133 protein-coding genes, 1 tRNA gene, 1 pseudogene, 1 riboswitch and 1 other annotated feature are annotated in these 165,494 nt (G+C 42.7%); of the genes and pseudogenes, 71 read left to right on the forward strand and 64 right to left on the reverse strand.

What is annotated here, in order from left to right:
* The 13 genes from QZ371_RS07615 to QZ371_RS07675 all read right to left on the reverse strand — a co-directional run.
* Positions 1-430, reverse strand: a 430-nt coding sequence (locus QZ371_RS07615) for a phosphoenolpyruvate carboxykinase (ATP) (RefSeq protein ID WP_295211313.1), incomplete at its 3' end; no start/stop codon positions are given.
* 409 nt (positions 431-839) lie between these two features.
* Entirely contained in the window at positions 840-3,602 is a 2,763-nt protein-coding gene (locus QZ371_RS07620) for a glycoside hydrolase family 3 C-terminal domain-containing protein (RefSeq protein ID WP_295211316.1), read from the reverse strand.
* A 190-nt stretch (positions 3,603-3,792) separates the two neighbouring features.
* Positions 3,793-5,343 (reverse strand): sigma-70 family RNA polymerase sigma factor, encoded by a 1,551-nt coding sequence (locus QZ371_RS07625; RefSeq protein WP_295211317.1) that lies wholly within the window; start codon positions 5,341-5,343, stop codon positions 3,793-3,795.
* Positions 5,327-5,479: a hypothetical protein gene (locus QZ371_RS07630; RefSeq protein ID WP_295211319.1), complete on the reverse strand. Its 153-nt coding sequence runs from the start codon at positions 5,477-5,479 to the stop codon at positions 5,327-5,329. Before QZ371_RS07630 ends, QZ371_RS07625 begins: the two co-directional genes overlap by 17 nt.
* Positions 5,480-5,727: 248 nt before the next feature.
* Entirely contained in the window at positions 5,728-7,812 is a 2,085-nt protein-coding gene (locus QZ371_RS07635; RefSeq protein ID WP_295211322.1) for a glycoside hydrolase family 3 C-terminal domain-containing protein, read from the reverse strand.
* 168 nt (positions 7,813-7,980) lie between these two features.
* The gene (locus QZ371_RS07640; protein WP_295211324.1) at positions 7,981-9,219 is read right to left on the reverse strand and encodes a Wadjet anti-phage system protein JetD domain-containing protein; all 1,239 of its coding nucleotides are present in this window, start codon (positions 9,217-9,219) and stop codon (positions 7,981-7,983) included.
* Positions 9,203-12,580 carry an SbcC/MukB-like Walker B domain-containing protein gene (locus QZ371_RS07645; RefSeq protein ID WP_295211327.1) on the reverse strand — a complete coding sequence of 1,126 codons (3,378 nt, stop codon included), beginning with the start codon at positions 12,578-12,580 and terminating at the stop codon, positions 9,203-9,205. Before QZ371_RS07645 ends, QZ371_RS07640 begins: the two co-directional genes overlap by 17 nt.
* On the reverse strand, positions 12,564-13,184 hold the full coding sequence (locus tag QZ371_RS07650; protein WP_295211329.1) for a DUF4194 domain-containing protein: 621 nt from the start codon (positions 13,182-13,184) through the stop codon (positions 12,564-12,566). Before QZ371_RS07650 ends, QZ371_RS07645 begins: the two co-directional genes overlap by 17 nt.
* A complete protein-coding gene (locus tag QZ371_RS07655) occupies positions 13,181-14,575 on the reverse strand; it encodes a Wadjet anti-phage system protein JetA family protein (RefSeq protein ID WP_295211332.1) in 1,395 nt (464 codons plus the stop codon). The genes QZ371_RS07650 and QZ371_RS07655 overlap by 4 nt, the downstream gene beginning before the upstream one ends.
* Before the next feature lie 330 nt (positions 14,576-14,905).
* Positions 14,906-14,997 (reverse strand) — tRNA-Ser (locus QZ371_RS07660).
* Positions 14,998-15,097: 100 nt separating this feature from the next.
* Entirely contained in the window at positions 15,098-15,583 is a 486-nt protein-coding gene (locus QZ371_RS07665) for a DUF6512 family protein (protein ID WP_295211335.1), read from the reverse strand.
* A 116-nt stretch (positions 15,584-15,699) separates the two neighbouring features.
* Positions 15,700-17,334 carry a class I adenylate-forming enzyme family protein gene (locus tag QZ371_RS07670; RefSeq protein ID WP_295211337.1) on the reverse strand — a complete coding sequence of 545 codons (1,635 nt, stop codon included), beginning with the start codon at positions 17,332-17,334 and terminating at the stop codon, positions 15,700-15,702.
* Positions 17,335-17,529: 195 nt separating this feature from the next.
* Complete coding sequence (locus tag QZ371_RS07675) at positions 17,530-18,243, reverse strand: hypothetical protein (RefSeq protein WP_295211339.1); 714 nt, start codon at positions 18,241-18,243, stop codon at positions 17,530-17,532.
* Between the two features lie 243 nt (positions 18,244-18,486).
* Between QZ371_RS07675 and QZ371_RS07680 the strand changes: the two genes are divergently transcribed.
* The 3 genes from QZ371_RS07680 (at position 18,487) to rnr (ending at position 22,496) form a co-directional block, all read left to right on the forward strand.
* Positions 18,487-19,929, forward strand: coding sequence for a DUF389 domain-containing protein (locus QZ371_RS07680; protein WP_295211342.1), 1,443 nt, complete (start codon positions 18,487-18,489; stop codon positions 19,927-19,929).
* Between the two features lie 85 nt (positions 19,930-20,014).
* The gene (secG, locus tag QZ371_RS07685; RefSeq protein ID WP_295211344.1) at positions 20,015-20,269 is read left to right on the forward strand and encodes a preprotein translocase subunit SecG; all 255 of its coding nucleotides are present in this window, start codon (positions 20,015-20,017) and stop codon (positions 20,267-20,269) included.
* 109 nt (positions 20,270-20,378) lie between these two features.
* Positions 20,379-22,496, forward strand: a complete 2,118-nt coding sequence (rnr, locus tag QZ371_RS07690) for a ribonuclease R (RefSeq protein ID WP_295211347.1) — start codon at positions 20,379-20,381, stop codon at positions 22,494-22,496.
* Positions 22,497-22,577: 81 nt separating this feature from the next.
* Here the strand turns inward: rnr and QZ371_RS07695 are convergent, their stop codons facing one another.
* Entirely contained in the window at positions 22,578-24,350 is a 1,773-nt protein-coding gene (locus tag QZ371_RS07695) for an ABC transporter ATP-binding protein (RefSeq protein ID WP_295211350.1), read from the reverse strand.
* Positions 24,343-26,082 carry an ABC transporter ATP-binding protein gene (locus QZ371_RS07700; RefSeq protein ID WP_295211352.1) on the reverse strand — a complete coding sequence of 580 codons (1,740 nt, stop codon included), beginning with the start codon at positions 26,080-26,082 and terminating at the stop codon, positions 24,343-24,345. The genes QZ371_RS07695 and QZ371_RS07700 overlap by 8 nt, the downstream gene beginning before the upstream one ends.
* Positions 26,083-26,636: 554 nt before the next feature.
* Here QZ371_RS07700 and fucO point away from each other — a divergent pair.
* The 7 genes from fucO (at position 26,637) to QZ371_RS07735 (ending at position 35,497) form a co-directional block, all read left to right on the forward strand.
* Positions 26,637-27,785, forward strand: a complete 1,149-nt coding sequence (fucO, locus tag QZ371_RS07705) for a lactaldehyde reductase (protein WP_295211355.1) — start codon at positions 26,637-26,639, stop codon at positions 27,783-27,785.
* 296 nt (positions 27,786-28,081) lie between these two features.
* Complete coding sequence (locus tag QZ371_RS07710) at positions 28,082-28,756, forward strand: response regulator transcription factor (protein ID WP_295211358.1); 675 nt, start codon at positions 28,082-28,084, stop codon at positions 28,754-28,756.
* A complete protein-coding gene (locus QZ371_RS07715; protein WP_295211360.1) occupies positions 28,753-30,093 on the forward strand; it encodes a HAMP domain-containing sensor histidine kinase in 1,341 nt (446 codons plus the stop codon). Before QZ371_RS07710 ends, QZ371_RS07715 begins: the two co-directional genes overlap by 4 nt.
* Positions 30,094-30,214: 121 nt before the next feature.
* Positions 30,215-30,451, forward strand: a binding site (T-box leader).
* Positions 30,452-30,540: 89 nt separating this feature from the next.
* Positions 30,541-31,758, forward strand: a complete 1,218-nt coding sequence (gene tyrS / locus QZ371_RS07720) for a tyrosine--tRNA ligase (RefSeq protein ID WP_295211361.1) — start codon at positions 30,541-30,543, stop codon at positions 31,756-31,758.
* Between the two features lie 213 nt (positions 31,759-31,971).
* A complete protein-coding gene (locus QZ371_RS07725) occupies positions 31,972-32,700 on the forward strand; it encodes a polyphosphate polymerase domain-containing protein (RefSeq protein ID WP_295211362.1) in 729 nt (242 codons plus the stop codon).
* Complete coding sequence (locus QZ371_RS07730; RefSeq protein ID WP_295211364.1) at positions 32,693-33,385, forward strand: DUF4956 domain-containing protein; 693 nt, start codon at positions 32,693-32,695, stop codon at positions 33,383-33,385. The genes QZ371_RS07725 and QZ371_RS07730 overlap by 8 nt, the downstream gene beginning before the upstream one ends.
* A gap of 138 nt (positions 33,386-33,523) precedes the next feature.
* The gene (locus tag QZ371_RS07735; RefSeq protein ID WP_295211366.1) at positions 33,524-35,497 is read left to right on the forward strand and encodes a carbohydrate-binding domain-containing protein; all 1,974 of its coding nucleotides are present in this window, start codon (positions 33,524-33,526) and stop codon (positions 35,495-35,497) included.
* A 125-nt stretch (positions 35,498-35,622) separates the two neighbouring features.
* On the opposite strand, the gene gap is transcribed toward QZ371_RS07735, so the two are convergent.
* The gene (gap, locus tag QZ371_RS07740) at positions 35,623-36,660 is read right to left on the reverse strand and encodes a type I glyceraldehyde-3-phosphate dehydrogenase (RefSeq protein WP_295211368.1); all 1,038 of its coding nucleotides are present in this window, start codon (positions 36,658-36,660) and stop codon (positions 35,623-35,625) included.
* Positions 36,661-36,911: 251 nt separating this feature from the next.
* On the opposite strand from gap, the gene QZ371_RS07745 reads away from it, so the two are divergent.
* Positions 36,912-37,994, forward strand: a complete 1,083-nt coding sequence (locus QZ371_RS07745; RefSeq protein ID WP_295211370.1) for a HAMP domain-containing sensor histidine kinase — start codon at positions 36,912-36,914, stop codon at positions 37,992-37,994.
* 167 nt (positions 37,995-38,161) lie between these two features.
* Here the strand turns inward: QZ371_RS07745 and gpmI are convergent, their stop codons facing one another.
* The 22 genes from gpmI to ruvC all read right to left on the reverse strand — a co-directional run bounded on the left by gpmI (position 38,162) and on the right by ruvC (position 59,271).
* Positions 38,162-39,685, reverse strand: a complete 1,524-nt coding sequence (gpmI, locus tag QZ371_RS07750; protein WP_295211373.1) for a 2,3-bisphosphoglycerate-independent phosphoglycerate mutase — start codon at positions 39,683-39,685, stop codon at positions 38,162-38,164.
* 82 nt (positions 39,686-39,767) lie between these two features.
* Positions 39,768-40,544: a triose-phosphate isomerase gene (gene tpiA / locus QZ371_RS07755; protein ID WP_022287442.1), complete on the reverse strand. Its 777-nt coding sequence runs from the start codon at positions 40,542-40,544 to the stop codon at positions 39,768-39,770.
* A 126-nt stretch (positions 40,545-40,670) separates the two neighbouring features.
* Entirely contained in the window at positions 40,671-40,988 is a 318-nt protein-coding gene (locus QZ371_RS07760; RefSeq protein WP_118125041.1) for a TfoX/Sxy family protein, read from the reverse strand.
* A gap of 9 nt (positions 40,989-40,997) precedes the next feature.
* On the reverse strand, positions 40,998-41,546 hold the full coding sequence (locus QZ371_RS07765; protein ID WP_117903783.1) for a hypothetical protein: 549 nt from the start codon (positions 41,544-41,546) through the stop codon (positions 40,998-41,000).
* The gene (locus QZ371_RS07770; protein ID WP_117878208.1) at positions 41,543-42,166 is read right to left on the reverse strand and encodes a hypothetical protein; all 624 of its coding nucleotides are present in this window, start codon (positions 42,164-42,166) and stop codon (positions 41,543-41,545) included. The genes QZ371_RS07765 and QZ371_RS07770 overlap by 4 nt, the downstream gene beginning before the upstream one ends.
* 74 nt (positions 42,167-42,240) lie before the next feature.
* Positions 42,241-43,464, reverse strand: coding sequence for a phosphoglycerate kinase (locus tag QZ371_RS07775; RefSeq protein ID WP_295211397.1), 1,224 nt, complete (start codon positions 43,462-43,464; stop codon positions 42,241-42,243).
* A 132-nt stretch (positions 43,465-43,596) separates the two neighbouring features.
* Positions 43,597-45,882 carry an ATP-dependent Clp protease ATP-binding subunit gene (locus QZ371_RS07780; RefSeq protein WP_295211400.1) on the reverse strand — a complete coding sequence of 762 codons (2,286 nt, stop codon included), beginning with the start codon at positions 45,880-45,882 and terminating at the stop codon, positions 43,597-43,599.
* A gap of 98 nt (positions 45,883-45,980) precedes the next feature.
* Positions 45,981-46,859: a CvpA family protein gene (locus tag QZ371_RS07785; protein WP_295211402.1), complete on the reverse strand. Its 879-nt coding sequence runs from the start codon at positions 46,857-46,859 to the stop codon at positions 45,981-45,983.
* Positions 46,860-46,891: 32 nt separating this feature from the next.
* A complete protein-coding gene (locus QZ371_RS07790; protein ID WP_295211405.1) occupies positions 46,892-48,556 on the reverse strand; it encodes a DUF5711 family protein in 1,665 nt (554 codons plus the stop codon).
* On the reverse strand, positions 48,528-49,286 hold the full coding sequence (gene truA / locus QZ371_RS07795) for a tRNA pseudouridine(38-40) synthase TruA (RefSeq protein WP_295211419.1): 759 nt from the start codon (positions 49,284-49,286) through the stop codon (positions 48,528-48,530). The genes QZ371_RS07790 and truA overlap by 29 nt, the downstream gene beginning before the upstream one ends.
* Before the next feature lie 17 nt (positions 49,287-49,303).
* Positions 49,304-49,588, reverse strand: a complete 285-nt coding sequence (locus QZ371_RS07800) for a hypothetical protein (protein ID WP_295211426.1) — start codon at positions 49,586-49,588, stop codon at positions 49,304-49,306.
* A gap of 10 nt (positions 49,589-49,598) precedes the next feature.
* Positions 49,599-50,402, reverse strand: a complete 804-nt coding sequence (locus tag QZ371_RS07805) for an energy-coupling factor transporter transmembrane protein EcfT (RefSeq protein ID WP_295211429.1) — start codon at positions 50,400-50,402, stop codon at positions 49,599-49,601.
* 108 nt (positions 50,403-50,510) lie between these two features.
* Positions 50,511-51,374, reverse strand: a complete 864-nt coding sequence (locus QZ371_RS07810) for an energy-coupling factor transporter ATPase (protein WP_295211432.1) — start codon at positions 51,372-51,374, stop codon at positions 50,511-50,513.
* A 12-nt stretch (positions 51,375-51,386) separates the two neighbouring features.
* The gene (locus QZ371_RS07815; RefSeq protein WP_295211455.1) at positions 51,387-52,235 is read right to left on the reverse strand and encodes an energy-coupling factor transporter ATPase; all 849 of its coding nucleotides are present in this window, start codon (positions 52,233-52,235) and stop codon (positions 51,387-51,389) included.
* 35 nt (positions 52,236-52,270) lie between these two features.
* Positions 52,271-52,654 carry a hypothetical protein gene (locus QZ371_RS07820; RefSeq protein WP_295211457.1) on the reverse strand — a complete coding sequence of 128 codons (384 nt, stop codon included), beginning with the start codon at positions 52,652-52,654 and terminating at the stop codon, positions 52,271-52,273.
* Between the two features lie 98 nt (positions 52,655-52,752).
* Complete coding sequence (locus tag QZ371_RS07825; protein WP_295211459.1) at positions 52,753-53,649, reverse strand: PfkB family carbohydrate kinase; 897 nt, start codon at positions 53,647-53,649, stop codon at positions 52,753-52,755.
* Between the two features lie 33 nt (positions 53,650-53,682).
* The gene (locus QZ371_RS07830) at positions 53,683-54,546 is read right to left on the reverse strand and encodes a class I SAM-dependent methyltransferase (protein WP_295211462.1); all 864 of its coding nucleotides are present in this window, start codon (positions 54,544-54,546) and stop codon (positions 53,683-53,685) included.
* A 132-nt stretch (positions 54,547-54,678) separates the two neighbouring features.
* Positions 54,679-55,371: an NAD(P)H-dependent oxidoreductase gene (locus QZ371_RS07835; protein WP_295211464.1), complete on the reverse strand. Its 693-nt coding sequence runs from the start codon at positions 55,369-55,371 to the stop codon at positions 54,679-54,681.
* Between the two features lie 21 nt (positions 55,372-55,392).
* Complete coding sequence (glmM, locus tag QZ371_RS07840; RefSeq protein ID WP_295211467.1) at positions 55,393-56,736, reverse strand: phosphoglucosamine mutase; 1,344 nt, start codon at positions 56,734-56,736, stop codon at positions 55,393-55,395.
* 186 nt (positions 56,737-56,922) lie between these two features.
* Entirely contained in the window at positions 56,923-57,960 is a 1,038-nt protein-coding gene (ruvB, locus tag QZ371_RS07845) for a Holliday junction branch migration DNA helicase RuvB (RefSeq protein WP_295211470.1), read from the reverse strand.
* Between the two features lie 82 nt (positions 57,961-58,042).
* On the reverse strand, positions 58,043-58,642 hold the full coding sequence (gene ruvA, locus QZ371_RS07850; RefSeq protein ID WP_295211473.1) for a Holliday junction branch migration protein RuvA: 600 nt from the start codon (positions 58,640-58,642) through the stop codon (positions 58,043-58,045).
* Positions 58,643-58,776: 134 nt separating this feature from the next.
* Positions 58,777-59,271 (reverse strand): crossover junction endodeoxyribonuclease RuvC, encoded by a 495-nt coding sequence (ruvC, locus tag QZ371_RS07855; protein ID WP_295211475.1) that lies wholly within the window; start codon positions 59,269-59,271, stop codon positions 58,777-58,779.
* A 684-nt stretch (positions 59,272-59,955) separates the two neighbouring features.
* Here ruvC and QZ371_RS07860 point away from each other — a divergent pair.
* From QZ371_RS07860 to rlmH, 4 genes are all read left to right on the forward strand, one after another.
* Positions 59,956-61,242, forward strand: a complete 1,287-nt coding sequence (locus QZ371_RS07860) for a UDP-N-acetylglucosamine 1-carboxyvinyltransferase (protein ID WP_295211478.1) — start codon at positions 59,956-59,958, stop codon at positions 61,240-61,242.
* Between the two features lie 76 nt (positions 61,243-61,318).
* The gene (locus QZ371_RS07865; RefSeq protein WP_295211481.1) at positions 61,319-62,152 is read left to right on the forward strand and encodes an HAD family hydrolase; all 834 of its coding nucleotides are present in this window, start codon (positions 61,319-61,321) and stop codon (positions 62,150-62,152) included.
* A 12-nt stretch (positions 62,153-62,164) separates the two neighbouring features.
* On the forward strand, positions 62,165-62,950 hold the full coding sequence (locus tag QZ371_RS07870; protein ID WP_295211482.1) for an MBL fold metallo-hydrolase: 786 nt from the start codon (positions 62,165-62,167) through the stop codon (positions 62,948-62,950).
* Positions 62,947-63,432 carry a 23S rRNA (pseudouridine(1915)-N(3))-methyltransferase RlmH gene (gene rlmH, locus QZ371_RS07875; protein WP_295211483.1) on the forward strand — a complete coding sequence of 162 codons (486 nt, stop codon included), beginning with the start codon at positions 62,947-62,949 and terminating at the stop codon, positions 63,430-63,432. The genes QZ371_RS07870 and rlmH overlap by 4 nt, the downstream gene beginning before the upstream one ends.
* Positions 63,433-63,680: 248 nt before the next feature.
* Here the strand turns inward: rlmH and QZ371_RS07880 are convergent, their stop codons facing one another.
* Positions 63,681-64,976, reverse strand: coding sequence for a hypothetical protein (locus tag QZ371_RS07880; RefSeq protein ID WP_295211485.1), 1,296 nt, complete (start codon positions 64,974-64,976; stop codon positions 63,681-63,683).
* A 1,508-nt stretch (positions 64,977-66,484) separates the two neighbouring features.
* Here QZ371_RS07880 and QZ371_RS07885 point away from each other — a divergent pair.
* On the forward strand, positions 66,485-68,365 hold the full coding sequence (locus QZ371_RS07885; RefSeq protein WP_295211487.1) for a GGDEF domain-containing protein: 1,881 nt from the start codon (positions 66,485-66,487) through the stop codon (positions 68,363-68,365).
* 92 nt (positions 68,366-68,457) lie between these two features.
* On the opposite strand, the gene QZ371_RS07890 is transcribed toward QZ371_RS07885, so the two are convergent.
* Positions 68,458-70,791: a GGDEF domain-containing protein gene (locus QZ371_RS07890; RefSeq protein WP_295211488.1), complete on the reverse strand. Its 2,334-nt coding sequence runs from the start codon at positions 70,789-70,791 to the stop codon at positions 68,458-68,460.
* A 91-nt stretch (positions 70,792-70,882) separates the two neighbouring features.
* Positions 70,883-73,486: a GGDEF domain-containing phosphodiesterase gene (locus QZ371_RS07895; RefSeq protein ID WP_295211630.1), complete on the reverse strand. Its 2,604-nt coding sequence runs from the start codon at positions 73,484-73,486 to the stop codon at positions 70,883-70,885.
* 354 nt (positions 73,487-73,840) lie between these two features.
* On the opposite strand from QZ371_RS07895, the gene recQ reads away from it, so the two are divergent.
* On the forward strand, positions 73,841-76,105 hold the full coding sequence (gene recQ / locus QZ371_RS07900) for a DNA helicase RecQ (protein WP_295211491.1): 2,265 nt from the start codon (positions 73,841-73,843) through the stop codon (positions 76,103-76,105).
* Between the two features lie 79 nt (positions 76,106-76,184).
* On the opposite strand, the gene QZ371_RS07905 is transcribed toward recQ, so the two are convergent.
* Together QZ371_RS07905 and QZ371_RS07910 are read right to left on the reverse strand one after the other, a co-directional pair.
* The gene (locus QZ371_RS07905; protein WP_295211494.1) at positions 76,185-78,917 is read right to left on the reverse strand and encodes a glycosyl hydrolase; all 2,733 of its coding nucleotides are present in this window, start codon (positions 78,915-78,917) and stop codon (positions 76,185-76,187) included.
* A 190-nt stretch (positions 78,918-79,107) separates the two neighbouring features.
* Positions 79,108-79,548, reverse strand: coding sequence for an immunoglobulin-like domain-containing protein (locus tag QZ371_RS07910; protein WP_295211495.1), 441 nt, complete (start codon positions 79,546-79,548; stop codon positions 79,108-79,110).
* Between the two features lie 148 nt (positions 79,549-79,696).
* Positions 79,697-79,805, forward strand: a riboswitch (TPP riboswitch).
* A 119-nt stretch (positions 79,806-79,924) separates the two neighbouring features.
* Here QZ371_RS07910 and QZ371_RS07915 point away from each other — a divergent pair.
* Complete coding sequence (locus tag QZ371_RS07915; protein WP_295211497.1) at positions 79,925-80,506, forward strand: energy-coupled thiamine transporter ThiT; 582 nt, start codon at positions 79,925-79,927, stop codon at positions 80,504-80,506.
* 221 nt (positions 80,507-80,727) lie between these two features.
* Here the strand turns inward: QZ371_RS07915 and QZ371_RS07920 are convergent, their stop codons facing one another.
* From QZ371_RS07920 to QZ371_RS07950, 7 genes are all read right to left on the reverse strand, one after another.
* Complete coding sequence (locus tag QZ371_RS07920) at positions 80,728-83,871, reverse strand: prealbumin-like fold domain-containing protein (protein ID WP_295211498.1); 3,144 nt, start codon at positions 83,869-83,871, stop codon at positions 80,728-80,730.
* Positions 83,872-84,724: 853 nt separating this feature from the next.
* Positions 84,725-85,522: an alpha/beta fold hydrolase gene (locus QZ371_RS07925; RefSeq protein ID WP_295211499.1), complete on the reverse strand. Its 798-nt coding sequence runs from the start codon at positions 85,520-85,522 to the stop codon at positions 84,725-84,727.
* Complete coding sequence (locus QZ371_RS07930) at positions 85,495-86,262, reverse strand: glycoside hydrolase family 16 protein (protein WP_295211502.1); 768 nt, start codon at positions 86,260-86,262, stop codon at positions 85,495-85,497. The genes QZ371_RS07925 and QZ371_RS07930 overlap by 28 nt, the downstream gene beginning before the upstream one ends.
* A gap of 113 nt (positions 86,263-86,375) precedes the next feature.
* Entirely contained in the window at positions 86,376-87,137 is a 762-nt protein-coding gene (locus QZ371_RS07935) for a helix-turn-helix domain-containing protein (RefSeq protein ID WP_295211503.1), read from the reverse strand.
* Positions 87,138-87,256: 119 nt separating this feature from the next.
* Positions 87,257-88,681 (reverse strand): extracellular solute-binding protein, encoded by a 1,425-nt coding sequence (locus QZ371_RS07940; RefSeq protein WP_295211505.1) that lies wholly within the window; start codon positions 88,679-88,681, stop codon positions 87,257-87,259.
* An 18-nt stretch (positions 88,682-88,699) separates the two neighbouring features.
* Entirely contained in the window at positions 88,700-89,578 is an 879-nt protein-coding gene (locus tag QZ371_RS07945; protein WP_295211507.1) for a hypothetical protein, read from the reverse strand.
* 423 nt (positions 89,579-90,001) lie between these two features.
* Positions 90,002-91,024: a cellulase family glycosylhydrolase gene (locus QZ371_RS07950; RefSeq protein ID WP_295211509.1), complete on the reverse strand. Its 1,023-nt coding sequence runs from the start codon at positions 91,022-91,024 to the stop codon at positions 90,002-90,004.
* 743 nt (positions 91,025-91,767) lie between these two features.
* Here QZ371_RS07950 and QZ371_RS11575 point away from each other — a divergent pair.
* Complete coding sequence (locus QZ371_RS11575; RefSeq protein ID WP_366558719.1) at positions 91,768-91,830, forward strand: SEC-C metal-binding domain-containing protein; 63 nt, start codon at positions 91,768-91,770, stop codon at positions 91,828-91,830.
* A 98-nt stretch (positions 91,831-91,928) separates the two neighbouring features.
* Here the strand turns inward: QZ371_RS11575 and QZ371_RS07955 are convergent, their stop codons facing one another.
* Positions 91,929-92,777 (reverse strand): AraC family transcriptional regulator, encoded by an 849-nt coding sequence (locus tag QZ371_RS07955; RefSeq protein WP_295211512.1) that lies wholly within the window; start codon positions 92,775-92,777, stop codon positions 91,929-91,931.
* A 218-nt stretch (positions 92,778-92,995) separates the two neighbouring features.
* Here QZ371_RS07955 and QZ371_RS07960 point away from each other — a divergent pair, with 218 nt between their 5' ends.
* The 13 genes and pseudogenes from QZ371_RS07960 (at position 92,996) to QZ371_RS08015 (ending at position 105,574) form a co-directional block, all read left to right on the forward strand.
* Positions 92,996-93,232 carry a FeoA family protein gene (locus QZ371_RS07960; protein ID WP_294408510.1) on the forward strand — a complete coding sequence of 79 codons (237 nt, stop codon included), beginning with the start codon at positions 92,996-92,998 and terminating at the stop codon, positions 93,230-93,232.
* Positions 93,229-95,130: a ferrous iron transporter B gene (locus QZ371_RS07965; RefSeq protein ID WP_295211516.1), complete on the forward strand. Its 1,902-nt coding sequence runs from the start codon at positions 93,229-93,231 to the stop codon at positions 95,128-95,130. Before QZ371_RS07960 ends, QZ371_RS07965 begins: the two co-directional genes overlap by 4 nt.
* Before the next feature lie 49 nt (positions 95,131-95,179).
* Positions 95,180-96,361 carry an SNF2-related protein gene (locus tag QZ371_RS11580; protein ID WP_366558718.1) on the forward strand — a complete coding sequence of 394 codons (1,182 nt, stop codon included), beginning with the start codon at positions 95,180-95,182 and terminating at the stop codon, positions 96,359-96,361.
* Entirely contained in the window at positions 96,330-98,294 is a 1,965-nt protein-coding gene (locus QZ371_RS11585) for a helicase-related protein (protein ID WP_366558720.1), read from the forward strand. The genes QZ371_RS11580 and QZ371_RS11585 overlap by 32 nt, the downstream gene beginning before the upstream one ends.
* 9 nt (positions 98,295-98,303) lie before the next feature.
* A complete protein-coding gene (locus tag QZ371_RS07975; RefSeq protein WP_295211519.1) occupies positions 98,304-98,906 on the forward strand; it encodes a DUF4391 domain-containing protein in 603 nt (200 codons plus the stop codon).
* 112 nt (positions 98,907-99,018) lie between these two features.
* Positions 99,019-99,966, forward strand: coding sequence for a hypothetical protein (locus QZ371_RS07980; RefSeq protein WP_295211522.1), 948 nt, complete (start codon positions 99,019-99,021; stop codon positions 99,964-99,966).
* A gap of 302 nt (positions 99,967-100,268) precedes the next feature.
* Positions 100,269-100,562: an AAA family ATPase gene (locus QZ371_RS07985; protein ID WP_295211524.1), complete on the forward strand. Its 294-nt coding sequence runs from the start codon at positions 100,269-100,271 to the stop codon at positions 100,560-100,562.
* Between the two features lie 107 nt (positions 100,563-100,669).
* The gene (locus QZ371_RS07990) at positions 100,670-101,434 is read left to right on the forward strand and encodes a hypothetical protein (protein WP_295211527.1); all 765 of its coding nucleotides are present in this window, start codon (positions 100,670-100,672) and stop codon (positions 101,432-101,434) included.
* A 41-nt stretch (positions 101,435-101,475) separates the two neighbouring features.
* Positions 101,476-102,399, forward strand: coding sequence for a TFIIB-type zinc finger domain-containing protein (locus tag QZ371_RS07995; RefSeq protein WP_295211530.1), 924 nt, complete (start codon positions 101,476-101,478; stop codon positions 102,397-102,399).
* 116 nt (positions 102,400-102,515) lie between these two features.
* Positions 102,516-102,620, forward strand: a pseudogene (locus QZ371_RS11590) (AbrB/MazE/SpoVT family DNA-binding domain-containing protein); the annotation flags it as partial.
* 169 nt (positions 102,621-102,789) lie between these two features.
* Positions 102,790-103,740 (forward strand): hypothetical protein, encoded by a 951-nt coding sequence (locus tag QZ371_RS08005; protein WP_295211533.1) that lies wholly within the window; start codon positions 102,790-102,792, stop codon positions 103,738-103,740.
* Positions 103,734-104,480, forward strand: a complete 747-nt coding sequence (locus QZ371_RS08010; protein ID WP_295211536.1) for a hypothetical protein — start codon at positions 103,734-103,736, stop codon at positions 104,478-104,480. Before QZ371_RS08005 ends, QZ371_RS08010 begins: the two co-directional genes overlap by 7 nt.
* A gap of 179 nt (positions 104,481-104,659) precedes the next feature.
* Positions 104,660-105,574 (forward strand): SEC-C metal-binding domain-containing protein, encoded by a 915-nt coding sequence (locus QZ371_RS08015; protein ID WP_295211539.1) that lies wholly within the window; start codon positions 104,660-104,662, stop codon positions 105,572-105,574.
* A gap of 155 nt (positions 105,575-105,729) precedes the next feature.
* Here QZ371_RS08015 and QZ371_RS08020 read toward each other — a convergent pair whose 3' ends face one another.
* Together QZ371_RS08020 and QZ371_RS08025 are read right to left on the reverse strand one after the other, a co-directional pair.
* On the reverse strand, positions 105,730-106,656 hold the full coding sequence (locus QZ371_RS08020) for a site-specific integrase (protein ID WP_295211541.1): 927 nt from the start codon (positions 106,654-106,656) through the stop codon (positions 105,730-105,732).
* 15 nt (positions 106,657-106,671) lie between these two features.
* Positions 106,672-107,700, reverse strand: coding sequence for a restriction endonuclease subunit S (locus QZ371_RS08025; RefSeq protein WP_295211544.1), 1,029 nt, complete (start codon positions 107,698-107,700; stop codon positions 106,672-106,674).
* Positions 107,701-108,023: 323 nt separating this feature from the next.
* Between QZ371_RS08025 and QZ371_RS08030 the strand changes: the two genes are divergently transcribed.
* Entirely contained in the window at positions 108,024-110,612 is a 2,589-nt protein-coding gene (locus QZ371_RS08030; RefSeq protein ID WP_295211547.1) for a type I restriction-modification system subunit M, read from the forward strand.
* Positions 110,605-111,165, forward strand: coding sequence for a restriction endonuclease subunit S (locus QZ371_RS08035; protein ID WP_295211549.1), 561 nt, complete (start codon positions 110,605-110,607; stop codon positions 111,163-111,165). The genes QZ371_RS08030 and QZ371_RS08035 overlap by 8 nt, the downstream gene beginning before the upstream one ends.
* A gap of 363 nt (positions 111,166-111,528) precedes the next feature.
* Here QZ371_RS08035 and QZ371_RS08040 read toward each other — a convergent pair whose 3' ends face one another.
* The 5 genes from QZ371_RS08040 to QZ371_RS08060 are packed head-to-tail and all read right to left on the reverse strand — an operon-like array spanning position 111,529 to position 115,487.
* Positions 111,529-112,167, reverse strand: coding sequence for an ATP-binding cassette domain-containing protein (locus tag QZ371_RS08040; protein WP_295211551.1), 639 nt, complete (start codon positions 112,165-112,167; stop codon positions 111,529-111,531).
* Between the two features lie 2 nt (positions 112,168-112,169).
* A complete protein-coding gene (locus tag QZ371_RS08045; protein ID WP_038671205.1) occupies positions 112,170-113,036 on the reverse strand; it encodes a hypothetical protein in 867 nt (288 codons plus the stop codon).
* Positions 113,029-113,868, reverse strand: a complete 840-nt coding sequence (locus QZ371_RS08050) for a hypothetical protein (protein ID WP_186492020.1) — start codon at positions 113,866-113,868, stop codon at positions 113,029-113,031. The genes QZ371_RS08045 and QZ371_RS08050 overlap by 8 nt, the downstream gene beginning before the upstream one ends.
* A 9-nt stretch (positions 113,869-113,877) precedes the next feature.
* Positions 113,878-114,993 (reverse strand): hypothetical protein, encoded by a 1,116-nt coding sequence (locus tag QZ371_RS08055; protein WP_147338405.1) that lies wholly within the window; start codon positions 114,991-114,993, stop codon positions 113,878-113,880.
* 50 nt (positions 114,994-115,043) lie between these two features.
* Entirely contained in the window at positions 115,044-115,487 is a 444-nt protein-coding gene (locus QZ371_RS08060; protein ID WP_295211560.1) for a hypothetical protein, read from the reverse strand.
* Between the two features lie 616 nt (positions 115,488-116,103).
* Here QZ371_RS08060 and QZ371_RS08065 point away from each other — a divergent pair.
* From QZ371_RS08065 to QZ371_RS08125, 13 genes are all read left to right on the forward strand, one after another.
* On the forward strand, positions 116,104-117,138 hold the full coding sequence (locus QZ371_RS08065) for an AAA family ATPase (protein ID WP_295211563.1): 1,035 nt from the start codon (positions 116,104-116,106) through the stop codon (positions 117,136-117,138).
* Between the two features lie 617 nt (positions 117,139-117,755).
* Positions 117,756-117,962 carry a hypothetical protein gene (locus QZ371_RS08070; protein ID WP_117956589.1) on the forward strand — a complete coding sequence of 69 codons (207 nt, stop codon included), beginning with the start codon at positions 117,756-117,758 and terminating at the stop codon, positions 117,960-117,962.
* 204 nt (positions 117,963-118,166) lie between these two features.
* Positions 118,167-120,362: a stage V sporulation T C-terminal domain-containing protein gene (locus tag QZ371_RS08075; protein WP_295211566.1), complete on the forward strand. Its 2,196-nt coding sequence runs from the start codon at positions 118,167-118,169 to the stop codon at positions 120,360-120,362.
* A 152-nt stretch (positions 120,363-120,514) separates the two neighbouring features.
* On the forward strand, positions 120,515-121,762 hold the full coding sequence (locus QZ371_RS08080; RefSeq protein WP_295211569.1) for a leucine-rich repeat protein: 1,248 nt from the start codon (positions 120,515-120,517) through the stop codon (positions 121,760-121,762).
* A gap of 245 nt (positions 121,763-122,007) precedes the next feature.
* Positions 122,008-122,442 (forward strand): hypothetical protein, encoded by a 435-nt coding sequence (locus QZ371_RS08085; protein ID WP_295211572.1) that lies wholly within the window; start codon positions 122,008-122,010, stop codon positions 122,440-122,442.
* Positions 122,443-122,673: 231 nt separating this feature from the next.
* Positions 122,674-123,468, forward strand: coding sequence for a ParA family protein (locus QZ371_RS08090; RefSeq protein WP_295211573.1), 795 nt, complete (start codon positions 122,674-122,676; stop codon positions 123,466-123,468).
* A 41-nt stretch (positions 123,469-123,509) separates the two neighbouring features.
* Positions 123,510-124,403, forward strand: coding sequence for a ParB/RepB/Spo0J family partition protein (locus tag QZ371_RS08095; RefSeq protein WP_295211574.1), 894 nt, complete (start codon positions 123,510-123,512; stop codon positions 124,401-124,403).
* A gap of 29 nt (positions 124,404-124,432) precedes the next feature.
* Positions 124,433-124,600 (forward strand): hypothetical protein, encoded by a 168-nt coding sequence (locus tag QZ371_RS08100; protein WP_295211576.1) that lies wholly within the window; start codon positions 124,433-124,435, stop codon positions 124,598-124,600.
* Between the two features lie 176 nt (positions 124,601-124,776).
* Entirely contained in the window at positions 124,777-125,433 is a 657-nt protein-coding gene (locus QZ371_RS08105; RefSeq protein WP_295211577.1) for a hypothetical protein, read from the forward strand.
* A gap of 3 nt (positions 125,434-125,436) precedes the next feature.
* Positions 125,437-126,465 (forward strand): DUF3846 domain-containing protein, encoded by a 1,029-nt coding sequence (locus QZ371_RS08110; RefSeq protein ID WP_295211579.1) that lies wholly within the window; start codon positions 125,437-125,439, stop codon positions 126,463-126,465.
* Positions 126,466-126,986: 521 nt separating this feature from the next.
* Positions 126,987-128,621: a fibronectin type III domain-containing protein gene (locus QZ371_RS08115; protein ID WP_295211581.1), complete on the forward strand. Its 1,635-nt coding sequence runs from the start codon at positions 126,987-126,989 to the stop codon at positions 128,619-128,621.
* A gap of 134 nt (positions 128,622-128,755) precedes the next feature.
* Positions 128,756-134,236 carry a SpaA isopeptide-forming pilin-related protein gene (locus tag QZ371_RS08120; protein WP_295211583.1) on the forward strand — a complete coding sequence of 1,827 codons (5,481 nt, stop codon included), beginning with the start codon at positions 128,756-128,758 and terminating at the stop codon, positions 134,234-134,236.
* A gap of 244 nt (positions 134,237-134,480) precedes the next feature.
* Entirely contained in the window at positions 134,481-134,696 is a 216-nt protein-coding gene (locus QZ371_RS08125; protein WP_295211584.1) for a hypothetical protein, read from the forward strand.
* Positions 134,697-134,856: 160 nt separating this feature from the next.
* Here the strand turns inward: QZ371_RS08125 and QZ371_RS08130 are convergent, their stop codons facing one another.
* Entirely contained in the window at positions 134,857-135,369 is a 513-nt protein-coding gene (locus QZ371_RS08130; RefSeq protein ID WP_295211586.1) for a hypothetical protein, read from the reverse strand.
* A 440-nt stretch (positions 135,370-135,809) separates the two neighbouring features.
* Between QZ371_RS08130 and QZ371_RS08135 the strand changes: the two genes are divergently transcribed.
* The 23 genes from QZ371_RS08135 to QZ371_RS08245 all read left to right on the forward strand — a co-directional run bounded on the left by QZ371_RS08135 (position 135,810) and on the right by QZ371_RS08245 (position 159,189).
* Positions 135,810-136,142 carry a hypothetical protein gene (locus tag QZ371_RS08135; RefSeq protein WP_295211588.1) on the forward strand — a complete coding sequence of 111 codons (333 nt, stop codon included), beginning with the start codon at positions 135,810-135,812 and terminating at the stop codon, positions 136,140-136,142.
* A gap of 88 nt (positions 136,143-136,230) precedes the next feature.
* Entirely contained in the window at positions 136,231-136,950 is a 720-nt protein-coding gene (locus QZ371_RS08140; RefSeq protein ID WP_295211590.1) for a DUF6710 family protein, read from the forward strand.
* Between the two features lie 63 nt (positions 136,951-137,013).
* Positions 137,014-137,265: an AbrB/MazE/SpoVT family DNA-binding domain-containing protein gene (locus QZ371_RS08145; RefSeq protein WP_295211592.1), complete on the forward strand. Its 252-nt coding sequence runs from the start codon at positions 137,014-137,016 to the stop codon at positions 137,263-137,265.
* Positions 137,266-137,276: 11 nt separating this feature from the next.
* On the forward strand, positions 137,277-137,480 hold the full coding sequence (locus QZ371_RS08150; RefSeq protein ID WP_295211594.1) for a hypothetical protein: 204 nt from the start codon (positions 137,277-137,279) through the stop codon (positions 137,478-137,480).
* 191 nt (positions 137,481-137,671) lie between these two features.
* Entirely contained in the window at positions 137,672-138,145 is a 474-nt protein-coding gene (locus QZ371_RS08155) for a hypothetical protein (RefSeq protein WP_295211596.1), read from the forward strand.
* A gap of 12 nt (positions 138,146-138,157) precedes the next feature.
* Positions 138,158-139,453: an amidoligase family protein gene (locus tag QZ371_RS08160; RefSeq protein WP_295211598.1), complete on the forward strand. Its 1,296-nt coding sequence runs from the start codon at positions 138,158-138,160 to the stop codon at positions 139,451-139,453.
* A 40-nt stretch (positions 139,454-139,493) separates the two neighbouring features.
* Entirely contained in the window at positions 139,494-140,702 is a 1,209-nt protein-coding gene (locus tag QZ371_RS08165; protein WP_295211600.1) for a gamma-glutamylcyclotransferase family protein, read from the forward strand.
* Between the two features lie 2 nt (positions 140,703-140,704).
* Entirely contained in the window at positions 140,705-141,025 is a 321-nt protein-coding gene (locus QZ371_RS08170; protein ID WP_295211601.1) for a hypothetical protein, read from the forward strand.
* 12 nt (positions 141,026-141,037) lie between these two features.
* Positions 141,038-141,286 (forward strand): hypothetical protein, encoded by a 249-nt coding sequence (locus QZ371_RS08175; protein WP_295211603.1) that lies wholly within the window; start codon positions 141,038-141,040, stop codon positions 141,284-141,286.
* The gene (locus tag QZ371_RS08180; RefSeq protein WP_295211604.1) at positions 141,283-142,308 is read left to right on the forward strand and encodes a DUF3991 and toprim domain-containing protein; all 1,026 of its coding nucleotides are present in this window, start codon (positions 141,283-141,285) and stop codon (positions 142,306-142,308) included. Before QZ371_RS08175 ends, QZ371_RS08180 begins: the two co-directional genes overlap by 4 nt.
* 21 nt (positions 142,309-142,329) lie before the next feature.
* Complete coding sequence (locus tag QZ371_RS08185) at positions 142,330-142,647, forward strand: TrbC/VirB2 family protein (protein WP_295211606.1); 318 nt, start codon at positions 142,330-142,332, stop codon at positions 142,645-142,647.
* A gap of 83 nt (positions 142,648-142,730) precedes the next feature.
* The gene (locus QZ371_RS08190; RefSeq protein ID WP_295211607.1) at positions 142,731-144,956 is read left to right on the forward strand and encodes a hypothetical protein; all 2,226 of its coding nucleotides are present in this window, start codon (positions 142,731-142,733) and stop codon (positions 144,954-144,956) included.
* A gap of 2 nt (positions 144,957-144,958) precedes the next feature.
* Positions 144,959-145,312, forward strand: coding sequence for a hypothetical protein (locus QZ371_RS08195; protein WP_295211608.1), 354 nt, complete (start codon positions 144,959-144,961; stop codon positions 145,310-145,312).
* On the forward strand, positions 145,284-147,896 hold the full coding sequence (locus tag QZ371_RS08200; protein WP_295211609.1) for an ATP-binding protein: 2,613 nt from the start codon (positions 145,284-145,286) through the stop codon (positions 147,894-147,896). Before QZ371_RS08195 ends, QZ371_RS08200 begins: the two co-directional genes overlap by 29 nt.
* Positions 147,897-149,069, forward strand: a complete 1,173-nt coding sequence (locus QZ371_RS08205; protein WP_295211611.1) for an Ig-like domain-containing protein — start codon at positions 147,897-147,899, stop codon at positions 149,067-149,069.
* 10 nt (positions 149,070-149,079) lie between these two features.
* Entirely contained in the window at positions 149,080-149,706 is a 627-nt protein-coding gene (locus QZ371_RS08210; RefSeq protein ID WP_295211612.1) for a hypothetical protein, read from the forward strand.
* 23 nt (positions 149,707-149,729) lie between these two features.
* Positions 149,730-150,029, forward strand: coding sequence for a hypothetical protein (locus QZ371_RS08215; protein WP_295211614.1), 300 nt, complete (start codon positions 149,730-149,732; stop codon positions 150,027-150,029).
* 5 nt (positions 150,030-150,034) lie between these two features.
* Positions 150,035-150,409: a ribbon-helix-helix domain-containing protein gene (locus tag QZ371_RS08220; RefSeq protein WP_295211616.1), complete on the forward strand. Its 375-nt coding sequence runs from the start codon at positions 150,035-150,037 to the stop codon at positions 150,407-150,409.
* Between the two features lie 320 nt (positions 150,410-150,729).
* A complete protein-coding gene (locus QZ371_RS08225) occupies positions 150,730-151,083 on the forward strand; it encodes a hypothetical protein (RefSeq protein ID WP_295211617.1) in 354 nt (117 codons plus the stop codon).
* 11 nt (positions 151,084-151,094) lie between these two features.
* Positions 151,095-154,124, forward strand: a complete 3,030-nt coding sequence (mobL, locus tag QZ371_RS08230; protein ID WP_295211618.1) for a relaxase MobL — start codon at positions 151,095-151,097, stop codon at positions 154,122-154,124.
* Positions 154,125-154,169: 45 nt separating this feature from the next.
* The gene (locus QZ371_RS08235; protein ID WP_295211619.1) at positions 154,170-156,368 is read left to right on the forward strand and encodes a VirD4-like conjugal transfer protein, CD1115 family; all 2,199 of its coding nucleotides are present in this window, start codon (positions 154,170-154,172) and stop codon (positions 156,366-156,368) included.
* An 11-nt stretch (positions 156,369-156,379) separates the two neighbouring features.
* Positions 156,380-157,171: a helix-turn-helix domain-containing protein gene (locus QZ371_RS08240; protein WP_295211620.1), complete on the forward strand. Its 792-nt coding sequence runs from the start codon at positions 156,380-156,382 to the stop codon at positions 157,169-157,171.
* A gap of 56 nt (positions 157,172-157,227) precedes the next feature.
* Positions 157,228-159,189 (forward strand): DNA methyltransferase, encoded by a 1,962-nt coding sequence (locus QZ371_RS08245; protein WP_295211621.1) that lies wholly within the window; start codon positions 157,228-157,230, stop codon positions 159,187-159,189.
* A gap of 84 nt (positions 159,190-159,273) precedes the next feature.
* Here the strand turns inward: QZ371_RS08245 and QZ371_RS08250 are convergent, their stop codons facing one another.
* From QZ371_RS08250 to QZ371_RS08270, 5 genes are all read right to left on the reverse strand, one after another.
* Positions 159,274-159,936 (reverse strand): type III toxin-antitoxin system ToxN/AbiQ family toxin, encoded by a 663-nt coding sequence (locus tag QZ371_RS08250; protein WP_295211623.1) that lies wholly within the window; start codon positions 159,934-159,936, stop codon positions 159,274-159,276.
* A 249-nt stretch (positions 159,937-160,185) separates the two neighbouring features.
* Entirely contained in the window at positions 160,186-160,827 is a 642-nt protein-coding gene (locus QZ371_RS08255; RefSeq protein WP_295211624.1) for a type III toxin-antitoxin system ToxN/AbiQ family toxin, read from the reverse strand.
* 492 nt (positions 160,828-161,319) lie between these two features.
* Positions 161,320-161,925, reverse strand: a complete 606-nt coding sequence (locus QZ371_RS08260; RefSeq protein WP_295211626.1) for a hypothetical protein — start codon at positions 161,923-161,925, stop codon at positions 161,320-161,322.
* Entirely contained in the window at positions 161,900-163,165 is a 1,266-nt protein-coding gene (locus tag QZ371_RS08265) for an AAA family ATPase (protein ID WP_295211627.1), read from the reverse strand. Before QZ371_RS08265 ends, QZ371_RS08260 begins: the two co-directional genes overlap by 26 nt.
* 156 nt (positions 163,166-163,321) lie before the next feature.
* The gene (locus tag QZ371_RS08270; RefSeq protein WP_295211628.1) at positions 163,322-164,470 is read right to left on the reverse strand and encodes a site-specific integrase; all 1,149 of its coding nucleotides are present in this window, start codon (positions 164,468-164,470) and stop codon (positions 163,322-163,324) included.
* Positions 164,471-165,271: 801 nt separating this feature from the next.
* Here QZ371_RS08270 and QZ371_RS08275 point away from each other — a divergent pair.
* Positions 165,272-165,494: hypothetical protein (locus tag QZ371_RS08275; RefSeq protein ID WP_295211629.1), on the forward strand; the 223-nt coding region annotated here is incomplete at its 3' end.

Consider the following 165,494-nt stretch of genomic DNA (forward strand, 5'->3'; position numbering starts at 1 on the left):
TATTTGTTACAAAGTGAGCCTGCCAAGCAACCTCAACGATGAAACGGATAGCCATTCTTGTATCCTTGTTAGCGCCGCAGAATGCATCAACTACGAAAAGTCTCTTGTTTGAGAGCTCCTTGATAGCCAGCTCCTTAACAGACTTCCAAGCCTCCTGTGAAGCAGGGTGATTGTCGTTCTTATACTCATCGGAAGTCCACCATACAGTATCCTTTGAATTCTCGTCAACAACGATGAACTTGTCCTTAGGTGAACGGCCTGTGTAAACGCCTGTCATTACGTTTACTGCGCCAAGCTCACTCACCTGACCCTTTTCATAGCCCTCGAGTTCAGGCTTTGTCTCCTCCTCGAACAGCTGCTCATAGGAAGGGTTGTAAACAACTTCTGTCGTGCCGGTAATACCGTACTTGCTCAAATCAATTTTAGACATTGCAATAACTCCTTTTCTAAAAATTTACGTCAGTAAGCGCCATAATGAAACTATCCACCCACACGCATTCATTTTCTTTCCTTAACAAAACCACTATGCAAAAGCCTGCATTTTCAGCAAACTTATGAACGAAATTCAGCGTATGGTTATTCGCTCCTATTACAGCAATATAATTATACCACATATTTTTACGAAATGCAAGCTTTCATATTTATTTTGTGGGCGATTTTTTTATATTTTGTTTAAATCTATACCGATTTTCTATGAATAAAAGTTAATTTATGTAAAATGCTGCCTTTTTTAAAGATATTGACTATTATCAAACGTAAAAAGCAAAAATGCAATCCGGCCATATACCAAATTGCATTTTCTATATCAAATCATATAAAATGCTCCCACGTCTGCAAGGTCACTTGTCTGTCAATTCAAATCTTATGCTGTGCATATCAAGACCGTTTTGTGCGAAATAAATCCTAAACGTGGTAAAGCGTGAGAACATCGGCGTCTCCTTTGAGATCGAAACAGGCTTGCCGTTTGTGCCGTTGAAAGTGAACGTTCCGCTTGCCGTGCCCATATTGAAAAGGGTCATAGGTATCTGCGCAAGCTCGCTCTGAGTTGAGCTTGCCGTAACTGTCACCTTGTAAGTGCCGAAGTTTGAAAGATCAAGGGCAAAGCTGTAAGAAGTGCCCTTTTGCGTAGGTATATCGCTGAGGTCGATGGTGATATCCCTGTCCACCTTGTAGAACTGAACAGGCTTGTCGTCCTCCTGAACGTCCGCCTCACGATTGATGACCTTTACAGGCTCGTCAACGCCCTGGGCACGCTTCAAGGCATTTGTGCCAAGCAAAAAGCCGCAGATGTTGGCGGCGTTGCGCTGAAGTTCTGCCCTTTCGATCGTGCCGCTTTCAAGCGCCGCAAGAGTGTTGTCGTTGTTCTTTTCGCCGTCTGGGCAAACCATATAAACGTCGTTCTGCGCACTTGCCATTGCGGCGAAGTCGGTCTTGTCGGGCTCTTTGCCACGAACATTTATATTCGCCCACCAGTCCGTCATCGTGAAGCCCTTAAAGCCCCACTCCTCACGGAGAATGACTGTATTAAGGTCAAAATTGCCAGCCGTCCACAAGCCGTTTACGCTGCCGTATGTCGTCATAACCGACGAAGCGCCACCCTCTTTGACCGCAATCTCAAAGCCCTTGAGGTAAATTTCCCTCAGCGCTCTTTCCGATACAACGGAGTCGATATAATGCCTGTTGGTCTCACGATTATTGGCGCAAAAGTGCTTTATCGTGCCCGTCACGCCGACAGAATTCATACCCTTAAGCTCTGCGGCAGCCATTTTTCCTGTAAGGAATGGGTCTTCCGAAAAATACTCAAAGTTTCTTCCGTTGAGTGGGTGACGATGAATGTTCATACCGGGGCCAAGGAGGCAATCCACCTTGTTTGCGGTCATTTCAAGACCCATAAGAGTGAAAAGCTCCTGAGCAAGTTCCTTATTAAAAGAGGAAGCTATCATCGTGCCGTTTGGCAGGCTGAACGCCTTTGTGCCGCAGTCAAGCCTCATACCCGATGGGCCGTCAGAGCAGCAGCCTGCTGGGATACCGAAAGCGTTGAGATCTTCCGACACACCGCCGAATGCCGAAGCCGTTCCTGCGGTAACTCTCGGGCTGCCCATTCCCTCGCCCCTTATAATGCAGGACAGGTCGTAGTCTGAAAGCTGGGCGATGAATTCGTCCATTGTGTTTTTGCCGTTCTTAACGTCCCAAAGTTTTATGCCCTTGTCACCAGTATAGGCGATCTCTCTCGGCAGCTTTTCAATGCGCCTTGCGGCTTCATCCACCTGCGATGTTGGCACGCTCACTTTTGATATCTCATAACCGCCGTCCTTGCAAACAGGCTTTATGCGCTCAAAGTCTTCAACAGGTGCAAGCGCCTGCGTGAGCTTCTCAGTCACGATAGTCTCAGCCTGCTCGTAACTGCAAGCGTACTTTGCGCTTCTCACGTCCGTGCCGAGATAGAATCTATACTCCCCTGCTTCAAGAACATAGCAGGACTTATTGCCCGTCACCCCTGCGTCATCATAAGAAGCAAGCTTTGCTATATCAGCCGTTATCTCGATAATCTGCTCCTCATTGGTTGCAAGCTCTTTGGTCTTTTCAAAGCCGCAAAGCACCCTCGCCGCCTTGCCAAGCTTGCCCTGCGGCGCTTCACAATAAAGCTGGATAACTTCCTTTCCGCTGTAATCGCCAACATTTTTCACCGATACCGAAAGCTTAGCAGCGCCCTCAGCTATCTCCGCCTTTTCCATCTTGACCTCAAACTTTGTGTATGAAAGTCCAAAGCCGAAAGGATACATCACCTTGTCCTTTGCGAAAGTCTCGAAATAGCGATAGCCGACATAAATATCCTCGGCGTAGATATCCTTATTTTCAGTCTTGCCAAAATTTGCGTCAGAGGGATAATCTGAAACATTATATGCGATAGTGTCGGGAAGCTTTCCGCTCGGGCTGACCTTTCCTGTAAGGACGTCCGCCGTGCCCTTGCCGCCTGTCATTCCGCCCTGCCAAACATAAAGCACAGCGTCGGGTGATATCCTGTTTATGTCAGTCATATCAATAATGTTGCCCACATTGAGAAGCAATACCACCTTTTCGAAATTTTTCCTAACAGCCGTGAGCATTGCGATCTCGTCAGCGCTGAGCAGATAAGAACCGGCTTCAAGCCTGTTGTCCTGCTCCTCGCCTGCGGTTCTGCCTATTATAACGATAGCGGTCTCGCAGCTCTGAGCAGTCTCTTTCACAAGGTTTTCGTCAAGAGGCATTTCCTTCTGCGACCAAGGCTCGCCTCCCCAGCCCTCACCGAGATCAAACGGATTTTCCTTGTCCCACTTTTTATATGTATCAAGCAGCTTTTGATTTACCTTAACGCCGTTGTCAGCAAGCCCGTCAAGAATGTTCACGACCTTTGAAACATTCACCATTCCGCCCGAACCAGTTCCACTTTTATAATAATGAAACTGGATACGTCCGAAAACGGCAACTTCCTTTGTCGTATCAAGTGGCAGAGCGCCCTTTTCATTTTTGAGCATTACAACGCCCTCAGAGACCATTTTCGCCGCAGTTTCAAGATATTTATCCCAATCAAGTATTCTTTCTATACCATTTTTATTTTCCATAGCTTTCACCTTTCTTATTTGTGACCATTTGATTTTCAAGGTGTATTATAGCACAACAAATAGCCGCTTTCAATAAAGATACTATGAACAATGGGTTTATTTTCTGCTTATTTGGCGACAACGATAAGAGCCGCAAAGACTTCTCCCTGCGGCTCTTTAACTATATTTTTATCCGTTTTGCTGTCCTTTTTTATGCGCCCTCGTTATAACTTATATCGCACACCGCAACATTGACAACAGGGTCAATGTCAGAAATGTCAATTCCGTACTGATACGGGTTATAATTAAAAGTCTCGCTGTCCGTCTGCGCTTGCATTCTCTTGTATGTTTCATCAAGCTGTTCGTCAGTCAGATCAAAGCCGAACCACCACACTCTGCCGTTTATATTCGCCGACACAATGCGGTCTCTGTCGGTGTTTGAAAGATACATAAGCGGCTTTTCGCCCAAGGCTTCACAAAGCTGATTATAAGTCATACCAACATAAATATCCTTTGTGAGATATGCGCCGCTGTAAAGTTCCACCCTTGTGACAGGCTGACTTTTGTCAACATAGCCCGTGCCTTTTTCGGTATCATAAGCCGCCCTGCCGAAATGATACTGCGCAAACGCCCCACATTGATACATCGAGTTATAGCCTTGCTGAACGAAGGTTGGATAAACAAGTTCATAGCTTTCCCCTGCAAGGTCAAGCATTTCGCCGACTGTCTTTGAGAAAAACTGCTCCCCCGTGAAATCCTGCCCAGGCATAACCCTGCTTGCAGGCTGAGTTTGTGTGTCCTGCGGCTGTGTGGTCTGAACGCCTGTTGAAGTCGTTGTCGTCACCGCAGGAAGCGTCTCCGCCGCACTTGTCACCACCTCAGCCGTGGAAGTCTCCGCTCTGCTGGTTTCTGAATAGTCCTGCTCTTTTTTGCTGTCAGCAAACGAAATGCTGTCCGAATAGCTCTCCTCATCAAAACTGTCGGCAATGCTGCTGTTTTCGTGTATGCCGAAGCCGTCTCTGCTGATTGCATTAAGCGATATTGGAATGCTCACCGCAACAGCCAGCGCCGCCGCAATGCCTGCTGTTTTAACGGCAATAGAGGAAGGCTTTGCCGCAGGCGTCACCGCAGCAGCCGCAAATTTCGGCGATATGGTATCTCTCAGCATAACGCTGACAGGCACAGCCGAAAGCACGCCGCCCTCAAAAATGCGCTCGATCTCTTTTTTGATCTTGCCCCTTGCCTTGAAAAGCTTCTGCTTTGCGGCGTTTTCCGAAATGCCAAGCACCTCCGCCACCTTTTTCATCGACATTCCGTCATAATAATATAGTATCACCGCCGAGCGCATATCCGCTTTCATTGTGTCGATCACCTCTTTAAGGCTGCGTTTTAGCTCACGGCTGTCTGCATAATCGTCGGGCAGCATAACCGTATCATCTGCGTGAAGATCAGCCTCAGCGGTGTCGTCAAGGCTCACGCTGTCGTTTTTGCTCTCCTCACGAAAATACATTCTGCACTTGTTGAAAGCGATAGAATGAAGCCAAGTCTCGTAATTCTCATCATTTTTCAGCGTGGATATCTTCTGCATCGAGGCAAGAAAAGCCTCCTCGGTGATATCCTCTGCTGTGTGCTTATCCCCCACATTTTTCAGCACAAAGAAGTAAAGCTTGTCGTGATAAGCCTTGTAAAGCTGCTCAAAAGCTTCCCTTTCCCCAGCCTTTGCCCGTCCGACTATCTTTGCCATTTCATTCTTGTTCATCATCGTTAGTTGCCCCCTTGAAAAATTTCCGCATAAGCCTGCGCATACTGTTTTCGACCTCTTCGTCAGTCATTTTCACATCATCGTTCATACTTTCCAGTACCCAGAAAATGACGTTGCTGATATTTCTGATCTTCATAATTCTATTATGCCTGCTCCGATTTTTTCGGACAGCTTGCGTTCTTTCTGCCCTTCTGTTATTTAGTTGCACAAAGCCCCAATGCGTTACCGCTTTTCCGATAATTTTTTATCTTTTTGTATAACTGCACAAAATCGCCTTCGTATCTCTGTTTAATTATACCACAGCTTTTCACTATAAGCAACAAGACCGACCGCAGTAATGCCGCAGTCGGTCTTGTAAATGCTATATATTGTAATGTATAAATATCACGCCTTGATATCCAATTCTATACATTCCGTGTCGCTAAGCTTGCAGCTAAGCTCGTCTGGCTGGTGTGTGCCTGCATAAAGTGTGAAATCTTCGCAGAATTTTCCACGTTCGCCGCTGTCCGAAACTGTCGTGAACGCCTTGTCGGCAATGGCTATCTCAAGCGTCACGTCCTCTCCATTTCCAATATGCACACGCTTGAAACCACAAAGAACTGGGTTCTGCGCAGCGTATCGGCACTTCGCCTTGATATAAAGCTGGATAACATCGTCAGTAGCTTCGCCGCCATTGTGCGCCGTAACGATCGCCTTGCCGTCCTTGTACTCAAGGCCTGTCACAGTCACATTGCCGTATGTCAGACCATATCCGAAAGGATAAAGCACATTGTCACGGGTGTAGCGATAAGTCCTGCCCGACATCGAATAATCGGTGAAATCAGGGAGCTTTTCTGCGCTTTCATAGAAGGTCACAGGCAGCTTGCCCGATGGCGAAACATCGCCGAAAAGTATATCCGCCAAAGCCTTTCCGCCCTCTGAACCCGGATACCAAGCGTGGATAAGTGCGTCGGCGTCAGCTTCGGTATTGATGGAACTTCCTGCGGCGCAGACGATAACAACAGGCTTGCCAAGCGCCATTATACGCCTTACAAGCTCACGCTGGCTTTCGGGCAAAAGCAGTCCGCCCTTGTCTCCCGACGAAAATTCATTGCCCGTGTCGCCCTCTTCGCCCTCGATGGTTGCGTCAAGTCCAAGGCAAAGCACAGTCAGATCGGCGTTGTCAGCGGCAGCTTCCGCCTCAGCGTATCTGTCACCAGCCTGCGCAAGACCTGATACTCTGTCCTTATAAAGGTGGCAGCCCTCGGCATAAAGCACTCTGCCCGAAAATCTGTCCTCAATGCCCTCGAGGAACGTCACATATCTGTCCGCCGTGCCGTTGTAATTGCCCTCAAGAGCCGTTCGGCTGTCTGCGTTAGGGCCGATCACAGCGATAGTTTTGACCTTGTTTTCGTCGATAGGCAAAACGCCGCTGTTTTTCAAAAGCACCATCGACTTCTTGGCACAATCATAAGCTATCGCCTTGTGTTCGGGACTTGAAACAACGCTGTATGGGATATTATCATACTCTGTTGCCTTATCGAACATACCAAGCCTTATCCTTGTGCGCATAAGCTTTACGCAGGAACGGCGGATATCATCTTCCGTTACAAGCCCCTTTTCAAGAGCCGAAAGCAGGTTCACATAAGTGCAGCCGCAATTGACGTCGCAGCCTGCTTTCAGCGCCATTGCAGCCGATTCAACAGGCGATGATGTAACCATATGGTGCTCGTGAAAATCCCTTATCGCCCAGCAATCGGACACGAAATAGCCGTCAAATTCCCACTCTTTCAGCTTGCCCATAAGAAAGTCGCTTGCGCAGGAAGGCTCGCCGTTGACACGATTATACGCACCCATTACGCCCTCGACCTTTGCATTTTCTACCAGTTCTTCAAAAGCGTAAAGATAGTTCTCCTCCAAGTCTTTCGCCCCAACTTCGGCGTTAAATTCGTGCCGCAGAGCCTCAGGGCCGCTATGTACAGCAAAGTGCTTTGCACAGGCGGCAGTCTTGAGCACATCGCCCTCGCCCTGCAAACCTTTCACATAAGCCTTTCCACACTCCGCCGTGAGAAACGGGTCTTCGCCGTAAGTTTCGTGACCTCTTCCCCAACGTGGGTCACGGAAAATGTTTATATTTGGCGCCCACAGGGTCAAGCCCTTGTAGATATCCCTATCTCCACGCTTTGAATACTCGTTGTATTTCGCCCTCGCTTCGGTGGAAGTAACGTCAGCGGCATTGTGTACAAGCTCGGTATCGAACATCGCCGCAAGACCGATCGCCTGCGGGAACATCGTGGCAGTTCCGCTTCGTGCCAACCCATGTATGCCCTCGTTCCACCAGTTATATTCGGGTATTCCCAGCCGCTCCACCGCAGGAGCGTCGAACCGAAGCTGAGAAGCCGCCTCTTCGATAGTCATTTTCTCTACCAACGCCTGCGCCCTCTCCTGCGCCGACAGACTTTCGTCAAGATATTTTCTATATTCTGTCATAATGATTCCTTTCGTGATCTATGGTTCTATGCGGCTTGGCAGCCGTTTCTTTGCTTGTTTATATTATAGCGCATTTGGTGGGAGAAATCAAGGGGGAAAATCACATCTAAAAGAGAAACGCCGTGACAAGATCACTCTCATCACGACATAAAAATCAGGTCAATAAAATCAAACCAACATCACGTTATCGTCAAGCAAAAAGCACTCCTGCTCAACTGTTCCGTGGCTTTGTGCAATGGCTTTTATCACATCATCGAACATAAAATAATCTTCATCATCACACAATCTCAGCAGCTTTTCAATATACTCGTCTGAACGTTCAAGAAGCCTGTGCGAATGATCTTTATGCGCTTGCGCAGACATATTCATCGGCTGAAGTTCAGATATGATATTTTTCTTTAATCTAACGAACATTTTAAATCCACCATAGTCTATATCTGCCCAAAAGTATATCGGTATACCTTTTGCAGCGCTATGAATGATCTTAAAAAACTTACCTCTCTGCGGACTGTAAAAACCGCCGTGAAAAACCACAAGTTCGTCTGCCCGTTTACTTTTCAAACAATACTCAGAGTAATTTGTCTTGTTTTCAATGAAAATTATCCTGTTTACGCCTTTTACCTCCGCCAACAGTATCTCCTCAACGCAGTCTCCCGAAATACACGAACCATTTTTTATCGGCGAAAAATCCACCGTTCCGTCCTTGAATTTGACAGCTAAATTCCCACAAAACTCAAATATCTCGGGCATCATAACGACACCAAGCTGCTGCAATATCTCACGCTCAGAAAGTTCATCATTTTCACGCAGGTCTGGTTCGTATTTTCTTGCTATATCTACGATATACTTTTTTATGTTCCGCTCAAAATATTTTGAATCGCTGTAAAGCTCAATGCTGAATGTACGCATTGAAACGCTTTTACCGTTAAGTTTGTCGATCTCGCCAAGGGCTGAAAGTATCTCACGCACGATCTTTATGTCCGAACGCCATATGCCTGTAGGCTTGTTTTTAACTTTAATGTTATCGTACTGAGAGCGCAGATATTCACTTATCCAGCCTGTTGTGATACTATTCAATAGCTGATTTATCGCACCAAGAACATCTTTCACCTCATCGTTTCTCGATCTTCTGCCCAAATAGGCATAAACGCTGTCAACATTATCAAGTATGAGCCATATACGATCGGCAACCAAATCCTTGCGCTCCCAATCGCAGTCAATAAAGTTCTTTGCCTTCAATTCAGTAATATCAGAAAGGAACTGCGCATTTTCACTAGGTTCTGTGACATCTATGAGATCTCTGCAACGCACGATCACCCTTTTAGTAAATGCCGTTCCATCAGAATAATGCTTGCTGTTCTCATAGCTGTCGATAAGCTTATTAAGTATCCTACTCTGATAATTCATCTATGCTGTCACTCATTTCTTTTGTCCATTCCGTTATTTTTGAAGTATAACCGTTTCTGCTTTGTCCCTTGACAACAAACAAAGTTTTGTCAGCCAATGGCGCAATATAGTCTATTTTTTCAGACGAACACAGTATAGCCTGCAATTTAAAATGCTTGAGAAGTTTAACGCTTTCCTCAATTCTTTCGGGGTCCATTTTGTTGAAAGCTTCATCAAATATCACAAGTCTAAACGTATTGCCTTTTTCCTTTGTGTCATTGACCTTATAAAGCTGTGCAAAGGAAGCCAACACGGCAATGTAAAAAGGCGTCTGAGTTTCTCCGCCCGATTTTGTAAATATCGACTTTGAAAGTCTGTCTGTTCTGCCATTGCTGTCTGTTGAAAAAAGATCAAATGAAAGATAGGTCTTATATTTGCTGAAAATCTCTATATTATTATTAGCTTTTTCGCCGTCATTATCAGAAAGACTTATTATCTGTGAAAACAGGCTGTCAAGCGTGCTTTGATATTTTGACGTAAAGTCATAAGAAAACAGAGTTGCGTCGCCGCTCATAAGCAGATCCGACATTATCATATCATAGTATTCACGATATGCAGGGTTGGGCTCGACCTTAAAACGATATGTGTCATTGCCGAACTTTGCCTCTCTCAACGCCCTGTTAAGGTCGTCGATACGTTTATAAGTCTCCTCAATATTTCTTTTCAGCTTATACAAAAAGTCGCTCTTGAACTGCTCCATAGCGTCGATCTTTGCCTTTTCGATCTGCTCACGATACTTTGGCAGCTCTGTGTCCTTTATCTTTACATACTCTTTCTCATAAATTTCATTGCTGTCTGTGTTCTGATAGTCAAATGATAAATTTTGTGCACGGTTAAAGTCCACCCTAAGATCAATAAGCTTTTTTATCTTATCCTGCAAAATAGTTTCAGTCTGCTTCAAAGGCGAAACAAAAGCCTCTTTTATAGCCTCAGGCGTTTTGCGGTTTTTCAGCTCGATATCATAAGAATTAGCCTTCGTGGTGCTTATGTATTCCTCGTCATATATATCGCTTAACAGATTTTGAGCATCTGTGATCTCACTTTTTATCTTCGGTATGGTCTCATTGATAAGCTGCGCCTTTTTACCTTCACAACCTTTGATCTCACTGTATATATCTTCTTTATTTTCACGAGCACTGTCTATCTCTTCGCCCTTCTGCTTAATACTGCTTTCCATATCGCCCAACCAATTGAAATCTATCTTATTGAATGTGTATACCCATTCTTTAAGAGCATTTTTGTATTCCACAAGGTCTGCCGATGTTTGAAAAGCGCTTTTTGCCGCCGATGAGATATAATCGCTGGTCAAAAACCATTCGCCGTTTATAGGTGCAAGGGCATTGACCGCACCGCTTATGAGCAGGATATCACTTTTGACTTCTTCCAGCTCACGCTCTTTCAATTCTATCTGCTTTTCAATAGAACCTCTTCCGATATAAGGATTTTGATACGCCTGTTTGTTAAGAGAACCAACAGAAAATCCGCTGTAAGTCATACACTCTCTCGTGACAGATTTTTTATGATCTCTTATCCGCTTATCATCATAACAGCGTGTTACGCCGCCCATAAGAAATTCAGCATAAGCCTTTGCATATTTGTTTTCAGATGATACGACTTCCGCAAGATTGCACTCCGCCAAATTTCTGTGCGCATTAAGCACCTTTTCGCAGTCAACTATCCTGTATTCATATGCTTTTATGTCGTGGCGAACTCCCTTGTAAATATGATATGCGTCCTCAAAATATTCGGGCGCTATTATCAAATTCATTCTCTGCGTATTAAGGTAACCCTCAACAGCATTGTGCCACTCTTCGTCCGTTATGTCGATAAGATCAGCAAAGAAATCCACCTGCACCGAATGTCCGTGCAGCTTGTAAAGCTCGGTTGAAATAACGTCCTTGAACCGCTGCGCCCTTTCGGGATATTGCATTACTCCCTTTTTCAGCTTGGCAATAGTCTCTTCAAGCTGCTTTTTCCTGTCATTTAAACTACTATGTCTGCTTATAAGATCAGAAATTATCGGCATAAGATATTCTTTCAGCAGATTGAATTGCTCGTTGATATTTTCCAAAAACGCAACAGAATACTCATCAAGTCCATCTTCTCGAATATTTCCGAGTCTTTCAAGCATTTCGCAAAGCTTGTCCGCAAGTTCAACGAACTGCTCTGAGTTCTCCTTTGCCTTTGCCGCAGAAATTATCGCTATCCATTTCTCGCAGTTTCGCCGTATGTTTAAAACGAACTGACTTATCTCATTATCAGCCTTTTGTATCAGTTTTTCGTATCTTGCAATATCCTCTTTGATCCTGTCGCCATCTTTGTCACGCCAGTATTCATCTTTTTCTTTCGTAAGCTTCTCTTTCTCTTCCTCAAGCTTAGCAATAAGCTTTTGCAGATCGTTATACTCCCGAGTATGATCTTCAATATCTTTGCCGTACTGCTCTATTTGCTTTTCAGCATTGCAAAGCTGAACTTTAAGTGTTTCAAAGCTTGCATAGTCTATCAAAAATTTCTGACGCTTTTGCTGAGCCTTATAACGCTCCACCTCACCATAAGCGGTTCTTATCGTTTCGAGAGCCGCAAGCTTCTCCTCAAAAGCATTTGCGATCTGCTCTTGCCTCATATAATAAGCGATATTTTCCTGCATTGATGCTGTGTCAATGTCATCTTCAATATCGCAAACATTCTCCGTTATAAAGCGTTCAATATCGTTTATCGGCTCAAAAGATATGGCCTTTTTCAGCATTGAAAACATTTTGCTTTCGTGAACATTAAGTCTTGTACGCACGTCTTCCCTATATGTCTCCACTGTGCCTGTTATTGTATATCTGTTCTGAGAATGGTTTGCCTTTAAATATTCCGCCAGCTTAATAGTATTAATAGCTGTCTTGTTTTCGATAAAGTGATTTTCCGGTATCCTATCTTTCATATAGAAAAAGCGCTTTCTGATCTCGCTTCCGTCAGCGTAGCTGTCAAACGCCGCACCAAGACAAAAATATTCGTCCCTTATATCGTCATATATTTCAACTACGATATATGTTGTAAAATTCTGTCCGCCACGCTTGCTCTTGTTTCCGCTCTCAACGTCCTCTCCAAGAGAGCCAATAAGATAGCTTTTAAGCGTTCTTTCTGATTTTTTGTTTGCCGCTCTGTTAAATGCGCTGGAACGTGTCTCGCCCATAAGCACTACCTGCAAAGCGTCAATAACCGTAGACTTTCCCGCAGTATTCTTTCCTGTCAAAAAGTTTATATCGCCGAAATCTACGATCTGTTTGTCAAAATAATGCCAGTTTATCAGCAGCAACCTATTCAGTCTCTTCATCAGAAACCTCCTTTTCCAGCTCCAGCGTTTTGCAAATGCTCTTACATTTTTCATTTGACACCGCAAACATTATTGACGGCAATATCATCAGTCTGCAATCATAATCAGTATAACTTTCACCGAGCCTGTATATCAGATTATGTGCTTCAAGTATCCTGAATGTTTCTTTCAGGTCAAGCTGCGTGGGCTTTTTCTTATATATCGAAAAGTCGTTTACGATCTTTCCGATTATCTCAGCAACAGTCGTACAAACATCATTTGAGGAGCTTGCTTGTATACGCTTCTCTTCATAGATCACTCTCATTGCTATGATAACAACAGTCGTCAGCTTGTCAAGCTTCATTTTATTCATTCCGTCAACATTCTCAATGCGTATCACACCATATTGCTTGTCTTGATATATCCGCCAACCTATCATACTGAAATAACCATAAAATAGTTCAAAACGGCGTTCAACAAAAAGATAATCTTTCGATATCCTATGTTTATCGTCGTCCCTCAGCAAATAAGTCGATGACATAAGATAGTTTGCAAGCCTAGCAAATTCAGCCTTTTCTTTGTCGGGCATATTCGCTATTTTGATAAGATCATCTTCTAAGCTCATTTTTTGACCTTCTTTCTGAAAACAATATCGGGTATCTCGTATCCGTCGTGATTTATGCAGCCATCATTTACTTTGATAACATAATCGCTGCCACGATCTCCTGCATATGCCACTGATAACATTGTCATAATATACGCTTCATCGTCATTAACACCAATGTCAGCCGTGCTTATCTCATCTTTGTCGCCAAACATTTTACTCATAAACTTCATTACATTTTTTCTTCTATATTTGCCCTTCATAAGACCCATCGCTTCGGCACGGGCGTTGGCTTCAAGCTCGGCGTCATCCTCGATAATAACAGTTGAAGGCTCATTGTGACGAACTCCACGCTTTCTTTCATACAAGCTCTCCTCGCTGATATAACCAAGATCATAAAGTTCAAATGACTGTGAAAGCATATCAACAGCCATATCCGATGTATCCTCATCAGCAATGTATTTCATCAATGATATGAGATTACCCTTGACAGTCTGGTCAGAATTGATAAGATAATCTATCTTCTGTGTGGTGGCTCTTGTATAATGCCTGTTTTTGTCGTCTATAACACTTATGTAGTCACGTTCAAGACTGTTATATGTATCAAGTATATAGTATATTTTTCGCTGAACGTCTTCATAACATTTGTCTCTTGTGTCAAATTTTTTTGCTGAAAAAGCATAGTCTGCCAAAGAGTCTAACACTTCATCATCGACCAGCCAGCTTTTCAATATCATCTCGATAGGGTGCTTGTATTTCGGTACCGAGTCACGAATTTTCAAAGGCTTGAGGATTCTCTCAGCTATCTCCTGTCTGAACATATCATAATGCAGGCTCAGAACATTGTTTACATTTATGGCGTCGATAAGCTGTTGATTATATGCCGTTATCCCGTGATATGCAGACTTTAAACTCTCAACAAGCTGCTCTGTACGGTTTGCACCATCATATAACGCCGCATACAACTCAAATGGCTCACGTTCATTATCCGCCATTTTTAAAGATGAATAAGTAGAATACACATAGGCGAAATTTTCCTGTTCCTCATAATGAGTAAGATCATACAGCAGCTGTATTATTTTGATACTATAACTAGGCAGAGTGACATAGTCAACAAAGTCCGCTTCCGTCTCAATGAATATCCATTCATCTGTCTTTAATTTTCGGACAATAAAATGTGCCTTTCCTGAAAGAGAATATTCATTCTCAAGCAGCTTTTCATCAGAAAAATCCGCATTGATAATATCGTCCTCAAGAGAAGATATCAGCATTGAAATAAGCTCGTCTTTCGATATCTGAAGATGTATCTTAAAAGCGTCCAGCAGCACGAACAGCGCCTTTACATACAAGCTCTTGTTTGGCGACACCAAGATAGAAAACAAATTCTCGGGCACAACATCATATAAATTCATCACATCACCTCTTCATACAAAATACAAAAACAGCTTGATATCGCTTGTTATGAAATTTTATCCAATTGCATTATATCATATTTTCTAGTATTTCGCAAGCAGTTTTGATTATTTATTTCAATTTTTTATATATTTTTTGTGCAAGTTTTACTTAAGATACAAGAAAAAAGCAGTTAAATGATATGATGATAATATCATTTAACTGCTTTTATTGCTATTTGTTTGTCAACGGCACTTAGAATGTTGCCTATCGAGTACCATTTCACGTCCAATTTGTATATCTACACCCCAAAAACGCCGCAGCGGAAAACCCACAACGGCGTTGATTCTTGGCGCAGATGAAGAGATTTGAACTCTTGCGATGGTATTACCATCCTACCGCATTTCGAGTGCGGACCCTTCAACCACTTGGGTACATCTGCATTGAGTGTGCAATGTCACACTCAGAACGTTTTTATTATACACTACTTTCAAGAAAAAATCAACCCCTTTGAGCAATTTTTTTCTCCGTCCTTGCAAAATTCAGTTGAAAATGAAAATATCAGGGGTGAAAAACGTGAACGCAACAAATAAACCGAACAGCACCAGCATTATGTTGAACCCTGCAATGTTCCCCGAAAAGCAGTCACGACAAACATAGGAACAGTACGCCGCTATCGCCGCAGACAGCACGAACAGCCCTATATCCGCCCACAAAAAATTGTCCCCTGCAATGGCTGTATAGCTGTAAAACGCCGCCACCGTGAACACCATTCCAAGCAAAATGCCCACCGCTTTCGCCGTGATAAGGCTTCCCGTCCGCCTGCGCAGAAAAATATACTCAATGCCGCCAAACGCCAGTGCAGGAAAATACAAAAGCTTCAAATGCTCCCACACGCTCTCGTTTATGGGCGAGAATACCCCCACAGCTGCCCTTTCGCCGCTCCAGCCGTAAACAAAATGCAGCAGCGAGCCTGCCAGTACGATGAATATAAAGTCTGCGATCTCCCAATTTCTTGCTCTGGTCATAATATCACCTCTTAATGTGATATTACCCCATTCCCCTTGCAAATTATGTCAAATCCAAAAAGCGGCGCTGAAAAAATTCCAGCACCGCCATATTTTGATATTAAACTATTAAGCAATTATCCGTGATTTTGCTTTGCCACAACGCTTTCGCCGCAGTATATCTGACGAAGCTTCGGCTTCTCGATCTTGCCCGTCGGGTTTCTCGGAATGTCCGCAAAAATTATCTTGTGCGGTCTCTTGTATCTCGGAAGCTTCTGACAGAATTCCATTATCTCCTCTTCCGTGCAAGGGTGATCGGGCTTGAGCTCTATTATCGCCGCTGCGATCTCGCCAAGTCGCTGATCTGGCAGACCGATTACCGCCACGTCTCTGATAGCAGGGTGGCTTCTGAGGAAGTCCTCGATCTGTACAGGATAAAGATTTTCGCCGCCGCTGATGATAACGTCCTTCTTGCGGTCAACGAGGAAAATAAATCCGTCCTCGTCCTCCTGCGCCATATCCCCCGTGAAAAGCCAGCCGTCCTTCAAAGTCTCCGCAGTAGCCTTCGGGTCTCTGTAATAGCAGGTCATAACACCGGGACCTTTTACGCAAAGCTCGCCCACTTCGCCACGCTTCACAGTATTGCCCTTATCATCAACTATCTTGACCTTCCAGCCAAAGCCTGCCTTGCCTATTGCACCTACCTTGTCAATGTTATCCACACCAAGGTGTACGCAGCCAGGGCCGATAGATTCGCTAAGGCCATAGTTGGTATCATATTTGTGGTTGGGGAAAACCTTCTTCCAGCGTGCGATAAGAGACGGTGGAACAGGCTGCGCACCGATGTGCATAAGTCGCCATTGTGAAAGCTCATACTTTGAAAGTGTCACCTCGCCGCTGTCGATAGCGTCAAGGATATCCTGCGCCCAAGGCACAAGAAGCCATACGATGGTGCATTTCTCCCTCGATACCGTGTCAAGGATAAAGTCAGGCTTTACGCCCTTGAGAAGCACAGCCTTACCGCCCGATATAAGGCTGCCGAACCAATGCATTTTCGCACCTGTGTGATAAAGCGGAGGAATACAAAGGAATACATCGTCCTTGGTCTGACCGTGATGATTCTGCTCAACTCTTGCGGCGTGCATAAGGCTCTCGTGATTGTGCAGGATAGCCTTCGGAAAGCCTGTTGTGCCTGACGAGAAGTAGATAGCCGCATCGTCCTCATCAGTAAGCTCTATGTACGGAGTAGTGCTTGCGCAGTTTGCCGTGAGCCTGTCGTAATGCTCAGCAAATGAAGGACAGTTCTCGCCAACATAGAAAAGCAGTCTGTTCTTGCTTATCTCCTCGGCGATCTCCTCAACTCTTCCGATAAATTCCGGGCCGAATACAAGAATATCCACCTCGGCAAGGTCAAGACAGTATTTTATCTCCTCGGGAGTGTATCTGAAATTCAGCGGCACTGCAAGCGCACCCGTCTTGAGGATACCAAAATAAATAGGCAGCCATTCAAGACAGTTCATAAGCAGGATACCCACCTTGTCACCCTTTTTTACCCCACGGGATAAAAGCAGGTTCGCAAAACGGTTTGCCTTTTCGTTGAAAACGCTCCAGGTTATCTCACGGCGATAATGACAGACAGGGTTAGGCTCGATAAGCTCATATTCCTTCCAAGTCACACGTCTTGTCTCCCTTATCTCGGGGTTGACTTCCACAAGCGCCACGTCGCCGCCGAATTCTCTTGCGTTGCGCTCCAATATATCGGTAATTGGCATAATAAACTTCCTTTCGCAGATAAAAGCCTTAAAGCTTTAAAATCATAATACAAATAATAGTTTACCACATTTCACTCTTAATGTAAAGAGCTTTTCTACCGCCAATTCGCACAAAAACGCTATGGTTTTGTTGTATAATAAAACCATAGCGTTTATATAGAAAGTATAATTGAGCGTGTTATAAAGAAAATAATTTTATTCAAATATTATAGTCATATTATAAGTCCGTGTCTGTCCATTAGGGTGCTCCATTTTAATGCGCACATCAGTCCTGCTGTCCTTTGCACTATATGCGTTAATGGTATATTTATCAAAGGAGATATCAATATTATCGCCACCAACAATATCGACAGAAGTAAAATAGAAGTCAGAGTAATTAGCGTCCATTATTGTAGTTGTATAACCTTTTCCTGCCCATTGTTGCAATGGTATTGAAGGTTCGTACAAATATGTAGTTGTCGTCGTATTCTCTTTCTTAGTAGTCGTGGTAGTCGCAGCCTCAGTTTTGCGCTGAGTGGTGGTTTGGGGAGCTTCCGTCTGCGCAGGTTCTACATAGTCATCATCATAATTGTAACCGCCGTTGTTATTGTTGTCCTCAATATATCCATTGTCGCCGCCAACCTGTTTGGTCTGCTGAATGGTCTCAGCCTCGGTCTTTTTAGTCGTCGTTGTGGTTTTGGACTTGCTTTCGGTGGTGGTCTTTTTTGTGGTGGTCGTCTCGGTGGTGGTGGCAGTCGTGGTTGTCGTGGTGGTGCTGCTCACGCTTTCGGACGTGGTTGAAGCAGTCGTTGCCTTAGTCGTCGCCGCCGCAGATGAACTGTCGCTGACATCGCCGCAGCCCACAAGCCCAGCCACCAGCATATTAACTATCGCCACAAACAAAACCATTTTCTTCATACTATTGCGCATAATGTCACGCTCCCTATACTTCATTGTGTTAATTATACATTATTCGCCTTTTTTTGTCAAGCCTTTTGAAAAAGTTTGACAAACATATTCACTAGTGATATACTATTACAAATGTCAAGCTGTTGAAAAAGCACAGATAACCACAATTTTGTGGTGTAGGGGACGTCCTCGACGTCCCACTCGCTCTGCGCCTTTTTTCGACCAGCCAATATATCAATCAAGCAAACTATGGAGGAAATCAAATTGAAATTAAAGGAAGGACGTTTTATAAAAAGTCTGCGCAGTATGTTCAGCCTCCGCTGGGATATGGCAGACCCCGAAGAGATACATAACACCATAACCGCAGGGGCAAAGCTTCAAGGCACCAATATGTGTATCCTAATGCTGGCAATACTCATCGCCTCGATCGGTCTGAATATGAATTCCACCGCCGTAATAATCGGCGCAATGCTCATCTCGCCACTTATGGGCGGCATCACAGCTATCGGCTACGGCATTGCCACAAATGACCTTTCGCTGTCAAAAAGCGCCGCAATACGCCTTGGCATACAGGTGGTCATCTGCCTTATCACTTCGACGATCTATTTCACAATTTCGCCAATCACCACAGCCTCGTCCGAGCTTCTCGCCCGAACCACTCCAACGGCTTGGGACGTTCTCATCGCCCTCTTCGGCGGACTTGCCGGCATAATCGGTCAGACCCGAAAGGAAAAGAGCAACGTTATCCCCGGCGTGGCGATCGCTACCGCCCTTATGCCGCCACTCTGCACCGCAGGCTATGGCCTTGCAAGACACCGCTTCGATTATTTCAGCGGCGCAATGTATCTTTTCTTTATCAACAGCTTTTTCATCTGCCTCGCCGCTATCCTCGTCTTGAAGCTTCTAAGGCTTCCCCACGGCAATGACATCAATCCAAAAGCTCTCAAAAAGATACACCGCAATATCGCCGTTATAGCTATCGTCACAATGCTCCCCAGCATTTACCTTGCCTACGATATCGTAAACACACAGGTGGATACCAGCAGCGCAGAGCGTTTTATCTCCGACGCTTTTGACTTTGAAGGCACACAGATAGTGCAGAAAACTATCAGCACCGATGATAAGCTTATCGAGGTTGCGCTTCTCGGCAAAAAGATAAGCGCCGATGAGACAAAAGAGCTGCAAAACGAACTGAAAGATTACGGCTTGAAGGGCTACAAGCTGGTAATCACCCAGACCGAGGTAGAAAAGGGCGTAACCGCCGAGGAAGTCGAGAGAATGCTCGAAGAAAACTCCGACAACGAGGAAACTCAAAACAAGGTAGCGCAGGTGCTCGCTCAAAAAGAAAATGACGAGCTAAAGCAGGAAAATGAAGATCTCAAAGCCCAGCTTGAAAGCTATCAGAATTACAATATCGACGTCAGCGACGTTGCCGAAGAGCTTTCGATAGTCTATCCGCAGATAACAGGCGCAGCTGCAGGCCATATGAACAGCCATTCCGTGGGTTCAAGCTCCTCAGTCACAGGCATAACGGTGGTGCTTTATGAAAACAAAGCCCTCTCCGACAGCCAGCTCACCACAGTAACAGAATTTCTCAAAAAGCGCCTTGACGTTACAAATGTCACAGTTATCCAGCAGGTGGAGCAAACGACTGCCGCCAAGACCGAAAAAACTGAGAAAACAGATAAAACAGAGAAAAAGAATTGAAAAAATCAATGAAAACCCCTTGCAATCTCTGAAAAGATGTGTTATAATATATTAAAATGTATAATTATGTTTTGGAGGATTTAAAATGAGCGTAATCGAGATCGTTGCAGGTGCGCTGCTTATTATAGCCAGCCTCGTTATCATACTTGTTGTTCTTGCACAGGATACCAAAGAGCAGGGTCTTACTTCTGCTATCGGCGGTGGATACAATGATTCATTCTACGGAAAGAATGGTTCAAACACAAAGGACGCCAAGCTTAACAGACTGACAAGGATCAGCGCAATATTGATCTTTGTGATAACACTTGCTGTCAATATCATTTATCAGATCAAGAAATAATTGATTGCCCTGCTCCGTGCAGGGCTTTTTCATTGTTGGAATGTAAAATCGAAAAACTGGGGAAAAATAAGAGTAAAAAGAATATAAAAAGTATAAAGAAAGGAAATTTATGAAGATAGATTATAAAAAACTTATTTACAGCAAACTGAAAAAAGCAGGCAAGAAGCCGCTTAAATTCAAAGAACTTTTGAAGCTCTGCCGCTGCAAGGGCTTTGACTTTGACAAGTTCACAAAAGCGGTGGAAAAAATGAAAAAGAACGGCGAGATCATGGAGGACAAATTCGGCTTCCGTATCGTTGACCCGAAAAAATTCGTCAAGTGCGAGGTCACAAGGCTCAACAAGACCTATGGCTTCGTGAAAAATCTCAGCACCAATGAGGAGATTTTCGTCGTTGGCAAGCTTCTTAAGGGCGCAATGCCCCACGATATCGTCCTTGTAAGAACATTCCAAGGCGAGGGCGCTTCACTCGAGGGCGAGGTAATGTCCATTGTGGAGGAGAATTTCTCCAAGTTCACGGGCGAGCTGGTCAGCGAGTTCGGCGTGCTGAAGATCGTGCCGGACGTGCTTTCAAAGTACGCAATGCCATTCGATAACCCAATGCGCCTTGAGCTCCACAAGGGCGACAAGGTGGTCGCACAGATAACAAAGCGTGGCAATAAACATTCCGAACACCGCTGCGAGATAGTTTCAAGCTATGGCAGTTCGCTGAAAGCTTCTTCCTGCGCCCTTAGTATCCTTGAAGTCAACGGCCTGACCCCTGTTTTCCCGAATGAGGTCATCTATGAAGCCAAGGTTATGTCCGATTATTCCAAGATCGCCGAGGAAGCCCCAAACCGCCTTGACCTCCGTGACAAGCCTATTTTCACTATCGACGGCGCTGATACAAAGGATATCGACGACGCTATCTCCGTTGAAAAGACCAAGGACGGCTATCTGCTTGGCGTTCATATCGCCGACGTTTCCCATTATGTCCGCCCGAAATCCCAGCTTGATAACGAAGCTTTCAAGCGTGGCACCAGCGTTTATTACGCAAACCGAGTTATCCCAATGCTGCCGAAAGAGCTTTCTAACGGCATTTGCTCCCTCAATCCGCAGGAAGATCGCCTTGCATTCTCCTGCCTTTGCGACCTTGACAAAAAGGGCAATATCAGAGAATACAAGTTTGCAAAATCAATTATCCGCTCCCGTGTAAAGGGCGTATATTCCGAGATAAACGAGCTTCTGAGCGGCTGCGCTTCCGATGAAGTCTGTCAAAAATACGCCGAAGTCCTCGACCAGCTTCCTATTATAAAGGAGCTTGCGGATATCCTTTACAAAAACAAAAAGGACAGAGGCGCACCCGAACTTGAGACCGCCGAAAGCAAGCTTCTTATCAACGAAGAGGATATATGCGTCGGCGTTGCACAGCGCACAAGAGGCCGCAGCGAGGAGATAATAGAGGACTTTATGCTTATCGCAAACGAGTGCGCAGCCCGTTTCGGTACGGATAATAACCTGCCTTTTGTATATCGTATCCACGAAGAGCCTTCCGCCGAGAAGCTCGACTCCCTCAAGGAAGCCCTTGCCAAGCTGAACGTTCAGTATAAACTTGGCGAAACAGCCACCCCTGCGGATATGTCCGCAATTCTCGCCGCTTCAAAGGGCACGGATATTGATATGATAATGAACAATATCGTGCTGAGAAGTATGTCAAAGGCAAGATATGACACCGAGCCTGTCGGTCATTTCGGACTTGCGCTGGAAGATTATGCACACTTCACCTCGCCTATAAGAAGATACCCCGACCTCACTATCCACAGGATTATGTCGGAATTTCTCAGCGGCACAACAGCTGAAGAATGTGCGACAAAGTTCAACAAGTTCGTTTACGCTTCCGCCGATCAGTCCACAAAGACGGAGCTCACCGCAATGCAAGTTGAGCGCAGCTGCGAGGACTGTTACAAGGCCGAGTATATGAGCGCACATATCGGCGAAGAGTTTGAGGGCACAGTAGTTTCCGCCGTTGAGTTTGGCGTGTTCATCGCCCTGCCGAACACCTGCGAAGGACTTCTCCATACAGACAATATGACCGACGGCGAATATGTCTGCGACGATATGGTGAGCCTTAAAAATCTCACCGACGGCACGGTCTATCGTGTCGGCGACCCTATCAGGGTCAAGGTCATAAACGCCAACGTTAATTCAGGCAAGATAGATTTCGCACTTGCAGGGCTGGACGAAGAATAACATTTACACAATACAAAAAGGGAAACTTCCGCAAAAGAAGTTTCCCTTTTCTGTTATATTTCTGCTATTCAAATGTGCCGATCACGATACCGCAAACTGCGAATTGTAAAGATCAGCATAGAAACCATTCTTAGCTATAAGCTCATCGTGGCTTCCCTGCTCAACAATGTGTCCTGCGTTCATAACGATGATAGTGTCAGCGTTCTTGATAGTCGAAAGTCTGTGGGCGATGATAAAGCTCGTCCTGCCTTCCATCATCTTTTCAAATGCACGCTGAACAAGTATCTCAGTTCTCGTATCAATAGATGAAGTCGCCTCGTCAAGGATAAGCATTGGCGGCAGCGAAAGCATTACTCTTGCGATACAAAGAAGCTGCTTCTGTCCTGCTGAGATCGTGCTGTAACCGTCCGAAATGATAGTGTCATAACCCTGTGGCAAACGCTTTATAAAGCTGTGACAATGCGCCGATTTTGCCGCTGCGATCATTTCTTCCTCCGTTGCGTCCGGCTTGCCGTAGCAGAGATTTTCCCTTATCGTACCTGTTTTCAGCCAAGTCTCCTGCAATACCATTCCGTACATACTTCTCATTGAATCTCTTGTACATTTCTTGATAGGCTCGCCGCTTATGCGTATCTCACCGCTGTCGGTGTCGTAAAATCTCATAAGCAGATTTATCATCGTGGTCTTGCCGCAGCCTGTCGGCCCAACGATAGCCGTGCGCTGACCACTCTTGACGTGAAGATTGAAGTTCTCGATAAGCTTCACCTCAGGCACATAGCTGAATGAAACATTGTCAACGTCAACAGTTCCGTCAACGGAAGTGAGCACATTTGCGTCCTTGCTGTCAGGTATCTCCTCAGTTTCGTCAATAACTTCAAACACACGCTTTGCAGAAGCAAATGCGCTTTGCAGCTCAGTTATAACGCCCGATATCTCGTTGAAAGGCTTTGTATATTGGTTTGCATAAGTGAGGAAGCAGCTAAGATTTCCGACTGTAAATCCGCCGCCGATAACGGAAAGCGCACCCACGATACCAACAGCCATATATACAAGATTGTTTACAAATCTCGTGCAAGGATTTGTGAGCGATGAGAAAAACGTTGCGTTAAGTCCAACCTTCTGCAATCTGAGGTTCACGTCCTCAAACTGCTCCTCTGCTTTCTCCTGGAAGCCAAAAGCCGTAACAGTTTTCTGATTTCCCGTCATCTCTTCCACAAGGCTGGTCATCTCTCCTCTTGCGATTGACTGCTGGTGGAAAAGCTTGAATGTGTTCTTTGCGATAAATCTTGCCACGAAAAGTGACAGCGGCGTGAGGATAACAACGATAAGCGATATCTTCACGTTTATGGAAAGCATAAAGCCAAGTGTACCGAAAATCGTACAAACGCCCGTGAAGAGCTGTGAAAATCCCATAAGCAAGCCGTCTGATACCTGCTCAAGGTCTGAGATTATACGGCTGATTATATCACCGTGCGGGTGTGAATCGATATACGAAAGTGGCAGCTTTTGAAGCTTGCCGAAAGCCTCGTTTCTGATATCTCTTACAACGCAATAGGTTATCTTGTTCGTGCAAAGGGACATAAGCCATTGCGAAATGCCCGTTATCGCCACAACAACGCCCAGCTTAATTATAATGCTGAGTATTCCGTCAAAATCAACCTGCCCCTTGGCAATGATAAGGTCAACAGCGTCGCCCACAAGTATCGGCGCATAAAGCGTCGTCGCAACGGTTATCACCGCAAACACCATTGACAGCACGAACAGCCACATATGAGGCTTTGCATATTTCAAAAGCGGTCTTAATGCGGAAGTATCAAGCTTCTGCTTTGTTTTTTGCTTGCTAATTTTACTCATTTGCTTCCGCCTCCTTTTCTGAAAGCTGTGAAAGACAAATTTCTTTGTATACCTCACAGCCGTGATAAAGTTCCTTGTGTGTGCCAATGCCTGCGATCTTTCCGTCGTCAAGAACGATTATCTTGTCAGCGTTCTTGATAGATGAGATTCTCTGAGATACGATAAACACGGTCATACCCTCGGTCTTGTCGTGGATAGCCTTTCTCAGTCTTGCGTCTGTTGCAAGGTCAAGTGCTGAAGCCGAGTCGTCAAGAATGAGTATCTCAGGGCTGCCAACAAGTGCCCTCGCAATAGTCAATCTCTGACGCTGACCGCCCGAAAGGTTCTTACCTTCCTGAAGTATCATCTCGTCCAGCTTGTCGGGCTTCTGCTCAACAAAATCCTTTGCCTGTGCGATATCCAGTGCCTTCCAAATATCCTCGTCGCTGGCGTTCTGATCTCGCCACTTCATATTGTATCTGATCGTGCCCTTGAAAAGCACAGCCTTCTGCGGAACGATGCCCACCTTGTTTCTAAGCTGCGTGAAAGGATATTCCTTGACGTTGACGCCGTCCACAAGAACTTCGCCCTTTGAAACGTCGTAAAATCTTGGGATAAGATTGATAAGCGAAGTCTTGCCCGAACCTGTACCGCCGATAACGCCAACAATTTCGCCCTTCATCGCCTTGAAACTTATTCCCGACAATGCCGATTCATCAGCCGTGCCGTATGAGAAATCGCAGTCTCTAAACTCAACGCAAGGCGCACCCTCAACATCGCTGACAGCCTTGTTGCCATTATCAGAAACGCTAGGCTTGATGTCAAAAACATCGTTTATTCTGATAGCCGAAGCCTGCATTTTTGTGATATTTGTAACAAGTATCGCCATAGCAAGCAGCGCCAAAAGTATCTGATTCATATAGTTTATCAGCGCAATAACTTCACCCTGAGAGATAGCGCCTGTATAAACAGTCTTTCCGCCGAACCATATTATAGCAAGTATAGCAAGGTTCACGATAACATAAGTCGCAGGGTTCATCAGCGCCGAAATACGTCCCGCAACGATCTGCTGACGTTTCAGCTCCTCAGTATTGTCCGCAAACTCCTTCTCCTCGTCCTTTTGACGTGAAAAAGCTCTGATAACTCTTGCACCAGTCAGCGTTTCGCTTGTCATAAGGTTGGTCTTGTCAAGCTTTTTCTGAATGTTCTTATACTGAGGAATGGTTATGTGCATTATAAGATAGATAACATAAGCAAGGCAAGGCGCAATAACAAGGAATATAAGGGTCAGCTTCACGGATATGGTAAACGCCATTATGATAGAACCCAGCACGATAAACGGCGAGCGGAGAAACAGTCTCAGCAGAATGTTCACGCCCTGCTGAGCGGTGTTGATATCCGCAGTCATTCGTGTAACCAGCGTGTGGCTTCCCACGCTGTCGATCTCGGAATACGAAAGCGAGTTGATGTGCTTGAAAAGGTCACGTCTCAAAGCCGTACCAAATCCCAGCGACGCCTTTGCGGCGAAATACTGCGCCGTCAGCGAACAAGCCAGTCCGCAGAACGCCAGCAAAACCAGCACTCCGCCCATTTTATAAATATAAGGTTTGTCAGCATTTTTAATACCCACGTCGATGATATTAGCCATAACCAGCGGCACCGCAAGCTCGAAGCAAGCCTCGATAAGCTTGAACAGCGGCCCGATTATGCTTTCTTTTTTGTAGTTTTTCAGATACCTAAAAAGCTTCAGCATTTTTCTTTCTCCCAACTGTATAAATTCATAAAGTCATATAGAATTTATTGTATCATATACTTTTGTATATTTTTGCGATTATATATTAATAACTTTGTCAATGCCATAATTTTCACAAATAATGCAAACAGATAGCCAAAATAGCATAAACACATTATTCCATAATACGTTTTATATTGACAATCGTTGTTAAATGTTAGTAGTAGCTCTTACGGAGTTTATCAAAAACAAAAAAAATAACCGCCCCAGCCTTCGAAATCTGAGCGGTTATTTTTAACAACTTAAATCGGAGGACGACCGTCTATCGGTGTGCTCCTTTCTCTATTTACATTATACACCACTCTCCCGAATTTGTCAAGCACAATGGAAAACATTAAATGATTTATGTATTTGGTGGTTTCATACAGTTTCGCACCATTGTAATTTTACATAGATTTTCTTGAAATCAACACAATTATATTGTATAATATAGATAGTCCGAAAGAAGATGAAAAAATCCAATTTATCGGATAAGACAATAAAAATCATACAGATATTGAAAGGCGGAATAAATTATGGCAAACAGAATGATACTTAACGAGACCTCATATTTCGGCGCAGGCTCTATCAGCGAGATCGTTACAGAGGCTAAGAAGAGAGCTTTCAAAAAGGCTCTCGTAGTTACAGACCCAGACCTTATCAAGTTCAACGTTGCAAAAAACGTTACCGATCTTCTTGACGAGGCAGGACTGGCTTATGATATCTTCTCACAGGTAAAGGCTAACCCGACTGTAAATGTCGTTAAGGCAGGTATCGAAGCTTTCAAGACAGCGGGCGCTGACTATCTTATCGCTATCGGCGGCGGTTCTTCAATGGATACCGCAAAGGCTATCGGCATTATCATCAATAACCCTGAGTATGCCGACGTTACTTCCCTCGAGGGCGCTATCGACACAAAGAACCCAAGCGTTCCGATAATCGCCGTTCCTACAACAGCAGGTACAGCCGCAGAGGTAACTATCAACTATGTTATCACAGATGAGGAAAAGAAGAGAAAGTTCGTCTGCGTTGACCCTCACGATATCCCTGTAGTTGCTATCATCGATGCTAAGATGATGTCATCAATGCCAAAGGGTCTTACAGCTTCAACTGGTATGGACGCTCTTACTCACGCAATCGAAGGCTACACAACTCTCGGCGCTTGGGAGCTTACTGATATGATGCACCTCAAGGCTATCGAAGTTATCTCACGTTCGCTGAGAAAGGCCGTTGAGAACGACCCACAGGGCAGAGAGGATATGGCTCTCGGTCAGTATATCGCAGGAATGGGCTTCTCAAACGTTGGTCTGGGCGTTGTTCACGGAATGGCTCACCCACTCGGCGCTTTCTATGATACACCACACGGAATCGCAAACGCCGTTCTGCTCCCATATGTAATGGAGTACAACGCTGAATATACAGGCGAAAAGTTCAAGTATATCGCCGAAGCAATGGGCGTTGACACAACAGGTATGAGCCAGGCAGAGTACAGAGCTGCCGCTGTAAACGCCGTTAAACAGCTTTCAAAGGACGTTGGTATCCCTGAGAAGCTCCACGAGATAGGCGTTAAGGAAGAAGACCTCCAGGCACTTTCAGAGTCCGCATTCGCAGACGTGTGCACAGGTGGCAACCCAAGACCTTGCACAGTTGAGTCTATCCTCGGAATCTACAAGACCGCATTCTAAGCTGCAAGCCAGTTTATCATCATCTGCCCTCGTTTGTTCGGGGGCAGATTTTTTCTTGCAGAAAATTAGATTTTATGGTATGATATAGTTGATTTAAAGTGCATTTTAAGTCGGCAAATTATAATAAATTATAATAATTGTAATTGGAGAATATCGAAAAAGCAGCAAATCATCGGGCGACCACAGGTCGCCCTTACATCAAATTGCGTATTTAAGCGCATATGTAGGGGCGAACATCGTTCGCCCGTGGCTGTTGATGATCTACAAAACAACTAAGAAGGGAGTCATTACTTATTATGAGATTACTTCTTGCAGAAGATGAAGTCGAGCTGGCAAATGCGCTCTCGGCTGTTTTGAAACATAATAACTATTCCGTTGACGCCGTCTATAACGGCACGGACGCCTATAACTACGCCATTTCACAGGATTATGACGGCATCGTGCTGGATATTATGATGCCGGGTATGAACGGCATCGAGGTGCTGAAAAAGCTCCGTGAAAAGGGCGTGCAATGCCCCGTGCTGCTGCTCACCGCAAAATCTGATATCGAGGACAGGATAACAGGCCTTGATTCTGGTGCGGACGATTACCTTACAAAGCCTTTCGCTATGGGCGAGCTGCTGGCGAGGATCCGTGCAATGACAAGGCGCAAGACCGAGTTTGCGCCGACAACGCTTGCTTTCGGCAATGTGTCCCTCAATAGGCAAAGCTTTGAACTTTCAGGGCCAAATGGCGCTCAAAAGCTTGGCAACAAGGAATTTCAGATGATCGAAACTCTTATGCTCAACCACGGCAGACTTATCTCCACCGAGCGCTTTATGGAAAAGATATGGGGTTATGATTCCGACGCCGAGATCAACATCGTGTGGGTGTATATATCATATCTGCGCAAAAAGCTTGCTAATATCGGCGCAAATATTGAGATAAAGGCTACCCGTGGCGTTGGATATACATTGGAGGAAGTCAAATGATAAAGCGGCTGCAACGAAAATTCGTTATCATCGCCGCCGTCTGCCTGCTTATCGTTGAGCTTGCTATCGTTGGCGGAATAAACGCTGTCAATATCTATCAGACCAACAAAAATGCCGACGAGCTTCTCACAATGATAATCGACAATGACGGCCGCTTCCCAGAGTTCGACCCTATGGGCAAAAAGCCTGATAAGCCGCAGGATAACAGCAGTTCGGACAGCTCCGATAATTCTGCCGACAATTCCACCGGCGATAATGTCGACAACAAGCCCATTGTTTTCGGACACAACAAGCACAATGGCTTCAACGAGGAGACAAAATATCAGACGAGATATTTCGTTGTATACGCAAACGAAAGCGGCGAGATCACCAAAGTTGATACAGGCCACGTTGCGGCTGTTACAAGCGCAGAAGCTATCGAGTACGGCAAAGAAATTCTCGCCGGCGGAAAAACAAGCGGAAATTACGGCAATTACCGATATAAAGCCGCCAACAAAGACAGTGGAAAAATGCTGGTGTTTATGGACTGCCGCAGCGATTCTGCCACAAAGCACCGCTTCCTGCTGGTGTCCTGCGGTATCGGTATCGGCGGATATATTTTGGTCTGCCTGCTGATAATAATTTTCTCGAAGCGTGCCATACGCCCTGTTATCGAAAGCTTTGAAAAGCAAAAGCAATTTATTACCGACGCAGGTCACGAGATAAAAACGCCGCTGGCAATAATCTCCGCAAACACGGAAGTCCTCGAAATGGTCTCAGAGCCAAACGAATGGACGCAGAGCATTAAAAATCAGGTGTCAAGGCTCAGCGGACTGGTGAAAAATCTCCTCAGCCTTGCGAAAATGGAAGAGGAAAAGCCTGCGCTTACTATGGCGGACTTCAATATCTCCGACGCAGTTTTTGACGCTGCTGCGCCATTTGTGACCCTTGCAGAGACAAAGGGCAAAAGCCTTGATATCGACGTTGAGAACGGTTTGAGCTACCACGGGGACGAGGGTGCTATAAGGCAGCTTGTTTCTGTGCTGACGGAAAATGCTGTGAAATATTCAGACGACGGCGGCGATATAAGAGTCGAGCTGAAGGCTTGTCACGGCGGCAAGGAGATAAAGCTTGAAGTTTCAAACCCCTGCGCAAACCCACCCGAGGGCGATCTTTCAAAGCTCTTCGACCGCTTCTATCGTGAGGACAGTTCAAGGCAGCGTTCGGGTGACGACAAAAAAGGCGGCTATGGCATTGGCCTTTCTATCGCCCGGGCTATCGTTATCTCCCACAAAGGCAAAATTTCCTGCCGTGCTGAAAACGGGCGGATATTCTTCACCGCCCTGCTGAAAATGTAGCATTTTGTGGATATCCACAATTTATAGCACAAACGTTCCATGCAGAATATTATAAAATATTCATATTTTGAAAAAAGTGTTGACAAACAGAAAAAAGTATGGTATGTTTATATCAATAGGTTTAAATGCCGTGATGGAAATAAGTAGCCTTTGAAGAAATTCAAGAGAGCTTTCGGCTGGTGTGAGAAAGCATTTCGATATCGAGCGAATACATTCCTGAGCTGTCCGCCGAGAAAGCTTTTGCGCAAGGCGGAACGTTTTGCATACGTTATAGTGCATTGGCTTCGCTTTTGCCGAGCCGTGAGGTCGGGGCTTTTCCCGATAAACTGAGGTGGTACCACGATCATTCGTCCTCTGACAGATATTCTGTCGGAGGGCTTTTTTATTGCGTTTTTTATGCAAAGATCAGATCGGTGCGCCTGTTATCAAATTTTTGGAGGTATAAAAATGACAGTATTTGAAGAACTGAAAAGAAGAGGACTTCTCGCTCAGCTGACTGACGAGGAGGAGATCAAGGAGCTTATCAACGCTGGCAAAGCAACATTCTATATCGGCTTTGACCCAACTGCTGATTCGCTCCACGTTGGTCACTTTATGGCGCTTTGCCTTATGAAGAGACTTCAGATGGCAGGCAACAAGCCTATCGTTCTTATTGGCGGCGGTACTGCTATGATAGGCGACCCATCTGGCAAGACTGATATGAGAAAGATGATGACAAAGGAAACTATCAACCACAATGTTGAATGTTTCAAAAAGCAGATGTCACACTTCATTGATTTTTCTGATGATAAAGCTATTATCGTAAATAACGGCGATTGGCTTCTCGACCTTAACTATGTTGACGTGCTTCGTGACGTTGGCGCTTGCTTCTCTGTAAACAAAATGCTCACATTCGAGTGCTACAAGCAGAGAATGGAAAGAGGACTTACTTTCCTTGAATTCAACTATATGATTATGCAGTCATACGACTTTTACAGACTGTTTCAGGATTACGGCTGTAATATGCAGTTCGGCGGCGACGATCAATGGGCTAATATGCTTGGCGGTACTGAACTTATCAGAAAGAAGCTCGGCAAGGACGCTTACGCTATGACTATCACTCTGCTTCTCAACTCTGAAGGCAAGAAGATGGGCAAGACTGAAAAGGGCGCTGTTTGGCTCGACCCTGAAAAGACTTCACCATACGAGTTCTATCAGTATTGGAGAAACGTTGGCGACGCTGACGTTATCAAGTGCTTGAAGATGCTTACATTCGTTCCTATCGAGGAGATCGAGGAAATGGAGAAGCATATGGAGGGCGCTGAGTACAACAAGGCTAAGGAACTGCTGGCTTACGAGCTTACAAAGCTTGTTCATGGACAGGAAGAGGCTGACAAGGCTGACGCTGCGGCAAAGGCTATTTTCGCCGGCGGCGGAGACAGCGCCGATATGCCAAGCACAACTATCCCTGCGGCTGACCTTACAGACGGCAAGATCGGCATTCTGACCCTTCTCGTTAAGTGCGGACTTTGCCCGTCAAACGGCGAAGCTAGACGTCTTGTAACACAGAACGGTATCGCTGTCAACAACGAAAAGTTCACAGACCCTAAGGGACTTGTTGATCTTTCCGAGCCTGTTGTTATCAAGAAGGGCAAGAAGGTATTCCACAAGGCTATTGCAGAATAAAAAAGCGAAAAATAATTTCCACGGGCGGACTATGTTCGCCCGTTTTTTTTGCTTTTGGTAGCAGTTTTTAATGGCTTTCATAAACTTTCACACAAAATACATATATGGTTTAGCTATAATTAAAGTTCTTAATATATACTTTTAATCAAAGAAAAGTTTACAAAGCTTTACGCAGATCTTACGCAAGATCAAGATCAGAAAGGGGCGGAGAAAATGAACGCTTACCAAGAAGTTTTCAAGCGTATCGAGAAAAAGTACATACTTGACGAGCCTACATACGAAAAACTCATCAAGCGGCTTGAAAAACATTTTGTCAGCGACAAATACGGCAAGAGCACCGTCTGCAATATATATTTCGATACTCCCAGCCATTTGCTGGTGAGAAATTCCATCGAGAAGCCTGTTTACAAGGAAAAGCTGAGAGTGAGAAGCTACGGCGTGCCGAATGACGATTCGATGGTGTTCGTGGAGCTCAAGAAAAAGTACAAGGGCGTTGTTTACAAGCGCCGCATTGAAATGAGCCTTGAACAGTCGAGAGATTTTATTGCAGGACGTGAGATACCTCACAAGAACGTTCAGATCGAAAACGAGCTGAAATATTTTCTCAAATTCTATGAGGGCATTGCACCTGCGATGTATCTAAGCTATGACAGGATCGCCCTTTGCGGCATTGAAAATCCTGCGCTGAGAGTGACATTCGATACCCACATTCTTTATCGTGAAGAACAGCTTGAGCTTGACAAGGGCATATGGGGCAAGGAGCTTCTGCCCATTGGCACAAGGATAATGGAGATAAAGATCCCTGGCGTTATGCCGATGTGGCTGTCGGAGATACTTGACGAGCTAAAGATATTCCCTGCTTCATATTCCAAATACGGAACTGCGTATCTAAACGAACTTTCTGAAAAAATCAATAAAGGTAAGGTGACCAGCTGTGCTTGAGACTGCAACAACTACGACTACAACTACAACAGCCGCTTCGGCTATCACGACGGGAGAATTTATTTACTGTACCGCCGCTTCACTTATTTTAGGACTTATAATCGCATTTGCGTTTAACTTTAAACAGAAAAAGACAAAAAGCTTTATGACCACCCTTGCACTGCTGCCTGTTATCGTGCAGGTAGTGATAATGCTGGTAAACGGAAATATTGGCACGGGCGTTGCAGTTATGGGCGCATTCAGCCTTGTAAGATTCCGTTCAGCACCGGGAAGCGCAATGGATATCTGCGCAATATTCCTTTCAATGGCTGTGGGACTTGCAACAGGTACAAATCATCTTGTGCTGGCAATAGTTCTTGCGGTGAGCGTTGGCTTGCTGAACATCATCTATATGCTGCTTCCATTTGGCAAGAAGGACACGGCGCAGAAAGAGCTTACTATCACTATCCCCGAGAGCCTTGATTACACGGAAGTTTTCGACGATATTTTCGACAAGTATCTTTCAAACTGTGAGCTTGTTTCAGTCAAGACAACAAATATGGGCAGCCTTTTCAAGCTGAAATATCGCATTGATCTCAAATCAGACGCCAATGAGAAAAAACTTATTGACGAGCTAAGGTGCAGAAACGGCAATCTTGAGATTATGTGCGCAAGGGCTGCCGATCAAAACGAAGAGGCTCTTTAACAAAATTTAGCTTTAACTTGATTTGCTATTTTCAATCCAACAACTTTTTATAAGCTAGCCGCACAAGGTCAAAGCGGTCTTGTGCGGCTTTTTGCAACCATTTTTCCAAATTCGACACACTTTGAGGGGGCATTTATTGTGAAAAAGACTAACGTTAAGAGAATTGCGGCATTATCTGCGGCTGTGCTTATTGCATTTTCAGCATTTACAGGCTGTTCGGAACAGAGTTCAAGCAGCTCCACCACTTCGTCAACATCATCAGTTGTGGCTAAATCTGACATTGACACAAGCGTTGCGGCGGAAGATATTGACGTTGGATATGACGAGACAAGCGCTGTATCTATCGCATTTGCAGACGGCGCTGCAACAGTCAGCGGCGAGGGTGCGGCTGTCGACGGCGAAACTGTTACAATATCTCAAGCAGGCACTTATATCCTTTCGGGCAGCGCTTCAAACGGCAGGATAATCGTTGCGGCGGACAAAAAGGCGGAAGTCAAGCTTATTTTCAACGGCGTGACGATAAACTGCGCTGACAATGCTCCCCTGCTGGTCAGCAAGGCAAAGAAGGTCTACATCGTTCTTGAGGACGGCACGGAAAACACGCTGACTGACGGCGAAAGCTATTCCCTTGGCGAGGACGACAGCAACACCGACGGCGCAATTTTCTCAAAGGCTGATCTGACAATAAACGGCAGCGGAACGCTTAACGTTACCGCAAATTACAAGCACGGAATTGTTTCAAAGGACGATCTTGTTATCACCGACGGCAACATCAATGTTACATCCGCTTCAACGGCGATAGTCGGCAAGGACAGCGTTAAGATATCTGGCGGCACGTTTGACATCTCCGCAGGCACTAACGGCATAAAGTCCACAAATTCTGAGGAAAGCGACAAGGGATTTATCAGCATTACAGGCGGCAACATCACCATTGTTTCAAATAATGACGCTCTTGAGGCGCAGACAGTTTTGACTGTTGAGGGCGGAACTTTCGATATCACCACAGGCGGCGGAAGCGCAAACGCTTCGATGAAGTCTGACGGCACACCTAACGGCGATTGGCAGAACAATATGGGCAACGGCGGTGGAGGCCCTAGAGGCGGTGATATGGGCGGAGGACGTCCTGACGATAACGGCGGCGGAATGGGCGGCGACCCACCTGCAATGCCTACTGACAATGGAAGCGACGAGCTGAGCATTGTGGCTGCTTCAAACGAGACAACGACTGACGCAAGTTCGGACGATTCTTACAGCTCAACATCGACATCAACTTCCGCAAAGGCTTTGAAGGCTGACAGCGAGGTCAATATCAGCGGCGGCGAATTTAAGATCGACTCGGCGGACGACTCAGTTCACAGCAACGGCAACATTGTTATCACAGGCGGCACTATCACGGCTTCATCGGGCGACGACGGTATGCACACAGACGGCGGTCTGACAATATCTGACGGAACGATCGACATTCAGAAGAGCTACGAAGGCATTGAGGGCTCTATCGTGACCATTGACGGCGGAACTATCTCGGTGGTTTCCAGCGATGACGGCATCAACTGCGCAGGCGGCAGCGACACAGGCTCGACCGACAGAATGGGCGCAGATCAGTTCTCGGCGCAGGACGGCGTTGAGCTTAGCATCAACGGCGGAACTGTCACGATCAATGCTGACGGCGACGGACTTGACTCAAACGGCAATTTCACTATGACAGGCGGCACAGTTTACGTTTGCGGCCCAACCAACGGCGGCAACGGCGCTCTTGACTACAACGGCACGGCAACAGTCACAGGAGGAACGCTTATCGCCTGCGGAGCGGTGGGAATGGAAGAGGGCTTCGGCGACGCTTCCACGCAATACAGCGTGCTCCACAACCTTGGTTCGCCGGTATCAGCCAACGAGGAGCTGACCATTTCTGACAGCGATGGCAATGTTATTCTCAGCTTCACCCCTGTTAAGACTTGGCAGAGCGTTGTATTCACAAGCGCTGACCTTAAAGACGGCGAGACTTACACGATCACGGCAGGTTCGCAGACTGAGACTGTAACTATTGACGGCATTATTACTTCAAATTCCACAGGTCAAAGTTTTGGCGGCCCCGGTGGCGGACGAGGTTTCTGATATAAATGGGAAAAGGACGAGCATTTGATGTTCGTCCTTTTATTATTTGTTGCGTAATTTATACACAAAAAAGCCGCCTCTTGCGAAGCGGCTTTTAGTAAGCAATTTAGTCTTGGCTGTGCAAATTATGCGAGCTCAGCAAAGTACTTGATAGTTCTTACCATCTGTGATGTGTAAGAATTCTCGTTGTCGTACCAAGAAACTACCTGAACCTCATAGAGATCGTCAGCGATCTTAGATACCATTGTCTGAGTTGCATCGAAGAGTGAACCGTATCTCATACCGATAACGTCAGAAGAAACGATTGGATCCTCGTTGTAACCGAAGGACTCAGAAGCAGCAGCCTTCATAGCAGCGTTGATGCCTTCAACTGTTACGTCAGCACCCTTTACAACTGCTGTAAGGATTGTTGTTGAACCTGTTGGAACTGGAACTCTCTGTGCAGAACCGATGAGCTTGCCGTTGAGCTCTGGGATAACAAGGCCGATAGCCTTTGCAGCACCTGTTGAGTTAGGAACGATGTTTGCAGCACCAGCTCTTGCTCTTCTGAGGTCGCCCTTTCTGTGAGGACCGTCGAGGATCATCTGGTCGCCTGTGTAAGCGTGGATAGTGCTCATAATACCGCTCTGGATAGGAGCATACTTGTTAAGAGCATTAGCCATAGGAGCGAGACAGTTTGTTGTGCAAGATGCAGCAGAGATAATTGTATCGTCAGCTGTAAGTGTCTTCTCGTTTACGGAGAATACAATTGTCTTAAGATCGTTACCAGCTGGAGCTGAGATAACTACCTTCTTAGCGCCTGCGTCAATATGAGCCTGGCTCTTTGCCTTTGAGCAGTAGAAACCTGTGCACTCGAGAACTACGTCTACACCGATCTCACCCCAAGGGAGCTTAGAAGCGTCTGCTTCCTTGTAAATTGTAAGAGTCTTGCCGTCAACAGTAATTGTGTTAGCCTCGTCGTCAGCAGAAACTGTGTGAAGGTTTTCACCGATCTTGCCACAGTAACCACCCTGAGCTGTATCATACTTGAGAAGGTCAGCGAGCATTGAAGGCTTTGTAAGATCGTTGATTGCAACTACCTCATAGCCCTCTGCGCCAAACATCTGTCTGAATGCAAGACGTCCAATACGTCCAAAACCATTAATTGCGACTTTAACTGCCATAATTAATTTACCTCCTAAAAAATTTTCTGATATTATTATACTACATTTTTCTATACTTTGCAAGTGTTTTTACAAAAAACTTAGAACTTTTTTTCACGTTTGCCCGACTGACGGCGGCAAAGCGACAGCTTTTTTGCAAATACTGCAAAAAACGCTGGATTTCGGTTGACTACACCGCTTATTTAGGTTATAATATAGGTGTATAACTGTGTTTAACAACATTATTTAGATACACAACGGAGGTGAGATGTTTGGAACTTTTTGAGGCGGTCAAAGCCCTTTACGGCGGTTCTCAGGACGATTATCTGCTTTGCGATGCTGAACTTGACGTAATATGGAAAAATCACGAACATCTCCCCGACCGCATTGACAAGGGCCTTATAAAGACCTACCCTGCCGGCACATTCGCCCTGCCTGTTAAAGCGACTGCCACTTATGGTTACAAGGGCAGATTTGCTGACTCGACGGCTCTGCGCATTGAGCCTTTGAAGGACGGCGGCGATATCGTGGGCTATCTTGTGCGCATTTACGATTGCGAGGATATCGAGGCGCTGTCTGACAAGACGGGATATGCTGAATTTAAGGCAAACTTTCTCGGCAACATTCGGCTGGAGCTTTCGCAGATCGTTGCAATGCTTGACAGCCAGCGTGCCGATTACGAGAGCCGTGGGGATATCGGCTATCTGAATTTTGACAGGCAGGCGAGAAACAACATTCTGAAAGTGTTCGCTTCGACCGTGAACATGAACGAGCTCTCAAAATATTACAGCGGATATTTCGCCACGGAATATCAGAGTCTTTCGGACATTGTCAGCGATGTTTGCGATGAAGAGGGTGCGCTGCTGGAAGAAAGCGGCTGTCAGTTCAGCTTTAAGGTTGCGCCCTGCGTTTATTTTGAGGTCAACAAGGACAGGCTGAAAAACGTGCTTGCGAACCTGCTTGTTAATGGATTTATGTACAATCCGAAAGATGAAAAATCCGTGCGATTGGAGCTTTCGCTGGTTGATGAGGAGATACTGATATCAGTTGAGGACAACGGCGTTGGCATTGCCCCCGAGGTATGGCAGGCGGCGCAGACGCCTTTCGGCACGTTCAGCGAATACAGCGGCAAGGAAGCCCTTGGCATTGCCCTTGCGAAATGTTTCTGCGACAAATTCGGCGGAAAGCTTCAATGTGAGAGCGAGGAAAACAAGGGCACGAAAGTGACTATCACCCTGCCTAAAGACGAGCGTGGCGTGCCGAAGGAATTCCGTGTGGGCAGAATGCCGTCCATACCCAACCCCTATGACAGCAGACATAGCATTATGGCAAAGGGGCTTAAGCCGTTCAAATAGGAATACAAAATTTTCAAATATTCTTGTAGAGGCGAACATTAACGTGATTTGTAGGGAACGGCGTACTCGACGTCCTACTTGTTTGGGGCTTTTTCAACAAACTTAAACAGGCAGCACCGATATTCTCGGTACTGCCTGTTTTTATGCTATATTTTGATGATAAGCGATCAATCCTTGATGATAGACTTGCCTGTCATTTCCTTTGGCTGCTCCAGACCCATAAGCTTGAGCATTGTTGGTGAAAGGTCAGCAAGAACGCCGCCCTCTCTGATCTTTACATTGCCTGCGCCTGCGATGATGAGCGGAACAAGATTTGTTGTGTGGGCTGTGAACGGTGAACCGTCGTCCTCCATCATCTTGTCTGCGTTGCCGTGGTCTGCTGTGATAAGCACTACGCCGCCCTTTGCGAGGACTGCGTCAACTGTCTTGCCTACGCACTCGTCAACTGCTTCAACTGCTGCAACTGCTGCCTCGAATACGCCTGTGTGACCTACCATATCGCAGTTTGCATAGTTGAGGATAATTGCGTCATACTTGTCGGACTCGATCCTCTTGAGAACTTCGTCGCAAACGAGATATGCGCTCATTTCAGGCTGAAGGTCATAAGTTGCCACCTTTGGTGAATTGATGAGCGCTCTGTCCTCATTCTCGAATGGAGCTTCAACGCCGCCATTGAAGAAGAATGTAACGTGAGCGTACTTCTCTGTTTCTGCAATTCTAAGCTGTGAGAGACCGTTCTTTGCAATATACTCGCCAAATGTGTTCTCAAGGCTTGTTGGCTTGAATGCAACATCAACATTTGGCATTGTTGCGTCATACTGTGTCATACAAACATAGTAAAGCGGGAATCTGCCGTTTCTTCTCTCAAAGCCTGTGAAGTCGTCGTCAACGAGAGTTCTTGTGATCTCTCTTGCTCTGTCAGGACGGAAGTTGAAGAAGATAACGCTGTCGTTAGCGGATATCTTGCCGTTCTCATCGATAACTGTAGGAACAACGAACTCGTCTGTAACGTCAGCGGCATAGGAAGCCTTGATAGCGTCAACTGCGTTATCAGCCTTATTGCCCTCGCCGTATACCATTGCGTCATAAGCCTTGCCTACACGCTCCCAACGGTTATCTCTGTCCATTGCATAGTAACGTCCCATTACTGTTGCTATCTTGCCGACACCAATTTCCTTGAGCTTTTCTTCAAGCTCAGCTACGAAGTCAACACCGCTTGTAGGAGGAACATCTCTGCCGTCCATAAAGCAATGAACATAAACCTTTGTAAGACCTGCTTTCTTAGCAAGCTCCAAAAGACCATAGAGGTGTGAATTGTGTGAATGAACGCCGCCGTTTGAAAGAAGTCCGAACAGGTGAAGTGCGCTGTCGTTCTTCTTGCAGTTCTCAACGGCTGCTGTGAAAGCTTCGTTTGTGAAGAAATCGCCGTCCTTGATGGACTTTGTGATCCTTGTAAGCTCTTGATAAACTATTCTTCCTGCACCGATATTTGTATGGCCTACCTCTGAGTTACCCATTTGTCCCTCAGGAAGTCCAACGTCCATGCCGCTTGCACCGATAAGAGTGTGCGGATAGTTGGCAAGAAGTCTGTCGATATTAGGTGTTTTGGCAGCTCTGATAGCGTTGCCGTAATCCTTGTGATTATAGCCGAAGCCGTCCATAATAATAAGTGCTATGGGTTTCTTTGACATAATTTTTATTCCTTTCAAAAAAATCGCAGGGGCAGCCGCAGCCGTCCCTGCGGAACGTTTTTAGTTTTGCTGTGTTATATTATTATCCCTCAACAGCAGCCTGTACGATAGTGTTGAAGTCAGCAGCCTTGAGTGAAGCGCCGCCGATAAGTCCGCCGTCTACGTTCTCCTTAGAAAGAAGCTCTGCGCAGTTCTTAGCGTTCATTGATCCGCCGTACTGAATTGTAACAGCCTCAGCAGTTGCCTCGTCATAGATCTTAGCAAGTGTTGCTCTGATGAAAGCGCAAACTTCCTCAGCCTGGTCAGCAGTAGCAGTCTTGCCTGTGCCGATAGCCCAAACTGGCTCGTAAGCGATAACGGACTTCTTAACGTCCTCAGCAGATACGCCGAAGAAATCAAGCTTTACCTGTCTTGCGATAACTTCCTCTGTGATGTTGCACTCACGCTCCCAAAGAAGTTCGCCAACGCAAACGATAGGCTTCAGACCAGCAGCAAGAGCAGCCTTTGTTCTCTTGTTTACAGTCTCGTCTGTCTCGCCGAAATACTGTCTTCTCTCAGAGTGACCGATAACAACGTACTCAACGCCAAGCTCAACGAGCATATCAGCGGAGATCTCGCCTGTGAAAGCGCCGCTCTTCTCAAAGTGAACGTTCTCAGCACCGATCTTTACGTTTGAACCTGCTGTTGCGTTGATAGCAGTTTCAAGGTTTGTGAAAGGAACGCAAGCGATAACTTCTACCTTGCCCTCAGCGTTTGCAACAAGTGGCTTGATAGCCTCGAGAAGTTCCTTAGCCTCAGGTCTTGTCTTGTTCATCTTCCAGTTTCCTGCAATAATTGCTTTTCTTACAGCTTTTTTCATAATAAAAAACTCCTTTATTTTTTATAGGGAACAGAAAAACTGTTCCTGCTAGTTTTCCAAGTCTATTATACAACATTCCCTCGTATTTGTCAACTAATTAACAAAGAACCTCCGCTGTTTTTTACCTTATTTTTTCTTTGATCTTGGCGGTGGAAGCTGTTCATACATCGCTTCCACAAGTCCTTTGAGATGATCCTTATCATCGGTATTATCCACAAGGTACATTGGCTTTGCACCTTCATAGGGCATCTCTAACGTTATGTCTTTAAGATGATCTTCTGCAGCTTTCACGGACTTCACAAGAAGTCTGTTATCATAAATGCCACCGAATATTCTGTCCTTATAATATAATATATACTCACCAAACATTTTTCTTGCTCGGATATCTTCAAGCTCGCTGAGCTGTTCGAGTATGTATTCAAAATAACTCTCATCAGTTGGCATATTTTCTCCTTACAGCTTGTCGATAAGCATAACAGCGCCGAAAATCCCCAGCAGCACGCCGATAGCTATCGCCGCATAGCCGAACGGTGTCTTTTCCTCTTTCTGCTCTGCTTCCTTTTCTTCCTCGGTGACTTCCACCTTTGATTTTTCGTCGTCAAGATAAAACTCCTGCGGATTCTCAGGATTATACTTTATATCGATCATATCCCCTTTATTATAACCGTTGTCTGTAACTATCTGGGTATACTTTTCTCCGTTCACAGTATAACCTATTTTCCATTCAACAAAGACCTGATCTTCACCGCCGCTAAAAGACGGCATTGTTGTTTTTACCTTCTGCAAAGCCTTTGCCTGCATTGGCTCATAATGGTCTTCTTCGGGAATATTCTGTTCTTGATCCGGGAAAAACCGATAGCCTTTAAGCGCCTTGATACCGAAATATATCAGCCCTATTCCTGTAAGGAACAGAATTATCCCTCCGATTCCCTGCCAGCCAAGGTTAACGCCTGCCAAAACACTGACCTTGAAATTTTCAGCTAAAAGCATTAATTCGTTCATTCCGTCACCTCGTTTCTTTCAGAGGAATCGGGCGAGATAATGACAATATGTCCGCTTTCCGACCCGCTGTCCTCGAAGGTTTTCATATTAAAAGTATGTATGAAAGTCATTATAGAGATTACAGCAAACACCGCTGCAAAAGCTCCGAAAAAAATTCTCATGCTTATCCCGTAAACAAATTCGCCGCGGCATTCATTTTCAATTTCGGCGATACCGTCTGCATAATCCGAAAGGTAAAAATCGTCGGGATCATTCTCACCATAACATATATTTACATAGCCGTCGTTAAGAATGTTTTCGATAAATTTGCGGTAAACTATGCCGCTTTGATCTGTATATTCGATTTCAAGCTGGTTTACATAGGAAGTATACGCTCCCCTGCTTTCGGAAAAATCCTCATATTCGGATCTGCTTTCCCCTACTACCTTAGCAAACGTTTTAACATATTTACTGCAATCATCGGAACTTTCTGAATTTCCGTAACGCTTACAGCCGATCTTTACAAATCCAACTGCCGCCAGTGCCGACGCAACAGCCAATATACAGGCAAAAACAAATGCCGCAGTAATACTGCTTTGTGAATAGTATACTGTCAAAACCAAAGGTTCACGGTAAATCATTGATACCCCCATAATTAAAAAGGGGCAGGCAAATGACTGCCTGCCCCAGCTTTTAAGTCGAGCAAATATATAAATTACTTGTCGGCAATAACGTCGATACCCGGAAGAACCTTGCCCTCGAGATATTCAAGAGAAGCTCCGCCGCCTGTTGAGATGTGTGACATCTTATCAGCAAAACCAAGCTGGATAACTGCTGCTGCTGAGTCGCCGCCGCCGATGATAGTTGTAGCGTCTGTTTCAGCAAGTGCCTTTGCAACTGCGATAGTACCCTTTGCAAGTGTTGGGTTCTCGAATACGCCCATAGGTCCGTTCCAAACAACTGTCTTTGCAGACTTAACAGCCTCGCCGAAGAGTTCCTGTGTCTTTGTGCCGATATCAAGGCCTTCCTTGTCAGCAGGGATCTTATCGGAGTCAACAACTTCAACGTCGATAGGAGCGTCGATTGGATCAGGGAAACCTGCTGCAACTGTTGTGTCGATAGGGAGAAGAAGCTTCTTGCCGAGCTTCTCAGCCTTTTCCATCATTTCCTTGCAGTAGTCGATCTTTGTATCGTCAACGAGGGAAAGACCAACTTCCTTGCCCTGTGCCTTGAGGAATGTGTATGCCATACCGCCGCCGATGATAAGTGTATCGCACTTCTCGAGGAGGTTTGAGATAACGTTGAGCTTATCTGCGACCTTTGCGCCGCCGAGGATAGCAACGAATGGTCTAACAGGAGTTTCAACTGCATTACCGAGGTAGTTGATCTCCTTCTGCATAAGATAGCCAACTGCTGTTTCCTTAACGAACTTTGTAACGCCTGCTGTTGAAGCGTGAGCTCTGTGAGCAGAACCGAAAGCGTCCATTACGAATACTTCGCCGTCAACGAGATCAGCAAGCTCCTTAGCAAAGCCTTCGCCGTTCTTTGTTTCTTCTGCGCCTCTGAATCTTGTGTTCTCGAGAACAACGATATCGCCGTCAGCCATTTCAGCAACAGCCTTCTTAGCATTGTCGCCAACTACTGTATCGTCAGCAGCGAATGTAACCTTTGTCTCAGGAAGAAGCTCTGCAAGTCTTGCAGCAGCCGGAGCAAGTGAGAACTTAGCCTCTGGGCCGTTCTTTGGCTTGCCAAGATGTGAACAGAGAACTACCTTGCCGCCATCAGCAACAAGCTTCTTGATGGTTGGGAGAGCAGCCGTGATCCTGTTATCGTTTGTAATAACGCCGTCCTTCAGAGGAACGTTAAAGTCAACTCTTACGAGTACCTTTTTGCCCTTTACATTAATGTCATCAACAGTAACCTTGTTTAAACCTGCCATTTTAAAGACACCTCTCAATTTAATTTTTTAGTTCACGTTGTTAAAATAATAACAACCTTACCTCTATTATATAACATACCGCCATAAAAATCAAGTATTTTTTAATATTTTTTCACAGTTTTTGCTCTCGTGTTACAGAGCGCTCACCTTTATCTCGCCGTCCTCGGCAGATATTGCAAGAGCGGATACTGCGCCCTCGCCCTTGTCGATAAGCAGTTCAGCCACCTTGTCCTCGACTTCATTGCGGATAACACGGCGGATATCTCTTGCACCAAGCTTCTGATTGAAAGACTTGTGGGCGATGACTTTAAGCGCATCGTCAGTATAGCTGAGGGTGATGTTCTTCTCAGCAAGCGGCGACTTCATCTCGTCCAGCATAAGGCCTGCAATACCTGCGTAATTCTCTTCTGTCAGCGGGTTGAACACAACGATCTCGTCAACTCTGCCAAGGAACTCAGGTCTGAGGAACTCTCTCAGCGCCTTCATAGCCTTGTCCTTTGCGATATCACTGTCGGTCTTGTTGAAGCCCACGCCTGTGTCCTTATCGGTTGAGCCTGCGTTTGAAGTCATAACGATAACTGTGTTCTCGAATGAAACGCTTCTACCCTGAGAATCGTTGATACGTCCCTCGTCAAGTATCTGCAAGAGGATATTCATAACGTCCGGGTGCGCCTTTTCGATCTCGTCAAAGAGCACGACTGAATAAGGTCTGCGGCGGACTTTCTCTGTAAGCTGTCCTGCCTCGTCAAAGCCGACATATCCCGGAGGCGAACCGATGAGTTTTGAAACTGAATGTTTCTCCATATACTCGGTCATATCAACTCTGATGAGCGGCTCAGTTGCGTCAAAAAGCTCCTCGCCCAGCACTTTTACAAGTTCCGTCTTGCCGACGCCTGTTGGGCCGACGAAAATAAATGAAGCCGGTCTGCGGCGCTTTGAAAGCTGAACTCTTGTGCGCTTGATCGCCTTTGCCACCTTGTCAACAGCCTCGTCCTGTCCGATAACACGCTTTGAAAGTGCGGACTGGAGGTTCTTTATCTTGTCATATTCTGTCTGTGCGATCTTGTTTGCAGGAATGCCCGTCCAAAGCTCTATTACCTTTGACAAGTCCTCGTCTGTAACATAAACGTTCTTGAGCTTCTCCTCAACTTCCTTGAGGCGGTTTTGTATCCTCAGTATCTCGCCCTTTTCCGTTGCGATTATCTCATAGTCGGGGTTTTCCTTCTGCTCGTAATCTTCAACAAGCTTTTCGTGGGTCTTGAGGTCTTCATTGAGCTTGTCGAACTCCTCGATCTCTGGCGTTCTTATGCTTGTGCAAGCGCAGGATTCGTCAAGGAGGTCGATAGCCTTATCGGGCAAAAATCTGTCGTTGATGTATCTCTCAGAGAGTACAGCGCACTCTCTCAGCGTTTCGTCTGATATCTTCACTCTGTGATAGTCCTCATAATACTGCTTTATGCCCTTGAGGACTGTGACTGTGTCTTCAACTGTCGGCTCGGAAACTGTAACAGGCTGGAAACGTCTTTCAAGCGCTGAATCCTTTTCGATATACTTTCTGTATTCCTTGAAAGTCGTTGCGCCGATGACCTGTATCTCGCCCCTTGAAAGTGACGGCTTTAGGATATTTGCGGCATTCATCGTGCCCTCGTTATCGCCTGTGCCAACAAGTGTGTGCACCTCGTCGATAAACAGGATAACATTTCCCTGCGCCTTTACCTCTTCAACAAGGCCTTTGCAGCGGCTTTCAAACTGTCCTCTGAACTGTGTGCCAGCAACAAGGGCTGTGAGGTCGAGGAGATAAAGTTCCTTATCCTTTATGTGGAAAGGCACGTCTCCGCCAACGATCTTCTGAGCGATACCCTCGGCGATAGCAGTCTTTCCGACGCCAGGTTCACCGATAAGACAGGGGTTATTTTTCTGACGGCGTGACAGGATATGGATAACTCTCGATATCTCCTTATCTCTGCCCACGATATTGTCAAGCTTGCCCTCTCTCGCTCTTTCTGTGAGATTGGTACAGTAATTGTTTAGATATTTAAGCTTTTTCTTCTTTTCATCTGGCTTTTTATCCGATGAAGCGGCGGACTTGCTGTCGCCATTTGCGCCGCCTGTGAGGTTGCTCAGCACGCTTCCGCCGTTTCCGCCGAAAAGGCTGCTTAGGAAATTCGGCATAGTGCCGCTTCCGCCCGGCTCAAAATCCTCGCCGTCCGCTACCTCCATAAGCTGGTTTGTCATAGCCTCAAGGTCGTCTTCCGAGATACCCATTGACTTCATATAGTCGTCCACCTGTGATATACCAAGTTCCTTGGCGCAGACAAGACAAAGTCCTTCATTGTGCTTATGCTCGGGGTCTTTTGCGTTCATCTGGGAGATAAACACTACCGCAGGACGCTTTTTACATCTTGAACACATTAGCATAATAAACTGCTCCTTCCTTACTTTTTGTTATTTCATTCTATCTTACATTACTTATATTAACTGTTTATAAAGTCGCATATGAAATACATTATTTCCTGCTATTTATACAATATATCAAAGAAATATTTGAAAAGATAAGTCTCTTCAAAGGTATTGCTGTTAAATTCGGGCAGCCTGTTTTCCGTTGTATTTATCACCGTGCAGACCACGAATGCGATAAGCAGCAGATACAAACAGCCCTTTGCAAGCCCCAGCACCATTCCGCCAAAGCGGTTTGCCGCCGACAGCGCAGGCATTCTTGTGAACACCCCCGACACGAAAAGTATCAGCTTTATGACTATATCCACCAGCACAAATGCTGCAATGAACATGCAAAGCTTTATAAAGGTCAGCGCAACGGGTCTGAAAATGTTCTTTTCAAGATATTCAGCGCCCGTTCTTCCGCCCTGCGAAAGGGCTTTCACCGCCTGTTCTATCTGCTCTTCGCCGAACTGGACGGACTTTGAAAGCGCTTCGCCAAGCTTCTCGTTCTCGAACTTTTCGCTTATCTTTGAAGGCATTACGCTGTGGACGTACACAGAAAGCTCTTCGCCCTTTTGCTGAGCCGTTGCGCTGTCTGCGCCCTTTGAGGTCAGAAAGCTGCCGACATTGTCCGCAAGCGTGCCGGCTTTTGAAAGAGTCGCCCTTATCTCCTCGTCGGAGATATCAATGTCAACGCCCTCGTTTTTCAGCTCGTTTTTCACTATCTTCGCAATGTCCGCACCGTCCACCGCCGTTTCAAGGCTTGATATAAGGCGGCCTTTGACGTAATTGTTGTAAACATTATCTGCGGCAAGGTTTGCGATGAAAAACGCTATCACCACCGCTGCGACTGTTCCGAGCATTGTGACGACGTATCGCACAAAGCCCCTGTAATATCCTGTTAGAGCGGTGAGTATCAATATGACTATTACCGCCCCGTCAAATGCTAAATTCATTTATCCCTTTCTTTTGTTTATGTTTCTGTATTTTAGGTATCGAACGCTATCTTATTTATCTCACGCAGACCGAGGAAATAAACGCTGTCGTTAAGATAAGCAAAATCTATATACTCAGAGGACACCGCCGCCGTTGCAAGCAGATTTCCCGAACTGTCATAAGCTTCGATATTGTCCTCGCTGAGAAGTATTATCTTTTTATTGTATGCCGTCATTTTCTTTGGCAGACCGCTTTGAGTATACACAACGTTCGACGGCTTGTCGTCGTCAGAATCCGAGCGGAATATTGCAAGGGTTCCCGTCTTGCGCTGTATTCCCTTGAACACAACGCTCGCCGTCGTGCCGCTGAGAGAATAATCTTTCAGCTCGCCTGGATACTCATATTGTAGCAGAATTTGGCCGCTGCTGTCAAGCTTATAGAAGCAGGTATCTCCTACCACCCAATAATCGCCGTTGTCGTTCTTGCTTACTGCAACTGCCAAAGTCTCAAGGGGCTGGCTCTTCATAAGCTCTTCTGTGCTGTCAAAACTTACATAATGTATCACCGATCTGAGCGTACCGCCCTTGCTGCTGAATGTTGAGATATAGCAGCCGCTTCCGTTTTCTGTAAAGCTTATGCTCAATATTCTTGCGGAGCTGCACCATTGGAATATCTCAGCCCCCGTGGAATCATAAACAGTCATAACCGCTGGATATTTCTCAGTCTGAGTAACAACTGCAACGCTGCTGTCGGGAGATATCTCCGCCAACAGGATAGATTGGTCGATATCCTTTGAAAGCAGCTCGCCCTTTTTATTGAGCACCTCGAAAGACTTTCCGCCGTTGTCATAAACCAGCGCACGCTTGCCCGAGGTCTTTACAACAGGGTTCGCAAAGTTGTGGGAATTATCCGTTATCTCTTCGCCTGCCTCGTCATAGAAAGTGATATGCCTGTCGTCAACTCTGACGATACTGTCAGTCAGCGACTTTATGACATTCACCGAACTTTCGTCAAAGCTTATTGGAAAATTGCCGCTTTCCGTCTTTCCGTCATTGATAATGGTAGCGTGAGGCTTATCCAAAATGCCCTCCAGCTTCGGCACCCAAAGGTCTTTCGTGGCAAAAACGCTTGCACCGAACACCGCAACGATACCCACCGCAACTATCTTCTTTACACGCTTTTTGTTCTTTTCTTTTTTCCTTGCCGCTCTTATATCCGTGACGTTTGAAGCCTCTTCCTCAGCTTCGGTCTCTTCTGTATTATCGGACTTTTCAGTCTTTTCCTTCTTAGCTTTCTTATCTTTTTTCGCCTTTTTAGGCTTCTCAGCCGTCTCAGCTTCAACATTCTCTGCCTGCTCTGCTGAACTTTCAGCCCTGGCGGCGCTATCCTCAGCATTTTCAGCGGCATTATCCTCGCTGCTTGAAAGCGTTATCCTGCTGCGAGATTCCTCCGCCTGCCTTTTAAGCTCTCTTTCCTGCTCCTCACGTTCACGCTCAGCAGCTTTCTGAGCGGCTTTTTGCTTGCGCTTTATCTCTCTGAAAGTCACATTTGGCATAGGCTCTTCCGCCCCGTGGAATTCCTCACGCTGAACAAAATCCGCCTGCTTGGTTATCCTTATAGTCTTTTCTTCTTTTATGGGCTGGTTCTTTCTGCGCTTTCTGCTCTTGTTTCCGCCCTTTGATCTATTGTCATTCATCTTGTTCAGATCCTTTGTCATAGTATACCTTATTAAGATACAATCCCTGCGGCGGAACTGTCTTGCCCGCCTTTGTGCGATCCTTTGAAGCCAAAATGGCCGGTATCGAATCTTCAGCAAGCTTGCCCTCGTTTATGAAGATAAGCGTGCCTACCATTATCCTTACCATATTATACAAAAAGCCGTCCCCTGCGACTGTGAATATCACAAGCTCGCCCTCTCGGCGGACGTTAAAGGAAAATATCGTTCTGACTGTGTTTTCCTTTGTGCAGTCGGTTGAGCACATCGCCTTGAAATCGTGTGTGCCAACAAAGTCCTGCGCCGCCTTATCAAGCTTTTTTTCATCTATGGGATACCAGCTTCGATAAGCTGTATCCTTATAAAACGGGTTCTTTATCTCGCTGTTGTGGACTATATATTCATATTCCTTGCCATTGCACATATACCTTGCGTGGAAATCAAGGGGCGCTTTTTCGCAGCTCAGCACCGATATATCGTCGGGCAGCTTTGAATTCAGCCCGAAAACTATCCCACGGCAGGTGATAGTTGAATCTATCAAACAGCTTGCGCAGAATTCTCTTGCGTGGACGCCTGCGTCAGTCCTCGAGCAGCCGTTTACAGTCACGGTCTGCCCTGTCAGCTCGAGGATAGCTTCCTCCAGCACCTGCTGTATCGCAAGGGCATTGTTCTGTCTTTGCCAGCCGTGATAGGCAGCGCCGTTATATGCAATGGTTATCTTGAAATTAGTCATCAGCGTTTTTCCGTTTCCTAGTCAAGTGTTATGGAATTTATATTGTCAAGTCTTATTATCATTGTGCTGTCGCTTTTCTTTTCGTGGACGATAAGCTTTACCCACTCGTCGTCTGCGTCAAGAATGGTACAGCTATGGCCATAAATTCCGTCGCCGTCAATGGTACATTCTTTGCCGATAAGGTCTTTTATAATGCCTGACATTTTGCCGCCCCCATTTACATTTCTCTCAAGCTTCTTAACTTTTCTTTCCAAAGTGTCGAGTCTGTCGTCTTGATCCATATCTTTAAATACACTGCTCATAGCTATCCTCCTAAAGGACTATATTTATCACGATGACCCCCGCAAGGAACACAACGCAGAACACCGAGCCGTAAAGGTCGATAATGCTTAGATGAAGCTGTTTCATTCTCGTTCTGCCGTCTCCGCCGTGATAGCAGCGGCACTCCATTGCAAGTGCAAGCTCTTCGGCGTGTCTGAATGACGCCACGAAAAGGGGTATCAGCACAGGGATAAGAGCTTTCGCTTTCTGTATCAGCGAACCTGTTTCCATATCAGCGCCTCTTGCTTTCTGCGCCGACATGATCTTGTCCGTCTCCTCGATAAGGGTCGGGATAAATCTCAGCGCAATGGTCATCATCATCGCAAGCTCGTGAACAGGCACTTTTATCTTTTTCAGCGGCGAAAGCAGCCGCTCGATAGCGTCGGTCAAGTCGATCGGCGATGTGGTATAAGTGAGAAGCGATGAGCCCACGATAAGGCAAAGTATCCTTATCACCATAAACACAGCGGTGTCAACGCCGTCGTTTGTTATCTTTATTATCTTCCATTCAAAATAAGCCTTGCCCGTTCTGATAAAAAGCAGATTGAGTATCGCCGTGAAGATTATGATAGGCACGATAGGCTTCAAGCTCTTGCGCATAAGCTTTCCGGGTATCTTTGAGATAAAAAAGGTCAGTATCGTGAAAGCTATCCCCACAAGCAGACCCCATATGCTGTCTGCCACAAAAAGCATTACGATAAAAACGGCTGTAAGTATTATCTTTATTCTTGCGTCCATTCTGTGGATAACTGAATTTCCCGGAAAATACTGTCCGATAGTAATATCCTTTATCAAGGTATATTCCTCCAATTTCTATTTTTATTGTGGTCTATTGTCACGCTGTTCCGCTCTCTGCTCTAAATGCGTTTATTGCATTTGATAGGGTCACAGGCGGAATGCTGTCTAATTCTTGTTTTTGTTTTCGAGCATTTCAAGCAGCAGCTTTTTTGCATACTTGAGGGTGTAAACATCGTCCTTTATGTCGATACCCATAGCTCTGAGCCTGTTGAAAACTCTCGTCACCTGCGGCACGGCAAGCCCCATCGACACAAGCTCCTCCGAGCGGTGGAAAACCTTTACTGTGTCGTCATAACAGAAAAGCTTCGACTCGTTCATCACAAGTATCTTTGACACGTTCTTTGCGATATCTTCCATTGAGTGTGATACCAACAGGACGGTGTTTTTAGTCTCTTGGTGATATTCTCTTATAAGTCCAAGTATCTGCTCTCTGCCCTTCGGGTCGAGTCCGGAAGCAGGCTCGTCAAGGATAAGCACCTTCGGGTTCATTGCCATAACGCCTGCTATGGCAACACGCCTTTTCTGTCCGCCCGAAAGCTCAAAAGGCGATTTATCCAGCACTTCCAGCGGCAGACCCACCATTCGTGCCGACTCTTTTACATACTTGTCGATAAGCTCGTCCTTCACGCCCATATTCTTCGGGCCGAAAGCGATATCCTTATAACAAGTCTCCTCAAAAAGCTGATACTCAGGGTACTGGAAAACCAGTCCCACCTTAAATCTGATAGGGCGCAGCCTTGCCTTGTCGTCCCAAAGCCTTTCCCCGTCAACGTAAACGCTGCCGCTTGTGGGCTTCAAAAGTCCGTTGAAATGCTGGATAAGGGTGGATTTTCCCGAACCTGTGTGGCCGATTATTCCCACCATTTCGCCCTCTTCTATCTCTATATTAACATGGTCTACGGCTGTTTTCTGAAAGGGCGTGCCCTCGCCGTAAACATAAATAAGATCTTCCGTCCTGATAACTGCCATTTTTACTCCTCACTATTTCAGCATATCGTAAAGCTTCTCAACACATTCGTCCTCATCGATTATCTCTGTGGATATATCATAGCCTGCCTTTTTAAGCTCCCAGCAAAGCTCCGTCACCTGCGGCACGTCAAGCCCCAGATTTTTCATCGTCTCCACATTTGAGAATATCTTCTTCGGCACATTATCCATTACGACCTCGCCGCCGTCGATGACAACAACACGCTGCGCTTGTGCGGCTTCTTCCATATAATGTGTGATAAGCACGATGGTCACACCCTGCTCGTTGAGCATTTTTATGGTGCGCATAACCTCTTCTCTTCCGTGTGGGTCGAGCATTGCGGTAGGCTCGTCAAGAAGTATACAGTCGGGGCGCATTGCGATTATTCCCGCAATAGCCACACGCTGCTTCTGTCCGCCCGAAAGCTTGTGGGGTGCGTGAAGTCTGTATTCATACATTCCCACGGTCTTGAGGGCTTCGTCAACACGCCTGCGTATCTCATTAGGCTCAACGCCCATATTTTCAAGAGCGAAAGCCACGTCCTCCTCAACGATAGTCGCAACGATCTGATTATCAGGGTTTTGGAAAACCATTCCCACCTTTTCTCTGATTGGCAGAAGATTTTCCTCATTGATGGTGTCCATTCCATTTACATACACCGCACCCGATTCGGGGAGATTTATGGCGTTTATGCACTTTGCAAGTGTAGATTTGCCCGAACCATTGTGACCCAGCACCGCCACGAACTCGCCTTTTTCGATATTAAGGTCAATCCCCTTGAGGACTTCCGTTTTAACAGGCGGCTCTTCCATTTCATTGATATACGAAAAGTGAAGATCCTTTATCTCAATAAAACTGCTCATTTTACTATCCTTACTAATTTTCTAATATCTGACTATTACTTGTCTTCTGTATCGTCCTGCTCTTTTTCAGCAGCTTTTCTTTCCTTATGCTTTTCAAACACGTCCTCGGCCTTGTCAAGTCCCTTATCAAGGAGCCTTTCAGCCTTGTGCTTTACCTTTTTGCCCGTTTCGCTCTCTGCCAGCTCGTGGGCTTTTTCCTTGCCTTTTTCAAAAAGGTCGCCTGCCTTGCCTTTTATCTTCTGACCTGCTTCGCTTTCAGCGGCTTCGTGAGCCTTTTCCTTGCCCTTTTCAAACAAGTCCTCTGCCTTGCTCTTTATTTTCTGCCCCTTTTCGCTTTCAACAGCTTCGTGAGCTTTCTCCTTGCCCTTTTCAAACATATTTCCTGCTTTGTGTTTAAGTTCATTAAGATCAAAAGACATAACATTTCCTCCTGTCTGAAATTTTCGGTTTGATTTGTCTATACCTCCATCATAATATATGATCTGTGGGTTTCACAGGCGAACAACATTTATCACCACTACATATCACCCATAAGTTTTTCAACTGCATCGACTGTCGGCGGATAAAGTGCAATAGGAAATTTTTCCACCGCTGCACCTGCCACAGCACAAGCCGTTTTCACCAACGTATCGTCGTCAAAGCCTTTATAAAGCCCATATACAGCACCTGCCTTAAAGCTATCCCCTGCGCCAAGAGTTGACACTACGTCAACGTCAAATGCAGGACACTTTCTAGGCTCAGCATCCTTTCTGCCATACATCGCACCCTTTTCACCAAGGGTGAATATCACAAGTCCGTCTGTATTATCTGTATAAAGCCTGAAAAGCTCATCATAGCTTTTATCTGGATAATATTCATCAAGGTGCTGATGAGATATGCAATTTACTGCACAATGCTCATGTATATAGCTGTCATAGGCACAATCTATGGTGACGTATTTCTTGTTATGCTTAACGCAAAGCTTCGCTATACCATCGCCAAAATAAGGGTCAGCCGCAACGCAAGCTGCGTTTTTCACCGACTTCTCTGAAGGCTGTTCATAAAAAGGCTTCGGACGTGAATAAAGCTTATCCCACTCGCCAAAACAGGTGCGTGTATTTTTATCTATGATAACATAGTCGGTCACGCCCTCGAAACCCTCTGTTACAAGCTCCGAAAGGTCAGCAGTCTTGTTTGCAAAATAATCCTTTATAAGCTTTTCATTGCCGCTTCCAAGGTGAGTACCGCCAAGCTTTACAGGCACGTTCAGACCACAAAGCACGACCGCCGCAGTTCCCGTTTCACCGCCAACAAGATGATATTTCTCCTTGATCTCAGCTGTGCCGTCAGCCTTTGGAAAATCGCCGTCAAGCAGAAATGAACAGGTTGAAATTATCTGACCATACATATAAACATAATTTTCCGCATATTTCATACCAACACCATACCTTATTATAATATAAAGTTATTATTTCTGCCAAATAGCCGTCGAACCGCAAGGCAGCACGCCGCCTGTTGCTTCCACCGGCAGACCTATCTCGTCCGCAGTTACATTTCCGCCGAACTTCGTTCCCAGCACGTCTCTGAGGATATACGCCATTACCGACGGCGAAAGTCCCGTTGTGTAACTGTTGAGCAGGAAAAACAGCGGTTCATCGCTGAGCACACCTGCGCAGGTCTTGACAAGATCGTATATGCAGTCCTCAAGCTTCCATATCTCGCCCCCTGGGCCTCTGCCATAGGACGGCGGATCCATTACAACTGCGTCATAGCTTTTCCCACGGCGTATCTCACGCTGAACGAACTTTTCGCAGTCGTCCACCAGCCAGCGGATAGGCCTATCGGAAAGTCCCGAAGCTGCAGCGTTTTCTCTCGCCCATTGAACCATTCCCTTTGAAGCGTCAACGTGTGAAACGCTTGCTCCTGCCTCTGCGCAGGCAAGTGTGGCACCGCCTGTATATGCAAAGAGATTGAGCACCTTTATCTCTCTGCCGGCGTTTCTGATCTTATCCGCCATAAAGTCCCAGTTAACAGCCTGTTCAGGGAAAAGTCCCGTGTGCTTGAAGCCTGTTGGCCTTATGATGAATTTCAAATTCTTGTAGCTGATGTTCCAGCTTTCGGGCAGGCGCTTTTTATACTCCCACTCTCCGCCGCCCTTTGATGAGCGGTGATAAACGCCGTCCGCCTTTTCCCAAAGGTCTGAACGCTTTGGCGATCTCCATATTATCTGCGGGTCGGGGCGCACAAGCACCTTTCCGCCCCAGCTTTCCAGCTTGTCGCCGCTTGAGGTGTCTATTATCTTATAGTCTTTCCAGTTTTCTGCAATTCTCATACCTATTATCCTTATATTTTATAGATCAATGCTTTTTCAAAGAACTCTAACTTTGTCTGCCAATACATAAAACACGTCGTTTATTGTAGGAGCGAACAGCGTTCGCCCGACTGCCCCCAGCTTATTGACAGCCTATACCTTCCAAGGTCTCTTGCTCTCTGTCCAGCCCTTGTCACGCCAATATTCGCTGTCCGCAGGGTTCCAGCCTTTCTTGTTCGCAAAATGGAATATGGTGAAATAAAGCCGACCTTTAAGGCTTGCCTTTGGCTTGAAGCTGTCCGCTTTGAGCTTTGCGGCAATGCTGTCGGTCTTTTTTTCTATCTTTTGGCGCATTTTGTCTGAAACTCTGTTCCAGCTGGTTGCGTGTACGCCGAAACCTATCTTGTATATCTTCGGCACGCCCCAAAATGACAAGCTGTCCGCCATATCCTTGTTTGTGGAACTCATTCCTGCGCCTGCCGCCGTGGATATCACCACCGCACGCTTTGAGAACATTTTCTCCTCAGGTCGGTGAACTATCCAGCGCCAGCCGTAATGATCGAGCCAAGCTTTCATCGAACCTGTGGCGTGGTAAACATACACCGGCGAAGTCAATATCAGCACGTCGGCGTCGTCAACAGCTTCCGTTATGGGACGAAGCTTTTCATAGTGCGGGCACTTATCCTCGCCCTTCATAAAACAGTTTGTGCAGCCGCAGCAGAACTCGCCGAAATCTCTCGGCAGGAAAAATTCCTTTACCTCGCCGCCCAGCTTATCCGCAAGCTGTCTGCCTATATGATAGGTAGAACCCTTGTGGTTCTGCCCGTTTATTACTGTAATTTTCAAATTACCCAAGCTCCACCAACATTACATTTTCTCGATAAGCTCAGCTATCTTGTAAGCATATTCTGTGATAATGCCCGTTCTCTTGCCCTCGATCATAACACGAACAAGGGGCTCTGTGCCCGATTCACGAACAAGAATCCTGCCCTCGTCACCAAGCTTTTCGGAATACATCTTGATAGCGTCGGTGATCTCCGGAACTTTATCCCACATACCCTTCTTGTCGGCTGTGATCTTGACATTTACGAGCACCTGTGGATAACATTCCATACAAGCCGCAAGTTCGCTTGCCTTTTCGCCTGTGCATTTTAGGATAGTCAAAAGCTTCGTACCTGTGAGCTCGCCGTCGCCTGTGTTGGCATAATCGAGAAGAATGATATGACCCGACTGCTCGCCGCCGACATTATATCCGCCCTTGAGCATTTCCTCGAGAACATATCTGTCGCCCACCTTTGTCGTTGCGGCAACGATTCCGTTTGCTTTTGCGAACTTGAAGAAGCCAAGGTTCGTCATAACAGTTACAACGCAGGCATTGTTTTTGAGTATACCCATATTTTTCATATATTTCGAGAAGATAGCAAGTATCTTGTCGCCGTCGATAAGCTCGCCTTTTTCGTCAACTGCGAGACATCTGTCAGCGTCGCCGTCAAAGGCAAGACCCATATCGCAATGATTGTCAACAACAGCCTTCTGCAAGCCCTCGATATGAGTTGAGCCGCAGTCCTTGTTGATGTTCGTACCGTCAGGCTTGTCGTTGAGCATTACGCACTTTGCGCCGAGGCCTTCAAAAATCCTCTGGGCACAAACGGAAGCCGAACCGTTTGCGCAGTCAAGAGCCACCTTAATGCCGTTGAAATCAGTCTGAACAGTTTTCATCACATAGCGGATATAGTCCCAAACAGCTTCTTTTTCGTAATAAATGTGACCAAGCTCGCAGCCGTCCTTGAGGTCGATCTGCTCAGGATCGTCAAGGATAAGCGCTTCGATCTCGTTTTCGATCTCGTCAGAAAGCTTGAAGCCGCTGCCCGAGAAAAGCTTTATTCCGTTGAACTCAACAGAATTGTGCGAAGCGGATATCATAACGCCTGCGTCAGCGTTGTATTTCTTTACCAGCATTGCAACGGCAGGCGTCGGCACAACGCCAAGGATATGAGCGTCAGCGCCCACAGAGCAGATACCTGCAACGAGAGCGGCCTCAAGCACGTCCCCCGAGATACGGGTGTCCTTGCCGATGATGATCTTCGCCTTGTGATTAGCTTCTTTTGTTAGCACCATAGCGGCAGCTCTGCCTATCAGCATTGCAAGCTCGCAAGTGAGCTCAGTTATTGCGACGCCTCTTGCGCCGTCAGTTCCAAACAATCTTCCCATAAAAAATAACTCCTTTTAGGTCTTATAGACCACCATATTTCAAATTTGCAAAATTAATATCAATAACAACAAGTGAGAAAGCAGTCACCGACAAGCGACCGAAGGTCGCAACAAAGATACATCGCCGCAGGCGATACCTTCATTCCTCACTCCTCATTCCTCACTCCTCACTAACACAGAGCGAAGTCAAAGGTGCGTCTGTCCGTCCTTAAAAAGCCCAAGATGATCGTAAGCAAGCTGCGTCGCCACACGTCCCCTCGGGGTCTTTGAAAGGAAACCAAGCTGCATAAGGTACGGTTCGCAAACGTCCTCTATCGTGACAGCTTCCTCACCGATAGCCGCCGCAAGGGTCTCAAGTCCCACAGGGCCGCCGCCGTAGCCTTTTATTATCATCATAAGCAGCCGCTTGTCAAGTGAATCAAGTCCCAGCTTGTCAACGTCCATTCGGTTGAGGGCGATCTTTGCGATGTCGGAAGTTATCCTGCCGTCGCCCATAACCTCAGCGAAATCTCGCACACGCTTCAAAAAGCGGTTGGCTATTCTCGGCGTGCCTCTCGAACGCTTTGCTATCTCAGTCGCTCCGTCATCGTCGCAGGCAACCCCCAGCAGGATAGCCGAACGCTTTACGATATCCGTAAGCTGTTCGGTGTCGTAAAGCTCAAGCCGCTGGATAACGCCGAAACGATCCCTAAGAGGCGCAGAAAGCTGTCCGGCTCTCGTGGTCGCACCGATAAGAGTGAATTTGTTTAGCTCTATCCTTATTGACCTCGCCGCAGGGCCTTTGCCCATAATAATGTCCAGCGCATAGTCCTCAAGGGCAGGATAAAGCACCTCTTCTACCTGTCGTGAAAGGCGGTGTATCTCGTCGATAAAAAGCACATCGCCCTTTTCAAGGTTGGTGAGCAGCGCCGCCAGATCACCCGGCTTTTCGATAGCAGGCCCCGACGTGGTGCGGATATTTACGCCCATTTCGTGAGCGATGATTGTTGAAAGCGTGGTCTTTCCAAGACCCGGCGGGCCATAAAGCAGAACGTGATCGAGACTGTCGCCCCTGTTCTTCGCCGCCTGTATGTATATCTTGAGATTTTCCTTGACCTTGTCCTGTCCGATATATTCGTCAAGAGTTTTAGGCCGCAGGCTTACCTCGAAATCGTCCGTGGTCTCCGAAACGGTTTCTTTCGGTGTAACGATCCTGTCGATATCAAAATCGCCCTTTTCGATCATTTACGGAACGCTCCTTTCGATCTTTTACTTCGTGTATGTATTTTCAAAAATTCGTTGTATTCTAAACCATTTTATGCAGATATCAGAATTTTGCCAGCCCGATGAGCGCCTTTTTTATAAGCTCCTCAACGCTGAGGTTCGGGTCAAGCTTTGAGATAACCGACATAGCTTCCCCCTCGGAATAGCCAAGAACCACCAGCGCCGTGACAGCTTCCTCGACTGCGCCGCCCTGTACCGTGGTAAAGCCCTGAGCTGCTCCCCCACGAACGGAAATAGTGTTCTCCTTTGCCACCTTGTCTTTCAGCTCAAGCACTATCCTCTGAGCGGTCTTTGCGCCAATGCCCTTTATCTTTGTGAACGCTTTTGAATCGCCAGTCGCAACAGCCAGCGCAAATTGTGACGGCGTGCAGGACGAAAGTATTGCAAGACCTGCCTTTGGGCCAACGCCGCTTACTGAAATGAGCATACGGAAGCTTTGCAGCTCCTCCTGCGTGGCAAATCCGAACAGCTCAACAGCGTCCTCCCTTATGGCAAGGTGGGTGTAAAGCTTCGCCTCGCTTTTTCCCGCAAGCTGCTGCAAAGTGGAAAAAGTCGTCTTGCAGGCGTATCCCACACCTGCACATTCTATTACGGCAAGTCCGTTTTCAGTATGAACAAGCTTTCCGCTGAGTGAATATATCATATCTTTTCTCCTAGTATTATTACATATTTTTGAAATTATCAAACAATAAGTTTTCTCTACAAGCTGTTTGTATGTAGGGGCGAACAGCGTTCGCCCGTTAATTTGCATTTTTCGACAGGCTCTAGTCTATGTAATTACATATTCTTCATAATCTTTCGTGTATTCACCGACAGCCCATGAGTGATCGCAATGGCAACGGCGTCGGCGGTATCGTCGGGCTTTATAATGCTTTTTAGGTGAAGCATAGTCTTTGTCATTTCCTGCACCTGCTTTTTCTCAGCACGTCCATAGCCAACAATGGAGCACTTCACCTGCAGCGGCGTGTACTCGTATATGGGAATGCTGCGTATTATGGCAGGCAGCAAGGTAACTCCCCTCGCCTGCGCAACGTCGATAGCCGTCTTTTCATTGGTGTTGAAAAACAGCTTTTCAATGCCCATTTCATCGGGCTTGTATGTTTCGATTACCTCGGTCATATCGTCGTATATCACCTTGAGCCGCCTGTTGAAATCCATATCTGCGGCAGTCGTTATCGCTCCGAAATCCACCACGGAAAACTGTCCGCCTCTGTAATCCAGCACACCGAAGCCTACGATAGCATAACCGGGGTCGATACCCAATATCCTCACCAATGCGCCTCCCGTTCTGAGGACAGCTTATCGTCAGACAATACTATCCTATAATAACAATTAATTATACCACATTTTTCGCTTGATTGCAAGCAAAACGCCGAGTTTTCACCAGTTTGTCACAGGCTGAAATGTAGAAATGGCTTGTCCGAATATGCCGATTTTTAGCTAATCTGCCCACGGGTATTCCCATTAGTTCGCAGGACTTTTCGACCTTGACAGGAAAAATTATCGCACACTTTCGGTAAGCATACGCTAACAGAGAAAAATTTCGTACTCAAATATTACATCTTGGTTACATTTGAGTACGATTTTTTGTACATTCGTAACTTTGCTGTAATTTTCACCTTAAAAAGCAAAAAAATTGTCGAAATATTATTAAAATATCGCTATTCACTATTGATTTTTATAAACAGGTGTGTTAAAATATAAGAGTTGGATAAACCAATATTAAGAGTATATGAACATTTGTTTCTTTAATATATAGCCAAAGCCGTGGATTTATGGGCAGCTTCAACGATTATTGCTTTGTATGTTAAATGATTTTAACCAAATCGTTGAAATTCCTGCATTTTGCTTTTATTTTTCCTGCGGCTGTGGTATAATAATCTGAGCGTCGGCAATAGATGGCGAAGTGCGCCCGAGAGACAACAGGCCGACAATCTCGTTAAGGAGTGTGTAAACTTGGAGAAGTTTGTTATAAAGGGAGGCAAGCCGCTGCACGGAACTGTACAGATCAGCGGTGCGAAAAACGCTGCGGTGGCATTGGTCGCTGCAACTATCCTGTGCGACGAGCCTTGCGTTCTCGAGAATGTTCCCGAGATCAGCGATATCACTAAGTGTATGAAGATCCTTCGTGAAATGGGTGCGGAGGTCAAGCTTTTAGATAAAAATACTATTTATTTTGATACAAAGGGCATTGAAAAGCCCGAAGTGCCTTATGAGTTGGCAAGAACAATGCGTGCTTCCTGCTATTTCCTCGGAACATTGCTTGGAAGATTCCACGAAGCTTTCGTGCCAATGCCGGGCGGCTGCGATCTTGGCGACAGACCGATAGATCAGCACCTCAAGGCTTTCAAGGCGCTTGGCGCAACTGACGAGATCGTCAACGGCGCTAATCACGTCACCGCAAAAGAACTTGTGGGCAATCAGATATACTTTGACTTTGTTACAGTCGGCGCAACGATGAACGCTATTTTCGCTTCCGTCAAGGCAAAGGGCTTGACCATAATCGAAAACGCTGCGAAAGAGCCGCACATCGTTGACCTTGCCAACTTCCTTAACTCAATGGGCGCTGATATCAGAGGCGCAGGTACTGACGTTATCAAGATCAGAGGCGTTGATTACCTCAAGGGCGTGACTTATGCCACTATCCCCGATCAGATCGAGGCAGGCACTTATATGGTAGCCGCCGCCGCAACAAAGGGCGACGTTATCATCGCAAACGTTATCCCTAAGCACCTTGAATCTATCACGGCAAAGCTTCGCAAGGTTGGCGTGAATGTTGAGGAGAATGACGAGAGCGTACACGTTTGGGTGGACGGTCCGCTTATGAAAACTTCACTCAAAACAATGCCTCACCCCGGCTTCCCTACCGATATGCAGCCGCAGTTCTCAACGCTGCTGACGCTGGCGGAAGGCACGAGCATCGTTACTGACGATATTTTTGATAACAGATTCAGATATGTTGCAGAGCTGAGAAGAATGGGCGCTGACATTTCCGTTGACGGCAAGGTGGCCGTTATACAGGGCGTTGGAAAACTCAAGGGCGCACCGGTCGTTGCCACAGACTTGAGAGCAGGCGCAGCTATGGTGATCGCAGGTCTTGCGGCAGAGGGCACAACGGAAGTTGACAACATTTTCTATATTGAAAGAGGATATGAAAAGATAGACGAAAAGCTGAGAGGACTTGGCGCTGATATCCAGCGTGTTTACAAGCCCGACGCCAATGAAATGGAGCTCAGCGGTTGATAAATATTGAAAATTCTGCGGCGGCATATTATTTGCCGCCGTTTTTTACGGCGCAAAATTTGAACGGAGGTGCCCATTGAAGCTTTATATTTCCGACCTTGACGGCACTTTGCTCGATCAAAACGCAGAGGTGACGGACTTCACGAAAGAGACTTTGAACAGGCTCATAAAAAGCGGTCTGAACTTCACCGCCGCAACAGCAAGAACGCTGGCTTCCGCTGGAAAAATACTTTCGGGGCTGGAGCTTAAACTGCCCGTTATCCTTATGAACGGCGTGCTGATTTACGATATGTCAACGAAGAAATATGTGAAGATAAACAGCCTTTCAAAAGGCCTTTGCGACCTTGTTGTCGGCTTATCGCAAAAGCTCGGGCTAGAGCCATTTATGTATTCGGTATCGGACAACCAGCTTTCCACACGCTACCAACGGTTGATCTCCCCCGCTATGGAGCATTTTTACAATGAGCGCAGGGTAAAATATTACAAGTCATTCACAAAGGTCGCAGACCTTTCCGAACACACCGACAACGTGATATACTTCACTTTCATAGCCCCAAAGGACAAGCTTGCGCCACTTTATGAAGCTTTGAAGGACAACGAAAAGCTTAATATCACATACTATTACGACGTTTACGATCACGAACTTTGGTATCTTGAAGCCTTTTCGTCGGCGGCTTCAAAGGAGCAGGGCGTGCGTTATCTCCGTGAACATTACGGATTTGACGATATCACAGCTTTCGGCGACAACACCAACGATATCCCGATGTTTCGTGCTTCCGATCATTCAATTGCGGTGAAAAATGCCTGCAAGGAAGTTTTGGATTATGCTGACGAGATAATCGGTGCAAACACGGAAAACGGCGTTGTAAAGTATCTTCTGACATTATCTGATAATTTGGACACCATATAGAAAGGATAATTTATGGCAAGGATATATCCACTTTTTTCATCAAGCAAGGGCAATGCCACCTTTATCGGCAACCAAAACGGCGGTATCCTTATTGACGCAGGGGTAAGCTGCAAGCGCCTTTGCGACGCTTTGAAGCTCAACGATATCTCCCCCGAAGCCGTGCAGGGCATTTTCATCACCCACACCCATTCGGATCATATCGCAGGGCTAAAAGTTTTTACAAAGAAATACAATATCCCCGTTTATGCCCAGCAGACAAATCTTGAAATACTCTGCTCGGGTGATAAAATAAACTCCGCCTGCAAAATCGAAGCTGTTGACGGCGTTGAAATTGCGGTGGGCGATCACAAGATAAAGGCGTTCACAACCTTTCACGATACTCCAGCAAGCTGCGGTTATCAGATAACCACCCCCGATGACAAGCAAGTCTGCGTTTGCACAGACCTTGGCATTGTGACTGACGAAGTTAAAGCCAGCCTTGCGGGCTCTGACCTTGTGCTGCTTGAATCCAATTACGATGAAGCAATGCTGAAAAACGGCGCATATCCATACGATCTGAAAATGCGTATCGCCTCAGATCACGGACATCTTTCAAATGCCGACTGCGGCAAACAGCTTGGCGATCTTATGGAAAACGGCACCTGCAAATTTATCCTCGGACACCTCAGTCAAGAGAACAACACGCCTTTCCACGCAGAAAATTCAGCAGTGAAAGCCCTTGTGCAATACCGCAGGAACAGCGATTACATTTTACATATAGCAAAGCCCGAGGGCAACGGAATGGCGGTGGCATTTTGATAAAGATAAATCTTATAACAGTCGGCAAACTGAAAGAAAAATACTGGCGTGACGCAGCGGCGGAGTATTCAAAGCGCCTTGGTGCGTTCTGCAAGCTGGATATCGTTGAACTTAACGAATCACGCCTTTCGGACGACCCCTCAGAGAAAGAAAAGTCCGCAGCCCTTGAAGCAGAAGCAAAAATGATGAAAAACTATCTCGACACAAAGGGCGCATTCAACATCGCAATGTGCATTGAGGGCAAGCAGCTTTCGAGCGAAAAGCTTTCTCAAAAGCTCAGCGATTGCGGTCTCAACGGGTTCAGTACGGTGAATTTCATAATCGGCTCCTCATTCGGCATTGCCCCCGAGGTCAAATCAAGAGCGCATATGAAGCTTTCAATGTCCGAAATGACATTTCCCCATCAGCTTGCAAGAATAATGCTGCTGGAGCAGATATACAGGGCGTTTCAGATAAGCGCAAACACAAAATATCACAAATAAATCAATAAAGCAGAAGAAAGCCGCCTTGATCCCTCAAGACGGCTTTCAAAGCATCGGTTATTTGGCAGGCGTACAACTCTCCTGCGTTTCTCAAGGTTTCCCTTTGTCAGTACCAGCGGCGTGTGGACTGTACGAATTCCTCCACCTCAAATAACCTTTCTTATCTTACTCATATTATAACATATTTCACTCATTTGTCAACAAAAACCGCCGCACCCAGTTTCGGGTACGGCGGTCATTATTTTTCATCAAGACGTTTTGTTCTTGCTGTAATATTCCGTTTGCTTATCGTAAACGACCTTTGGCGTGTATCGCTTGATCGCCTTGTTGTTTACCGTTATGTTGAGCTCATCGACCCAGCTTGTTATCTTTGACTGGAAGTCGTCGCTCTTCATCTGCTGCAAAACGCTTTTGTGATTGTCGGTAGCATATTCCTGACTGCGCTTTGTAACGTCGCCCCTGATGATGATGTAATATGAAGTGTCGTCCTCATATGCGGAAGCCACGTCAACATCAAGCTTGTTAACTGCGGTGAGCAGCTTGCCGCTTGCGGTATCCTTCTGGCTGTCCTCAAGTGCGCCGTAATTGGTCATTGTCTCATTCGGATAAGGGTCAGACTCTGACGAAGAATCTGCATCTGCTGAACTTGAATCTGTATCAGCGGCACTATCGCTTGAATCCGAAAGCTCTGTGCTATCGACGGTGCTGTCAACGACTGACGAAGTATCGTCACTTGAAGCAGCGCTGGAGCTATCCGTATCTGCAACCGAAGAAGTGTCGTCAGAAGCAGTGGAAGAATCGCTGTCGGCTGCGGAAGATGAATCAGCCTTCTGAGCCTCAACATATGCGTTATACTCGTCTATAATGCTGTCGAAATCATCGAATGAAACGCCCTCGGCCTTGTCGAGAAACTCGTCTCTTGTAGCCTTAGCTGTATCGTCCTCAGAACTCTGAGAAGATGAATCCTCGGAAGAACTCTTTGCGACTGTGATAGTCTTGTATCTCACATAATTGTCCTCGATATACTTAACGATCTCGTCGTCAGCAACGGCTTCAACGCCGCCCTCTGCATAGTAATAATCAAAGATCTGATCTCTCATTTTTGAAGCCTTCTGCGCAAGCTTGATAGACTCCTTAGAGATACCCTCAGACTCATAGAAATCGCCCTGAGACTCCCAAGTGCTGTTCACGGTATCGTTGACAGACTTGAGGTCGTCGTCAGAAAGCTCAAGTCCAAGCTCGTTGAACTTATCAACAACGGCAGCGTACTCCTTAGTAGCTGTAAGTGCGTAATCAGAGAGATAATCTGCGAAGTCCTTGCCGTCGACCTTCTGATCGAAATAATCCTTTGTTATGCCGTCCTGATAATACATCATAGTCATCTGATATGACATTTCCGAGAGGACGTTATAAATATACACGCCTGCGTTGACCTTATCGTCGCCAGCTGTGAGTGCATAGCTGGTATCGGAGCAGCTTGTAAGCGTTCCTGCGCAGAGGAGAGCTGCTGTCAATGCGGCGGTAAACTTTTTAGCTTTACCCATTGTTTAAATCCAATTCCTTTCCAAATATAATGCCGACTTAGTGTCGCAAAATTCCACTTTAACTTTTATATTATACTACACTTTTCCCCACAAGTCAAGCTTTTTAATTCGGGATTCGCTGTACTTCTGGCGACCCTCATAGTAGCCCGAGGACTGGACAGGCGTTAAACCGTACACAGCATTAAACCGTACAGAGTGCGAAAAGTGAGGAGTTAGGAGTGAGGAATGATTGACAGGCGTTGGACGTTTGCATTTTGATTTGATTTTGGTTATGAATCTGTCAAATGTAGGGGAAAATTGTTGTTCGGCTATGCTCACAACAATTTGCATCCTCGACAGCCCATCGAAGCACGTTTGTCATAATTATTCAGAACGTTAAAGAATATGGCAATGTTATTTTTCTTGTCAATCAGGTAGGGGCGAACATCGTTCGCCCGTTTGGTAAACCGCATTGTATGTTTTTATTTCCAAATGTGCAACGGATGTCACGGGCGACCAAAGGTTGCCACTACAATTTTATTGTGCAATCCCACCAATTTTGAATATTACAATTTGTGCAAACAAATGATTTATATTTTAATTTGGCAACAATCCTGCAATTGTTGCATTTTTAATGCAACTTTTCGCCAGATTTTCGGGATAAGTAGAAAGACATTTGCAGAGTGGCAAGGGAAACGAGGGCAGCACCAAACAAAGATTGTGCGTAAGATGCGCCGTCAGATTTTTCGTCAGATAGTGCAGAAATTCCGCAGGCATACTTTATGTATGTCAAGGGATTTATGTGCTATATGACGGAAAATCTGCAAGCAGATTACGTGCAAAGCCGCTAGGCGGTCTTTGTTTGGTGCTGCCCTGTGGACGGGCGGTGATGGCTCCGAGGCGAAGAGTCGGCTGGCGCATCTAAGGACTTGCACCCAAATGTTGAGATGAGATCATAAACTTGCGTGTGCGCACAATTTTAAAGCGCAGCTTTGTGACGTAGTCTCCGCCCAGCAACTTGAAAATCAAATATTATCCACAATTGTGTAGCTATTTGTAAAATACTCAGAAAAGTTCATCGCAAACCCTTTATTATAGCTATCTAAAACGTTTAATGTTATATATTGGCTCGATTTGTTACGACTGAGTATGCATTATAATGTTCAAAAGCGCATATCGAAAAGTCGTTTCAATTACGAAACTTCTGTTCAGATTTTCAAAGTCCTATTTCCTATATTCACATTTTTTGCCCTGTAAAACTAATCATAACCCCGATTTGTACAATTTTATTCTTTTTAATAAAATACGAAAATTTCACGAAAAACTTTTGTGAAAACGTTTGAAAGCCTTTGACAAATTGTGCAAGATGTGCTATAATCAATAAGATGATAAACGAATACATATTGCGTACACAAAAATTACTCAAAGTGGATTTTTGTGTTTCGTCATTTTTGAGCGATAAATGTGTTTGTTTCGGACGGCACTAAACGCCCGTCGTACCATTTGCATTTGTATGAGGAGGGATCGGTTTGAAAAGGAAAAGAATAGGCGTTATACTTTCCGAGGTCGAATCTTATTATCAGACCCGTGTGCTCAACGGCATTATGGCCAAAGCTTTTCAGTTGAATTACGACGTTCTTATCTTCTCAAGCTTTGTAAAACAATCTTTTATCGCCAAATATGAGGACGGCGAAAAAAATATATACAATATCATAAATTACGATAAGCTGGACGCTGTCATCGTGCTGGGCGATACCATTAAAATTCCCGGTGCACTGGAGCAGATATGCAGCGATATCGAGACCAAGTTCAATGGTCCTGTGGTATTTCTTGACTATAAATATAAGGATTATACCACGGTCTATACTCAGGACGAGCTGCCTTTTATGCACCTCACCGAGCACCTTATTACCGAGCACGGCTGCAAGAAGATTATGTTCTTGAGCGGCGACCTTGAACAGGCTTCTACCCGTGAACGCCTTAAAGGCTATAAGCGTGCCCTCACTAAGCACGGCATTGAGATCGACGACGACCTTATCTGCTTTGACGGCGGTTTTTGGTATGACAAAGCTGCGGAAGTCGCTAACCATATCATTTACGGCAGACGTAAAAAGCCTGACGCTATCGTCTGCTGCGGCGACTATATGGCTATCGGCGTTATCCACGAGTATCAGAAAAACGGCTTCAAAGTCCCCGACGACATGATCGTTGTTGGCTATGACGCTATCGATGAAGCTATCGGCTGCGTGCCTGCGGTGACGTCTTATTTCCCGCCTCTTTTTGAAGCAGGCGAAAACTCTGTTATGACCGTTGATGCAATGATAAACGGCAAGGGCAAGCCCGAGCTTATTATCGGCGGCGGTAAGATCGAGATAGGCGGCTCTTGCGGCTGTCAAGAAGATTATACCTATACAAAGCGTGATTATCTCGACACGACCGTGAAGATAAAATATCACGATTTTCTCAACAGTAATATGATGGAAAATCTCGCCTGCGCAACTGACCCCGACAACCTTATGGCTTATGTCCAGTATTTTCTGTATCTGCTGGTGGACTGGAAGCGTTTTTATCTCTGCCTTAACGAAAACTGGCTTGACGCCGACAATGTTTTCGGCGATGAGGACAGTGAGCATAACGGCTACACCGACAATATGATACTGCGTGCAAGGGGCATTGACGGCGTGACGAGAACTCTCCACGAAGTTTTTGACAGGGGCGAACTTTTCCCCGGCCTTGATGAAGACCGTGGCGCACCAATGGCGTTTTTCTTTACGCCTATGCACTTTATAAAGCGCTGTCTCGGCTATACGGTGCTTTCTTATGGCAGCGAGCCGAAGTGTTTTGATATTACATACCGCAACTGGACAAAGCATATCAACAACGCCCTCGAGTCGATGAGGATACAAAATTCCATTGCGCTCCTTGCCGTTCGTGACGCTTTGACGGGCGTTTATTCGAGAATTGGCGTTGAGCGCAATATCAGACCTTTGCAGGAGAAAATGGAGAACAAGAAAAACAAGTTTTTCCTTCTTATCGGCGATGTTGACAGACTAAAGCATATCAATGATGTTTACGGTCACAATTGCGGCGATATCGCTATCAAGGCTGTTGCCGATGCTCTGACCGCTTCAATAAAGAACAACGAACTTTGCGCAAGGATCGGCGGCGATGAATTTGTGGTGCTGGGCTGCGGCGATTACTGGAAAGATTATCCCGAGCGCTTCTGCCAGCGTGTAAAAGAACGCCTTGATGTTTACAACAAATATTCCGACAATCAGTTTGAAGTGTCTGTATCATTGGGCGGAATATGCCGCAGGATAGACGATATCAAAGAACTTAAATCGGTTTTTGAAAGCGCAGATCAGGCGATGTATATGTCCAAAAGGGCAAAGCACGCCGAACGAAAATAACGCACCTTAACTTTTTACCATACAAAACCACAAAAGCTCTCACTATGAATTTCCATAGTGAGAGCTTTCTATTTGCATTTTCTGTTGGATTATTATTCGTAATCGCTTTTCAGCACGCTGCGTTTGTGCTTTTTCTCTTCATAAAGCAGCGTATCAGCGTGGCTGAGCAGTTCGCCGATCTCAAGGGTGTCCTTTGCGATAAATGGGTAAACGCCAACGCTTGTGTGGACGATAAAAGGCTTATTTACGCCGTGTTTGAGATTATATTCCATTGAAACATTTTCAATATGATCTCTCAGCGCAGGTATATCCACCTGCTTACCCATAAATGCGCACACAACGAACTCGTCGCCGCCGATACGTCCCACGATCTCGTTATTGCCGAAGGAACTTTTGAGTATCTCCGCTGCCGATATCAGCGCAAAGTCACCTTCCTCGTGACCGAACTTATCGTTTATGGTCTTGAGGCAGTCAAGGTCAGCAAAGACCATTATCGCCTGCGTGCCCTCGTTTTTCTCATCGCTGAGACGTTTACGGACTTCCTCAAAGAAACCACGCCTGTTAAAGCAGCCCGTAAGCTCGTCCTGCTTTGAAAGGTCGCTAAGAAGCTGGTTATTTTCCTTGATCTCAACAAGGCTCTTCTGAAGCTGGCGCTCGATGAACTTCTGCTGCTTCATAAGTGTAATGATCTTCAGCGCAGCGCAAAGCTGAACTGTTATGGACTGCAAATAATTGAAATACTCGTGCCTAAGTTCGCTGAAAAGTATTCCGTAATGCTCTTCATTTGAGAACAGCGGCGATACCACGATAGTGTATCGTCTGTCCTGCGGCAGAAATTTGTTTGCAAATATCTCTTTATACTTGACAGGCTGATCTTCCGGCGCAAGCTGTATAGCGTCGCCCCGATTGTGATAAGCCTTTAAGTAAACATACTCCGGCGGCTGCCAAGTGTCGGAAGCCTTGTTTGTCAGCGCAGGTTCAAAGCTGAACAGATAGCTTGAATCAAGGTGCAGCCTTGTGAGCTTATCCACCACCGTCTCATAAGCCCTGTCATCATAGGCGTCAAACACCAGCATATCACGGGTGATAGAATTTGTCTGCCAAGCGAGAAACTCGTTATCATCCAGCTTTTCCTTGCAACAGGCGGCATTTCGCTCTGCGATTATCTTGTATATCTGAATGAAGGTCTGATTTAAGATAAGGTGCTTGACAGGGTCTTTAAAGTGCATTATGAGCTTCTGATGAACAAATTCCGTTGCCGCATAGAGCAGATCGAAGTTCACATAGTCAAAGAAATCCTTGTCCGAAAGGTCGGCGAACATATCTATTATCCTGCTCTTCTCCTCATCGTTGGAAAGGTGTTCGTCGGTGGCGTATTTATCCAGCGCAAGTATAATGCGTCTGAACTTTTCACGCATAATGAGTGTGCAGTCGCTGGCACGATATTTCGAGAAGAGAAATTCGCACATCTGTTCCGCAAAGACTGCACTTCTGTCGCAGTCGCAGAAACCCATATCCCGTGGGCTGACGTTGCCTTGACAGCCGCAGGAATTTCGCCTTATGAGCGATGAAGGTATCTTATCATTCTGTATAGTCTTGTTTATAACATAGTTGCAGGCCCCAAGCACGGCGTTATAGCCGAGATCGGCAGGGTCTGCCTTGACAGTAGTAAGGTGCGGCGAAAGCTTTTCAGCGGCAGGGTCGTCGTCAAAGCCTGTAACGAGAATGTCCTTGCCAACACGAATGCCACGTTCTTCCATAGCCTTGTAGCCGCCGATAGCCATTTGATCGTTGGCAAAAACTATGCTGTCAAGATCGGGGTTGCGGTCGAGAAGATCGCCCACAACATCGTTTGAAAACTTCGAGAAATTGCCGTAAACTATCCTGTTATCGCTGGCTTCCAAATTATTTTCGGCAAGGGTATCTCTAAACACGCCCAGCCTTTCAACAGCGTCCTCGCTGGTTCTCGGGCCGCTGACGAAACCGATCTTCTTGCAGCCGTGGAACTTGATGAGGTGGTTTATCGCCTCACGCATACCTGTTTTATTATCCACCATTATGCAGGGATAGCCGTCGATATGGGCTGTCACCGTTATAACTGGAGTGTTGCCGAATTTTTTCAAAAATTGTGCTTTGTGTTCGCTGTCAAGGTGACTTCCCAAGGTGCCGATAAGGATTATAAGCACGTCAAAGCGGTTCATTGCCGCCATATCGAACAGCGTGTTATACTGATATTCATAGACGGTCCTAAGTGTGTCCGCATATTCGCCGTCAATATATCTTCCCGGAAATATGACCAGATCAGCGTCTGCCTGCTCCGCTCCGATCATTGCTCCCTCGCAGACTGCGTCGTCAAAGTCATCTTCAAGGTGGCTGACGAGAAGCCCGATCTTTATCCTCCTGCGCTTTGCAGCGTTGTTTTCCATAAAAACTTCCTCCGATTAATGCAATATAGCCCCAAACTTGCCTGTTTCATTCATCAGGTGTTTTTATCCCTCGTATTATTTTCTATGGTTTTTATCTGTTTATTTTTATATCCTTAACGCAGTCGGCAAGATCACAAGCGCCGTTTTTACTGCCGATCCCCCAGCCGTCGCCTGTTTGCAATGTGATATCGAACGAACAACGATCTGCGGTGATGTTCCCGCTGCCCATCATATCTCCAACGCCTGATACTGTGCCACCCTCGCAATATATCTTTATCACAGAGCTGTAAAGTGAACAATCCACCGCTCCGTTTCTTGTGCCGATACAGTTTATATTCTGGCCCTTCACAACGATATCCGCCCTGCCGTCACGCATTTCAATGCTTCCGCCGCTATTATGGAGCGTGCCGACAGCCGTAAGATTTCTGCCGGAAATGGTGCTGTCAAGTTTATAGTTTTTGATCTTTATGTTGCTTTCGCCATCAAGAGAGCCAACGCCCACCGCAACATCAGAAGACATTTTGATGTGGCAATAAAGGTTTTCAAGCATAAGCTCAGCCTTTCCGTGGAAGCTTCCGATACTAACGCAGCTATTTCCGCTTGCGTTTATATCTATTGCGCCGCTTTTTATCACAACGCCCTTTTCGCAGTTTCCACCGCCGATACCGATACAGTTTTCGCCGTTGGTCTTGACGTAAAGGTCGCCTGCCATAGCGATGACGATCCGTCCGCAGCTTTGCTTATGGGTCGTGCCGATGCCGTAGCAATCCAGCACTTCTGAGAACACTTCAAGGTCGCCCGAGCCGCTTATTTCAAGCTCAGCGCTTTCGGGAACGAGTATTCCACGCTTTGAAAGGCGGTTCTTTCCGCTACAAATGAGTTTGACCTTTGAACCGTTGCCCAGCCTTATGTCAGGCTGATCGTCCGGTGACTCGAAAGACACGTCTTTGAGCGTTATGGTGCAGTCGCTTCTATCCTTGACGGCGACAGTCATTGGCATACTTTTTTCCTTGCCGCCGAATAGCGTTACTCTGCCAGAGCCGATAAATATGGAAGAATACTTATCATGGCGAAGCTTTTCAAGGTCGATACAGTCGCCGTCAGCAGCGTGATATATCTTCTGACCTTCCGAAGCTTCCATACTGAACTGGATTATCTCGTCCTTGATATTGTCGGAAATGCCGTGAAGCAGCACAGGCTTTGGCTTTGAAACGTAATAGCCTTGGATAAGGTCAACGCCGAAGCCGATCATTGTCTGAAGTTCTTCCTTGGTCTCAACGCCCTCGGCAAGAGCTGTGCAGCCACTGGCATGTAGAAATTCGATGATCTTTGAGACGATCTTCTGCATTTTATGGTTCTTGTCGATACCTGTTACAAGTGAGCGGTCGATCTTGACGATCTCTGGCTCGTATCTCATAAGGTTCGATGTATTGGAATAACCTGTGCCGTAATCATCAATGGCAAGGTTCATATTGTTCTTGTCAAGCCGTGATCTTATTCTTTCAAGGTCACGGTCGCTTATCTCAGTCTGCTCGGTCATTTCGATTACGACCTTTTCAAGAAGCTCGCCGAAATCGTTCTCATACTCGCAAAAATCCTCTTCTGTTAGCATATGCGAGGAAATTGAGTTTATGAAAAGGCGCTTGTTTTCAAAATCCGACTGGTGCTTGCTGAGATATTTCAGCGTATTGCCGATAGTCGCCCTTTCGATATCGTAAAGTCTGCCGAAACGGCTTGCGGATTCAAGTATCTGCAAGGGGTTCAGCGAGATATCGCCCTTTGTGCGCATAAGCGCTTCATAAGCCACGATATCGCCTGTGGAAGCGCTTACGATCGGCTGAAAATGATATGTAAACAGGTTTTTATCAAGAAGTTCTGAAAAGGCCCTGATATCCTGTATCTCGTTTTTCTGCTTCGCATACTGTTCGGGAGTGAACACGCAGCTACCGCCTGCGCCCTTTGCCTTTGCCTCATAAAGTGCATAGCCTGCGGCGTGGATAAGGTCGCTTGGTGCGGCAAAACCGACGCTTATTCCTGCGGTGACAGTCATAGAATGATCCGCAAGGTCGTGAATGCCAAACTCATCGGCAAGGCAGCTATTTTCAACAGAGTGTTTTATGCTCTTTGCAAGCTGTTTAGGGTCGCCCTCAAAATCCGCCGCTGTTATCCAAAACTGCGCCGAAGAATGCTGCGAAAGCACGGCGTTTTCGGGCAGCACATTACACACCGCCGAAAGTATTGAATCAAGGCAGATATCAGCCTCGATGAGCTTTTCGTCACCCTCAAGCCTCACAAGTGCAAGAAGCGTTTTTTCGTCCGCCTTTGAGAGATATCCCATAAGTTCAGACTGGGCGACAACAGGTCTGCCGCAATCGTGCTGGATATGTATATGGCCTTTCGGGATATAGACAAAGCCTGCTGTTACGCCCTCAGGAGTATCAAGAAGCTTTGTTTCCAGAGGCATAACGAACCCTTTCTGCGAACGTGACAGCAGTTCAAGAACCTCTCTGAGCTTTTTGCAGTCGGGGCGCTCTTTCAGCCCGAACAGAGTTATGGCGTTATCGTCAACATAGGCAATGCCTGCGTTTTTATCCATAACAAAGCCGCCGATATTTTTCCACATAGCGCAGACTGCTTCCCACGCTTCGCCGAAATACTTATTCCATAATTTTTTATCTTCGCATTCTTTGATCATACTCACCGCAGGAAACTTCCTGCGCCTCCCTTCTGCGATATTATCCTCAAAATCTGTGAAAGTTCACCAAATGGGCACACTTTCACACACTCTAATTATAGCACGAAGACGGAAAAATTACAATAGCGCAGCTCTCGTTATAAAGCACAAAATACTCAGAAAAAAATTATTGAACTTACCGATAGAGGACGAATGTATATTCTTTTTTTGCGGATATAATGGTGTCAATATATGACAGGGCGTTGATAGAAAACGGACGAACGATGTTCGCACCTACGGTGTTTGACTTTGGTCGCAAACTGTTGTATAATAAATATGTATGCGATATTTTCATAGCAAGGAAGTTTAATTCTAATGACAGATTTCAACGATAAATTTTCCGTCCTCCGTGACTTCTTCGGGCACACCCAGTTCCGCAGCGGTCAAGAGGAGATAATAGACAATATTCTTTCGGGGCGTGATTGTCTCGGCGTTATGCCAACGGGCGCAGGCAAATCTATGTGCTATCAGATACCTGCTCTTATGTTTGACGGCATAACTGTGGTTATCTCGCCGCTTATTTCGCTGATGAAAGATCAGGTCAACTCGCTCATTCAATCGGGGGTGAGGGCGGCTTATCTCAACTCATCGCTGACCGCAAGTCAATACGAGACTGCCCTTTCAAACGCCAAGCGTGGAATGTACAAGATAATCTACGCCGCACCCGAAAGGCTTGAGACGGCTTCATTTTTATCCCTTGCGAACTCTGTGAAAATATCTATGGTGGCGGTGGACGAAGCACATTGCGTTTCTCAATGGGGACAGGATTTTCGACCATCATATATGAAGATACCCGAATTTATCGCACGGCTTCCCTATCGCCCTGTGATATCGGCTTTCACGGCGACGGCGACTAAAGAGGTCAAAAACGACATTGCGGCAATGCTGCGGCTCAGAGACCCTTTCACCATAACGACGGGGTTTGATCGAAAAAATCTCTATTTCGGCGTTTCTCACCCTCGTGACAAATATCGTGAGACCCTGCGACTTGTGGAGGAAAACAAGGACGGCTGCGGAATAATTTACTGCTCCACCCGAAAGAACGTTGAGACGGTTTGCGAAAAGCTTTGCGCCGACGGCTACAAGGCTTCACGCTATCACGCAGGACTTTCTGACGAGGAGCGCCGCCGCAATCAGGACGATTTCATTTACGACCGCATACAGGTTATGGTGGCGACAAACGCTTTCGGAATGGGCATTGACAAGTCAAACGTCAGCTATGTTATCCACTACAATATGCCGAAAAATATCGAAAGCTATTACCAAGAGGCAGGCCGTGCAGGTCGTGACGGAAATGACGCACGCTGCGTGCTTTTATACAGCGGTCAGGACGTTGTGACAAACAAATTTCTTATCAACAATTCGGGGGATAATCCCGAACTGGACGATGAGGCGCAGGAAATGATAAAAAAGCGTGATCTTATGCGCTTGAAAAAGATGACAGATTACTGCAACACCACGGGCTGTCTCCGTGAATTTATCCTCAACTATTTTGGCGAGGAGCAGGCGCACCCTTGCGGAAATTGTTCGGGCTGTATAGGCGATTTCGGTGAGTCGGAGGAAGTTGACGTGACGGTGGATTGTCAGAAAATACTTTCCTGCATTTACAGGCTTCACCAGCGTGGGCTTACATTCGGTTCGGGTGTGATATGCCAAGTGCTGAGGGGTTCTGACAGCGAAAAAGTCCGCAATTTCGGGCTTTCGACCCTTTCGACTTACGGCATTATGAGAGGCTCTACGCAAGTTTATATGCGCAGGCTGATACATTATCTTGAAGCGGAAGACTACATAATCTCGGGAGAGTTCAGCGCACTTACCCTCACAAGAAAGTCCGCCGAGATACTCAGCGGCAAAAAAGCTGTTAAAATGCGGTTTCAGAAAGAAAAGCCAAAGGCTGAGCGCAAGACAAAGGTCAATCACGAAGAAGTCACCTCATTCGACAGGGAGCTTTTCGACAGGCTCAAAAATGTGCGCACCCAGCTTGCGACCCAGGCAAATCTGCCGGCTTATATCATTTTTTCCGATGCAACTCTCAGAGATATGTGCATAAAGCTGCCGAAAACACAGATACAGCTTTTGGACGTTTCGGGTATCGGCAAGTCAAAGCAGGAGCGTTACGGGCGATATTTCTTGGCGGAGATAACGAAATATTTGAAAGAAAATCCGCAGGCAGGCGAGTACAAATATATCCCCGAGGGGTATCTTGAAAAGCACGCAAAGGGCGAAAAAGGCAGCGACACAAAGGCGTTCATCATCGCCCACGCTGACGAGCTCACCACCAGCGATGAGGAGTTCACCCTTTCTCAGCTTTGCGACGATATGCTCACTCAGCTTGGTGCGGACGGCGACAGGCGCAGCGTGAAAAAAGCGGTCAAGAAGTGGCTGGTCAACGAAAATTATCTCAGCGAGACCACCAGCGGCGGCAAATCATACCTCGAGACCACCATACTTTCCGCCGAGGCAGGAATAACTGAGCACGAGCGCATTTCTCAGCTTGGCAACAGTTACAAGGCCATACTTTATCCGCCTTCGGCGCAGCAATTTATTTATGAGAATATCAAGGAAATTTTGAGCCAATGACAGCACAAAACAATTTCCACAAAGCAAAAACAACGGACGAACAATGTTCACCCGTTGTTTTTTATTTATCCGTATTAATTTACTTCTTTGTCGTCACGCTCTTAACAGCCGACCAAGCGCCGTAATACTTTACGCCCTTGACCGTTGTGTAGCTTCTGACACGGACGTAATATTTCTTGCTCGCCGAAAGCTTTGAGATGGTTTTGGTGTCGGTCTTGTTGTTCGTTATCGTGATCTTTGATGGGCTTTTGAACGCCGAATTTGTGGCATACTGGACTTCATAGCCTGTGGCAGAGCCTTTTTGCGCCCAGTCAACAAAGAACGCTTTGCTCTTTGCTGTGAGCTTTTGGATCTCCTGCTTGGCTGGATTTATCTTGAAAGTTTTTGTGATAACACCGCCGTATTTGCCCTTGCCTGTGATCTTAACAGTCGCCGTGCCGATAGCCTTGTTTGCGGTGTATGAGACCGTATAATCCGTGCCGTTTTTCAGCGTTTTGCCGCCGAACTTGACTGTGATATTCTGCGTTATGGCTTTGCCTGTGTAGGTCTTGTTGGCGATACCCGAAACTGTGGCTTTGGTGATGTCATTTTCTGCGGTCGTCACCAACTTGGTATCAGACCATTCGCCGTAGTAATTTGCTCCTCCGACTGTTGTGTATGAGCGGACACGGACGTAATAGGTCTTACCTGCTGCGAGGCCGTAAACCGTGGTGGTATCGGGCTTATTTGTGGTGAGCTTTCTCACAAAGCTGCCCACAAAGTTTGCGTTCTGCGAATATTCCAGCTCATAGCCTGTGGCGGAGCCTTTCTGCGCCCAATCGGCGAAAAAGCCTTTATAGCGTGTTTTGAGCTTCTGCATTGTCTGCTTGGCTGGCAGGATATTAAAATTTGCTTGGACTGTCCCCGTATAATTGCCCCTGCCGATGACGCTGACTGTCGCCTTGCCGATGTTGGTATTATTGTTGTAAGATAATGTATAATCCACACCCTTGCGGAGAGTTTTCGAGCCGAACTTTACTGTAACGTCTGGGGTCAATGGGTTGCCTGTGAAAGCTACGCTTTGCGCTGTTGATACGCCCGAAGCGGTGAGCTTTGCTGGGGAAACCGTGACTATGCAGGAGGCTGTTCTGCCGTTTGGAAGGGTGGCGGAAATTCTCGCCGTGCCTTTGCCGACCGCTGTTACAATGCCGTCCTTGACTGCGGCGACGGATGTATTCGAGCTCTTCCAGCTTATGGTCTGCGGTGTATCGGAAACAACGTTTGCCTTTAGGGTGAAGTTTGTGCCGTAGGTAAGCGTTTTTTCTGTGGTATCAAGGGCTATTGTGGAGCTGTCGCAGCTTATTGGATAGGTTTTAAGGTCAGGCAGGGTCGAGAGCGTTACCGCATAGTCGCTGTTGTAGACCTTTTTCCACATACTTTTTTCGGTGTATTTTTCAGAGCTTGATATGCAAAATTCGCCGCTCCAAGTGCCGAAATATGACCAAGCTGTGCCTGCTTCAAAGGCTTTGTCGAGGTCGAAAAGGCAGCCGTTTTCTGTCAGCGCAACTATCTTTCCGCTTGATGAGCATTCGGCGGCCTCAAGGTATTTGGAGCTTTGCGCCGAGTAATCTCTTGTGCCGGGGTAGATATCCTCGCCGATTATGTCGACGTACTCGTCGCCAGGATACCAGCTTTTTGACTGGCCGTTCCACACCCAAATGAGGTTGTCGAGCTTGTATTCGTTTGTGAGTTTGTCATATATTGCCTGCCAAAGTTTTTTATAGGCGGCAGCGCCGTCAGAACCCCACCAGAACCAGCCGCCGCTTGCTTCGTGGAGCGGTCGGAACAGGACAGGCACATCGGCGTCAGAAAGGCGCTTTAGCTGCTTTGCTATGGCGTCAACATCGCTCATAAGTGCGTTATAGGCTTCTTTGTCAGAGCCGTCCATAATTTTGGACAGATCAAACTTTCTGAGATCAACGTTATCGGTATAAAAGCCGCCCCACCAGCGTGGATTGCCGTTTGAATCTTTGCCCGATTTAAGGTACTTGTCGGGGACGTTCCAATGCCAGCAGAATGTTACGATACCGCCAGCTTTTGAAAATTCGATAGCTTTTTCGACAGCGTCCGAAGTATCACCGTTGGCAACACGGCTGGGGGTATAACGCATAAAGTCGAGACCCAGCATCGCAGGGGTCTGACCTGTTGCGGTCTTGATTCCGTTAAATTCCATGCCGTTAAGTCCGCCGTCGCAATACTGACCCGTTATGACTTTTTTGCCGTAAACGTCTGCCATATAGCTGAAAAGGCGCTGAGTGCTTTCGGAAGCGTTTGGGTTCACGAGGGCCTTTGAAACGGCGTAGCTATTGGAAATATCCACCTTTTCAAGGGTCATGTAGTCCAGCGAGAAATAGCCCCAAGACATTGTTATTTTGATGGTGTTCTGACCTTTTTGCAGATAAACACGGCTCACCAGCGAATCTGTGTAGGCGGAGCCATATGCGCTGCTGAATGTGCCCGCACTAGCGCCGTTGACAAGAAGATTGTTGACCTTGTTGCCGCCCTCGCCCTTGCTGTAAAGTCGGATATTATAGTAGCCTGCTTCGGAGACTGTGACCTTCTGCGTCCAAGTGCAGCTTGAATCTGTAAAGCGCACCGATCTTGAGCCCGAGGCGGAGCTATCGCTTTGGATATATGCTGAGCCGCCCAGCGAGCCGTTTTCGGCTTCATATTTTAATGTTTGATCCGCAAAAACGGAAAACTGCGCCGCACCTGTTGCAAGCATTGCTGCGCTGACGGCAGCAGCGGTCATCTTTTTAATACTGAATTTCATATAATAATTCCCTCATCATAAATTTTTGTTTGATCTTACATTTCGCATTTTAATATTTTTGCATATCTTAATTTTAGCACATTTCATTTCCATATTAAACAACTTTTTGAGCCTAATTTTAAGACAATTTATTAAGAAGCACCGCAAAAAGGACACAGCATAACGCTGCGCCCTTCAAAAATTGTATGTTCTATTTCACAGTAAATTCCGCCGCCGTATAAAATTCTTTATCAACCCCCACGTCCTTTATTATCCTGTATTCGCCTTTGTCAAGTCTGGAAGCGAATGTAATATCAAATGTCCTCGTGGAGAGCGGTTTTTGTTCTATTCCTATTGCGGTAAAGGAATCAGACTCGTCCTCACGATACCAAACGCCGTCACGCTTTTGCTCGAGGATATACATTTTGCCATATCCTGCGTTCATATTTGTATTGTTCGTTATCTCAAGGGTCAGGCCTTGATCTGTCACAGAGTCTTCAACGACCTTTATTGTAACGCTGTCGTCATTGGGGTCAACATAATCGGAAGGCAGAGAGAACTTTTTGCCGCAGCCAGCAAGCATTGAAATGCTTATCACCGCTGCACAGGCCATACAACATAGTCTTTTTATCTTTTCCATTGTCATTTTCATTGTATCTCCCCCTTTGTTATATATCCAGAATTAAACCTATCTTATGTAGATATTATACCAAATATTTGTCTGATTGTCAACAGACTTGTGCAGATCTTCCCCAGGTGGCGAAATTTGTTGACATTGGTGCGGATATGTGTTATAATAAGCTTGAAAATTCGGGAGCTGAATGTTTTTCGGCTGAGAAAGGGCGAATGGACGCTCTGACCGCACCTGATTTGGGTAATTCCAGCGAAGGGACTCGTGTTGGCGAGGCTTTATTTTTTTGTGATAACAAGATCGCAATATCCTTTGATCTGCTGCGTATGCCCTATCGGGTATGCGCTTTTTTTGACCGCAGACAGGCGCTTTCCGAAAAATGAAAGGAAGTTATCATATGAAAAACTCAAAAACATTGACCCTTGTTGAGGGCGCAGTTATGGTCGCTCTGGCAACAGTTCTCAGCTTTATCAGAGTGTACAAGCTCCCTTGGGGCGGCTCGATCACCCTGCTTTCAATGCTGCCGATAGCTGTTTTCAGTATTAAGTACGGCGTAAAGAAAGGCCTTGGCGTGGCGTTCGTGTTCTCGCTGGTTCAGCTTATTCAGGGCGCAACGGACGGACTTTTCTCTTGGGGACTGACCCCTGTTATGCTCATCGCCTGCATTTTCTTGGACTATGTCGGCGCATTCACGGTTCTCGGCTTTGCGGGAATGTTCAGAAATAAGGGCGCAGCAGGCTGGCTCGCAGGCACGATAATCGCAGTATTCCTCAGATTTGTCTGCCACTTCCTCAGCGGCGTTATCATTTGGAAGTCCTTCGGACAGCTTTGGGACGGCTTCTCAACCGACAACAGCGTGCTTTACAGCTTCCTCTACAACGGCTCTTATATGCTCCCCGAAATGATCTTCACAGGTATCGGCGCATTCGCACTTTTCAAAGTTCCGCAGACAAGAAAGCTTATCGGACAGAAGTCATAAGGCTCACAAATACATAACAAAACACCGCTGGTGGGAATTATTCGCCAGCGGTGTTTTTATGTGCGATATTCAAATGTTGTCGTGGATTTGGTCTGACAAAACATAGTCGACCAAACGGGCGAACGCAAATTGTTGTGAGCCTTGTCGAACAACAGTTTTCGCCCCTACATATTTACTGCAAAAAAAGCCTCCGTGTGAATTTACGGAGGCTTTTTTATTATTTACTTATCGTCCTCGTCAGAGTCATTCCTCTTTGAGCGGTACATTGACATTGTGGCTGCGGCGATGAGAACTGCCGTGATACCCAATGAGCCAACTGCGCCCGTGTGAGGATTATTGTTTGAAGCGCCTGCAACGCCCTTGTCAGAAGCCTTGCTTGATGAAGCTGCGTCAGTCTTGCTTGAAGCATCGCTGTTTGAAGAGCTTGAGCTGTCTGTGCTGCTGTCAACGTTTGATGAATCTGCTGCTGAGCTGTTGGAATCAACATCGCTGGAGCTTTCAGAGCTGCTTGATGAATCAGGGAGACTTGAATCAACAGGGTCTACTGTTGAAGAATCTGTGTCGCTTGACTCGTCAGGTGAGCTTGAAGTGTCTGGCTGGCTTGAAGATGAATCTACATCGCTGGACTCGTCAGCCTTGCTTGATGAATCAACATCTGAGCTGGAGCTGTCTACTGTGGAGCTTGATGAGTCTACATCGCTTGATGAAGAATCTACGTCGCTGGACTCGTCGGCCTTGCTTGATGAATCTACATCTGAGCTTGAGCTGTCTACTGTGGAGCTTGACGAGTCTACATCGCTTGATGAAGAATCTACGTCGCTGGACTCGTCAGCCTTGCTTGATGAATCGATATCTGAGCTGGAGCTGTCTACTGTGGAGCTTGAAGAGTCTACGTTGCTTGAAGAATCAATATCGCTGGACTCGTCGGCCTTGCTTGATGAATCAACATCTGAGCTTGAAGTGTCAGGTGTGATTGCTGAATCAGGTGCGCTTGATGATGAATCAACGGTTGAGGAATCTGTATCGCTTGATGTATCAACCTCTGAGCTTGAAGTATCTGCAATGCTTGAATCGCTGGAATCGTCGGGAGCAACTGAGCTTGAATCAGCTTCGCTGGAATCTACCGGTTCGATGGCTGCAAGGTAGTTTATGCACTTAGGGAAATCTTCTGTGTATGCAGCGGTCGTATCAGCGGCAACTCTGTATGTTACCTTGCCGTTGTTGTCGATCCTGCAATCATAAACTGTCACGCTGAGCTTATAGCCGTCAGGTGAAGTTGTTTCCTTGAGGTAGTAATGCTTGAAAGCGCCTGCCTCAGTTGGAACTGTGATCTTGCTGTCGTCTGCGAAAGTTACAACGAACTGTTCGCCGTCAGCGACAGGCTTGCCTATGCCGATAACGTCTGTCATAGCGGCATCAGAATAAAGTGTGAATACTGTGGAATTGATAAGAGCGTCCTTTTCAGCCTGTGAAAGGTCTGCATAGCTCTTTCCCTCATAGCTCTTTACGAGCTTTACAGCCTCGGCTGTGATAGGGTCGTTAGGAACGACGAGCTTTGAAAGTCCGCTATCCTTGCCGTCTGTGAAAGTTACGCAGCCTGTTCCGTTTTCGTCAAATGAAACTGTTGCGGCATAGACCTTTGTGTTTGGCTTATAGCCAGCAGGAGCGCTGAGCTCCTTGAAATAATATGTGCCTGCTTCCAGCTGGTCGAAAGTTACAACGCCGTTAACGTCAGATGTGAAGGTGTAAGCCTTACCGTCTCTCATAACAGGTGTTGTGCAAAGTCCGTCTGAATAAAGACCGAATGTTGCGCCTTCGAGTGCAACGTTGGAAGCTGTTACCTTATTGAACTGTACAGAAGCTGTCTTTGGCGCAACAGGTGTCTTGACGTTTACGCATACAGGATAGCCGTCGTTTCCGATAACGTCGCCTGCATTTGAAGCTGCGCCTACGACTGAGTAAACAACATCGCCGTTTGCGTCAACTGCGCACTTGAATACTGTTTCGCTCTTTTCATAGCCCTCCGGAGCGGAGTTTTCCTTGAGGTAATAATTTGCAGCTGCTTCAAGGTCTGCGCCTGCAAATGTTACGACATACTTGCCGTTATCGAGAACAGGGCTTGCCTTTGCGATCTCTGCTGTGCAGTTCTCGTCGGAATAAAGTCCGAAAACTGCTGTTGTCTGATCGCCGTTGCTGCCGTTAGCGTCAACGATTTTTACAAGCTTGATATCCTTGACTGTGATAACAGGCTCAGGGATAGAGGAATCGGGTGTGCTCGATGATGAGTCGATAGTTGAAGAGTCAACGACTGATGATGAATCAGGCTTTGATGACTGCGGAGTTACCGGATTATAAGCACCTGAGAAATGATGCTCACCACTTGCGCTGATATCGCTTGCTGCGATAACGCCGCACCAGTTAGCTGAGCAGGAATAGCTGCCGTATGGAGCGATGATAGTGCCCCAGCCCTCGGCTGCCATATTTACAGAACCTGTAAACTTGCCGTCCTTAGCGGAGGAATCATAGAAGTTGTAATAAATTCTATTGACGTTCATTTTAGCAACGTCCTCGCCGAGAGACATTCCCTGTCCGTCAACTGTGAGCTTGAGGGACTTTCTATCCCAAGAAGTGCCAAGGCCGTTCATATCCACATTGATGATCGCAACGGCTGTGGAATCCTTAGTGAAGTCGATTACAGTATCGTTATTGAGCTTAGAATAGTTATCCTTATTGACAGTAAAAACAACTGCGCCCGACTGAGCTGTAACGTTCAGCTTATTGATATTCTGCCAGGTCTTATTCTGGTCGTCCCATTGGCCGCCGATAGTAATGCCGTCGGTATCGTCCATAGCTGCGAGCTGCTTTGAATACTCGCCGAAGCTATCCTGGAGTGTATCGAGGTCGATATATTTATTCTCAGCAGTATCGGCTCTAACTGTACCGGCAGACTCGACCTTATGGCCGTTAATGAAATTCTGATTGCCCTGTGAAGTTACCTCATACTGTTCGCCGACGATGAGAGTATCCTTCTGATAGCCGAACTTCATACCGTCGCTGAGCTCAGCGAACTCCTTTACATAGCTTGTGGTAGCGCCGTACTCATCACGCATACAAAGCTCAGAGCCAAGACCTGTGATCCTGCTTGTGACAAAGCTCATATGCTGGTGTCCGCCGACCTTGAGGTCGTCAAATGCAATGAAGCCGTATTCCTTCATTACGTTGGTGATGTTGTCCAGTTCAGCCGAGACTTCATACTTGACAGCAGCATTGGCAGTTGTGACCATTGAGCCGACAGCAATGGAAGCGGCAAGAACCGTTGACAGCACCCGCTTGAACAGCGGACGTTTCTTCTTGTTCTTTTCCATACCAAAAATCTCCTTTTCCCATAATTCTATTAATAATAAACATTATTAATAATATAAAATCATTATAATACGCTGTCCCAAATATGTCAATAGAATTTGCATAAAATTACAGTAATAAATTAAATTTTGGCATTTTTCACAATATCGTTATTTCAATTATACTGGATTATACATTTTGACAAAAAGGAAAATAAATTCATAGAGACACAATATTGCCAAACGCATTATGGATTTTATCTTTATTTTACCTATTTTTTATTGATTGAAATAATAAACTGAAATATAATCAGAGTATGAAGTATTGATTTGAAGGAAATAATATTATGGAGGGCTATAAAATGGTAAGAAAGATACTTTGCGTACTGCAATTTTGAAAAGCGACCTTGACTACCTGCTTGCACTCCTCAGATTGGCGGATAGGCTGTACATAAAATAATGCGAGGCAGCCGCAGACCACACTTGTGCGTGGTTTGCGGCTGCTTTTTGTCTATAAATATTTTTAGGTTAATTCTATTGTGCGTCTTACACTACACTATCGTCCAACAAAAAATCGATCAGCTGCTGCAAATATTTATCACGTTTAATTTCCATACAAGCACCTCATTAAAAACTTCCGCCCATACAGGCTCAACCTTTTAATATTATACCATACAATGTACATATGGTTCATCACCGACAAGAGCAAAAAAATGATTTACCTTCCTTGCGGCAGCGGAAAAAAATAAAAATGTTGTGGAAAATAAACCGCCCCCATTCGCTAGAATTTTTGACCTAGCGAATGGGGGCGATTCAAATGTCAATATCATTAAGCAAAAAATCAAGACATAAAAGTAAGCGTAATATGTGAATCGTTTTACAACGTTGTAAAAAAATCAACTGCCACACGCTTTACATATTCCCTGTCATCACCATAAAAGCCGTGACCAGCACCCTTTATAACTTTCAGCTTTGCATTAGGAAAAGTCGTTTTCAATCGCTCGGAATATGATAAAGCAACTAATTCATCACTGTCACCATGGAATATCATCACAGGACTATTATACCGACTAACTCTATCATAAACATCATATCTTGGAACATCATCATAAAATTTCTTTGAAAGCAGCATATCTCCCATAAAGGCAAATGGTTTCGCCATACTTTCAGGATCCTTGGAAAGCCATTGGTCAGGTATGCAGAATGCAGGATATAGCAGTATCATCGCTGCAATACGCTCAGGCATTTCTGCCGCTGTAAGTGCAGCAACAAATCCTCCCTGACTTTCGCCGTAAAGATATATCTGTCTGCTGTCTGATATATCAAGTTCACTCATCATATCTATAACAGCTTTAAGGTCATTTTGTTCGCTGATAATACTCATCTCCGTGGTCTTTCCGTCACTATGCGATCGTGTAGAACCACCACAGTAATCAAAAGTATATGCTAAAAAGCCATTTTCCGCAAAAGTCAAAGCAATATCCGCCATATCATCACCGATACTGTTAAAGCCGTGACTAAGTATCACAGTAGGATATTTCTTCGCCTTAGTATCAGGAATATACAGTTTTCCGAAAATGTTTTTGCCATCTGATACACAATATTTCTCTCGAATATCCACGCTCATAACGCCCCTTTTTATAAATTCTACTCTGCCGCCGTAAACCTTGCCCACTCATATTCTGCTGTAAGCGGAACTGTGCCGTCAAAGGCTTTCAGCCAGCTGTCAACGCCAATGCCGTTCCACGCATTCATCATTATTTTTCCGGGCGTAACGGGCAAATTTTCAGTTGCCTTGTATGCCTCTTTTCCGTCAACATACCAAGTTATGCTGTCCTCTTTCCACTCAAATGCATAAGTGTGAAAATCCTCCGAGGCATCAAATCCAAGATCATACATATATTCGTGATTGCCAACGCCATTTGTGTAGTAATTGAACTGCACCTTTGTTGTGTCCTTGCCAAGAACTTCAACGTCTATTTCGTCCCAAGGGTTATCTTCTGACGGACCTGTGTATGTAAAGAACGATGATACAACGCCGTCATTCTTTATGGCTTTCATCGATACCTCATAAAGTCCATAGCCATAGTTTTCCTTTGAACGGTACTCGCCGCCTCTATATACTTCGGAATCGCCCATGCTGTCAATGATAAGCTGCATTTTTCCGTCATTGAAAGTTACGTTATCTTCGCTCCACGAACAGTTGAACGGAGCACCATTTGACCACCCCGCTGAAATGGAAAAATCACTTGACGCACCCTTGCTGAAATCTGCCTCAACCGTGTATAGAGAATTGCTTTCAGTTTCCGCCTTACTGCTAACATCTTGCAAAGAGCTGCTGTCAGATGAAACACCGCAGCTGCCCATAGACATAACTATCATTGTAATGATCGACATAGCCAAAACTTTTTTCATTTTCATTACCTCCGAATAAATATCAGATTTTTATCTTCTATAAGTATTATAAATCAATAGAAACGATATTTATATCAAAAACGTAATGCAAATATCAAAATACTAATGTGAAGCTATATCTTTGACTTGCTTGTGCTATGCTTGTTCCAGTTTGCACGGAAAAACTGATCTCTATACTGTTTTGGCGTAAGTCCTGTTTGTTTCTTAAAGCAGGCAATAAAATGGCTGTGAGAGCTGAAAGAAAGATAATTGGCTATATCAAGCGGACTATATTCAGAATATCTCAGCATATTTTCAGCCGCCTGTATCCTCTTTGACATAATAAAATCAGATATCTTTACGCCAACTTCCTCTCTGAAAAGCTTTGAAAGATACTGCGGCGTTATGTTCAGTTCATCTGCTATTTGATTCACAGTCACGCCCTTGTAAATATTATCGAAAATGCAATCAAAGCACATAAGTATATGCTTTGAGTAAACGTTCTGTGACACAGCCTTTTTCATTTGCTTTGTATAATAAACGATGACTTCCTTGTGAACAGCCATAACGCTTTCTTCATTACTGCATTCATCACATTTATTGATGTATATATCGCTTATGGTATATGCAGTTTCTGGGTCAAGCCCACCTTCTATACAAAACCTGCACAGCATAGCTATGGTAATGACAAGATGATATTTGACATTTCTGAGGTCATCTTTACTTAGTCTGCCCTTTCCGTTTGTATCCAGTGGTGTATACAAACGTTTGACTGTTTCAAGGTCGCCTGCCCGCACAGCAGAGTAAAATTCCAGTTCCGTTTCATATGGTGAATGATGATAGTCATTTTCCTTTTGCATAAACTGCCGCCTAGACAATTCTCTGTTTATTTCCATAGCTTTCACCGCCTGCTTTTTTAGCTTATTATATCATATTTACAGACGCAAGTAAAGCCGCTTATTTATAGAAAAAGGACGGCAAATCGACCTGCCGCCCAATTTCTGATAAATAGATCTTACTTAGCCTCATTCATTGAAGTCATAGCCTCGTCGATAAGATAATCTATAGCCTTTTCGTTTTCCTGTACGACCTGTGACCAGCTCTTTGACTCCTGTGGGTTCATCGTTCCTCTTATTGCAGTATCGCAGATAGAGTTAAGGTCGGCAGATACGCCCTGTTCAAAGTCAAATACAGGATTCTGTGCAGACAGATCATAGATGGTGTCTCTCATTTCCAGCATTTCATCTGTCCAGCCATAATCGTCCTTATACTGATCGAGGGTTATCTGATGTGCAGCCTCGTCAAGCTCTGCATAACGGCAGCATTCAAGGAAAGCCGCCACGCCCTCAGGGTTTTTGGCGTTTCTTACAATGCTAAAGCCGTGTACTCTTGAAGGGATATACTGTTTATCGCTATCAGCTGAGCAAGGAACCGGAACGAACATTACCTCTCCCTTTGATACATCGCCATAGTTTACAGTTGTGGACGGAGCATTCTCAAGTGCCCACAGTCCGATAGGATAGAAAAGCGTCAGACCTGTTGCCATTCCGCTGCCCTCTGCGTCGCCTCTGAGTTTCCAGTTATTCTCGTGTTTTGGATAAACAACATTGTTCTTTTGCAGTTCATACATCATATTCTGAGCCTTTGCTATCATAGGGTCGGAAATATTATTTACAAGCTTGCCGTCTGTGATACCGATGAGCGGCAATCCTGACGACTGCTGCAAAGCCTTTTCATAATACCAGCCGTCAAGTGCATATTTATCGTTCTCAGAGTCAGTAAAATCGAGGCACATTTCTGTGAAAGTATCCCAGTTCCATTTACCCTCTTTGAAAAGCTCAGCAGGATCGTCATAGCCGTTATCTTCCATTGTCTGCTTGTTGTATACAAAAACATATGCAGGGTCAGTTCTGATAACGCTCACATAGTGCTTGTCGCCAAGCATAAACTGATCTGTCGCACCCTTTATATCTGTCCAAAGAGGCTTTGAAAGATCGATATAATCGTCGATAGGCTCTATCATTGATTTTATCGCACCCTTAGGAAAAACGTCCATATCATCAGCACCGATGAAATCAGGCGAATCATTTGACATTACAAGAGCCGCAAGATCGTCAAACTTAGTGTCCCAAGTGGTCTGCACCCAGTTTATCTTACCATTATACTTTGTCTTGAACAAAGCAAGGTCAGCACCTATCTCTTTGTCCTCTGCCTCAGTAGGATTGATATCCCAATGTGAGAACCATTTTATTTCGTTGCTTTTGAGATCTCTTACATCTGTCATATCATCAGCAAGTCTTTGAACTATCTGCTGCTGATCTTCCTTGAGCTTTTTGTCAACGACCTTGCTTGATGAATCACTTGAACTTCCGCAAGATGCAAATGCTGAAAGCGAGCAAACTGCAAGGGCAAATGTTAAAACTCTTTTTGAATTATTCATAGCCATACCCTCCGAATATTACTTTCTTCTCTTTGCAACGATCACCGCTGTACCGGCAAGAGCGATAACAGCAAGTGTTCCGCCAACAGCCGCACCTGTTTCTGCTGCCTTAGACGTATCGTCAGAAGCCTTTGAAGATGTAGCCGCTGTAACAGAAGCTTTACTTGTGTCCGCATTAGCCTTACTTGTATCTGCCTTAGATGAAGAAACATCGTTATTGGATGTATCTGTCTTTGAGCTTGAAGTATCAGACTTTGATTCTGCCTTTGAAGTATCTGTTTTTGACTCTCCGCCATCAGCAGCTGCAACACCGAAATCAAGCGTCATTGAAAGTGTGCCGCCGTTGAAAGCACCTTCCTTCTCCCAGCCTGCGACCTCAGGGCAAGCTTTCTTTGTTACCTCGCCTGTTTCCTCATTGACCTCGTCAGTTGGTCTGATATGTATTCTTATTCCGCCCTCTGAATCCTCGTCCATTGAAGTGATAGAATTAAGAGAATCAAAAACTGTTGTTGTGCCGTCCTCGGCAACGAACTTTGCGTCAGATATCTTAACGTCCACAGGATAAACACCATCAGGAAGATTAGCCACCATAACGCCCATATCTCCAAGAGTTCCCTTGCCTGACATTGTCTTGTCGGTGATAACTTTGCTTATCTTATATTCAACAGTTATCTTGCCAGCATCATCAATGCCTACCCAATCGCCCTGATTCCAGCTCCAGTCCTGACCCATATAGAAACCCATTGCTCCGATAGAGTAATATGAGTCATTCATTTTTGCGTCCTCCTCTGATGGGTGAACAACATCGCCAAGCTTTGCTGCCGAAACAGATACTGACATCATTGTCGCCGCAAGAACTGCTGCTGAAAGACCTGCTGCTAATTTTTTGAATTTCATAACTTTTTCCTCCGATTTTTCAATAAAAATTTTTTTGCTTAAAGCAATTTATTTTGTTGTTTCTGTATACATTATAACCGTGTAAACGTTTTATTTATATCAAAATCGTAATATAAATATCATAAAAGTGTTTAATATCGAATTTATGAAATAGTATAAAAATATGAAAACAGACCCACTTGATATTCAAGCAGGTCTGTTTATTCGGAAGTTATTATAAGAAAGTGACTATGAATGATTACATCTATATTATATACTTTACTGTAAAATAGTTATATCAATATTCAATTATTTATATCAAATAATTATCGTAAATAGGATTTTATGAGCAAACATCAATTTATGAAACTCGACACAAAAAAACAAGCTCGGCAAACGTGACCGAGCTTGTACAAAAATGGAGTTATATGAAGAAATTATCTATCAAAGATACTTTACCAGCTCATCGAGAACGCTGTCAAGATGTCCGTCAACAAAGCCATAGTCTACGCCCTTGTATGACCAAGCCGCTCTGCCGATAGAACATTTCTCGAAGGCACTGCTTATATCCTTATACCAATTAAGAGTATTTTCAGCTGACGCAAGGTTTATAACGCCGTACTCACCGCAATACATAGGAACATTTCTTTCCTCTGCGACTCTTACAGCCTCGGCAAATCTTCCCATAAAATAATCTGGCGTAAATTTTTCCGTCTTGACTTCCTCGTATGTCTGCATATAATCAAGACCAAGACGCTTTATCTCACTTCTGTATTTTTGGGTGCTGCCCGGATAATCGATCCTGAAATCTCTCGGCATCTCATCTACCCAATACGCAGCCTGATGAGTGAAAAGAAACGGGTCATAGCAATGGAAAGTATAAACTATATGCTCGTCATACGGCTTATCAAGGTCTTTCATTGAATCGATAGAGTTGTTCCAATAGCTGCCCACAATGATGTTTATATCAGCACTGTATTTTCTAATAAGCTTTATAGCATTTTCAGCAATAGTGTTCCACTTTGTGCTGAATTTAGGGTCAGTTACTTCATTGAGAAGTTCAAAAGAAACTCTGTCAGAATATTTGCTAAAACGCTTTGAAAACTCCTCCCAAAGGTCATAGAATTTTTGCTGAAGCTCAGCGTTATCAAAGAATCCGCTTTCAGCCTGAGCCTTGTCAAAGAAAAAGCCCATTGTCTTATGCAGGTCAAGTATCATATTGATACCGCTATTTCCGCACCAATCGATACACTTCTGAACATACTCAAAGCCGCTCTCTATAAAGCCGTTTTCGTCCTGAAAGATATTATAATCCACAGGCACTCTAACGTGGTCGCAAGCCCAGCTCTTTATACGCTTGATATCCTCTTCCGTAATAAAATTATCAAGGTGTTCTTTACTGTAATCGCATTGTGACAGCCAGCCTCCGATATCAACACCGTGCATATAACCATTAAATTTTCTCATATTTTTACCGTCCTTTCTGATTTTTGTTTTATTTACAATCACATTGTAGCACTATATGGTAGAAAATTATATCATGATTTTAATATTCGTGTAAAAATCGTAATGTCATTATGACGTTCTAAATATATTTCACAGTAAATAAAGCAAAAAAATGGCGTGTAATTCTTCACCATAACAAGACCTAATAAAGAAAAGATCGAATTAAACCAGCTGCTTTAATATGATACTATTTCCGCCGTCAATAGTCGCCAAAAACTGGGCGTATCAAAAACGTCAGCAAACAGATGTTTTGATGAAATAGAATACCTGAATGTGAATATTCTTGACACAAAAGGCAGGTCAAGAGCTATCACGATTCCGCCTGATGTAAAGCAGTTGTGGGAACAGATACAGCATATTCTGAGGAGCCCTGTTATCAGAAGATATGCTTTTCCTGATGATATTCATTTAGAAAAAAAAGACCGGCATTACAGATTTGTGTGAGTATTCACTACTGTCAGATAATGATTAATCCCACCTATGGGGTGACAAAAAAAGAGCTGACTGATACAGGTATTAAAAAGCTCAAACAAGTCCGCAGCGGAGAAGACATTGGCTGTGTAGTTCTTGAGATTGGTTATTTCATTGACCGATGAAGAAAAGCAGGACGAAAGAGTAATGATATCTATAAATGAAATGTTGGAGGAATATGTGTGGTAAAAAATGATAATGTGATAGGGGTGTTACATAGGGTTTTTGGATGATTGAGTGTTGCTGAATCATTATGTGGCAGCGGAAAGAAATATAAAAAATGCTGTGGAAAATAAAATATTTTTTATGCAAAGCCGCCGCAGGTCACGAATCTATGTGACCTGCGGCGGCTTATTTTCATATACAAATACAAAACCACACTACGCTCTTTACCCTACTTCGATAACCTCCGAAATTCCAAAGGAGAAACACCATAGGTGTCCGCAAAAACCTTGGCGAATTTTCCTTGGTTTTCATACCCCACCGCACTTGCAATCTCAATGACCTTGAGATTTGTGGTTTCCAGCAGTTCAGCCGCTTTTTCCATTCTCTTCTTTCGGAAGTAGTTCAGATAACTGTCGCCAAGGATACCTTTCACATAGAACTTGAAACTGCTCTCACTCACGCCAAACCTATCAGCTAATTCTTTTGCAGTTATGCGAGTTGTCAGGTCGCTTAGTATCAGCGTTTCAGCCTCCTTGACCATAGCTATCTGTGAGCGTGTGAAATAGGTTTCCGTCTCGCTTTCTGCGGGCATTGACATTATTTCATGCAAAAGGCGGACAGCCAAATATCGCAGCGTTCCTATCTCAATATCGTCCTTTCCGTCCCAAGCGTCTTTCACAAGTGTACGGAGTGTGTCATTCATCTGATGAAGATACAGCCCGTCCTTTTCGCAGAATATTTCTACTATCTGTTCCAATGAAATGCCCAACGCCGAGAGAAAATCCTGCCCGTTTTCATCATGCAAAATATCAAGGTCTAGATAGAGCTGTATCCCCTCGTACAGACTTCTGGGGTAGTAAAAGTCCTTTGTAGGCATTACTGTACTTATGCAGACTTGATTTTCCTTAACAATGGCATACCGATTCTTGGCGAGAGAAACATCACATCGACCGTGAATACAAAAATTGACTATCAGCATTCGTTCTCCAAAGATCGAGCTGTCTCCTTTTTCCCAGCTGCTTGTGTATATCTCGTTGAACGAAAGCCGAATACCAGGTGCCAATGTGTAAAGAACCAACTGCCCCTCGGCTCCCTTATGAAATATTGATTTTTGACTTAGAATTTCCATAATACTATTATAACATCAACAAATAAAATTCGCAAGAAGTGCCGATCAATTCACTGCTAAACGGGCTTAAATTCAGCAAATGGATTTTACAGTATTCATATTTTGTGGTACATTATTATGCAGTTATAGTTTACTAACCACATAATAATGAAATTGGAGGAAGTAATATGAATGCGATCGCACTTTCCGATGCAACGCCTGGCAGCAGGTATTGCATTTGTGAGATAAAAGAAGAAAACCGCTTAGTCAACCGACTGTCCTCGATGGGTCTGCTCTGCGGAAGTACCATTGAGGTGTGTCAGAATCATAAGAAACAGCCTGTTCTGATCTTTGCAAGAGATACACTTGTTGCGATCGGTCGGGAAGAAAGTAAAAAAATCATGGTGGGAGGTGCTGACAAATGAGTCATTGTGAAAACTGTCCGTCAAACAAGAACTGCAAGTACCACGGCAGCAGTCAGCTTTATAAAAAGGACGGCGACACTCCCGTTATCGCCCTGCTTGGTCAGCCAAACTCAGGCAAGTCCACTATTTTTAATATGATGACCGGCTCTCATCAACACGTCGGCAACTGGCCCGGCAAGACGATCGACCAAAAAGAGGGCGAATGTAAATGGAACGGCAAGCGTTTGATAATCGCAGACCTTCCAGGCAGCTACTCTCTTTCCGCAGGCTCAGATGAGGAAGTCATCACACGGGATTATATCGCCGCAGGAAACGCTGACCTTGTGGTAGTTATGGCTGACGCCTCACAGTTAAAACGCAGCCTTTATATGCTGGCGGATTTTGTTGGAATGAAAGTTCCTGCCATTCTTGTCCTAAATATGATGGATGTAGCCAAAGGACAGGGCATTGCCATTGATACAGCCGCACTTTCGGAAAAGCTGGGCGTTCCTGTTGTTCCAATGTCTGCCATACGCAAAAAGGATTATCATGTACTTTACGAGAGCATTGAAACTGCCCTGACGAAGAAACCTATCATCGAGAGAGAAACAATGACTACCGCCAAGGAGAAAATGGCTTACATTGATGCTCTGCTAAATGGAGTTATTACAGCGGATAAGGACGCCCATAGTGCCTTCAGCAAATTCGATAGGATAGCACTTTCGCCCGTTCGTGGAAAGCTAATGGCTTTCGGCATTATCTTGGTGATCTTCCTTTTGGCAATGATATTCTCTGGTATCATTTCAGGCATTGCGGCGGCAGCGTTGACACCCCTAAGCGGCGTATTGCGCAGCGGAATGAAAGCAATTTCAGTACACCCATTGCTCATTTCTCTTATCTGCGACGTGCTTATCAATGTGCTGTATTTTGCACTAATGATGGCGTCATTCGTACTTGGCATTACGCTGGGATTCAATCTTATGGAGGAGACAGGCTACCTTGCCCGTATATCATTCCTGTTCGACAATACAATGTCAAAAGTCGGATTACAGGGAAAAACGATTATGCCATTCTTTATGGGTCTTGGTTGTACCATTGCAGGCACTACCGGTACTCGTGTGGTGGATAACTGGGGACAGCGAGTGCTTGCTATCGCTATGAGCTGGGCAGTTCCTTGTGCGGCGACCCTTTCCGTTGTACCAACTATCGCCATTGCATTGTTCGGCAGTACAGGCGGATTTCTCGTAATGGTGTCGATATTCCTATTTATGTTCCTTATGATGTGGGTGGTCTACAAGGTGTTCGGCAATTCCCTTGCACCAAAGGAGGAACGAGTTGGACTAATTATGGAGTTGCCGCCATATCATAAGCCTGCGATAAAAAATACGCTGTATGTGACGTTCCAACGCACTTTGGATATTTTCCTTCGTGCACTCAGGATAATATCCCTTGTATCTATCGTATTCTTCGTGCTGACCTACGGTTTCGGCGGCAATGCAGAAAACAGCATACTTTACAAGCTTGGCGTTTTGATAGAGCCTGTGACAAAGTTCGTCGGAATGAAATGGGAAGCGTTCCTTGCGTTCTGTGCCTCAGCAATTTCAAAAGAATCTCTGCTTGGCGTACTGAACACCATCTACGGTGCTGGCGGCAGTTTGGTAAGCTCCACTTTCGGTGCAAAGGTATCAGGAACTGCTGCGGCAAGTATCTCGGATATCCTCTCCGCCAACTTTACCAAAGCAGAAGGTCTGGCATTCATCTTCGCAATAAGTTTCAATATGCCTTGTATCAGTGCCTTGGCAGCAACTGCAAGAGAGACGCACTCTGCAAAATGGACCGCCAAGATAGGTGTATTCTACACGCTTGCGGCATTGCTTATCGCTTGTGTTGTTTATCATATTGGAGTGTTGATTTTTTGAGTAGTGAAAGTGTGGGTTTGCAGTTTACGTTATACTTTTAAAGAAAAAGTTGACATCTATTGATGAACTGCGTTTTATTTTTACTTCGCCGACTTTTACTAATGAAAAGGCTAAAAAAGAAAAGCGTGAGTTCTATATTCCTAGGCTAAATCGTGAACGCAGCCTCTATGGAACAGAATTTGAAATAAAACTTAGAAATGAACTTACCCAAAGAGCTATCGCTAAAGAATGTGCAGATTGGATAAAGAAAAAAGTAACGTTTAAATCAAATATAACAAATGACAATATGGCAGGATTCATAAATGTTGACGATACAACATATATGCCAGTCAATGGATTTACAACAGTTGACCTTGGTTGTGAACGTGGGAACAATGCCTATTTAATGATAAATAAGTTTGAAACTCCATTCAGCTCATCGTATATCGACCTGTTTGACGAACTATGGAATGATAAAACCCGTTTGCAAGATGTTACTGATGAGGTAATTGACAATATAACAACTGCCTACACCGAAAACTCCCCTGACTTCATTTATTTTGTTACACTCTACAACATCTTCAATGAATTTCTTGAAGATATCTCTGAAGATGTTCTGCCTAATGAAGCTACTGGTTTTAAAGAAAGCAAGATATGGGGTATGTTATATAACTTTCAGAAAGACGCCGTTCTTGCTATTATAAATAAGCTTGAAAAATATAATGGCTGTATCCTTGCTGACAGCGTAGGCCTCGGAAAAACTTTTACCGCATTAGCTGTGATAAAATACTATGAAAGCAGAAACAAAACCATTCTCGTTTTGTGTCCTAAAAAGCTCGCAAATAACTGGAACACCTATAAAGATAACTATGTCAATAATCCCATAGCGTCTGACCGCTTGAACTATGACGTTCTATATCATACTGATCTGAGCCGAACATCAGGAGAATCTAATGGCATAGACCTAGGTCGTTTAAATTGGGGAAACTATGATCTTGTGGTCATTGATGAATCACATAATTTTCGAAATGGCGGAAAAATTGTTGATGACGATGACGGTGACAGCAAGCTTAATCGTTATGCGATATTAATGAAAAAGGTCATTCAGTCAGGAGTTAGAACCAAAGTGCTTATGCTATCAGCAACGCCTGTTAATAACAAATTTCTTGATTTAAAAAATCAACTTGCCCTTGCTTATGAAGGTCATACCGATTACATTGATGAAAAAACTAAACACCAAACGTTCTATTGACGACATATTTAAGAATGCCCAAAAAGCGTTCAACATATGGAGCAAGTGGGATCCGTCCGAAAGAACAACTGAAAACCTGCTGAAAATGCTTGATTTTGATTTCTTTGAAGTTCTTGATAGCGTCACTATTGCAAGATCAAGAAAACACATTCAGAAGTTCTATGACACAAGTGCAATAGGTACATTTCCACAAAGGCTTAAACCTATTTCGCTGCAGCCAAACCTTACTGATATAAAATCAGCAATAAATTATAATGAAATATTTGAGCAGCTTATGCAGCTTTCCTTGACGATATACACGCCGTCACATTATATCCAGCCTAGTAAAATGAGCAAATATTCCGAACTCTACGGAGACAACAAGGTAAATGTAGGTTTCACACAGGCTAATCGTGAACAAGGAATACGCAGGCTTACCGCTATCAATCTTATGAAACGTATGGAGAGTTCTGTTTATTCATTCAATCTTACTCTAAAACGAATAAAAGAACTTATAACCAATACTATCAGCACCATTAATAAATTTGATAAACACACAAGTTCTGTACTAAATATAACGGATATCTCTTGTGCTGACGATTTTGACTTGGAAGACCAGAATAATGACGAGTTGTTCTCCTTTGGACGAAAAGTTAAGATCGATCTTGCTGATATGGAGCGGCTTGAATGGAAAGAAAGTCTTGAAAAAGACGCTGAAATACTTGATCTGCTCACATATATGGTAGGCGATATAACAGCCGAGCACGATTCAAAACTACAGGAACTTTACAAAGTTATAGATGATAAAATAACAAACCCTATAAACGAGGGGAACAAAAAAATTATAATATTCACTGCCTTTGCAGATACAGCTGACTATCTCTATGAAAATGTCAGCAATTATGTAAAAGAGAAATTTGGACTTAACGCCGCAATAGTCACAGGCACCGTTGACGGTCGCACCACCGCAAGTCTTAAAAGGACAGATCTTAATACTGTACTCACCTGCTTTTCTCCTGTTTCAAAGGACAGAGATCTCTTTGAAAATATGCCGAAAACAGATATTGATATTCTCATAGCTACTGATTGTATTTCCGAGGGTCAGAATTTACAGGATTGCGATTACCTTGTCAATTATGATATACATTGGAATCCGGTGCGTATTATACAGCGTTTTGGACGTATAGACCGTATCGGCAGCAAAAACAAAGTTATCCAGCTCGTAAACTTCTGGCCTAATGTCACTCTTGATGAATACATAAACCTCAAATCCAAGGTCGAAACGAGAATGAAGATCGTTGACATGACCGCCACGGGTGATGATAGTATACTCAGCGAGGAAGAAAAAACAGACCTTGAATATCGTAAAGCACAGCTCAAAAAGCTCAAAGAAGAAGTTGTTGATATCGAGGATATGTCAAGCGGAATCTCCATAATGGATCTTGGACTTAATGAATTTAGGCTTGATCTTCTTGAATATGTTAAACATCACCCTGAGATAGAAAAGGCCCCGTTCGGGCTCGACTCAGTTGTGCCTGCGTCAGAGGACGCACCTCCCGGGGTTATCTTCGTATTGAAAAATCGCTCTGACAGCGTAAATATTGATAATCAGAACAGACTTCACCCATTTTATATGGTTTACATAGGTGACAACGGCAACGTTGTATGCGATCATCTTTCGCCAAAAGCAATACTTGATAAAATGCGTTTCTTGTGCAATGGAAAGTCTGAGCCTATACCACAAGTGTATAAAAAATTCAACAAAGAAACTAAAGACGGAAAAGATATGTCAAAATTCTCTGACCTGCTTGGCAAAGCGATAGCCTCTATTATCGAGGTCAAAGAAGAAAGCGATATCGACAGCTTTCTTGGCGTTGGACAAGTAAGCTTTTTGTCCAACGAGATAAAAGGTCTTGACGATTTTGAGCTTATCTGTTTCCTTGTTATCAGATGAGGTGATCATATGCTGGGACTTCCTAAATCAACAGAAATGAGCAAGCAGCTGCCTAAAAAGGCTATTTACGCTAAATTTCAAATGAACACCGCTGCAAAGGATAAGATAGACGCTGAAATTTCGAGGATAACTATTGTCAATGAAATAACGGCTGATAAGGTAAATATCCCTGAGGGTGAAAACGTTCAAAGTTTCTTTGTGTTGCTTGTAACGCTGAAAAGAAGAAATTTTGATGAGAAGAACATAGCTGTACTGTCAAAGCTCATACCGCAGAATATACTATTTATCCTCGAATATGAGGGTAACTTCAAGCTTGCGATATATCACACCAAGCTTATGCAAACGCAATGGCGGTCTGCCGATCAATACAGTATTGAGCTAAAAGGTATCGACCTTGACAAGGTGTGGGAAAACATTGTCGCACAGATAGGCGGCATAACTATAGTGGACAACAACACTATTGATGAGCAGATACAGCTTGATGAAAGCCGACAAAAGCTTGAAAAAGAAATAGCTAAACTTGAAAAGCTTGCGAGGTCTGAAAAACAGCCTAGGAAGAAATATGAGCTAGTACAGCAACTTAGAAAATTACAAAAAGAGTATGGAGGATAAATATGCTGAGACTTAAAATGCGTACCCAAAACAAAGCTGCGGTGAATCTGTCCACGACATAAACACTCTGACCGTAATCGCAAGTGAAAGCTATAAAACTTTTGTAACGGACTTGCAGTCGGATATCAAAACCGTCCTTTATGACAGACCAACTGTTGCAACAAGCGATTATTTCAAAGGCAAATATATTAAAGTTGACGGCTCATCAAAAATTATTGATGAGGAAACAGCAAACAGTATTGAGTTTTACCTTATACAAAACGGCTATGTGGATATGAAACGTAAAGTTACAGATAAATACCGTCAGGATATCAAAAATGGTATGGTTGCAGAATTACCTGATGAACTCAAACCTATGGCTGACGGAATACATAGTCTTATACAGGCAGTATATGATGATAATGTGCTTACTGATATGTTTACAGACGGCCACGAAACAAAGGTCAAAGACAATCCGTTAAATGATAATTTTGCAAAGAAAGAATTTCAGGCACTATGGAAAGAAATAAACCATAAGTATGCGTATACAGTAGATTTTGATAGCAATGAACTCATAAGAAACTCAATAGATTACATAAATAAAGAGCTCATAGTATCAGAATTAAGGTATACCACAACTATCGGAAGTCAAAAATCAGAGATAAGCTCTTATGACCTAGATAATGGTGACTCGTTTGCAAATGTCAAAACAAGAACGCAGACTTTAAAGCACGCAGAAATTAGTGATATTAGATATGACCTTATCGGAAAGATCGCTGAGGGAACAACTCTCACGCGAAAAACTGTTTACAAGATCCTGCAAGGCATAAGAATAGACAAACTCTATATGTTCAGAAATAACCCGGAAGACTGGGCTATCGCTTTCTACGAGGGAACTGTTAAACACATATTTTTTATTGCAGAAACAAAAGGCTCAACGAAAAATATAGAACTTAAACCAATAGAAAAGGCCAAGATAGATTGTGCGGAAGTACTATTCAACAAAATGTCATCAAGTCAAGTTAGATATCATAAAGTTAAAAGCTATCAAGACTTATTAAATATTATGAACAACGTATAATGTACTCACGAAACATTCTTACATTTTAAGATTAACAAATCTATTGACAACCACATCGTTATATGTTATAACACACAAGGAAAAGTTATAAAATAAAACAATCTGCCTACAACATACATAAAAACATAATCAACTACTTAGAGCTATAAGCTCGTACATATTATCAGGCACGATTTAAAACAACGGAATTACTATATCCTGTTGCCGAATCGTGAATCTGAAATATGTGCGAGCTTTTTTTGTTTGTATAAATTACATATATGACAACGGCAACTTGAAAATAGAATAGGAGGTCTGATAGCGTGAAAAAACTCATCACTAGATCCTGCGAAGAAATAATGACAACTGTGTACAAGCCAATAGAGTTCGTTATAGACGGCTTTATTGCACAAGGTCTGTACATCTTAGCAGGAGCACCAAAGGTCGGCAAATCGTGGCTGGCACTGGATATGTGCCTGTCAATAGCGAAAGGAAAAAATGTTTTAGGTCAGAAAACATTGCTAGGCACGGCATTGTATTTGTGCTTAGAGGATAGCTATGTTCGCTCTCTTGTTAACGATTACAAAACACATTATTTACTTTTTTTACAATCGTAATCGTTTTATTTAGCTGGCAGCTTAACAAATCGTGCAAAATATATGATATAATTTCTATATAAAAACAAAATAGTGTTAAAATTACACTATTGGAGGAGGTATAAATTATGAGAAAATCTATTATTTTGTTAGCAGTAACGTTGAACTTGATCTTGGCTTCCTGCGGAAATTCCGAAAGCAGTATACAGAGCCAAGATAGTTCATCGTCTAATGAAACTACAACTACAATTGCAACCAGTACAACTACTGCGCCGCCTCAACCACAGGATAACACATTCGTGTCAGAAGTTAAAAGAAGGTTGGAATACACAAAAGCAAATATGGATGTTTTTGATTATGATGAATCAACTATCGAAGAGGGTGATTCAAAGACTATTGATGTTGTTTGCTCTACAACTGTTAATAATGCGCCAGTAAAACTCAAGTGCAATATCTCGGGTGGAGATGATGACAGCATAGATAGTATGACTATCAGATATGACAATCTTGGCGAATGGATAAGAGAATATTATGTAGATACCGATTGCACCATTGAAAAAACAAGTGATGAAATTTCAGAAGTAGACGCTTTGAATATATTAAGAATGTTCTATGCAAGTGCGATTTTATATACCGATGTCGGTCTTTCTTCTGAACAAATTAGTGACTCCTGCGATATTCTTATCAACTCTCTCGAACGGTATAAATATACTGGTGATTACCTCACAGATGATTCTGATTCAATTTCGGTAAAGTGTGGAGATTACGTTTTCCTATTGACTATAACACCTAATGGAAGTAACGCGATAGCTCTATCAGCATATAATATTGATTTTTATAATGAAAATATGGATTTAGCTGGTCAGCCACATTATAGTGGTGCTGAAGTATAAATATTTAAAATTTTAGTATTAAGAAAGAAGATGTATTTAATATGAAACAGATTGTATGCGAAGTTTGCGGAAGCAACGAGTTAGTAAAAGAAGATGGTTACTTTATATGCCAGTATTGCGGAGCTAAATATTCGCCTGAAGATGCCAAGCATCTTATTGTCGAAGTTAATGGCAAGGTCGATGTATCCGGAAGTAAGGTAACGGTTGATAACACTTCATTTGTAGAGCGTTCGCTTGAAAATGCACGCCGTGCAAAAGCTAAAGAAGACTGGGAAGAATGTGAAAAATACTACAATATGGTTGAGCAATATGAGCCAACAAATATTGAAGCTATTTTCTACTCCAGTTACGGAAAAGCCAGAATGGCACTTGTAGATTCTGACCGCTTTAAAAGGGAACAGAAAATTAAAGTGTTAAAGCACTCTATATCTATAATAGATGATAACTATGATGATTCTCCACAAAAATATGAAGAAAACAAAAAATTGATTCAACAAATAAGTGCTGATCTACTTTCATTTATGAAAAGCTCATTTGTAATGAATACCAAAACAGAGATGGGCAATAGTGGCAACACTTATACAACCAATGATGGTTCATATACTTATGATATGTTTATTGAACTTTCTCTTGGAATGATTGAATCAGTAGAGCACATTATACATACTATAAGGGATAAGAATAAAACAATACATCTTTGGAAAATTATTCGTCAGCAATATGAATACATATATTCTGTGTGCAGAAGAGCTACTATGCTCCATAACTATAAAAACAAAAAGCAATGGCTTGAAGCAATAAATCGTACAGATGAAAAGATCAAGCAATTAGATCCAAACTATATAAAAAATGATCTTAAACAACTACCAATGACAGAGAATGATTTTAATATGACTGTCGGTGCAGTAATCGCAATAATAATTATCGCAGTAATAGTCATTTACTACATTTCACAATCAATGTAAACAAAATTATGAGATCGAACTCTATCCTGTTTGCTTCATATTTATTCCCTGCATAAATCCCACCGACCTGCAAATAATATTACTGCAATTTTGAAATATCAACGGAGGTCATAAATATGAAAGCAACAGGAATTGTCCGCAGGATCGACGATCTCGGCAGAGTTGTTATCCCTAAGGAGATCAGACGGACTATGAGGATCAGAGAGGGCGACCCGTTGCAGACAACGTTGAAAAGCGAACTTGACTACCTGCTTGCACTCCTCAGATTGGCGGATAGGCTGTACATAAAATAATGTGAGAAAAATATGTAAGTGGCTTGACACATTGATAAAAATATGTTATTTTATATTTGTAACTTAAAATACGTTACAAATGTAAAAAGGTGAGCATATGAAAGAATACTTAGAAAAAACTTTAAGACAAATAGTTACGATCAAAGAAAATAAAGACCTGTATGATAAACTGCCGCTGGCTTTTAAGGGACGATATGATATCTTAAATGTCGAAACCAACGGAATGGGCTGGCTTGCAATTCAACCAAAGAACGATATCGGACTTGTTGCTCTCCGAAAGGACAGGGCTAAAGTACAGAATATTTCAGGACTGAACTGTGCCATATTTCTTAGATCCACCACCCCTTATATAAAGGAAAAACTTATAGAGGACGGTATCCCCTTTGTGCTGAAAGACAAGCAAATATATTTGCCGTTCATTGGCTGTCTGCTTTCAAATTCGGGCGAACGTGATATCGCACCTGTCGAGCTTATTTCATTTCTGACGCAAAAGCTGATACTTACTGCGATATATGAAAAGTGGGATAAAGTAACAGTATCGACAGTTGCCGAAAAACTGGGCGTATCAAAAACGTCAGCAAGCAGATGCTTTGATGAAATAGAGTACCTGAATGTGAATATCCTTGACACAAAAGGCAAATCAAGAGCTATTACAATACCGACTGATATAAAGCATTTGTGGGAACAGATACAGCATATTTTGAGAAAACCTGTTATCAGAAGATATGCTTTTCCAAGCGACATTCACTTGGAGAAAAAGGCCGGCTTTACTGCTTTGTGTGAGTATTCATTGTTGTCAGATAATGACTTTCCTACCTATGGGGTGATGAAAAAAGAGCTGGCTGACACAGAAATAAAAAAGCTTAAACAAATCCGCAGAGGAGAAGAAATTGGCTGTATTGTTCTTGAGCTTGGCTATTTCATTGACTATGGGCAGAAGTCGATACAAGACCCCTTGAGCGTAGCTTTATCATTGACCGATGAAGAAATGCAGGACGAAAGAGTAATGATATCTATAAATGAAATGTTGGAGGAATATGTGTGGTAAAAGGATTAGACACTTTCAGAAATCATTTTGCTGGATATAAAGAACAGTATGTTCTTATAGGCGGTGCTGCCTGTGATATTGTGTTTGAAAGCAATGACGTATCTTTTAGGGCGACAAGAGATCTGGATATGGTTCTTATCGTTGAGGCTCTCACGCCTGAATTTGGAGAAAAGCTTTGGGAGTTTATTGAGATCGGCAGATACAGAAACAAGGTCACGAACGGTCAAAAGCCGCAGTTTTACAGATTTGATAAACCTGAAGATGACACATATCCGAAAATGATAGAACTTTTTTGCAGGAATGATTTTGAACTCCGTGAGATGACAGGGATAACGCCGATTCACATAGATGATTTTGTTTCAAGCCTATCAGCAATACTGCTTGATGATGAGTATTACAAAGCCTTGATGGACGGAAGAGTTGTGCGAAATGGTTTATCCGTTCTCCGTCCCGAGTATCTTATTTTGTTTAAAGCAAAGGCATATCTTGACTTAAAACAAAGAAAAGATAATGGAGAATCTGTTGATTCCAGCGATATCAAGAAACACAAAAAGGACATTTTGAGAATAACTGCTGAACTTGTACTTGAAAGCATATCAGAATTACCTGCAACAGTAAAAGCAGATATTGACGCTTTTATCGGCACGCTAGAGCAAGAACCATTTGACAGCAATTCATTGAAAAGCTATGGGTTAAAAAATGATGATGTGATAGGGGTGTTACATAGGATTTTTGGATGATAGAGTGTTGCTGAATTGTTATATGGTTCATCGCCGACAATGTCAAAAAAATAGATTTTTACCGCTCCACTTGACTAACATTCTGATCTAATGTATAATCAAGTAAAGTATAAAAATATCGAGGTAAGATCACAATGAGTAGATTCCCTAGAGTATACGCTGAAAGTACAATAGCAAGGATGAATAAAAAGCTTGCCCTGCCGCAGGAAACAATGTCGCTCCTTTATGATTACTTTGAAGCTTTTGCCAATTTATATCAGTTGTTGCCGCTAAAAGACGCTTACAAAATAATCAGCAGGCAAAATAAAGGCTTGATAACCTTGGACGAGTTCATTGCATTTTCTGAGATAGCACGCCACGAAGATCATTTTTACTACATTCTTGCTAAAGACGAACTGTATCTTAACGCACCTAAGGAAAAGCCTATCGACCGAGAGATAGTTCATTCCTGCTTGGTTGATATTGATTATGAAGATTATTATAATATGGCCGATCATCAGGCAGGTAAACCTCTTAAAATTCTTCCAAAACAGGAACTTCTTAAATACAAAGAGGAAATGTACATTGCCGATACTACGTATGTAAGAGCAATGACGAACTTTTTACGCACAAGACTAAAAATGTCCGAAGATGAGATCAACTATACAATTTCCGATTTTATACTGATAATAACCTGTGATGACAAACCTTTTGACGCAGTATCTAAAATGCTCGATAGAAAGAATATCCTAATGACAAAAAGTCAGCTTGAAGATTTTATCAAACTGTTCACCGATTTGAGCAACAATACTCGAATGCCGCAAAACAGAGGCTTTACTCCCCTCGAGTTATCGGCAAATCGTGGCGGTCAAAAAGTTATCAACAGCATTTCCTTTGGGCCAAATATAACTGCGGCATTTAAAAGCGGAGAGGCAGATATTGAAGAATACAGAAAAGGTATCCTTATGAGCGAACTGCCCGAGAAGTTCAAAATGGATATGCTCCGTCAGCTTTCTCAAATCGAGGGTAAGAATACAACTCCGAAAAAAGTCGGCAGAAACGATCCCTGCCCTTGCGGCAGCGGAAAAAAGTATAAAAAATGCTGTGGGAAATAAAATATTTTTTTATGCAAAGCCGCCGCGGGTCACAAATCTATGTGACCCGCGGCGGTTTGTTGTATTTTTTATATTTACTATGGCTTTTGTATTCTAAAACTGTTTCTCGCCTTATCACCCTTCATCAACGCAAGCCGTAATTTACGTTTATATAATTAACTTAGTCCCGATAAAGAACGCATTACCAGATCAACGTCTTGATTTTCAAGTTCCTGAATGATATGCAGATATGTTTTTTGTGTTGTCGTCATACTGGCGTGACCAAGCCTGCGAGCAACACTGGCAATAGACACTCCTGCGAACAGCAGCAGCGATGCGTGAGTATGTCTTAAACCGTGAATAGATATTTCAGACAGATTCAACCTTTTGCAATGACGGCTGAGTATATCATTTACAGTGGAGTTATAGACTTTGCCTTTTACGAATATTGGTTTGTCCTCAGGCAGCCCCTTTACCAATTCAGCAAATTGAATGACAGTTTGCCAATCTATTTGTATCTTTCTTACAGATGAATTGTTCTTTGTTGGAAGAAAACCGCTGTTGCCTTTATAGTCCCAGGTTTTGCTTATAGAAAGCATTTGGTGGGAAAAATCAAAATCACGAGGCGTAAGTGCAAGTGCTTCAGAAAAGCGCATACCTGTTTTTGCTGCCAAAAGAATAAACCAATCCCAGTTCACTCCGGACTTAAGATCAAGCGAAGTCAGCAGCGTGTGCAGTTCAAACTGATTAAGATACTTGATTTTCTTGACCGACGGCGTTTTACCTTTTATTATTGCTTTTCTCGTTGGATCACGCTCAATAAGCCCTTCATCAACCGCATCAAGTATCGCTCCTTTAAGCTGATGATGAAAGTCCATTGTTGTTTGTCTTTCGTGATACCGCGCATAATCATTAAGCAGCTGCTGATAAGCAATTCTGTTTAGATCACGCAAAACAAGTTCAGGCACAAGCCTTTTCAGCCAGGATATTGTCATTTTGTATTTATCCAATGTAACCTTTCTAATTGCTCCTTCTTTATATACTGCAACCCACCTTTCATAGTAATCACAGAACAAGTCTGTATGTTTAATGTTATTTAACATCACATTACCTCCATTTCAACAAAACGGCTTACGCTGATGAAGGGTGATAAGGGTGTCGAGTTGGGAGAAGAACTGACCAATTTTACCTTGTTCACTTAAATCTGTTGGTGCTGAAATCAGCGTATCAGAGATAGCAGATTTTGAAATAGATGTTACTTTTATTCCCTGCATAAGCGGTATCAATTGATCATGATACGATGACGAATTTAGGTAAAACCCAAGATATGCAGGAGCAAATTTCACCTTTGACCTGCAAGGGATTGTATGCAGACCTGATACAATGCTCAAATCCCCGATATTGCCTATTTCTACGCACTTTCCGACAGCTTCATCTTCTGCGGTATCGGCAATAATTATATCTCCATCCTGCAATTTTGATGATTCAAATTTCTTCGCTTTTTCATCATCGGCAATGTATGGAAGATCGGTACTCTGTGCATCAATATACTCACCAAATTTTACAAGAACATCACCGTAATGAACATTCTTATAAGTGCCTGTATCCTCGCTTAATTCTGCTCTTGAAAGTGTGTTATTTGAGAGAGAATTCAGTGTATCAGACAGCTTACGCTGTTCCCAAGCGTCAGTAAATCCCTTAAAACGAATCTCGGGATATAGGCTGCCATTTTCCGGAAACATTTTTTCAAGCATAGCCTTTTTGACTTTGGTCAATTTGTCATACTTACGCTGATGAAGGGTGATAAGGCGGTCGAGGTCATCAAAATAAGCACCAATCCTTCTTTGTTCCTCAACTTTTGGAGTAGAGATTGAACCCATACATAATTTGTCATAATAAAAATAAAGCCTTACTCCACCTTCTTGATACTGCTCAATCAATTTCTGAAATTTTTCATTTTTAAACCAATGCCATAAGAATCTATCATTTATTTCATCTGTTGTTTGAAAAACCTCATAAAGTGACGAAACTATGACATTTTCCGAGCCATTGTAATATCCTATTGAACCTACATTTATTCTTGCTGGATTATATGCAAATGAACTTGGGGTAACGATATAATACATCGTTTTATCTGCCGTTGCCATTGTTCCACCATTTTCAAACTGCTCATTCTGAGGTATAAATCCACTCTCATTCGTTACAGAATAACTTTCATATGGTAAGTTTTCTTTATTCTTTATGCCAGATGGAAAAGTAATGTTTTTAAACTCACGCTGTTCCCAAGTATGTTTAAAAGTAAATATAGACTAACATAGTGTATATTTCAAAATTCTTGTTTATTTTTTAGATTTTTAGCTGTGTAGTATTGAAATTTTGTACAAATTGTAGTATAATATTCCTTGCGGGAGTTTACACAGGTTTCAAGTGTAAGTCATAATCAAGCAAGAATATTTAGGATAAGTTATATATGAACAAACAACAGCTGGCAAATAAAATTTGGGAATCCGCTAATAAAATGCGTTCAAAAATAGAGGCAAATGAATATAAAGACTATATTTTAGGTTTCATTTTTTACAAGTACCTGTCCGATAAGGAAGTAAAATTCTTGAAAGACGAGGGGTATGATGATGAATTGCTCAAAACCGTCACCGAGGAAGATGAGGAAACGGTCGAGTACGTTCAAAAGAATATTGGATATTTTATTGGCTATAATGACCTTTTTTCAACGTGGCTCGATATGGGCAAGGACTTTAGCGTAGACAATGTTACTACCGCTCTTTCTGCATTTAGCAGACTAATTTCAAGCACTCACAAAAAGGTTTTTGATAAAGTATTTGATACTCTTGAAACGGGTCTTTCAAAGCTTGGAGATACTTCTGGTGCAAGAACTAAGGCTATCAGCGGGCTTTTACAGCTTATCAAAGATATTCCTATGGACGGAAAACAGGACTATGATGTTCTTGGTTTTGTTTATGAATATTTGATCGAAAAGTTCGCCTCAAATGCGGGCAAAAAGGCAGGCGAGTTCTATACGCCTCACGAAGTGTCTGTGCTTATGTCTGAAATAGTTGCTGAGCATCTCAAGGGAAAAGACGAAATAAAGATCTATGACCCGACAAGTGGTTCTGGTTCGCTGCTGATAAACATTGGCAAGAGCGTTTCAAAGTATGTTACAAATTCTGATAATATCAAATATTACGCACAGGAACTCAAGGAAAATACATACAATCTCACTCGTATGAATCTTGTTATGAGAGGAATCAAACCGTCAAACATCACAACACGCTGTGGTGATACATTAGAGGAGGACTGGCCGTATTTTGATGACAGCAATCCGTCGGAAACTTACGAGCCTCTTTATGTAGATGCAGTCGTCTCAAATCCGCCTTATTCACAGCCTTGGGATCCGTCAGGGAAAGAGGCAGACCCTCGTTATGCAAGGTTTGGTCTAGCCCCAAAGGGTAAAGCCGAATATGCGTTCTTGCTGCACGATCTTTATCATATTCGTCCTGAGGGTATTATGACTATCGTTCTTCCTCACGGGGTGCTGTTCAGAGGCGGAGAGGAAGGCATAATCAGAAAAAATTTGATTGAGAATAATCATATTGACACTATTATCGGACTTCCGGCAAATATATTTTTTGGAACTGGAATACCGACAATTATTATGATACTGAAACAAATGCGTGATAATAACGACGTGCTTATTATAGACGCCTCCAAAGGATTTGTGAAAGACGGCAAGAACAATAAGCTTAGAGCGTCTGACATCAAACGTATTGTTGATACGGTGTCTTCAAGAATAAGCGTACCGAAGTTCTCAAAGGTCGTTTCTCGTGAGGAGATAAGACAAAATGATTACAATCTCAATATTCCAAGATATGTTGACTCTTCTGAAAGTGCGGAGACTTGGGATATTTACGCCTCTATGTTTGGCGGTATCCCTGTGAATGAAGTTGATGGTCTTGCGGAATATTGGAACGCTTTTCCGAATTTAAGAGAAGAATTGTTCAAGACGAGCGATACACCATATCTTCAGCTTGCCTGCGATGATATTAAATCAGCAATTTGCAAGAGCAACGATGTAATAAAATTTGAGCAGGCATATGAGCAGGCATTTAACGGATTTGAAGATCATCTGCGTAAAGAGCTTATTGAAAATGCTGAGACTGTTGAGGTATCAAAAGAGGAAACCGCAATAAGCGAGAATATCTTTTCACGGTTGGCAGACATTCAGTTGGTCGATAAGTATGAGGCTTATCAGCTTCTTGATGATGAATGGGGAAAGATAGCCGTAGACCTTGAAATAATCCAAACAGAGGGCTTTGAGGCAACCAGAAATGTTGACCCGAACATTGTGATGAAGAAAAAAGACGGCAAGGAACAGGAAACGCAAGAAGGTTGGGTAGGACACGTTATTCCTTTTGAACTTGTTCAGACAACACTATTGTGCGAGGAGTATAACGCTCTTAAAGCCAAGGAACGCTGCCTTGCTGAGATCCCGTCAGAGTATGAACAAATTATTGAGGATATGACGGAAGATGAAAAAGAGACCTGCAAAGAACAGCTGACTGAGGACAATAGTGCATTTATCATCAAGGAAATTTCTAAAAAGATAAAGGCTTTGAAGAGCGAACCTAAGTCAGATGAAACTCTTGCACTGATTGAAAAGCTTTCAAAGGTCGAGGCTTTTTCTAAAGAAGAAAAGGCGTTGAAATCGCAGATAAAGACCGAAACTGCGGAACTTCACGCAAAAACCAAAACCACTATCGAGGGGCTTTCTGACGAGGAGGTCAAAACACTGCTTGAGATAAAATGGATAAAGAGCCTTGTCGATAACCTTTATTCTATCCCTTCGACGATCGTTAACGGCCTTGTTTCTAAGATCACGGCTCTTGCTAAAAAATATGATAACACATATTTTGACATTGAAACTGAGATATCAGAAACGGAAAAAGAGCTGTGTTCTATGATTGACGATCTGTGCGGAAATGAATTTGATATGAAAGGTCTTGGTGAGTTCAAGAAACTGTTGGGAGGTGTGCAAAATGACTAAAGAAAAAGTCATACCTCAGGTAAGATTTTCGGGTTTTACTGATACTTGGGAACAGCGTGAGCTGGGTGAATTACTTGTAGAGCGTAACCAACAAGCACCGATGAGCGATGAGTATCCACTTATGGCATTTATAGCCAATGAGGGTGTAGCCCCAAAAGGTGAACGTTACGATCGGAGTGCCTTAGTTACAGATACAGTGAATAAACTTTATAAGAAAACAGAAATTGGGGATTTCATATATAGCTCTAACAATCTTGAAACTGGCTCAATAGGTCTAAATAAGTACGGAAAAGCCTGCATTTCACCTGTTTATAGTATTTTTGAGCCTACTGGTAAAGCCGATTCTGATTTTTTGGGAAGAAGGTTGGTCAGAAAAGATTTTATAAATGCTATGGTCAAATGGCGTCAAGGCGTTATCTATGGGCAATGGCGAATACACGAGTCGGATTTTCTTAAAATTGAAATACCTGTTCCTTCAGTAGAGGAACAAAGAAAAATCGGTGACTATTTAGATTGCCTCGACCGCCTTATCACCCTTCATCAGCGTATGTAAAACCCAATGTAAATAAAGCCAATTATTACGCACCATTTCAGCGTAATTTAAAAATAATTATAAAAAAAGTAGGCTATTTCAACTTCCATGTTGATAAATGTAAACTTTTTCAGAAAACATGTTGTAATATATGACAATTTGGAATAAGGCTGTAGACAAATGGGGTGTTTGGCAAGCTGCACAGCACATAGCTAAGAAATATGATGATGACGGATATCTTCGCAAGAAGAAATAGCACAAACAAAAATAAGCTGCTACAGAAAAACTGTGGCAGCTTATCCTATTTAGAATAGTCCTAATTTTAACCTATCAATATCGGCTCCTGATATCTGTTTGTACGAATCCATACTTATTCAGTCTATGTCACCTTACCCCCTCAATAACACCCTTATCCATTTCATGCACAGTATCGCACAGCACGGAGATGTCCTCCGCAGAGTGTGAGCATATAAGAATAGTCTTGCCCTGCTCCTTGTATGAAAGCAGGTACTCACGCATTTCTTTTACGCCGTCCTTGTCAAGACCGTTGAACGGCTCGTCGAGAATAAGTATCTTCGGATTTTCCATAATGGCTTGTGCAAGTCCCAAACGCTGCCGCATACCAAGGCTGTATTTACGAACGTGACGCTTTAGGTCAGGATCAAGTCCCACCTGTTTCATACTGCTTTTTATCTCCTCTTTGCCGATCTTGTTGTTGAGCCCTGCAAGCAGCTTGAGATTTTTGTAGCCACTGTAATACGGTATAAACCCAGGTGTTTCAATAATGATACCCATATCTTTCGGAAAGTCAACGTCCTTGCCCACCTGCTTGCCGTCAACGATAATCTCACCGCTCGTGGGCTTGATAAAACCACATATGCACTTCATAAGCATTGTCTTTCCGCTGCCGTTTCTGCCGATAAGTCCGTGTATCTTGCCCTCATCAAAGGACACATTTATATGCTTTAGTATCTCCGTTTTGCCAAGAGTAAGACACCCGTTGCTAACTCCTATGATATCCATTATCATTCCTCCCCAGCCGTCAGAAAATTAGTTTTCCGTAGCAAAACTAATGACAGCAAGATCAAAGATACTATGATTGAAAAGAAATATATGTAGGAATAAGATATTTCATATATCTGCTGCCTGAAGAACTTTGTAAAATGCGTTTTCACTATGGCATTACAACACGGAAAAGCCCAGCGTATCGGCGTTTCAAGGTATATTGCCGCACCGCCTGCCAGAAGTAAAAAGACATTTATGCCTACACCCAGAAGCTTTTGCCTAAGCTCTGCAAAAACGAGCATAATAAGACCGCACACCAACAACAGCAGAAATATCAGCACCGCAGAATTGCCTGCCGACCGCAGCGGTACATATTGGTAGTAAAGATTTTCAGGAATAAGATTTGCAGCAACGCTATCGGCGTTCTCGGGAAAGAGCCTGCTGTAATCTGTGACTGTTGCCGACCATTGTTCGCTCCATTGCAAATAACCTGCCGCCGCAAGAAACGTGCTGAGTATAACTCCAAGCATAAATGTAAGTGAAGACATAACAAGAAAAAGCATTTGCCCAAGCAGCCAATTAACACGCCATGTGCGCTGCACGCAAAACAGCATATTTCCATCGTTTTTAGGAAAATCTCCTATAAGCGTAATAAAAACTATGGGCATTATCATCAGCAGTACGTCTGAATTGGTTATTGCAATAAACGGCTCAAACAGACCAAGTTTAACGCCTGTTTGTTTTGATATCTCCACTAACGGCTTTACGGCAAATTGATCTATGAATATCAATGCACATAGAAATATCAACATTCTTGAACTGCATATCCATTTGATATATTCACTTTGTGCCGTCCCCCATACCGCCCTTATTCTTGTTTTACTCACAACAGTCATATCTCCTTTGCAAGAAGCTGACGCCAATTATCGCCGCAAGTATCATCAATACGGCTGCGGCTAAGATCACATACACAGTCATGCCGTTTTCTATGGCTCGGAATATCCCGTTGAATGAAAATAAGCTGACGATCTTTCCGACATTGGCGGAAAACCCTTTTGAAAGTCTGTTTATAAGAGTGTTGTAAAAATAAAAGAACATAAACGGTATGCAAGTCATCATATATTTGTTTCTGCTGAAAACAGAGATGATATATGCAGGCAATGCACTTAACGCTCCTATTATAAAAGCACCTGCCATTCGGCTCAAATAAAAGCAGCCTATACTCATTGAATGAAGCACTGCCGCAGCTGAATGACTGTTCGTATCCATAACAGACGGAAACATAATTACTGTAAATATCACGAAAAGCCCGTATCCCAGACAAAGTACCGCCGCTGAAGTAAGCACCGCCGACACAAGTCTTGATGCAGCAAAAGCAATTTTTCCGCTGCGTTGCATTTCAAACCGCTTTAACGAGCTGTTCTCTGCTGAAACACTTTTAACAAACGGCAGAACGCATACAACAGGCGAAAACATTATCAGCCAGCTGCTCATAGCTGCACGAATGATATTTTCACGAACGACAGAATTTTCTTCAACAGCCTCTGTGGGGTCACGCAAAAGCAGTATGGTCAATACTGAATAGCCTTTTCCGCCGTCTGCATCGGTGTAAACATTTGTTATACAGCACAAGCCAAATATCATAATGGCACATATTACAGGCACAGGGCTGATGAGCATTTTATAAAGCTGTGTTTTCAGACACTTATTGAAATTCATGTTCTATCCTCAGTTTTCCGAAACATCTGCATTGTTGAACAGTACCAAAGCTTCTCCATTCAGAGCATTGACAAATACCATTCGTTCATTGTCTGTGGTGGTGTCGAGCCATATAAACCAGCCAAGCTCTGTTTTATATTTTGTATCACCTTGAAAATAGAACTGTCCGTCGCTATCCTTGTTCCATGGTTCACCGTTTGCTTTAACAACATTCTGCATATATCCGAGGTCTATTTTATTGACTGTATATTTATGATTTGCCGCAAGTGTATTTTCACATATATCTAAAGCACTTTCTAAGGTAACGCATTTATCGACACTTTCCGCAGAGCCGTCAAGCTCGCAAAAGCCATGATCTCCCAAGAACTCTCCTACGGTGTTTGGAGCGGTCATATACAGCTTTGCTCCAAAATACGGATATTCATCAAAATCCCCGTCGCTATAAAAGAAATCGTTCAGGGCGATTCCATCGACGGTTCTTTGAATATGAAAAAGCAGAGCATTTTCCTGATCGTATTTCAATACATCAACGTAAGCTATTTTCATATTTCCAAATCCGCTGTCGGTCAAAGCCTGCAAAAAGCCGTCTACATACTCAACGCCCTGACTGAGTTTATACGTCTGTCCGCCAAGAACATACTCTTCGTCTTCATAGGGTCTGTCTACAAAAACTGTTTTTATTGTTTCACAGTCATAGGCAGATTCTTTAGAAAGAAATCCGATGCCTCCATTTGATGCAACATTTAAATAGTACGTTGTGTCATCATAAACGTTGCCGGCAGGAAAAGAACTGTCAAAGCCCTGATAATACTCTTTCTTATAGTCCTTGTCGGAAATAAACAGCGGCCTTATTTTACCGAAACACTGCTCACGATCGTTCACCTGCTTTAGGTCAGCGAGTTCAGCCTTTTCCGGCAGATCATTTGCCAAGGCTTGAAGTGTTTCAGTCGGTACAGAAATATTTTCATACTCTGTATCAGTTGACAAAATATCTTTTTTTACATCAGAAAAGCTCTCAAGCTTTATGCTGATATCCTTTGTATCACTGGTTTTACCGCCTGCTGCACAGGCTGTAAACATACATATCATCACAAGAAGTACAAATATCTTAAATATTTCTTTCATCGTTGCTCCTTTTATAAAAATGGCTGCCGACAAGCAGCAGCCATAGCACATTATTTAGGCGTTCTTGTGTATCCTGAAGCTTTTATATCATCCTCATCATAATTATTGAGTGTGATTTTATTCTTCACTTCTGCTGTTGGTTTATATGACGATGTCATCGTTATAAAATACTCATAATTGTCTCTTTTATCTATCGTTACTTTATTGCTGCCATTTGGTGAACTAAACGTAACATTAGAATAGAGCACCTCATCTTGCCCAGTCCAACTTGTTATAATAACATTCTTTGTTGTACCGTTGTTGATCTTAACTTTATTGCCAGCTTTAAGAGTCTTGGTTATAGATTTAGTGCTTTGTGTGTATTTTGCACTTATTGTCCACGTCGCACTTGAATATGTATCTCCGGAATTATATGCACTAGCCCCAATATCCATAGAACTCATCATCATAACAGCAGCACCCATAGCTGCGATTCTCTTAACGATCTTTTTCATATTAAACGTTTTTTCATAATATAGGTGTGATTTTCTTCAAGTTTTGTTGCAGATTAATTTAACTTCATCATATCACACAATTATTGCAACGGGTAATTGTGCATAATAAATATTTACATCTTCATTGGAATCACCACATTTCTTTTTTGCAATAAACTTTTTTATCTATGTATACATTATTTTAACACATATAACACCAAAAGTCACTATATTCTGCATATTTCTCTCATATGCACAAGATTTTTGTATAGCTGAACAAATATTGCGTTCTAAATTATTTCATTTTACACAAGTTGATTGTTAAATGCTTGTTAACATCAACACGGAAGTTGAAATAGCCAAAAAGTACAATCTATTGACAAACAAATTGTTATATGTTATGATATATAATGAAAGTTATAAAATAAAACAATCTGCCTACCACATACATAAAAAACACATAATCAAACACTTAGAGCTATAAGCTCGTACATATTATCAGGCACGATTTAAAACAACAGGATAATTATATCCTGTTGCAAAATCGTGAATCTGAAATATGTGCGAGCTTTTTTTGTTTGTATAGACTACATATATAACAACGGCAACTTGAAAACAGAATAGGAGGACTGATAACTTGAAACAATTTAACTCAAAATCCTGCGAAGAAATAATGACAACTGTGTACAAGCCAATAGAGTTCGTTATAGACGGCTTGATCGCACAAGGTCTGTATATCTTAGCAGGTGCACCAAAGGTCGGAAAGTCTTGGCTGGCACTGGATATGTGCCTGTCAATAGCGAAAGGAGAAAAAATTTTAGGCCTAAAAACTTCACAAGGAACTGCTCTGTATTTGTGTTTAGAGGACAGCTACGCAAGAATACAAAACAGACTCTATGAGCTGACCGATGAACCAACTGAAATGCTTTACTTCTCTGTTATGTCTGACCCGATAGGAGGCGGTCTTGAAGAACAGATCGAAGGCTTTGTGAGTGAACATCGTGATTTGAAAATCGTTTTTATCGACACTCTGCAAATGGTTCGTGGTTCAACAGATTCAGGCTATGGTTCAGATTATAAAGAGCTCTCTGTGCTGAAAGCACTTGCGGACAAGCTTGAAATCGCAATAATAGTTGTACATCATACAAGAAAATGCAAGGATACAGACCCGTTTAATATGATCTCAGGAAGTACAGGAATCAGCGGTTGTGTTGACGGAAGTATGGTTCTGATCGAAACAAAACGTGGCAGCCGTAATGCAAAACTTTATTGTGTAGGACGTGATATTGAAAACGCAGAAATTAATTTGCAGTTCGATAGTGATTTGAAAAAGTGGGTTGTTACCGATGAGCCGTCCGCTCCAAAAAATAAGGACAACATTTTTCTTGCGGCATTGTATGTTTATCTAAAAAAGCACATTTCGTTTACAGGTACTGCGTCTAAACTTGTAAGCGAACTAAAAGAAGTCACGCAAGAACAATTCTATCCGAATAGAGTTACAAGAGATCTGGTTCAGAACGGCTACACACTCAGAAAGTACGGGATAGATTTTCAGTACAAGCGAACTAGAAACGGCAGGCTGATAATTCTTCATTACGACCGTGAGCGTGACAGCAGTGACAGTAAAAACACTAGCGAAGTTACTGTCAACAGACTGACCTTGAAAGTATGAAAAGCCCTGCAAAACCTTGCTTTACAAGATGTGACGGTAGAAATCAAAGCAAGTTTTACTGTCAACATTTCAAAGCTACTGCAAAAGCCAAATCAACGAACGTGTGGCGATTTGTGGGCTAAAAAAACCAGTCGGATGAGTTTAGCAGGAACTCACCAAAACCACACACAAGCGATTTGTGAGCCGCTGTGAGCGATATTTTAAATAAGGTTAGGTTACGCAAGTCGAACTCAACGATTTGAGCAATTATGTACTTTGCACAATTAAGCAGCTAGAGCTATAACCACCAAAGCTAAATATTTCATTGCAAGTTAAAGTTTCGGGGTCGCAGCCCCCGAAACACTCACAGCGGACGAGCAAAGCTCGCCGCAAAAGTGCCGTAAATACGCACTTTTAGAAAAGTCTTTGTGCATATTTTTTATGGGGTCAAGATACGGCTTTCAAAGAAAATTAGGGGTCGCAAGTTACAAAAATCACGCTCAAATGGCGTGAATACGAGCTTTGCAATAGGTGTCATAGGACAATAAAACCATATAGAAACGAGGCGATAAAGCAAAATGTGCAAACTGATTAACACTATACAAAAAAGGCAAAAATCGTAATAAGGAGTGTTGCTTTTGCAGATAATAAAGAACGAAAAATCAGGCATCGCTCAGATCTGGCTGAGCAATGCAGAACAACAAAATGAGAGAGTTATGAACTTGGTTGAGTGCAAGATAAAGGAGCTTAGCGGCGAAAAATTTAAAGTTGCCGTGTTCCGCTCAGGTTCTAAAGATCTGTACGAATGTACTGAAAATCTTCTCCACCATAATATTACTCTCTGACAGCGAGTGCACCTATGGTGCACTTTACATACACTCCACCATTATTTTTATATCCTTTGCCTATTGCCTTTTGGGCAAAGATGTGATACAATATTATTTGTAATAAAACATATAAACTAACAACATTGTATGTATCCGCAAGGGTAAGATCCATAATCAAAAGTGACAACATTGTACCACTATATCAAAGAAAGGGTGAAAGTTATGAGCACAAAATACAGCATAGCAGGCTACTGTCGAATTTCTGTTGACGAGGAAATGGACAGGGACAACACCTCTATCGAGAACCAAAAAGCTATCATAACTGACTTTGTAAAACGAAAATTCCCCGACAGCACGCTTGAATTTTACGAAGATCGTGACCGTTCGGGATATACTTTTGAGCAGCGTGAAGGGTATCAAGAACTGCGAAAGAAAATGCTGCGAATGGAATATGATATCCTTATCGTCAAAGACTTCTCAAGATTTTCACGCCGCAACAGCAAAGGTCTTGTAGAGCTTGAAGACCTCCGTGACGCCGGTATGAGGATCATCTCAATAGGTGACAACATTGATTATCCTACCTATGACGATTGGACAGCTATCCAATTTAGATTTCTCATTAACGAAATGCCCGTTACCGACACCTCAAAAAAAGTCAAGTCAGTAATAAAACGCCGTCAGGAAGAAGGCAAATGGATATGTGCCGTGCCTTATGGTTACGTTATGACCAACAGCAAAACAATGAAATTTGATGTTGACGAGCCTGCCGCACAGGTGGTGCGTGATATTTTTGAAAAGTACAATGAGGGCTGGGGCTATAAAAAAATTGCAAATTACCTTACAGAAAAGCATATCCCTACCCCTCGTATGTGTGAGAAGATGCGAAAAGAGGCGAACGGTGAAGAGTGCAAGCGTGAGGCAAAACAAACGTGGAGTTTGGTGACTATCAGCGAAATATTGTCAAACGATTTCTATATAGGCACCCTCCGTCAAGGCAAATACCGCCGTAAGAGAATCAACGGCGACGAAGTCAAGCAACACGAAACTGACCACATTGTATTCGAAAACAACCACACGCCTATCGTGGATTACAAGGTGTTCGCATTGGCACAGGAGAATCTCAAAAAACGTACCACATCTCATTATCGTGGCGTAAGAAAATACGAAAATGCTTATTCCGGATTTCTCTACTGCGGCGACTGCGGTTCACCAATGTTCTCAATGAGCAGAAACGATATTGCCGCCGCTTATACCTGCGGAACATATCACAGACGAGGAACAAAAGGCTGTACATCACATCACACAAGGGTCGATATGCTTGATAAGCTGCTAAAAGAGTACATTCAAAAAGTCCGTGACAATTCGCAGGATATGATCGAACGTCTGCAAATCTCCATTGCTAAGGAGCAGAACGCAAGCAATAACAGCAAGTCAGTCGTGGAGCTGATAAAAGGACAGATCGAGGACGCAAAAGCTGAAATGAAAATGCTCACACGTCAGCAGACAAGAGATGTAATGCGTCACCCTGAGCGTACAGAGATCATTGAAGAAACCTACACCGAAATGATCGACGAGCTTACCTTGCGAATAGAGGGACTGAAAAACCAGTTGCAACTGGCGGTGGATAAAAACAATGCCATAGTAAGAGTAAACCGAACCGCAAAAACCGTATTTGAAATTTTCGACAATATTTTGAATAAGCCTACCCTTGACAAAAATGACATAAATCTGATAATCGACAAAATAACAGTTTATGAAGATCATATAGATATTCAGCTCAAAGCTGACATTGACTGCCTGCTGAAATACGGCACACTTGACGAACCTGAGAGCGTATCAGCAATGGCAGAGGTCAGCGAAAGAGCTGCCGAAAATTTTAATAAAGGCACTGAGAGCAAAAAGTCAGCCGGACAACTTGTCAATGTTATAAAAAATAGCAAGGGCAAGGTTCTTAGTGTCAACGTTATCAGTAACGGCGACCCCCTTGAGATCTACACGAACCCCGACGGCGAGGTCATTTTCAAGAAATATTCCGCTATCAACGAAATGTCCGAGGGCGCTTTGCAGGCGGCGGAGGTCATTTCAAAGCTGGGCGGAGCGCCAGCGGTGGTGTTCGATAAAGATCACGTCGTGGCAGTGTCGGGAGCGCCAAAAAAGGAATATTCCCAGCGCAGGCTATCCCCTGCACTTGAGGAGCTGCTTGACGCACGAAAGAATTATGAATTTACCAGCGGCGAAAAGCTACGACCCGTTGAGGGCGTTTCTAATCACGCTCTTGCCGTGTCGCCCATAATCACAAACGGCGATATCACGGGTGCGGTGGCGTTCGTGGCAGGAGACGAAAACGACGTTTGCAGCGATAAGCAGGCAATGCTTGCCAAGGCCGCAGCGATGTTTCTCGGCAAACAGATCGAATAATAATAGAAAGGCTGTCGTAATTGGCAGCCTTTTACATTTTATACAATTTTGCAGCCTCATAATCGTATTTTTCTACAAAATTGGCCGCATATGTTGCGATCTCCAATGATGAAAGTATTTATTTATGAAGAAAGAAAAGGAGGTCTTTGACTATGAAAAAAACTAACGTACATAAGACTCACGAACAATTTGTAAAAAAATCTCTGTCTGCGCTGACTGCTCTTGCACTTTGCACAGCATTTGCGCTGCCGACTGCTGCATCGGCTGAGGACTTTTCAACAGGTTCAGATCAGTCCTACACATCGACTGCGAGAAGAGTTATCACCGACAAAGACGGCACTTCATACGTTTACGAGGGCGATTTCGTTTACCGCATTTCCCCCGATGACGACAAGACCTGCGCTGTTGTGGAATATAAAGGCAGCGACAAATTTGTCAACATTCCTGCGGAATTTGACGGCAGAAAAGTCACCGTGATCGACGGCTGGAGCAGGCGAGAGGCAGATTACTCTGAGTGGGACGATAAGCACCCGCTTGGCGTTACAATGGGCGCATTTGCGAATAATAAGAACATTGAGGCCGTTATTATCCCCGACAGCGTGACCGAAATCGAAGCAGAGGCATTTTATTGCTGTAAATCACTCAAAAGCGTTAAGTTCGGCAAGGGTTTAAAAACTATCGGCGGTTCGGCTTTTTATAACTGCGTTCAACTTTCAAGCGTGCAGCTTCCCGACAGCGTCAGCAAGATCGGCAGTTGCGCTTTGGGATTTATGACCGCAGATGACGGCCAATTTGACATTTTACAGCCTGGTTTTTCCATCACAGCAAGGGGCGGTTCGGCGTCTGAAAGTTACGCAAAAAACGCTGACATAAAGTTCAACAGCATTCACGAAAGTATCGCCAAAGCAACGGTCAGCGGCATTAAGACAAAGGCCTACACCGGCAAGGCTATCACCCAAAAGGTAACAGTCAAGCTTGGCGACAAGGTTCTCAAAAGCGGCACAGATTACATCGTGACCTATTCCAATAACAAGAAGATCGGCAAGGCAAAGCTGACGACCACGGGCAAGGGCGGCTACTGCGGCAGCATTACGAAAGAGTTCACCATCAACCCCGCCAAGCAGGAAATTCAGAAGCTGAACGGTCGTTCAAAGGGCTTTTTCATCGACTGGAAGCAGAAGGACTCTGCCACAGGCTACGAGGTGCAGTACAGCACAAGTTCAAAATTTGAAAAATCCGCAAAGCTCATTATCAAAAACAAAAAGACCGACAAAGCCACGATCTCAAAACTGTCAGCCAACAAGAAATATTACGTCCGCACAAGGTCTTACACCATTGTTGGAGGCAAAAAATATTATGGCGAGTGGTCAAATGTAAAGAGCGTTGTTACAAAGAAGTAAATGCTAGTTCAGGACAATATAAGTGAATATGTGAAACGTCCCACCTGTCTGCGTTTGCGGTCAGGTGGGACGTTGATTCTTTATACAAAAAACACCCGCCAAAGCACCAAACGCTCTGACGGGGTTAATTGGCAGGGGCAGAAGGATTCGAACCCTCGGCACGCGGTTTTGGAGTAAACCGAAAGAGCATTGACAAAATCAAACAATATGATATAATTTAAGAAAAATAATAGGAGGGACTTTATATGAAAAATTTCATAGACAAAAGAGAAAGACTGACCATTGCAAAAGACTTAGCGTTGATCACAGAACAGGAGTTTGTAAAAAAGCTCAGCAACGCCGATGCTATTGCTTACTGCAATGAGCATATGCAAAACAGAATGTTCGGCGCTAAGGGAGAAAAAATTTATGTCGTTAAAAACAACGAAGCTGAACTTGAATTTGACAGCATTGATGAGTTTGAAACACAGTTTGCCAACCATTATGCTAATCTTCAGAAATCAACTGAGGAATATGAGGAAGAGGCTTCATCCAGAGCTGAAGCAATACTAAAAATAGTCGCCGAGGCCGATCTTTCGGAATTAGAGAAATATAAACTGTTTATTGACTACGAGATTGAAAAGAGGAAGGGAAATAATCCTCCTAATCCTTTCACTATGGAAAATCTGTGGTACAAATAAACTGACTAAAAGCTGATGAGAAAACATCTCATCAGCTTTTTTCTTTCGGTGAGATTTGTTATGAAAAAAGGCTGCTGAATTTTCGGTAGCCTTTTTTGGTGATAAATATCACCAAGCATAGTACAAAGGGTAGCTCCCTTTAAGGGCAGGCTTAGTGTTCTTCCCTGCCCCCTGGACTATGCCGTATAAAGCAAGAACACATAACGATATAATTGAAAGGATGTTTTATCTATGAAGAACACTAAAATTATCTCAGTAATCACCGAAAAAGGCGGTACAGGAAAAACTACTACAACATTTAACCTCGGTTGTGCTTTAGGTATGTTAGGGAAAAAGGTATTATTAGTTGATCTTGATAAGCAAGGAAACCTAACGTCTTACTGTACAGAAGCTCCAATCCAAAAGACAATTGCTGATCTTATTTACTGTATTTCATCCGGAATAACGGAAATAAGCTACTTCGACTATATAAAGCAATCAGAAAAAAATCCTAACGTTGACTTCATCGCCGCAGGGCGTATGCTAGGCTCTGCTAACAGCATTATAGCAGCTTCAGCCGAATGTAACTACATACTTAAACAACTGCTTCATAGCGACGCTCTGAGCGCCGTGTACGACTATATAATCATTGACAACAGACCTGACCTTGACCTGCTTGCACAGAATGCACTTAACGCATCAGGTTATATCATAATACCGATAGATGCTGGTATATTCGCATTCGATGCTATTGATCTGATTACAGAAAAGGTCAACGCCATATGTACAACAACTAACCCTGAATTGAAGATACTTGGGATACTTCAGAACAGAAGTAACATAACTACAACATATAAAGAAATTGACAGCGCTTGCCGTGAGATTTACGGAAATATTGTTTTCGGCACAACGATACCAGCACGTCCTGAACAGATCAATAAAACAGTAAAGAACTATGCTGGCTGCGTCAATCTGCCTGGCAACACGCTTGCAGAAAAGTATATCGAACTTGCTAAAGAAGTAATGGAAAGGTGTGTGAATCAGTAATGTGCAGTTTACTCGAACGAAGGACTCAGCACCGAGAGAATATGCAGGCTGAGTCAGATAATATCAATCCTCAGCTTTCAGCCGAATACCTAAATCAATGGAATGGCACTACTCAAAGGATCGTGAACATTGATATAACAAAAATTCAGCCATACACAACACCTGACGGCAAAGAACAGCCCTACAAAATCAAACAGGATAAGATTGAAAGACTTTCTATCTCAATAAACGATCTGGGCATCCTTCAGCCGATCATCGTCCGAAAAAAGAATAATGATTATGAAATACTTGCTGGACATCACAGGTATTATGCAGCCAAGATGTGCGGCCTTACAACTATACCTTGTCAGATCAAAGATAATATAGATGACTTTACGGCGTATATGGTAGTTGCCGAATCAAATACACGAACTGATGAAGTGCTGCCAAGTGAAAATGCGCAGATTTTCAAAACGTATATGGATAAGCGTGGCAGCGAAAATGAAGCAGCCACGCTCAATGAAATATCCGACAAATTCGGAGTATCATCTACAACTGTATATCGGTATGTTCATCTGCTGAAACTTAATCCAAAGCTCATTCCTATGGTAGACAGCAAGATCATTCCTTTCGGAAGATTTGAAATGCTTATCGCTCATCTTACCGATGAAGCACAAGTAGCTCTTGCAGACTATATCGAAATGTATGATGTACACAGTTTCTCAGGTAGAAATATCGCTGATCTTTGCGCCTATTTTGATAAGCACGGGGCTGTTAGTATTGCAGAAATATACGAAATTTGCAACAATAACAAGCCGAAGGAAAAGAAACGAGACACATCACAGGGAAATATTTATGAAAAGATCTCCGGAATGTTTCCGGCATTGCATAACTTAACGGAAGCAGATATGGATGATTTAATTGTTAAGCTTCTCAGTAGTTACTTTAATAGTTGATAATGATAAAAAAGGAGATTTTAATGACTATGACTAATACAATTAAAGCAAAAGCATATGATAAAGTTAACGCACTTGAATACAGCATAGAATGTTGCGGATTATCATTTTTATGCATAATTGGCAAACACATCAACGGTGGATTTGTGGCAATCACTAACTGGGGAGTGGCTGCGGAACTGTCAGCATTGAGCTGACACCACAAGAGATAAACCACGCATATGATATCAAAGACTATGAATACAAAAAGAATGATATTATTAATGCTATTAACGATGCAGAACGTCTCAGAATCGGTGAGATCAACTTGTCTAAGGACTTTCTGCAAAATAACGAATGGTTTATCAATGACGTTATGCGTCGGTATGACAAAATGGATGATCATATCGATGACTACAATATGGCACTTAAAGACACTTTGTACTTTGCTGACAAAGAATATGTGGACAAACTCCTTGATGAACAGGTCAAAGCAATGAGTCAATCCGAAAAAGATCAACATATAGAAGCTGCTGAAATGGCTATGGATTATAACAGCACCAATGGTCCAGGAATCTCTGAGATCGACTATCGGCTTTATGAAAAGCTCATTGAAGAAAGGTCGCAGCTAGAAAGCAACAACATTTCAGAAATGAAAGAGTACATTAATGACATATCAAAAAAATGCCATCAAACAAGCGATAAATGTTATCAGCAATCGTACAATGATATTTTCCTTTCGGACAAGCAAGCCGTTCAGGCAATAAAGTTGGGCATTCCAATTGGATATGTTTCAAAATATCCAGATTATCACGGATCATTTGCCGGATTATACACATTTAATTACGCAACAGATAAAACTTATGAAACCTGTAAGAAAAATGAATTTCTTGATAAAGGCCCTGTATTCCACTATACGCTCGCCAACGATCAGAAGGAGAAACTATTAAGCATAATTGATAAGGCTTTAGGCGAGCCTGAATTTGCTAAAAAGCTTGAAGCACCCAGGAAAAGCAATCAAAACAAGCAAAGATACACAGGAAGGAAATAAAAAATGAATGACCGATATTTATCTGATTCGGCTGATAATTTCCAAACAAAGACCAGCAATGAAAGGAGCATTTCAACATTGAATAATGGCATTTACGAAGTTATCAATGATAACAAGCACAGCTATTTTTACACACATCACGGTGGTAATTGTGTGACAGGAGCTCTTCGCCTGGATCAGACTCAGAGTTATGCCGAACAGATGAATATCAGCTTGGATCAGGCACTTTCAGAGATCACATATAACAACACATTTAAAGCTGATGCTAAAGGTGATAACGTCTTTGAGAAAGTTCCTGAAAATGAAGTTTATCTCTACAAAAAAGTATTCAATCAAAGTCCGGAGATAAACGCATACATAACTCTTGATCTTGATAATAATGTTTATAGATATCAGGAAAATATCAATAAATTCGGACGCAAGGCAAAAGATTACAAACTCGATCTTAGTGATGTAAAAAGAGCAGCTAATGAAGCCGTTAAAGAGTGTAACATTAAATACAGTAATACACCATATGAATTCAGCGAGCTTATACAAAGAACAGACAAGAAACTTGATCAACTAAACAAACAGCGTGACGATATAATGAGGATCGTTGTAGTTGAGCCAAATAAACCAGCATACGAAAAGCTATTGGATTGTTCTGAAGGTAAGCTGCGGCCAATGCAAAAAGTTGTAGATGGATTGATCGAGCCTGTTTACTATCTCAACGATCCAAATGCAATTATCTGGGCTAACGAAGAAGCTCGTATATGTGAAATGCAGCCGAACAGAAAATTTGATGGGAAGCAAGCCATTTGTGGTACTTTCTTCATATCCGGCGATACTGGAGAAGACAGCATATCTCTTACAGATGAACAGGTCAAAAAATACACGGAAAAGTTCAAAAAGCCAGATAAATTCTCAGAAAGAGAAATCAATGAAGCTTTAAGCTGTGAAATACAATGCGTATTCTTTGAAGACTTTTCGGCAGCTCAGAACATTGAAAAAGCTGTATCAAAACCTAAAGTGAAAGGCAGTCCTAAGCGATGAGAATGCAATTCAAATCTTCTTCGGAAAGATACTATTATTCCGAAAAAGAAAATACTCTGTATAAAGTAGCTGCAATGAAGAAAAGGTCAGAGGGACAAGCCACAGCTATCATACAAGATATGAAAAACAATAGCTTTATAGCCTATGGCTTAGAAATCAATAATCACAACATACATTGGATTCACAAGAGTAGGTACACCAATGAAGAACAACAGCCCAAAAAGTTATCCAAAAATTGCAAGCCAATGAAAGAGCTAACACTAAAGAAGAAACGTCCAAGAGGCCGAAAAGTAACCTAGTTCAAATACTAGCAATTCATACGTAAAGCATAAAGGATATAACGTACTCTTTTCTTTTTCGGCAAGTCTACCACGTGTGGTAGGCTACGCTCAGTTTCATATATTTATATTTTTCTCGCAAATTTGTTTAACATTAACAAAAAAGTTCAGCGACATACAGCATTTACACGATACCGGAATTATGGTATAATATAGTTAATGAAATTATAGGAGGGCGCATTTATGAAAGACACAATTAAGAAATCAGCTACGATAATATTGGCAGCCGCAATGATCGGTGCTAGTGCTGTTGCTCCAACGGCTGGGAAGCAGATCAATATATTTTCACAAACGACCATAACAGCAGAGGCGGCAAGCGTTGGAAAGGTCTCGGGGCTAACCTCAAAGACCCTCAGCAACAGCGAGATCAAGCTCAGCTGGAAGAAAGTCAGCGGTGCTTCGGGATATTCGGTTTGTATGAGAAAAGGTGGCAAATATAATCAAGTCGCTGATGTTAAGGGTACAAGCTATACAGTCAAAGGGCTTCCAAACGCCACAAGAGAGAATTTCAAGGTGCGTGCTTACAAGACTGTCAAGGGCAAAAAGATTTACGGCGCTTACTCCGACAACCGGAATACAGCGACTAATCCACAGGCTGCAAAAGGGTTAAAAGTGACTGCCGCAGATTCGGACAGCGTTAAGCTTTCTTGGACAAAGATCGGCTGTACAAATTATCGTGTTTTTCAGTTGATAAACGATGAATGGAAGGAAGTCGGCAAGACGACGTCGACAAACTACACAGTTAAAAATCTGACAGCTGAGAATGAGTACAAATTCAAGATCAGAGCTTGCAAGACTGATGATAAGAAAGCTAATCATTATGGCAAATATTCCGATACCATTGTTGCCGCTACAAACGTCCAAAAGGTCAACGGAGTGTACACGAACACGATCAGCAACAGCGAGATCAAACTCAGCTGGAATAAAGTCAACGGTGCCGACGGCTATCAAGTCGGTATGCGCAAAGACGGCAAGTATAATGAAGTCGCAGACGTGACAGAGACCAAGACTGTTATCTCGGGCTTGCCGAATGCAACCCGTGAAAATTTCAAAGTGCGTGCATACAAGGTGGTTGACGGCATTAAGTGTTACGGATCGTGGTCTGAGAACGTTACTACAGCCACTAATCCGCAAGCTTGCAAGGGGCTTAAAGTTACTAGCGTAACAGATAGCAGCGTTAAGCTGAGCTGGACAAAGATCGGCTACACCGATTATCGCATTTATCAGCTCAAAAACGGCAGCTGGAAGGAAGTCGGCAAAACGACTGGTACAAGCTACACAGTAAAAAATCTCTCATCAAAAACAACTTATGAATTCAAGATTAGAGCTTGCAAGACCGATGACAAAAAATCAAACCATTATGGCGCTTATTCCGATATCGTTTCTGCCACTACATTGAAGTCTGATAAGATTGAAAATCTTGACGATGTTAAAAGTCTTATGGCGGACATACAGCAATATGCTGATGAACGCACTCTAGCGATGTATGGTGATAACTGGACTAAAGAAGAAATACAGGAATGTAATAACAATCCACTTGATGGTAATGGTGGATACGATGAGATCCTTATATTTGAATATGACAAAAGTGGCAAAGTCGGAGCTTACTCCGTTTGTGTAACAGACGGTGGGCTTAGTTACTCAGATTGCTTGAAATATGCCAAAAAGTACATAGATTACGTAATGAAGCCGAACGACTGGATGCCGTTTGAATACTATAAAGAGCATATTTCATTGTACCTAGAGGATTGCCCTGAGGGTCACAACAATAATATGTATCTTAATTCTTGCTATGCACTTTACTTCCTGCTTTTTTAAATAATACAAATTCATAACCATTAAGACACTTGAGATTTTTCAAGTGTCTTTTTTTGTGCCAAAAACTCACCGAAAGAAAGGGGATTATCTTTCGGTTTGACATAGATAAATTTCTAAGAAAGGGTTGAAGTACGATGAAGAAACTTAAACGGGTCACTTCCCTGCTTATGTCGATGTTATTGACTGTTTCAATTTTGACCGAAGGTCTTGGAAACTTGGGATTGTTCAAAACTATTGAAGCGAATGCAGCGGAAAGTATCTCAACAACAGAAAATCATTGGTACGGCTACGGATATGACTTCCGAAATTCGGGACTGCCTGCTGCGTATGATATGCTGACAGGCACCAAGACATCAGTCATATCAAAAAATTTCAGCGAATGTTACAGCTTAGACTTTTGGGACTATTATCGTGGCGATAATGGCGAATGGTATTACTGTATGCAGTTAGGTATCAGACATTATGATACCGAAAAGCAAATGGCAACTGAAATGGATAAATTGCCAACAGTTTACAAAAACAACTTGTCTGATACACAAAAGTCTTGGCTCAAGTATGTAACAATCTATGGCTACCAAGGAACAACGCATTATGGATACAACGATGCCGAGGAGTACATAGCAACACAGCTTTGTGTTTGGTCTATACTTGCTAAGTATTACAAGCCGGAACAGACTGAGCTCGGCACAGATGAGACAAAAATGCTGAACAGTCTCAGGGGCTATAATATGAACAAAGCCCATATCAAGGATTGCTGGCAGAAACTTAAGTCAAATATCCGTTGGCATAAAGATATTCCAGCTGGAACGACTTCAGATAAACCTTCCGCCACAAAGGGTAACTCAGTTCATAAGCTATCATACAATCCTGTAACAGGAAAATACGAAGCAACCGTTAAATTCTCTCAGCAAATGGATCTGTTTGATATTTCAAAAACATCAGGAATCACTTTTACAAAGTCCGATAGTGACGGCGATGGATATAAGGATACTGTCAAGATCGTTGCGAATAAAAAGTCAGATATAAAAACTACTGCCATTTCGCTTACAAAAGAAAGAATGCTCCAGGGTGTTCGCACAAATGGCAACAAACCTAATATTCAAAAGGTACAGCCTATTATTCTTATGGCTGAAACTGATTATTCTGACCAGAATAAGCTTGGCACGATTGCAAAAACAGACCCAGTTACAGCTTACTTTGCTCTTGGCGTAAATGAAGGCAATGCAGAATTGCAGAAGCAGTTCCTTGATATCAACGGCAACAAAGTAACTGCTTCGACCACGATGAAACAGGCTGTCAGCTTCCAGCTTGTCTATACTTACGGCGGCAAGGACTACTACGTAACAGCGTCGGGTGATAACGGCAGCTACACATTCACCAGTACTGGTAACCAGTCAGCAGCTACAACATTCAAGACTGATTCAACAGGCAAGATCACAGTTAAGGGTCTGCCAACAGGAACATACACTTGGAAAGAGCTTGCGACATACCCAGGCTATTCCATCGCTGATGACACACATTTTTCTGTTAAGAGCGGCAGCACTTCAAAGGTGACTGTTGACAACCAGGAAAATACGCCCGATAAGATCACCATTACGAAAGAAATCTTAGGCGTTGATGGCGCAGCAGCTGATATGGAGAACAGCGACGTTGTTAAGGCTCTGGCTAACGTATTTAAGAACTGCGGATTCAGAGCTGCTGTTAAGATGGATAACGGCAAGACTGTATATCTGATTGCCGAAAAGAACCCAGCAGGAGACGGCATATACACCGCTTCTGGCACTACTGAGGACGTTTCAAAGGCGTCTACGCTTTATCTCAGCGACAAGGGTAAACTCACCGTTGCGCTTTCAGTACATCCCGAAACAAAGGTGATCCTTGAGCAGAAGGAAAAAGTTAAGTTTGAGGAAATCACCGCACCGCAGGATCTTGGCTATTACAAGAATAACTATGTAGCTGTAAACGCTGACAACACTAGCGGTAAGATGACAAACAAGGAAAGAGCTTTTGTTGTATATCTCGAAAAGACCGACGCCGAAACTGGCGATAAGGTAGACGGAGCAGAATACACGATGTATGCGGCAGAGGATATTTACAATGTATTCGGCGAAAAAGTTTATTCAGCCGATGAAGCCGTTGAGACTATCACAACACCAACTGCTTCTTTCTCGGGTGTGACATTTGGCAAGTACTACGTTAAAGAAACAGCAGCCCCAGAGGGATATCTGATCGATGAAACACGTTATGACGTTGAACCTTCAATTGATGGATCAAAGGTCGTTGTTAATTCAAACGTTGCTGTTACTACAACTGTTAAGTCCGCTGAAAAGCATTCAACAGGCAAGATCACGGTTTACAAGTATGACAAAGAAAATACAGCATATCCTCTCGAGGGTGCTGAGTTTGGTATTTTCGCAACAGACGATGTAACTGTTGATGATCACACATACAAGAGCGGCGATATCATCGAGTCCATCACAACAGGTGCAGATGGTTCAGCCGTAACGACAAAGGATTATCCCATCAATCACAATTTTGAGATCAAGGAGATCAAAGCACCTGCTAACTACAATATTGCAGACGAGTCTAAGCTTATCAGCCTCAAGTATGATGATGTGCTTGAGTATGTCACCGCTTCGGCAGAGTTCTACAATGAGTACAAGCAGGGTAAGATAATCATTTATAAGACAGATAATGTCGATCATAAGAAATACCTCGAAGGTGCTGAATTTAAGGTAACAGCTGCTGAAGATGTTATTGTCGCTGGCAGAACTATCTATGCCACTGGCGATACGATTGAGGAAGGCATTGTTACTGACATTTCTGGCAGAGCGGAGACAACAGCTCCTCTTTACGTTGGTTTCAGCTACACAGTAACTGAGACAAAAGCACCTACTGGATACAGTCTCAACGCTATTCCGCAGACTGTGAACCTTATCGATGACGGCGCAACCTTTATTGAAAAGTCGTTGGTATTTGAAAACACACCTTGGGACGTTCCTTTTGAGTTGACCAAAATAGATATGTCAACAAAAGAGCCAGTTCCAAACTGTGGTATTCGCATCCTTAACTCAAACAAGGAAGAAATTCAAAGAGGCTATACAGACGAAAACGGTAAGATCACATTTAAGGGCTTAACATATGGTTCGTATTACTTCCAGGAGTTTGACGCACCTGAAGGATACCTCATCAACGAGGAACTTCACCCATTTTTCGTAACTGAGGAAGGCAGGATCGTCAAGGACACTCTCGAAAATGTCCGCAAGACAGGCTCTATCAAGATCACGAAGAGAACAGAGGGCAACCTCAATGTAGGCGGTATCAAGTTTATTCTTTCGGGTACATCAGTAACAGGTGCAAAGGTAAACGAGATCGTTACAACGGACGAGAATGGTACTGCACGTTTTGATAGCATTCCTATCGGTAAGTACAAGATAACAGAGGACGGCAGCTCCGTTCCGACAGCATATCTTGTAGCTGACGAGCAGGACGTTGTTGTATCATACAATACAGAAGCCGTTGCTGAATTCTACAATGCAGAAAAAACAGGCTCAGTCAAGGTCGTAAAGACAACAGAGGGTCAAAAGAATATCTCAGGCATTAAGTTTATTCTCAGCGGTACGTCTGATTCTGGCAGAGAGATCGTTATGGACGAGATCACCAATGCTGACGGTATCGCAAACTTCACGAACATTCCTGTTGGAAAATATGAGATATACGAAGATGAATCTACTGTTCCAGCTGCATACCTTGTTGCAGACAAGCAGAATGTTACTGTGACATACAACAATGAAGCAGTAGCAACATTTGAAAATGCCGAAAGAAAGGGTTCTGTGACCGTTAAGAAAATCACAGAAGGACAGAAAAATGTAGAGAACATCAGATTTACTCTCAAGGGCATATCTGATAGCGGCAGAGATATCAGCCTTGAAGCTACAACTGATGCTGACGGTATCGCCACATTTGAGAACATTCCGGTCGGCAGCTATACAGTTGCTGAGGACGGCAGTACAGTCAATGTAGCATACCTTGTAGCTGATAGCAAGGATGTTACTGTTAAATACAACGAAAACACAGAAGTATCGTTTGAAAACATTGAGAAGGCTGGTTCTGTAAAGGTCGTAAAGACCACAGAGGGTAATCTCAACATTGCAAACATCAAGTTTGTTCTCTCGGGTACGTCTGACTCTGGCAGAGAGATCAATCTTGAAGCTTTGACTGACGAAAATGGTATTGCGCACTTTGAAAACATTCCTGTCGGAAATTATACAATATCAGAGGACGGTTCGACTGTTCCTGCTGCATATCTTGTGGCCGACAGCAAGGATGTAACTGTTTCACAGAATACTGAGACAGAAGTATCTTTTGAAAACGTTGAGAAGGTCGGTTCTGTAAAGGTCGTAAAAACAACAGAGGGCAACCTTAACATTGCGAACATCAAGTTTATTCTTTCGGGAACATCTGACTCGGGCAGAGAGATCGATCTTGAAGCTTTAACAGACGAAAATGGTGTTGCAAACTTCACAAACATTCCAGTCGGAACATACACGATAACTGAGGACGGTTCGACTGTTCCTACGGCTTATCTTGTTGCTGACAAGCAGACTGTTACTGTGACTGAGGCAGCTACTGCTGAGGTTAACATCAAGAACGAGGAAAAGACAGGTACTATTAAGGTACATAAAACGACTGAGGGCAACTATAACATAGCCAACATCAAGTTCTTCCTCAAGGGCACATCTGACAGCGGTCGTGAGATCAATATTCCTGCTGTAACTGATAAGGATGGCGTTGCGACATTTGAGAACATTCCGATAGGAACGTATCTGATCATTGAAGATGAATCTACTGTACCTTACGGTTATCTCGTAGCCGATGACAGAGAAGTAACTGTTACATATGCAGAAACTGTCGATGAGACTGTTCTTAATCTTGAAAAGACAGGAGCTGTGAAGATACACAAAACAACAGAAGGAAACTTCAATATCGAGGGTATTACATTTATCCTTTCGGGTAAATCCGACACAGGTCGTGATATTGAGATCAAGGCTGTTACTGACAAGGACGGCGTTGCGACATTCAGCAATGTGCCTATTGGAACATACACAATAACTGAGGACAGTTCAACTGTACCTTATGGCTATCTTGTTGCTGATGACAAAGAAGTAACTGTTACATATGCAGAAACTGTCGATGAGACTATTCTGAATCAGGAAAAGACGGGTTCTATCAAGGTTCAGAAAAAGACATCTGATATGACTAACATTGATGGTATCAAGTTTATCCTTCGTGGAACTTCCGACACAGGACGTGAAATCTATCTTGAAGCTACATCAGACGCTAACGGTGTAGCGAACTTTACAAACGTACCAATCGGAACATACACAATAACTGAAGACAGTTCAACCGTACCTTACGGCTATCTTGTTGCCGATGATAAGGAAGTTACCGTTAACTATGCGGAAACTGTGGACACAGAATTTTATAACGACAAGACACCTGACACACCAAAGACAGGTATCGACGCTAATGATGGCAGAACCATTCTGCTTTCGATAATACTTGCAGGCGCAGTACTTACAATAGCTGCTTGCAAGCGCAAGAAAGAAGATTAAATTATTCTTTCGGATTTTTTTGATGATGATATTGGGGATTGGTTCAATTTACAATTTAAGGGGATTATGGATCAATAGAAATGTGTCACCGTGACACAACGGAAGAAGCGCCTGCAACGGGGCAGGCGCTGAGAATTGGGAGAAAACACTTTTTATTCTGGAAATTCGTATCTTCGTGATACTTATATATATAGTTTTACAAATAAGATTGTTGACATAAAATTTAATTGAAGGTGATGCTGAGATGAAAGTAAAAAATATAAATATATGTGCATTAGCGAAAGTGTTTGTTAAATATGATTTTTTTAACGACGATCCTGAAATGACTATTGAACGCAATATAGCTTATGGTATTCTTCTTGATGTATATGATGCGCTTTCTGCCGAAGCTAAAGATGAATTATATTGTTATTATAATATTATTCAAAGCAGAAGCAAAAAGAAAGTGGCAGATATGTGAGGTGCATTTACTGACAACATTATGAAGCTTTGTTGCAGAGATCAATTTGTTGTTGACATTAAATTTTCAAGCTATAAAAGGGATAAATCAATATATATGAAAACAGCGTCTGCTGTGAAGTAGACGCTGAGTGTTTAGCTGGCTATTTATCTAAACTCTTTTATGATCTCTTATTGTAAAGCCATAGTATTCCAAATGGTAACAATGATAAAACTAATGCAATCTGATGTTCTGTGGAAAACAGTTTTGCAAAATAGGTCAAAGAATAGTCCCAATTCTGGTGAACTGACATAATTATTGACAAAAAATAAATCACCAACAGGCTAGGGAATATAAGAAGTCCTGCTGTATCACCAAAGTCAAGCAAGAACAGATATTTATTTCCAACCTTATCGATCGCTGGATATTTGTTGTTAAATTCTATGGCAAAAAACAGATGAAACAATCCATATGTTATTATTTTCACACACACTAATATGACCATTAAGGTGAAAAAGCCAAAAATGAGCAAATTGGTCAAGTCATAAATTCCATATTTTCCGAAAAGAAACCAATCAAGCTCTGATTTAAAATCATTGTTGAGTGTACAGATATGTAGTGCGAATATTGTTAAAAATGAGCAAAACTTATTCTTTTTCGATAGAAAAAATAAGTCTTTGATTTGTTCATACACTATACTCACCTCCTTTCTGATTTTAATTATATCTTAAAACCCAAAACCAGTCAAGCAAAGGAGATATTTTTATATGGACAATAATAATCAAACACCTTTTTTAGATTTCACATTGCTAATATTATTGATTTTTGCAAACGCATTGCTTTACGGATTTTTCAGAATATATTTCGAGAGCAATTCGATACTAAGATTAAAAATAGAGATTATATGGCTACTGATCAAGGCACTTATAATTGTGCTGAATAGCAAATATATGTGCAAGCTTGGATACAAGCTAACACACGATCAAGATGTTTCAACAAACTTTTGGTCAATTGTAAGAAACACTCATCTTCTAAGTTGTATTTGTACTTTTATAGCATTTTTGCTTATGATTGGTTGAATGTACAACTTAACAACACAATACAAATAATAAATAGAAACGGAGAGAATACATTATGACATTTTTACTTTTCTTTGTACCTGGTGCTATTGCTGTCGCTGGTTCACTTGCATACTACCTACTAAGAGATAGGCTCATTACTAAACTGCTCAAAGCTATATCCATATCCTTTTATTTTCTTGGTGGGCTATATTGGTTTGTTTTGGCAACGTCCGCTTTGGATGACTTCACCACAGATATATTTAATGCTTCCATAGATATTAATTATAAGTTGCTGATATGTATACCTATATACGTTATTATAGCAACTTTCTTTTGGAAGCTCTCAAAGAAATTCGACATTCACGATGAAGACAACGATGAGAAAAGAAACAATATGAATGAATGAAAAAGTACTTTTATAGATGCTTGACAGGGAAATCATATTTGTTGTATAATTTAACTTATAGCATTTATGCGTAAAGGAGAGAACTTATATGTTTCAACATATTTTCAAAAAGCAGAAGATAAATAGTAGTGTAGATACTGACGCAGAGTCTCTTAGGAAGGCAGAACAAGTAGCGCAATTTAGAGAACACTATCATAAAATTATAAATACTGTAACATCACTACTCGAAAAAACACCTGATACCGACAATGAAAACGACAAAGAACTGATGCTCGAATACATAATTAATTCTTTACTAGATTATGCTTGCTCAGAAGCAATTGTAAAGCCGTTATACAATGATCACGAAAACCTTCCCAGACCATTTCCTATTCGGTTTTACGACGAAGATAGTGAAAGGTTAGACTTTGATATTCAGAAACGGACAACTGTTGATTTAGCATCTACCAAAATCTATGTATGGCCTTGGAATAATTCCAGGACGCAAAATAGCATAATACGAATTTCAAAAGAAAAATTCGTATTTTTTGAAAATAATCACCGTGCAATCTACTACCCTGACATCAATCTGTGTTATGTACATAACGGAAATCACTCGATCAATGCTGGTCGTTATTTCAAAAAAGGTAGTATAGCAGCTGATGAATACGACCTCACCAAAGGTTTCAAGCATATATCAACTGATGGTGCATATTGGTACAATTCACATACTGGAGAAGAGTTAGAGCCAACACAGGACTTCAGATTCGCAGCCGTTTTCACCATCGCAAAAATGAAGTATGACATTACTCACCCGAATAATAAATAATATTTAAAGCGTTTGCTTCGGCAGGCGCTTTTTTTATATTCAAAACAGATAGGAGGATTTTTTATGGATGGTTTTAAATGCATTAAACAATTGGATTTAATGCGCAGAATCGTGCTGCCAAGCGTACTATGTGATGAGGCTCACATTAAGAAAGGTGACCAAATTTCTATTACCGTCGATGGTGATAAGATCATCATCCAGGGAATTGCGCCCAAGTGTATTTTCTGCGGTGACGAACAGAACTTGATCAAGTACAAGGGCAAACTTGTATGTCAAAAATGTTTAAGCGAAATGACTGATAAAACAGAAAGGTAGAGTGAAACGAAATGAAAATAACGATCGAGATCAACGATGAAAAAGCTAATGCGATAAACCTATATATGAAGAAACATAATCCGAATGAAAATTTGTCAATTCTCATCCAAAAATCAGCTGAGGAAACATCAGAAAAAGCATATAACAAATATGTGCCAAAAGCAATTCGAGACTATTTTAATATGCTCAACAGCAATACGGAGGAACAGATATGAAAAAAGCATTTCTGTTCCTTATTTTTGTGTCGATATTCCTGACTGGTTGCAGCGAAAAAGATGAGTCATCCTCACTAGCACCAACCAATATCAGTTCACAGACAACAGTTGCCGAAAACAAAGGATCAAATTCTTCTTCGGAAGATACTTCTTTAACGAACAGCAACAGTACCAGCAGTAATACAGATTCTGTGGCTGAAGAAAGCGAGCCTTCAACAACAACTTCAGCTGCGGTAACAACTACCATTACCGAACAGTCACCTGTTGATATGACAGTCACGACAGACGAGGATACTCTTGTTATCCAGCTTCCACAAGAAGTCAAAACTCTGCCCGTTATAGTCATACACTTTATTTCCTATGAAAAAACTGATACAGGCTATAAGTTCTATTACAGTATTGATGATAACAATTGTAACGCTGATTTCATCCTTACTTCTGTTGTTGTCGATAATATGGACGTAACATCTGTATGCGATATAAAAGACTTTGCTGTAACAAAAGGTTCTTCAACAGAAGGTTCATTTACTATTGCATACAACAAAATAACGCCGAACAGTCTGATGAAATTCACAGGCAATTGGATCAATAATGACACCGGAACAGTAGAATACCTTAGCTTCTACTATGAAGCTTCGTTAGAATTGATGACAGAAAACAATTAGGGAGTGACAGTAATGGCAATTGATTTAAAGGATCAAACCTTCGGCGTTGAGATAGAGTTTACTGGCATATCACGAGAACGAGCGGCTGAAGTTATAGCTGACTACTTTGATACATTCCCTTCTTCATCGGATGGCTCTTGTTACGATACAAGAAAAATAATCGATTCTCAAGGGCGAAAATGGCAAATAATGCGTGACTCATCAATTTCTCCTGAACGTCGTAATCCATCAGAGCATTATTCCATTGATGATTATCGATGCGAATTTGTCACACCAATATTGAAGTCAGATGAAGATATGCGTGATCTTCAGCAACTGGTAAGAAATCTAAGACAAGCAGGTATGAAGGTGAACAGCAGCTGTGGACTGCACGTGCATATAGGAGCAGAACGCCAAGATGCAAAATCACTCACAAGGCTTTCTAACATAATGTATCAAAAGGAAGATATACTTTTTCACGCACTTAAAGTGCCCGAAAGCAGAGCAATGCGCTGGTGCAAGAAAACTGATGAAGAATATATTCGGCGGTTAAACGCAAAAAAGCCTACAACCAAAGACCAACTTGCCGATATTTGGTATGGAAGCACCGATAATTATAACAGTCGATTTTCACACTACAATTCAAGCCGTTATAGAGCTCTGAATCTGCACGCATACTTCACAAAAGGCACAGTAGAATTCCGATGCTTTAATTCTACCACAAATGCCGGTAAAGTACGAACATATGTGAGATTTGCACAAGCGGTGACTGCGCAAGCGCTCAATCAACGCAGCGCTTCTGTACATAAAACACACTCCTCAAATGAATGTTACACTTTCCGCACCTGGCTTATAAGGATAGGTCTCAATGGAGACGAATTCAAAGTACCACGTCAATATCTATTGTCAAACCTAGAAGGACGAAAAGACTGGAAAGACAAAGCAGCAGCGATGGAGCGGCGCAGGCTGCGTGCACAAGAGGCAAGGTCTATCGCAGAAAGCGTACAGCAGCTTCAAAGCAATTCCAACAATCCAAGCGAGGTTACGATACGAAACATAATCAATACTCCTGATCGTGAAGAAAGGATGGATAACACACTTTCGTTGAGAGAACGAATCGTTATGTTGTTGGAAAGCGTGCGTACTGACGAAAGTATAACTGCCGAAGAGAGAATAAGTATATTCAATGTGCTCGGTATAAATCCCGACGAACAGAATCTCTCGGTTCATATTAATCGCAACAGCGAACAGACGATCAACCCATCTTCAGACCAGCAACGGGAACACCCCACAAACAGACGTAATCTCTCAAGAAACAGAAGCCGATAAAAACATCCTACCACGTGTGGTATGATGAAAGGAGGTCAATATGATATCTGATGAAGAATACAATGAGCTAATGCAGCTATTCTATTCACCTGATAACACCCCAAAAAGGTCTGATCACGGAGACAAAAGTTACAAACTCTATGTCGCATATGGTAGCAACATTAATGTTGATCAGATGAAATTCCGCTGCCCTGATGCTCAAATATATTCAACAGGAATGGTACAAGACTATGAGCTGTCTTTTAATAAAGTTGCAACGCTAATAAAAAAAGAAGGTGAGTTATCCCCTGCTCTTGTTTGGAAGCTTCCTTCTTCGGATGAAAAATCACTAGACAAATTTGAAGGTTATCCTCATAAATATAAAAAAATCGCAGTTGATGTAAAATGCGGTGATGAGATCATATCAGGTATGGCATACGTTATGGTCAATTCCAACGAGTATAAAATACCTACTGACGAATATTATCAGCGTATCGAAAAAGGATATATTGAAAATGGTCTTCCACTCGAATACCTCGAAAATGCCCTTGCCAAAACAGAAGAAAAAGTATACGAAACTATTGAATATGACGATGATCCGCTATCATTATATAACCGGCAATATCTTGACTATGTCAGCAACAATGATGACGCTATGGTAAATGCGTTTCGGATGGGCGCAATGTATCAGCAAAAATATGCAGATAGCAGCTTGCAAGCTTTTGAGATCATAGACTTACTAAACGAATACAAAACTGCTGATCAATTTGAAAAAGTTTTGAATGATATCGATATGCGTGAAAGTGTAAACAATCTCTATTGTGCATACGGAAGCAATATGAATATAGAGCAGATGAAGTATCGCTGTCCAAACTCAAAAATCATATCAACCGGAACGCTTGAAGGTTATGAACTAATATTCAATAGGTACGCCAATGTTATTAAGTCTAAAAACGAGAGCACACCAGTAGTATTGTGGGAAATCGCCCCACAGGACTGGAAAAAGCTTGATCAGTATGAGGGATATCCATCCTTATACCGAAAAGAAATTGTTGCTGTAACGGCAAATGGGAAAACGCAAAATTCCCTGATCTATATTATGAATTCACCGGATTTTGCAATGTCTCCGCCTTGTAAGCCATATCTTGATGGAATAATACAAGGGTGTTTACAGAATGATATAGATATCTCTCATCTTGACAAAGCTTACTGTCAATCAGTTGCAGCGGTACGAAAAAGCAGAAATCCTGGTTACAGTAAGAACAGGTGATAATGATGAAAATCGAAAATGCAAACTACATCAAAGCTGTTGTTGGCGGTCACGAATATGCTCTTCAAAACGACCCTAAAAATGTTGCAGCGGCAATATTTAGAGCCAATGCTGCTCAAGAGAGCATAAGTATATTAACACCGGATAATGTTACCGTGGTATCTACATTTGGGTCTTTCATAGATCGCTGCTCCGATTTTGAATACGCAAACTTTAAACTTTTGCCAGAACTTACAGCGATGCAAACGCTCGAACAGCCTGTCCCTCAAGTCAGAATGTATCGCAGTAGTGATAAATCTAAAAACAATAACCTAACGAGATAGGGGTGAAAAAAATTGTATAAAAACGAAAGAGACTCATCACCGCCGATCAACAACCAGGTGGTCGATTTTTGCGGTGATAAAATAATAATGCTGTTATCAGATTACCCTGGAAAACTATTTTTCCAGACTTCAGATAGCAGCATTTTTATTTTGGGTGAACATCTTGTAGACGCCGAACCCAAGCCCATAGAACTTCTGCCCGAGGAAGAGCAGGAGCGCATATTGCGGCACTACGAACAGAAAAGGGGGCAGCGTTTATGAGTGTATTCATACCCGGAACACGATTTTCTGACGAACAGATTCGTGAAGCACGAAATATGTCTACCTGTGAGGTCATATCTAATGTCACCGGCTTTAGTTTTGAACGATGCGGCAGCGAATGGAAGTGCAAAGAACACGATTCTCTCAGAGTTTTTAAAGACGGAAAAGGCTGGACTTGGTACAGTCAGAACATAAGCGGTGCAAGCTGTATTGATTTTTTGATAAAAAGTGAGGGCTATTCCTGGCAACAAGCAATGGCTTCACTCACAAAAGGTCAGTACACTCAAAGTAAATATTCTTCTCGGTCAGAAGAACAACTAAGCGCACCTAAAGAGCTAAAACTGCCGGAAAGAACGACTGAGAAATATTCCAAAGTATATGCTTATCTGATGCAAAAACGCTGCATTGATGTTGAAGTGATAAACCATTGTGTGAAACACGAACAGCTCTACCAAGACACCCGTGGGAACTGTGTATTTGTAGGAAAGAATGACGCTGGCCAACCCAAATATGCTATGCTCAGAGGAACATACTCGCTTGATGATGGACGTACCTACAAAGGTGAGGCAAGCGGTTCTAATAAAATGTATGGTTTCAGAATGGATGGCACTTGTGAAAGCCATATCTTTGTTTTTGAAGCACCAATAGATGCGCTGAGTCACGCTACGCTCAACATACAGCGATCAAAAGATATGGGCATAGCTGATTGGCATAATAGCTGGAAGCGCCATACCAGGCTTGCGCTTGGGGGAACAGCAGATGTCGCACTTGCCACATACCTCACCACCCATCCGAAGATCAAGGAAATATCATTTTGTCTTGATAAAGACGAAGCTGGAATGAAAGCTGCCGCTAAATATCAAGAGAAATATTCCTTGCAAGGATACAAAGTAAACATATACACAGTTCCTGAGAATTGTGGAAAAGACTACAATGAATATCTTTGCAAAGTCACAGAAAGCAGAAGAAATGTAGGCCGTCAAAAGGCGGTTACATATAATCAACAGCGTGCAATGCGCTGAAAAGAAAAGGAGTTTATACTTATGAAGATCAAAAAGATCACTCGCAGCATTACGGCAACGATAACAGCATTGATGTTATCGATCGCAAGCTCGATCAACGTCTTCGCAGCTGAAGCAGATGGCTGGGCAAGTGTTATCAACTGGGGCAATACCTTCGCTGAGCACCTTCAATCTATCGGTAGGGTGGTGGCGATCATAGCCGCTGTTATACTCGGTATCGTGTGCATAACTGGCGGCAGAGATTGGGTGAACAAGCTTAAATCTGTCGGCGGCGGAATTTTAATTGGTATTGTCATTATATCTTTTGGCACATCGATTGTTGCAGGACTTTTTGCATAGCAAAACAGAACACCATTACGGTGTTCTGCAATGGTATGCCAAAGACATATTATTGCAGAATGCCGTACAGAAAGGAGATCATTATGGAATTAAAGGTATCTAAAAGCTCAAAAAGACTATACTCAGCCTTTATCGTAGCTATTGCATCAGTATTGATGCCGATAGCGGTATATGGTATTGCCGTTGATTATAACCGCCTTCCCGTTGATGTAGTAAAGCGTATAAGCAAAGCTACACAATGGAAAGATAGTATGAGAAATATGTCTTTCGGGCTGCTTAGCTGTGTCGCAAAATTCGTTGATTGGTGTGAACAAGCATTTAATCAAATACTGCGTTTCAATGTTAAAACTCTTTTTGAAAAAGTATCTGGCATAACAAATACAAGCAGTTTAGTCTGGATCACGTTTTCTATATTTCTGATAATAGGTGCAATGGGTTTAATGCTATTACCGGAAAAAGTGCGGATTAATGACTTTCTAAAAAATGTTCTCATTTCAGCAGCTCTTATAATCGCCCTTCCAACGCTCTTATCTGATCTTACAAGTTTAAAAAGAGCCGGCGTGTCTGATATCAACAAAATCCAATACAGCGATGATCAAAATGATTCGGATTATTCATATTCCCTGGGCGACATTCTGCTTCAGGAAAATATAATTGATATGGATAAAAGTGCATTAAATGGCAAATTAACTTATTACAGTTCAAGAAACCCTGAACCATACAGCGTATATGATCTTAATATAAACCAGTATGCAGCCAATGCTGACGGATGCTGGGACAAAGAAGTCGTAGATATCGAAAGATCAGAATCATCTCAGCGAAAATATGAAGATTTAACGTATGAAAATATGGCAGAACTTATGGGAATTGATTATGAATATAGATACCTTAACCAAGTAATGCAGCGTATGTCCATCAATGAAGAACTTGATGGCGGCGTAGTATTTACCTATACAGCCGTCACAGGCGTAGATCAAAGCGGACGGCCTATTGAGGAACAGAAAACTACAACGATCGCTGCGTACAGAACAAGTATCCTGTGGAAACTTGGCTATCAGTCAGACGTGATCGAGGCAGGACTTACCGAACGTGTGAAATCATCACCAGATGTCGAGTCAGCGCTTTCTCTTCTCAAGGATAATGTAATAAAAGCCAGGAACAGAGAATATAACCACAAAATAAGCCAGTCAGATAATAATTCTGTTTCGGGTCAGTACCAGTTTCAAAAGCTATTGTCACAAGAGGATTATGATGACCTTGATCTTACCGACAAGATAGGACAGCTCATTACTGTCGGTTCGGGCGAAGAACACATATACAAATACACTTTCGATTTTTGGTATTCATTTTTCTTCCTTCTTACCGTAGCAATTGCAATAATACTTGCAACATTTAAAATGGGCTCTATACTGTTTGATATTCTTATAACCCAACTGCTTGCCGATGTAGTTATTGCTTCTAGCGCCAATAACTCTGGCAGAACTAAACTTGTTATAAAGAATATCGTTTCATCTTACCTTGTTTTCATAGTTATAGCTTTTATGCTCAGAGTGTACATTCAATCAATAATCATAATCCATAGCTGGAATGGTTTGAATTACATAGCGCAGCTTATTCTTATTGCCTGCTTTGCTAAGGGCGTAATATCTTGCCCAGACTTCATAACAAGGCTGATGGGTATTGACCCAGGAAACAAGAACAGTATGGGAACGATCTATGCGATGTCGTCAGTTGCTCGTGGAGCAGCAATGGGCGGCGCAGCCGCTTCACACGTTGCTGGAAGCACTATGGGTGCAGCCAGCGGCGCTGTTACTGGATTTGCCACCGGTGCTATTGCATCGTTTAAAAATGCAAAGAACAGCGGTCACGGTAATATATTCAGCTCTGCCGCATCCGTAGGCGGAGCACTTAAAAGCGGCGTATCCGGCTCTGTAAAGGGCTACAAGTCAGGAAGTGCTTTGCAGGGTGTACGATCTGCTGCTGTATATGCTAATCCAACAGGCACAAACACAACGGATACAAGCCCAATTAAATCATCCGAAAAACAAACGTCTGCAAACACAGCAACTGAAAAAACGGCTTCATCAGAAAAGACAGCATCATCAGCAACTATGGAACAGCAAACTAACACAATTGAAAAATCAAAAGCTGAGAACGTAACATCCAATATCGAAAAGGAGCAAACCTCTACTGTGCCGGAAAGTAAAGCCAACGTCACCGATACTTCTCCGAACACAACAGAAAACGCAACACAACCAAAGGGGCACGCATTAGATATAGCAGACCCAAAGGATAAAAAGGAGCTGTAATAATGGGAACTGTACCTAAGTCTACCAAAGCTGACGTTAAACTTGTAATGGGTCTATCCGCCCAAAGGATCGCTATTTGCATAGTTGTAGGGTTAATATCATTTTCAATTTGCCAAGAATTTATTACGAATAGTATCCTGCAAGTCGCCGTATCAATTATATTCATCATCATATCATTGATACTCTCAGGCAAGTCACCGACAAATCCTCAAATCACCTTTGCAAAAGGTCTTATCTTGTTTGTTTTTCATTTTTTAGAGCCAAAAACATTCTATGGACAGGATACGGATGAATACCGACTTTACAAAGAAAAGGAGGCTAAAAAGAATGTCAAGAAAAAAAGCTGCAAAGACTAAAACCGCTACGATCAGTTACTCACAATGCCTTGACTTCCTTATAAATGTAAAAGAGTATTGTGGAAATGGATTGATAAAGCTGGAATATAAAAACAAGCAAGTTGAATTAGCCTGTGTAATGCAAATATCCGGCATTGATATTTTTCATTATTCGGAAGAAGATATTTTTGCTGTTTGCAACAATTTTGCCAGAGCTACTAACGCACTAAATCTGCCTCATAAATATATTTTCTCAGACAAGCACCCCGATCTTGAGCAGCAGCTCACATATCTTGAGTACAAAAGCAACAAATCGCAGAATTTCTCAAAGGCATTCATAGATAAGCAGATAGCGATCACCAAAAAAGCCTCTAGTGAGCAACGTGACCGACTTGCATATCTTATTGTTTATGCTAAAGAAGATCAGGAGGATCAGCTTATTAAGGCTTGCCAACGGTATATATCGCATATGACAGATACGTCAATAAAGCTTTGCTCAAGGAGTGAGATCAGCTATATATTCAGAAAGCACCTGTGCTGCGCCGATCATCAAAAAGGCAACTCCAAGTCTATCCATCCGCTTAAATATATAAAGCACCAGGGCTATGCGGTCATTGATGGCAATTATGTAACCTCTCTTATCGTTAATGACTATCCTGCTACTATAAAGAGTCTGGAGCTTGCAAGTATCATCCAACAGCTTCAAGGTATTACGGTGATGCTTGATGTTGACAGCAAAAGCAAGTCTGTGGTCCTCAAAGAACTGAAAAATAGTATGAAAGAACTTAGAAGCAGATTTACAATAAATCGAAGTGATGATGAAGACCTAGACACTCAAACTGAGCTTGATAAACTGACTCTTATACGTGAAAATATCAAAAATGGCAATGAACAGATGTTATACATAACTCTGCGCATCATAATTTCAGAGACATCGCTCGATAAGCTTAATGATAAATGTGAAATAATATCACAGCTTCTTGACGATGAAGGTATTTCTTGTTTTGTACCTTTCAATGAAATGACGGAAGAGTACATTAACCTAATACGTCACAATAATATAGCAAACACACCATTCCCTTTGCACGACACATATAAAATGCAATATCCATTTTACTACCAGCAACATCTTGATGATAAAGCATTTATCTTCGGAAAGACTAGGACCGGTGGTCTTGTAGCCGTAGATTTCTTTGCAAGAGACTCATACAGGCAATCATTTGATATGATGTTTATCGGTGTAAAAGGCTCTGGTAAGTCTGCTACGCTAAAGTCATTGGCTCGTGATTATATATCTTTGGGTAATAAGATAATGGTTTTGGATATTGAGTCTGAGTATGCCGAGTTAGCTAAAATGTTCGGCGGTCAAGTCATAAGATTGAATAAAAACTCAACGCTTAATGTACTCCAGTTGAGAAAAACCATTGACTCATCCCGAGAAGATGACGCCAGCAACGAGACCAATTACGCATCGGAGCTCTCAAGAATAATTACTTTCTTCTATCAGTACGCTCCTTCGATCAGCGAAATGGAAGCAGAGGAGCTTAAAGATGTCATTCAAACTACATTTCTTGAAAAGGGTATAACTGAATCAACAGACGTATCACTTCTTGCGCCGGAACAATTTCCTATTTTCTCAGATGTATTGCATACAATACGTCACAAATTATACGGCAGCGATCAGACATACAATCATCTTACTCCAAGAAAAATTGATATATACGAAAAGCTTGAAACTATTGTCAAGCAACTTGCAGAAGGTATATATGCCTCAATGTTTAATGGTTACTCCAACGTCAATATCGACAACTCAAACTTAATCGTATTTGATGTTAAATCTCTTTCGGATATGGATGAACGTATTTACAACGCACAGCTTTTCAATATTCTCACTCTTATGTGGTCGGAAACCTGTCAGAACGTCGCACACAATAACGCTATTACTAATCCGTTCGACAGGCGATATGTTATTTCCTTGATCGATGAGGCGCACCGTTTTATCAATTCAAGAAATCCTCAAGTTACCGACTTCATTGAAAAGCTTGTCCGCCGAACACGAAAGTATGACGCTTCCTTATGGTTTGCCTCACAATCTATCAGCGATTTTAATCCCTCCGGCAGCTCTGAAGGAGCGGAAAAGATAAGAGTCATTTTTCAGCTTGTACAATACAAACTTATCTTCAAACAGTCTTCAAATACAGCTGCTGTACTGCACGAATACTTTCCTCAGTTTACAATGTCAGAGCTTAACTCTGCATCAGAATTCGAGCCTGGTGAAATGCTGATGTCACTTGGTTCAGGGCGGAATAAGCTCCATTGCAAACGTTATATTGATGATGCAACAATGCTTTACATAGGAAATTCCCGTGACAGAGAAGAAATAATCCATCACATTTTTGAAGAACTTTATAACGAATTTACTGTCGAAGAATATGCCGAAAGGATATTCGCCGTAAAGGATCACTTCCATAAAGCTTTTACAGACGAAGTTTTTGAAGTGCTTGGATACAAACCATATGATAGTGATATGCTGTATAACATTGTCTATAACTCAGTAGGAAAACTTATTGACGAGTACATTGGCAAGAGAAAAGAGGTGCAATAGATGACTGATGCTAGGAAATCAAATCTTATATACATCGCATTTATATGCACCGTAATACCGCTTATAGTCATTTTATTTGCGCTAAGTAAAACCAAAGAGCGTGACAATATGTCGGTGGATTATAACAAGACCTTTGATATAGGCGGTTATACGGTAAAAATTACAGATTGTATTTACTTTTCGGATACACAAGAGATAACATTTTCATATAAATACAAGCCCAAAACTTCTGAACCAACAAATAGCGCACCTGAAATATATGCAATAACATACACCAAAGAGGGCAAGACTAATCAGCCGATCAAGTATGATATAACCAATCTGACGTCTGAGGAACAGCGAATAAATTGTAAAGATATCGGCTCTCATATCTATTATATTACGGTCAATATTAGTTCCAAAGAGCCAGATTACTACGACGATGACACGATCGATGAGTTTGGTGACATTATAAAGGGTGACTTCCACGAAGGAAAAAAGTACAATTTTTATGTCCAAATTGACCTCCGAGATATGACAGCAATGACACAAAACGCCTATCAAACATACACAACGGCACCACCAGTCAGCACTACAACAGAATCAATACAGCAAATCGACCTTGATCCAGAAGGCACTTTTGTAATTACAACCACAACAACTTCTGAAGAAGTTACAACAACTACCTCAACCTCGACTGTCACAACGACGACAAAAACAGAGACAAAAATAGAAACATCAGGTGAAACCAAGGTTGTCACCGCAGCACCTAGCAGCGATGATCATTATAATAATTATTACAATGATTATTCCTATAACAATAATTTTGACGATCACAACAATCAGGAAACACCCGAGAATAATACTCCCTACACTACGGAGAGTACACAAACGACCTATGAACATACCACAACAACTGCATATACACCACCCGTTATTAAAGGGTTGAGAATTGAAAGTGATTACACTAACAATGACGTGCATTTATCAACTGGCAATTCCACAACATTACGACCTGTTATAACACCAAACAATGCAGAAAGCAAAATCATATGGGAGTCAAACAGGACTGACATTGCCGAGGTAGACAACAGCGGAAAAGTTACTGCAAAATCAAAAGGAAAAGCAATAATCATCGCAAGAGCTGATGATAACTCGTCAATTACTGCAAGCTGTATGATTACTGTTGAATAGGAGAACAACGATGAATGAAGAACTGATTTATGAATACCCAACATCCACAGAACGGCAACAAGTGCTGAACGAGATTGATAAAGTGCCATTTGATGACCTGAACAGAACGAAGATAAAACCTCTGATACTTGCTTTAGCTGGATTTGCTCTGATCTTTGTATCAGGCATTTTTTCATCACCCACTATCACAAACATTATTTTCATAGTTGCCTTGATAACAATTATAATATCATTTGCTATAATGAAAAATATACTTAACAATCGAGCAACAGGGCTCATCATTACTGCATATGAATCACATATGCAGCTAACATCACTTGATAATCTTAATAAGTATTTCAAACGAACATTGAATGTACAGTACAATGACATAGTTTATTGTGGATTATCTAAAGATTGCACTACTGTCACAATGATATACAGAACAGAAAACAGTTCCGAGGAATGCTCAAATACAAATGAAACAGTAACTAACGAGCTTAATGGAACTTTCACTTTTCGCATAATACCTTACTCATACGAGCAATATTTTTTCTTATACATTGCTCCCCAACTTTTTAAAGTTCAAACAAAAGGCTGGAAAATAGCCAAACGTTTTGGTACGGAGTATGAGTATGCCGAAAAATATTTGCAGTAAATAATAAACGGAGGTAAAAATTAATGCCATTTAACAGTAAAAACAACAAGATAACAGTTAAAGGTTTTCTTTCAAGCGAACTTATCGACGTTCCAAATGCAAGCTATGCCATTACATTCAACATAAAAGTTCCACGTCCTGCTGAAACAGGAAAAAGAGTTTTTTATGATGAATTTATGATATATGCTTGCGACAGAAGAAATGTTACTAATGCAAAAGCAAACCTTACAGTCGGCGTTTCTGTCAAAATAACCGGAGAATTGAGAGTTTGGCACGATGGCACATACAAAATCTGCGCCAATGATCTTCAACCAATCTGGTGAAAACTATGGATATAAAATTAAGAATATCTGATGAAAACCTACTAAAAAAGATCGACGAAGCAATTGAAAAGGAGGGCTTTTCGTCGAGAAATCAGTTTATAAATCACATAATTAAGCTATATATTACGTCACGAGATACATTTTTTCTTGGTGCATTTTCTCCTGTAATGAGGGAAATATGCAAAGAAAACATAGCTGAACAACAAAAGATAAATGAACATCTTCTCAAAAATATAGAGCGGATTATGATAAAAATTCTTGAATCAACAACTGATATTCGTGGAATTTTCTATGCTGATCTCACACGAAATGAAACCGAAAATGAAGTATCAAATGACAAAGATGTAGATCAAACTATTCTTTCTTCGGAAGATATATGAAAATAGCCGTATGGCATTGTACAGAAACAGTATGGTTTGATACAGAAATGTTATGGCATCACACAGAAATGATACAGCTATGTACAGAACTTTCCGTATAATGTAAATATTCTTATGGCATTATACAGAAAACGTATGGCGTTATACAGCAAAATGTGCGAAAATGCCCCACTTTTAGGACGGATAAAGCTCGGTACTACCGAGCTTTCCAATGGCACGTGGGGCGTGCCTTTATGCTCTTGTAGCTCTCCAGGACTGTTTGGACTCACTAGCAAAGGTGAAATTACATATATTTGGATATAACACAAAGGAGGTATCTGATGAAAAAAACGATCACTCTGACAGATGAAAGTAACCAGCTTCTCAAGCAATTGGCTACTAACAATGATACAACGGAATCGAAGATCGTCAAGTGGGCGATTGAGGAATACGCCGACAGAGATAACCGCACCAATGACACAAATAAGATCATCGACTTGAAAAGCCGGATAATCAAAATACAAGAACAGAATTTTCATCTTCTCAACTTGCTCAATTCTTTAATTGAAAAAATGGACTTTGACGATGGTTACTTCTCAGCAGAAGAGCTTCCCTGTCATTGGTACGATGAAAGCAAAAAAGAATATCATCAGAAGCAATTGAGGAACAGATTAGAGTCCCTGAATAATAAATAAGGAGCAATGAAATGTCAACACCGGCAGTAGTCTTCTCACTTGGCTTCACATATAATTGGGCGATCGGCGGATACGACTTTCTCGAATATATGGATCGACCTGAAGCCTTCGATAAAACTAAACATCTTGAAGATGAATATAAAGATTTCATAGACTATATGTCAAACAAAGAAAAGTCTGATGGACTATTCAATGCAGACTCCGATCTGCTCAATGAAGAAGACAAGAACAGATATCGTGAACTGGAAACAGTAAGCAGAGCTGCTGGATGCCCAAAGTACTACGGAGTTGTTTCCTTTGATGACAATTTTCTACTTGAAAATGGAATAAAGACCGCAGACGGAAAACTTGATATACACCGAATCAAAGAACTTGGACGTGAAGGTATCAATGCAATGATATCCACATCAAACAAGCTTGACAACGATAACGTATATTGGACTGGCGCTATCCATACCAATACGGATAATGTACATATACATTTTTCTATTTGCGAATATGAGCGGCGTGAGGATCGCTGTAAGGTATATCGTGACAAGGATTGTATAGAAGTCAAAGCATTTGATAAGCTCAAATCAAAAATAGTGAACAGAGTCCTAGGATGTGATTATTCCAAACAGCTTACTGAGCTCGAGAGAAGCGTTATTAAGGCTGATCTCGGTAAAGGATATTCCTCTTGCAGAGAACAGCTAATACAACTTGCCGATAAGTTACCTCCAGAAGGTGGCTGGCAATATGGGAGGCCCAAAATGAAGCCCTACCGAACAGCTATTGACAGAACAGTTGACTCAATAATATCTTCTGATGCTCAACTGTCTGATGCCTGGCAAAGATATAATAAAATGCTGGATGAAAGGACAGAGTATTTAAGAAAAATCTATGGTGAGGGCGAACGGCATCTTTACTGCAACTTTAAGACAAACAGAATAGAGAATTTTTATAAAGAGCTTGGTAATCAACTTTTAGGTGATCTCACACCGATAGCAGAACAGATCAGAGCATCTGCCCTGCCGCAGGCTCATCCTCCCGAAAATAAAAAAGTATCAGCTTTTTTGCCCGGCATACCTGATGACATTTATGCTGGATATTTTGATCCATCTGAAAATGAAATGCCGAACAGCTTGTATGCTAACTACAACGATGACAAATACGATCAACAGATCGAGCTCGATGCTCATCTTTCCGAAAAGAATTTGGATTATGACGAACAGTTTTTTTATAACGACGATCTGGTCCTTTACGCAGATGAAATTGATCATCCTACCGAAAAGAAAACAGAATCGCCAGCGTCTCGGATCGAATGGAGCAAGAAATACAAACTGTCGCTTGATTATATGTATGGGAAATCAGAGGGAGAACAGACCATCGTAGAAAAAGACGCTCGTAAAGCTCTTAGCTTGCTGCTTGAGGAAAGTCGCTCAGGAAATATTCTTGCGACTCACGATCTTGGCAAGTTATATTCTAAGATGCTCAAAGACGAGCCGAACAGTTCAGAATTGTCTACACAGTATTACGAGAAGGCGTTGCAGAAATTTGAGGAACTGCTTAAACGTCATAATTCAAAATGGGAAACATCTTATCTCAACTATCGGATAGGCAAAATGTACGACAATGGTCTTGGTACAGACCAGGATCACACGGTTACACGACAGCACTATGAAGCCGCCAACGACAACAAATATGCGTATTTTTCACTCGGCAATATGTACAAGTATGGCACAGGCGTTGAGATCGATATGACCAAAGCAGTCGAGTATTATCAAAAAGCCGTAAAATGTAAAGGAGGTATGCCGTATGCAAGTTACGCTTTAGGAAAAGCATACGAAACAGGACACGGCGTATCCGCTGATACACAGAAGGCCTATAAGTTGTATTCGAGTGCATTATCAAGCTTTGAAGCAATGTACAGAAAAAATCAAGGCGAAAATCTTTGCTATAAAATTGGCATTATGTATATGAATGGTCAAGGAACAGTTCCGGATATGGAGAGGGCGGAACAGTATCTTCTTGAGTCAAATAAATCAGACAATGTTTATGCAAAGTACGCACTTGGAAAGCTCTATATGACCGCTGAAAAGCTTGATGTGGCTAAAGCTGAAAATTATCTGAAGCAATTCATTGAACTTGATACAGATGAATCAGGCATTGGTTCTTATACTCTTGGAAAACTATATCTTATGCAGGATCGCATTGGTGAGGCTGAACAGCTATTTATTAGGTCAGCAGCAAGCGGCAATGTATATTCGGCTTTTTCACTAGGCAAGATGTATATGTCAGAAGAACTCCAGGATAACAATAAAGCCGAACAGTATCTAAAGCAGTATATCGCCGGTTCAGATGATCAACTCGGTATCGGTTATTATACTCTTGGAAAGCTATATCTGACTCAAGATCGCATAGTCGAAGCCGAACAGTCCTTTATCAAGTCAGCTGACAAAAATAATGCCTATGCAGCATTTGCTCTTGGAAGAATGTATCTGACGCAGGATCGCATAGACGAAGCCGAACAGTACCTTATTTCATCCGCCGAAAAAGAAAATCCGTATGCTGCATATAGGCTTGGAAAACTGTATCTTACTGAGGATAGACTTGATTATCAAAAGGCTGCACAATACCTAAAAATCAGCGCCGATACAACAAACAATGAATATGCTCAGTATACATTAGGCAAAATTTATCTTTCTTCGGAATGCTATGACAGAGATATGGCTGAAAAATATCTGATGGAGTCTGCTGGTCAGAACAATCCTTATGCGCAGCTACGTCTAGCAATGCTTTATAGTTCTGAAAACAAATACAAACAGGCCGAATACTGGCTTAAATTATCCGCTCAAAATGGGAATGATTATGCTAAACAGCTTCTTGAGAATCGTATTGAGTGCCGGACAACCAAAGTTCAGCTTGCCAGCACGACGAACAGCGTTTTAAGACGTCTTTATAGCGATATGCTTTGCAAGACTCAGCAGCTTTTAGCTGAGGCAGAGCGTGACGAACAGGAGCAGAAATACAAACAGCAGATCAATTCAGTATACAGCAGATAATCACGAACAGACCTACCACGTGTGACAGATAGAGGAGGTATCGTAATGGAAAATGAGCACAAAGTTCTATCAGCAATTGCAAGAGTTTTGCTGCTAATATCGCTTACATCAGCAATGGTCGTCTTAGTATGCTTTGCATTAAATGTATTAGATGAACTTTTGGCCGTCAATAAAGCGGCTGTCGCAGACCAGAACAATGCAGGAGCAATCTGGGCTTCTTTTTCTATTCGGAAAGAATTTTTATGGACTAAACCTAAGAACTTTAAGATCAGCGACCTGATTTTCTTATCTTTTATTTTATCAGTTCTACTATTTGCAAAGATCACAAGGCAAATAGAGATAAACAGAGGATACAAAGATCTTGAAGGCAGCGACAGATGGGCTTCAAAAAGAGAACTCAACAAAAATCTCATAAAGATTCAAGAAAACAATCTTGAAAAAGCAGAACAGACAGGCCCACTCATCGCCTGCAAGTACGGCTATTTCTACGTTGACCCCAAAAACAATCATTCATTGATCATCGGTACAACCGGATCAGGTAAAACTCAAACCCACGTGCTTCAACAGGCGAGAGTCTTCGCTTGCGGCAAGGACAAGCAGTCTATAATATTCAATGATCCGAAAGGCGAGATTTTTTCTTCTACGTATCCGATAATGAAAAAAGAGAATTATAATGTCGTCATCCTTAACCTTCGTGATACGAACAGAAGCTCAAGATGGAATCCATTGACCTTCATTATCAATGAATATGTATACTGTCGCAAAAATAATATCGACCTTTCAAAAGTATCAGAGTACATTGATACAATGGCTTCCACGCTTACATACAACCCAAAGTCTGACCCAATATGGCCTTCATCAGCCAAGTCGCTGCTCTCGGCTCTAATACTCTATATGATCGAGCAAGGCTACGATAATGATCAGCTTGATAAGGTAAATATGCACTCTGTTTACCAGTTCTTCATCGAGTATGGTCAGGAAACAGAAGAAACAGACGCTTTTGGTAATATAATAACCAAGAACAGGCTCGATGAAATATTTAAGGGCCTTCCCGTCGGATCGCTGGCAAAAGCAGCTTATGCTACATCTAATTTTGCAAAAGGTGATATGAGGGCGAGTATTTTTGCCACACTTGCTGATAACATTCGTATTTTTGGTCTTGACACAGGTATAGCACAGCTCACATCTGGTAATGACATCGATCTCGATGCCCTTGTTAATTCTGAAAAACCATTTGTTATATATATGATAATTCCAGATGATCGCCCTACAAGGCACGTAATTGCCTCAATGTTCATCAACCAAAGCTATCTGAGTATGGTGGAATATCTTACGAAGAGCGGCAAGAGCACGCTGAACAGACGTGTTAACTACGTCCTTGACGAGTTCTGCAACCTTGTTACCATTCCAGGTATGGACAATAAAATAACAGTTTCAAGAAGCCGTAACATAGGCTGGCATTTATATATTCAAGGTCTGAATCAGTTAGACTCGAAGTACCCTGACGATTCAAAGACTATTCGTGAAAACTGTGCAAACTGGGTATACATCTACTCAGGCGATCCAGATACCAATCAGTTCATCAGTAATATCCTCGGCAGTCGAACAGTACAGTATAAGACGTACTCTGGCAAACTATCCGAGGAATTATCTGAGAACAGAGCATATAAGGGCAAACAGCTCAAGACACCAACAGAGCTCAGCGTACTGAAAGAGGGAGAGACTATTGTCAAGCACCATCGTATGTACCCGATCGAGTCTAATTTCAAATTTTTCTACAAGCTCAAACTTGAGACTGCTGAGCTGGATGAGATCACTTTCTCTTCGGATCGAGTACCGCTTTCTGAGACATTATTTCCATTCAAATATCTCGAGCCGAACAGCCGTGAAAAAATCAAGGCCATTGCAGACAAGGATGCTCATCTTTCCGAAAAGAACAGTACACCTCCAAACGAGTCTTCACAGCTGGCTAAGGATGCACCCAGCGCTGTCCCGAACAGATTTGTTAATTCACCTGAAAGTGTCATCATATCGCCTCAGAAAGCTGCTCTGGAGGCAATCAATCAAGCCACAAACGGTGAATGGAGCAGAGCTATGCAGGAGATAGATATAGAAGCGCTAGAAAGACTGCTCAATAGAGCCAAAATAAAAAACAGAAGCACCATAACAGACGAACAGTTTGAAATGCTGAGCAATATGATACTCAGAAAGAAACAGCAGACTGTTTTATCAAATATAATGTAAAGAGGATAAGTATGAAGTTCAGCTATTATTATCTGCCGAACAGCCTTGTAGAAAAGAAAATGCTGCCATCAGATTTTGCTGTGGCAGCATTTTTATATTCTATGGCACAAGCTTACGGCAATCGCAATATGTATGGCATATACGTAAAAGTCAAGCAAACAACTATCGCTGAAGCCTGCGGAATAAGCGTAGAGTCGGTCGCAAGAGCCACTAAAAGGCTAATTGGCTTGGGTGTAATCATATCACGTGAACGCAGCATAAAGGCTAATAGACACCTTGGCACTTATACATACACGCTCCAGGATATCAATGACCATTTCTTTCGGGTGGATAGAAAAGCAGCAAAAAAATTAACAGCCAAAGAGCTAAGATGTTATTGCTTATTCTGCAAATGCAAACAGAATAGTAATAAGATGTTTTTCCACAGCTATTCTGATCTATCAAAAATGCTTGGAATGAAGCGAAGCGAGCTTATGGCTGTGGTGGACAAGCTTATACACCTAAAGGTAATACATAAGCGTTATCAAATAACTGCCTGCGGAGATTTTGGAGAGAACAGATACTTCGTTTTTGAGTTTGTAACTGGGCGCATCAGAAAAAAATGCAAAAAAAGAACCGCCCTGCGAAGCGGTTCTCAAACAGTTACTAATCCAAAATGCGTTACCAGAATAATGGATTTGACTACATTGTACCACCAAAAGTGGTATCTGTCAAGTGTTTTCATTAAATTTTTGCAAAAAAATAATTCTGGGCGTAATTTTTGGTTTAAAGGTAGGGGCAATTTTGACAGGTCATATCTATGACCCACTTAGTTTTATCCTTCCGAAAAAGAAAAATATTAATCTTAGGAGACTATGTTATGATTAAAGACAAGACTTTGTATGATTTACAAAACATTGTACGTAAATTGAGATCAGAGGGCAACCCGATCGATGACATTCGCCGATTTACATTTCAGCTGATATTCTGCTTTTACTGCGAGGCCTGCGGCGTTTTTTTCGGCAAACCGTTCTCACAAACCATTCTGCACACAAGAACCGAGCTTCTTTCTGCCGAATTAATGAAGTTTTTGCGCTATCTGCCACCCGTATTGGAGAGACCAGAGCGCATTTTTCTTTCGGAGGATATACACTCCGCACTCAAACGGTTATGTGCTATGTCTTGGAAAGAGATCAATCCAAGCCTATTCGGGGCGATTCATCAATCAATTATGGACTCAGTTGACCAACGTTCAACAGGTACACACTACACATCGCTTGAAAACGTCCATCGTGTTATAGATAATCTGCTCCTGGATCAACTGCTCGACGAATATGCTGATAATTATGACAATGCAGAACAGCTGAAACAGCTTAACGAGCGCATTTGCAGCTTAAAGATACTTGATCCTGCTTGTGGCGGCGGCAATTATCTTATCGAGACGTATCTGAGCCTTTCTGCTCTGGAATCTGAAATATTTCTGAGAACAGGAGCTTTGACGCAAACTCTGAAATTGCAGCAATTCACCGGAATAGAGCTGTCTGAAGACGCAGCTAAAATTTGCAGAACAGCGTTATTTACGTCTGGCAGGATGGAGGAAATACGATTTGCCGAACAGTTTGGCACTCCCCTCTCGCCTGTTGATATGTGCAATACAGGAAATATTATCTGCGCCGATGCTCTTTCGTATGACTGGAATAAAATCAATGCAGATTACATTGTCGGAAATCCGCCTTTTATGTTCAACCACAAAGAACAGTCTTTGATCCAATCAGCTGTCTTTGCAGACGAAACAGCCGCTGCCGTTGACTACTCCGCAGGCTGGCTCATCAAAAGTGCAAAATATATGTCAGAGCACAAACATACAGAATGCGCTCTGCTCACCGTCAATTCTGTATGCCAGGGACGTCAGGTTCGATATATTTGGAAACCAATAACCGAGAAATATAAAATGCACATTAATTGGGCATATCAAAGCTTCCGCTGGATTTCAGATATTTCAAATGCCAAGATCGATATCAGCTGTGTAATAACCGCATTCTCTGCGATTGATCATTTTCCAAAACAGATCATCAGCATAACTGACGGTGAAAATGAAAAGCGCCGAACAGTAGACCACATCAACGCCTATCTGACCGATTATGATGACATCTATCTTTATCCCAATGGAATCAATGATACATGCCCGCCTATGATCCTTGGCAACCGAACAGAAACCGAAATATTAAGCAAACTGGAATCAGAACAGAAGGCAGCTGAGGGTAACTCGATATGCAGATATGTAACCGCCGATAATATGCTATCTACGCTTATTCGTCAATATGTGGTTTCTGACAAAGGCTATAATAACAGTATTGTGATTCCGAGGCATTCTTCTGAGAAGAGAAAATACATTCCTATGCTTTATTTACCTGGTGTGCAAATACTGGTCAATGGCTCTGTTCATATCATCCCAAACGGCAACCTTTTTCTTTTCGGTATGCTGACCTCGTCTATGCACAACGCCTGGGTCAAGTTATTCTGCGGACGTCTTGATATGCGGATCAGGTATTCTAATACACTTTGCTATAACAACTTTCCGTTTCCGGAACATATTTCAAACATTCAGCAAGCACATATCGCAAAGGCTGCACAACGCATTTTATCAATCCGAGAAAAGTATTCCTCCATTACCCTTGGAAAACTGTATAACGATCTTCCGCCCGATCTATTATTAGCCCATATTACCTTAGATCAAGCTGTTGAAGAGTTATACAGCGAACAGCTCTTTATTAATGACGATCAGCGTATTAGAGTGCTCATAGAACTCTATAATAAACAAAATGACGAACAGTCACTATGATCTGCCCGTCATTTCAAACTATTTTTGTTACTCGTAAAATAAATGCTCCTAGTGCACTTAACACTAGGAGCATAGAAAACTATCTCAACGTGATCTGCCTGTATGCCTGCGCCGACGTATTACAGCTGAACGTGGGGTAGACAGCTCTGCGCTCGCAGAAACAGCTTTTTCTTTCGGTTCGTACTCATTTGACTGTGTTTTAGCCAAACGTCTTTCAAGAACAGCCTCAAGTTTTCTGAAGTCACAGCAGCGACGACAAAGATTGATATTCTCAGCTGAATGATTAAGTCTCAAATCATAGAGTTTTCTAGCCTTACGTGAAATTAAATCTTGATTATTTTGACACCAATCCAATTCCTTAGTTAATCTCTTCTTGTTATTTCTCTGTTGCTTATTATCGCTACTATGTATTGCAATATCAATTGGTTGTATAACAGTATCATCAACTGGTATCATATTATTTAGATTTATACCTCCAATGGTTACATATGCGCCAAATTCATCCTTCATATTTTCATCAGGTATTTTTATAAAATCAACGGAATTCTTTTTATGCTTAAATTTCTCCTTATTTCCAGATGTCAACGGTACACAATACTTTTTATTTTCAACAATAGTAACTATTCCAACAAAAGGCCGATCTTCCTTTCCCGTTTGTGGAGATACTGACATTACATTGCTATCAACATTATGCAAATCTCGAATGTACTTTAAATCTACATAATAAAGCCTGAATTTCTCTTTCATTATATTTTCCTCTCTATAAAAAACTTTAGCTGCACCTCACGGTACAGCTAAAGCACTATCCCACTTCTACGGTAGGGTTCTCCTCTTTAGTCGGTCCCACTTCTACGGTAGGGTTCTCCTCTTTAGTCGGTCCCACTTCTACGGTAGGGTTCTCCTCTTTTTACAGAGATCAAAGACCTCCATATGATAAGCTACTGCTTACCGTCACATATATTATACACGATTACTTTGAAATTGTCAAGTATTAATCTAGCGTGATCTGCTGGTATGCCTGCGCCGACGTATTACAGCCGGATGTGGTGTAGACAGTTCAGCACTTGCAGCAACAGCTTTTTCTTTCGGCTCATACCCATTTGCCTGTGTTTTTACCAAACGTTTTTCAAGAACAGCCTCAAGCTCCTTGAAATCACAGCAGCGTTGTGTCAGTTTAGGTGATTTTTCTGGACTTTGAGTAATTAAGCGATAAAGCTTATTCGCCTTTTTAATAATATTATCAATGTTATCATTGCACCAGTCAAGCTGATTATTTAACAACTCCTTATATGCCTTTTCTTTCGGAGTATCGCTACTGCTAGGACGAATATCTAATTTCTGAATTACATCATTGGAAACAGGGATCATATTATTAAAATTAAGCGCTCCAATTAAATGATTATTTGAATCCAGTATTTTAGAAAAATCAAGATCATTTTTCATTTTATTGTGCTTAGGCTTAGGAGAAGTCATTGGAATACAGTAACTATGCTGTTCCATAATAATGATTATTCCCACAAAAGGTCGATTTTCCTTGTGTTGCTGGGGCGATGCTGACATAACTCTATCATCCGCATTAGCCAGATCACAAACATATTTCACATCTAATGTATACAGATGCAATCTATTCTTCTTCATATTTTTCACCTTATTTTTTCAATAAAAAGGCTGCGATATAATTACCGCAGCCAAAGTTCTTTTAAAGTTCCCACTCACAGTAGGGCCCACTGCTTTTAAAACTCCCACTTACGGTAGGGTCCACCGCTTTTAAAACTCCCATTCTTGGTAGGGTCCACCGCTTTTTACGGAGGTCTAAAACCTCCATATGATAAGCTACTGCTTATCGTCACATATATTATACACGATTACTTTGAAATTGTCAAGTATAATCTTAACGTGATCTGCCTGTATGCCTGCGCCGACGTATTACAGCTGGATGTGGTGTATAATTTATCTCATATTTCTTTTTCATACTATTCCCTTTCAAACTAATCAAAATCCCCCAGTACGACCCGTACTAGGGGAAAATCTTCAACTGGGATTTCTTTAAAGTGTTACCCTCGCACCTTATCTTCATTTATATTATACTCTACTTTTTTTGTAAAATTTCAATTAAACTGCTACTAAAAGTCACGGCATATTCCGAACTATACTAGCGCTGTTATTTATATAATTTTCAAATTGATCTTTCGTATAAGTATGTACTTCTTTAAAATAAAATTTTTCATACTTATCTAAATTGAAGAGTATGATTTCTGATTCACTTTTGTCAAACATAAAATCTCTAATTAACCCCATTGACTCTGACTCACATATTTTTCTTTTCGGATCACGAGGCATTTTCGTATTGAGCTCATTATAAACAACAATCAGTATAACATTCTCTCGTGTATAGCTTATCGTTTTTGATGCAATATCGCAAAAAATCAATAAACTATCACGAATTTTCTCCCTAATAGACCTGATCTCATTTTTTAAATTACCATTTTTAAATTCAATAAAACATTCTAATTTATCTTTTTGTAAAAAGCCATCAAAAGATTTTGCGCACTTGAATGAACGATTCAAAGCAGCAGCATATTTTTTCTTTACTTCATCAAAGCTAACAGCTTTAATCTGAGAATCAGTCATATATTCTGAATTATTTGAATCATATGAAATGTTTTTAAGTGTATCCATATTTTCTACGAAATATGGATACGCATTTATATTAATCATAAATTCCATACCTTTCATTTTCAAGAGTCTGTAATGGGCGAGATAATTTTTTATAAATCAGCTCAACATTATCAGTAACATCAGATACATCAGATACATTGCCTTTATTCTCAGATAAATAATAATTACATTTGTCAGCAATACTATGCTTAGCTGAAAAAACCTGAATTGCATTCAAAAAATATGGACTATGTGTATTTATTAATATATGCAAATTCCATTTCTTTTGCAATAAAACAATCAATTCTGCAAAGACAAGTTGCCATTGTGGATGCAAGTGAGTTTCAGGCTCATCTAAAATAATCGTACCATTATTTTCTATCCATCCATTTAAAATCAATGTTTTTAGAATAACAAAAGATTTCAAACCAGTTGATAAATTTCTCACATCAATAGGCTCATAATCTTCATTTTTAATCGTCAAGATATTAGAACTATAATCGATATTTCCAGCACATATCGGATCAATTAACTCAAATATGCTTTCAAACGTGTCATTAGATATTATTTCATTTAACGCATTTTCCACATCTTGATCAGACTTCTTTTGTAAAATTTTATTAACTAAATCATTTCTATGATTATTATTCAGATATCTCCTTGTGGGGAAAAATCTCCAACCAGTACAATTATCTAAAACATTAGGATCATCAATGTAAACCGCTTGCGTATATAGAGAGTTAAAATTAGAAATACTTTTAGCCATATTATCTTCAATCTGCACTTCATATTTTTCATTTTGTATTTTTAAGCAAAAGGAAGAAGATTTATCTAGGCTGAAAATGTTATTAATTTGATTATTGAATTCTGTTTTCATTTTCTTTGTGATGACATTTAGCATAATTGCTTCATTAGTAGCATTATAATAGCTATCATACTTATCTTTTATGATCTCTGCATACTCACACATATCGGCTGGGGAGGCAGATGACCCATCACTTGTATACATATATCTATCTAATAAATCAATATAATTGCCGGTAAATTTTCCTTTTGTTTGAAATAATTTTCTTGCAATCTCGTCTGAATCAAATAAGTATGAAGAATTATTAAATTCCAATTCCAATGATCTAGTTAAACCAGAAATTTTAGTTTTTAATATTTGTGAATTCAAATTATAGCAGCTCGAAAAATAGGAATACAATACTTTTCCTATGGTGCTTTTACCAGTATTATTCTCACCAGCCACAACAGTAATGCCATTTAATTTTATATCAGCATTAGCGATTTTACCAATATTTTTAATGGTAAGTTCCATAAGCTTTCCTCCTTGAAATTATTGAACAGAAATAAAAATACTCAATCTGTACCTATTATATTATACATTAACAACATTTAATTGTCAAACGAAATTTGTACAAATTTCTGCAATAGATAAGCCCTACCACACGTGGTAGGGCTTATCTATTGCAGCTTATAACAATTTCTCAATGGCTTCAGCTGCTTTTTTGTTTTCTTCGGACATCTGATGAGCATACAACCTCAGGGTTATCTCCGGGGTTGAGTGACCCAATCTTCCTGCAACAGTCGTTATGGGAGTCTGAGTTGCGATCAGTAGTGAAGCATTTGTATGGCGCAACGTATGCACACAACAACTGGGCAGATCATATTTATCCACGAACTTGTGAAAGTATTTTGTGACAGAGCTGGGGTTTAAAGTACGTCCATTCATATATGTAAATACCCTGTCAGTAACTATATTCCTGCTTTTTTGCATAGTTTTTATGTCAAGCAAAATTCTTGCAACCTTGCTATTAAATGCAATAAGTCTCTTGGATTGTTTTGTTTTCGGAGTGTCAGTATATATTCCCTTCCCAGGCAAATAGTAACTCGATCTTCTGACTGTTATAGTGCTGTTATTAAAATCAACGTCGTCCCACTCAAGACCGCAAGCCTCACCCCTTCTCATACCAGTATACATAATAATGCTCAAGATTTCTGTATATGGATATTCACCATAACGATTGAGCATATCAAGGACGTGCATAGCATCACTATGATCAAGATACCTTGCTTCATCTGAAAGAAACAGTCTTGGCGCTCTGACCTTGAGCATTAAGTTTTCTCTAAGTATCCCATCATAAACAGAATCCTTGAATATAGAAAAAAGCAATCTATGATAATGCATTATCGTCCTATCCGACAAATAAAAGTCGTTTTCACGAAACAACTGATCAACCGGCATTTTTAGAAGAACAGATACTTTTAGCGCTGTCTTCTTAGAAACATTTTTTCCAGCTCGGAGAGCATCGACAGTTCCCATTCCCATATCAGCAAGCTGCACGGTCTGATTCCGGGTGTATCTCCCCTTCAATAATCTCTTACAGGTCTCATTTGGTGTAAAAGTTATATGCTCAGACTTTGCCTCGTGCAGATTATCGTAAAATCCGTATATGTCCATAGCAGTAATACTGCGGATTTTTTTCATACCAAACGCCGCATTTATCCGCCGAGTCAACCCCACATACCTCACGTATGTGCTGATCTTGACCTCATAATACTTTCTCGGAAGCCATTGCTCTTCTAAGTACTTCCGAAGAGTAATGTTTTTATTTTTTCTCATAACTAATCCCTCTTTCACAAACAGTCACAGTACATTATACACTTTTTTTGATAATTATGCAAATAAAAAAGCCCTGCCACGTGTGGTAGGGTGAAAAAAAGTGTCACTAAAAATGGTTAAAATGAACAAATATGTCGAAGAAAGATATTTTTTTAATAAAAAAGCTTGACATAACCTATTCTTTGTGGTAGACTTGGAACGATGAATAAATGTTAATCAATTCATCAAAAGTGAAACGGTGGGTACTAACTTGTGTATAAAAGCAAGAGCACTCACCGGGTATACATCACAACCAAACCTATGAAGTATACCAGTCAACCAGAATGCAAAGAGATTTCTGCTGACCTTAGTGAGTGCTCATTACGTGTATTGTAACACGTAATCAATACATTTGTCAAGTGTTTTTCAGAAATTTATTAAAAATTCTGGGGAACACTTTATTTTTTTCCCGTCTTACATAAATAGATAAGACGGCAGACAACAGCCATAATCAAATAGCGAGAGATGTATGTAACCTCGACGAAACCTCAACAACTGCTGAAATTTCAGCCTTATCAAACAGCTATGCCTTGCACCTGAATGGTGCTGCGAGCCTGCCTAACGGCAGTTACCTGATATGCGCCGCAATAGATCAAACAACAATCTTAGCGAGTATAAACACCGTGGTGTGAGATACCGGGGACGTAATCGAGAAGCCGTTGCAGTTAGCGACGCAAAGGGCGCAACCGACAGCAAGCAGATATCGCAGGGTTTGTCATCCTGTACTGTGATGACTAGGTGATCCAACAGGATCGGCGTCAAATGGAAACCATCAAAGCACCAAAAATAAAAAAACACGGCTCACACCACACAACAATCAACAAAAAAGTGGCGTACCGTTTTTTATACCAACAGGCGTATAGTTTTAACTATATAAAGCTTGTTGGGAGAAGCTCAAGACTAATTCTTGAACTTCTCCGAATAAGCTATTGGCAGGGGCAGAAGGATTCGAACCCTCGGCACGCGGTTTTGGAGACCGCTGCTC

Source organism: Ruminococcus sp., from assembly GCF_019423705.1.
Taxonomy (GTDB): Bacteria; Bacillota; Clostridia; order Oscillospirales; family Ruminococcaceae; genus Hominimerdicola.

What these genes read in the sequence shown, in the direction of transcription:
- QZ371_RS08080 (WP_295211569.1), top strand. Translation starts at nt 120,515, where the DNA reads ATGAAAAAAACTAACGTACATAAGACTCACGAACAATTTGTAAAAAAA.
- QZ371_RS07880 (WP_295211485.1), bottom strand. Translation starts at nt 64,976, where the DNA reads ATGGGTAAAGCTAAAAAGTTTACCGCCGCATTGACAGCAGCTCTCCTC.
- QZ371_RS08095 (WP_295211574.1), top strand. Translation starts at nt 123,510, where the DNA reads ATGCAGGCTGAGTCAGATAATATCAATCCTCAGCTTTCAGCCGAATAC.
- QZ371_RS08125 (WP_295211584.1), top strand. Translation starts at nt 134,481, where the DNA reads ATGAAAGTAAAAAATATAAATATATGTGCATTAGCGAAAGTGTTTGTT.
- QZ371_RS08135 (WP_295211588.1), top strand. Translation starts at nt 135,810, where the DNA reads ATGACATTTTTACTTTTCTTTGTACCTGGTGCTATTGCTGTCGCTGGT.
- QZ371_RS08195 (WP_295211608.1), top strand. Translation starts at nt 144,959, where the DNA reads ATGGGAACTGTACCTAAGTCTACCAAAGCTGACGTTAAACTTGTAATG.
- truA (WP_295211419.1), bottom strand. Translation starts at nt 49,286, where the DNA reads ATGACTAATTTCAAGATAACCATTGCATATAACGGCGCTGCCTATCAC.
- QZ371_RS08055 (WP_147338405.1), bottom strand. Translation starts at nt 114,993, where the DNA reads ATGAAAGAAATATTTAAGATATTTGTACTTCTTGTGATGATATGTATG.
- gpmI (WP_295211373.1), bottom strand. Translation starts at nt 39,685, where the DNA reads ATGTCAAAGAAACCCATAGCACTTATTATTATGGACGGCTTCGGCTAT.
- QZ371_RS07790 (WP_295211405.1), bottom strand. Translation starts at nt 48,556, where the DNA reads ATGACAAAGGATCTGAACAAGATGAATGACAATAGATCAAAGGGCGGA.
- QZ371_RS08160 (WP_295211598.1), top strand. Translation starts at nt 138,158, where the DNA reads ATGGCAATTGATTTAAAGGATCAAACCTTCGGCGTTGAGATAGAGTTT.
- QZ371_RS07935 (WP_295211503.1), bottom strand. Translation starts at nt 87,137, where the DNA reads ATGGAAATAAACAGAGAATTGTCTAGGCGGCAGTTTATGCAAAAGGAA.
- QZ371_RS08075 (WP_295211566.1), top strand. Translation starts at nt 118,167, where the DNA reads ATGAGCACAAAATACAGCATAGCAGGCTACTGTCGAATTTCTGTTGAC.
- QZ371_RS08040 (WP_295211551.1), bottom strand. Translation starts at nt 112,167, where the DNA reads ATGGATATCATAGGAGTTAGCAACGGGTGTCTTACTCTTGGCAAAACG.
- secG (WP_295211344.1), top strand. Translation starts at nt 20,015, where the DNA reads ATGAGCGTAATCGAGATCGTTGCAGGTGCGCTGCTTATTATAGCCAGC.
- QZ371_RS08005 (WP_295211533.1), top strand. Translation starts at nt 102,790, where the DNA reads ATGAAAGAATACTTAGAAAAAACTTTAAGACAAATAGTTACGATCAAA.
- QZ371_RS07765 (WP_117903783.1), bottom strand. Translation starts at nt 41,546, where the DNA reads ATGAACGAATTAATGCTTTTAGCTGAAAATTTCAAGGTCAGTGTTTTG.
- QZ371_RS08245 (WP_295211621.1), top strand. Translation starts at nt 157,228, where the DNA reads ATGATTAAAGACAAGACTTTGTATGATTTACAAAACATTGTACGTAAA.
- rnr (WP_295211347.1), top strand. Translation starts at nt 20,379, where the DNA reads ATGAAGATAGATTATAAAAAACTTATTTACAGCAAACTGAAAAAAGCA.
- QZ371_RS08085 (WP_295211572.1), top strand. Translation starts at nt 122,008, where the DNA reads ATGAAAAATTTCATAGACAAAAGAGAAAGACTGACCATTGCAAAAGAC.
- QZ371_RS07645 (WP_295211327.1), bottom strand. Translation starts at nt 12,580, where the DNA reads ATGAAGAGACTGAATAGGTTGCTGCTGATAAACTGGCATTATTTTGAC.
- QZ371_RS07630 (WP_295211319.1), bottom strand. Translation starts at nt 5,479, where the DNA reads ATGAAGATCAGAAATATCAGCAACGTCATTTTCTGGGTACTGGAAAGT.
- tyrS (WP_295211361.1), top strand. Translation starts at nt 30,541, where the DNA reads ATGACAGTATTTGAAGAACTGAAAAGAAGAGGACTTCTCGCTCAGCTG.
- QZ371_RS07715 (WP_295211360.1), top strand. Translation starts at nt 28,753, where the DNA reads ATGATAAAGCGGCTGCAACGAAAATTCGTTATCATCGCCGCCGTCTGC.
- ruvB (WP_295211470.1), bottom strand. Translation starts at nt 57,960, where the DNA reads ATGATCGAAAAGGGCGATTTTGATATCGACAGGATCGTTACACCGAAA.
- QZ371_RS07910 (WP_295211495.1), bottom strand. Translation starts at nt 79,548, where the DNA reads ATGAAAATGACAATGGAAAAGATAAAAAGACTATGTTGTATGGCCTGT.
- QZ371_RS07930 (WP_295211502.1), bottom strand. Translation starts at nt 86,262, where the DNA reads ATGAAAAAAGTTTTGGCTATGTCGATCATTACAATGATAGTTATGTCT.
- QZ371_RS07800 (WP_295211426.1), bottom strand. Translation starts at nt 49,588, where the DNA reads ATGAGCAGTGTATTTAAAGATATGGATCAAGACGACAGACTCGACACT.
- recQ (WP_295211491.1), top strand. Translation starts at nt 73,841, where the DNA reads ATGACAGATTTCAACGATAAATTTTCCGTCCTCCGTGACTTCTTCGGG.
- QZ371_RS08115 (WP_295211581.1), top strand. Translation starts at nt 126,987, where the DNA reads ATGAAAGACACAATTAAGAAATCAGCTACGATAATATTGGCAGCCGCA.
- QZ371_RS08240 (WP_295211620.1), top strand. Translation starts at nt 156,380, where the DNA reads ATGAAGTTCAGCTATTATTATCTGCCGAACAGCCTTGTAGAAAAGAAA.
- QZ371_RS08185 (WP_295211606.1), top strand. Translation starts at nt 142,330, where the DNA reads ATGAAGATCAAAAAGATCACTCGCAGCATTACGGCAACGATAACAGCA.
- QZ371_RS07920 (WP_295211498.1), bottom strand. Translation starts at nt 83,871, where the DNA reads ATGGAAAAGAACAAGAAGAAACGTCCGCTGTTCAAGCGGGTGCTGTCA.
- QZ371_RS08150 (WP_295211594.1), top strand. Translation starts at nt 137,277, where the DNA reads ATGAAAATAACGATCGAGATCAACGATGAAAAAGCTAATGCGATAAAC.
- QZ371_RS08265 (WP_295211627.1), bottom strand. Translation starts at nt 163,165, where the DNA reads ATGGAACTTACCATTAAAAATATTGGTAAAATCGCTAATGCTGATATA.
- QZ371_RS08020 (WP_295211541.1), bottom strand. Translation starts at nt 106,656, where the DNA reads ATGTTAAATAACATTAAACATACAGACTTGTTCTGTGATTACTATGAA.
- QZ371_RS08050 (WP_186492020.1), bottom strand. Translation starts at nt 113,868, where the DNA reads ATGAATTTCAATAAGTGTCTGAAAACACAGCTTTATAAAATGCTCATC.
- QZ371_RS07725 (WP_295211362.1), top strand. Translation starts at nt 31,972, where the DNA reads ATGAACGCTTACCAAGAAGTTTTCAAGCGTATCGAGAAAAAGTACATA.
- QZ371_RS07760 (WP_118125041.1), bottom strand. Translation starts at nt 40,988, where the DNA reads ATGCCAACTGATGAGAGTTATTTTGAATACATACTCGAACAGCTCAGC.
- glmM (WP_295211467.1), bottom strand. Translation starts at nt 56,736, where the DNA reads ATGGGAAGATTGTTTGGAACTGACGGCGCAAGAGGCGTCGCAATAACT.
- QZ371_RS07695 (WP_295211350.1), bottom strand. Translation starts at nt 24,350, where the DNA reads ATGAGTAAAATTAGCAAGCAAAAAACAAAGCAGAAGCTTGATACTTCC.
- QZ371_RS07815 (WP_295211455.1), bottom strand. Translation starts at nt 52,235, where the DNA reads ATGAGCAGTTTTATTGAGATAAAGGATCTTCACTTTTCGTATATCAAT.
- QZ371_RS07665 (WP_295211335.1), bottom strand. Translation starts at nt 15,583, where the DNA reads ATGACCAGAGCAAGAAATTGGGAGATCGCAGACTTTATATTCATCGTA.
- QZ371_RS07990 (WP_295211527.1), top strand. Translation starts at nt 100,670, where the DNA reads ATGAGAAAATCTATTATTTTGTTAGCAGTAACGTTGAACTTGATCTTG.
- QZ371_RS08015 (WP_295211539.1), top strand. Translation starts at nt 104,660, where the DNA reads ATGAATAAAAAGCTTGCCCTGCCGCAGGAAACAATGTCGCTCCTTTAT.
- gap (WP_295211368.1), bottom strand. Translation starts at nt 36,660, where the DNA reads ATGGCAGTTAAAGTCGCAATTAATGGTTTTGGACGTATTGGACGTCTT.
- QZ371_RS07650 (WP_295211329.1), bottom strand. Translation starts at nt 13,184, where the DNA reads ATGAGCTTAGAAGATGATCTTATCAAAATAGCGAATATGCCCGACAAA.
- QZ371_RS07975 (WP_295211519.1), top strand. Translation starts at nt 98,304, where the DNA reads ATGCTGGGACTTCCTAAATCAACAGAAATGAGCAAGCAGCTGCCTAAA.
- QZ371_RS07950 (WP_295211509.1), bottom strand. Translation starts at nt 91,024, where the DNA reads ATGAGAAAATTTAATGGTTATATGCACGGTGTTGATATCGGAGGCTGG.
- QZ371_RS08250 (WP_295211623.1), bottom strand. Translation starts at nt 159,936, where the DNA reads ATGAAAGAGAAATTCAGGCTTTATTATGTAGATTTAAAGTACATTCGA.
- QZ371_RS08170 (WP_295211601.1), top strand. Translation starts at nt 140,705, where the DNA reads ATGATGAAAATCGAAAATGCAAACTACATCAAAGCTGTTGTTGGCGGT.
- QZ371_RS07640 (WP_295211324.1), bottom strand. Translation starts at nt 9,219, where the DNA reads ATGAATTATCAGAGTAGGATACTTAATAAGCTTATCGACAGCTATGAG.
- QZ371_RS08030 (WP_295211547.1), top strand. Translation starts at nt 108,024, where the DNA reads ATGAACAAACAACAGCTGGCAAATAAAATTTGGGAATCCGCTAATAAA.
- QZ371_RS08165 (WP_295211600.1), top strand. Translation starts at nt 139,494, where the DNA reads ATGATATCTGATGAAGAATACAATGAGCTAATGCAGCTATTCTATTCA.
- QZ371_RS07820 (WP_295211457.1), bottom strand. Translation starts at nt 52,654, where the DNA reads ATGTCTTTTGATCTTAATGAACTTAAACACAAAGCAGGAAATATGTTT.
- QZ371_RS07830 (WP_295211462.1), bottom strand. Translation starts at nt 54,546, where the DNA reads ATGAGAATTGCAGAAAACTGGAAAGACTATAAGATAATAGACACCTCA.
- QZ371_RS08180 (WP_295211604.1), top strand. Translation starts at nt 141,283, where the DNA reads ATGAGTGTATTCATACCCGGAACACGATTTTCTGACGAACAGATTCGT.
- QZ371_RS08200 (WP_295211609.1), top strand. Translation starts at nt 145,284, where the DNA reads ATGTCAAGAAAAAAAGCTGCAAAGACTAAAACCGCTACGATCAGTTAC.
- QZ371_RS07945 (WP_295211507.1), bottom strand. Translation starts at nt 89,578, where the DNA reads ATGAAATTCAAAAAATTAGCAGCAGGTCTTTCAGCAGCAGTTCTTGCG.
- QZ371_RS08090 (WP_295211573.1), top strand. Translation starts at nt 122,674, where the DNA reads ATGAAGAACACTAAAATTATCTCAGTAATCACCGAAAAAGGCGGTACA.
- QZ371_RS07940 (WP_295211505.1), bottom strand. Translation starts at nt 88,681, where the DNA reads ATGAATAATTCAAAAAGAGTTTTAACATTTGCCCTTGCAGTTTGCTCG.
- ruvA (WP_295211473.1), bottom strand. Translation starts at nt 58,642, where the DNA reads ATGATATATTCACTCAGCGGAAAGCTTGTTCATACTGAAAACGGACTT.
- QZ371_RS08100 (WP_295211576.1), top strand. Translation starts at nt 124,433, where the DNA reads ATGACTAATACAATTAAAGCAAAAGCATATGATAAAGTTAACGCACTT.
- QZ371_RS07625 (WP_295211317.1), bottom strand. Translation starts at nt 5,343, where the DNA reads ATGATGAACAAGAATGAAATGGCAAAGATAGTCGGACGGGCAAAGGCT.
- QZ371_RS07905 (WP_295211494.1), bottom strand. Translation starts at nt 78,917, where the DNA reads ATGAAATTCAGTATTAAAAAGATGACCGCTGCTGCCGTCAGCGCAGCA.
- QZ371_RS08235 (WP_295211619.1), top strand. Translation starts at nt 154,170, where the DNA reads ATGGAAAATGAGCACAAAGTTCTATCAGCAATTGCAAGAGTTTTGCTG.
- QZ371_RS07965 (WP_295211516.1), top strand. Translation starts at nt 93,229, where the DNA reads ATGAGTCATTGTGAAAACTGTCCGTCAAACAAGAACTGCAAGTACCAC.
- QZ371_RS07655 (WP_295211332.1), bottom strand. Translation starts at nt 14,575, where the DNA reads ATGAATTTATATGATGTTGTGCCCGAGAATTTGTTTTCTATCTTGGTG.
- QZ371_RS08215 (WP_295211614.1), top strand. Translation starts at nt 149,730, where the DNA reads ATGCCATTTAACAGTAAAAACAACAAGATAACAGTTAAAGGTTTTCTT.
- QZ371_RS07995 (WP_295211530.1), top strand. Translation starts at nt 101,476, where the DNA reads ATGAAACAGATTGTATGCGAAGTTTGCGGAAGCAACGAGTTAGTAAAA.
- QZ371_RS07810 (WP_295211432.1), bottom strand. Translation starts at nt 51,374, where the DNA reads ATGGCAGTTATCAGGACGGAAGATCTTATTTATGTTTACGGCGAGGGC.
- QZ371_RS07710 (WP_295211358.1), top strand. Translation starts at nt 28,082, where the DNA reads ATGAGATTACTTCTTGCAGAAGATGAAGTCGAGCTGGCAAATGCGCTC.
- QZ371_RS07620 (WP_295211316.1), bottom strand. Translation starts at nt 3,602, where the DNA reads ATGGAAAATAAAAATGGTATAGAAAGAATACTTGATTGGGATAAATAT.
- QZ371_RS07775 (WP_295211397.1), bottom strand. Translation starts at nt 43,464, where the DNA reads ATGGCAGGTTTAAACAAGGTTACTGTTGATGACATTAATGTAAAGGGC.
- QZ371_RS07780 (WP_295211400.1), bottom strand. Translation starts at nt 45,882, where the DNA reads ATGCTAATGTGTTCAAGATGTAAAAAGCGTCCTGCGGTAGTGTTTATC.
- QZ371_RS08105 (WP_295211577.1), top strand. Translation starts at nt 124,777, where the DNA reads ATGGATGATCATATCGATGACTACAATATGGCACTTAAAGACACTTTG.
- QZ371_RS08205 (WP_295211611.1), top strand. Translation starts at nt 147,897, where the DNA reads ATGACTGATGCTAGGAAATCAAATCTTATATACATCGCATTTATATGC.
- QZ371_RS11585 (WP_366558720.1), top strand. Translation starts at nt 96,330, where the DNA reads ATGAAAAAACTAAACACCAAACGTTCTATTGACGACATATTTAAGAAT.
- fucO (WP_295211355.1), top strand. Translation starts at nt 26,637, where the DNA reads ATGGCAAACAGAATGATACTTAACGAGACCTCATATTTCGGCGCAGGC.
- QZ371_RS08035 (WP_295211549.1), top strand. Translation starts at nt 110,605, where the DNA reads ATGACTAAAGAAAAAGTCATACCTCAGGTAAGATTTTCGGGTTTTACT.
- tpiA (WP_022287442.1), bottom strand. Translation starts at nt 40,544, where the DNA reads ATGAAAAAAGCTGTAAGAAAAGCAATTATTGCAGGAAACTGGAAGATG.
- QZ371_RS08210 (WP_295211612.1), top strand. Translation starts at nt 149,080, where the DNA reads ATGAATGAAGAACTGATTTATGAATACCCAACATCCACAGAACGGCAA.
- QZ371_RS07915 (WP_295211497.1), top strand. Translation starts at nt 79,925, where the DNA reads ATGAAAAACTCAAAAACATTGACCCTTGTTGAGGGCGCAGTTATGGTC.
- QZ371_RS07670 (WP_295211337.1), bottom strand. Translation starts at nt 17,334, where the DNA reads ATGCCAATTACCGATATATTGGAGCGCAACGCAAGAGAATTCGGCGGC.
- QZ371_RS07635 (WP_295211322.1), bottom strand. Translation starts at nt 7,812, where the DNA reads ATGACAGAATATAGAAAATATCTTGACGAAAGTCTGTCGGCGCAGGAG.
- QZ371_RS08255 (WP_295211624.1), bottom strand. Translation starts at nt 160,827, where the DNA reads ATGAAGAAGAATAGATTGCATCTGTATACATTAGATGTGAAATATGTT.
- QZ371_RS08145 (WP_295211592.1), top strand. Translation starts at nt 137,014, where the DNA reads ATGGATGGTTTTAAATGCATTAAACAATTGGATTTAATGCGCAGAATC.
- QZ371_RS07890 (WP_295211488.1), bottom strand. Translation starts at nt 70,791, where the DNA reads ATGGAAAACAACGCTGCAAAGCGCAGGAGGATAAAGATCGGGCTTCTC.
- QZ371_RS08140 (WP_295211590.1), top strand. Translation starts at nt 136,231, where the DNA reads ATGTTTCAACATATTTTCAAAAAGCAGAAGATAAATAGTAGTGTAGAT.
- QZ371_RS07870 (WP_295211482.1), top strand. Translation starts at nt 62,165, where the DNA reads ATGGCAAGGATATATCCACTTTTTTCATCAAGCAAGGGCAATGCCACC.
- QZ371_RS08220 (WP_295211616.1), top strand. Translation starts at nt 150,035, where the DNA reads ATGGATATAAAATTAAGAATATCTGATGAAAACCTACTAAAAAAGATC.
- QZ371_RS07960 (WP_294408510.1), top strand. Translation starts at nt 92,996, where the DNA reads ATGAATGCGATCGCACTTTCCGATGCAACGCCTGGCAGCAGGTATTGC.
- QZ371_RS07770 (WP_117878208.1), bottom strand. Translation starts at nt 42,166, where the DNA reads ATGATTTACCGTGAACCTTTGGTTTTGACAGTATACTATTCACAAAGC.
- QZ371_RS08110 (WP_295211579.1), top strand. Translation starts at nt 125,437, where the DNA reads ATGAATGACCGATATTTATCTGATTCGGCTGATAATTTCCAAACAAAG.
- QZ371_RS07675 (WP_295211339.1), bottom strand. Translation starts at nt 18,243, where the DNA reads ATGCGCAATAGTATGAAGAAAATGGTTTTGTTTGTGGCGATAGTTAAT.
- mobL (WP_295211618.1), top strand. Translation starts at nt 151,095, where the DNA reads ATGTCAACACCGGCAGTAGTCTTCTCACTTGGCTTCACATATAATTGG.
- QZ371_RS08060 (WP_295211560.1), bottom strand. Translation starts at nt 115,487, where the DNA reads ATGAAAAAGATCGTTAAGAGAATCGCAGCTATGGGTGCTGCTGTTATG.
- QZ371_RS08260 (WP_295211626.1), bottom strand. Translation starts at nt 161,925, where the DNA reads ATGAAAGGTATGGAATTTATGATTAATATAAATGCGTATCCATATTTC.
- QZ371_RS07700 (WP_295211352.1), bottom strand. Translation starts at nt 26,082, where the DNA reads ATGCTGAAGCTTTTTAGGTATCTGAAAAACTACAAAAAAGAAAGCATA.
- QZ371_RS07825 (WP_295211459.1), bottom strand. Translation starts at nt 53,649, where the DNA reads ATGAAATATGCGGAAAATTATGTTTATATGTATGGTCAGATAATTTCA.
- QZ371_RS08120 (WP_295211583.1), top strand. Translation starts at nt 128,756, where the DNA reads ATGAAGAAACTTAAACGGGTCACTTCCCTGCTTATGTCGATGTTATTG.
- QZ371_RS07785 (WP_295211402.1), bottom strand. Translation starts at nt 46,859, where the DNA reads ATGAATTTAGCATTTGACGGGGCGGTAATAGTCATATTGATACTCACC.
- QZ371_RS08225 (WP_295211617.1), top strand. Translation starts at nt 150,730, where the DNA reads ATGAAAAAAACGATCACTCTGACAGATGAAAGTAACCAGCTTCTCAAG.
- QZ371_RS08270 (WP_295211628.1), bottom strand. Translation starts at nt 164,470, where the DNA reads ATGAGAAAAAATAAAAACATTACTCTTCGGAAGTACTTAGAAGAGCAA.
- QZ371_RS07895 (WP_295211630.1), bottom strand. Translation starts at nt 73,486, where the DNA reads ATGATCAAAGAATGCGAAGATAAAAAATTATGGAATAAGTATTTCGGC.
- QZ371_RS08025 (WP_295211544.1), bottom strand. Translation starts at nt 107,700, where the DNA reads ATGGCAACGGCAGATAAAACGATGTATTATATCGTTACCCCAAGTTCA.
- QZ371_RS08190 (WP_295211607.1), top strand. Translation starts at nt 142,731, where the DNA reads ATGGAATTAAAGGTATCTAAAAGCTCAAAAAGACTATACTCAGCCTTT.